The sequence below is a fragment of the Nonomuraea sp. NPDC049152 genome (assembly GCF_040648355.1).
GTDB lineage: Bacteria > Actinomycetota > Actinomycetes > Streptosporangiales > Streptosporangiaceae > Nonomuraea.
The window spans coordinates 1-201370 of sequence record NZ_JBEZDO010000020.1 but is presented as its reverse complement, the minus strand read 5'-3'; the positions used below and the strand labels follow the sequence as shown (position 1 = coordinate 201370).

Below are 201370 nucleotides of genomic sequence, written 5' to 3'. Positions count from 1 at the left end.
ACTAATGGCTGGTTCACGCTGCCCCCAGAACGAATCAACTGACAGGAAAACGTATCAGCGTGATGGTCGGGCTGTCTGCACTAGCGATCAAGAAAACACCTCAAGTGACGTGTGCCGGCGAGTGGGCCCAGGCGGTCATCTCGCTGTAGTGAATGCGTTGCTCGCAGAGCCCTGTCCACCCGATCCATCCGCGTTTCACCGCCCACTGTCTGTGACGGATCACGAAGCCTCAGCGGTCTGCCATGCTGCAAAACGCACTTTGTGACCGTTGGTGCCCCGAGCAGGGGCCCGCGTTGAGGAGTTTCCCCCATGGACCGCAGACGTTTCCTCACCCTGACCGGCGCCACCGCAGGCCTGCTCGCCGTGGATCTCCCCCGGTCGGCGCTGGCGGCGAGCTACCCGTTCGCCAACGGTGGCGTCCCCGACGAGCTGCATACCAAGATGGGAGAGTTGGCGCCTTATGGCATCACGTCTGTTGCCTTCACGCCGTCCAATGGTTGGGTAATCGTCACCCAGGACGGCCGCTACTTCGCCCGCGGCGTACCCGATGCGTGTTTCGCCGAGCTCGAAAAGATGGTCGAAGCCGGTGCGAAAATCCACTGCGTGGCCTTCCCTCCGGAGGGCGGCGACCGCTGGGTGATCACCAGTGACAAGGGGATGTCCGCGCGCGGCCTCCCCGAGGAGTGCCATCAGCGCATCAGCGACAGCTACGCCGCGGGCCAGCAGGTCGTGCACGTCGCGTTCCCGCCGGCCGGCGGGAACCGCTGGGTGGTGGCCGACACCAAAGTCTTCTCCGCGCGAGGCATTGACGACGAGTGCTACCAGATGATGCGCAACCTGACCCAAGGCGGACGCCGGGTGACCCGCGTCGCCTTCCCCAAGAGCGGCGGATGGGCGGTCGTCGCGCAGGACGAGCTGCACGTGCGCGGCATCGATGACGCCTGCTTCCAGAAGATGAACGACCTCGCGGCCGACGGCTGGCAGATCCACAACGTCGACTTCTCGCCGGTAGGCGGCTGGTCGCTGAGCACGCGCGGCAAGGTGCCGTCGCTGCCCGCCGACCGGGTGCGTCAGGTCGAGAACGCGGTGGGCGGCGCGGACATCTGGCAGCGGATGAGCGCGTGGAAGACCCCGGGGGTGGCCATCGCGGTGGTGGTCGGCAACAAGATCGCCTGGTCCACCGGGTACGGCTGGCTGGAGGCGGGCAGCGGCGCCGCAGCGCACCCGGAGACCGCCTTCCAGGCCGCCTCCATCAGTAAGGCCGTGGCCTCGGTCGGCGTGCTGCGCCTCATGCAGACGTTCAAGCAGCCCCTGACCAACGACATCCGCCCCTACCTCGGCTGGACCCTGCCGCGCCGCTCCTGCGTCTCCTCGACGCCGGTTCCGACCATCGACCGCGTGCTGACGCACCGGGCCGGCATCATCGGCCGCGGCTCAACTTCCCCGGCCGGCGCCTGCTCCGGCTTCGACTCCAGCGGAGGCGGCTTCGCCGGGTACGGCCCAGGCGCTACCGTGCCCTCGCTGCTCCAGGTCATGAACGGCCAGGGCGACTCCCCGAAGATCGAGCTCTCCACCAACCCGGGGGCCGAGTTCCACTACTCCGGCGCGGGGTTCGTGCTGCTGCAGCGGATGGTGGAACAGAAGAGCGGCCTGCCGCTGGCCCAGTACATGGACAAGGAGGTGTTCGCGCCGCTCGGCATGAAGAACAGCTCGTACACGCTGTCGCCCGGCTTCGAGCTGGCCGCCGGCCACACCAATACCGGCGCCGTGATCCCGGGCAAGCGCAACCGCTACCCGGAGTCGGCCGCCGCCGGCCTCTACACGAACGTCCTCGACCTGTGCCGCCTGGTTTCCTACCTCAACAAGGCGTGGACCGCCTCCGGCGACATCGCCGGACCGCTTACCAAGGCCTCCGTCCGCACGCTGCTCACCGCCGGCCCCCAGCCCACCATGGGGCGGGGCTTCTTCATCGCCGGCTCCGGGACGAAGAACTTCTCCTACAACCACGACGGCTCCAACTACGGCTTCAAGTCGGTGTTCCAGGGCTATCCGGAGCTCGGCGGCGGGTACGCGATCCTGGCCAACGGTAACAACATGAGCCTGGTCAACGAGATCGCCTCGGCCATCCGCTCGGTCTACGGCTGGGTGTCGCCGTAGGACTCCAGCAGGGTGGCCAGCGTGGCGGCCAGGTGCCGGCAGTCGTCGGGGCCGAGAGCCTGAAGCAGGCGGGTCTCGTTGGCGACGTGCAGGGGCAGGACGCGCTCGATGACCTCCAGACCGCGTTCGGTGAGGCGGATCTTGACCGAGCGGCGGTCGGCTTCGTCGCGGATCCGGGCGACCAGGCCCTTGTCCTGCATGCGGTCCACGCGCAGGGTGATCGCGCCGGTGGTGACCAGGGAGGTCTTGAGGAACGTGCCCGCGGTCAGCTCATACGGCGCGCCGGATCGCCGCAGGGTGGACAGCACGTCGAACTCGCCGGGCTCGAGGTCGTGCCCGGCGAGGAAGTCCTTGATCTCTTTGTCCCACATGCGGGAGATCCGCATGATCCGGCCGACGACGCCGATCGGCCAGTTGTCGATGTCGGGGCGTTCGCGGCTCCACTGTTCCAGTACCGCGGCCACTGCGTCGGCCATGGATCCTCCCACAATTTAGGCGAGCGCTCATTAAGTTGACACTCACACAAGTGCTGATTATCTTAGCGCTCATCTTATCGGAGATGACTCAATGAGTGGTGGTTCGCCATGCCTTTCACCTCAGTCCGCGACACCCGCGTCCACTACGAAGTCGACGGGCACGGGCCCGGCCTGGTGCTGGTCCATGGCACCGGCGGCGACGCCGAGAAGGTCTTCGGCAATGTCGTTGACCACTTCACCCAGACCCGGACGGTCGTGCGGCCCAACTTCAGCGGCAGCGGGCAGACCACCGACGACGGCGCGCAGCTGAGTGTCGACCTGATCGCCGCCCAGGTCAGCGCGGCCACCCGAGCAGCGGTGGACGGCCCGGTGGATCTGCTCGGCTTCTCGCTCGGCGCCGTCGCCGCGGCCGCGGTCGCCGCCACCCAGCCTGATCTGGTGCGCAGCCTCATCCTCGTCGGCGGCTGGGCGCATTCCACCGGTCCCCGTGACCGCTACTACTTCCAGACCTGGCGCAAGCTGCTCGAGACCGACCGCGAGCTGTTCAAACGCTTCTCCGCGCTGACCGGCTTCAGCGCCGCCGCCCTGGACCGCTTCGGCCACGACGGACTCGCCCACTCCCTGGCCGACGCGTGGCCGCCGCCCGGCATCGACCGGCAGATCGACCTCGGTCTGCGCGTGGACATCAGGCAGCTCCTACCGAAGATCACCGCTCCCACCCTGGTGATCGGATTCGCCGACGACAACATGATCCCCATCGAGGGCTCCCGGCAGCTGAGCGCCGCCATCCCCGGCAGCCGCCTGGTGGAGGCCGAGGACCAGGGCCACATGGACTGGTTCGCCGACCCCAGCGGGCTGGTCAAGCTGACCCGCGAATTCATCGACGCCGACCTCGCCCCGCGCGCGTAGACCTTCCCCTTCACGCAGAACCGAGGAATAGCCGTGTCCTACCCCGACCCCCGCTACGTCGGCGACACCGGAGAGATCAACGCGCTCTTCCGGCCCGCCACCACCGCTCCTGACTTCGTCTCCCAGCCCGTCACCTCCTCCGGCCCCAACGTGGGCCAGGGCACCGCCTACCACTACCTGTCCACCACGGCCTCCACCGGAGGAGAGTACGGCCTGTACCGCGTGGACATGGGTCCTGAATTCGGCGGCCCGAGCACCCACTTCCACAAGGCGATGTCGGAATCGTTCTTCATCCTGTCGGGCACCATGCGGCTGTTCGACGGGTGGCGCTGGGTCGACGCCACCGCCGGCGACTACCTGTACGTTCCCGTGGGAGGGCTGCACGCCTTCCGCAACGAGTCCGGCGAACCTGCCTCCATGCTCATGCTGTTCGCGCCCGGCGCCCCCCGCGAGGAGTACTTCGAGGGGATCACCCAGCTCGCCGGTCTCCGTGAGGAGGAGCGCGCGGAGTTCTTCCTGCGCCACGACAGCTTCTTCGTCTGACACCCGTGGACCCGGCGGTGCACGAAGCCCGCCCCTACGACGTCGCCCCCCTCCCCGGCGCCGGCCGCACCGAGGCCAGAAGCATGGCGGCCGGAACTCATCTATCGCACGACACATGCCCTGTGGATGTCGGCAGGGAGCGCCGGCTTGCCGTCCACCGGCGGCGTCGGGCCGTCGGGCTCCGGCTGGATCCCGCCGGCGGCGATCTCGTCCAGCGCGGCCAAGCCGGGGCCGTCCACCGTGCCGAAGATCGTGTAGTTGGGGCGCAGGCCCGAATCTCCGTAGACCAGGAAGAACTGGCTGCCGTTGGTGTCCGGCCCGGCGTTGGCCATGGCCAGCACCCCGCGCGCGTAGGTCTTGCGCTCGCCTGTCGGGTCGCCCGGCCACGGCGGCAGGTCGGTGGGGAGCTCGTCCTTGTAGCGGTACCCCGGCCCGCCCTCGCCGGTGAAGCTCGGGTCGCCGCACTGCAGCACCTTCAGCCGATCGTAGGCGGTCAGCCGGTGGCAGGACGTCCGGTCGTAGAACCCGTGCCGGATGAGGTGCACGAAGCTCTGTACGGTGCACGGCGCCTTCCCCGGGTCCAGCGTCAGCCCGATGTCGCCGTGGTTGGTCTTGAGCACCGCCGACACCGGGCGCGTCGGCGTCCTGCGCGGATCGGGCGGCAGCGGCACCTTCCGGACAGCCGGGTCGTCGGGCGTCTCGGTGTACCCGCACGGGCCGTGCGTCGTCCTGGGCGGCCGGCTGTTGCCGTCCGCGTACGCCGGCACCGTGGCGAGCGCGACGAGCGAACCGGCCGTGACCACGGACGCAGTGAGTCGTAAGAGGTTTCCGCTGGACATGACGCCCTCCCAGGGGGTGATCGACAGGCTTCCTGACATCTAGTCGATCAATCGGATACCGTCAAGAGCCAAGGCATCCGCTGGGGCGGCCGACCACTCGCTCACGCCAAGCCAGGAACTGGCGGACGGTGAGCTGACGGTCAGGCACCTCTGCCCCTTGCCCTGGTGTGGATCGATCTGCTGCCCCGCGAGCGGGGTGTGCTACCCGCCGGCCTGACCCTCAGTACACCTCGATCCTGTTGGCGTTGATGTCGTCCAGCAGGCGGATGCTCCTGCTGTACCGCTCGGCGGTGCCGGAGCCGACCGGCAGCTCGGCCGTGCCCTGGGCGTAGAGCACCGCGGCGCGCACGGTGCCGGGGCTGGAGCTGATCACCGTGTCGGCGTTGACGCGCCTGGTCGCCAGGTTGAAGTACGTGCCCAGGAGGTGCTCGGTGAGCACGCTCTTCGGCGAGTTGTCGCCTTTGAACGCCACCGTGATCTCGGCGGCGTTCAGGGCTCCGCTCCGGTCGGTGTCGTAGCGCTGGTCGGTGGCCTGGATACGGGCCAGGAACTCGGTCGTCCACTTGTCGGCGTGGTTCTTCCAGAAGCCCTTGGAGAGCGGGTCGCGGGTGGGCGGCACGACCGTGACCGTGGTGGTCGCCGAGTCGGTGACCGGGGCGAAGGTGCACCCGCCGCCGGCGTTCTTGTAGCTTACGGACACGTCGCTCGTATAGGTCGTGCCCGCCGGGGCCAGCAGCGTCGGTCGCGCGGTGAAGACGATCGCGTGGTCGCCGGACCTGGCCGGGACGGCGCCCACGTTCCAGACCAGGGTCCGAGTGCCGTCGTGGTTGAGCGTCACCGAGTCGGGTTTGGGGCCCGTGCCCAGGTCGAGCGCCTGGCTGTAGGAGACGCCGGAGGGGAGCGTGGCGGTGACGACGGTGCCGGACGCGCCGCCGCCGCCCGTGTTCGCGTAGGTGACGGTGTAGGTGACGGCCTCGCCGGCGTTGACCGTGGGGGTCGCGGTCTGTTTCACGGTCAGGACCGGGGCGCGGACCGTGGTGGTGGCGCGGTCGGTGTTGTCGTCGGTGTACGGGTCGGGGATGCCGTCGGTGTCCTTGCCGGTGACCGTGGCGGTGTTGGTGAGCACGGTGCCATCGGTCGTGGCGCAGGGGACCCGGTAGGTGAACGTGGGCGTGATGGTGTGGACGGCGCCGTTGGCCAAGTCGGGGAGCGAGCGGTGTTGCACGGTGCCGTCGGGCAGGGTGTCGGTCACCGAGACGGCGGTGGCGGTGCCGGGGCCGAGGTCGGTGACGGACACCGTGTAGGTCAGGGTGTCGCCGCCGACGGCCTCGGTCTGGTCGGCGGTCTTGGTGAGCTTGAGGTCGGCCTTCTGGGACCTGGCGCGGAGCATCTCCGCGGTCAGTTCCTGCGGCAGGTTGCGACGCGCGCCGTCGGCGAAGTATGTGGCGTTGAGGCGGGGGTTGTACTGGATGTTGGCCCAGTCGTCGAAGCCGTGCAGCTCTTCCAGGTCGTCATCGGGGCACTCGGGCAGGATGCGGGTGATGTTGGCGGGGGTTTCGCCCTGTCTTGTGCCGTTTCCGTTCCAGTCGATGAATCCGTTGGTGGCGGCAACCGTTCTGGGCTTGCCGCCGACGCCGTACACGACCTGACGATCGGGGCTCGCGTACACCCCGGAGTTCTCGTCGAGTTTGCTCTCCCGCAGGGACACGTTGAGAGCCGTGCCCCTGGCCGAGCTGCTGTAGTCCAGCGGCCGGATGAGGTCGTAGTCCTGGAACTGGTAGGAGTAGTTCATCACGCTGAGGTAGTTGGGTTTGCAGTTGACCGCCTCGTCGCCACCGTGACCCAGGCCCAGCGTGTGTCCCAGCTCGTGCATGAAGGTGGACTTCTCGGCGTTCGCCCTGCCGCCCAGTCGCCGCTGGAAGTCCTCGGAGGTGAACACGCCCATCGTGACGACGAAGTCGTTGCCGCCCCTGGGGCTGGTGGGTTCCCACTCGGCTATGCCCGACCCGTCGGTGTTCCGCTTCTCGTCCTCGACGCGGTCGCCGAAGATCATGTAGCGGTACACCATGCTCTTGGCCCTCAGGATGTTCGCGCAGTTCGGGCTGGAGCGGTCGGCGGCGGTGCCGAAGGCGCCCGCGCAGGTGCTGTTCCGTGCGCCGTTCTTGATGAAGCTGAAGTTGTCCGGTTGTCCGTCGTTGTCCGGGATGAAGCGGAGCACGGGCACGTGCGACAGTTCCTCGTCGATGTCCAGCATGTGGAGCCGGACGCCCAGGTATTTGCCACCTTGGTACGGATCGACCGGTGCGCGGTCGAACGCGTCGACGACGTCCAGGAGGCCCAGGTAGTCGGGCCGGAATCCCCTCATGTAGTCGACCTCGACGAACAGGTCCTTCCGGTACGGCAGGGCGTTGTACGGCGGGTCGCCCAGCGGCAGGTCCACCGTGCCGTCGGTGTTGACGTCGAGACCCACGCCGGGTATCTCCCAGGAGTTCTCGATGCCGTCGCCGTCGCTGTCGCCGCCCGCCTTCCTCGCCAGGTCGAGGCAGTGCGGGGTGGTGATGGTGAAGTAGCCGCGGGCCGAGTCGACGCCGCTGGCCTCGCTCTGTCCCGTCAGGGACAGGATGCCCGCCCCCTGCTGGGCGGTCAGGCCGCCGCCGGTGAAAATGCACGTGTTCAGGTCGAACTTGATGTCCAGGTCATCCCCGGGCGCGCCCCAGTCGATGGGGTCGTCAGGGGTCGCGTCGTCCTGGTCCCACAGTTCCAGGTGGATGTCGACGGGGTTGTGGGTGCTGTCGACCTTTTCGCTGTGGATCCAGTTGGTCCTGAAGTCGGACCCGTGGGCACAGCAGAAGTCGTCCTTGCCGTCGAAGTCCTTGCCGTCGATCCGGAACTGCGGGTAGTAGTCGTTCGGGCACGACTCGCCTACCCCGTCGCCGCACTCCACCTCGACCACCCGGTACAGGTGGACGGTGACCTCCACATCCTCGGCCTGCGCCGGAGTGGGCGCGAGATACGCCGGCACCATGGACAACGCGATCAGCAGTCGAGCCAACCATCTCATTTCGCGGTCCCCTCCGAACTATCCGGCTCCCGATGATCGCCCGGACGGATCCGTGTGGCATGAGTAGGCCCATACTCAATCCCCGAAGATCCCCGAAGCCTCAGAATCGGGTATGTGGACCTCCTCCGTAAGCGCGAGAAACCATCTCCGGGTCACTACGACGGGTTCATCTCCTACAGCCGGGCCGCCGACGGCCGCCTCGGCCCCGCCCTGCGCGACGCCCTCCACCAGTTCGCCCGCCCCTGGTACCGGCTGCGCGCCCTGCGCGTCTTCTGCGACGCCCGCAGTCTGTCCGCCTCGCCGGGCCTGTGGACGACGATCGATGCCGCGCTGGACGCGTCGCGCTGCTTCATCCTGCTGGCCTCGCCCGACTCGGCGCGCTCCGTCTGGGTCCGGCGGGAGGTCGAGCACTGGCGGTCGCTCGCGGCGGAACGGCCCATGCTCATCGTGGTCACCGACGGCGAGATCGTCTGGGAGCACGAGGCGGGGCAATTCGACGAGACCCTGACCACGGCCCTGCCCGAGTCGCTGCTCCGGGGCTTCACCGAGGTCCCGCTCTGGGTGGACCTGCGCTCGATCCGCACCCAGACCGACCTGTCCCTCGGCAACCCCGCCTTCCTCGACGCCATCGCGACGCTTGCCTCCGCCCTGCACCAGCGCCCCAAGGACGAGCTCGTCGGCGAGGACGTCCGCCAGCACCGGCGGGCCCGGCGGTTCCGGCGGTTCTCCTGGACGGGGCTGTCCCTCCTCACCGCGGCGGCGGTTGTCAGCGCGGTGGCCGCGGTCAACTCGGCCGGCGTCGCGCGGGCGCAGCGGGACAGGGCGGAGGCGCAACACAGGAGCGCCGTGTCCAGCCTGCTGGTCACGCGCGGGGACCAGGTCGGTGACGACGACCCGGTGGTGGCCGGGCTCCTGGCCGCCGCGGCCTCGCGTTTCGAGCAGACCCTCGAGGCTCGCCACGGTATGCTCGCCTCCCTGGCGACCCCCGCCCTGGGTGTCCTGAACGGCCTCGGCGGCATCAGAGCGCTCGGCCCGGACGGCAAGATCCTGGCCGGCGACGACCGGACCATGCGCCTGTGGGACCCGGTGATCCGCAGGTGGATCGGGAGCCCGTTCACCGCGGATTTCAGGTTGGCGAAGTTCAGCCAGGATGGCCGGACCCTGGTCACCCTCAGGGAAGACGGAACCATCCGGCTATGGGACACGGCGACCTGGCGGCCGATCGGGACCCCTTTCGCCGGCCCGGGCGACGTCGTCGCAACCTTGGAGCTGAGCCCGGATGGCGAGACCCTGGTCACCGTCGGGTTCGACGAGAAGATCCGGCGGTGGGACACGGCGACCTGGCGGCAGATCGGGGCTCCGCTCACCGGTCACACCGATAACGTCGAGTCCCTGTGGGTCAGCCCGGACGGTACGACCCTCGCCAGCGGGGGTCGTGACGGGGCCTGGCTGTGGAACCTCGCCACCGGGAAAGGGAAGCCGCTCAGCGGCCGCACCGGCACGATCCGGTCGGTCGCGTTCAACCCAGATGGCAAGATTCTGGCCACCGGAGGCGAGGACGGAGACGTCCGGCTGTGGGACTCCGCCACGGGAAACCCCGTCAAAGGCCCGCTCAGCGGTCATGACGGCCCCGTCAGCGCCATCGCGTTCAGCCCGGACGGCAAGACCCTGGCCACTGGGGGCTGGGACCACACCATCCGGCTGTGGGACCCGGCGACCGGTCGGCGGGTCGGGGACACGCTCGCCGGCCACAACACCATGGTCTCGGCGATGGCCTTCAGCCCGGACGGCAGGCTCCTGGTCACCAACAGCGACAGAACAGTCAGACTGTGGGATCCGGCGGCGCGGCGGCCGATCGGAGACCCGCTCAAGGGCCACACCGAGGAGGTCACGCCACTGCTGTTCAGCCCGGACGGCAAGACGCTGATCAGCAGCGGTCAAGAGGAGACCGTCCGGCTGTGGGATCCCGTGACCGGCCGGCACCTCGGCAAGCCGATCGGGACCCCGAACGCCTACGGCAACAACGCCTGGCCCATGGCGCTCAGCGCGGACGGCGAGACCTTGGTCATCGCCAATCCCGACGGAGAGGTCCAGCCGTGGGGGATGGCGGACAGGCAGCCGATGGGAGAGCCGATCAAGGTCGAGCACCGGGTCTATTCGGTGGCGTTCAGCCCGGCAGACGAGACCCTGGCCGTCGGCGGCGGCAAGGGGACCGTCTCCCTGTGGAATCCGGCCACCCGGCGACCGATCGGGGAGCCGCTCCAAGCCGGGACCGGCCCCGTTGAGGCGGTCGTCTACAGCCGGGACGGCAAGACCCTGGCCACCGCCTGCGACGGAACCATCCGGCTGTGGGACACGGCGACCCGGCGGCAGATCGGGAACCCCATGAAGGGCGACACCTCGATGGCGTTCAGCCCGGACGGAAAGCTCCTGGCCGCCCTCAGTGAGGACGGGACCACCCGCCTGTGGGACACCCTGACCCAGCGGACGTCGGGAGATCCGATCAAGGGCAGTGGCGCGGTGGCGTTGAGCCCCGACGGCCAGACCCTGGCCACCGAGGGCGAGGACAGGGGCGTCCAACTGTGGGACGTGTGGACCAGGAGGCCGATCGGTAACCCGCTCAAGGGCCACACCAAGGACGTCGTGGCGCTGGCGTTCAGCCCCGACGGCCAGACCCTGGCCAGCTCCGACTACGCCGGAACCATCCTGCTGTGGAAGCCGGGCATCCCATCGGACCCGAGCAAAACGGTCTGCGCGATGGCCGGCCGTTCCCTCACCAAGGAGGAGTGGACCCGCTACCTCCCACGCGGAGAGCCCTTCCAGAAGATCTGCTGAGTCCTCCTCCTGGTGTTCCTCTGGCCGCGCGGCACCGCCCAGCCCATCGTGTACGGCGAGGTGTCCGACTGCGACACCGCGAAGTGTCACGGATGGAACCTGCATCTCGCCTCCGGCGAGGTCTCCCTGCTTCCGTACGCCGCCGAGGAGCCCGAGATCGCGATCAGCGACGACGGGCACCGGGTGGTCTACCTGGACCTGGCCGATCGCCGGGTGGTGGCCCGCGACGGTCCTGTCGGCGTTGTCCCGCTTCCTACCGACGGTGCTGAGAGCTCATCGGCTTGTCACTCCGGGAACGCTGCTGGCCCGGCATCGCCGGTTGATCAAACGCGCGTGGACCGACCCTCACCGCTCTGGCCGTCCCGCAACGAGCACGGAAATCCGAATCCGACGTGGGGGTATCGGCGGGTGCACGGTGAGCTGGTTCGGCTCGGTATTCAGCTCAGCGAAGCGACCGTACGGCGGATTTGAATCGGTACAGGGGCGATGCCAAAGCACTACTAGTGCCTGTCCGGTGGATCATTTGTTGATCCAGAGGAGGGTGCTGATGCGATCCGTTCGCGCATCGCTGATGCACCCGCCCCGCGCGGCAGCCCCGCGTCAGCCGATCTGTTCGGCCAGGGCGACGATGATGCCCGCGGGGCCGCGGAGGTAGCAGAGCCGGAAGATGCTCTCGTACTGCGCCACCTCGCCGAGGAGTTCGGCGCCGTGGGCGCGCAGGCGGGCGACGGTGTCGTCGATGTCGTCGACGGCGAACATGACGCGATGCAGGCCCAGCGTGTTGGGCGGCGGGTTCTCCGGCTCGGCGCCGGACGCCGCGGGGGTCTGGTATTTGGTCAGCTCCAGCTTGCTGTGGCCGTCCGGGGTCCGCATCATCGCGATGTCGCTCCGGACGCCGTCGAGTCCGACGGTGCGGTCCGCCCAAGGGCCTTCGACCTGCCACTTTCCTTCCAATTCCATGCCGAGCTCGGTGAAGAACGCGACAGCCGCGTCCAGGTCGTCGACGACGATGGCGACGTTGTCCATCCGCTGAATGGTCATGTCTCAGAGCATAAAGAACGCGGCTCGTCGCTGGACGACGTCCTGCCTCGGCTCATCGGTCCAGTCAGTGAGGAGCAGCTCGCAACCGCCCTTACGGCGGCGTTCACGCTGCCGGTCACCCGCCTAGAGCAGATAGTCGATCAGCGATCCAGGTGGCTGAGCAACCATCCAGATTCTCAATGCCGGATCCCACCTATGGACGTACGATGGCCGAGGATCCTCACTGAGCCGTTCGTGTCGCAGTAGTGGAGCTGAGGCACGCCCGTCTGGAAATCACAGCAGCACATGGTCGATGGCAGGTGTTGATCCTCCGCTCCCACCCAGAGCGGGCAATGCACGAGGGCCACGAGTCAACGTGCGGTGGTCCACCTGGTCCCCGCATGCCAGCGAGCCCCACAGGGCGGAGCCGAGAGGAGTGCAACTCAGACGAACGGCTAGGCTCCAATGTCTGCAGAGGTACCTCGTGCTGTCTCCAGCGCGAAGCGTCCCGCGCGACGCCGCATCCCGAGAACGGGTCTGGCGAAGTGGGTCGCGATTCCGGTTTCTTCAGTATCTGTCGCCATCGGCATACAACAATGCGGCCTGCCGGTGGCCATAATCGTGGCAGCGAGTGTTCTCTTCTCGCTGCTTCTCTTGTTTTCGGTGGTCGTTGTTCCGGCTGTATGGTTTCGGGATTCAGATCGTCGAGATGATGCCCGCCGAGTCCTCAGACTCTTCCTTGCGCTCATTTCGGGGGGTCGAATCGAGCCAGATTGAGAACTAATCGAGATCTTGGTGCTCCGGCACCTCACGCTGCTCGTGCGCACGGCTGGCGGGTCCGCTCGAAGCGGCGTTGCAGCGCGCCGCCAAGTCCCGTGTGCGCCCTCGCCCGCTCGGTATGGTGCGGCGAGTCCTTGATGGCCTGCCGGAAGCAGGCGATGGCCTCGTCGAGGGCGTTGATGCCGCCGTCGGCGCGGAACCTCAGCATCAGCGCGTTGCCCAGCTCCGAGCGGTACATGCCGGCGCCTGGGCCACCGCCTGGCGGAATACCTCCGCCGCCTGGTCTGCCTGCTCCGGGCGGCCGGATGCGTCGGCCGTCAGGATGACGCCCAGCAGGAGCTGGATCTCGCGCTTGACCGGCTCCGACCCCCCGTATCGCGCGCGCACCTCCTCGACGGCCTCCTTCAGCTCAGACAGCACGGCGAGCAACGACTGGGTTGATCGGCTGGTAGCCCGGTGGCTGCTACCGTGCGTTGGCGTCATGTCGGTGCATCGGCTGATGGCGCACCTGATCCGCTGGCCGCCAAGCGGCTCGAGTCGCTCGGGGCAGGGCGAGGCGGGGTGAGATCGGCCTGCAGGCGGCGTATCTGGGCAAGATAGTCGTGCAGGCTGCGGTGTAGCTGTCGGCCGTGTTCAGCGACAGCGGCATTGATCTGGTCAATCTGATCTTCGATTGCCTGGCGAGTGGGCAGACGGGCATCGTCGAGCATGGCGCCATCCGCCTGGGCGGCGTCGCGCCGTACTGGCTCGGCCTGATCGTGTGCAGCTGCCAGGATCTCCTCGGATTGACGGCGGGCGGCCGCGACTATGCCCTCAGCGGCTCGGTGTGCGGCGGCCACTCTGGCGTCGCTCGGGCGGGGGGCGGGCTGGGTGGCCAACGCGGCGGCCAGTTGCTCACGAAGGTGCGCGTTGTCCCGCCACAGCAGGCCGAGTGTGGTTTGCACGCGGGACAGGAACTCATCCACCTCGGTCAGGTCATAGCCTTCGCGCAGCCGGACCGCGGTGAAGACCTGCTGCTGGACTTCGGCGGGGGTCAGCAGAGTCCAGTTGCCGGCTCCGGCAGCAGCGTGGCCTGGCGCTGCCTGGTGGGCCGTACCGACCCCGGCAGGATGAGCGTGCTCGGGGTCGTGCAACTCGGCGCCAAGACCGCCGCGCACGAGCACGTGGTCGAGGTGCACGATCTGCACCTGTGGGAGGTCACCTCTGGCTATCCCGCCCTCTCCGCGCATGTTCTTGTCACGCCCGGCGCCGACTGCCACACCGTGCGGCTGGCCATCGAGCGGATGTTCCACCAGGTGTACGGCATCCAGCACACCACCCTTCAAGTCGACCATGCCAAGCCGGAACTCGCCGACAGCGGTGCTGGTGCACGCCACTGCGCCGACGCGCACGGGCCGGTGCATCGGAATCCAGGTCCCTAGCACGTTGCCGTCGCCCGGACCTCCACACCAACCTGGCATGCCGTACGCGCCAGGCTCAGCGAGGCCGCCCGGCTGAGGCCGGTGTGCCTGCTTCGACGGGCGAATATGGCGTCAACTACCTCGCGCAGGCCATCGGTGCCACTTCCTCTCAGCATCCGGCGAAGCCGTGGAAGCTGTAACGTTCTACTGCCAGTAGAACGAGAGGGCGATGGGGAGGGCTCGCAGGTGCAGCTGGGCAATCTCGAGCGGGCGATCATGGAAGCCCTCTGGCGGAATCCCGACGGCATGTTCGCTCAGGACCTCGCGGCCGGTCTGCCGTCTCAACCGGCCATCACCACCGTGCTGACCGTCCTGGTACGACTCTCGCGCAAGGGCATGGTTTCCAGAGAAAGGGTCGGGCGCGCTCACCTGTACAAGGCCGCTGCGGAGAAGGACGCCGTCGTAGCCGAGACCATGCGAGCCGCGCTCGACGAGGCCGCCGACCTCGAGGCGGCCGTGCAGAGGTTCGTCGGTACGGTGAGCCCCGAGGTGGCCGCTGCCCTGCGCGAGGCGCTCGGTGCTCGAGACGGAACCTCCTCATGACGGCCTGGCTGGTCGCCGCCGGCGCCGCTCTGCTTCCTGTGGTTCTGGGAAGCCGCGTGGCCCGCCGGCTGGCCACCGCAGCTTGGACCCATCGGCATCCGCGCGCCGCCCTGGTGCTCTGGCAGGCAATCGGGCTGGCCGGAGGCTTGGGCGCCGTGGGCATCGGCCTCGTCGCGGCGGTCTGGCCCCTGGCGGCCGTCTTCCCGCACGGGATGCACACGCTGGCCCGCCAAATTGCCGGTGGGCATGGACTCGATGGGCTCGGACCAGCGCACATGGCCGCTCTGGCCTGGTCAGCCGGCCTATGCGTCTGGCTGCTGGCTCACACGATCCAGGTCACCGCGAAGACCGTACTTCACCAGCGACGCCAGCGACTCCTGGTCGACGTCGTCGCCGACCACTTGCCGGTACACAACGTGTACGTCCTGCCCAGCGCGCGGCGCGTGGCCTACTGCGTGCCGGGCAGGCATGGACGCGTCGTGCTCAGCCGGGGAACTCTGGATCTGCTGGGCTCTCAGGAACTGGACGCGGTTCTTGCGCACGAGCGTGCCCATGCCCGCGGCCGCCATAACCTGGTCCTGCTTCCCTTCGTCGCGCTGAGCCACGCCTTTCCCTGGCTTCCAGTGGTGGGGACGGCGAGGGAAGCCGTCGCTGTGCTGGTCGAGATGATCGCCGACGATCATGGGCGGCAGGTCCACGGGGAGTTGCCGCTCGCCCGCGCCCTGGTGCAGATGGCGACTCCGGTGGGCGGCCAAGGCGCTGGTGCGTTCGCTCTGGCCGACGCGGGGCTCACCGAACGGCTCGAACGCCTGCTCAACCGCGGGCCTGAGCGGTGCTGGGTACCGGCCGCGGCCTACTCGGCGGCCAGCCTGCTGCTGAGCGGGCCGCTTGCCGTACTCGTCGCTCCTCTCCTGTGTATCGCCGTCTGGAAGGTGTGACGCTCGGCCCCGGTCGCAGCGCGGTGGCGGCCGCACTGCTGGACATGGAGGGCATTGAGGCAGCACTCGCCACATGTGTGGAAGCTGGCCGCGAGCAGCGGAAGGGCGGCGAACTGTCGAGGAAACACATCGTCACCGCCACGGTCGTCGCGGTCGCCGTCGGTGCGATGCTGGTGGTCGCCCACTGGGTCGGGGAGGAGGCCGAACCCGCCGCCGCTCGCGTTGAGCATGTCGTGCCCACACCATCGTCCATCACCGGCATGCCGTTTCGCCCAGGGGCTGGGACCCTCCACCTCGGCCCCCTGCCTGCTGCCACAGGCTCGGCCGGCCGGTGCGCCAAGGCGCGAACCAGTAATCTCAAGCGTCCATGCCAGAACAGGGAAGCGCGACATCGAACCCCTCGGAGCGCCGCGCCGGCGAATCTTGACCACCTGCCCCGAATCCCGCATATGGTCCACTGTATGAAGAGCTCTTCAGTCAGCCATGTGACCGATATCGAAAGCTGCGCGACCAAGGTGGTCGACCCCGAACGGGTCGCGGCTGTGCGCTCCCGCATGCCGGCTGAGTCCGATCTCGGCGACACCGCCGACGTCTTCGGGCTGCTTTCCGACCCAGGGCGGCTGCGACTGCTGCTGGCGCTGCTCGAAGGGGAGCTCTGCGTATGCGACCTGGCCGTGGTCAGTGGGCTCAGCGAGTCTGCGGCATCGCACGCTCTGCGCCTACTGCGGGCACATCGGGTCGTCTCCGTACGGCGAGCCGGACGCATGGCCTTCTACCGGTTGGACGACGCGCACGTGCGCATGTTGCTGGATCTCGCTTTGGCGCACACGAAGCACACTGAGGCCATCCATCCGGAACGGTAGGCAGCGTAGACATCCGGCTTGCTCGTCACGGGGCGCGAGTCGTCCGCAGATAGCGGGTCACGATCATCACGATCTCCTCGGTCAGGTCGCGCTGGTCGAGCTGTGGACCCCGACCGACGAACCGGTGTACGAGTGAGTCGATCGTGACCACGACCCTGGCAGGCGATGCGCTGGGGCAGGCACGGCGCTCGGGTGGTGATGGCCACCGCCTTCTCATGGCAGTTCAGCGTCTGCGCGCGGCGATCGGTTTCCTGTTCCCGTGAGGCCACTTCGTCAGCGTTGAGGCCCGGCCCTCGGGAGCGGAGCCGGGCCTCCGGCTCGTTGGACTGAACCGGCCACTCCGGGCAGAGCGCAGACACTGCGTGAAGGTCGAGTCAGACTTCCTCCGAAGGTCGCGCGATTCGGAAGGGCTGCGGTTCTTGCGTCCGCGGGTTTGTCGGTAGGTGCATGCCGCTCTCGCTTCCTGCCGCGGGGCAGCTTCGCTGAGATCGCCGGTCATACGCATGGTGGTGCGATCGAGGCGGTGTCCGGTGATCCCGCTGGTGATCGACTTCTTCGCTCGCCTGCCCTGGGCGCACCTTTGCGAGGGTGGGGACGCGTTCGCACGCACCGTCGCCACTCGCCAAGCTATCGATGAATGTGGCTATCATCGCAGTATGGCGATTAATGAGGGTGGTCGGTGTGTGAGCGCCGACATCGCGGCGGGCCTGCCGCCCGCCGCAGCGCTGTTTCACTCCCTGGCCGATGAGACCCGGCTGCGCATCGTGGCCAGACTGGCCAGAGGCGAAGCGCGAGTCGTGGACCTGACCGGTGAGCTCGGGCTGGCCCAGTCCACCGTCTCCAAGCACCTGGCCTGCCTGCGCGACTGCGGGCTGGTCGACTACCGAGCCGAAGGCAGGCAGTCGTTCTACGCGCTGACCCGGCCAGAGCTGATGGACCTGCTGGCCTCAGCCGAGCAACTGCTGGCCGCCACCGGTCATTCGGTCGCCCTTCGCCCGATGCCTAGCCTGGCCGGGGACCTGGCAGAGCAGGCCAGGCTGTCATGACGTCGCTGGGCATGCCAGAGCTCGGGCCCACAGCCGATCGCCGCGCCGTCCTACGGCGCCGGATCCGGCTGCTGGTCGCCGCCACGATCACCTACAACGCGATCGAGGCCGCGGTCGCCATCACCGCCGGCACCATCGCCTCCTCCGCAGCGCTGATCGGCTTCGGCCTGGACTCGATCGTCGAGGTCGCCTCGGCGGCCGCGGTCGCCTGGCAGTTCTCCAGCGCCGACCACGAAAAGCGTGAGAAGACCGCGCTGCGGATCATCGCGATCTCGTTCTTCGCGCTGGCTGCCTACGTCACCTTCGACGCCGTGCGCGCGCTGCTCGGCGCGGGCGAAGCCGACCACTCGACCCCCGGCCTGGTCCTTGCCGCGCTCAGCCTGGTCATCATGCCGGTCCTGTCGGCCGCCCAGCGACGCGCCGGCCGCGAGCTCGGCTCCGCCTCGGCCGTGGCCGACTCCAAGCAGACGCTGCTGTGCACCTACTTGTCGGCGGTGCTGCTGGTCGGCCTGGCGCTCAACAGCCTGTTCGGCTGGTCGTGGGCCGACCCGATCGCCGCCCTCGTGATCGCCGCAGTGGCGGTCAAGGAGGGCCATGAGGCCTGGCAAGGGGACGTGTGCTGCGCCACCAACCCGCTCGCCGCCGGCATCCCCACCTCCACGCCTGCCTCTGGCACCGCCTCGGAGTCGGCTTCGGCCGGGTGCGCCGACGGCTGCTGCTCCAACGACCGAAGGGACGACTGATGATCGGCCGCCGGATGCCCGCCCACGTGCGGGCCGCCTACAACAGCGACATGAACGCCGCCCGCACCAGCGCCGACCCGGAGGCCCGATGGCGGCACCTGGAGCGGGCGCACATCATCTCCCAGCCCTGGCCCTGGCCGCACACCCGCAACCACATCGCCATGTTCGCCCTCGCCGTCGCCCAGCGCGACCGCCGCGAAGCCTTCGGCCAGGTGATACGGATCATCGTCGCCGGTCCGGGCTCGGCGCTCGGCCGCTACCCCGAAGGCAACACCGGCCGTGCCAGTGTGGGCCTGACCCAGCCCATGCCGATGCCCGCCGACCTGGCCGCCGTGCTGCACTCTGCTTAGTGGTCGGGCCGGTCGGCCATCCCACCGAAGATCAACCCCCGAAGGACTGCCGGAGCCATCAGCCTGCGGCAGGTGCGGCCGGCTCCAGGTGGCCCTCCCACTCGCACATGAGGGAGTCCACGATGTCCTCAGGAGCGTCGCCGTACGGTCCGGGGTCTGCACGTAAGCGGCGCTGGCCGGGGTCGTGTTCGCCGTCGGTGGCGACCCGGGTCCACAGCGGACCATGCCAGCCGCACTCGCAGACCGCTCGCCAGCCGACCGCGTCCCGGCCGTCCAGCAGGACCTGCCGGTTCGGCCTCCCCCTCCAGGCCCCAGCGCACCACCACGGTTCCGCCGTTCTCCGAGCCCACAGAGACCCGGCCGTCAGGGAACTCGGCGGCGGCCCATCCCTCGTGTGCCAGGTCGTCGGTCGCCCAGACCATGCCCCACCCTTCCGATCAGATGTCAGGGGTGCCTGACAGGGCCAGGCTCCATTCCGAGTGCACAATCATGCATGGCCACTGCATAGCCGGGGACCGACCAACCCGAATCGAGCAGTGCCAGAGGTCACCCATCACGCCGCGCAAGAGACGCCCCAGCTGGTGCTGCAGTACGAGGTGTCCTTTTGAATGGGCCGATGGCAGCGTAGAGAACTCCCATCCACCCAGCTCGGAGGGCACCTCACATTACTTTCCCGGCCTCGCCTTGAGATTCACGCCGTGGATTCAGGCTTAGCACCCAATCGATCGAGCACGCTGACAAGGTATTTTCACCCAAGAGGCCGCCGCCGTATCGCGTCCAATCGCCATCGCCGGGGTATCGAGTCCACTCTTCGTGAGTAAGCTTCAGACTGCCTGGAGTATCACAAGCGACATCAACGGGATCCTCCAGCATCTCCGGCAAGTCCCTCAGGTCCCACATCGTCACCGTCCTACCGCAACCGCACACCCCGACCCGGCGAACACCTGCTCAAACCGATCCGCCAGCTCGTCGAATCGGTCAACGACACTCTCAAAGGTCAACTCGACCTGGAGTTCCACGGCGGACGAACCCCGCTGGGCGTCGCTACCCGCATCGCCCAGCGCGTCCTGGCCCTGACCGCCGCGATCTGGCACAACCGCGCCACCGGCCAGCCCATCACCCGGTCGCTGATCGCCTACGATCACTGACCCACATAGGACTTACTCATCTCGGACCTGCGCGTATGGGACTTTCGGCCCTGACCTTCGGGTGAGCCGCATGATGTGCTGGAGCGGACACCGTTGGAGGTGATGGCCATGCACGCTGAGGCGATCCGCGCGGCTATCGAGGCCGCGACATGGGCACCATCCGTGCACAACAGTCAGCCCTGGACATTCGCCGTGTCCGGCGAGGAGATCAGCGTCCGTGCCGACCCCGACCGCAAGCTGCGCGTCGGTGACCCGGAAAGCAGGGAGACACTGATCGCTTGTGGCGCGGCCCTGTTCAACATCCGCACCGTGCTCCGTAGTAGGGGTCGGGCGCCCGTGACGCGGATCCTGCCCGACCCTGATAGGCCGAACCTCCTGGCGACCGTACAGCTCGGCGAAGTCATCACGCCGGACGAGTCCACCCGCCTCCTCTGCGGTGAGATCGAGCGCAGGCGGACGCATCGCGCCGGATTCACCAATCTGCCGGTGCCTGACCGGCTGATTGAGGCGCTGGTACGGCAGGCCGCGGCGGAGAACGTCAGGTTGACGCCCCTCAGTGACGAATCCTCGATTCGGGTGGTTGGCGCCGCCACGCAGGCAGCCCAGGCGGCGCGGCGGGAGGACCCCGAAGTTCGCCGGTGGGCGCGCCCGCCGGGCAGTCCACGCGAGGACGGGGTGCCTGCGGATGCCTACCCGAGCGAGCCTGCCGACACCGGCTTCCCGCAGCGTGAATACACCTGGGGGACCACAGCCGACCAGCGCATGGCCACGGCGACGGGCGTAGTGGCGCTTATGACGACACCCCGGGACTCGAAGGAGGAGTGGATCGCTACAGGGCAGGCGCTGCAGCGGGTCCTCTTGCACGCGTCGGCCTTCGGGGTGAGCGCCGCCTTCCATACGCAGGCGTTGGAGGTGCCGCTCCTGCGGGAGTTCCTGCGCGAAGAGGTGTGCGCGGGTGAGTACCCCCAGATGGTCATGCGCCTCGGCGTCACGTTCGACAAGACCCCCGGCGTCCGCCGTCCGCTGTCCGAAGTCTCCGAAGGCATCGGCTGACGGAATCGCATCCTCACGCCCTCATCAGCGCGGCGGCAGCAAGCATCATGGAGGAGGGGGTGCATGCCCGAGATGGGTGCTGAGCCATGGCTGCATCGCTGGGTGGGACGGTCGGCTCGCTGCCTGCTGGCGGCGGCAAGCCCCGAGTCATGATGAGGCCGAAAGTCACCCGGATTCGGGACCTCCGCCTCGTCCCATGAGATCGCGCGGTCGACAGGCTGTAGGCAGGAGGAGAGGAGGCCTGCCATGCCTGATCTGGGTCCGATCGTCGTCGGGGTAGATGGATCCCCGTCAGCGGCGAAGGCGGTTGAATGGGCCGCGGCCGACGCCGCGCGCAGGAAGCTCGCACTGCGCATCGTCCACGTGTGCGAGCGCTGGGGCATTCCGGAGGAGACGGAGTATTGCGAGGGGGCGCTGGCAGCGGCCGCCGACCGTGCTCGGCTCTCCGCCCCTGGTGTAGAGGTGACGGCGGAGTTGCTGCCTGGGCACGTCGTCGAGACGCTCCTCGGTGAGGCCGCGGGGGCGGAGTCCATCGTGCTGGGCAGCCGAGGGCTCGGCGGTTTCGGTGGCCTGCTGCTGGGCTCGGTCGGGCTGGGGGTCGCAGGGCACGCGGACGTGCCGGTCGTCATCCTGCGAGGGCCGGACAGGCCGCAGCACGGGGAGATCGCGGTGGGCTTCGACGGATCGGAGCACTCCGAGGCCGCCCTGAACTACGCGCTGGCGCAGGCTGTCGCGCGAGGCATTCGGCTGCACGTCGTCTACGCCTGGCAGATGCCGGTCACCGCGCCGTACGCCGCCGGCTATGACGAGGTCATGGCCCGCGTGGCCGCTGACGCGTCCGGAGCCGCGCGCGAGCAGGTGGCTCGCCGGCGCGACAAGCTCGGCGACATCGAGGTCAAGGAGTCCACCCTGTGCGAGCACCCGGTCGCCGCGCTGGTCGACACCTCCAAGACGGCCGACCTCCTCGTGGTCGGATCAAGGGGCATGGGCGGGTTCGCCTCCGCCGTGCTCGGTTCCGTCAGCCATGGCGTCCTGCATCACGCGCACTGCCCTGTCGCGGTGGTACGCCCGCGCAAGGAGGCGTAGGGCGCTGGATCCACTTCACCTTGCACGCTCGTTGCCTGCGAGCTGCGGGTTCGTCGTGGTCGCGCAAGGTCGGTCGGCCCGGGATGACTTGCACATGCACGGGCCGACCCTGACGACACCGGCTCAGGCCGGGGAGGGCAGATGGATCGAGGCGAGTTTGGCCGGGTCGACGACGATGTGGATGCCGGTGATCCGGCCTTCGGTGACTGTGAAGGCGATGACGGAGAGAGGGGTTCCGTCGGGGCGCCAGCACATGTGGCCGGGGATGCCGTTGACCAGCACGGGTCGTTGGCGGGCGACCTCGCCGGAGAACATGCGGGCGCCGGCGGCGACCTCGGTGGCGCCAAGGGTGACGACCATGCCGTCGGGGGTGTCGACGGTCAGCTTCACGTTCGGGTCGAGGACACGCAGGAGCGCTTCGAAGTCGCCGCTGAGCGCGGCGGCGCGGAATGCCTGGACGACCTCTTGGTGCTCGCGGCCGGGGCCCGCCGGCCGGTCCGTGGCTTGGACCTTGCGGCGGGCGCGGCTGGCGATCATCTTGGTGGCGTCGGCGGATTTGCCCAGGATCTGGCCGATTTCGTGGAACGGGACCGCGAACATGTCGTGCAGGACGAACGCCAGGCGCTCGCTCGGGGTGAGCGAGTCGAGCACGACGAGCAGGGCGAGGCCGACCGAATCGGCCAGCGCCACCTGCTCGTCCGGCGCGGGGTCGTCGGCGGGCGTCACCACGAGGTCCGCAAACTCGTGCCCGTAGGCGGTCTCGGGGTGGGCTTGACGGGATCTCAGGAGGTCCAGGCTGATTCGGCCGACCACGGTGGTCAGCCAACCCGCCAGGTTGCCGATGGTCGCCTCGTCCTGGCGGACGAGGCGCATCCAGGCTTCCTGGACCACGTCCTCGGCGTCGGCGTGCGAGCCCAGCACGCGGTACGCGAGGGCGCGCAGCCGATCGCGCTGGGCTTCGAACGCCTCGGTCACGAGGCCGGACGGGTGGGCGGTCACGGCTTTCGCTGCTGACGGAGCGAGACCCGGTTGCCGTCCGGGTCCACCGCCTCGATGCGGACCCCGAACGGATAGTCCACGGGCTCGGACTCTTCGAAGATGACGCCGCGCTGGCGCAAGATCTCGAAATCCTTTCGCAAATCGTCGGATTCGAGGATCAGCGGACCGGGCGCGGCATGCCGGCCCACGTCGCCCGGCTGTCCCTCGGCCGCCGCATGCGACCACAGGAGGATCTGCACCGGGCTATCGGGAACGCCGACGGTGAGGAACCGTCCGTCGGGCCCCGAGAAGTCGATCCGCTTTTCCAGGCCGAGCCCCTCGGCGTAGAACTCCAGCGCGCGGTCCTGATCGGTGACGTAGATCGTCACGTACATGATGTTGGTCAGCATCCTGTTCTCGATTCACTCGTTGGTGCGACGACCGTTCGTATTCGGTCGTCGCACCTATGACGAGTGCCGACGGGAGAAGGTAACAGGTCCGGTCCGCCGAGCGGTTACCGGGGCGCATGCCGGTGTGGCTCGGCAGCACGCGTTCGCCGCAGAGCGCTCGGGCGAGGTCGCGTTCGACGGCTTCATGATCCCCTTGGATCTGCGGTGCTCGTGGCACGGTGACGACTTCATCTGGTTCGCCATCGATGAGGCGATCTTCCGCTGACGGTAGAGCTCACCTCCGCTCCACGATCTCGATCACCTGGCGGGCGATCTCCCATTCCTCGTCGGTGGGCACGACCATGACGGCCACCTCGACCTGCGGCGGCGAGACGAAGGCCTCGCCGGCCTGGTTGCGCGAGGATCCGCCCGACATCCGGGACCTAAGCCCTGACCTGGCAGGACGTTCGACGCTGCCGTCCCGAGCCGTCGGAGAGCACGCTGAGAAGTGAACCCGAGGAGGTAGCAATGTCCATTCAAGTCAAGGACGTCATGGGTATGGTGGCCATCGCGGTGCTGGAGAACGCGTCGTTCTCCGACATCGTGACGGCGATGAAGCGTTACGCGGTGGGAGCGGTCACCGTCATCGACGCCGACCGCCGCCCGGTGGGCGTGATCTCGGAGGATGACCTGATCCTCAAGGAGATCGGCACGGTCCGACACCCGGTCACTGTCTTCGAGAGCGGCAGGACCCGAGCCGACCATAGGAAGGCCGCGGCGAGAACGGCCGCCGAACTGATGACCTCGCCCGCGATCACCGTCACCCCTGGCACGCTCGTCAAGGACGCCGCCAGGACGATGCATGACAGCCGGATCAAGCAGCTGCCCGTGATCGACCTGCTGAGCGGTCGCATGATCGGCACCCTGCACGAGGCGGACGTGCTGCGGGTCTTCACCCGCCCCGCCGAGGAACTCGAAGCCGACATCAGGCAGCTGGTCGGCGACGGCTTCTCGATCACCGTCGACAAGGGCGTCGTCACCATCGGCGGGCAGGTCGAGCGCGCATCGCAGGCCATCGCGCTCGTCAAGAGGATCAGTCAGTTGGAAGGCGTCGTGGACGTGGTCTCCGAACTGACCTACCCGAGGGACGACCTGTTCCTCGTCCCGCCGCTGATGTGAGGGGTACCACGTGAGCACCAGGAACGCCGCCGTCGCTGAGCCTGAAGCGAGAGTTCAGGGATCGCCGGACAAAACCGAGATGTGTGTGGTCCCCACCGACGCGGCGACCTGCGGGGAGTGCGTTCGCGAGCTGTTCAATCCCGCCGACCGGCGCTACCGGTACCCGTTCATCTCGTGCGCGAACTGCGGCCCGCGCGCGACGATCATAACCGAGGTACCGCACGATGCCAGCTTGCTGGTGGTGGGCCGTCCCCGGCACGGCCACCTCGGCCGCCTCGCCGACGCGCTGCTGCGAGAGGCCCGCTACCCCGTCGCCGTCGTTCCGCTGTCACGGGAGGTCACGCCATGAGCCGCAGATCCACGCTCAAGGACCGCGAATCGCTCCCGGGGACGTCCAGTCGCTCACTCGGCGAAGCGCCGGTCCAGCTCGGAGATCCGCAGAATGTGAGCGATCCGATCTGGAAGGTTGACCAGATGCGACCGGCCACCCAGGAGCCTGGCCTGATCGTCGGCGCGGATGGGCGCGGTGAGACCGCTGGCATCCATGGAGGTCACATCGGGCAGGTCGACGATGGCGTCGCGCCTTGACCGGCCGCTGAGCAGCAGCACACGAATCAGGCCGCGTTCGAGCCGGCCCCGGTGGCGACGTCGATCTCACCGCGTGCCGTGACCGTCGTTCGGTCGGTGCGACAGCTGGAACCGGTTGCCCTGCAGGGCTCGTCCCCATCTGATCCTCCAGGGACCTACGACACCGGCACCGACGAACCACGGCCACAGGGCAGTTCGCGTGGTACAGCACTCCGTGGCTGACCGATCCGAGTGTTGCAGTGGCGAGCCGGCCGCGTCCTCGGCTTCCGAGTCCAACGCCTCCGACAGGAAAGGTCTTGTGGCCCTGTCGTCTGCGCCACGGGGCTTGGAAGTCTTGTCGTGGAGAAGGAGGTGGGCAGGATGAGACTGACCTGGAAAGACGCCGTGGCCACGACGTTGGTGTGCGCGATCGTGGTGGTCTACGTCCTGTTCCTCGCCGGAGCCGACCTGCCTGTCATCCACCAGGTGGGCGGCACCACCAGCATGATCGTGCTGCTCGGGACGGTCGCGGGGTGCGAGATGAGCAGAGGAGATCTCTACACGAGGCCACGCTCGCCCGCCACGCTCCTCTACATCGTCCTGGCGAGCACGTTGGGAATCGCGGCTCTGCTGTCCAGCGTGATCGCACTCATCACGGCCAGCGAGAGCGCCCTGCTGGCGCTCTTCGCCGCCACGATCGCGCTGTGGCTGATCTCAACGGTGCGGCATGCGGTGACTCGTGTTCCTCCTGTTGATCGGCCCATCCGTCGATCGACCAGGTAGGTGGGTACTCAGTCGGCCTACCTAGGCGGAAACCCGACGCGTCACGACACCGTCGCTGCCGATCCTGTGCACCTGCTGAAGTTCCTGGCCGAGGTGGTGCCTGCGCTCGACCAGCTCCCATCTTCTCCCGGCTTCCTGTGGCGGGATGGCCGGCCAGGCTGGTCCGTCCTGGATCGCTGCCTGACTTGCCGGACTTCGGTGGTCACGGATGTGGGGGTCACCGCCTGCAGGAGGTTGGTGCCCGACGTGTGGGCCTACGCCGACCACCTGCGCGAAGCGTTGGACGAGCTCAAGATCGGTTAGGGCGGGGTACGACCGAAGGCGCCGCGCGCCGGGCCTCCGGAAGCCCATTCGCCATGGCCGGCGCTCCGACCGTTTCCGGACCAAGGACCTTCTGAGACGGGCCGTACGGCACTGCCGACATGACGGCGGAAAAGCTGTGATGGACGCATAGGACAAGGGAGGACACCATGGCCACGACACACACCAGGCCCGTCATGGACGCCGACCCCAGCAGGACCGTGACCCGCCCCCTCGACTACGTCTGGTCGATCGTGCGCATCTCCATCGGCTGGGTGTTCCTGTGGGCGTTCCTCGACAAGGCCTTCGGCTGGGGCTTCGCCACCCCTGCCGACCGCGCATGGATCAACGGCGGCAGCCCCACCACAGGCTTCCTCAAAGGGAGCAACTTCGCCGCTCTGGCCGGTCAGCCGTGGGTGGACTGGCTGTTCATGGCCGGGCTGCTCGGCGTCGGCCTCGCGCTCGTGCTCGGCATCGGGACCCGCCTCGCGGCCGCGGCCGGCGGACTGATGCTGGCGCTCATGTGGGCAGCGGGGCTGCCCCTGGCCAACAACCCGTTCATGGACGAGCACATCATCTACGCCATGGTGCTGATCGGCCTGGCCATGGCCGGTGCCGGCGACACCCTCGGTCTCGGGAAGCTGGTCCGCAACCCTTACCTCAAGTAGCCGGTGACAAGCGACGCCCACCCCGTCGGGGGTGGGCGTCGGCCGTCGTACCAGCGGTCCCTCACGGTACGACCGTGACTCCGTCGGTGGCTTCCGCGGTGATTCTGCGCCCTGAAAGCTGCGCGATCTGTACCACGATGTAGTGGTTTCTGTCTCCCGGTGCCCAGGGTTGCAGCGGCAACTCGGCCAGCCGCGCCCGCTCCACCTCATCCTGAACGGCCCGCGCCTGCCCCACTGCGGTGACCGACCAGCCGGTACGCGTGGCTGGGTCGAAGTCGTCGACCTCGAAGGCCACCACGGCGCGCCTGGTCGCCGCGGCGAGCTTCGACCCGACGTTCGTCCTGATCACGATGTGCCCGTCGGTGAGGCAGAAGTTGACCGGCTGGACCGCGGGCAGGGCGCGGTCGGTGAAGACGATCCGCCCGATCTCCGCCGACGACAGCAACTCGAGGCACTCCCTCCTGGAGAGCACCTGGAGACCGGAATCGTCCATGTGCATACCATCCAGCCTGACCGCCCCAACGGTGGCTGGTGTAGAGGCTAAGGTCCCGATATCCCCGTCATTCCCTGCTGCCTGTCCTCAACCGGGCGGCCATCGCCGCTGCCTGCGTGCGGCGCTGCATGTTGAGCTTGCCCAGCAGGTTGGAGACATAGTTCTTGACCGTCTTCTCCGCCAGATAATAGGAGGCCGATGGTGGCTCAGGTTCGGAGTCCGTGGATGCGACGGCCGGTGATCTGCGTGGGGGCGATACGGATGTAGAGTTCGCGCTCGCCTCCTGCCCACGGAGTCACGCTGACCTGCGGTATCTGGTCTGGGCTGATGTGGTGGGCGGCGCCCTGGATGAGTACGCTCCATCCCTCCCGCCTGGCCTCGTCGATCTGGTCGACTTCGAAGCCGATCTTGATCTCCACGCCTTCGAGTCCCGTGCGCAGGTCCTCGTCCATCGGCCCGCCGTACGCCGTCCTGAAGATCACGGAGCCGTCGACGAGCTGGTAGTTCACCGGCAGGATGGTCGGCCCTCGCAGCCCGCCGAAGGCGACGCGGCCGATGCCGCCGGGCGCGATGAGCCGTAGGCATTCTTCTTCGTCCAGGACCTCGAGCGTCGGGTGGGCCATGGCCGGGCCCCTTCCTGGCGGGCGGTCCGTGGCGCCGCCGAGCAGGTCGTCGAATGTGGTGTCGAGGGCTTCGGCCAGGCGGATGAGTGACTCTCTTGATGGCGTCCCGGTGGATTCCTCCAAGTAACGGATGTAGCCGGACGTTAGCTCCGTCCGTTCGGCGAGCTGTTCGTGGGTGAGTCCGAGACGCTCGCGGTGGTATGCGATGCGGCGTCCGAGGTCGCTTCCCGCGCTCATGTCCACTCCTTGTCGGCAGGTGAAGGTACGGCTTTCTCCACGGGATGCGCGTGGTCGTTGACCCGGTCCCCGTGTGGGCGGCGTCGATGAAGAAGCGTGTCCCGAGCATGTGCAGAGTGAGCGAGACGGTGCCGAGCTTCTCGGGCACGAGCGGGTTCGGCTGCAACCCGTTGGGGCCGGACCTCCAGGCCGAGGTAGCGGCCTGGCGGCAGGCCCAGGGCGCCGCGTGGATGCCTTCTGCAGTTGTGCCGTCTTGGACGCCCTTGATGTCGCTGACCAGGGGCGCGGCGAAGAACCGCCAGGAGCCCGCGCGGCTGGACCTGGCGAGCACCCGGGCGTGCACCACGGCGCTCAAGGTCGAGCCGTGGCGGGTCCGCTCCCTGTTGTAGTGGACGGTCCGCAGGATCGGTTCCGGCTTCACTTCATAGCCTAACTTGCTCAGGAGAAACAGCAGCTCAGGGGCATCGCACGCCCGCACGCAGTGCCACCTCGACACCGGCTTGGCGGTTCAACGTTCCGAACGCGCCTTGACGAGCAGAAGCTGCCTGAACGTCACCACCAGGTCCGCGATGTCCGTCCACAAACAGATCAGCCATCCGCTCGCATCCGACGCCGTCCACACGCAGGTGCGGATCACCAGCCCTGGTACGCGCATCATCGAGATCACGCAGAACCGCTGACGGGTCGAAGCGTGGTCGGCGACCCTGCGGATGAGAACCAAGTCGTTGGACCTGCTGCAAACGAGGCCATCGTGCTCAACTCCTTCATGGCTGTTCTGTAAGCCTCGTCCTCAGCCGTTTTCCTGCCCAGGACCACACGTCCCGGTCATTGCCGACGAACGGCCGGACAGGCAGCGGTCATCCGGCCCGGAACGGCAGGGTCCTTCGGCCCTGGTCGATGATCGAGCCGATGATGATGCTTCTCACCTCGGATTGCGCGCGGTGGCCGATCGGGTGATCCCGGCGGCCTGCTGCCCTGATTCCCGTCAGTTGGTCGGGGTGGCACTGGGACATTGGATATGGGTGGGCGCTCAGGAGGTGCGAGAGCTCCGCACGCTGAGGACGCGATGCATGAATCGCTCAGAGGTGTGCCGCACACGCCGCCACTTCCGTAGCGGCGTGCTCAACCCGAGAAGCTGCTGAAGCGCCACCCCCTCGCCACCCCATCGGCTGAGCTCATCTCGGCCTAGAACGTGGATGCGGAAGTCAGCGGCCACAGCCCGCGCGTCACGGGTGAACGAGCCGTTGGTGACGATCACGGCGATGTCCGCACCATGCGCGGGACCGGCGGTTCCGTTCACCTCGTAGACCACGCGCGAGCCCACCTTGCCGGCAACAGTGGTGTGCTTGCACTGGGCGACGATGACGTACCCACGGTCATCGCGGCCGATCACGTCGGCCGCCTTGTCGCCGCGCTGCCCGACGTGAGCGGCGATGATCCCGTCACGCAGCATCAGGTCACGTACGGCGTGCTCGAACTCCGTAGGAGACATGGCATCGATCTCATGCAGGCTTACGCGCAGATCCCGCAGTCGGGCCGCTCGACGGTGAGCCGCCGCGATTTTCCATCGCCAGACTGCCACTCCGATCAGGCTGGCGATAATCGCCAGCCCCATGCCGATATACCAGCGGCTCAGAATGAATTCTATGGCCGACCGTAATATCTGATAAGCAACGGAGAGCGTGGCCACGGCTACGAACGCGGCGGCGATCCACTCGGTCCCAGTTCGCGGTTTTCTGGGACGTACACGGTTTCGTAGCTGGTTTCTGAGCCATTTCATGGCGCCTCGGGCGGCTCGGGCGGGAGAGGGCTGACGGGCGGGGCCGGAGGCGTCTGGTCGGATACCGATGCTGGGTGTGGAGCGGGCGACTGCGGCTCATCGGGGCCTGAGATAAGAAACCAAGCGAGTCCGGCCGCGACGGCTAGAATAAGCCATCCTGATCCTTTGGATTTCGGTCTGCCCTTTCTTACCCAGTGCCCCCTGCGGTAGTACTTCCCCTCTGGCATGGCGACTCCTCGATGCTCGAACGGAAGGGGAGTGCGCGGCGAAAGGCCGTACCCGAGATGAGAACACGCGCGACCGACAGAAATGACATCAGTGACGCGGATCGCGATGAAGTATCGCTATGAGGAGATATTTTCCTTCCTTGGCATACTGGGCTTGTTGCCGGCGGTAGTGCGCTTGGTGTCTCTTGAAGCGGCCACGGCGATGTCACGCTTGTGTGCGGATGACCGCGAGCGGCCCTGGTGCGTGGTGCAGCAAGGCGTGGCTGACCGAGCCGAGCACCATCCCCGTCAGCTCCCCGCGTCCGCGCGATCCCACCACCAGCAGGTCGGCACCTCGCGCGGCATCCCTCAATACGTCGACAGGGTGGCCCCGGACGATCTCATCGACCACGTTGACGTCCGGGTAGCGTTCGCACCAGCCTGCCAACGTCTCCTTCAGCTGCCGGACCTCGTGCTTCTCGTCCTCGTCGAAGCCGCCGGGCACCGGCTGGATTCCGCCGCCCGTGTCGTACCTGCTCCACACATGGACGGCACGCAGGTCGGCCTGACGCAGCGCCGCCTCCGCGAAGGCGAACTCCAGGACGTGTGCCGCTCGTGCGGAGTTGTCGACGCCGACGACGATCTCTCCGCTGCTCACGGCAGGCGTCCCCCGCACCACGACGACATGGCACGGAGCATGTCCCGCCACGCCGTAAGCGACGGAGCCGACCAGCAGGCCGCGCACGGCGCTCAGCCCGTGATTGCCCACCACCAGCAGCTCGGCCTCCGTACCCTCGCCGATCAGCGCCTCTCGAGGGTCTCCCGGAAGGATCTTCGATTCCACGGTCAGCTTCGGCTGCTCCCGGAGGGCCCTGTCGACGCCGGCAGCCAGAACGGTTTCCGCGCCCTGACGCATCCACTTCGCGATATCGGAGTAGCGGCCCTGACCGGTCTCACACGCCCATCGATAGATGGCATGCACCACGCGTAGCGGCAGATCGCGCAACGCAGCCTCTCGCGCCGCCCAGCCGACCGCCTCAAGACCCGCACGCGAACCATCGACGCCTACCACGATCATGATGACTCCCTTCGAGTATCTCCATGAGATGACTGAGGGCCGCCGCGTGATAGTGCCAAAGGTCCTCAGGGACAGATCCTCAAGCCGTCAAAGTGCGAGCAACGCCGGTGCACGAGCTCGTCCGCGTCGAACGCGGCGAGCCGTTCCCGCGGCTGCACGACGCGACCCTCGACCGCCGCGTTGAGATCCTCGACGCCGTTTCAGCGGGGAGGGGGAGACGGTCAGGGCCGGCAGGAACGCCTTCGAGGCGGCGATGGGTGCCGTCCTGATCAGCATTCTCATGACGACCTACACGGGCGCCCACGCGGAACGGTTCATGTGACCCTGATGAAGGTGGGACCGTAGTCCTCGTCGTCCGGGCTCTCGAGCAGCGTGCGGACCTCATCGCCGTCGAAGTCGACGACCTCTACGCGGTCCCTGGTGGCGTTGTCGAACTCCCAGCAGTAGAGGTGGGTCTCGTCGTACCAGCCGAGGAGCTTGTCGCAGGAGGAGGACACCTTGCGCACCCGGTCGCCCGAGGCGCTGTCCCAGATGCACAGCTCGCCCGCGTTGCCGTCGGGGCAGCGGGTGGCGAACGTCCTGCCCGAGGGGGAGAAGAAATCCAGCGCGCCGTCGGGAACTTCGCCGATGTTGACGGCGTCGCGCACCTTGTTGCCCGAGGTGTCGAAGAAGCGCAGGTCAGAGCCGTAGAGGTTGACCACGCCGTTGTTCTGGCCATCCCACCTGAAAGAGTGGTTGTTCTCGCCCGCCACCATGACCACGCTCGCCTTCAGCGCCGCCACGTCGACGATGACAAAGCCGAGGTTGAGCGCGTTCTCGCCCTTCACCTGCTCGACGTTGAGCAGGATCTTCGCGCTGTCCTTCGACCAGGCGACGATGCTGCTTTCCAGCGGGGCCTTGACGGTTTTGACGGCGGTCTTCTGCCGGACGGTTCTCGTGTCGGTGATCTCGATGGAGTCGTAGTGGTCGGAGGTGTAGTCCTTGCCGCGGCGCGCGAGAAGGCGGCCGTCGGGGGAGAGCTTGGTCTCCGTGGCACCGTCGTAATGGCGGAACGGGCCCGTCAGCGTGTCCCTGGCGTAGTTCTCCCACGCATGGGTGCCCTTGGCCTTGAGGTCGTAGGACGTGAGCCTGATCGGATCGCCGGGGCGCTCGAAGAGGGTGGACCGTGTACCCGGCAGCTGCTTGGCGATGCCCTGTGTGGGTTCTTCCGAGCGGGATAGGGCGACGGCCACCACCACGAGGAGCAGTGCGGTGAGCGCCGCCGCGAATCCGACGACCAGCCTTTTCCTGCGTTTCCTGGGCAGCCTCGGATAGCTCACCCGGGGTTGGGCGGCGGTCGGCGCCCAACCCTGCCCACTCCCCTGTGACGGTTCGGCGGGGCCTCGGGGCCGAGGGACGACCGCCTCTGGGCTCTGGGGAGGCGGGGGACCGCGGCCGGGGAAAACACGGGTGGACACCTTGGAGGCGGTGGCCTCCCGCGGCATGCCGCCGTGGGCCACCGGGTGCCGGATCAGCCGCTTGATGACCTCCTCGGCGGTGGGCCGCTGGGCGGGGTCCTTGGACAGGCAGGCCTGCACCACCCCGGCCAGCGGCTCGTCGAGATCCGAGACGTCGGGTCTCCCGTTCAAAATCCTGTTGATGACCGCGGGCATCGTGTCGCTGCCGAACGGGGCCCTGCCAGAGGCGGCGTAGGCGATCGTGCTGGCCCAGGTGAACAGGTCGGCAGCGGGCCCCACCTGGTGGCCGAGCAACTGCTCGGGAGCCATGAACGACGGTGTCCCCACCGGCGAGGAGCTGATCGTGGAGGTGGCGTCGAGGGCCTTGGCGATGCCGAAGTCAATCACTCGGGGCCCGTCGGGGGCGATGATGACGTTGGCGGGCTTGAAGTCGCGGTGCACGATGCCCGCCTGGTGGATGGCGGCCAGCGCGGTGGCGGTGCCGATCGCGAGGCGGTACAGGGCCGGCCCGGTGCGCGGACCCTGCTCCTGGACGACGTCGTGCAGGGAAGGGCCCTCGATGTACTCGCTGACGATGTAGGGCCTGTCATGCTCGACACCCGTGGCGAGCACCTGTGCCGTGCAGAAGGGGGCGACCTGCTGGGCGACCCGGACCTCGCGCAGGAACCTCTCGGCGCTGACGGCATCGCCGAAACGCAGCCACTTGATCGCGACACGCGCACCCGTGCGGTCGGCGGCGAGGTAGACGACGCCCTGGCCACCGTCCCCGAGCCTGCCGACGACTGTGTAGTCACCGAGACTGGCCGGGTCCCCTGACCTGGGCGGATCGTAGGGTCGCATACCTGAAATTGTCTCGCGCTTCACAACGGTTGAGCCACCGAATGTTCTTCCAGGAACGCCGCAAGGCCTCAGTCGCGTGGTCTCCAGCGGAAGGCCGATCAACGTCCCGTTCATCGGCGAACCGCCGGCCGCGATGTGCCGTGTCTAACGCCACCGCCTGGCTTCCCTTCGGACAGTCTATCGACTATCGTCGATTGACGATGAATGTACATGCGAAGCCCCTCGATCGAGCTGAGGCCGAGGAGTACGCGAGCTGGTTCAAGGCGCTGGCCGACGCCACGCGCATCCAGATCGTGTCGCTGCTGGCCCGCCGCCGTGAGCCGATGACCGTGGGGGAGATCGTGACAGCCTCCGGAGTCGGCCAATCGACCGTGTCGCACCATCTGAAGATTTTGTCCGATGCCCGGTTCGTCCTGGTGGAGCGGCAGGGCACGTCCAACCTGTACTGGATCAACGAGGCCTGCGTGAGCTGCTTCCCCACCGCCGCCGACGTGGTGATGGGCAATCCCGTCCCGGCCTCTCCGGCTTGCGACTGAACAGGAGATCGCGATGGCATATGACGAGGTCGTCAAGCACTACTCGGGCCTGGCCCGTGCCGCCCTCACCGGCAAGGTCATCGTCGACTGCGAGGCCGACGAGTTCGATCAAGGCTGTTTCGGGACGGCCGGATACGACGACATCGAGGGCCTTCCGAAGGGAGCGCTACGGGCGAGCCTGGGATGCGGCGACCCGGTGGCCGTCGCCGAGTTGCGCGCCGGTGAGACCGTCCTCGACCTCGGCTCGGGCGGCGGCATCGATGTGCTGCTGTCGGCGCGTAGGGTCGGCCCTTACGGCAAGGCCTACGGCCTGGACGCCAGCCCCGACATGCTGGAACTCGCCCGCGCCAACGCCGCCAAGGCGGGCGCGACCAACGTGGAGTTCCTGCACGGCACGATCGAGGCCGTCCCGCTGCCCGATCACGCGGTGGACGCGGTCATCTCCAACTGCGTGATCAACCTGTCCGACGACAAGCCCGCCGTCCTGGCCGAGGCCTTCCGGGTGCTGCGGCCCGGCGGACGGTTCGGGGTGAGCGACATGGTCACCGACGGGCCCGTTGATCCGGTACGGCGGGCCGCCGCCGAGCAGCGACTGGGCTGCGTGGCCGGATCGCTGGCAGTCGAGGAGTACCGAGACCTGCTTCGCGAGGCAGGCTTCGTCGGCATCGCGATCCGCCTCACCGTCGACCACGGTGACGGGCTTCGCTCGGCCATCGTCCAGGCGCACAAGCCCGCGATCGGGCCTGGTCTGGAGATCAGGCCGATGCGTGAAGCCGACGCCGCCCAAGTGCTGTCGATCTACCAGGCCGGTCTCGATACCGGCCAGGCCAGCTTCGAGACCGTCGCGCCGAGTTGGGAGGGCTTCACCGCCGTCAGGCTGCCGCACCTGCGCTACATCGCCGTCGATACCGAGACGAACGAGGTGGTCGGCTGGGTGGCCGCCTCCCCGGTGTCCACGCGTCCGGTCTACGCGGGCGTCGTCGAGCACAGTGTCTACGTCCACCCCGGCTGCCAAGCCCACGGCATCGGCCGAGCCCTCCTCACGGCCTTCATCGCTGCCAGCGAGGACGCCGGGATCTGGACCATCCAGACCGGCATCTTCCCTGAGAACGCCGCCAGCCTGACCCTGCACCAGGCGCTGGGCTTCCGCTTCCTTGGCACCCGCGAGCGGGTCGGATGCCATCACGGAGTCTGGCGCGACGTGCTGTTCATGGAACGGCGCAGCACAATTGTCGGCATCTGACGCCATGGGGAACGAGCCCGACGCGGCGCCCCACTATGGCGGAGCGTCGCATGAGCTCACGCAGGCAGTAGCTCGCCGACGAGCTTTTCGATCCTGGTACGGATCTCGTCGCGGATCGGCCGGACGGCCTCGATGCCCTGCCCCCGCCATCCGGAGCTGGCGCTCCTGGTCGGCAACGGCACCCTGACGGCACAGCGCAACAGCGAGTGCCACATCCGCGTCCACGCCGGACTGGGCGTCCCAGCCGACTGGCACGTCGTCGCGGGCCTGGACCTCGCCGACACCCGGTCCGTAGATGTCCAGCCCCATGTGGCGGCGGGCCTCGGTCCACTCATCGGTCTGCATCCCGCCCAGCCCTCGAGCCACCAGGCCGCGCAGGAAGGCCAGCCAGCCGGCGCCGTCCTCGGCCGAGGTGACCTCCAGGCCCAGGATCTCCCGCTGGCCGTTGGCGTTGACCGTGGTGGCCACCAGCACCTGCACGTTGATGATCCGCCCGCCCTCTCGCACCTTCTGCGTCAGCGCGTCCAGCCAGACGAAGGCATACGGCCCGGCATCCAACGCCCTGCTGCGAAAGGCCCCGACCTGCGTGTCGAGCACCTTGGCCATTTCCGAGACCTGGCTAGCTCGACGGTGCCGGCGCGGGTGTCCCACTCGCGAGAGCGGCAGCCGTTGCGCCGGTTGGTGCGATCGTCGCTGTCGACAACCAGGCCGGCGGCGACAACCTGCTTTCTTCTTCTACGGGGCAATACGGATTGTTCACAAAGACGCCTTCTACGTTGAAGTTGTCCCTGGGCCGAGCGCTCCAGTCCAAGTCTCCTAGTCTCGAGACATGAGTGATTCCTCCGCCTCGACCAAGGCCAAGGTCCATGTCTCTCATCACTGGATAGTCATCGTTCCGGGCGATGGATTCGACACCGATCCTCCAGGCCATGTCCCGAACGGTCTGGTCGCCGCCCGGCGGGATGCTGTGGTGATCCTCACGGGTATCCACTCGGGAGTCGTCGAGGTGGAGGTCCGCCTGCGGCCTTTTCCCCCGAATGCCGCGGCCTCAGGGTGGGAGGAAGTCGAGGAGCTTGAGTTCGTCACCACCGCAGGAGACATGGAGCTGTGGGGCTTCATGGAAACCGAGCCCAATGGCTTGCCTGGTCTCACCCCTCAAGGCCCTGGACGTTATGGCCTGCGCGTGCACACCAGAGGCCGAGCCATCAACCCCACAGCAGTCCCTCGGATCCCATTCGAGCACTACCTCCTCGATATCTGGCCGATCGAGTTGGGCATCGACCTGGCTCCCTCCACGGAAGAAACGGGCGACCAATCTTCGTCCCCCGTGGACGCCATCCGAGCATGGGCACGTGCCAACCCGCCACAGACCGAAAGAGGTCGTCTGTCTGGGAGCAGGTGAGCGATAGGTCCACCCGTCGGCCCTCGGGCGGGACCGACCTGAGCCTGGTCCGCGCCGGCTGTCCATGATGCTGAAGGGCACCGCCGGCATCGCCGTCGCCGGGGAGGCGGCCGACGGCCAGGAGGGCATCACCGCCACCGACGCCCCGGCATCGTCCTCATGGACCTGCGGATGCCGGGAAGGGCATCACCGCCGGTGTGTGGTGCCGCTGAGGACTTGCTCACGGAGGATGTCCGCGTGGCCGCAGTGCTGGGCCAGCTCACGCAGCATGTGGAGGTAGACCCAACGCAGCGGCAACGGGCCCCGGCGGTTGCCCCGTACGAGGTCGTCCAACGTCAGCTCCGCCGCGGCCTGGCGGGACGCCGCGCAGGCCTGCTGGTAGGCCCACTGGACGGAGGCGATCGAGTCGCCGTCGTCGAGATCGAACGACTCGTCGGGCGAGTCGGGAATGCCGATCTCGGTGCGGGATCGGCACGTGATCGCCTCGTCGAACCAGACCTTCTCCACGAACGTGGCGTGCTTGACCAAGCCCAGCAGCGTGGTCTTGGACGTGACCAGCGACCGGCGCGCCTGCTCCTCGGTCAGCCCGGTCAAGCTGTCGTTCAGCGCGGATCGATGCTCATCGAGGAACGCCTCGAACTGTTCGCGGAGTGTCGCGTGGAAGACGGCGGGTTCCGTCGAGGGCAGGATGACCATGACCGCCACGATAGGCCGCTTGGGCCGTGTGCCGCGTAGATCCTTCGGAGCCAGGGCGGCACACCGAGCGGCGCAATCCGCCGGCGGATGTGACCGCCGGGCTTCCGGCTACGTGCCCTGCGAGGCCCGGCAGGGGCTGACTGACAGCGCGGTCCCGTCACACGTGCGCTTCTGCGGCTCGCGGTAACGTCGGAGGCGGGTTCCGAGCGGCGACGTCGCTTTCGGCCCCGGCGTGTCGTGCGCGAAATCGGAGGTGATCACGATGCACCCGGTCCCATGACGGCCCCATCCTGGGGCGTCACGGAGCCGAAAGGTGACCGTATGAGCAAGACCGACAAGACCCGGCCCTGGTGGGTGCGGATGGCAGACTCGCCGATGGTGACCTGCCTGCCCGTGCATGATCATCGGTTCGGGCCGTGCACGCTGCCGGACGAGATCACCGCCGAGAGCGCGTCCCTGGGCTACCGCAAGGGCGGCTGCCACTGGGGTGCCCCCACCTTCTACGTGTTCGGTTCCGGCACCAGGGGTGGGAGTCAGGAGTGGTACCACTTCCGACGGGAAGAGCGCCGACGCAGCCGTCACCAGGCGCGCCGCGAGCTGCGCGCCTACGACAGCGAAGAGTGAAAGAAGGCGGCGGGCCGGATATCGGCGGGCGCTGCCTCCTCCTCGTCCGTCCGATGTGGAACGTGGTCCCGGTGGTGCCTGGAGACAGGGCCATCACGCGCAGGCCGGTGCCGCGTGACTCCTCCACAGCGCCTCGGTGAGGCTGAGCACGAACGCCTCGGTGGCGCCGTAGAGCGCCATGCGCGGGTTGGGCTGGTAGGCGGCCATGCTGGCCGCGTTGACGAGCACTTCGCGCCCGGCCGTCCGCAACTGCTCGATGAAGACGCGACTGATGTCGGCCACCGCGGTCATGTCGACGGCGATCTCCTGGCGCACGGTCAGGCGCGGAGTCGCGGTGTCGTCGACCAGATCGAGCGTTCACATCCACCGAACATCTCAGTCGTCGTGGGCGATGAGCATGAGCTGCCGCCACAGCAGCACCACGAACACCGCGGAGCCAGCGAAGGCGAACCAGAAGGGCGCTGCGACACCGAGGCGGGTGGCCAGGACACCGCCGATCAACGAGCCGACCACCAGACCGGCGTAGACGCAGACGGCGTTGACGCTGCCCACTCGGCCCTGCAGTTCGCGCGGGACCGCGCGCTGGCGGACGGTGACCGAGGTCGTGCCCCAAATGAACGCGTGCGCGCCGAAGGCCAGGAAGATGGCCCCGGCGACCCACGGCGAATGGGTCAGGGCCAAGCCCAGGTGAGTGAACGTTTCGATGATGAGTCCGATCCGCATCAGGGCGCCGAGGCTCACCCTGCGGGTGATGGCCCCGTACAGGCCGGTGCCGATCAAGCCGCCGATCCCGCCGATGGTGGTCATCAGACCGAAGCCCAGGGCGCCGAGGCCGAGCTGCTCCTGGGTGTAGAGGACGAGAACCGACCAGGCCGCGCCGAATGTGAAGTTGAAGATCAGGATTGTGAGCGCCAGCGTGCGGACCGCCGCGTGCTGGATTGTCCAGCTGAACCCGGCGATCAGTTCCCGTACGGTGTTAGGCATGAGATCGTCGGCCTGTCGGCCGTGCGGCGGCAACGTGATCCGGGAGACCAGGACGATCCCCGCCACCACCAGGAGCAGCTGGCCCGCGAACGGCCAGGTCAAGCCCAGGCCGAACAGTGCCGCGCCGATCGGCGGCCCGGCGAGCTGATTGAGCGTGATGAACCCCGTGCCCAAGCGGGCGTTGGCGATGACGAGATCGTCCTTGCTGACCATCATGGGAGTCAGCGTGGCCGTCGCGTTGTCGGCGAACACCTCGGCGATGGATCGGAGCGTGAGCGCCACCAGCGCCGTCGCCACGGTCACGGTGCCGGTCACCATGAGCGCGACGAGCGCCGCCAGCACCACGGCCCGCACCACGTTCGCGACGAGCACGATCCTGCGCCGGTTGTACCGATCCGACAGCACGCCCGCGTACAGGCTGAACAGCAGCGGCGGCGCCCAGCCCACCAGGGCCGACAGCGAAATCATCAGCGGGTCGCGAGTCAACGTCGCGATCAGCAGCGGGCCCGCCGCGGCCGCGACCCCATCACCGAGATTTGTCAGCCAGCTGGAGGCCAGCAACCATCGGAATCCTGTCCCCAGCCGGGCAGGAAGGACTCGCTCCACCACTGTGATCACGAGCGCAAAACCATACGTTTCGAGAGCATCTACGGCAACGCGTTTTCGCGTCTGCGTGCCATGTGGTGAGGAGGGTCACGGCGACCGCGCTCACCGGCGACAACGTGAGCCGGCTCTTTGCCTCGGGAGCTTGAGCAGCAACCGAACGGCCAGTGGCGCTACCCCCGGAAAGACATCACCAGCGGCAACACTTACCCGGGCGAACCCCAGGGCTCCTTACTTGCCTTGCCTCTTGCGCGCACTGGTTGATCAGTTCGGCGAGGGCTTGCGGCCACCGCCCGCTCAGGCCGGTGGTACCGAGGCAGTGCACCTGACATGACTGACATGCCTGAAGACCCGTGAATACTGGTGAGGCGAGTACGCGCCAACCGTACTTGCCTGCCATGAATGACTACTTAGAGTCGCTCAAGCTCTACTGACCTGAGATGACGCGTGAGTGCTGTTCCCCTCTTCGGGGGGGCTACTCGAGCGCGGGGACCATGCTTGCAATATCCGAACTATCCATGATGCTGGCGATGAGATATGTATCGCGTGGTTCACCGTAGCGACGAGCTTCTTCCTCCGTAAGTTTACGGTGAACGACCAGGTATCCCTCCGAAGCAACGGTCGCATCCCAATCGTCTCTACCTGGAACGGGCACGCTGATGCTCTCCGGAGAGGTAACAGCTTCGCGGATCGCCTCGACAACGTTACGAATATCCTTCCCCTCCTCCAGTAGGCGCTGTTTTGCGGTACTGGACAACAAGATTCGGCTCATGCTGTGATATCCTCGATTACTGTGGTTTCCTGAGCCCTCAGTTCAATATCTGCACGCTCCGCTTCTGCTGAGATTTGATTGCTTCTAGCGAGCATCATACAAAACTGGTTTAGGCTTACCTTCTGTTCGCCTACCATCCTCGGTGCAAAGATGCAGACGCACAAGAGGAATGCGCCCACGAGAAGAAGACCGCCGGCAAGAAGCTGATTGCGGTCCAACAAGAAGCCGATAACGGCCGCCGCCATTAGGAGAGTTCCTACAACTCCCGCCCAGTGATGGGACTGGAATCGGGATTGTCTATGTTGGGTTCTGGCCATTGAAAAGCCCCCTGCCCGAGAGCGGCACTACTTGGGCAATAGATTCTTGCGACGCGCTCTGTGACGTTGTCGCAATCTTCGATGTGCCTCGTACCCACGTGATGGTGATTGCCATCCCGCCAATAGACAAAGAAAGCCTCCCGTCTCGGTTGAGACGGGAGGCTTTGCTGTCCGGCGGCCCATTCCATGAGCGTGACGAAGCTGGCGACAGCAGAAAATCGCATGTTGGACATGATGGCCAGAGCAGCATGGGACGGGATGAGCCCGCCTGCTGGTGGACCCTCCAAGGACTGCTGGCCTCGTCCACCTCGGAGCAGGGCATCACTTGGACTGGTTGCCATCCAGCAACGCGCAACCCCCACCGCCGACTCCCAAAGCCAAGGCGTGCGTCGGTTTCCCTTCTCTCTGAATGGGAAGCCCGCCGAGAAGGAAGCACGGATCAAGGTCGAGTGGCGGCTCTGGCTCGGTAGCGACCAGTTGCCGCGCAGGGCCGTGGGTCGGTACTCGCGAAGGAATACGGCTTCAGGGAGTAACCACAGCTCATATGGCGGGCGACCCTTTCAGTGATACACGCCGTTGATGGGGTGTTTGTTGTGGACCTGATTGCGGTTCGAACACCGCGCCGCAGGTCGAGGACCTGTGCCGGACGCTAGGTTCTCTGGCTCGCCCCCATCTCAAGGTCCATGGCGAGCTGATCATGGGACGATATGGCAGTGAGCGCATCCGAGCCAACGTCCGCTGCGCAGATCGCCAAGGTCCTCGATGACGAGGGACGACCCGTGGGGGCCGGTGTGCTCGTCGCCGCTGACCTCGTGTTGACGTGTGCGCATGTCCTCGGGCAGGAGCAGCCGGTCGAGGCGGTGACGGCGGAGTTCCCGTTTCTCGATACCGGGCCTGTGCGGGCGCAGGTTCACTTCTGGTCCGCACCCGGTGAGCCTCTGGGCAAGGGGGATCTCGCGGTTCTCCGGCTGGATGGGGCCGTCCTGCCTCCAGACATCCAGCCCCTTGGCTTCGCTTCCGACGCGCCAGTGGGCCTCCAGGTAATCACCTATGGATTCCCCCGCGGGTATGACGATGGACGTTGGACGTCGATGCGCACGGTGGGTGGTCTGCCGAACGGGCTCATGCAGTTGGAGGGCTCCGGACTTGATGCCGGATATTCGGGAGGGCCGGTCTTCGACACCGAAAGCGGAACTCTGCTCGGCATCGTTGTCGCAGCGGACAGGGAGCGCAGCCTCGGGTTCATGCGTCCCCTCGCCTCGCTGATGGAAACGTGGCCGCATCTTGGCACCGTAGTCATACGAGAGCCAATGACTCCACCCCAGAACACCCGCGGAGGCGCCGGAGCGCGGGAGCGTACGCAGTGGGTGAGCGATGCTCCAACTGACGACGACATGCTCAAGCGTGCTGCTCTGGCCAAGGTGCTCGCCACACACCTGCGCCAGGCCAGGGCCGACACCCCCGACTCGTCGTTCCTGGTGCATGTGGACGGATCGTGGGGAACGGGCAAAAGCACGTTGCTGAAGCTGCTCGCCAGGGAACTGTGGGATGACTCGCTCGTCGTGTTCTTCGACACGTGGCGGCATGTGCGGATCGAGCCGCCGTGGTGGGCGCTCCTGACCGCCGTCCGCAAGGCGGTCATCGCCGGCCGCCCGCGCTGGCGACGCCCCTGGTTCCGGGTCAGGGAGCTCTTCGCGCGCATCCACCGTGACGGCGCCGCGCAGGTGCTGTCGGGGCTGCTGCTGGTCGGGGCGGCGGTGCTCGCGGGCGTGTTGTTCAGCTCGGGAACCGTCACCACACATGGGCTCGAGCCCACGCTCAAGACCATCACTGCGGTGGTGGGAGCCGTGGGCGGGCTGTGGACGGCAGGAGTTGTGGTCAGCAGGTACGTGATGTGGGGATCGGCACGAAGAGCCCGTTCCTTCGAGGAGTCGCACACCGATCCCATGAACGAGGTCGCCGAGCACATCGCCTGGCTGGTACGGCATGCCGACCGGCCGATCGTCGTCTTGGTCGAGGACCTCGACCGCTGCAACGCCGGTTACGTGGTGAACTTCCTCGATTCCGTCCAGACGTTGCTGCGGGACGTTCCGGAGCGCTGGAGGCGGCCGGTGCATTGCGCGCCAAGCTTCGTGGTCGCCATGGACGGGGTCTGGCTGCGCTGCGCGTACGAGGACGCGTACGAGACGTTCAAGTCGGCCGTGGCGGAGCCGGGACGGCCGCTCGGGTATCTGTTCTTGGACAAGTTGTTCCAGCTCAGCGTGCCGATACCCAGACTTGGCACGGCCAGCCGCGACCTGTACTTCGGCAGGCTGCTCGGCACAAGCGTCGCACCGCCCTCGGCCGCCACCGCCCAGCAGGTGCGGGCCGAGCTCGCCCGCAGCAGCGACGAGACCGAGGTGCTGGAGACCCTCGCGCGAGCCGATCCTGAGGTGCGGCAGGCGGTGGCGTCGCAGGCGATCGAACGGATCCTCGACGCCGACGTCCAGGACATCTCACACCACGCCCTCGCGAAGTTCTCCAGGCTGCTGCACAGCAATCCACGCGCGATGAAGAGGTTCGTCAACACCTATACGGTCTCGCGTGCCGTGCGAGTACTGGAAGGCAGCGTGGTTCCGACCGACAGCCTCGCGCTGTGGACGCTGCTGCGCATCCGGTGGCCCGAGCTAGCCGATCACCTGGAATCGCGTCCAGAGACCATCGACCAGATCAAGGAAGGCGTCGAGGCCAGGGATCTTCCGGACACGCTGCGTGAGCTAGCCGCCTCGGCTGAGCTGCATGGCGTGCTACGGGCGGTGCCGGGGACGCAGCTCACCCCGGAGATGATCCGTGCGTGTTCCGGGGCGAGCGACGACATGACACCGCGCTAGCGCGTTACGGGCTGTATGACCGCTTCGGAGCCGACTCAGCCAACCGGGCGCCGCTTCCCTGCCCTCATGGTCGGCGATCGCGTCAAGAACCACCTCATGGGTCAGCTTGCCTGCGTTGACCGCCCCATGATCTTTCCGGTGGTCCGCACCCCCCGAAACCCTCATGCGGGAAAGCGAAAACGGCGGCACCCATGGGCTGATCGCGCGCTCCTGTCAGCGTTGGCCCGCTTCCTGACGACGATGCTGCGGGCTCATCGCCTGGTCACCCCGGGAACTTTGCTGGCCTGGCACCGCCGTCTGATCAAACGCTCCTGGATCTATCCGCCAACCCCACCGGCATCTGCTCATGGACCTCGGGGGAGAGGGCCGGCTCGTTCCACTTCCTCATTCGTGACCGGGACACCAAGTTCACCGCCGCCTTCGATGAGACCTTCACCAGCGAGGGCATCACGGTGGTGAAGACGCCGCCGCCGACGCCTCGAGCCAATCGCTACGCCGAACGCTGGGTGCGCACCGTACGAGCCGAATGTGCCGACCGCATGCTGATCTACGGACGAACGCACCCTTCGATCAGTCCTGGACGAGTACACCGAGGTTCGTGTGAACGCCGGCGGCATGACTTGTCGCCCGCAGGGTGACCACCGGCGTCGGCGTGGTTCCCAGGATTTCGGCCATGACGCGCTACCCGACTGGGTGGAGCGGCTCGTCCCGGTCCTGGACGGGGTCGGCTCCCTGGGCTCAACGGGCCGGGATGTGGGCTGGGCCCTGGCCCACATCCGTGACCAGGCCAGACTGGCGGACAGCCCGCTGCTGTCCTGCGCACGCACGGCGACAGTGAAGGACCTCCAGGAATGGCTGCGGGATGCCGTGCGCACCCTGGAGGACGGCGACTCACCGGAGGACGCCGAGGCGGGGTGGATCCTGCGGCACTACTACCTGGGGCGACCGCGGACGCACCAGCAACTCGCCCGACAGCTCCACATCAGCCGGGCCACCTATTTCCGCCGGCTCCACCACGGTCTGGACACGCTGGGCCGTCTGCTGTCCACCGAGAATTCGTGACTCACCGAAACGCAACCATGCGCTCATTCACGTGCCGGATCTTCCGGTTGTCCCTGCCTGAGAAGCCGAAAGTCCGGCGAAGGCCGCCACCGACGCGCCCGACATCCTGCCGACTTTGCCGAGCCGGCCGCCCCGCTATCCGGCCGCGAGTACGAGATCGTCGCTTCAGTCCTCAGTCGCTGCGGCTCCGGTCGAGGAGCATCTTCGGCGACACCGTCTCGTGTCAGCCGACCGCCAGATGCTCCTCGACGTCTGCGTGCACGACCAAGATGCGCGGCTCGCGGACCACCAACGCTCGATCGAAAGGTTTCGAGGTCGAAGGCGCGCGGCGAAGGCCACGCCCCGGTAGTCGCGTCGCTACCTGGGCGGTCCCTTGGGACGGGCCGAGGCCGCCGTCATGAGTCGAGGACAGCCAGGTCGAGCTCGTGGAGGCGCGCCGGGTCGGCGATCACTTCGTACTCGGCGATCTTCCCGTCCTTGAACGTGAGGGTGAGGGCGAGGACAAGTCGTCCATGCGGGGCCACGACGATTCCCAGGGCTCCGTTCACGAGCGCCAACTCTGCGAACTGGGCACGCTGCGCGAGGAGAAGCGTCTCCTCCACCACGGCTTCCACACCGCGGATCTCTGTCGGTACACCCGCTGGCAGCGCGGCGGCGTCGGCCCGGCGCACGACGCCCGGGTCGAGAACCGCGAGAAGCCCGTCGATGTCACGGCCGCGTGCGGCGGCGAGGAAGGCCTCGACGACCCGGCGGTGCCAGGCGAGATCGGCGCCGGTGACTGTGGCTGTGCCTTTCACCCGTTGGCGGGCGCGACTGGCGAGCTTCTTGGTCGTGACGGGTGACCGTCCCACGATGGGCGCGATCTCGTCAAAGGGTACGGCGAACATGTCGTGCAGCACGAAGGCGATCCGCTCTGCGGGCGGCAGCCTTTCCAGCACCACTAGCAGCGCGCGGCCGACCGAGTCGGCCAGTACCGCTTCGTGTTCCGGATCCGTCTGGCGACCGCTCGTGCTCGGTTCAGGAACATTCCACCCCACGGGCTCGTCGCGTCGTGCCTTGCGGGAGCGAAGCATGTCGAGGCAGACGCGCGCCACGACCGCCGTCAGCCATCCCGCCAGGTTCTCGACACCACTGACGTCGGAGCGGTTGAGCCGTAGCCAGGATTCCTGGACAGCGTCCTCGGCGTCGCTCAGTGAGCCGAGCATCCGGTAGGCAACAGCCCGCAAGTGGCCGCGATGGGCCTCGAATTGTTCCGCCAGAAAATCATGCTCGTCCATCGGTCACCTTTCCTCGTCGCGTTTCGTCATAGCCGATGGAGTGAGGTTGGGCTCGATGATCGAGCAGGTGGCCGCCTGCCGGCCGGGGCATGTGCCGTGCCTTTGACCTGCAGAGCCACGAGTGTAACCGGTCGAAGTCGCTCGCCGGGCCCTGGGTTCACCAGGCACCGGATGATGGGCGCGCCTTCGCAGTGGCGGACGCCGCACAGGCCTTCGGCCCCAGCAGAAGCGGGGCGAGAGGCACAGTAACCCAAGCCGACAGCTGAGCGTTCCCGGCTGCCTTGGTGCCGGCCGAACGACAGAGCCGTCGATGACGAAAAGGAGAAGATGTCAAGTGAGTCTGTTCGTGGTGCGTTCGCGAGTCAGGGAAGAGAGTGTGCCCGCGGTCGAGGCCGGCATCGACAAGATGATCTCGGCTATTACGCACGAGGCCCCGGAGGGCGTTCGGTACGCGTACTGCAAGCTTCCCGACGGTGTGACCTTCCTGGCGCTACTGGAGCTCGCGGAAGGGGCCGAAAACCCGCTGCCCGGTATCGCGGCATGTAGGGAATTCCAGGAGAACCTCAGGAACCACTGGATTGATCAGCCCCAAGCCCCGGCCCCCGAGCCACTCGAGGTCGTCGGATCGTACGGGCTGTTCAAGTAGACAAAGCCAGCAATGCGTAACTATCAGGAGGATGGCATGTTCGACAGGACCGATCACCTCAGGGGCGAGTCTGCTCAGGTGCGGATCGCGGTGGCCTTTCACAGCGCCTACGGGCACACCGCCCGTCAGGCCGAGGCCGTGGCCGACGGCGCCAGGCAGGTGGAAGGGACGACGGTGGAACTGCTGGCGGTCAACGAGCTCAACGACTCGCTGTGGTCGAGCCTTGACGCCGCTGACGCGATCGTGTTCGGCGCACCCACCTACATGGGCAGCCCGTCGGCGGGGTTCAAGATCTTCGCGGAAGGGACCAGCGCCGTCCTGAAGGACAACCTGCGCTGGAGGGACAAGGTCGCGGCGGGCTTCACCAACAGCAGCTGCATGAGCGGCGACAAGCTCAACACCCTGGTCGACCTGGCGATGCTCGCCGCCCAGCACGGCATGATCTGGGTCGGGCTCGCCCAGTCCGGTGGATGGTCGAGCACCACCGGTTCGGTGGAGGACCTCAACCGGCTGGGCAGCTGGCTGGGGGCGATGGCCCAGTCCGACAGCGACGTCGGCCCGGACATCGCGCCGCCTGCCACCGACCTGCGTACGGCGAGCGAACTCGGACGAAGGGTGGCCGTCGTCACCCGGGCGTACCGGCGCGGCGCCGATCTCGAGCAGTTCGCGGCTCTCCAGGCCGTCTCGGCCTCATCCGACCGTTCGGGAGCGCCGTCTCTGGCGTGACGGCCTCGCGTGCGACACGCAGCTCGGTGGCCACCCGATACCTGTCGAGGCCAGGGGCGTCACCGAGCTCTCGGAGACCGTCCACGGGAGTGGTGTACAGGTTCCTTAGCCAGTGAGCGTGGCGTTGTGAATGAGGCCATCGCTGAGCAGCAGGTCCTGCGCAGCCGCACCAGCCGGCCGGTGTGTTCCTCGCCGACCAACGCGCCCTCACCGCAGGACGCCGCACACCGGCCGCCACAGACGCCGACTCGGCCACCGGACGCGGCCGACGACTGCACGGCGCAGTCGGTTGATCGCTGCCAGGACCTGTGGCCGACTCGGCGGCATCCTCAAGGAGTACCATCATGCGGCTTGACCTGGCCGGATGATTAATCGGCACCCGCAGGCGCGGTGCCGCCGGACCGGCGGCGGGCAGCGGTTCAGCATGCGGTCCGGATCCCGGATCGCGCCGACGGGAGGGCGTCGGCCGCCTGACCGCCGGGCGTCGTTAGTCCGGCATCGGCGGGTGGAGCGGGCCGCCGGTCTTGCCGGCCTCGAAGGCATTCAGCATGGCGTAGCAGATCGCCACCCCGACCCCGACGGCCGCGAGGGCCGGCGTGGCAAGGGCAGGGCCGTGCACGGCGGCCACCCGACCCTCCGGGTCGTCGACCCCGATGTCGGTGAGGGCACCCGGTCGGTACAGGAAGGATGTGTCGCTCACGACGTTCTCCTCATGTTTCGAAGGTGATCCTGCATTCCCGCTCGGCGGCGGGTTCCCGCCTAATCCGGCTGTCTGGGGGAGTCGCCGACGAGGGCACCGGCCGCGTAGGCCAGCACGATTGCGGCGGGGCGGCGCCGACGATATACGGAGTGGCGGTGACCGGGGCCCTGCCGCCGAAGACGTGCCCCTCGTCACCCTCGTCGAGTGGGCCGACGGCGTCGGCCCACCACGGTTGTCTTAACTGCTGCATGTCTCTCCTCTGTCTGCGTGGCTGCTGCCGGAGGCGCTCGCCAGAAACATGCGGGAACGCACCGGACTGGGGCGTTCTGCCCTGCCCACAACGATGGCGTGGGCGACGGGCGATTTGAAGATCGACGGGCGGCACGATGCTGCGGAGACAGAGGCAGCAACGTGCAACGGAGGCGCTGGTATCCAGACCGTGCTCACCGGTATTCGGATGCCGCGGATGAACTCGATCATGGAGCGATGGGTGCAGTCGGGGGCGCAGCGGTATACGTCCTCCTCGATGCCGGTCAGGCCGAGTACGGACATGGTGTGGCCCTGCGTGCTGTTGCCGTCTGCGACGCCCCTGAGCCGATCTTCACAGGATCTCCACACAAGGCGGGCCGGCCCTGCACGCCGAGCTCCTACGGTGTGCCCGTGACGACTTCCCGGCAACGGTTCCCCACGACGATGCTCCTGACCGCCATGGGCTCTGTGACCGTCGCGATGTCGGCCGTGGGGCTGCACATCGGCCACCTGGTGACCGCGCTCTGGCTGCTGGCCCCGCTGGCCGAGGCGCTCGCCTACCTCGTGGCGCTCGCCGTCTACCTGCCCATGATGACGGTCCTGGTCCGGCGGCGCCGGATCGCTGCCTGCGCCACCGGCCTGGTGCTCACGATCGCCGGCCTCGCCGCGCCTGTCACCCTGCAGTTCGCCCCCGAACTGCGCGTCCCCCTCCGATTCCACCTGGAGCGCTTCGCCTTTACCCAGGTAGCGGACCTGGCCCACGAAGGGAAGCTACCCGCCCAGCAGATCCACAGCTACCTGGGCGCCGAACTGCCGGCGCACCTGTGCTTCGTCTCGGCCGACTGCCGCGTCTCCGCCCTCGGCACCAGCGGCGGCCAACCGGTCCTGTTCCTGCCCGATTGGCTCGGCATCCCCGACGACGCCGTCGGCTACGCGCATTTCACGGGCGAGGCCACCGGGAGCTTCAACGCCTATGGCATGCTCGTCTGCCCCACCACCCGCCTGAGCGGCGGCTGGTGGTGGATGGGTCCCTGCTGAGGATCTCTCTCGGACCAGCGGGACACGGCGTACACCTGGTCGGCGTCGCGTCCGGCGGCGTCCAGCGCGCGGCGGGCCAGCACGCACAGCGACGGCCCCATCTTGCCGCCCGCCGCCGGGCGCAGGGGGCGGGGGCGGGCATAGAGTCGGGGGCCGTGGAGGGGTTCGAGGCCCATCGTGGCCATCTGTGGGGTGTCGCGTACCGGATCCTCGGTACGACCGTCGACGCCGATGACGCCGTCCAGGAAACGTGGCTGCGATGGCGGCAGGTCGACGCGCGGGAGGTCGACGACGAGCGCGCCTACCTGACCATGGTGGTGAGCAGGATCTGCTACGACTCCCTGACCTCGGCCCGTTCCAGAAGGGAGACGTACGTCGGCGAATGGCTTCCCGAACCGGTGGTCAAGGAGCTCGGGCCGGACGAGCGGGTGGCCATGGACGATTCGGTCAGCCTGGCGCTCCTCGCGGTCATGGAACGGCTCACTCCCGCCGAACGCACCTCGCTCGTCCTCCACGACGTCTTCGCGCTGCCGTACGAGGAGATCTCACGCGTTCTCGGGCGGAGCGTCGATGCTGTCAGGCAGCTGGCGTCCCGGGCTCGCGGGCGGGTGCAGGACTACGCGCCGCGACGGACGTCCGACCGTTCGGCGCATCTGAAGGTGGTCGAGGCCTTCGCCGCGGCCGCCACCACCGGCGACCTGCCCGCCCTGGTGGCCGTCCTCGACCCCGATGTCGTCTGGCGGGCGGACGGCGGTGGCGTCGTCACCGTGGCGCTCGTGCCGGTCGTCGGCGCCATGAAGGTCGCCAGGCTGCTCCTGGGGGTGGTCGAGCGCTGGTACGTCGGCATGTCCGCCGAATTCCTCGAGGTCAACGGCGCTCCTGGCGTGGTGGTCCGCGGCGCTGACGGCGGGGTGGACAGCGTGCTGGCCTTCACCGTGGCCGACGGGCGCGTCACCGAGATCGACGTCGTCCGGAACCCGCACAAGCTCCGCCATCTGTGACGCGGATCACTCTCACATTTCGCCTCGCCACGTCGTCTCCCTTGCAGGCACCCATGAGGAGGCGGATATGGACATCGTGGTCATCGGAGCGGGATACGCGGGAACGACGGCGGCGCTGCGGCTGGACCGGAGCCATCGCGTCACCCTGATCAGCGCTGACGGGCACTTCAGCCAGCGCATCCGGCTGCACGAACTCGCCGCAGGCAGGCCGAGCATCACCGTGCCGCTGACGGAGCTGACGCGTGGGACCGGCATCGACACGGTCACCGCCACGGTGAGCGGCCTCGACCTGGAGGCGAAGCTCGTCCGCACGGCCGACGGGCGCGCGTTCGGCTACGACACGCTGGTCTACGCCCTCGGCAGCCGCACCGACGTGAGCCTCCCCGGCGTGGCCGAGCACGCCTTCACGCCCGAGAAGGCGGGCGAGCTACGAGCCCGCCTGCACGGCGGGAGCGGCGACCTGGCCGTCGTCGGCGGCGGGCTGACCGGCATCGAACTGGCCGCGGAACTGGCCGAGACCTACCCCTCGTGGCGGGTCGGCCTCGTGACCGGCACGGAGCCGGGGCCAGGACTCTCGGCCAAGGGCAGAGCCCACATCGCCAGAGCACTGACCGGGCTCGGCGTCACCACGCACCTCGACACCCGGGTCGCCGCCGTCGAACCGGGACGGCTGCTCACGAACCAGGGAGACATCCAGGCCGACGTCGTGGTCTGGGCAGGATCGTTCACCGTGCCGCCGCTGGCGGCCGAGTCCGGTCTGGCGGTCGACGAACACGGCCGAGCCGTCGTCGACGACACGCTGAGATCGGTGTCGCACCCCGACGTCTACGTGGTCGGCGACGCTGCGGCCGTCGAGATCCCGGGCGCGGGAGCCTCCCGCATGTCGTGCGCCGTCGGCATGCCGATCGCGGCCCATGCCGCCGACGTCATCAACGCCAGAGCCGCAGGCCGTACGCCCAGGGCGTTCCGGTTCAGGTACTTCATGCAGTGCATCAGCCTCGGCCGTCGCGACGGCGTGATCCAGACGGTCCGCCACGACGACTCTCCGCTCGGCCTGGTCCTCACCGGGCGGGTCGCCGCTTGGGTCAAGGAGCAGGTCTGCCGCTTCACCCTCGGCTCCCTCCGGCTGGAACGGCGCCGCCCCGGCATCTACCTGTGGCCGAGGGGCTCCGCTCGCCCGAGCGCGTCCCCGGTCCCGTCACGCGTCGGCCGATGACCTTCACCTTCGAACGCTCCTCGCCGGACGTCGCCAGGAGGTGCGCGAGTTCACCACGCTGACCGCCTCGCGGTACAACGACGAGTGGTGGCCGGAGAAGAACGGGAGTCGATCCGGCCTTCCATCGGCACCACCTGCTCATCTTGGCTTGGAGGCGTAGGAACTCCCGCCAGGAGATGCCGGTGGTTCGGCGCGGCTGAGCAGCGCGCGCAGGACGAGCCCCACCAGGAAGATCAACGACGACCACTGGTGGAGCTGCCGCACGAACAGTCCGCCGCGCACCTCGAAGCTGAGCCGCAGCGTCGAGGCGTAGGCCCCGCTCATCTCGATGCCCAGCAGCGGCCCGAAGGGGCCGTCGTAGACGACCCGGCCGCTCGGCGTGTAGAAGAAGGCGAGGAAGGAGCCAGTGAGCAGGATGACCATGAAGCAGTAGACGAGCATCTCGCCCACCGGCGTCTTCTGGAGTCTCATTCGCCCTTGTCCATCAAAGACCAGTGATGCGTGATCGAGGCCCACCTCGTCGAAGGGCTCGGGCACAAGTGGCCGGGCGGCTGCTCGTGCAGCAGGCTCGGCGACCCGCTCGGGCCTGACGCCACGGCCGGCTCGTGGGACTTCTTCATAGCCCACCCCATGCTGTAACCCACTATGGCGGTCCTGGTCGAGTGACCAGACCAGGGCCGCTCTGCCTGCCCGGGCGCGAGGACGCGATAGCCAGCGCCCACGAGAGCGCCGTCGCCGCCACCAGTCCCGCCAGGACCCACGGCATCACCGGCAGTTTTTGGGTGTGGTGGTAGTACTCCCAGCCGGTCATCACCGCGGAGGTGCGGCCCGCCGGGTCGTAGCGGACCTCCTTCGTCGTGCCGGGGGCGGTCAAGGTGGCGTCGCGGAGCTCGATCTCGCCCCCCGGGCAGGCCAGCTTGTAGTCGTAGGTCGTGGCACCTGTGGCGTCCGCTTCGTCCGTGATGGCCTTCGCGCTCACGACTGGGCAGACGGCGCTCGTGCCGTACCTGGTCAGGTCGCCGAAGGCGAGCTCGTCCCTGAGCATCCCGCAGTAGAGGAGCAACAGCGGCATGCCCAGCGCCAGCAGCGCGACCGCGGCCCGTGCCTTCCCCTCCCGGGTCGCCGCGTGCAGGACCGGGCCCGCGATCAGGAAGACGCCGCCGAGTGTGCACATGGTCACCCCGAGCCCCCACGTGCCGGTGTGGTGGCCGAGCCACACCCCTGCCGTGGGGAGCGCGAACCCCGCGAGGGTCAGCGTCGCGCCGCCCAGCACGCGGAGGGCCGGGTGCCCGCGCTCGTTCATGGACGTCCGCCTCCAAGATCCGGTAGTGGGGATAGCATCCTGCACCGGGATCGGCGGCTCGCGCGCGCCCCCGCGATCTCAGACGGACAGCCTGGACCTGGCCCGAGGCTCCTGGGGCGCACGCCGAGCGTGCGCCATGTTCGATAGGCGCCGCAGTGGCGTTCCTGAAGCGGGAAGAGCGTCCACCAGACATACCCGTGCCGCCGGATCGAGCACATGGAAGCGGCCCAGCTGATCGGGCGCCGCGATTGTGCACGACGGCCCATTCAGCGGGCACGGTCCCTCGCCAGGAAGACAGGCAGATCGTCTGTCGGGTCTGGCTCGACATTCGGGCCCAAATGGGGCCCCGGAGGCCCGGCAATGTGCCGAAACCGTGGCGAAGAGCAGCCAGCGAGCATCCACTCGCGTTTCTTGGCCTGTGGCGCGGCGGCAACAGCCATCCGACGCTGGACAGCCTGGTAAGCGCCTTCGTGGCGGAAGCCGACAACAGCCGCTGGCTCGAGTACGACCCCACGCGGGGCTGGCTGCCGAACATGCACCTCACCGGCTGATCGCTACGACGGGCCGACGACGTCCTCGCGCGACAGCTCCGACAGCATCTGTACGGCGCGCAGGAAGCCTTGACGATCGGCCGCGGGCAGGCGGGCGAGCAGGCGGTCCTCGTTGGCCTGGATGACGGCGCGTACCGATCTGCGGATCCTGCGACCCTCGTCGGTGATCGCGAGGATCCGCGCGCGACGGTCGCCCGGATCCGGCTCGCGGGAGATCAGCCCGGCGTGCTGGAGTTTGTCGAGTGTGCTGATGATGCGGGTTTTGTCGGCGCCGATCGCCTCCGCGAGGGCGGACTGGGTGCGGACCGATCTGTCATCCAGGGCGCCGAGTACGGCGTAGCCCCACATGGAGATCCCGTGCGCCGCGAGCACGGGCAGCTCTGCGGCGACGAGTGATTGCACCAGGGGGTGCAGTATCGCGGCAAGATCGCGGCGCTCTGTCACGCCTCCAAAGATACTAATTGACATATAATAGGCACATGTAGATTATATGTACATGCTTATAAATATGTCCGCGCGTGACTTCGTCGCCCTTGACGCGCAGGCAGTGCGCACCAGCATGGAACTGGCGGCTCGGGTGCGAACGGCGGACCTGTCCCGCCCGACGCCCTGCGTCGGATGGACCTTGTACGGCCTGCTCGCGCACATGGCCACACAGCATTACGGCTTCGCCGCGGCTTCCAGGGGCGAGGGCGATCTGGCCTGGTGGAAGCTTCGGTCCCTCGAAGACGACCCCGTCGGCACCTACCAAGCCTCGGCCGAGCAGGTCCTGGCGGCCTTCGCCGCAGACGGCGTCCTCGATCGCCAGTTCCCGCTGCCCGAGTTCGGCGGCGGGCACGCCTTCCCCGCGGAGCAGGCGATCAGTTTTCACTTCATCGACTACGTGGTCCATTCGTGGGACCTTGCCAAGACCTTGGGCGTCGAGGTCGAGTTCGAGCCGGAACTGCTGGAGGCCGCCCTCGACGTGGCGCAAGCCGTACCCAGTGGAAAGGCGCGGCTCGCGCCCGGAGCGGCCTTCGCGCCAGAGGTCGCGTGGACGGGTGGATCACGTCTGGATGAGATCGTCGCCATCCTGGGCCGCTCTCCGAGCTGGCAGAGTGAATTTCCGATAGAGGAGCAGGTCGTGAGCACAGCTGTAAGATTGATCCGCAACGACCGGCTTACGCCGAAGGTCGATTATGCCTACGCCGCGGTCGCCGACGCGCCAGTGCGCTCTGTCTGGGTGGCGGGCGCGTGCCCGCTCGATCTCAACGGCGAGACCGTCGCGGTCGGCGATTACGCGGGACAGACCCAGCAGGTGATGCGCAATCTCGTGACCGCGTTGGAGGGGGCTGGCGCGTCGTTGACCGACGTCACCAAAACGACGGTCTATGTGGCTTCGTCCCGGCAGGAGGACCTGGTGACGGCGTGGGAGGTCTACCGGGAGTACATGGGCGAGCATGACGTGCCCAGCACGCTGCTCGGAGTAGCGGTACTGGGCTACGACCACCAGCTGGTGGAGGTCGAAGCCACCGCCGTCATCGAAGTGCGTGACTGATGGAATTCCCACATTTCGAGCATGGCGCGATCTCCGCCATGCCTAACCGGATCCTGGCCCTGGCCGCCGCCCTCACGCTCACGGCGACCGGGTGCGGGATGCTGCCGATGAAGCAGGCCGCACCCCTGCCGTCCAAGCCCCCGCCCTCCTCCGGCGCCTCGGCCTCCACCGCACCCACCCCCGGTGACCCGGCCACCACGGCACCCACCCAGGACGCGCGCCCGGCCATGGCCGAAACCCGCAGCACCCAGAACGAGAACCTCAAGCTCGAGGTCGTCGGCCTCAACCGCGTCAAGGGCAAGCACCTGGTCGTCCAGATCCGCCTGTCCAACACCGGCACTGAGAAGAACCTGGCCTGGGCCGCCGACATGGGCGACCACACTCGCGAGCTCGGCAAGATGGATTGGGCCTCCGGCATCGGCGTCCTCGACGCGCAGGCCCGCACCTGGATTCTGCCGTACCAGCCCGCCGACTCCCCCTGCCTGTGCAGCGACCAGGACCGCGACGACCTCGACTTCTTCATCGAGCCCGGAAAGTCCATCACTGTTTACGCGGTCCTGCCCGCCCCTTCGGGAAACCCCGCCACCACCACGGTCGTCACCCCCGTGGGCCCGCCGATGCCGAACGTCCCCATCAGCGACGACCCGCCGACCGGCGACTTCCCCGACCCTGACGCCGAGCCCGTCACCCCGGTCACCCGCCGCGTCATCCTTCCTTCCGAATCCCTGGACAAGTCGGAGGAGACCGCGGACGACGGCAAGGACCTGCAGGTCAGCCTCTCCTCCGACGTGCTGTTCGCGGTGGACAAGGCAACCCTCACCCCCAGAGCCAGGTCGGTCCTGGCCCGTACGGCCAAGCTCATCGACGCCTCACCCGCCACCGGGGTGAAGGTCGAGGGCCACGCCGACTCCTCCGGCAACGACGCCATCAACGACCCACTGTCGCTGCGCCGCGCCCAGGCGGTGCAGCGCGCCTTGTCGGCGGTGCTCACCAGGGACGGGGTCCGCTTCCAGTCCAAGGGGTACGGCTCCCGCCGGCCGCTGTACGGCAACGACACCGACGAGGGCAAGCGCCGTAACCGCCGCGTCACGGTCACCTTCACCAAGCCCAAGCCCGCCGGACCCGCGGACCCCGCCACCGACGTCGTCCAGACTCTCGCTCCCGAGGACCTGAAGGTTACCGGCAAGGCCGAGGGCCAGCCGTTCTCTATGGAGATCACCGGTTTGCGGCGGCTGCCCGGGGGGCTGGGCCTGCTCACTTACAAGATCAGTAATGCGGGCTCGGCCGAGGCGTGGTTCCACGAGCTGGGATGGGGCCAGGACTGGCAGTCGTACAAGTACAAGGCCGCCAGCAACGTCCGCCTGACCGACGTCGCCGCCCGCCGCCGATACCTCCCCGGCCGCCTCCAGGTCCCCACGGACGACGGCGTGGACTCCTACTGCGCTTGCACCGAGGTCTCCGGCGTCCGGCTGGGCACCGAGAAGTTCGCGCCCGGCCAGACTCGCGAGTTCTGGGACCTGTTCGCCCTGCCGGACTCCGCAGCGACCCTGGAGGTCAAGATCGCCACTTTCCGCGACCTCCAGGTTCCCGTCCAGTAGTCCCCGTACCCTGTACCCCGTGGCAGCTCACGCCTGACGTATCGCGTAACCCGCATTGGCGTCGCCCGTTCTGCTGGCCCATCTGTCACAAGCGCCACTGGCAGGACGTGCGTGGCGCTGGCCTGAGGTTTCGTGTCGTGATCAGGAGGCTCAGCGTCTGCACGGGAGCCGACGGTAAGGCGCTGGTCAGTGCTCGCCGCGGGGGAGACGTGGAAGGGTGCCGGCTTCGTGTTCACCCGGTCCGATGGGGATCGGCTGCACCCGCAACATTGGAGAACGGCTTCGTCTCGCCGGAATCGCGGCGGGACGGGGCTGTTCATCTTGACGCTCGCCCGGTGGGCGCCGCCCTGGATGGCATGGCGGGTTGATTTCGATATCCCGATGTGACGTGCCCTGACGCAGCGTGCCGGGGCGGATGAGCACGGACCGAGCACGGTTTGCCCATGGGCGGAATCGCGGTAGCCGCCGACGCCTACAACTTGCCCGAGCGCGGCTACTACGTCCCGCCCACCGTCTTCACCCAGGTCTCCTCGGGTGCGCGTATCGCCCAGAAAGAGATCTTCGGACCGGTCTGATCGTGAAAAATGGCCCCATGACCTGTCTGATCGAAGCCCCCCATCCAGGCGACGCTGAAGCCGTGGGCCGGATGGTTCTGAGGGCATGGCTCCAGACGTATCCCAACGAAGAGGCGGGGATCGATGAGAATTGGATTCGCGAGCACCGTGGCTCCACTGCTACTGCGGAGGGTGTTGCCCAGTGGCGAGAGTTCATCGAGGAGGCGAAGCGGTGGCCGGATCTCTTGTTCTGTCGTGTCGTCCGCTCCGAGGCGGAGATCGTCGGTGTTCTCTGCGGTCGCCGGGATGAGATGGTCAGCCTCGGGCCGATGTATCTGCTGAACGAAGCTCAAGGCCAAGGCATCGGAGACGAGCTGATGAGCGAGTTCCTCGCGTGGGCGGGAGACGCACCGATACACCTCTGGGTGACCGAATACAACGAGCGGGCGATCCGTTTCTACCAACGCTACGGATTCAAGATCACGGGTGAGCGAGAGCTCTGGCGAGGCAAACTGCCGAACGTGCGCATGGCCCAGGTCTCCACGCTGAACGGCATGGCCAGCTGAGCCAGCTGTCCTGAGTAGACGTCCCAGCGAGAGACGCGGCCTCGACAACGTCTTTTGAGACTTCGCGGCCATTGACAATCCTGTTCGGCGCCCAGGATCGGCAGCGTGGTGCCTAGCCGGAAACACTGATTTGGCCGTCCTCGAGGTGGCCCATGATCCGGCGGTGAAAGGACGGGTCCTCGGCCACGGTCAGCTGTAGGTCGTACCAGCCTGACGTGGTGTCCCAGCAGAGGACTGTCCGCCCTCCGGGCGCCACCGCCGCGTTCTGCCGGCCGGCGCCGTACTCAAGCGCTTCGAGCGTGAACGACAACCGGGCAGGGCCCGGGTTGGCGATCGTCACCGTGAGCCGGTGTCCGTCACCGCGGGAGGACACCGCCACTTCGGCGGCCGCGCCCGCGTCCGACCCGGCGAACTCGCGCCGGAACCCGTTCGGGCCGGTGAGAACCAGCCGGTAGGCGCCGCTCTTGACGGGGACGGTGAGGGTCTGCGTGCCGAGCACGTCGTACTGGCGCGGGAATTCGAACTCCCCGGCGTATGGGTAGAGGGCGAAATGGCTGCCCCGCTCCCCGACGTCGGTCATGGTGACGATCAGCCCGTCTCCTGCCAGGACGGCGGACGCCTCCGGCCGGTACGGCAGCGGCCGGGCCGGCCGGGTGCCGGGCTCCTGTGTGGCGAGCCGCCCCACTGCGGGCGGCGTGGCAGGCCAGCGCACCCGGAACGGTGGCACGACTACCCCTGCACCGGCCTGCGGCACTTCCCCGACCGCGCCGGCGTTCGCCCCCGCGGTGGACGCGGGCGGGTTGAAGTCGAAGGCCGAGGTGAGGTCGCCGGCGACGCGGCGGCGCCACGGGGTGATGTTGGGCTCCGCGACGCCGAGCCAGCGTTCCACGAAACGGATCGTGGACGTGTGGTCGAACACCTCCGAGCAGACGTGCCCTCCGGCCGTCCACGGCGACACGATCGTCATCGGCACCCGGTAGCCGAGCCCGATCGGCAGCCCGTCGATGAACTCATCCTCGGTGCCCTCCGGCGGCAGCGGCGGCGGCACGTGGTCGTAGAAGCCGTCGTTCTCGTCGAAGGTGAGGAAGAGCGCGGTCCGCTCCCATACCGAGGGGTGTGAGGCGAGCGCGTCCAGGATGTCGTAGACGAGGTCGGCGCTGTGGGCCGGGCTGGAGGGGTCCGGATGCTCGGAGTACGCCTCCGGCGCGACGATGTAGGAGACCTGCGGAAGCCGTCCCTCGGCCACGTCCGCGCGGAACGACGCGACGAGCCGTCCCGGCTCGACCCTGGACAGCCCCCGCTCGTAGGCGTCGAGGTCGGCGGGGGACAGCTCCGCCACCCCCTTCCGCAACGCTGCGAGCATCTCCTGCCGCCCGGCCGCGGGGAGCCGGGCGAGCGAGGTGTAGAAGGAGTGCAGGTTTCGGTGGGGCGTGTGCGCCAGGGCCCTGCGCGCGACTTGTTTGAAGGAGACGAAGTAGTCCAGCGGATTGCACTGGTAGTTGTCCCACTCCTGGTAGACCCGCCAGGTACGGCCCGCCGCCGTCAGCCTCTCCGGATAGGACGTGTGGGTGTAGCCGGGGTGGGTGTCCTCCTCACAAGCGTCGTTGCCGGTGGTGCGCCGCCCCGACGGCTCGGTCCCCACGGTCCCGGACCAGTGGTAGAGCCGGTTGGGGTTCGTCGGCCCGAACATCGAGCAGTGGTAGGCGTCGCACAGGGTGAAGGCGTCGGCCAGCTCGAACTGGAATGGCAGGTCGCGCCGGTCGAAGTGGACCATCGCGCCGGGCCCCTTGCCCGCGATCCAGCCGTCGTGCCAGCCGCCGCCCCGGGTCCGCTGCCCCGTGTCCCACTCATGGTCGACGCCCTCGACATACTGGAGGTCGCCCTCGGTCAGGTTCCGGTCGCCGGCCCCCGCGCGCACCGGGTAGGGGAGCACTCCGGACTGGTCGAAAACCGTCCGGCCGTCCGGCAGCGTGATGGCGTTGCGGTCGCCGAACCCGCGCACTCCACGCAGTGTCCCGAAATAGTGGTCGAAGGAGCGGTTCTCCTGCATGAAGAACACGACGTGCTGGAGGGAGCCGAGCCCGCCGGGCGGTGCCGGCCGGGCCAGCACCGCCCGCAGGGAGGGGGGAAGAGCGGACAAGAGACTGCGGCCTTTCAGAGCTTTCGGCAGTACAGGGCGTCAGGCGTGCCATAGCGTCCGACACGGGAGGAGAACGCGATGCCGGCGGCGTACTCGTCGGACGCGCACTGCGCCTTGTGGTAGCCGGAAGCGTAGTCACCACCCTCACCAGAGGCGGGACGGCTGTCGCCCCGGTCGTCCCACAGCGTCCGTCCGGCCCCGGCGAGCGGGACCCGCCCGGGAGCGCAGAGGACCGCCGACACCCGGTCCCCCCGCAGACTGTAGCCGTTCATGAACTGGCCTGCGGGGCACTGGTACTTGGTGAACCCTGACGCCCAGTCAGTCGTGACGTTCTCGCTGGTCACCACGGTTGCCGGGCCGGAGGCCCACAGGTCCGCCGATCCGGCGTCGGTGCACAGGCCGCCCTGGCCCTTCTGGCTGATGCCGATCAGGCGCTGGTCGTCAGGGCAGGACAGTTTGTGCGCTCCGGAGTCCCAGTCTCCCTGGGCCCGCATGCGCGCGGACTGGTTCGCGTCGTCGTGGATGGCCTGCAGCATGGACCAGGTGCGGACAGGGCTGACCTGCCCGGTGTGCCCGGCCGCGGCCATAAGGCGACGCCAGTGCGGGTTCCGCCAGTCGTCGGTGTCGTGCACGCTGCGCAGCCCGCCGTTGGCGGCGTACCGGACGAGGCCCCAGGTGTTTCCTTGGTCGTTTTCCTGGAAGCCGACCATCGGCCAGTACGCGAATTCCACGTCGGTGTCGATGAGGAAGTCGACCATGTTGGCGAACCAGGCCTTGTCCTGGTCGGTGGCGGACTTGCCGACGCCGAACTCGCTGATCCACACAGGGGCGGTGAAATGCCGGTCCGGGGTGGTCGCCACGTAGGTGGCGGTGTCGCGCATGACCGCGAACAGGTTGGAGCGGCTCAGGTCGCGGTAGCGAGGGTCGTGTGTCTCGCCGAGGCCGTCGGCGCCGGTGTGCTGCGGGCCGGTGTAGCCGTAGAAGTGCGCGGCGTAGACCAGCTTGTGCGAGCGGACGAGGGTCTGCGAGAGGGTCCTGACCGGCTTGAGAATCGGTCTGTCGTGCCAGACTCCGTCGAGCGGAATGCCCATCCAGTTGATCCCCTCGATCATGATGAGGAGCTCCGGGTTGGCCTCGGTGAGGATGCGATCACCCGCCCGCTGGGCGGCGGCGGCCCAGTCGTGGTCGTCGCCCCAGCCCCAGTTGGGATTGTCCCAGGTATCCCGGCGCACCTCGTTGCGCAGGTCGGCGCCGACGACTCGGTTGTTGGCCCGGTACCGCCGGGCCATGAACACCCAGTCGTCCAGCCACTTCTGGGAGCTCTGGCTGCTGTTCCACCGTTCGTTGCCGTCGACGCCGCAGCACCAGCGGGTGGTGGTCGTGTGGTTGTTGAGGATGACGGCGAACCCGTCGGTGGTGAGTGCCTCGACGACCTTGTCGTAGACCTGGAGCGGGGTGAGGCCGCGCAGTTGCGGGTTGGCCGCCACGCCGGCGTCGGTGACGGGCCGCGCGTCGTTGATCATCTCGTTGGAGAACGGCAGCCGGATGCTGTTGACGCCGAGCGCGCGGAAGTCCGCGAGCAGCTTGCTCACCGGGACGCGGTCCAGGCCGAGCGGGACCCGGTGGGAGGTCTCCGACGCGTAGTTGTTGGCGGGGTCCTCGTCGTCGCCGCTGCCGGTCCAGGTGCCGCTGGCTCCGTGCCAGTTGCCGGACCGCAGCTTGAACCGGTTGCCGGTGGCGTCCACGATGTAGCGACCCCGGGTGCTGAGCGGTCCCTCCCAGGACACGGCGAGGGGGGTCGGCTCGGTGGCGGACGCGGGGTCGGGGACGAAGGCCAGGCCGCTGAGAGCGGTGGCGAATACGGCTAAGAGTGCTCTGATTCTCACGAGGGCACCTCGGATGGGGAAGTGACGCGCGAGGACCGCGACGTCGCGGGGGGTGGAGGGGGATCCGCTCGACCTCGGGGCGCCCGGGGCGAGCAGGTGGCGGTCAGGAGAGGTCTGGGTAGGTGTCGATCGCGGCCTGTGGCGGAAGTCGCGGGCGGACTTCTTGCAGACGTCATGTGCTCAGTCCTTCATGCCGGTGGCGGCGATGCCCTGGACGATGTGACGCTGAGCGACCAGGAAGACCGCGACCAGCGGGAGGATCGTGACGACGGCCCCGGCGAACAGCGCAGGAAGGTTGACCGTCTGTGAGGTGAGGAAGGTGGACAGCGCGATCTGGGCGGTCCACGACTCGGGATCCTGGCCGATGACGAGGGGCCAGAGGAAGGCGTTCCAGCTCTCCAGGAATGACAGCGCGCCCAGCGAGGCGAGCATGGCGCCCGAGTTGGGCAGTGCGACCCGCCAGTACACGCCAAGATGGCCCAGGCCGTCCAGCCTGCCCGCCTCCTCGATCTCCTGGGGGAACTTCAGGTAGAAGTTGCGAAACAGCAGTACCGAGAACGCGTTGAACAGGCCCGGTGCGATGACGCCCCACTGCGTGTCGACCCCGCCCATCGCGCTGACCAGCACGAAGGTCGGCACGAACGTGGCCGAGGTGGGGATCATCAGGGTGACGACGACGAAGGTCATGACCACGCCGCGGCCAGGGACGGGAATACGGGCCAGGGCGTAGCCGGCCATTGAGCCGAGCATGGTCGAGAGCGGCGCGGTGACGATCGCGATGAGGAAGGAGTTCCAGAGCGCGTGGCCCATCGGCACCGACGGGTCGTCGAACACGTCCTTGAAGCCCTGCAGGGTGAACGGAGCGGGCAGCCAGTGCCAGTCCAGGTCGGTGATCTGCCTGCCGGACATCAAGGCGGCACGCAGCATGAAGTAGAACGGCGCGAGGAACAGCGCGGCGGCGACGCCGATGGCCAGGTACGTCAAGGCCGTCCCGAGGATCTTGCGCATGTCAGTCCCTCCGGCCGAATCCGACGAGGCGGCCTTGCAGCAGGGTCACCAGGACGATCAGCAGGGTCAGCAGGAACGCGCCTGCCGAGCCCACGCCGTAGTTCTGGTCCTTGAGCGCGGAGTCGTACAGGAAGACCAGCGGAGGCCGCACCGGGGCGGCCGAGCTGCCGGCGGCGGTGCCGAAGACGTTGTAGAACTCGTCGAAGGCCTGGAACGCGGCGATGAGGATGAGCATGAGGATCGCCACCGAGGTGTTGCGCAGCATCGGCAGGGTGACGTGCCGGAACTGGCGCCACCGGGAGGCGCCGTCCAGCGCGGCCGCTTCGTACAGGTGGCCCGGGATGGCCTGGAGGCCCGCCAGGAAGAGGATCATGTAGAGCCCGACCTGGAGCCAGAGCCGCAGGGTGACGATCACGATCCAGTACAGGGGCGGGTCGGTGCTGGCGATCCAGGGCTGGACGTCCCAGCCGAAGAGCCCGCCGATGGTGTTGGCGACGCCGGACGGCAGGCCGTTGAACAGGCTCATCTTCCAGATCAGGGCGGCGACGACATAGGAGACGGCGGCAGGGAGGAGAAAGACGGTGCGGAAGAAGGCCCGGCCTCGTCGAAGCCCGTTCAGAAGGACGGCGAGCCCGAGCGAGATGCCGAAGGTCACCGGCACGATGAAGATCGTGAACAGCACGATCCCGGTCATCGAGGACCGGAACGCCTCGTCCTTCAGCAGGAACGCGTAGTTGTCCAGGCCGGCCCAAGAGCCCAGGTCGACGGTGCCGCGCGCATCGCTGAAGCTCAGGAGGAAGCTCCAGCCGATGGCGATGTACTTGAACAGGCCGAGGCCGACGAGCATGGGTGCGGTCAGCAGGGCGAACGCCCCGATGGTCGGCCAATCGGTCCGCCGCGCGCGGCGGACCGGCCGGGACTCGGCCGGGCGCGCGGCGCCGGCCGCCCGCCCGGTCGTGGCGGTGTCTGGCATGGTCAGGCCAGCTGCTTGTCGAGTTCGGCCTGGCACTTGGCGGCGGCCTCGTCGAGCAGCGCCTTGGCGTCGCCGCCGCTCTTGGCGATCTTGAGTACGGCTTGCGCGAACGCCGAGTCCATCGCGGTGTTCCACAGGTTCGGGTAGGCCTTGCTGGTGTTCGCCAGGATGTCGGCGGCGTCCTTGGCCGGGCCGGAGCCGAACTCGGTGGTCTGCGCGGCGACGCTCTTCCGCGCCGGGACGTGGAACCCGTAGCTGACGCACCAGTCCTTCTGCAGGTCGGCCTGCTTGATCCAGAGCCACTGGATGAACTTCTTGGCCTCTTCGACGTGCTTGCCCTTGGCGCCTGCGACCGCGAACCAGCCGCCCACGCGGGAGACGGGCTGGCCCGCGTCGCCGAACTTCGGCCAGGCGACGACGCCGAAATCGTCGCCGAGCGCCTTCTTGATGGCGGGCATGGCCCACAGGCCGCACCACTGCATGGCGGCGGCTCCCTGGATGAACGCGCCGGGGTCGTACCAGTCGGTGGTGAAGTCCTGCAGCAGCGACTTGTCGTCGTGCAGTTGCTTGAGACCGGAGATCGCGGCGATGCTTTCGGCCGAGTTGAAGACGACCTTCTTGCCTTCGGGGTCGAGCAGGTCGGCGCCGTTCGACCACAGCAGCAGGTAGGGGGCATTGCCGAGGCCGTCGGAGCCGATGAACAGTCCCTTGCGCTCGCGGCTGGTGAGCTTCTTGGCGGCGGCGGCGAGCTCGGCGAACGTGGCCGGCGGCGTGATTCCGGCCTGCTGCAGGACGCTCTTGCGGTAGTACAGGACCATCGCGTCGTCCATCATCTTCAGGCCGTAGAGCTTGCCGTCGGCTGAGGCGGAGTCCAGCGCCACCTTGGTGTACTGGCCCTCCTGGCCCTTGACGATGTCGTCGAGCGGCGCGAACAGGCCGTTCTTCACGTCGATGTACTGGAAGTCGCCGATCTCGAACAGGTCGGGCGCCTGCGGGGTGAGCAGCGTCGAGTGCAGCTTCGCCGAGTAGTCGCCGGCGATCCAGGTGACCTTGATGGCGACGTCCGGGTTGGCCTTGGTGTACTCCTTGGCGTACCGGATCGCGGCCTGCTGGGTGCCGGCCTCGCCGTAGGCGTGGTACCACTGCTCCAGCATGATCTTGGCTCCGGCCTTGGCTGCGTCGTCCTTGCCGCAGGCCGCCAGCGCCATGCCGCCGACGAAGAGGAGGGACCCGCCGAGGAAGGCGCGGCGGGAGGACATGGTGGTGCTCATCGAGGTGGGTCCTTTCTGCAGGGGCGGGGGGCGCCCTGTCGGCCCGCAGGACGGGCCTTCGTTCTGGGGGGAGGGCCGGCGCTAGCCGGCGGGGGTGACGAGGGATTGAACGGCGACGGCTGCCGCGCCGCGCGCCCACTCCTCGAACGGCAGCGGGCGGATGATCAGGCTGCACCGCCCAGCGCTGCCGTAGGCCTGGGCCGCGAACGCCTCGCGGATCGACTCCTCGAACAGGTCGTAGGCGTCGAGCCCTTCGCCGGAGACCACGAGACGTTCGGGGCCGAAAAGGTTCGCCACAATGGCCAGCCCGAGCCCGATGGCCTGGCCGACGGTGCCGAAGACCTTGCGGAGCACTTGGTCACCTGAGCGGGCCAGATCGACCGCCTGGCTGATCGTGAGGTCCTCGACGCCGGTGGCACGGCGAGCCTCGGTGATCAGGGCCTGGGTGGAGGCCAGCCCCTCCAAGCAGCCCATCGCGCCGCAGTGGCAGGGCGGCCCCTCGACGCCGATCGGCACGTGGCCGATCTCGCCGGACACGCCGAACGCGCCGGAGATGACACCGCCGTTGGCGACGAACGCGCTGCCGATGCCGGTGCCGATGGTGACCAGGGCGAAGGAGGACGCGCCGATGCCCTCGCCGAACCACTGCTCGGCGACCGCGAGGGCCTTGACATCGTTCTCCAGGGTCGTGGTGAGCCCGGTGGCCTCCTCGAGCAGCGCGGCGAGCGGGACGTCCCGCCAGCCGAGGAAGGGCGAGTAGCGGACGGTGCCGGTGGTGCGGTCGGCGTCGCCGGAGATGGCGACGCCGACTCGCCGCGCCCGCTGCCGGAAGTCGGGGTGCTGGTCCAGCAACTCCGTGATGAGCGCGGCGATGGCCGCGACGACGTCGGCGGGTTCCATGGGGGCAGCGGGGGCGTCGGTCCGCACGTCGAAGCCGGGTACGGCGTGGTGACGGGCGGCCACGATCCGAGCGCCGAGGTCGGTGACCACGCCGATGAGGTCATCACCGGTGATCTTGATGCCGACGACGTACTCGCGTTCCGGCACGATCGCCAGGGGGTTGGCGGGCCTGCCCGCGCCGGGTGCGGTCCGCTCGCCGGGCGGCAGTTCCTTCAGGTAGCCCGCCTCGATCAGGGGGCGGGCGACCTTGGTCACGGCAGCCGGCGACAGGCCGCTGAGCCGGGCCAGGTCCACCCTGCTCACCGGGCCACGGGTGAGGATCATGGTGAAGAGCGCGGCGGCGGTGGGGCCGGTGATGGGCGTCCTGGAGTCCTGGCGGCTCGGCATGCCGGTTACCGTAAGGTTAACTAATTAATATCGTCAAGAATTTAATTCCGAGCGCGCAGGCCCTACACTTCCGGACCGTCGCCGAATCCTCGAGGAGCGCCCCACTGTGATCGAGTTCGACCGCCGGGCCTGGCCGCTCGGCACCTCGGCGAGGACGATCGTTCTGACCTGTGCCGCTCGCAAACACTCGGGTCCGCTATGAGCCTGGGGATCGGTTGTGGCCGGCGGCGTGGTCGCGGTTGATCTCGCGTCGTCGCTGGGCGGAGGTCTTCTCGCCGGCCACGTTGCTGTCCCGGCATCGCGCCTTGGTTGCTCGCACATGGGACTACAGCGCGCGGCGACGACCAGGTCGATCGTCGACCAGCCAGCCGATCAGAGGATTGGTGCTGCGGTTGGCCGAGGAGAATCCGCGCTGGGGGCACCGCGGGATTCAGGGGGAGCTGTCTCGGCGACTGGGCTACTCGATCGCAGCGTCGACGGTGTGGGAGATCTCGGCCAAGGCCGGTGTCGATCCCACGCCGCGGCGTGCGGGTCCGCCCTGGCGGGAGTTCCTCGCCGCGCAGGCCGAGGGGATTGTCGCGGTTGACTTCCTGCGTCTCGACTGCGCGGTCACGCTCAAACGGCTCTGCGTTCTGCTCTTCATCGGGCACGGGACACATCGAGGAGTTCCCGGCGCAGTGTCCCGATGGCACGCTCGCAGATCGCATTGGCCTTCGATGCTCGAGGCGGGGTCACGATGACCTCGGTGTAACCATGGCGGGCGGCGCCGGCGCTCTGGGAGAGCGCGCCCAGCACGAACGGCCCTCTCGACAGGGACGTCATCGAGGACAGCCGGAACAAAATCCGAACGGCCTGTGGCGCCTGGCGGCCGCCGGCGAGAAGCCTCCGAGTTCTAGCTCATTGTCGGAATGCTGTTGTTCAGAGAGCCCCGGCACCGGCGTTCACGCGGGCGGCTCTAGCATTCGCCGCGCCACGTCACGCTCTGCACCCACGCGCCGCCACTCGGCACCTCACTATCGAGAGAGAAGTGCTCCTGGCTGCCGTTGTAGTAGTAGTGCAGACAGTCACTGTGCCGAACACTACCCGTGTACCACACCACCTGAATATGGTCCTGCCCGGGGTCGTAGTTACCGTTGTTGACCAGGTAGCGGAAACGCTGCGCTCCCGACCAGTTCCCCTCCGACTTGAGCGGGACGGAATAGTTGTCGTCATAGGCGCACCAGTACCCGGCCGGGCAGTTGTACACGTTGCCGCTCGCCGACGCAGGAGCCGCGGCGGAGAGGACGGCGGCGGCCGAAACGGCGGCCATGGCAGCAGAGGTGAGGAGGCGCATTCGAGATCCCTTCGAGGCGGAGAGTACAGGGGTTCGGCGGTCGGGCTCGTCAGCATTCGCCGCGCCAGGTCACCGATTTCAACCTGGCGATACCCGGCTCGAACTGCCATTCGCCGGGGCCAGGGTTGTAGTGCAGGCAGCGGCTGTGCCATGAACCGTTCTGCACGTAAACGACCTGAATGTGGTCCTGCCCGGGGTCGTAGTTACCGTTGTTGATGATTCCGGTGAACTCGACGTCGCCTCGCCAGTCGCCTTCACTCATGGGGCCGTAGCCGTACCCCCAGTTGTAGGCGCACCAGAAGCCGGACTTGCAATACGGCAGATCAGGGCCAGCCTGTGCGGGTGCTGGAGCGGAGACCGTCAGGGCGGCTGCGGAGACGGCTGCGGCAGCCAGAACGCTGCGAAGTTTCATGCATATCCTTTCCCGACCGATTTCGCATCGACCAGATTCGCGCCGGCCAGGGTTCAATGATCACCATTCTGAAGGTCGGTCGCGGCCGCCGTATTGAAGAAAAGGGACATACCTGCTTCCGGCACCCCGGCCGGGACATGACCCGCCCCGAACGCACCTTCATCCCTTGCCGCGAACGACGAGGCGAGACCGCCCACCTCTTGTCTGGAGACCGGAATTCGCGCGTTCCTCATGTGGCCACACACTGGCGAACGCCCCTTAGGGGGACATATTGTCGGGCTGTGACGCGAGCGGGGAACGTGATCCGCGATGCCGGGCTGTGCGTTGCTTCCGAGGACCAGCCTGAGCCAGAACGCTGGCATTTCCCAACAACTCTGGTGACGCTCATTTTCAACCGGGATGAGCGTGCGATCGCACTAGAGGGCCAGTCCACGCCGCAGGCGTGGGTCAGTGGGCCGCGTGAGCGCATGGTCCTGGCGACGGCCACCGGCTCCGGAGCGTCTATGGTCGCCGTCTCCGTGCCGCCGATGGTGGCCCGTCGCCTGTTCAGGGGAATCGGCATGCACGAGCTGACCGGTCAGCCCGTGTTCGAGATCAGGGACCTGCTCGGGCGCGGTACCAGCAAACTGACGGATGCCAGCCGTCGCGACGAGTGGCGGCAGGCGGTGCCCGAGGCGCTCGCCGGGCTGCTGGCCGTAAAACCCAGGCTCCACGGCGAAGCCACCGCCGAGCACGCATGGCGGACGCTGTGTGCCAGCGGTGGTCGCTTGCGCATCGAGGATCTGGCCCGCACCGTCGGATGGACACGTAGACACCTGGTCCGTCAGTTCACCGAACACATCGGAATGACGCCCAAACTGGCCGGCCGAATCCTCCGGATGAAGCAAGCCGTGGCCTTGCTGGATCGCGGCCGCCCGGGAAGCGTGGCGGCAGCGGAAGCCGGATACAGCGATCACGCACATTTCATCCGGGAGACGCGGGCGCTCACTGGCCGTACGCCGACGGCTTGGCTGGGGCAGATTCACTGCCCGCTCTACGGCTAGACGGTGCGGGTGCCGAATATTCATCCGTGCAAGTTAGCGGCATGGTGGACGATCCGGCCCTACGGATGTCAGCACGGAGTTGGTCGATGATCGATGGGCTACACCCGAGCTCCCGTGGGGCTTTCCTCATCGTCGGGCGCGGACTTGAGTCGGTGGATCTCAGCGGCGGTGCTGCGCTCGGCTGTTCTCATAAATCGGATGAGGGTGCTGAGCTCTTCGTCGCCGAAGGCGCCTAGGTCGTCCCGCGTACGTGCGATCAGTCCTGAGTAGGCGGCGGTGACCCGGTCGAGGCCTTCCTGGGTGGGCTCGATGAGCACTCGCCTGCGGTCGTCGGGGTCAGCCACCCGCCGGACGCAGCCCGCGGCGACGAGCCGGTCAATCATGCGTGAAGCCGATCCGGTAGTGAGATTCACGTGCTTGGCCAGAACGCTCGGTGTCGTTGGGCCGTGATGGCCCAGCACGTGCAGGCATTGCACATCGGTGTCGGTGACACCCAGCCGGTTAGCGACAACGTTGTTGAGCCGCACGACCAAGATCGCCCAGCCGGGTACCGCGTCTCCGATGATCTCGGCAAGCAGCGCTTCCCTGTCCGGGTTCAGCTTCGTCATCGTGACACCTACTCCATCCGTTATCGCTGCGTCGCGCAGTAATTCTGTAGTACATTCGCTGCGTGGCGCAGCTACTGTGTGGCGCAGCTACATTATCGCATTACCCCTGACCGAGGAGTACAGCGCAGTATGACCACATCCACCCACCCTCAACGCGGCGGCGCGACGCCTCCCACCCTCCTGTCCGGGCGCACGGCGTTCGTCGTTCTGGCCGTGATCCTCATCGCGGACTTCATGGAGCTCCTCGATGCCACGATCGTCAGCGTGGCGGCCCCGGCGATCGCCGAGGACCTGGGCGCCAGTGAGGCTGCACTGCAGTGGATGCTGGCCGGGTACACACTCTCCGCCGGAGCAGGCCTGATCACCGGTGGCCGCATCGGCGACCAGTTCGGACGCCGCCGCGTGTTCCACCTTGGACTGGCCGCGTTCATGCTGGCCTCGGCTGGTTGTGGGCTGGCGCCGAGCCCTGGTGTGCTGATCGGCACGCGGGTCGCGCAAGGCTTGGCCGCCGGACTGATGATCCCGCAGGTGTTCGGCATCATCCGCGCCTCGTTCGAGCCCGGCGCACGCGTGAAGGCTCTCGGCGCCTACGGTGCTGTGCTCGGCCTGGCCTCGGTGGCCGGACCGCTGCTCGGTGGAGTCCTGGTCGAAGCCGACCTCCTCGGTCTGGGCTGGCGGGCGATCTTCTGGGTGAACGTTCCGATCGCGATCATCGGGCTGATCGTGGGAGCCCGATTCTTGCCCGAGTCCCGCGTTCCGGGCAACGCCCGGCTGGACCTGCCGGGCGCGGTCCTCGCCGCCGCCGCCGCGGTGCTCCTGCTCCTGCCCCTCATGCAAGGACGCGACTGGGGCTGGCCCTGGTGGGGCTTCCTCATCCTGGCGCTCTCGATCCTGGCGGTGGCCCTGTTCCTCATCAGGGAACGGCGACTGGTCGCACGCGGCGGGCAGCCGATCCTCGATCCCGCCCTCCTTCGGGTGCGGGCCTTCGCCGGTGGCCTGTCCGTTTCCCTACTGTTCTTCGGAGCACTCGGTTCCTTCTTCCTCTTGCTGTCGCTCTACCTCCAGCTGGGCACCGGACGCACCGCGCTCGAAACCGGTCTCGTGATCCTGCCCTATGCCGTCGGCTCGATCATCACCTCCGGGATCGGTGTCCAGTTCGCCCACCGCGCCCTCCTTGTATCGGGCGCATTGATCCTGGCCGCGTCTCAAATCGTCCTGTTCCTCATCGTCGGTGGCGGCGCCGAACCCTCCTACTGGGCACTTGCCACGCCGCTGTTCATAGGAGGCCTGGGGCTGGGACTCACCGCCCCGTCCCTGATCAACGTCGTTCTCGCCGGCGTACCCGCCAAAGACGCCGGTGCCGCGGGCGGTGTCCTCACCACCGTCGGCCAAGTTGGCAACGCGCTCGGTGTCGCCGTCCTCGGGGTCGTGTTCTTCACCCGGTTGGAAAGCTCCTTCACCGATGGGGGCGCCAGCCTCATCGCCTACAGCGACGCCCTCACCACGATCCTGCCCTGGCAGGTCACCTGCTACATCGCCGCGGCCGCACTCATGTTCCTGCTGCCCAGACGCGCGAACACCTCTCACGAGTGACCGCGAGCACGCCGCAGGCCGTGACACAGCCTCTCGTACGTCCGTACACGTCGACGAGCGCGTCGAGAATTGGCCGAAGACCGACCTCGACCGCCGAGAAGTCGTCGCGGAGTGGGCTGAGCTCGTCCACCACGAACGCCGCATGCCTCACCCTCGCACCGTGGTGGTCCTCAGCTGCGGGTCGGCGGCGATCTCGGCCTGGGTGAAGCGCCCGGTCACCCACTGGCCGCGCGAGAACAGGACCGTCTGATCGGTGTGGTGGGGCGAGGCGGGGTTGGCGGAGAGAGAGTAGGTGAGGATGGTGCGGGTACGGGGGCCGTCGGGAGTGAGCTCGACGGCCATCATGAAGCTGGAGCCTGTGTCCACCTCCGGGTAGCGTCCGTCGGTGCCGAGCGGGCCGCGCATGCTCACCCTGTCGAAGCAGCCCTCCCCCTCGGTGCAGCCGGGAAGCGGGATCGAGGAGTAGCGCTGCGCCTGGCCCGGGGTGAGCGTCAGGGTGATGCGGTTGGCCTGGAAGAAGAGCACGGTATCGGCCAGGGCCTGCCGCACCGCCGGGTCGTCGTGTTTGAGCCCCCGAGGGGTGGTCAGCGGATGTGCGGGAGTGAACGGCACCCGCCAGGGGCTGAATTCGGGCTCTCCCGGCTTGGTGGGACGCGGCAGCCGGGTGAAGAACTCGCGCCACAGAATGGCCCCTTGGCTGTCCAGGGTGGCGCGCCCGTCCCAATTCCCCAGGGTCCTGCAGGCCTTGCGCACGTTCACGCGCTTTCCGTCGGACGCGGTCAGCTCGGGGTGGGTACGGCACAGCTTCAGCAGGTCCGAGCGCATGAGCTCGAAGCTGTAGTTGCGCTTGGCGTACGCGGTGGCCTGCAGTGATTCCAAGGTGAGGCCGCGCGCGCCGAGCCCGTCGGCCCCGGACAGCCGCTGGGCGATCATGTCCAGGCTGACCCGGGGGCGCGGCTCCAGCTCGGTGCGTGTCTCGCCCCACGCGCGCTGGTATCCGGTCAGCGGCGCCGACGGGTTCGTCATCCAGAAGGTGTTGTTGGAGTTGGCCACGTAGTCGGCGCGGGTCAGCTTCGGCTGGTTGCCGGGCCCGAAGATGCCGGGCACGGCGGCGTCGCGATCCTTGCCCCACAGGCACGCGGAGGTCGAGCCGTCCAGGACATACGCTTCCAGCCCGGGAATCGGCGAGGGCTTGCCGCAGCGTCGCGCTTTCGCGTCGGTGACGTGGGGGACGACCGATGCGTCGGCGAAGTAGGCGGTCCCGCCGGCGTCGGTGGCGAGCGTGTGGACGAACGGCATGCCCTGATGGGTGACCTGGGCTGCACGAAGCTGCGTGAGGTTCCTCGCCCTGGCCATCGCCAGCCACTCGTCGGCCGCGCGCAGGTTGGCGGCGTTGGCATCGGCCAGCGCGTAGGCGACTTTGTCGGTGCGCCCGGCAGCGAGCACCGGGCCGTAGCGCGAGGTGTAGAGCGTGTGGCTGGCGGTGGTGCCGTCCGGCAGGGTGACCTCCACCTCCTGACGGCCCAGCGGCTCTGCCTGACCGTCCACCATGTAGCTGGTACGGTCGCCCGCGAGCTGCAGTTGGTAGACGGTAAAGCGCTGGGCGTGGGAGACGGTGTGGGTCCAGGCCACGCTGGCGTTGTGGACGAGATGTGCCGTACAGGCTGCCGCCCGAGACGTCGAACACGCCGGGGATGGTGAGCTGCACCTGGTAGAAGCGGCGGATCCCGTTCCACGGGAAGTGCGGGTCGGCCAGCAGCATGCCGTGGCCGTCGCGCGTCGCCTCGCGGCCCAGCGCCCAGCCGTTGCTGCCCGCGGCCGGTCTCTTGACCGGGCCTTCGGCCCGCGGCTCGCCGATCCCGGTGACGGCCTCCTTGAGCTGGGAGCTTGCGACCATGCGGTTGAGGTCGAGCAGGTTGTTCCAGATGTCCGTGGCGGTGATGGGGCCCACCCAGGCCTTGCCTCGGCAGGTTGGATCGGGCAGGTTCGCCACGCCGGTGTCTGCCAGGTAGCGGTTGTATCCCGTGACGTAGCCGTCGACCATGCGACGGAGCTCGTCGCTCGGGCCCACCGGCGCCGGCCGGGCCAGCAGCCGCCGCACGACGCCCGAGTCCTCGACGCTCTTGTAGTAGACGTCGCTGGCGAAGTTGGCGACCGGGCGGACCGGGTCATCGGACCTCGCCTTCATGCCGAAGTGCCGGGATCGCTCGCCCCGCAGCGTCACCACCCACGAGGCCAGCACACACAGGTTGTCCTGCGCGAAGGCGTAGCCGTACCCGAATCCGAGTCCCCCGTAGTCCTTGGCGGAGATGTGCGGGATGCCGTACTCCGTGCGCCGGATCGTGGCGGAGTAGCGCCCGTCCTCGACCGTGGTCGGCTCTGCTACCACGGCGGAGACGAGCAGGACCAGCGCGATCAGCAGTTTCATGGGGCTCCTATTCGAAACGCGCGTCATCCGGCGCGGTCATGCGCCTGAGCAGCGGCACGCCCGTGAGAATCACCAGCAGGGAGGCGGCCAGCCCTCCGCCGACGGTCGCGAAGTAGACAGGCCCGGGCATCGCCAGAGAGGCGCCCTTCATCGCGAGCTGGTCGATGAGCGGCTCGGCCACGCCGAACCCGGCTCCGGCGGCCAGCACGGCGGCCAGGACAAGTGGAAGCGCGGACTCCAGCAGCACCACCCCGGCCAGGGTGCGGGTGGGGGTGCCGGCCAGCCGCAGCAGGGTGAACGGCTGCCTGCGCTCCACCAGCCCGCCGCCGACCGCCACCACGAGGCTGCAGCCGCCGACGATCAGGGTCAGCGCGACCATGGCCATCGCAATGTTCTCGACCTGGGTGTACAGGGCCGCTCTGACCTGGGCGACCTCGGCGAACGTCATCGGGGCGTAGGCGGTGTGCTCGGCCAGCAGCGTGCGGATCCGCTCCACCGCCGCCGGGTCGGCCGTGCTGATCAGGATCGACTCCAGGGCGAGGCCGGTGGCGGAGGCCTGCTGACTGTCGGGCCCCGCGAGCGGAAGGATCTTGTCGATGGTGAGCGGGTTGTCGGCGTTGACCACGCGGTAGAAGGCGCCCGCCACGGCCTGCGCGCCGATGGGGCACCGCCCGAGCACGGGGAAGCGGGCCAGGCTCTCGCATTCGACGACGGTCGTCGCGGGTGGTGGACCGTCGACAGGCACGCCGACGTCTGACGTGGCGTAGATCGGCAGCACGTCCACGCCCGGGTAACTGCGCAGGCGGCCAAGCAGATCCGCCTGCGTCGGCGCGGACAGTCCCTCGACGCCGGGCCTGGCGAACTGGGCGCGCAGCACGTGGTCCAGCTTGCCGCCGGCCACAGCCCGCTGGCCGGAGAGCACCGCGGGGACGAGGCCCGCGATCGCCGTACCGATGAACACCGCCAGCACGAGCCCGCTCACCGAGCGGAAGGCGGCCTTCGGGTCCGCGGCCATACGCTGTGCAGCGAGCAGCGTCGCCGCGCCCCCGGTCAGCCGGGCGGCCAAGCGCGCCGCCCGCATCGTCAGCCATGGCCCGGCCAGCACCAGCCCGGCCATGATCAGAGCCAGCCCCGCGCCGGCCAGCACGGCGTCGGGCTCCTTGCCGTTTTGGTACACCGGGCCCGAGAACAATCCAAGCCCGGCCAGTAGCGGGATCACGCGCCACGCCCGCGGCGCGGGTGGCGCGTTCTTCCTGACCGCGCCGAGCGGTGAGATCCGCAACCGGCGCAGAGACCACAGGGCGGCGCAGGCCGCCACGACCGGCACGCAGGCGAGCACGGCCGCGTACTGCCAGAGGTGCGGGGCGATCAGGTCGGGGAAGAAGCGGGAGCCGGTGATCCGGATTCCGGCCAGGGCCGGCCGTACCACCTGGAAGAGCGCGAGGCCGGCCAGCGCGCCGAGCAGCGCACCCAGCGCGGCGTCCACCGCGGCGAGCACGTCGACCTGCCGGGAGGTGGCGCCCACCAGCCGGATCGCCGCCAGGCGCATCTCGCGACGCGCGGCCGCCAGCCGGGTGGCGGTGCCCACGAGCACCAGCAGCGGGACGATGAGCCCGATGGCGGCGACGCCGAAACCGAACCGGTAGACGTCGGCGTTGTCGTCGACCGCGGGCTCGGTGGCGACCGTGTCGACCTGCCGGGCGCCGGGCATGGCAGCCACCTGCCGCGGCGTCCGCCCCACCACGATGGCCAGCTCGTCGGGCCCGGACAGCGCGGCCTGGCCGATCAACCCGGCGTGCGTGCCGGGGAAGCGGTCGGCGAGCTGCTCGCGCGGCGCAGAGTCCAGCAGCCTGGCCAGCGCGGGCGAGGCGAAGTACTGGCCCGGGTCCGGCATGCGGGACAGGCCGGGAATGACCGGCGCCCGGGTGCCGAGCGCGGCTGCGTCCAGCCTCTTGATCAGCCGACCCGCATGATAGTCCTCGTGGAGGTTCCATAACGCGCCGTCAACGGTGGCGTCCAATGCCCAGCCGCTGGGCGCCGTGCCGCGCGTGCACTCCCAGCAGGGGCGGTCGTTGGTGGCCTGGAAGGCGTTGAAGAACGACAGCGTGGCCAACAGCACCGCGACCCCGACCGCCACCCCGGCGATGATCAGCGTCAACCTGGTCGCCGCCTCCCTGCCGCTGCTCAGCGACAGGCGCAGGCCCAGCAGGATCATCGGAAGACCCCACTCGCGTACGGGTCGGTGACTCGCCCGTCGCGCACGACGACCTCCCGGTCGGCGCAGGCGGCCACCCGGGCGTCGTGGGTCACCACGATCACGGTGGCGCCCTCCTCGCGGGCCAGGCCCACCAGCAGCTCCATCACGTGCTCGCCGGTGAGCGAGTCGAGCGCGCCGGTCGGCTCGTCAGCGAAGATCACCCGCGGTCCGGTCACCAGCGCTCTGGCGATGGCCACCCGCTGCGCTTGCCCGCCTGACAGCTCGCTGGTGCGCCGGCCGCCCAGGTCGGCCAGCTCCAGCCGCTCCAGCCATGAGGTGGCCCGCTCGTAGGCATGCCTGCGCCTGGTACGGCCGAGCAGCAGCGGCAGCGCCACGTTGTCGGCCACGGTCAGCTCCGGCACGAGCTGGCCGAACTGGAAGACGAAGCCGAAGGCGCTCCGCCGCAGCTCGCTGCGGCGGCTGTCGTGCAGCGTGTCCAGCCGCCGTCCGTCGAACCACACCTCGCCGCTGTCCGGGGTGAAGATCCCGGCCAGGCAGTGCAGAAGCGTCGACTTGCCGGAACCGCTGGGTCCCATGACGGCCAGGACCTCGCCCGCGGTCACCGACAGGCTCGCCTCCCGCAGCGCGGGCGTGTTGCCGTAGGAGCGGCTGATCTCCTCGGCCCGCAGCAGGGCGTTGACGATCAACGGTCGCGCACCGCCTCGGCCAGCGCGCCCAGCCTGGCCTGGGTGACGTCGATCCACCGCAGGTCGGCCTCGAGGCGGAACAGGCCGTGATCGGCCAGGAGCGCGTCAACCAGGTTGCCGGTGCGCTTGATCTCGGTCAGCTCCCGCATGCGTCGTAGATGCGTCGCGCGCTGGGCATCGAGGTAACCCGCCGCGTCGCGCCCCAGCATCAGCGCCAGTACGGCCTTGGTGAACAGCACCGTCTGCAGGTACGGCTCGGGCGCGACCGGCTCGGCCAGCCACGCCTCGACCTCGTCCTTGCCCACGGGGGTGATGGCATAGCGCTTGCGGTCGGGCCCGTCGCCCGGTTCGCTCTGCCCGGCGGTGACCTTGCCGTCTCTGGCCAGCCGGCCGAGCGTGGAATAGACCTGGCCGAAGGGCAGGGGCTTGCCCCGGCCGAAGAAGGTGTCGTAGTCGCGTTTCAGGTCGTATCCGTGGCTCGGCTCCCGTTCCAGCAGGCCGAGCAGTGCGAGGGGGACGCTCATGGCAAGCGACTATACCCTGAGAGTATATACGCCGGAGATAAGGCAGCCACCTCCGCCTCAACGTCCAGGTCTCGGTACGGACGAGTCGGCCGCCTCGAGGGGTCGGGGTGAGGCAGACCGACCACGCGGCAGTGAGGCCTCCTGTGCTGCGTCCAGGCCGAAGGGGTCAGGGGGTTCGCTTCAGGAACGCGTCAGCGGAGCCCTCGCAGGTCTGGAATCTGGTTGCAGAGAGTGTCGACGGAGTTACCGTCACTGGACGGGGTTGCGCTCGATCGCGGGTCAGGCTGGTTGTCATCGGCTCAGCTCGGGCTCGGTGACGTGCGGAAAGCAGGGCTAGCGGTGTGCGGTCAGGGTGTAGGCGCCTCGAGTGCAGCCGGTGATGCGCCAGCCGCCCGGTGCCTGCCGGGCGGCGACGCCCGTGAGTCCGGTACTACCGACGACCGGCCGGACGCTGCCGGGGAACCAGACGTCGAGGCCGCACCCGTTGCCTTCACCCTGGGCCGTGAGGCTCGCCTGGTCCGACGTGAGGCTGGTCAGGCGGCCAGGGGCGGAGCGGGGGTAGGGGCGCGAGAGCTCGGCAATGTATTCGGGGGGCGGGGGCAGGTCCTTCCCGGTGACACAGTCCTCGATCATGAGGTTGCCGCCGGTCTTGGACTCGGCTCCGGCGTGGGCGTCGCCGCAGGACTGCTTCCAGACCCAGAACGCGCCGCCGATGCGGTGCCGATCCTCTTGGTCGGTGTATTTCGTGATCGGGGCCGAGGTGGGGTCGCCGAACCAACCCCACTCCCCGGACCAGAGCCCGGCGCCGTAGTACTCCGCCGCCCGGCTCGCCAGGTCGAAGCCGCGCTCGATGCTCGTGATCGTGAGGCCGGTGCCCTGGTCGATGGTGATCGACTCGTTGTAGAGGTGGGGGGCGAAGACGAGCAGCCGGTCGTCGGTGAAGTCGTTGGGCACCGAGACCTCGAAGCCGAGACCTGACCAGAGCACGGACGGCTCGAAGAAGACCAGGTGCGGGAAGCCGCGCTTCTCGCCCGCCCTGATGGCCTTGATCGCTCGGTCGTAGTAGCGGCCGAGCAGGACGCCGGAGGTGATCGGCGGGGCCTCGCCGAAGCCGGGCTCGTTCAGCAGGTCGTATCCGGCGACCATCGGCTCGTTCGCGAACCGCTCCGCCAGCATGCCCCAGGCGGCGACCAGGCGGGTCTGGATGCCGTCCCTGTCCTGGTAGAAGTTGGTGAAGGCGCGGGCGACGGCCGGAGAGATATCGCGTCCGGTGAACTCGCACTTGGGGGCGCCGTCGAAGCGGTCGGCCCAGGTGGGGGCGCCGTCCCAGCCGTGCATCGGTGAACCGTTCTCGCAGGTGGTGCTGGGGGCGGCATTGACGCCCTTGCCCCAGGCGTCCTGGTGCATGTCGATGACCGTGCGCAGGCCGTGCTTGGCCGCGGTCTCGACGGCCCAGGAGATCCTGGCGAGGTAGGCCGGGTCGTAGTGGCCGGGCTGGGGTTCCAGGGCTGACCAGGACACGGCGAGGCGGATGACGTTGAAGCCCATCTGCTCCATGCCGGCGAAGTCGGCTTCGGTGAGCGGTCGCGTCACCGCCTTGTCCGGAAATTTCTGGAAGTAGTCTTCGAGCTGGTTGACGTTCACGCCGCGCAGCAGCACCTCGTTGCCGTCGGCGTCGATGATCCTGCGGTCGGCTGCAAGCGTCAGGCCCTTGGTGCGTGGTGGCTGCGCGGTGGTGGTGCCGGGCTGCAGGAGCGGTACGGCGAGCGCCGCCGCGGCTACGACAGCCGCCATCCGTATCGGCGCAGAAAAGGCGACGCCCTTACGCGCCGGGAGAAGGGCGGTTCTTCGCGCCGGGAGGGTGGCGGGGAGGAGGGCGACGAGGGCTGCCGTTGCGAGGGCGAGGAGGGCGCCGAAGGAGAGCGCGGGGGCGAGGCGGAGCATGATCGCCGGCGCCCAGAACGTGTCGCCGCCCGCCAGGTCGCTGGGGAGCCCGATGGCCACCTCGACCAGGCCCAGCGTCGCGGCCGCTCCCAGCGCGGAGATCCCGGCCACGACGGCCCGCGACGAGGTGGTGGCACTGAGCCAGCGGTTCAGTGCCCAGGTCATCACGCCCAGCAGGGTGACGGCGGCGAGGCAGCCCAGCGGTCCCGCCTCGGGCGCGGGGGCCAGCGGGGAGTCGCCGATGGCGTAGCCGACGGGTGAGCCGCCCCACCACACCCCACCGACCGACGCACCCAAGACCACGGCCACCCCTGCCGCCACCCACCCCGGCCCCGAAGCCGGCGGGAAGAACGACCCCGAGGCCGCAGCGGGTCCAGCGCCCGGCCCTGGGGAGGGCGGGGCGGTCGAGCTCGAAGGGGATGGGGTGGGGCGGCGGCGTAGGAACTGGGTCAGCCAGGTGGCTGCCAGGACCGGCAGGCCGAAGACCGCCGCCTTGACGCCGGTGAAGCCGGTTGACCACGCCAGGTAGACCACATCACCGAAGGCCATCACCAGCGACATCATCAGCTTGGCCGCCATCGCCGACCACACCACCGCGCCCCACACCAGCAGTGCTGTACGCAGCGGGGCACGCCCGCGCGCGACCGCCCACGCCAGAACCCCAACCCCCACCAGCAGCAGCGGCACGTAGACGGCCAGCGCGGCCACCTGCCAGAGCCCGGCGACGGGTAGCAGGTCGGCGCCCGTCCACGTGTACGGCGCGGCCAGCCCCGACGGGTCGAACGCCGCCCCAAGCACGATGACGGCGGCCAGCACCACGACGGCGATCGGCGACAACCAGCGGTTCCTCATAGTGTCGGCGACCATACATGAGCATTGTTCACAAATGAAGGGCCGGATCCACAACAGTGCGGAAGGCCAGCCGAACCCGCTAGTGGCCCGCTTGGCCTGGCCGCGGTGAGCGGGTTCCAGTGCTCGTACAGGGAGGCTGGGACTCTACCCGCGGGCATTGGCGCCAAGCCGTGGCAGACGTATTAGCCGGGGGTGCGGCGACCGTGCGCCAGGACCTCGGTGACCTTGGCGATGGCTTCGGGGCCGGGTTTGACGTAGCGCATGGCGGTGAGGGGGTTCTGGTGGCGGGTCTTGCCCATGATGAGCTGCTGCGGTACTTCGGCCTTGCCGAGGTGGGTGGCGGCGCTGTGGCGCGGCTGATGGTGCCGCCCTTGGAACGGAAGCTCCGGTTCAGCTGTCGCCGGGGTCACTACCGCCACCGTTCGGTGCGTTCGTCCCAACGGGCGCCGGGAGGAGGGGTGTCGTCGCGGCGGGAAGAAGAGTGGTAGTCCCCGGCCACCTGCCAGAAGAGCCAGCCTGCCGCCACCGGCAGCCCGAGCAGGATGAGTGAGAACTTCCAGCCGCCGGGCACGAAGATCGCCACTGCCAGGGCGACGACGAACACCGCCGCAGCCGCCGCGAGGCCAAGAACGATCTTCTTCCAGAACGACATGGGGCCTCCTGAGATCGAGCCGGAACGAGGCAAAGTATCGCCGATCCGGTGATCTGGCGCACGTGGCGAGGCGGGTGCAGGACGACGTGGGTCCTTGCCCTCAACCAGGGCGCCTCTGTCGCGAATGCAAGGAATCCCGGGACGCTGTCCGTCCGGCCTGCACCGACGGTCTCGGCTACCTGGAACTCGGCCGCCGTGGTGCCGGGCTCGTCCGCGCGGCGCCCGTGAGCCGGGCCGCCAGCCGCACCAGCGGGCCGGTGCCGGTCCAGTGGGCGGGGTCGAGGTCGAGACCGGCGTAGCGGGGCGCGTTGTCACTGACGAGCTCGGCGAGCCGGGGTAACTCCAGGTCGACGGCGGCGAAGCGGTACAGCTCGGTCAGGCGGGGGAGGATGATCCCAAAGTCCAGCATGCGGGCCGACGTTCCTTCGGCGGCGAACATGTCTTCCGCGGTGAGTCCCGTCAGCGGGTAGTGCGGCGGGAAGGAATGGTGCAGGTCGAGGAAGAGCTTGACCGAGCCGCGGCGTGGGTCGCCCAGCAGCGGGCCGAGCCGGCGCAGGCGACCAAGGGCGAGCGCAGGCCTGGCCACCATGGCGTGCGCGAACAGGACGCGGATCAGCGCGACGTTGATCATCAGGCGTTCGGCGGGGAGCTCCTGCCGGGCGAGGGCTTCGTGCTCGAGGTATCCGGAGGCGATGCTGTGATTGTGCGCACGGTACCAGGTGGCCGGCGAGGACGTCTGCCGGAACTCCTGCCAGAAGGGGGTCATGTCGGCTTTGTCGCGTAGCAGCCGGTCGTTGACGGCCTGCCACCACGGGCTGGCGGTCATGACGCCGCGGGAGATCTCCCAGCGCAGGAAGCTCAGCTCCGCCCTGCCGTAGCGACGCAGGGTGCCCTGATAGAAAGAGGCGGCCTGCGCCAGCCTGAGTGCTGGGTTCATGGCCTCAATGATCCCCCAGCCGGGTGACGGGATGCCGGCGACGGTGACCGGACAGACCTGGTGGCCCGCTGTGCCTGGACGCCTCGCTCCGCTCGACTTCGATGAGCCCTCATGGCGTCACAGATGGTTGTACGTGGTGTCAACGATCTTGTTGGGGGTAGTGTTTCGGGATCATCGCCGCTGGTTGCGGAGGATGGCGGGCGAATCCGGTACGTACGAGCGCGAACCCCGCCGAGCGAGCTGCGCCCTGCGGCGTGTGGGTCATGAGAATTCGCCGGTAACTTCCTGATGTCGAGGGAACCTCTGGGCTGAAGGAGGGTGATCCTCCGGATCGCGCAGGGGCCTCGACCCCACCAATAACGCTTACAACCGACTGTACCGGAGTACAAAAATCAACAACTTATCTCGCCGAGGCGCGTACAACCGCCTCCGCTCTCCGCTCGTCCGTGCGTTCACCCGGAGTTGCGTCGCCGCCGTCGCCGCTCTCGCGTTCGTCACGTCCGCCCTGCCCGCGAGCGCCGTCGCGGCCAGCGAGCCGGCAAAGCCGGTTCCGGGCATCGACGCCCGGCCCAACGACGGTTCCGGATACTGGCCGGACTTCTCGAACACCGGTTATGCCAAGACGCCGGCCAATGCCGGAGGTCTGGGCCTGGGCAAGTACCCGGGCAAGCTCACCGACTACGCGCCGAAGATGAGCGACACCAAACCGCTGACGCTCCGATTCCCCGACAACAGCGTCATCTCCTTCAAGCGCTTCCGGGCATTGAAGGTCTATATCTACGGCGACAATCTCACGTTCGTCGGCTGCTTGTTCGAGGGCACCAGTCCCGATGACAATCTCGTCCAGATCTACTCGGACAAGAAGATCAAGTTCCTTTACTCGACGTTCAAGCCGAGTTCCTTCTCGCGGCCCCCGGGGAACGATGGCACCGTCTCGTCGGCTCATTCCAAGCCCGGTACGCCTTACAAGAAGTCCTGGCAGTACGTCACGACGATGAAGGAAGCCGTGGCCGTCATGGACCACAATGACATCTGGGGCAACGCGGGCATGCTCATGGTGACGGGTTTCCCGGGCCGCCCGTCGACGTGGACGAACAACTACATCCACGACATGGCCGACACGGCGCGTGACGTCTATCATCACGACGGCATAGGTCCGCAGAGCGAAGGCAACGGCGGTCCCATGACCGTCCACCACAACACCCTGGCCTCGTTGGGCAACACCAATGCCCTGGCCCTGCAGGGCGGCGGCGTGTACGAGAACATCAAGTTCACGAACAACTACGTCTCCGGCTGGGGCTATGCCGTCAGCATTGGCACCGTCAACAACGCCAAGAACATCACCGTCACCGACAACGTCTTCTCGGCGGAACTCGAGCAGTTGTACGGTTTCCTGTACGGCAACTTCTGGAGCGGGTCGGCCCGCGGCTCCACCTGGCGCCGCAATGTCATTCAAGCCCGTCCAGGAGATGACAACCGCGCCTATTCGGCCGCCGACCACGGCAAATATCTGTGGCCGACCGGCGCTGAGACCCACACCACCGACTACACGGGCTGAACCGATTAACAGGTGACGGCCGCCGCAGCACGCGCGCTGCTCTTCGTGAACCATGCCACGCGAAGAGCAGCAAGCCGCTTCGGTCCGGCGCCGTTAGGACGCCGGCCATCTCGGCACCGAGCGAGACTCGCCCCTCGTCCACCGCCACATCCTCGCGGCCCAGCGCTTGTCGAGCGTGATGACGTGTTGTTCGCTGACGTGCTCAGGGAGGCGCAGGTCGACACGGCTCTCCTGGGCGTCAGCCGCTCCACCTCAAGCCCGAGCACCATCCGGATCGCCTCGACCGGTTCATTGAGCATCCCGACCCCCTCGCGATCCGGAGTCAGCCGTTGCCGCAGTTCAGCATGACGAACGGGGCCGCTACGGTCGCCTGCGAAGTCATCGGGTCCGGCCCGGGCCCCTGTGCTGGAGGTAGCCGAACGCCTTCTGCTTCCTCAATTCCGTCTCATGCGAGGTACCCGAGGTTGAGCCGTACGGACCGGACCGGGTTAAAGGGCCGGTTCAAGTAGACATCGCTGAGCTGCCGGCCTGACCAGCCGCGAAGAATCGCCGCAGGTCAGGGACGGGTTGTTGGATTTTCGCGATTGCTACGGGACGGGGGCCCCAACTGTTAGGATACGACTGTATCCATACAAGGGGAGATGAGGTCACCATGCGCGCCCCCGACCGGCCGTCGGCCTTCACCAGCGACAATGCCCGCGACAAGTACCTCGCCGCCTATGACCGAGTTCTCGGCGAGCTGTGGCCAGTGCCGGTGGACACCATCGACGTCGGGACCCGCGCCGGCAGTGTGCGGATCCACCGGGCCGGGCCCGCCCAGGGGGATCCGGTGGTCCTCCTGGCCGGTGCTGGTGGGAACGCGCTGGCCTGGTACCGCTACATCGAGCCGCTGGCGCGGATGCGTCCGGTCTTTGCCGTCGACCCGCTCGGCGAGCCCGGCCGCTCGGTTCAGACGCAGCCGCTTGCGACCGGTGCCGAGGTCGGTGGCTGGCTCACCGACGTCTTGGCTGCGGTCGGCGCCGAGCGCGCACATGTGGTGGGTTCCTCTTACGGCGGCTGGACCGCGGTGGAACAGCAGCTTGGCGGGCGCGGCCGAGTCGCATCGCTGACGCTGGTGGATCCGGTCGGCTTCGCGCCGTTGACCGGGCGGTTCTACCGGTGGGTCATCGTCGGCGGTATGGCCGCCCTGCTTCCTCGTGCGCTACGACGCCGTGTCGCCGGCGCAGTGGGCAACGGCGCGCTGCGCGAGGATGTGCTGATGAAGCTGATGCTGGCCGGCCGGTCTTTCCGCCGGCGGCTGCCCATCCCGCCCGCCTACACCGACGAGCAGGTGCGTGAGCTGTCCGTGCCTGTACAGGTGCTGCTGGGCGCCCGCAGCGCGGTGCACGACGCGCAGGCCGTGGCCGCGCGGCTGGCCGAGATCGCGCCGTCGTGGCGGGTGGAGATCGTGCCCGACACCGGACACGCGCTGCCCGTCGAAGCTCCAGACCTGGTCACAGAGCGAATCCTCACCTTCCCTGGCCAAGGCCGATCCGAGATTGCACCCCCGGAGCACAGCACGGACCGCAGCTAGGAAACCGGCATGCCCCGACAGGTGGACCATGATGAGCGGCGACGCCAGTTGACCGAGGCGCTGCTGCGCATCGCCAGCACCCGCGGCTTGCAGGCGGTGTCCATGCGTGAGATCGCCGCCGAGGCCGGGGTCTCGCTGCGCGTCGTCCAGTACTACTTCACCGACAAGCAGGCCCTGCTCGACTCCGGCCTCGCCGAGCTGGCCGCCCGCCTGGACCGCCGAGTCAAGCAGCGGGCCGCCGCCGCCACGGGCGGGCTGTCCACGCGAAGTGTCTTCGAAGCCGTCCTCGGCGCGATCCTGCCCTCCGACGAACAGAGCCGACTGGACTCGCTGGCCTGGACCGCCTACTACACCGCCGCCCTCACCGACCCGGCGCTCGCCGCGGCCGCGCTCACCCGACCCGACGCGCTGGAAGACTTCCTCACCACCCGGCTCACCACCGCGCAGCAGGCCGGGGACCTCGCCTCCGATCGCGACCCGCGCACCGAGGTCGCCGCACTTCTGGCTCTCGCCAACGGTCTGACCGCCAGCGTCCTGGGCCGACAGCGCAGCCACGAGGCCGCCACCGCGATCATCGACTACCACCTCGACCGCCTCTTCGGACCGACGGCCACCCTACGGCCGCCCCCGGACTGAGCCGCACCGACCCAGGCTCCTCACCTGGGCTACACGATCGCGGCCCTACGGTGTGGGGGATCCTGCACGCGGCCGGTATCGATCCGGTACTCCGCTGGGCCGGGCCGAGCTGGCGGCAGTTCCTGACCGCTCAAGCCCACACGATCATCACGTGCGACTTCCTGGTGGTCGAGACGGTGCTGCTCAAGCGGCGGCTGACCCTTGAAGCCACGGCAGTGAGTTTCATCCAACCGCCGCCCGACAGGTTCGGCCTACCGTAGGGAAGGGGCGGCAGAGGTAGCGCCGGTCCCGTGCGTGTGACAAGGAGATCGTTGCGGAGCCGACGCATCACGTCGGCGGTCTGGGAAATCGAGGGGGTCGGGTGGTTGGGCTGGACCATGTCGACGCAGGTCTTGGTTGGGTCGATGGCCCGAGCGATTCGGAACGCGCGTAGGAGCACCCACATAGCGGCCGTACGCGGCCGCCTCGCGATCAGTCGGGAGGCTCACCCGCAGCGTCCCTCGGCAGGATCGAAATGAACCTCATTCCCGCACGTCCGAAGAATCATCCCCACCGCTGGACGACCTCAGACGGCGGCGCTGTACATGCCGGGCGATTTCGTTGATCGTGATCACTACGGCCACTAGGACGAGCGCGACGACCAGTCCCCGCGCCGGCGATTCCTGGAATGCGGTGCCGGCGAAGTAGCCCAGGCACGTACCCGAGATACCCCACATCAGTGCGCCGATCGCGTCGAAGAGCGCGAAGGCACGCCACGGGTAGGCGGTCACTCCGGCGGTCAGTGTGGTGATCGACCGTAGACCAGGAAGGAATCGGCCGATGATGACGATGACGCCACCGCGACGATCGAGGAGTTCGGACAGCCATCTGGCAACGGTGTGGCGTTTTGTGCCGGGCCGCAGGCGGCGTAGCGCAGGCGGCCCGAGGCGCCGCCCGATCAGATAGCAGATGTGATCGCCGACGAAGGCGCCGAAGGCTGCGACTAGGGCCACCAGCACAACGTTAGGACGGCCGGTGGCAGCGAACGCTCCAGACAGGAGCAGGATGCCCTCGCTGGGCAGGAGGGGCAAGAAGCCGTCCAGCATCGCGCACAGGAACAACACCAGGTAGAGCCAGGGTGAGCCCATCAGGCTGCCGGCCAGGTCGAGCACGACGTCAGTCAATTTCCCCCCCATAATGATACTAGTCTCAATTGAGACTAGTATCATTATGGGAACAGTGGGACACCAGACGAGCAGTTCGATCAGTCAGGAGCAGCACATGCCAGAGCAACTGTCACCATGGGACGGTCGCGTCACGCCGACGCCGTTCGAGGAGTACTCCAAGAAGTACGAGGAGTTCTTCGTGATGACTCGCCGGGACGGGATCATCGAGTTGCGGATGCACACCGACGGCGGGCCGTTCAGGCACAGCTGGGTCGGCCACAATGCCTGGCATCAGGCGTGGGCCGAGGTCGGCAACGACCCGGAGAACGAGGTCCTGATCATCACCGGGACCGGTGAACGGTGGCACACCGGCGATCCGGCCGAGCTGTGGCACACCCCATTCCCGCAGTGGAGCACCGACAGCCAGCTCAAGATGTACGGCGACATGGTCAAGCTGCTGGAGAACTTCGTGTCCGCCATAGACATCCCCACCATCGCCGCGGTCAACGGACCGGGCACGCACTGCGAGTTCGCCACGGCCTGCGACATCACCCTCTGCGCGGAGGACGCCGACTTCTTCGACCCGCATTTCCTGGGCGGTGGGGTGCCAGGAGACGGGATGGGGCTGACCCTGCAACACACGATCGGCACCAAACGCGCGTCGTACTACATGTACACCGGCGAACCGATCGACGGGCCAACCGCGCTCCGGCTCGGCCTGGTCAATGAGGTACTGCCACGCGAGCGCCTGCTGCCGAGGGCCTGGGAGATCGCTGAGATGATGATGGCGCGACCACGCGCCTCACGGCTGCTCACCCATGCGATCGCCAGCAGGCCGTGGAAGCGCGCGTTCGTCGACGACCTCGGTTTCCACACCGCCCACCAGCTATGGGGGATGGCCATCGGCGAGGCAGGGCAACTCGACAAGCTACGACAGATGACCGAACGGTTCCGCGGCCCGCAGGCGGGCGAATCCAGCCGGGAGTGAACGATGGCGAGACGACGGTCGGCCGACGACACCAGCCCGGTGTCGCTACGGGAACGCAAGAAGGCCAGGGCCCAGGCCTCGATCCAACGCGAAGCCATGCGCCTGTTCGCCGAGAACGGCTACGAGACCACCACGATCGACGAGATCGCCGAAGCCGCCGAAGTCTCACGGGCGACGTTCTTTCGCTACTTCCCCACCAAAGCCGACCTCGTCTTGCATGACATCGCCGACTTGATGGTGATCGACGCGCTCCCACAGCATCTCGAAGAAACGAGCCTCGTCGGTGCGTTGCGCAATGCCATCACCTCGCTCATCGACACCGCCACAGCTGAACAACACACGCTCAACCGGCAACGCGAAGAACTGCTGCGCAGCGTCCCCGACCTGCGTGCCCGAGTCCCCGGCCAGATCGCCGCCGCGCTGCCGCTGCTCACCGAAGCCCTCGCCCTGCGCCTCAACCGCTCCACCGACGACATCCATCTCCTCACCGTCTCAGGAGCTGCCATCGGAGTCGCCATCGCCGCCTGGAACGCCGCCGCGAACGACCTTTCCGAAGGTTTCACCCAACGCCACCGGCAACTCCTCGACGCTGCGCTGGCTCACCTCGAATCCGGCCTGTAAGTGGTCGCGTGCTGCCCGAGCTCCAACGTCGGCGCCGTCGCCGCCTACCAGTCGGCCGGCCTCGAGCAGTTGCCCGAGAGGCGGGACCTGTACCGCAACGCTTCCTGAGGCTTTCGGTGTGGGGTCCGAGGTGTGGCCACTGAAGGCACGGGCCATCTGGCCCGCTTCAGCGAGTGGGGCCCGCCGCACCCGCCTTGACGGGCGGGTGCGGCGGCCTTCTACGCGATGGGGCCGGTCGCGAACTGGGCGGCGGTGGAGTAGACCGCAGCCACCTCGCCGTCGAAGTACGGGGAGACGCCGGTGTCGTAGCGGTTATCGCCGTCGGTGTCGGAGACGCTGATCGTGATTCCGTTGAGGTAGCCGGCGCGGATGTCTCTGCTGTAGTTGTACAGCCAGGAGGCGCCGAGGGCGCCTTCACCGGTGAACCGGGAGTCGACGCCGATGAGCTGGTCGGCGGGGAGGTCGGAGAGCTTCATGGTGAATGTCGGCCCAGTGGACGATTCGAGGGTGTGGCCGGTATAGGGCCGGGTTCCGTCGGGGTTGGGGCCGGCCGGGTAGCCGAAGACGTCGACCGAGGGGGTCGTCGGCTGGTTGTAGGCGAAGCCCTGCCCGCCGACGTTGTCGACCAGCCTCCCGGTGTTGGTCGGCATGTCGGAAGAAGACGAGACGACGCCGTTGTACACGTTCACGAAGGCGAAGTCGCGGTTGTAGTCCGTGTACACGTCAAAGTCGTAATGGGCGACGGCCTGCTTTCCGACGTACAGGCCCCACGGGGTCGTGCCCTCGGAGTAGCCGGGAACGAAGACCCACTTGTCGAGCGTGGCGCCAGCGCGCTGGGTGTCGTACACGCAGTGACCGGCCGTGGCGACGAGGTTGCGGTAGTTCGACTGTATGGCGGTGCCCGTACACCAGTGCGGCTGACCGTCGGCGCCGACGAAGAACACCTTGCCCGAGGTCGTGGGCAGCTTCCCCTTCGGCGAGAGCGGGCCCTGCACCGGCCCGACGTAGCCGGGCTTCCCGTCCGGGACGACTGCGGTGGAAAGGCGTTCTCCATGGACCACGGTCTGCACGGCGTAGGGTGTGGCGTTCTTCAGATTGGCGGCCCCGTTGGCGAGCCAGAACGCCGCAACCTGCTGAGCCGTCGACACAGTGGAGGCCAGAGGGACCGTCACCGGGCTCGCGGCCTGAGCCGGCGCGGAGACGACAGTGGAGCCCAGCAGACCTAAGCCGATGCCTAACCCGATAAGTGCGCGCCTCATAATCGATCTTCCCGTCCAATCATAGGGCCGCCTGCACGGCCCCCGTCAGCATGGAAATCGGCCCGGCTGATCAACGCGCCCGACCAAAGGAAGATCATAACGCTGGCGGGATGTCCCTTGAAGAAACGATTGGCACTGTATGTCCGGCATGGGGGAGCCGACTGGGCCCACTGGCACGCGAACGGCGCCTCCAGGGGCTGAGGTAGGCACCGCAAGAGCGCTCGCGTAGATCGCCACCCCCGAGAGCTGCCCACTTCGGACATAGCTGAGCACGCTGCGGAAGTGCTCCTCGTACAGCGGGGGAGAAATACGCGTCGGCGAGCAGCCCGCATGCGAGATCACCGCCACCGCACCCCGATCCCACTGTTGATCTCCACCAACAAGGTGGTAGTCGCCGTGTACCGCAGTAGATTCCCCGACAGCGGCAGATCGAGCGTGGCCTGCGCGTACCGGACGGCATCGCCGACCGTCCGCAACCCAAGCCGTCCCGCCGTGAGCGACCGAAGCTCCGTCTCGGCACCGACCCGGCGGGTGGCCAGGTTGAGGCAGGCCGCCAGCAACTCTGCCCGGAGTGTACGCGGCTGAAGCAACGGCAGCCGGAAGGCGTCCGAAACGTCGGCCCGGGACAACGACCCGTCGGCGCCGGTGTCGAACCGGACGTCGGTGGCCTGGACGCGAGCCAGGTTCTCGGGTGTGTGAAGCGAGGTCCGCAGAGCCCAGAGCGTGACGATCATCGGATCGCGGGTAGGCGCGACAGCGGTGATCCCCGTGCTCGCAGTCGCGGCAGGTGCGGCGAAGTCGCAGCCGCCACTGCTGAAGCGCGCCGACACCGGCACCGTGAGGCCGGCACCATCGGTGTGCAGCAGGCTCGGGCGCGCGGTGAACGCGATCGTGCCGGGCGCGGAACCCGGAGCGATCCGCCCGGTTTCCCACCGCAGGGTGGTCGTCCCGTCGGGGTTACCGATGACGGCGGTGGGACGAGGGCCCGCGCCCTCGTCGAGGGAAGTGCTGTAATACACCCCAGCCGGGAGTGTGGCGGTGATCGTGGCCGAGGAGGCCGCTCCGGTGCCCGTGTTGCGGTATTCGAGTGCGTACGAGATCGGCTCGCCCGCGTTCACGGAGGGCGTGGCGGTCACCGTCAGACCGGGGACGGGTCGGCGGACCGTGGTGGAAGCCGCCGCGGTGTTGTCGCCGAGCGTGCCGTGCTCCGGGGACCCGTACTGGTTGGTGCCCGAGATCCGCACGTTGTTGGTGACAGTCGAGCCGTCCGCGGCCGTGCACGGGATCGTGTAGGTGAACGTCTCGGTGGCCGGCAGCGCGCTCAGGGAGCGGATGACGGTGGTTCCGTCCGGGAGGGTGTCGGCGAGGGAGACGTTCGTGGGCGTGCCCGCTCCTCGGCCGGTGGCCTGGACGGTGTAGGTGAGGGTGTCGCCGGCGTCCGCCTGCGGCTTGTCCACGGTCTTGGTGACGGCCAGGTCGATGGGCGAGTGCAGGCTCTGGGCGGCCTCGCCGGTGATCTCCTGCGCGCCGGCGCCGGTCACGCCCCGGTGGGCGCCCTCGGCGAACATGCGGCTCTCGCGAAAGTTGAACCGCAGGCGGCTCCAGTCCTCCCAGGCGGTGAGCGTCTGCTTGGGTGAGGCCGGGCAGGAGGTGGTGTCGTTGCCCAGCGCGATGTGATTGACGTCGGCCGTCGCGGCGGTCTCCACGATCTTGTTGCCGTTCCAGTCCAGCGGCTCGGTGGAGGAGGCGTCGCGCCGCACGCCGTCCACGCCGTAGACGATCGAGGTGTAGGCGTCGGGTACGGCGGGGCCCGTCTCGTCGAGGCCGGCGTCCTCCTTGAGCGTGCCATGCGCCCAGTTCTGGTAGTCGGGCTTCCAATCCACGTTGGAGCCGGGGAACTGGTAGAGGTAGTTCATCACGCTGGTGTAGTTCGGCTTGCAGTTGATCGGGTCGCTCCCTCCATGCTGAAGACCCAAGTTATGGCCGAGCTCGTGGATGAACGTGCCGGCCTCGACGTCCGCCAACCCGCCGTTGGCGGTGATCATGTCGTCGGTCCAGGCACCGAGCGTGATGAGGAAGTCGTTGCCGCCGGGGAGCGCCCGGCCGGTGCGTTGGGCGTCGGCGACCGTGGTGGCGGAGTCGTCACCGAGCTCGGCGAATCCCGACGTGGTGCCCCTGCCCGTGATGGCGTGGGCGGACAGCGCGTAGTGGAAGGCCAGCCGCTTGGCGCCCAGGACGTTCACGCAGTTACGGGAGGAGCGCTCGTTGGGGGCGCCGAACCGGCCGTCACACGGGCGATCGGTGAATCCGGACTTGATGTCGTCGAAGTCGTCCAGGCCGTCCGATCCCTTCACATCGAACAGCAGGCCCTCGACCTCCGTCACCGTGTCCTCGTCGCGGTCGACGTGGAGGGCGATCCCGTGCTCGGCGAACTCCCAGAACACCGCGAGCACCGCCTCGTCCGAGAGCCTGCGGGGACGGCTCCTGCAGTAGGCGGCCTGGCACGTCATGGCGTCTATCTCCACGAAGACGTCCTTGCGGTGCGGGTCGGCCCGCTCCTCCAGGTGGTAGTCGACGTCGCCGTCCCTGTCGTAGTCGATGCCCTTGGTCTCCCACTCGTCCGGCAGGCCGTCGCCGTCTGAATCCGGGAGCGCCAGCACCCGGATGGTAACCGTGCACGTGGCCAGGACGGTGCTGCCCGTCGCCGAGGATCTGATGTCCAGCACGATGTCGGCCGGGCCCAGGCCCAGGCCGTACGCCGGGCCTAGGTCGAGCTCGCCGCGGAAGGTCGCCGACCCGACGACGGCGCGCTCGTGGACGAGGTGCTCGCGGCCGTAGTGGAAGTTCTCCCGCATGGTGACGGTGAAGGTCACCAGGCTGTCCGTGCCGTTGGTGAGCGTGAGCTCGCTGGGTAACTTGTCCCCTTCCATGAGGAAAAGCCCGCCCGCGGGGAACTCGCACGCGGCCTGGACCGGATCGGCCGCGTGCCCGGGCAGCGGGATCAGGGCCGCGACGGCCATCAGGGCGAAAACCAGGATGGTACGGATCACTCCGCGATGCCGGCGGTGCATTCCAGGGCCTCCTCAGCGGGGATATGAGGAGATTGTTAGTGATCTACCCCTGGAGTTCATGAGTAGGGCCTACTCAGCTTGCGGTAGGGAGGCGTGGAGGCCGCCCGGAACGCCGGTGGGACGGGGGTGGTCGAAGGCGGCCTCGTCTGGCGGATCATCGGGTCGGTGTCGCGGCCGTCGGGTGAGCGGTAGCGCCGAGCACACGGACGCGGGATCTTGTAACCCGCGAGCCGCCCGCGGCAGTGCTCGGCCAGCTCCTCCAGCGTCACCTCACCTGCGACCACTGCTGTCACCCGCTGGCCGAACAGCGGATCGGGCGTACCGACCACCAGCGCGTCGTACACCTTCGGGTGGCTGCGCACGGCGATCTCCACCTCCTCGGGGAACACCTTCTCCCCACCGGTGTTGATCACCATCGAGCCCCGGCCGAGCATGAGCGCGGTGCCGTCCTCGTGCAGGATCGCGTGGTCGCCCTGCAGCGCCCAGCGGGTCCCGTCCGGCCCGGTGACGAAGGTGCTCGCCGACTTCACCGGATCCTTGTAATAGCAGACCGGGATGTTTCCTGATCTGGCCAGCATGCCCTGCTCGCCTGGCCGTACCGGCAGGTGATCGGGGCCGAGCACGGCGAAGCCGGGACCCAGCGCGAACCTGGGCCGTTCCTCCTCGGCGGCGGCCCCTACCGCGCCCGTCTCCGACCCGCCGTAGTTGTCGACGATCATCGCGTCGGGCAGCGCCGCGCGGATCCTCTCGCGCGTCGTCGCCGACAGCGGGGCCCCGCCCGACCCCACCGAGAAGACCTCCAGCTTGTACGGCCGGCGCCCCAGCTCGTCGGCGACCGGCCTGGCCATGCCGTCCCCCGCGAACGACAGCACCTGCGACCGCTCGCGCTCGGCCAGCTCCAGCACCGCGGACGGATCGAAGTGCCGCCCCGTCCACAGGATCACCGTGCCGCCCGCCGACAGGCAGATCCAGGTGCTCCACTGCCCGTTGCCGTGCATCAGCGGCGCGTGCACCTGGAAGCGCAGCCCCTCGGGCCCGAAGCACAGCTCCGAAACATCCTCGATGGGCCCCGAGTAGACGCTCATCGCCGAGAGGTAGATGTCCTCCGAACGCCACAACACGCCCTTGGGCAGCCCGGTCGTACCGCCGGTGTAGAGGATGTACGGGTCGTCCCCCGACCGCGGCCCGAAGTCCCTTCCGCCCGGCACGCCCGCCAGCGCCCGCTCGTACGGCTCGCCGAAGGCCAGCACGGGACCGTCGAAAGGCGCCCTGGCCAGCAGGTCGGCCTCGCCCAGCAGCGCCACGCAGTCGGCGTCGCCGAGCAGATCGGCCAGCTCCCGCTCGACGTAACGGTAGTTGACGTTGACCGGCGCCACCCTGGCCTTGAAGCAGCCGATCATGCTCTCCAGCCATTCCGCGCGGTTCCAGGACAGGATGCCCACGTGCTCGCCCGGCCGTACCCCTTGGACCTGGAGCCAGTGCGCCACCCGGTTGGCGCGCTCGTCCAGCTCGCGGTAGGTCAGCCGGACCCCGCCCGCGACCAGCGCGAGCCGGCCGGGCACTGCGTCCGCGGCGCGTTCGAAGACGTCCGCGAGGTTGATCACCGCGCCTCCAGGACGATCGGGAAGGACGTGATGCCGCGCACGAACGAGTTGCGCATCAGCCGCGGCCCCTCCGCGTCGGCCCATGCGGCCGAGTCGACCCTGGCCACCCACTCCTCGAAGAAGATCTTCAGCTCCAGCCGGGCCAGCGCCGCGCCGAGACAGAAGTGCGTGCCCAGGCCGAAGGCGATGTGGCCGCCCGGCTTCCTGGTCGCGTCGAACACGTCGGGGTCGGCGAAGACCGCCGGGTCGCGGTTGGCCGAGCCGTACATGAGCAGGACCTGCTGGCCCTTTCTGATGGTGTGATCGTGCAGCTCGGTGTCGCGGGTGGCGGCGCGGCACATGTTGAGGATCGGGGTGGTCCAGCGGATGAACTCCTCGACCGCGTTCTCCCAGCGACGGGTCCTCGCGTAGCAGCCGCCACTGGTCCGGGTGCCTGATCAGCGCGTCGATGGCGGTGGCGATCACCGTGCGAGTGGTCTCCGCGCCGCCGTCGAGCAGCAGCAGCGCCTCGTTGGCCAGGTGCTCGTCGTCGTAGTCGGGCCGTGCCGACCACAGCGACATGAGGTCGTCGTGCGGGCACTTGCGGCGCTCGGCGGCCAGGTCGAGCACGGCCAGGCCGAACTCCCCGGCGGCGACCGCGGCCTCGTGAGTGACGTAGCGCAGGCCGCCCCCTGCTGCGATCGTCGTCTCCGACCAGTGCTTGAGCTTGGGCCAATCGGAGTCTGGGAAGCCGAGCAGCCAGCCGATCATCCGGGCGGGCAGCGGCGCGGCCAGCGCGGGCACCGCGTCCACCGTGCCCTCCTCCAGCGCCTGGCCGATCTGCTCGACCACCACCGCCCTGATCCGCTCGGCGTAGCGTTCGTGCACGTAGCGCGGGGTGAAGCGGCGGTAGACGAGGCGGCGGCGCTCGGCGTGCTGCGGATCGTCCATGCCGATCATGGAGGGGTCGGACGGCAGCTGCGGGCGGTAGCCGCCGGTGCTGGTCCAGAGCTTGGGATCGCGCTCGATGGCGGAGATGTCGGCGTGGCGGGAGATGCCCCACAGGTCGTTCGCCTCGTCGTAGTGGACGGGGGAGTGCTCGCGCAGCCAGGCGTACAGCGACCAGGGATCGGCCGCGTACATGTCGCCGTCGAGCAGGTCGATGCCGGTCCGGTGGCCGGCCGTGGCCTTCCTGTCCGCGATCGCCGCTTCCGTCGTCCTGAACAGTTCGCTCATGCTCCGCCCCTGATCAGCCGGCCGGGCAGTGCCCCGGTGTGCTCGCCGTGAGAGAAGGTCTGGATGCCGCCGACGAAGGTGGTGACGTAGCCGTCGGCCCGCTGGATGAGCCTGCGTCCGCCCGCGGGCAGGTCGTGCACCATTCGCGGGCGGTGGTTGCCTACCCGCTCGAAGTCGATGAGGTTGAGGTCGGCCTTCATACCGAGGGAGATCGTGCCGCGGTCGTGCAGGCCGTACAGCCGGGCGGTGTCGCGCGACATCAGCTTGACGACGTGCTCCAGCGGCAGCCGTGGACCGCGCGAGCGGTCGCGCGCCCAGTGGGAGAGCATCGTGGTGGGCATGGAGGCGTCGCAGATGAAGCCGCAGTGCGCGCCGCCGTCGCCGAGCCCGAGTACGGCCTGCGGGTGCAGCAGCATCTCGCGCTGGGCGTCCAGGTCGCCGTTGGCGTAGTTGAGTATCGGCAGAAGGAAGATCGCCTGGCCGTCGTCCTCCAGCATGAGGTCGTACAGCAGCTCGAGCGGCTCTCGGCCCTGGTGCTCGGCTTGGGCCTTGACGGAGGTGCTGGGGTGCGGCTCGTAGTCCGGATTTTCTGGATTCAGCGGATAGAGGCGGTCGGTGAAACCGCGGCAGAGGGCCGCGAGCATGTCCTCCTCTTTCGGGACCTCGTGGAGGATGCGGTGCTTGACCTGGGGGTCGCGCATGCGGTGGACACGCTCGTGGCGCGGCAAGGTGCAAATGTCCTGATATGAGGGGTGATCGGCGAAGGCGTGCAGCGCCTCCAGGCCGATCAGCATCCCGAACGGCCGGCAGGCCACCTGCGGGTGCAGCCGCGCCACCTTGGCCGACTCGCTCAGCAGCTCACGCCACAGGTCGGGCACCGAGTCGATCTGCAGCAGCGCGAAGGTCACCGGCCGGTCGATAGCCTCGGCCAGCCTGCTCATCCAGGAAACCTCCTTCATCGGCGCGTTGACGTCCTCGCCCGCGGCTCCGGCCGGTGCGATCTCGTAGACGCCCCTGCCGAGCTCGCGCAGCGCCTCGCCGATGCCGAACAGCTCGTCCTCCGCCGCGAACGTGCCCGGCACCGGCTCGCCGTCGATCGCCTTGTGCGCCAGCGTCCTGCTCGTCGAGAACCCCAGCGCGCCGGCCTCGATCCCCTCCTTGACCAGCTGCTTCATCCTGGCGACATCGTCGGGGGAGGCGGGCTCGTTGCGCGCGCCGCGCTCGCCCATCACGTAAGCGCGCAGCGCGCCGTGCGGCACCTGAGTGCCGATGTCGAGGACGTGCGGGTGCCGCTCCAGCGCGTCGAGGAACTCGGGGAAGCTTTCCCACTCCCAGGCGATCCCCTCGGATAGGGCGGTGCCGGGAATGTCCTCGACGCCCTCCATGAGGCCGATCAGCCACTCGCGCCGGTCGGGCCTGGCGGGGGCGAAGCCGACACCGCAGTTGCCCATGACCACGGTGGTGACGCCGTGCCAGCACGAGGGACCGAGCAGCGGGTCCCAGGTGGCCTGGCCGTCATAGTGCGTGTGCAGGTCGACGAAGCCGGGCGTGAGCAGCAGCCCGTCCGCCTCGACGGTGCGCCGGGCGCGCCCCGGCCGGTCCGCGCCGTTCTGGCGGGCGACCTCGGTGACGCGGCCGTCCGTGACGGCGACGTCGGCGGTGTACGGCGGAGCGCCGGTGCCGTCGACGACGGTGGCGGCGCGAATGACAAGATCGTGCATGGTCAGCTCCGGTGGGAGAGTGTCACGGAGCCGCCGCATCGCTCGCGCCGACGATTTGGCGGTCATATCAGGATGGGGTCTGGGTAGGTGTCACCCCTCTCAGGCCGTCGCGGCCGTAGGCGGGTTCGAGCCAGGGAGAGAAGTCGGGGCCGCGGCGCAGTGAGTGGCCGCCGTCCACGTTGATGACCTGGCCGGTGATCCACGAGGCCTCGGGCGACAGGAGGAAGGCCGCCAGCGCGGCCACGTCCGCCACCTCGCCCACCCTGGGCAGCGGGGTGCAGGCCTGATAGTCGGCCAGGACCGGGTTCTCCGCATCGGTGATGATCGACACCATCTCGGTGCGGATCAGGCCGGGACGGATCGCGTTCACCCGGACGCCGCTGGGGCCGAGCTCGTCGGCGGCCAGCATGCACAGGTGGTCGATGCCCGCCTTGGCCACGCCGTACGGGCCGAACCAGCGGTGGGTGTTGGAGGCGGCGATCGAGGAGATCGCCACGAACGAGCCGCCGCCCGCCGCGGCCATCAGCGCGGCGGAGTGCTTGAGCGCCAGCATGGTGCCGGTCAGGTTCGACGCGATGACCTTCTGCCACTCCTCGATCGGCAGCCGGGTGATCGGGCCGAGCCAGCCGGAGCCGCCCGCCGAGGCGACCACCCCGTCCAGGCGGTCGCCCGCGTGCTCCCACGCCCGCCGTACGGCCGCCGCCATCTGCTCCTCGTCAGCCACGTCGGCCACCACGTAGCCGGCCTTGCCGATCTTCGCGCAGGCGGCGGCCAGCCGATCCTCGCTGCGGCCGCAGATTGTCACGGCGGCGCCCGAGGTGGCAAGGCGCTTGGCGACGCCCAGCCCGATGCCGCTGCCACCGCCGGTGACGAGCACTCCTTGGCCGCCGAGGTTCATGGCTGCTCCCTCCTCAACGGTTCGTCGACGGTGAAGCCGACCGGATCGCCCCACCGGTTTCGGCGCCGTGGTCGGCGAGCGTCATCCCGGCGAACGGGCCCAGGGCGAGCCCGGCCAGCTCCAGCACCCGCACCCGGCCAGAGGACCTTCAAGCATGGACATCTCCTCGACTCTAAGTCCGTACAGCTATCACAAGCAAGCGCTTGGTAAAATGGCTGTTTCTGCGGGTGTACTGCTCGAATATTGAGGTACGCCAATCCCCTTTTCACGGGAATGAATGTCACTTTCAGGCCATGTTGGCCTTGTGCTCCTACGACGTGAACGACCGCCTCACCTGATCGGGGCGGACGACGTACCGGCACCACATCCATGGGACCCCCGGGTTCCCCCGCACCACAAGACCCCCTATGCAAGCTCAGCGAGCTACGTTTTGCCCAACGGGGCGGCGGCTAAGACTCTGTGGAAGAGCCTTACGGGCGACTCCCGCTGCGATCCGCCATAAACGGACCTCTCTGCTGAATGGAATGATGTTGAACGGCCAACTTGGGCAGCGACCGGATCTGCGCAATGACGTGGACGAGGCCCTGGTCAGCGTCCTGAAGGTGATCAGCGCAGCCTCCCGTGATCTCGCCGTTCAGAACGCGATGAGCAGGGCTTATCAAGGTGACCTGCGCCAGCTCGCCGTCTGCCTGGAGGCGATGACATCCGGTCAGCTCGTTGAGGTGTCCGCCGCCGCGCAGTTGCTCAGCTCCGCGGCCGACCAGGCACTCGTCAGGAAGGGCTTGTGACCGGTTGTGACGGCCATCTGCCCATCGCGCAGCGACGGTACGGCCGCGTATGCGGGCTTGCTGGAGTCGGCCAGCGGGGTGATCCGACGTGACCGCCACGGCGGGCTGATCCACAAATACGCGCAGGTCGCAGAGGGTGGCTGAGTTCTTGGCACCCACAGGGACATCAACGGCGGCCAGAGCGGTCTTGGACGGTTGAGGCCGTGGCGGAAAGTGGTCGTGGGTCAGCGCGGCTGGTACGGCTGGCCCCGGTGTGGGCGGCGATGGCCGGCAGCTTCACCGGTTGCTCCTGCAGGGCTTCGGACAGCCGCCGGTCGACATCGACGGGCAGATAACGGGGCGGTCAGCGGGGGTATACCGGGGTTGAAGGGGCCGATTGGCGCCGGTGGGGGGCGACCGGCGCATAGGCACCGGGCGCAAGCGGCCAGGGCCGTGATGAGCGTGTCGGCCGCCACGGGTCGGCGTGGCGAGGGGGACGTCATGAAAGGGAATCCGGCCGGGTCGGAACACGAGTTCCTGACGGCACGGCGGTGTTGACGCCGATGGCGACCTACTCGTTCAGGTTGTACGTGGCAGGGCAGACACCGCGGTCGCTGGCCGCGGTGGCGAATCTGCGGGCCCTGTGTGACACCTACCTTCCCGGCTGCCATGAGATCGAGGTCATCGATGCCGCCGAACAACCGGATCTCGCGGAGGCGGAGCGGATTCTGGCCATCCCCATCGTGATCAGGACCAAGCCGCTCCCAAGTTTCCGGGTTATCGGAGATCTGTCCGATCAGGCTCGGGCTGCAGCTTTGCTCGGCCTTCCTGAGGTGGGCAGATCGTCCCCAGAAGGGCAGGCGCAATGACGGGCAGTGCCACGGTCGGGCGGACACCGACCGGTATCAGCGGCTTCGACGACATCGCCATCGGGGGGCTTCCTGCCGGCCGGTCCACGCTCGTGGCCGGCACGACCGGCACCGGGAAGACGCTGTTCTGCCTGGAGTTCCTCGCCCGGGGCATCACCGGGTTCGGCGACCCCGGCGTGTTCGTCGCCTTCGACGAGACACCCGAGAATCTCCGCCGCAACGTCGGCTCCCTGGGCTTCGACATCGCACGTTGGGAGGCCGAGGGAAAGTGGACGTTCGTCGACGCCTCGCCGGAGGCCGGTGAGCAGACGCCCACCGTGGGGACGTACGACCTGGGCGCGCTGATGGCCCGCGTCGATCGCGCCGTGCGTCAGATCGGCGCCAAACGGGTCTCCTTGGATTCGCTCGGCGCGGTCTTCATGCGTTTCGATGATCGGGAACTCGTTCGCCGCGAGTTGTATCGGCTCGCCAGGGTCTTGGAGTCGCTCGAGGTCACCTCGGTCCTGACCGCCGAACGCGACGCAGAATACAACCACATCACCCGGCAAGGCGTCGAGGAGTTCGTATTCGACAACGTCATGATCATGCGGAACGTCATGCGGAACGAAAGACGACACCGGACGATCGAGATCGTCAAGTTCCGCGGCACCACTCACCGCACCGGGGAGTGGTTGTTCACCATCGACCCGAAAGACGGGTTGGTCATCATCCCGGTCGCGTTCCTCGTGCCACGTGACCGAGCATCGCAGGAGCGGGTCTCCACCGGTAACAGTGAGCTGGACGCCATGGTGGGCGGCGGTGTCTTCCGGGACGCGGTCGTCCTGCTCATCGGGTCGTACGGCGGCGGAAAGACCCTGGCGGCTCTACAGTTCGCCGATGCCGCGTTCCGGGCGGGCGAACGCTGCCTTTTCCATGCCTTCGACGAGACTCGCGGGCAACTCGGCCGCAACGCCGCCGGCTGGGGTCTGGACTTGGACGTCATGGAGGCGTCGGGACTGCTCCGAGTAACTGCCACGTACCCCGAAGTGGCCTCAGTGGAGGATCATTTCCTGCGTATCACGAGAGACACTGCGGACTTTGCCCCCGCTCGGCTCATCATCGACGGTCTCTCCGCCCTTGAGCGGAGAGCGACGCCGCGGACACTGCTGGATTTCGTCATCGCACTGGGCGGGGTCGTGCGGCAGCACGAGATCACGACCCTGTTCACCTCCGCACCGACCGGCGGGGGAACGACGATGTTCACAGCGCCGATCATGGAGATCGCCGGCATCGCCGACGTGACGATCCTGCTGCCCTGCATCGAAGGGGCGGGTTTGGTCCGGCGTGCCATCGCCGTCCTGCAGACGCGCGGCTCGGCACATGACCACACCGTCCGCCAGGTCGCCATCGATGGCGCCGGTATGCACATCGGTGACCCCTATACCGAAGCCTTCCACATGCTCCCCGACGCCGTCGTACTGCCACGCCACCCGGAGTGGCCGACCGACCCGGACCGCGCAATGGCCGGGGACCAGGATGAGAGCTGATGGGTGAGCCCCGCGACAGCGCGGAGAGGCCGAACACCGAACCGATGCGGCCCTCCGATCCCGGGCGCGACGCCGGACACATGGTCATGGCGGCGCTGGCGGACGGGATCGTCGCGGTCGACGAGGACGGTGTGATTCGGATCTGCAACCCCGCCGCCGAGGAACTGCTCGGCCGGCCGTCGGACGAACTCATCGGCACCCCGTTCGGCTACCCGGTCGTCAACGGCGAATCGACCGAGATCGACCTGATGCTGCGCGGCGGCCAGACGCGAGTGGTCGAGATGCGCGCCACCACCGCGACGGTGGCAGGAGAACACCTGTACGTCGCCGCGCTACGCGACGTCACCCTCCGGCGCGAGGCCGAACAGCAGCTCGAAGCAGAACTCGAACGCCACAGCATGGTGATCGCCGTGGTCGCCCATGAAGTCCGCAACCCGCTGGCGGGGATCGGCCTGCTGGTGGACATGCTGCGTGAGCCCGGGGAGAGCTTTTCCGACGAGGAGCGTGCCGACGTCCTCGACCGCATCGCGGTTCGCACGGCGAATCTCCAGGCACTGGTCAAGAAGCTGCTCACCGTGGCGAAGATCGATGCGAACGCCGTGCGGGTGTCTGTGGAGCCGGTGCCGGTGCTGGAGGTGATCCTCGAACGGCTGGCCGAGTTCGCCGATCGGCCCAAGGACGTGTACGTATCGTGCGATCCCCAAGTCCGGGCTCTGGTGGATCGTACCGAGTTGTCAGAGATGTTGATCAACTATCTGGAGAACGCCTTCCGATACGGAGCCCCGCCGTTCGAGGTACGGGTGGCCGAGCAGCCCGACAGCGTGGAGATCCGGGTGTGCGACAACGGGCCCGGCGTGCCCGAAGCGTTCCGGCCGAGCCTGTTCGAGCGGTTCAGCCGTGAATCGAGCACCCGGCGGGAGACCAAGGGCTCAGGGCTGGGTCTGTGGATCGTCCAAAGCCTGGCCCGGGCCAATGGTGGCGACACTTACTTCGAACCGGGCGAACAAGGAGGCGCTTGCTTTTGCCTGCGTCTACCCCAGGCACCGCCGTTCTGAGCGTTCGCCTGTGGATGCCGAGAACTGTGTCACCTCCACTGAGCTGGGAAGGGTCCCTCAGACAGCATCGGTCGGCGAGGGCCACCCGGCATGCTTGATCTTTGTGGCCTTCCGTCTGCTCTATATGATCTTTGTGAAGGCTGTGTGGCCGGCTTGTTCTGCTCGGCAGGGGCGCTGAAGCCCAGGAGGCGGAGATCCTGGTGCTTCGTGAAGTTCACGACGATGTTCGATGCGATGTTCGCCTCGATCGGGGTAAAGGTCATCACGACGCCCGTGCGGGCGCCCAGGATGAACGCGATTGCCGAGCGGTGGATCGGTAGCGGACGCCGCGAATGCCTGGACCGGATGTTGATCACTGGCGAGCGGCATCTGCGACTGGCGGAATACGCCGATCACTACAACCATCATCGACCTCGCCGGACCCTGAGGCAGTCACCGCCGAACAGACGGCCGATCCGCCCTCGCCGACGGCTGATCCATGAGTACGCGCAGGTCGCTTAGGGTGACACCATTTCCGGCACCCATAGGCCCCCGCCCGTACATGTCCCAGCTGCCGCGCATCACGGGCCTGGACCGCAGCCTGCCGATGGTGGCCTGAGCGGATGTTGCCGTGCCGACCGGCGTCGCGGTGAACGCGGGCTCGCTGGACGCGAAAACGACCCCGGCGTGTTCGCGCCGGGGTCGTCCCTTCCAGGCCGTTGCACATGAGAGTGCACGTCCTGCATACAACACTACAGCCGACCGAACCCGATTCCTCGTCAATCGAGTTGCCAATTCCAGGACGGCCGCAAAAGTGCCAGGAGTGGTGTCAATCGCGGGGCCGGCTTCCCCGGCTACAGGTACTGCCCCGCCTCGGCGCTGTCTGTCTTCGACACCCGCACCAACACCACGTTGGCCAGGTTGATGACCACGCCGTTCGTCTCGGTCTCCCGGTCGTACCTGGCGCGGGTCAGAACCAGGCTGCGCTGCTCGTCAAGAGCGCGAGCGATCACCTCGAGCGCTCCCTGCTCTCCGTCGAAATCTTTACTGATCATGGAGATGTCTTCACCGTTCAGCGAGTGAAATCGAATGATCAGTACGCAGTTGTCAGGCACTGTCGGCCCCTTTCATCAGAGCCGGATTCAGGCAGCGGCTCAAGCCCGGGCTCTGTGCGGTCCCGCGGGCGATCTCCCCAAAGGGACAATGCCCGTCCACGGGGCCATCCTGGCCGCGCGCAGGTCCGAGGCTCAGCCGTACGGCGGGTGCTTCGGCCGGAGGTCTGGATGGAACGCGAGCAGCGGGTGAGGTGACTTGCCCTGTCGTCATGATCGACCGGCCGTCTCGGCCCGACTGGGGCCGCAGTGTGGAACGCCTCGGACGGCACCGACGTGATTGCCGGCGCGCTAAATATCTTTAGCGAGTCCATTGTACTCGCTTCGATGGAATTCGGTTCGATTAGTGCTATCCGGGGAGAATTTTTGGGCGTATATTGAAGATGTTGCTTTCGGTCTACGTAGCCGATGCAAGGCGCGGGGCGAGTCGGAAAGGCTTGGAGCTTCTTTCATGTACGGCCGGCGCGGGCAGTGAAAGGCGAACTGAAGGCGGTGAAATGCGGCGACTCTCCTGTCATGATCCGACACGAAACCGACCAGCACATTCATCGTCACTCAGGAGTCGGTCATGGGCATCATCGCCTGGATCATTCTCGGCCTCATCGTAGGATGCGTCGTCCAGCTCGTCGTGGGGGGAAGGGACGTACAAGGCATCGTCGTCACCTGCCTGCTCGGCGCCGCGGGTGCGCTGTTCGGCGGCGCCCTCACCGCTCTGTTCTTCGACCTCGGCGATACCGGCGAATTCTTCAACCTCCCCACGTGGGTCGCTGCGATCGCAGGATCGTGCGCCATCCTGATCGCCTACAACATGATCAACGTGCGCCGAAGCGTCCACCGGTGATTCACCGGCTACCCGTCCACCGGCCGGTGCACGGGTAGCCGGAGCACTGATCCGCCAGATTGCCTGGCTGCGTCGCTGAACCTTCGGGAATCATGCGGCGCAGCCGGTACCGGCGCGGGGTTGAGAACGAATCCGACACGATCGAGTTCCGTAGGCTGTGACGCGCGCCCATGCGGCCTGGCGCCGCAGGGTGGAAAAGGCTCAGTATTAATCCACACGTGATGGGGTTATTGAATGCGGATCTCCCTATTCGGTAAACCCTAGGGGAGCGCTTGTTTCCTAAAGATCTGCCGAGGAGCGTATAATAGGCTTAACCGAGGATATTTTGAACGCCGGCGGTCGTGCCGGCGCCGTCCGAGGCGTTGTACTACTTGCGGTCCCAGTCGGGCCGAGATGGCCGGTCGATCATGACGACAAGGCAAGCCACCTCACTCCAAACAATTCCCGCCGCTCGCGTCCCACCGAGACCTCCGGCCCTAGCATCCGCCGTACGGCTGACCCTCGCACCTGCGCGTGGCCACGTAGGGCCAGTGGACGGGACATGGTGGCCCCGCTCGACCGATGCGGCGGCCGAACTCCCGGCCCTCATCGCAGCCGTCGACCAGTGCCTCGGGGAGATGACCCTTCGAGTCGGGCTGCACGTGGACGCGTGGGACGACATCCCGCACCGGATCGCTGCTCCGGGCAGGGCGGTCAGGGTGGGATGGTTCCGATCCATGGACGGCCGGCTGGTCACCCTGAGCATCAGGGGAAAACAGGAAATCACGCTTCAGGTGATACCGCCACAGGCCACGGAAGCGGTGGCCGGGACGGCGTTCGCTGCGGCTATCGCGAGCATGAACGGCCCGAGCATGAACGGCGGGTCCTCCCCGGGTTTCATCGCCGACCCGAGCATCGAGCGGGACCTCTCTCCGACACTTCGACCTCGGGAAGAACGAGACGCGGGACAAGACGACTGGGAGAACGAAGGTGGGCAGTTCGCCCGCCAGGAGAATGTGAGAGTGCCGTGGGCGGCTGCCATCCGGTGACCTGTCAGGTTGCCGGCGTGATCACCGCGCATGATGGGCTCTTGTGACTTTGCCGGTTCTCCGGCGAGGGCTTCCGGTCTTGAGTGGGGAAACGGCGGCGACCTTTCTGAGGGGGGAATCGCCAGGGCGCTCCGGTCGGAGAGACGTGATCGTCAGCGTGTCACGCTGACCAGTTGCCTCCGCCGAGCGCCCTGGCCCGCACGCCCTGGCCCGCACGCCCTGGCCCGCACGCCCTGGCCCGCACGAGCCGATCGTGTTACCCACGCGACGAAGATCGGCCTTGCCGGCTGGAGATCAGGTGGCCTCGAGTGCCGGCTCGGGCTGCTCCGCGGCCGCGAGATCGAGGCTCACGGCTGCTGATGGCCGGACATCCCGCTGGCCATCAGCAGCCGGTCGATCGCCGGGGACGGGGCGAGTAGACCCGTGACCGGAGACATCCCCCAGCGCCGCGCACCACCGCGAGGGTCCGGCGGCTGAACAGGTCGTAGAAATCGCCCAGCACAGTGAGGCCTTGCCCGGCGGGCAGATAGCGAGCGCTGGTGTCCAGGCCGGGCGGGATGGCCAGCACCGGCGGCAGCAGACTGTCTTGCAGGGTGCGAGCCAGCGCGACGGAGGTCTGTGCGGAGGGGAGGCCTGCAGCTGACGCGTCGAGTCCTGCCGGAAGCCGGCCCGGCTGTCATGGCTGAGGGCGTGATGGTTCGAGCCGCTGGATGGAGGTAGAAGTGCGGCAGGCTGGCTCCGTTGAAGGGCATCCGCCCGGTGGACCCGCTCAGGGAGGGCTGCCCGGTGCGCATCTATCCGCACATGATCTTCGGCAACCAGGTGGTCGGCCGCGAGTACACCAGCTTGGGCGGTACCGACATCTCCCGCCTGTATGAGGGGGTCGAAGGAGAGAGCCCATGAACACCCTCGTCCTCACCGCGCTGGACCTGCCCGCGGCCAGCCCCGGCGGCAGCGTCGAACTGCTGTTTGACCTCTACGCCGGCATCCCCCCGCTGATCGACGCGCAGGTGTTCATGCTCACCCCCGCCACCCCGCGCACCGACGTCCCGGCCGGGGTGAATCTGCTGTCCGTGGGCGGCAAGTGCCTGGACGGGCCGCGGTTCTGGGCCTACGTCGAAAGACTCCGCTACGCCCTCGCCGCCCAGATCGACCCGCGCGACGTCGGCGTCGTCCACCTGCAACACCTGGCCTTCGGCGCCACCGCCGCCCTGATCCGGCTGCTGCCACGCCACCCGCATCTGGCTCTGGTCCACGGAACCGACCTGCTGCTCGCCGCCGCCCACCCCACCCAGCGCCGCGTCCTGCACCAGGCCACAAAAGCCGCTCGCGCCGTCGTCGTGCCCACTGCGGCCATGGCCGACGAACTTCACCGGCTGGCGCCCGACGCCCGCTGCGCCAGCCTCGTACACATCCCCTGGGGCATCCCCGACACGTTGCTGAACACCCCGCTCCACTTGAGGCCGCGGCGGCAGGGGTCGCTGCGGGTGCTGTATGCCGGCCGTCTGACTCCGGGAAAAGGCCTCGACGCCGTGGCCGGCACCCTCGCCGCCGGCGGCGGCCGTCACCTGAGCGTCGCCGCCCCGCCCGGCGAGTACGCCGCCATGGCGCCCCGCCTCGCGTGGGCCGGTTGCCACCCGGTCTATCTCGGTTGGCTGGCCCGCACCCACCTGTGGCAGGCCTTCACCGATCACGACGCGCTCATCGTGCCCTCCACCACCCAGGAAGCCTTCGGCCTGGTCGCCCTCGAAGCCCAAGCCTGCGGCCTGCCGGTGCTGTATCAGCCGGTACCCGGCCTGACCGAAGTCCTGGCCGACTCCGCGCTGAGCGTCGACCTGGCCGACCCCGCCGCCCTGGCCTCGATCCTCAGCCGTCTGCGGACCGACCCGGCCATCCTGGCCGACCTGCGCACCGCGGGCCTGCGCAACGCCGCCCGCTTCCCGATCAGCGCCACCGCCGCCGCACTGAACGCGCTCAGTAAGCAGATCATCTGACACACCCGCGCACCCCATCAAAGCGTTCGCCGACCCACCACACCGGCAACCTTCACCGCCAGGACCGTTTCTCGTAGCAAGGCCGTTGCCCGCGGCCGGCCATCTCCTTGGACAACCGCGATGAAGGTGTGGCGTGACTTGCTGTCCGACATGCAAGGCAGCCAGCAGCGGGTGATGGTTCACCTGCTCGGCGGCCAGTCGCTCAAGGGAGTTGTCGTCGAGTTCGACCGCGTTAACGAAGTCGTCGTCCTCGATGAGTACGCGCAGGGTTCAGCTGTGATGAGACACGAATCCCCCGTGCACACGATTGTGCTGTCGGCAGTTCAGGCCGTCACGGTCCACAAGCAGGAATCGGCGTAGGAACAGTTCCGGCGCGCCGAATCGGCCCTGTACCTGCCATAGGTCGTACGGGAACAGCCACCCCGGATGAACCCGGTCGCCTGGACCCCCTGTTGCGGGGCAGAAGGTGACCTGTGCGCATCGTAGCCAGAGGTCACAGCCGGAAACGTGTCGAGTCGGATCGGGAGCGTCTCTGGAGGCTTGTGCCGCCCACACTGGCGAAGATGGCGGCATGGAGCGCGTGTTTGATCCTCATCGGCATCGTGGCCGACTACGTGTTCGGTTTCGTGGCGATGATGCGCATCGTCGCCTTGCCGGTCGCGGTCGCGCTGCTGTTGACCGCGTTGCTGTTCCCGCTCACCAGGCGGCTGCGCGCGGTGGGGCTACGACCGATGTACGCCACGTGGATCACCATGCTGGTCGCGTTCGCGGTGCTGGGCGGGACGGGCTGGATCATCGGGGTAAGGGCCAACGCGGAGTTCCCCGGCCTGGTCAGACAGGTGCAGGAGACCGCCAAGACGGTGGAGGGCTGGCTCTACACCGGCCCGCTGAACCTGGAGCCGAACCAGATCAGCAGATGGGTCGACGACATCGCCACCATGGTCACCCAGCAACAGCAGCAGATCACTTCGACGGTGCTCGCCGGCACCGTCGTGGTGCTCGAGGTGCTGGCCTCGATCGTGCTCCTGCTCTTCGTGACGTTCTTCCTGCTCAAGGACGGCGACCGGATCTGGGCCTGGTTCCTCCAAGCATTCGGTACGGCCGCGCCACGGGTCGACCGTGCGGGCAGGACCGCCTGGGTCACGCTCTCCCACTACGTGCAGGGCACCGTGGCCGTGGCCGCGGTGCACGGAGTCGTCATCGGCATCGTGCTGGCGGTCATGGGCGTCCCGCTGTGGGCCGCGCTCGCCGTGCTGATCTTCCTGGCCAGCTTCATCCCGATCGTGGGCATCTTCTTCGCCGGAGCCGTGGCCACGCTGGTCACGCTCGGCGCGAAGGGCCCGATCTACGCGCTGATCTTCCTCGGTATCCTGCTCGTCGAGCAACAACTGGAGAACCACGTCCTGCAGCCGCTGATCGTCGGCCGCGTGCTTCACTTCCACCCGCTGGCGATCATCATCGTGCTCGCGGTCGGCGGCATCCTCGCCGGCATCGCGGGCGCGGTCGTGGCCGTGCCCATCACCGCGATCCTCTACCGAGCGATACCCGAGCTCTTCAGGGAGGAGACGCGCGGACACCCGCCTGGGCCTGGTCGGCAACCACGGACACCAGCGGTACCTGATCGGGACGGCCCCAAGCCGGCGCCTGAACAGGCGGGCAGCGAGTCGCCCACCTCCATGGACTGATCCCTGCCCCCGCCACTCGACGCCACCGCGACCGGTACTGGGGATGCCAGAGACTCGGCCGCCGGGTCGACCTGCGGTTCCGCTGGAAAAGGGCTGGAAGCGGCCAAGGTGACCGCTCGTGCATACGCCGGGTTGTCCAAGGCCACGAGGAACTTGCTCCGAAATCGAGGAGGGTCGCGCCTGCCGAGTCGAGCTGGACGTCGGGCCGGAAGCGCGGGCCGTGTCGTATGGCGCTGTCGGGCGCGAGTGATGCGTTGTCGGGCATATTTTGTGATCTTGTCCACGGTGTACGCCGTGACCCGGCGCCTGCTGTCGTTGCCCGGTCTGCTGTTACGGAGCGACGTCTCCAAGGAGGCGGAGCTGTTGGTGCTTCGGCATCAGAATGCGGTCCTTCGCCGTCTCGGACGGCCGTCTACGGCGACTGCGGTCAAGGCCTCATCCTGCGCATGGCCGCGGAGAATCCGAGTTGGGGCCACCGGCGCATTTACGGTGAACTTACCCCGCCTCGGTCATAAGATCTCGGCGTCACCGCTAACCCCACCGGCCCGTGGGCCCCACAGGATCTGGAGGATGCGGGCTGCCGAGCTGCGCTATCTGATCAGAGACCGCGCTGGGAAGTTCCCGGCCCTCATCGAGATCCTCGCCGACGCCGGTATCCAGATGGTACTCACCGGCGATCAAGTCGACCGGGCGTGGGCCGTACCGGATGCACGACCCACGCCCCGTAGCTTCCTCAGCTGAAGACCTGCACCTCTGCCAGCGAGAGGTAGTCGGTCCCGGCGAGCTGCACCCGCACGTGACGGCCGGTGACGCCGACCGGGACCGTCGTAGGCCGACCGGAAGTCGCGGTCTGGTGGAACGCGCGTACTCCGGGGGTGGCCAGCGCCTGGGCCAGCGAGGTGGGCAGCGGTGTTTCCGACACCAGCACGTAGTAGTCCGTGAGTCGATCGGCGCAGCAGTCGGTCCTGTTCCACACCGCGACCTCGCCGATTGGCTGGCTTGTCCCAAGGTCGACCTGCCACCAGGGCTGGGGCTCAAGGCCGGTGTGCGTGACCGAGCTCTTTCCCGGCGTCCGCGCCCTCGACGGTGCGAGCCTGCGGCTGGAATCCGATTCCGTGCACGCCCTGCTGGGCGAGAACGGCGCGGGCAAGTCGACCCCTATCAAGATCCTCACCGGAGTGCAGCGTCCCGACGAGGGCCGCCTGCTCATCGGCGGCGAGGCGGTGACGCTGAGGTCGCCGACCGAGGCGGCGCTGGCCGGAATCGGTGCAGTGCCGAAGCCGTGGCCGCCGCTCTCGCGGAACAAGACCCTGCCCGCCGACAGCGCTGACCAGCACAGCATCAACATCGGCCTCCGGGGAGGCCAGCTTGGCCAGCCTGCCCAGGTTGGCGTTGACCTCGGCGCGGTCCCACGGGCCCGGTCCCACCGGGTGGTGCAGGAGATGAACCGACTCACAGACGCACAGCTCGGGATGGGTCAGGGACTCCGCCGGCCGCACCGTCACGGGAGACGCGGAAGCCAAACGTGGGCTGGCATATCCCGCCACACGGCCTGACCTGATGCCGGTCAGGCCGCGGGCGAGCCCCGTCACGGGAGCGGGGTCAATTGTGTTCGGGGGGCAGCGGCGGCTCCGCGTCAGTCCAGCCCATCCGCTGGTAGGCGACGAAGCTGGTGGCCTTCGTGGTACGGCCGCCGGTGAGCTCGACGGTGGTCGTGGAAGACCTCGCGAGGGGCAGACCTGTCGAGGGATCGATGATTTGCACGACAGCGTAGGCTGCTCTGCCATGTCGCGGGTCGACCTGGTAGCCGATGGCCTCGCCCATGCGGCCCAGCGGATCCTTCATCTTGCCCAGCGACTTCATCTGGGGCATGTCGGCCAGGATGCGATAGGCGGAGGCCCGGACGGCGGGTGAGACGGGCAAACCGAAGACGATCGCCACGCAGGCCCCACTGAGGGCCGACTCCTGCGATTGCGGACCCTGACCGTGGTCGCCCTTGGCCTCGGCGGTGATACGCCGTTCGAGGTAGGCGCGGAGCTCGCGATCGCCGGACGGGATGTGGCCGATCTCCTCCCAACTGATGGGGTTCACAATTGCCCCGCCCGAGTCCTTCCACTTGCCGCGCAGCCGCGTAGCTTCCTTCTCTTCCGCGCCGGCTTGCACCACTTCTCCCGAGTTGACGCCGACGTATCCGGTCGTGTCCATCGGGAAGACCCACCGGGTCGGCGAGCCAGCCTTGCTCCAGGCGGCCTCGTCCTGGGGGGTGAGCGGCTTCGCACCGAGATACTGCTCGATCCACCAGCTCTGTCCCCCGGGACGGTGTGCCAGCCACTGATCCTTGGACCAGGTCCGCCTGATGACGTAGCCATGGTCAGGCGAGACCGCGTCCATACCGCTGATCGTGGTGGTGCGCCAGTACGAGCCCGACGCGGGGGCCTTGGCCGCCGCGGTCGCGGCGGTGAGCAGGATCTGGCGCGCCGACGCCTGTTCGCCGGGCGAGGTCGCTGTGGGCGAAGGGGTCGGCCCTTGCTCGTCTGGCACGGTCACCAGAGTGACCACCAGGGCCGTGGCCGCAGCCAGGGTCACCGCCGACGCCAGCCACGGCACCGGCCCGTGCCGCTTCTTGGCGCGGGACTTTTCATTCTGCCCTGGCGGTTCGGAGGTGATCGAGATGAGCAGCTCCTGGGCGGCCGCTCCGGACACCTGCCCGGCAGGCTCGCTCTCGAGTTCGTCGTCGTGCACCCTGGCGAGATCGTTCAGGTTCATTGCGTGGTCCTTTCGAGGAGCGGAAGGTCGATGTCCGCGTCGGCCAGGGCGCGCGCGAACCGCTTGCGTGCGCGATGCAGTCGGACCCGTACGGCGTTGCGGGTGATCCCGAGGGTGCGTGCCATCTGCTTGGTGTCGAGCTTCTCCCAGGCGACCAGCGAGAGCAGTTCCCTGTCATCGTCGGGCAGAGCCCTGAAGACATGGCCGAGCTGCGTGAACTCGGCCCGTGCAGGTCCGCTCAGGGTGGGGGAGGCGGTGATCTGTTCGCGCAGCGCGGCGGCGAGTTGCACGTGCCGCCGTTCGCCGCGGAGATGGTTGGCGAGGGTGTTACGGGCGACGCCGTACAGCCAGAGCCTGGCATCGTCCCCCGGGGGAATCTCATCGATCCTCCGCCACGCGGTCGCGAAGGTCTCCGCGACCACGTCCGCCGCGTCCTCAGGGGCCGCACACCGGCGCAGGACGTAGCCCAGGATTGGGCGATAGGCGTGTTCGTATATCTGCACGAACCGGCCATGGGAATCCAGTCCCATCCGGCCTCCTCACATGAATCAACGGTCGTCCATCCATGTCCGGCAAACCGGGAACATTACCGCTCGCGAAACACTCTTTCGTGGGGTGCCACCGGAATGCGGCGGGAACGAGCCGCGTTCACTGGAAACCTCAGGTCAGGCGGTGGGATCGGAAGTCAGGGTTTCGGTTGTGGACGGCCGTGCCAGACGTGGCCGGGTTGGCTCCCGCTGCGGCCCACCGGGGCCACGCCTGCATGGTCCACGTCATCGCCGCAGAGGCGTTGGCGTAGGCGAAGAGGACGGCGCGCTCCCCCCAGTCGCGACGAGCTTGCCGGACTGGCTGCCGCTGTGCACCTGCTCGGTGTTCTCCCAGTCCACGTCCGCGCCAACCGGGCTCCTACCACCGTCTCGGCCTACCTCAGGCAATCCTCGCCGAACTGTTCAAGGTCACCCTCATGGCCACCAACCGAGCCATCCGCCAGATCCGGCCGCTACTCGAGGCCGGCTACACCAGCACGCCCGCCCACAAACGCCTTTACTCCGCAGCAGACTTGACCGCCTACGCCATCAGCACCGGCGCGATCCCACACAAGATCAACTCGGCGAGTTAATCCTCTGTATTCCCTTAGGTAGGCAGATCGGATGTCTGCGCTGGCGCAACACTGAGGGTTTTCCGACCTGAAGTTGCAGGTCATGGGTTTGTCAGACCGTCCATCGCGGGGCGTACTCCAGGTGGATGTCCTGCCCGCCGCCTGGATCCAGGTTCGGCCAGTAGAACAGTCGGCAGACGTAGTTGCAGGCGCCCGAGATGTACAGCGAGGTCGCGGCAGTGGGCGGCCCTTCTTTCGCCACAGTGAAAACCGGCTGCCGAAACGCCGCAGTGCTGCCGGTCAGAAACAGCGTCTCGGCGTGCACGTGCTGGTGGAGTGTGTCCTTGTGCTCCTCGTAGTTCAGGGCTCGGTAGCTGAATGGCGATCTTCACCTGCACGACCATCGGCTCCTTTCATCCTCAGGCTGCCTGTGTGACGCGGTGGTTTTGAAGGACGGCGATGGCCTTGCACAGGTGGCCGGCCTTGGAAGGGCTGCAGCGTAGCTTGCGGAGGATCTTCCAGCTCTTCAGCTGGGCGTTGGCGCGTTCGCCGGGTCCGCGGAGCTTGGCGTGGGAGCGGTTGGCCTGCTTTTGAGACTCGGGCTTGTTCTTGCCCTTGTACAGGGTGACGAGCGGGCCCTCGGCACCTTGGTACGCCTTGTCCGCGAGGGTGATGATCCCAGCCTGATCCTGCGCGCGCAGGATTCCCCAGATGCGGGTGGCCGTCAGGTCATGGGCCTTTCCGGGCAGCGCTCCGGACGTCCACAAGATCGTCCCGTTCGGCGAGGCGATGACCTGGACGTTCATCCCGTGCACGCGGTGCTTGCCGGAGTAGTAGGGGCGGTCGGCCTTGATCCGATCGGTGCGGATGAGTGTGCCGTCCAGCACCAGGTAGTGCAGCCCATCCCGCTTGGCCTTCCGCAACGCCGCCGAGAGCTTGGGAGAACGCGCTGACAGCAGCGCCACCGACTCCTCCCCATACCGCCACGCGGTCGTGGTCGATACCCCGAACCCCGCGCCGAGCTGGTAAATGACTCACCTGTACGCGGGTGGACCAGGACGAGCAGGGCCTGCCGGCCGGGGTTCAGCCGCCGCCAGACCGACCTCATGGACTTACGGTGACCCCGGATCATCCCGGCGACATAGTTCAGGCTCTGATGCGACAAATCGACGGTGGCACGATAGAACAGCACCTGAAGCTCCTGGTGGGTTGTGGTGATCAACCCGTCTACCAGGAGCTTCTTTGCGTCACCAGCCGAATGCCAGCATCGCGATCATGATGTGATCAGGGCATGCGTCCAGGAGGTTGGAAAACGTTCACTCACGCCCGCCATCCCGATGTGCTGGCCGCCCAACGCTGCGAACGCGCCCGCGTCCGCAGCGAGAAAGGCATCCGCTGGGGCGGCCGACCACTCCAACCCGCAGCCTGACCCCTTCAACCTGGAGCGGATCTCGTTCGGTGAGACCGACGGAGAGAACTCCATGGAACTCGCGTTCCGGCACAACTGCTGGAAGCACCTACGTCAAGACCTCGACAACGGTGGGCACCACGGTTGACCCTGCCAATGTGGGCGCGAACTGGGGGTTCACGTTCTCAAGCGACGCCGGCGAAAAGTGCTCCCAGTACAACGGAGTGCCGATGTCGACGATGCGTCACAAAATTATTTTGCCGCAGGCCCTGATTGAGTCGGAGTGCCATGTAGGCTCAGAGGATAATTGCTGGATCGTCCGCTATAAGCACTATCTCCACACGCAATATTCGTTCGACTTCAAATATACCCATGACAATGGCATGGGGCATCCCTACGAGAGAAGGTACTCAACGACACCGGTTCAGCATGATCTCTGGTGCAAGGTCGAACGAAGCTATGGGAACACTTTCCCGGTTAACTGGAATAGTGTTCGCTACGACGGTGTGGGGTGCAGGGCCCGCTCCACGCTAGGCAAGAAGAGGCCGCTCTAGTAGCAGAAAAGCGGTCACTCACCCGCAAGCGGCAGGATCAAGATCCTTGGGGTGCTGGTCATCAGATGACCAGCACCCCAAGGACCCTTAGGAGGATGCGGTCGTGTCATCAGTCGGGCGTCTCCGAGGCCCGCTTCGTATTGCAATTTCCGTATCAATCGTGGGAGCGGTTATAGTCTCGGCTTTTGTCGCTTATCGGATCGTTTCTCCTTGGGCTAATATCACCACGGAGCGAGTGAGATTTGTATTAGCGAACGGCTTTGCAGCTTCTCATCCGGATTATCGAGTCCGGCTCGGGGAGGCATCCGAGGCGCATTTAAACCTCTGGGGTGGGAATATCCCCGTCACGCTGGATCCTCGACCCGCACATCCACTTATTCGCGGACCGGAGGCGATGCGACAAGAGAACATAGAACTCCTACCATCTGGAATCGTGGCGCAACCACACCTCAAGCCATGGAGAATCACTTCGGCAATTCGGGACTCCGCGTCGATCTCCCTGTCGCCCGATGATCAAGACTTACTCAACTTGCATGATCCCAAGCACCAGCTGCGCGCACTCGTAGTTGTCTGGCTTTCAGAGCCAACAACTGAAGAGACAGTGAACTTCTGGCTACCCAATGGCATCGATGTCGCTATTTTCACAGAGCAGAACCCCTCTCGGGTGCCAGTCTCCTGGGATGCATCCTTCTGTGGTGACAGGGATCTCCACTGTCCGGCGGATCAACTCATGTCCGCCTCGCAAGGCTTCAAATTGTGGGTGTCGTCCCTCCGAAACGATGACGAGACGTTACTTAACAAGATCGGGCTAGATTTGAGCGATCTTAGAAATCGCGCCAAAAGCGGAAAGATGTACGGATTTATTGCAACGGCAGAGCTGGAGGAAATTAGATCATTGTCAAGAAGGAGTCAGGTTGGATTAGTTCAAGTAATTTCTGTTGGTCTAGCGGATGCGCGCGATTAGGTGGGCATGGATGTCCTCTTGACAGCGCCCATCAACGTGTCGCAGGTCGCAGCCCGACCCCTCAGCAATACGAGCCACCATGGCCACGAATGCATGACCAGCGCGTCAAGCTGGCCAAGGATCCCGCGGAGGTCAGGCTGATAGTGCCCGTGGGAGCGTCGCGGTGAAGCGGCGGGGCGGTCCGCCGTGCCTGCTCGCCGCGTTGTTGAACGCGTGTAGTTCGGAGGTCGGTGGGCGGCTCCTTTGGCGGGCGAATCATTCCTGCGGATGGCGAAAGCTCGCATGCGGGTGGTCACGGGCGACACTGCGCCTGCCGATAATTACGTCCGCCCAGGTCATGACCAGGTGGGGCTTCGCGTGGTGTGCGCGAGCTTTGGCCGTCAGGAGAGGGAAAGCACGTGCGGCATGATGATCGGCCGTGCTTCTTCGCCTGGCCTACCTCGCCGTCACCAACGCATTCACCGCGCTGCGGTTGCTGCCCATGGGCGATCGGGACAAGGACGTTGAGATTCTCGCCCTGCGCCACCAGATCACTGTCCTTGAACGGCAGCTCGGTGCCGACACCCGGGTGAGATTCGCCGCCGAGGACCGGGCCTTTCTCGCCGCGCTCTTGACCTCGCTGCCGCGCGAGGCCCTGCACCGGCTGCGGCTTCTCATCCGGCCGGATACTGTTTTGCGCCGGCACCGCGATCTGATGAAACGGCGTCATGCCCGTACCTGCCGGCCAAATCGGCGTGGGCGCCCGCCCACGGTCCGCTCTATCCGTGTCCTCATCCTGCGCCTGGTTCGCGAGAATCCCTCGTGGAGATATCGGCGGGTGCACGGGGAGCTCGCCACGCTCGGCATCAAGGTCGCCGCGTCGACGGTCTGGGAGATCCTCAAACAGGAAGGTCTTGATCCGGCACCTGAGCGGGCGTCCACCACGTGGGCCGACTTCCTGCGCTCATCACCTGGGTTATCCAGGCGATCAAGAATCTCGTGACGGATCTGGAGGAGGTCGGCTGTCGGGCGCGATATCTGATCCGTGACCGGGATGGGAAGGTCCCGGCCCTTATGGAGGAGATCCTCGCCGACGCTGGTATCCACACGGTGCTCACCGGCGTCCGCATGCCACGCATGAACGCGGTCATGGAGCGGTGGGTGCAGGCGTGCCGCCGCGAGCTACTGGACCGCTGCCTGCTCTGGAACGAACGTCACCTACGGCATGCACTGCGCGAGCACGAACACCTCTACAACGAGCACCGAGCCCATCAAGCTCTCGCACAGGCGGCTCCACTCCGTGCCGTCCCGGATCCCCTCGCCGATCCAGCTGGATTGGCCAACCTTGACGTACGCCGGCGAGATCGGCTCGGCGGAGTCCTCCACGAAGACCGACATGCCGCTTGAACTGTATGGATGTAGTTTTCGGCAGGCGCAGTGCCGCCCACGTGATCCACGATTTCGCCGACGCGAGCGGGCCTTACGACATCGTGCTGGAGTCGCTCGGCGGCGAGTGGCTTACCTCGGCGCTCGCCCAGGCCGGACCGGGCGGACGGGTGCTCTGGTTCGGCCAGGCGAGCGAGCCGCCCGCCACGCTGAGCTTCTTCGACTACTTCACCGGGTACGAGTCGGTCGACCTGCGCCATTTCTCCGTCAACCACGGCGACGACTCCTGGGCCGACGATCTGGCCGCGCTTTCTGTCATGACCCACACAGGTCGACTTTGCCCCCAATTGGTACATTCGGTGCGTCTTTGCGGCGAAGGGGGGCGGATGAACGTCAGGTTCGCGGTTCTCGGGCCGGTGGCGGTCGTGGCCAGCGGCCGCGACCTGTCCGCGATCACGCCGCGCCATCGGTCCATACTCGCCTACCTGCTGCTGAACGCGGGGATCGTGCTCAGCATCGAACGGATCATCGACGCGGTGTGGGGCCAGACACCACCCGACACCGCACGCTCGCAGGTGCACGCGGCCATCACGGCGGTTCGGCGGATCCTGCGCGAGGCCGGCGCGGGGGAACTGCTGGTCACTCGCCCCGCGGGGTACGTCATTCTGCCCGGGCCGCGGCAACTGGACCTGGAGGAGTTCACGGAACAGGTGATCGCCGCCCAGCGCGAAGGTGAGGGAGAGGCTGCCGTACGGCGCCTGCGCGCGGCCCTGGACCTTTGGAGCGGCCAGCCGCTGGCGGACGTCAGCGCCGATTATGTGAGCGACGCGCGTGCACGGCTGGAGGATCGTCGCCTGGTCGCCATCGAGCGGCTGGCGGAGCTCGAACTCGCCCTCGGCCGCCACGACGACCTCATCGACGAGCTCCTGGTCCACGTCGCGGCCAACCCGCTGCGCGAGCGGCTTGCCTGCCATCTCATGCTCGCCCTGCACCGGGCGGGTCGCCAAGCCGACGCCCTCGCCGTTGCCCGGGCCTACCGGACCAGGCTGGCCGACGAGCAGGGGCTGGACCCAGGCAGGGCCCTCACCACGCTGGAACAGCAGATCCTGCGCGACGAACCTGCTATCGTCCGGACGAGGCGCCGCTTCCTGCCCTATGACGTACCGGACTTTGCTGGGCGAACGGATGAGCTGGAGTCGCTCACAGGAGATGGCGTCGTCACGATCGACGGCATGGCCGGGATCGGTAAGAGCGCGCTTGCGATCCATGCGGCGCACCGGTTCGCCGACCGCTACCCGGACGGCCAGCTCTTCGTGGACCTGCACGCCCACACCGCCGGTCAGTCCACGCTGGAGCCCGGCGCCGCGCTGGAAATCCTGTTGCGGCAGCTCGGCGTGCCCGTCGAAACCATCCCTGGCGCGCTTGCCGACCGCTCGGCGCTCTGGCGCGCCGAACTGGCGGAGCGGCGGGTACTGGTCATCCTGGACAACGCGGCGAGCGCCGAGCAGGTACGACCGCTGCTTCCCGGTGTTTCGGAAAACCTCATCCTGATCACCAGCCGGCGCCGTCTGACGGACCTGGACGGCGCCCGCTCGCTGTCCGTCGACGTGTTGCCCGAGGCCGACTCGGTGGAGCTGTTCACCCGCGTCGTCGGCGAGCGCGCGATCGCGGAACCCCTGGCGGTCATGGATGTCCTGCAGTCGTGCGGGTTCCTGCCGCTGGCGGTGCGCATCGCCGCCGCGCGGCTACATCACCGGCCGCAGTGGACGGTCGGTTACCTCGCCGGTCGGCTGTGGAGCCAACGGCGCAGGCTGGCGGAGCTGTCGACGTCCGAACGGGATGTCGCGGCCGTGTTCGCGCTGTCCTACCAGCAGCTCGGCCTGGCGCAGCAGCGCATGTTCAGGCTGCTCGGCCTGCACCCGGGAACCGACTTCGACAGGCACGCGGCGGCGGCACTGGCGGGCCTGCCCGTGGACGAGGCCGAGACCATCCTGGAGGAGCTGCTGGACTTCCATATCCTGCAGCAGCACCGACCGGGCAGGTACACCTTCCATGACCTGGTACGCGAGCACGCCCGAGCGCTGGCAGCCGGCGAGGAGCGGCACCAGCCCATCGTCCGGCTGCTGGATCACTACCTGTACCGGGCGAGCGCGGCAGTTGACGCCCTCTACCCGTGCGACACCACGCAGACCGTTTTCAGAGACAGGTCGTCGGCGCTTGCCTGGCTGAAGGCCGAGCACGCCAACCTGGTGTCCGCCGCCATCTACACGGCCGACTACGAGTGGCCCGTTCACTCCGGGCGACTGGCGATCACACTGCGTCCCTTCCTCGACGACGACGCGCAGTTGTCCGATCTTACGGTCACCTTGCGTGACCGGGCTCGGGAGGTCGGGCTGAGCCGTCCGGACAGATCAGGCGAGGCGCACGCGCTGCTCGATCTCAACTGGCTGAAATACCGGCAGGGCCAGCTCCAGCGGGTGACCGACGATTGCCGGACCGCTTTGCGGCTGTCCGAGGAAAGCGGCGACCGATATGGCATGGCCAGAGCGCACTACCTGCTGGGCCTGGTCGCGTGCCAGCACCACGACGACGAGAAAGCCGCAGAGCACTACCGATACGCGCTGGATCTGGTTGGCGGGCTCGACTACCGCAATCTCGAAGCGTCTCTCTGGTGCAGTATCAGCCGCCTCGACCTGCAGCGGCGGGACTACAGTCGAGCCGAGCAGCACTACCTCCACGCGCTGGCCCTGTGCCGGGAGGTCGGCTACCAGGGCGGGGAGCACAACGCCCTGTACAACCTGGGGGTGGTGTACCGGAAGATGGGGGAATTCGGCAGATCTCGTGACCACCATCTCCAGTTTCTCTCTGTGTCCCGAGAGCGCGGACACCGCTTCGACGAGGCCGAGGCGCTCAACGGGCTGGGCCTGCTGGATCTGTCCACGGCTGACTTCGCCGGCGCGGCCGGTCACTTCACCGCGGCCCTGGCCCTCTCCACCGAGCTGGCTCTTCGGGCGGAGATGGGCCTGGCACACGACGGTCTCGCGCGTGCGCACCGCGGCTTGGGGGATGATGACCTCGCCCGCGATCACGCCAAGCGGGCGGCGGACCTGCATGGCGATCTCGAGTCGCCCCTCTGCACGCTGAGACGCGCGTTCCTACTCGAGTAGCCGCCCGTTGGCCTCATGGTCGGGGGTCAGTTCGACCAGCCGCGCGAGCTCCGGCGCGAGCGTGGGCACCGCCCGTGCGCGCAGGCCGCGGTCCGAGGTGAACTCCAGGGTCACGGGCTCCGCGAGCGCGGGATAGTCACTCCTGTTGTGCGCGCCACGCGTCTCTCTGCGGGCGAGGGCGCCTCGTACGGTGGCGTCCGCGACGAGCAGCGACCCGCGCAGATCGAGTACGTGGGCCAGGTCGTCATACCCTTCTGCGGTGGGCGCCACATCGGCGTCCGCCACCCGGGCGATCAGCTCCTGGATCCCGGCCAGGGCGTTTTTCAGCCCATCCTCGTCCCGGACCACGCCGCAACGCTCCCACATGAGGTCACGCAGGTCGCGCTGCATCGGCCGGACGAACTCATTCCCGCTCCTGATCAGCGAGGCCACCTGCGCGTTGGCGGCGGCCACGACGTCGCGCGGACGGCTCGCGAGCACCGCGGCCCTGGCGTGAGCCGCGGCCGACTCCCCGGCGCGGCGCCCGAAGACGACGGTCTCGGCCAGCGAGTTGCCGCCGAGCCGGTTGGCTCCGTGCACCCCAGCGGTCACCTCACCCGCGGCGAACAGGCCCGCCACGCCGGTGTCCGTACTCGCTGGATCGACGACCACACCGCCCATGGAGTAGTGCGCCGTGGGCGCGACCTCCATCGGCGTCCTGGATATGTCGAGAAGCTGGTACTCCAGGAACTGCCGGTACATCCGCGGCAGCCGGTCCAGGATCACAGCCTTTTCCACATGTGAGATATCCAGGAACACCCCGCCGTTGGGCCCGCTGCGCCCCTCGGCGATCTCGGTGTAGCAGGCCAACGCCACTCGGTCCCGCGTGGACAGCTCCATGCGCTCGGCGTCGTAACGCTCCATGAAGCGCTCGCCGAGGCCGTTGAACAGCCGCCCGCCCTCGCCGCGCACCGCCTCGGTGACCAGGGTGCCCGCCGCCTCCTCCGGTGTCAGCATGCCGGTCGGATGGAACTGCACCAGTTCCAGGTCCGCCAGCGTGCAACCCGCGCGCAGCGCCAGGCTCATCCCGTCACCGGTGTTCTCATCGCGCCGGGATGAACTGCGCCGCCACAGCCGGGTATGCCCACCGGTGGCGAGCACGACCGCGTCAGCGTAGATCGCGGTGCGCTCACCGCTGTCCAGGTCGAAGCCGAAAGCGCCGAAGCACGCGCCGTCCGCCTCCAGCAAGCTGGTGACGTAGAAGCGCTCCCGCAGCGGTATGCCCTCGCTCTTGCTGGCGAGTGTCTTGAGCATGGCCCGCCCGGTCCAGTCGCCCGCGAAGCACGTACGACGGAAGGTGTGTGCCCCGAAATACCGCTGGTCCAGGCGGCCGTCGGGCAGCCGGACGAAGGGCGCGCCCCAATCGGCGAGTTCCTGCACGGCTCTCGGCGCCTCGCGCACCAGGATCTCGATCATCTCGGGGTTGCCCAGGCCGTATCCCTCCTTGTAGGTATCGGCGAAGTGCTGCTCCCAGGTGTCCTCCGGGTCCCGGGAGCCGAGCACGGCGTTGATGCCGCCGGCGGCGAGCACCGTGTGGGCGTCCAGCCGGGCTCGCTTGCCGACCACGAGCACCTCGCACCCTGCTTCAGCCGCGGCGACGGCCGCCCGTAGCCCGGCTCCGCCGGCCCCGATGACCAGGACGTTGACGGCATGGATCCGGAACTCAGACATTCTGGTACTCCTCGGTGTAACCGCCCTTGAGTGTGCGGCGGATGATCCCGGTCTCCAGCGGCTCGAGTTCCTGCCGCTGCAGTGCGAGGCAGAGGCGGCGGGTGACCTCGAAGGCCACGACCGGGCCCACGAAGACGGCGATCCGGAAGAAGCGGGTGACGGCAAAAAGGGACAGATCGAAGTGAAAGGCGAGCTGGTCGTTGGACGCGGCGACCCAAAGGATCACGTAGAAGGTCGCGCCCGCAGCTCCCAGCGCGGTGCGGCCCGCTGCCTCGCGGGGCCGGTCGAGCGTGGTCCTGCCCCCGCTGAGCCTGCGGTCCAGCAGCGGGTACGCCGCAAGCGCCATGAAGAAGGCACCGGGCACGACCAGGGCGGGGATGAGGACGGAAAGGCTGAGGGGATGGCCCCAGACGATCGGTTCCCAGGCCGGCATGATCCGGATGGCGCCGTCCAGGAAGCCCATGTACCAGGCGGGTACCGAGCCCGCGCTGATCTGGCCGGGCTGGTGAGGTCCGTACAGCCAGACCGGATTGACCTGCGCGGCAGTCGCCAGCAGCGTCAGCACGCCGCAGGTGGCGAAGAACAAGGCCAGCGATCTCAGCGAGTACCCGTGCCGCTTGGGCAACCTCTGCTGGAACACCAGCAGCCCGGCCATGATTGACGGAAGGAACAGGACGTGGATCCAGTAGAGCAGCGGGATCACGTGATCGCCGTACAGCGGCTGCGCCAGCCACGTACCCACGACGGGGATGGCCTGCGTGACGGCCCGTAGCAAGCTGACGCTGCCACCGGAAAGCATGTCGTCGGGCAGGATGCCGCCGGTGACGCCCGCGGCCATGCCCAGCGTGAACAGCCCGATCCAGATCAGCCAGTTCAGGCCGCGGGGCCGTCGGAACGCCCCGGTGAAGAACAACCGCAGCAGGTGCAGGCACACCGTGGCGGTGAACACCAGGGTGGCCCAGTGGTGGACCTGCCGGGCGAGCAGCCCGCCACGCACTTCGAAGCTGACCTCGAGCATGGAGGCGAACGCCTTGCTGACGGGGACGCCGCGCAGCAGGGTGTAGCTCCCGTCGTAGACGACCTGGGTCGCGTCGGGGTCGAAGAAGAACATGAGGAAGATCCCGGTGACCACGAGGACAGCCAGCGAGTAGATCGCGATTTCGCCCAGCAGGAAGGTCCAGGAGTCGGTGCGTGCTCGGCCCCTCACACGATCCGCCGGGAGATCTCGGGGTCGGCACTGTCCAAGGGCACCGCGTCCGCGCTGACCAGGCCGAGCTGCACCGTCTGACGCGGCAGCAGCGCGTCGAGCGCCCAGTCCACGGCGACCCTGACGCGATTTCCTGGCATGGAGTACAGGTGGTACCCCCGGGTGATCGCCTTCGCGATCACCCCGGACAGCGGGATCCCCAGCGGATCCGCCGCGGCTTTCCAACCGCCGAGGTCCACGAGAAAACCCAAGGGATGATGCTTGTACGCCCTGGCGGCCCGAAGGCCCAGTGAGGCGGCGACGTTCCGGCCGGCCGCGGCGCCCTGACGTTCAGCATGCTGACCGGTCATCGGGGTGATCTCGCCAGGGTTGACCAGATCGGGCACCGCTGCGACATCACCGGCTGCGTAAATCTCCGGGTGCCCGGTGACCGCCAGGTACTCGTCGGTCTGGATCCGGCCGCGTACCGCCGGCAGGCCGAACGATTCCACGACGGGGTCGGGGCGCACTCCGGTCGTCCAGACGACTGTGCGGGTGGCGACGTACTCGCCGTCCGTCAGCAGGACGCCATCGGCGTCCTCCCTGGCTACGGAGGTGTTCAGGCGCACCTCGACGCCTCGCTTTCCCAGGGTCCGCTCCGCAGTCTTCTGCAGGTAGGGCCGGAGCTCGGGAAGGAGGTGATCTGCGTACTGGACCAGGATCCACCTCGCCTCCAGGCCGGGGTACCTGCGCAGAAGGGACCGGGTGAACAACTGGCACACAGCGGCCGTCTCGGTGCCGGTGTAACCGGCTCCCACGACCACGAACGTTAGCCGGGCACGCCGTTCCTCATCACTTTCTGCTACGGCCGCCAGTTCCACTTGCCGGATGATGTGGTCACGCAGATACAAGGCTTCCGGGATGCCTTTCAGCCCGTGGCTGTGCACCGTGCTCCCCTCGATGGGCAGCACCCTGTTCACGGCCCCGACGGTGATGATCAGACGGTCGTAGCGGACCCGTCTCGGCCGGCCCTCCGTGTCCGCATAACGAACCACTCGATCCCCGGCGTCCACACCCGTCGCGATGCCGGGCAACAGGCGTACCTGGGGAAACGCCGCAGCAAGGGAAAGCGCGACGTGCCGTGGGTTGACGATCCCCGCCGCCACATCGGGCAGCAATGGTTGATAGAGCATGAAATCCGTGGGGTTCACGATGGTGACGTCGACCTGTCGCGCATGCTTGCGTGTGAGCACCCGCGCGGCGTTGTAGCCCGCGAACCCGGCGCCGATGATGACAACCTGCGGTGTCATGACTACCTCCCAACTGTGTTCGCTAGGTGTTTGCGATGAATGTCCGCTGGCGCGCAGGGGCCTGTCAGGCGATGTATCCCAGCACCAGGGCGGCGATCACCGGACCCATGTACAGGAGGGGAAAGACGACGGTCGAGTAAGAGCGCGCCCTGAGCACCGTGACGACGGCTACGGCGAAGTACAGCACCAGGGCGACTCCTGCCGCGATGCCGATGAGCGGCACGAACAAGCCGACCAGGAGGCCCACCGCCCCAGCGGCCTTGGCCGCGCCGAGCCACGGCCACAACTTGCGGGGAACCCCGTACTCCATCAGTGGCTTCACGACCCAGTCGGCGTGGCGTAGGAGGGAGAAGGCAGAGAAACCCACCCAGAGGGCGGCCAGAACGGTGACGATGGTGGCAATGGACATGGGGCACTCCTTAGCTGGTGCTTTCTGTGGCACCCATGCTGCGAGGCCCCGTTAATAGATCCGCGATGTGTTCACGATGAGCGACCGCTCGACCGGCCGCCTACCGCGATATACGAGACGCCCCCTCACCGCGAACGGGTGAGAGGGCGTGTCGTCTCAATGAGCGATCAACCGCAGGAGCTGAAGCCCGGCCGCCAGAACTTCCTCATCCGTGATCGGGACGCCAAGTTCACTGCAGTCTTTGATGAGGTGTTCGCCGCTGTGGGCATCACGGTGCTGAAGACTCCTCCACGGACACCGAGGGCCAATTGCCATGCCGAGCGCTGGATCCGTACGGTGCGAGCGGAGTGCACCGACCGCATGCTGATCTACGGCCAACGTCATCTGCGTTCGGCCCCGGACGAGTACATCGACCACTACAACGCGCATCGGCCGCATCAGGCTCGTGGGCAACGGCTACCCGATCAGGATGAGCATGTCGCAGTGTCGATGAAAGGCCGGATCGAACGCCAACCCGTTCGGGATTCGATCGTGGTCGTTGGGCGTCGGCGGGGTCTGCTCTGGGAGGCGGTCTACATGGGCGGACGCATCTCGTCGTGTCGGCCTGCGTCGACGCGTGCCGTGCTGTCGCGTGCACGCGAGCAACCAACGAACAACCATGCGTTCTTGACCATCGGCATTATGGGCTATTTGTCCCCTTTCTGGGCGCGGCTGCGTAGGTCAGGCTTTCGTGATGATGCTCGAGCATCGCGGGCAGAACGAACGCATATGAGCAACCGTCGAGCGGCCGACGGATTTCAGGTGGGCGGGGTCCAGGCCAGGAGGTCGTCCAGCGGACCGGTCAGGAGGCGCGGAGCAAATCGCCAGGTCATCGCCACGCCGAGATCGCGCAGCCGTACGGCCAGCGGGTTGCGCCACCGTACGACGCGGCAGATCGCGGCGGACTGGGCCACCACCTTGGCGGTGCGTGCCAACCGGGCGGCGGTGTAGGCGGCCAGGCCGTGCTCTTCGCCTGCGACATGGGCCAGCACGACGGCGTCCTCGATCGCCTGGCAGGCGCCCTGGCCCATGTTGGGCGTCATGGCGTGGGCCGCGTCGCCCAGCACCGCGATTCTGCCCCGGTGCATGGCGGGCAGCGGGGCGGGCAGGTAGTAGACATCGTTCCTGATGATGTTCGCTGGCGGAGTGGCGGCCATGAGGGTGGGGATAGGCGCGTGCCAGTCGCCGAACAGCCGTAGCAGTTCCGCCCGCTGGTCGCCCCCGCCACCGCCGGCAGGAACGGCGTTGGTGCCGTAGCAGTAGGCCAGCCCGTCGGCGAGCGCCATGTAGCCGAAGACCTTACCGTCGCCCCATGTCTCGAAGGTTTGGCCCGGCACGCCGTGACCGGGGACGAGCATTCGCCAGGCGGTGATGCCGGCATAGCGAGGTTCCGGGTGACTGGGGAACAGGGCTGCCCGGATGGGGGAGTGGATCCCGTCGGCGGCCACCACGAGATCGCCTGTCACCTCACCCGTCCCGCCCAGCCGTACGTCCTGTTCTTCCTGGCCGGTCCGGAAGGTCACGCGGCCGGTGTCGGGATCGGCGCCGGTCACCGTGGTGTTCAGCCGGATCGTGCCCGGCTTGAGGCGTGCCGCCAGCGCCTCCACCAGGTCGGCGCGGCGTAGGAGCACCACCGGGTCGCCGTGCCGGGCGGCGGCCTGCTCGTTCATGTGCACCAGCCAACGCCCACTGACGGCGCGCCGCACACCTCCGACACCGCGGATCGCCGACAGCGCCCGTACCTGATCGCCGACGCCGAGCACATTCAGTGCCTTGAGCGCGTTGGCGAAGACGGACAGTCCCGAGCCCACGGGTTCGATGGACGGCGCGCGCTCAAAGGACGTCACCTCCCATCCTCGCTGCTGGAGCGCCACCGCAGCCGCCAGCCCGCCGATCCCAGCCCCGATCACCACAGCGTGTCCCATGACATCTCCTTACTACGGACGTAGTTGGATTTACTATGATCGTAGTATCACAACGAAGGAGGCGCCATGAAATCGCAACGTGCCGAACTGGTCGCCGATACGGCCATCACCGTGCTGGCCGAGCGTGGCGTCCACGGCCTGACCCACCGCACGGTGGACGAGACGGCCGGACTCGCTCCAGGCTCGGCCTCCAACGTGGCCCGCACCCGACTGGCGTTGCTGGAACTGGTCTTGGAACGGCTCGCCGAACTCGACACGGTGGCGTTCGGGTTCGGCGCGGAGCCGATGGTGCCGGAGGGGATAGCCACGGCGGCGGTGCTCGACATATTCGCCGCGATGACCGCCAGGACGCTTCACGTCCGGCTCACGTCCGAGCGCCGCCAGAGCATCGCCCGCTATGAGCTGGCAATGGAGGCCACTCGGCACCCGGGCCTGCGCGAACTCTACGACGCGGTGGGCCGTCGGCTCCGCGATCCGGTGGTGGCGATGTTCACCGCGCTCGGCTCACCGGATCCGGCACGGCACGGCCAGCAGGCGGTGGCGTTCCTGGAAGGTGTGATGTTCGACGCCCTGGCCGGGGCTGGGCCCGAGCTGGCCGAGGAGGGCATCCGGCTGGGAGTTCGGGAACTGTTCAGGGGCATGCTGGGCCAGTAGCCCGCAGACGCGAGGGCCGGCGCCCGGATGCGGTCCGGGGTCCAGGTACGGCGCTCCTGCCGGCCAGTGCTGATCCCGCCACCAGGCACACGCCGAGCCCAGGGCGTCCAGGCGTTGTGGGTCGCGGCCGCCGCGCTGCCCCAGCGGGCGGTGAACCAGGCAGCGACCCGGTCGGCACCGGCCTCCCCGTCCAGCTCCGTCAGTGAGGCCTGCCGGCCGAGCTGGGCGGCCAGCGCGCTGCGTGATCGCCGGAGGGGCTGATCGATGAGCCGCATTCCTCACCGGTACGTCAGCCGGCGCAGAAGCACCTCGGCGGGTCCCCGGCTGCCGCGACGCTCCAGCAGGTAGGCCGCGATCACGGTGATCAGCCAGATCCCGATCGCGTACCCGGCCATGGCGGCGCTGTGCAGATGGACTCCAACGCCGAGGCCCCAGGCGGTCAGCACCGGGGCGCACAGCACCGACTGGGTGAGGTAGGCCGATAGCGATCGCTTGCCCACCGCGGCCACCGCGGTGGACACCGGCCCCGGCCTCCGCCGGCCGCCGAGCCGGTGCCCGATCAGGCCGAACACCGCCGCGTAGCCCAGGCCGGCGGGCAGGCCGGTGGCGATCTGGGACACCTCGAACACGAACATCGACTCGCCGGGAACCCGCAGCACACCCATGACCGCGGCCGCGTGCGGCAGGCCGCCCAGCCAGCCGATCGCGATGCCGATGACGGCGACGCGGCGCAGCAGCGGCAGATGCCTCTCCGGCCGCTCCAGGATCCGCTGCCGAGCCGCCCAGAAGCCGAGGACGATCGCGATCGGCAGAGCCAGCGCGAGCAGTCCCTGGCCGACGATGATCACCGGCCAGAAGACCAGGCGCGCCGAAGCCGCGGCGAGCAGATCGCTCTCCCCGCTGCTCGCCGCCCCGAAGGACAGGAGGCTGACCATCTCCGGAGGCGACTCGGCGGCAGCGGCGAGCCAGGCGGCCACGATGCCGAGCAGGGTCACCACCGCGAGGACGCCGGCGCCGATCGCGGCCCAGGTGAGCAGTGTGCGGTCGCTCCTGCGCAGGAACAACCCGGCGAAGAGGAGACCGGCCACGCCGTACGCGCCGAGAATGTCCCCCTGCCACAGCAGCGCCGCGTGCACGAACCCGAACAGCAGCAGCCACAGGCTGCGACGGCGCAGCAGTGCCAGAACGGCCGGTTCCGCGTGCCCGGCCGCCTGCTGGCGCAGCAAGAGCTGCACCATGCCGTAGCCGAACAGGAACGCGAACATCGGATAGATGCGGAAGTCCACTCCGACGATGGCGGCCACCTGGGTGATCCGGTCCAGAACCGAGCCTCCTGGCGGATGGATCGTGGTGGCCCGGAACTCCCGGCCCCAGAGGTACCAGGGGGTGTTCGCGACCGCGATGAGCAGCAGCATGAAGCCGCGGGCGAGGTCGGGCGCGAGCGCGCGCTCGCCGGCCTGGACCGGGCCGCGGATCGGGGCGTCAGCGGTCGCCATGGGGGAGCGAATCTCCTGTCACGGGTCGAGGGGGAACCGGATCGCCCGGTCTAGCAGAGATCTCATGGTTCGTCGTCTGGGCCGCGTAGTTCGCCGTACCGTCACCGCGCCGCCGTACCGTCGCCGCCCCGACGAGCACGGCGAGCGTCACGCACAGCGGTGAGTACAGCCGCCAGTTCCAGGTGGCGAACTCCTCCGTCGCTCCGGAGTTCAGCAGCTGCCCGCCCAGTCCGCGGGCGAGCAGCGCCGCGGCGAGACCCCAGGTGCCGAGCCGGTAGATCCAGGCAGGGCCGATCTCGGGCAGGACGCGGGCCGACGCGATGACCAGATAGGACGAGCCCGCCACCCCCGCCCCGAACACGAAGGTCAGCGGCGCGGGCGGCATATCCCCGCGCTCGCCGAGAAGGTACGTCGCCGCTTCGGTCATGGAATCGAAGGGCCACGGCGAGAAGGCCCAGATCATGTGCAGTACGCCGATGGCGGTCAACGCCGCGGCGGCCAGCCCGCCGGCTGCCTTGCGCCACATGGAATCCTCCCCGCGCTGGTCGTGTCACAAGGACGCTACGGAGCCGGCCGCCGGACGACGATCAGGCGGGCACCACACCTGGCTGCGGAAAAGCGCCCATGACCACTGGTGCGGGCACGAGATCCCACAGGTCATATCATTTCTGCCATGGCACTCAGGGTCGTCTTCGCCGACGACGACTACCTCGTGCGCGAAGGAGTCAGGGGCCTTCTCGACCGCGTGGACGGCCTCGAGGTGGTCGCCACCGCGGACGACCTTCCGGGGTTGCTCACGGCCGTGCGCGAGCACCGGCCCGACGTGGTCCTGACCGACATCCGCATGCCCCCTACGCACACGAACGAGGGCATCCAGGCGGCCAGGCTCATCCGGGCCGAGCACCCAGAGGTCGGAGTCGTCGTGCTGTCCCAGCACACCGAGGCCGACTACGCGTACGACCTGCTGGCCGACAGCGCGGAGGGCGTCGGCTACCTGCTCAAGGAGCGCGTGGCCCACGTGGGCGAGCTGACGCGCGCCCTCGAGGACGTCGCGCGTGGCGGCTCCGCCCTCGACCCGAAGGTCGTGGCCGCCCTGATAGCGGACAGGCGGCGGGCGGCCGACTCACCGCTGGGCCGGCTCTCGGAGCGGGAACGCGAGGTCCTCGCCCTCATGGCCGAGGGCAAGAACAACGCGCGCATCGCCACGGAGCTGACGGTGTCACTCCGAGCCGTGGAGAAGCACATCAACGCGATCCTGGCCAAGCTCGACATCGCCGGAGATCTCACCGTGCACCGGAGGGTCAAGGCGGTCCTGGCCTTCCTCAACGACGAGGGCCTGCTTGCCTCCGGCTGAGAGATCCTGGTCGTTCATGAGGATCACGGGCCGACTCGGTCAGGCTCTGTGGCTGAGCACGGTGACCCTCGCCGCGGCCAACGCCATGCTCGCCGTACTCAACCGGCCTGACGACGGGCCCGGGATGGGCTACGGTCTCGGCGCATCCCTCATGGCGGTCGCGTTCGCCGCCGTCGGAGCACTGGTGGCCGCCCGGTCGCCGCGCAACCCGATGGGCTGGCTGCTCAGCGGCATGGGCCTGGCGCTGGCGGCGACCAGCCTCTGCCAGGGCTACGCCGCCTATGCCCTCATCACCAGACCAGGCTCGCTGCCCGGCGGGGAGGTGGCCGGCTGGGCCGGGTCATGGCTGTGGGTTCTCGTCGTGGTTCCCGCGGGTACCTTCCTGCCGCTGCTGTTCCCCGACGGCCGGCCGCCGTCGGCCCGCTGGCATCCGGTGGCCTGGCTGGCGGCGGCCGATCTGGTCGCCGTCGGGGTCTGCGCCGCCGTCCTAGCCGCCGGCTTCGCGCCGCCGGCGTTCGAGCCGGTGCTCACCGGTCTCGCCGACTTCTTGCTGCTCGCCGTCCCGGCGGCGGCGTTCTGCGCCCTCACCCTGGCGTCGGCGGCGGCCAGCCTGGTGCGCTATCGCAGGGCCGGCGGTGAGGAGCGGCAGCAGCTCAAGTGGTTCGGGTTCAGCGTCACGGTCGCGGCGGCCGCCGTCGTGGTGCAGTTCGTCCCGCCGACGGGACGCCCCGACTGGCGCGCCAGTCTGCTGGTCCTCGCGGCCGGCATCCCGGTGGCGATAGGGATCGCCATCTTCAAGTATCGCCTCTACGACATCGACGCCGTCATCCACCGGACGTTCAGCTACACCGTGCTCGCCGGGTTCATCACGGCGGTCTACCTCGCCGTCGTCGTCGGAGTGGGCTCGGCCGTCGGCGCACGCACCGGCGGCGGGATGTTCCTTCCGCTCATCGCCACGGCCATCGCCGCACTGGGGTTCAGTGGGGTGCGGACCCGGGCACAACTACTGGCCGACCGCCTCGTCCACGGGGCCAGGGCCACGCCGTACGAGACTCTGTCACGCCTGTCCGAGCGCCTGGCCACGACCTCGTCCATCGAGGAGTTCCTGCCATCGCTCGCCAGGGCGCTCGCCGACGCCACCGGAGCGCTGCGGGCGGACGTCTGGGTGCGGGTCGGCGGACGGCTGGAGCCGGCCGCCTCGCATCCGCCGACCGCCGAGCCCGCCGCGCCGCTGGACCTCGTCGGAGACGCCCTTCCGCGGCTTCCCTCCGGGCACACGGTCGCCGAGGTCCGCACCCACGAAGCCCTCCTCGGGGCCATCGCGTTGACAAAACCGCCCGGCGAATCGCCGACCGCCACGGACGCCAAGCTCGTGGCCGACCTCGCGGCGCACGCCGCCATCGCCTTCCGCGACGTCGCGCGGGCCGCGGAGCTGCGCGAGTCACGCCGGCGCATTGTGACGGCCCAGGACGCCGAGCGCCGGCGCCTCGAACGTGACCTCCACGACGGCGCCCAGCAGAACCTGGTGGCTCTGGCCCTGAAGCTCCGGCTGGCCCGGCAACTGCTCGACACCGAGCCCGCGCACGTCGGCCCCCTGCTGGAACAGCTTGGCGCGGAGGCGGAGTCGGCCCTGGAGACCGTACGGGATCTGGCGCGCGGCGTCTTCCCGGCGATCCTCGCCGACAAGGGCCTGGCCCCGGCGCTGCGCGCGCACATCGCCAAGCTGCCCGCCGCGGCCGAGGCCGACCTGCCCCCCACTCTGGGACGCTTCGCACCCGAAATCGAGGCGGCGGTCTACTTCTGCTGCCTCGAAGCCCTGCAGAACGCGGCCAAGCACGCCGGCGGGAGCATCCCGCTGCTGCGGCTCGCCACCGGCGAAGGGTGGCTGGAGTTCTCCGTCCGCGACTCCGGCCCCGGCTTCGACCCGCGCTCTCCCGGTCAGGGCAGCGGCCTGCGAAACATGAAAGACCGACTCGAGGCCGTCGGCGGCGTTCTCACCGTCAGCTCCGCTCCCGGCAGGGGAGCGACCGTCCAAGGCCGGGTACGGCTCCTGCCGCGACGTCCCCTCTCGGGGGAGATGGACAGCTTTTGCGGTGAGCCGTCACCTGCGCCTCGTGCAGGGTAGTTCCTCATTTCGGCGGGACGAAAGGTTCTGCAAATCGTGGAAGACGACCACGGGATCGCCCAGCGCGGCGACCGCCTGCGCCGCGCGGACCCGCTGCTCCAGCCGCCGGTCTGGTCCGCACACTCGGCTCGCGGCCCGTCCGGCAGGTAGAGGTAAGCCGGCGGTGCCGATCTGCACCCGGGCGGCGAACGGGGCTGAGGCGACACCGGTGCGGAACTCCATGCTGTCCGGAGCAGGCGCGCTGGTCGGGAACCCGCCGCGCTCCAGGAAGAGCCGCGCGTCGTCGGGCCTCCAGGGCCTTGTTTCGTGCCGCATCGCCGCCTCCCAGGCCGCGGCCGAGAACGTGCGCCTGGCCAAGATCTACGCCGCCCCCGCCAAGGCCAAGGCAGCCGAGGCCAAGGTCAACGCCGCCATCGCCCGTAAGGAAGCCGACGCGGCTCATGTAGACGCGGTCCGCAAGTCCTGCGTCCCCCAGGTGGTACTCCAGGTCGATGTCGCAGCCGTCGGTTCCGACGCAGTCACTCTTCGGTTGATCTCGAACCAGGGCTCGTACGTCAGGCTGATCAGCCCGGGCAGACCTGTCGGGCCTGACTCCGAGGCTCGCTCGGCCTCCCGTTTCCTGTCCGCTTCCGCTTCGGCGCGCTCAGCGGCCTTCTGGGCCTCCTCCGCGAGGTCGCGCGCATGGGCCGCGGCCTTTTCCGCCTCGACGGCGTCCGCCTCGGCCTTGGCGGCGACGTCGCGAGCGGTGGCGGCGTCGTTCTCCGCCGCGGTGGCGGCGGCACGGGCAGAGGCGGCGTCCCGCTCTGCGGCCCTCCCCGGCCGAACTGAAGATCGCTAAGTACGGCTGGAGTACTAAGAGACAGGCAGACCAATCCGCCTGGAGCTATCACCCTGAGGTCGGCTGCCGGTACCGCTGCCGGACGGCCTGCGGGGCCAGGGCGAACAGCGCCGCAGAGACGACCACGCTGACCAGCGCGGTGCAGGCGATGAGAACCTCGCCCGCGGCGTAGCCCGGCAGCATCGACGGCACCACGTTGAGCATGGCGTGGAAGACGATCGCCGACAGCACGCTCCCGCCGGTTCCGTTGTAGAGCCAGACGATGATGAGCCGCGAGGCGACCGTGCCGAGGAACCACCAGGCGATCCAGGCCGGAGAGCGGCCGGCCTGGAGCAGCGGCACGATGTGCCAGGCTCCCCACGCTACGCCGAGGATCAGGCCCGCGCCGAGGGCACTCCACCTGTCCTGCAGCGGGTCGGCGGCGTATCCCATCCAGCCCGCCTCCTCGCCCGCGGCCGCTACGAAGAACACCGCGAACAGCAGTGGAGCGGCCAGCGGTGATGAGTGCTCCCCGCCGAGCGGACCTCCCAGCAGGGCCAGCGCATAGGCCGGCAGCTCGATGGCGGGCACCAGCAGGAAGGCGGCTATGAGCCAGGGCGTCCGGCGCATGCCCCTGACAGCGAAGGTCGTGCCCAGCAGGCGTCGAGTCGCGCCGGGCCCCTCTCGCCGCCGCAGGAGGATCGCCGCCGAAACGAGGGGGCACGGGAACATCAGGGCGCCCACCGGCAGGTTCATCGGGGTGCCTGGAAGGTTTCCCACGAACGCTCCGGCCACCCAGAACGGGATGGCGAGCGCGAAAACCAGGGCAAAGAACCGGGTCACGTCGTGCGTCCTCCAATGAGATGCGAAATACTATGTCTCAACCGGGAGGCCAGGAGCAGATCGAAAATCCGCGCGCCTACCCTGATGCCCATCGCGGTCAACCAGGCCCTGGCCCAGCAGAGCGCGCTGCGCCGCCGCCGCGAGGCCTATGTCGGGCCGTGGCCAGCCTGCGTCGCCGAAGCATGCTGATCACTCGTGCTCCTTCGCCTGGCCCATCTGGCCATCACGAACGCCTTTGCCGCCCTGCGGTTGCTGCCGCTGGGGGAAGAGGGACAAGGGTGCCAGATCACCGTTCTTGAACGACAGCTCGGCGCGGATGCCAAAGTGAAGTTCGCTGCCGAGCATCGCAGCTCTGTTACCGCGCGAGGTCTTGCGCCGGCTGCTGGAACAGCTGCATCGGCCAACCTCGATGTACGCCGACGAGACCGGCTCGGTGGAGTCCTCCACGATCACTCACATGCGTTCCCCGACGGCCTGCACCGCGAACAGCAGCGGAGCTGCCAGCGGTGATGAGTGCTCCCCGCCGAGCGGACCTCCCAGCAGGGCCAGCTGCTGGGCACGACCTTCGCTGTCAGGGGCAGGCGCCGGACGCCCTGGCTCATAGCCGCCTCGCGTGGACTCACTGTGAGTTCGGCCACCTCTTGTCTCCACCGCGTGGCAGCCCCATTTCGACTATCTGGAATGAATTACCTTCCTGGCTGGCGCTACGGCACCGCAGTTCCCACGCTCGACGTGGCCCGTGGTGAAGGGTGGACGCCAGCTTGGTGGCACAGCCCAGTGCGGTTGGCGCGCAAGCCTCGATCCGCCACAGCCCCAGGGCCGTGGCGATCACGGCCGGGCCGGCGACGACCAGCACGGAAGCGCCGGGCACGCACCCCTTTTAGCCCTGGCCCACTCTCGACAAGCCAGATCTAGCCGCAGTGACGAGAGCAACCGCTGGAGCTGGGAGACGCGGCGGCGGAGGTGCAGATGATGTCGCGGCGCGGGCGTCTCGATGCTGTACTCGAAAAAGGGCCATACGATCTGGTATGGTATGGTTCGGATATGGCAAGCAAGCGTGACTGGCTGAAAACCGGGCTCACCATCCTGCGTCAGGATGGTGCGCGAGCCCTGACAATTGAGCGGTTGTGCGCCGAGCTCGACCTGACCAAGGGCTCTTTCTATCACCACTTCAAGGGCATCGCGGGATACAAGACGGACCTGCTGGCGCACTTCGAAACCGAGCACACCACTCGCTTCATCGCCGGCACCGAGAGCGCTGGCACACCTGCTCAGAGCAGGCTTCGGCGCCTGCTCAACCTAGTCCTGGAGGACAAGAGCGGCAGCGAAGGCCTCGAGATCGCCATCCGCGCCTGGGCCCTGCAAGACCCCGAAGTCCTCGCCCTCCAGGAACGTGTGGACCGGTTGCGCATCGACTACCTGTGCAGCCTGCTGCGCGAGCTCGGCGGCCCGCGGGACGACGTCGAACCCATGGCCCGAATGCTCTACCTAATCCTCATCGGCGCCCAGCAGGTCGTCCCGCCCATCCCCGCGCCCGACCTGCGCGACATCTACGCCTTAGCCCTGCGCCTGGCCCCGAACGAGTGGGAGTACACCACATGAACGCATTGACCCGATGGGTCCCCCGCCTGATCATCGCGCTGGCGATTGTGCACTTCGGCTACGCCCTCGCCACTCCGAATTCCTGGTCCGCTATGGCCGGCGACGGCTTCTGGGCCTCCGCCGCGGACAGCGGCGCCTCCGACTACTTCAAGCGCGAATACACGCTCTACTTCTTCGCTGTCGGCATCTTGCTCCTGGCCCTGGGCACCTTGGCCCGGCGGTTGGCCCACACCACCGGACATCTCCCGGGCCAGATCGGCTGGTATCTGATCACCAGCGGTGCGCTGCTGTGCGTCATCGAGTTTCCGATCACCGGCGGCTGGCTGATGGTCGCCATCGGCGTACTCGGCCTCGTCGCCTCGCGCCGTACCCACAGGACGCGGACGGCGGACATCCAGCTAGTTCGGCCATGATCCCCACCCCGCTGGAAGCGGGTCTGGCCGAAGTCGCCCCCGCCGGGCTCAACGCCGCGCTCACCCTCGGACGAGCACGGCGCCGGGTGGTGCTGGCCGATGCCGGGCCGGGCAGCCACCGGTGACGCGGTGCACAACTTCCTGTCCCGGGACGGCATCACGCCCAGCGGGCTGCGGCAGATCGGGCTCGACCAGCTCAGCGCTTATCCCTCGGTATGCGTCATCCAAAGGCAGGCGGTGCAGGCCAAGGAGGAGCGCGACGATTTCACCATGACACTGGCCCGCCGGGGCCGCCACCCCGGCAGATGGCAGACGCCTACCTCGGCGCCCTCGAGGGCGTCACGATCCCGCTTGCCGGCCACGCGCCCTACGACGTCGAACTCACGGAGAGGCGGTGCGCGGCATTCTCGGCCTACCGCCCGCGCCCACCACCTTGGAGATCCACGAATGAAGCTGCCGAAGTCCGCGCACACCTCGCGCCCCTGGATGATCCACGAACTCACCACCGACTTCGAGGTCGAGGACGTGTGGGCGCTGCCGACGCCAGGCGGACCCGACGACCTCCCCCGACTGGTGTCGCAGGTCGTCACGGGCGACTTCCCGCAGGGCGCCCCGCTCGTCGTCCGCGTGCTCTGGGAAGCCCGGTGGAAGATCGGCGCGGTGCTCGGCTGGGACCGACCGAGCGCTGGCCTCGACTCCAGGGTGACCTCTCTCAAGGATCGGCTGCCAAGGGCTCTGCGTGACCAACCATCGGGCCCCGACACCAACGACTTCCCCTTCACGTCCCTGTACCTGCTCCAGGACGAATGGGCGGCAGAGATGGCCAACGGGACGGTGCACACGGTCATGCACATCGGCTGGGTCCCGGACGGATCCGGCGGCTACCACGGCCAGATGGCGGTCCTGGTGAAGCCGAACGGACTGTTCGGCGCCGCCTACATGGCCGCGATCAAGCCGTTCCGGTATGCGCTGGTGTACCCGGCGCTGATGCGGACGATCGAGAGCAAATGGCGAGCAGGCACGGCCGGCCCACCACCGCTGCACGCGTAGCAACCGCCCCCGACCCAGGCCGGGCCGCGAAGAATGAGAGCCGTGGCTAGGCGCCCGCCACCGCACGTTCTGCCGCCGTGATGGCGTTGCGGAACAGCATCGCGGCCGTGGTGGGCCCCACACCGCCCACGCGCGGCGTGATCGCGCCCGCCACGCTCTCGACCGACTCGTCCACATCCGGCAGCAGGCGGCGGCCCTCGTAGCGGACCCCGCCACCGACCACGACCGTGCCGGGCTTGACGTGCTTGGGCTGGATGATGCCCGGCACGCCCGCCGCGGCGGTGAGGATGTCGGCTCGCTGGGTGTAGCGCGCCCAGTCGGGCAGACCGGTGTGGACCACGGTGACGGCGGCGTTGGCCGTCGGACCAGGCGGCCATGCTCGCGAGCGCGCCGGCGAAGACGAGCGATGGTGGCGATCGCCATCGCCCGGCCCGTCCGCACAAGCCTTGGCTGGTCACGCATTGGTGATCTCTCATTCGTCCGGGAAGCCGTGGGCCGGCCCCGTCTTCATCTGCGTTTCAGTGCGGGAATGACGGCTGACATCGGCGGCGTAGGTCATCCATTCGCCGGAGGAGGCTTGCTGCCAGGCGAGGTCCTTACATCGCGTCTTCCAGCAACGGCGCGAGCTTCCTCTCACACGGTGCGTGCCCGATCTCCCTGCAGAGTCGCAAGGCCTGGTCGGCCTTGTGCGCCGCCGCCTTGCGGTCGCCACACCGCCGTTCCAGCCTGGCCAGCTCCGTCAGCGCGGCCAGCTCAGGCAGCAGGTACGTGTTCTCGGACGCCACGGCGTGTCCCCGAAGTGCGTGGCGGACGGCGCCCTCGTAGTCGCCCTGAGCGTCGAGCAGCCGGGCACGGGCGAGCAGCGCGTAGGCCAGATGCCAGCTCAGGCCGCCTGCGCTGATGAGGTCGTCGGCCAGGTTCAGGCTGTCCGCGGCCTCTGCCGTCAGGCCGAGGCCGATTCCTGCATCGGCCAGCGCGACCAGCGCCGCCGCCTCCACCAGCCGGTCACCCTGGCCGCGGCACACGTGGAGCGCACACAGCGCCTCGTCCCGCGACTGCGCCCACTGGCCGTTCTCCCAATGCAGCCGACTGATCCAGATCTGCGTCGTGGCCGCGCCGTGGCCGCCTATTGAAGTGATCAGGGCGACCGACTCCCGAAGGCAGGTCTCCGCTTCGCCGTACCGGCCCTGGTCGAGGAGCACGGCACCCAACTGCTGCAGATCGGCTCCCTCGGCGTAGGGCAGCTTGTGGCGCCGGCTCAAGGCGAGCGCCTGCCTGCAATATTCCTCGGCCAGGTCGAGCCGGCCCATGTGGTGGTACTGGTTGCCGAGCGCGTTGAGTGCCCGGATGTGGCCGGGCACCGAGCCGAGCTCGTCGAAGAGCTGCGCGGCCCGGACGTTGTCGGCCATCGCCTCGGCGAGGTCGCCCGTCCACGCACGCGCGAAGCTCAACCCCATCCTGGCCGCCGCCTCGCCCTCCCGCCCGCCGCTCTCGCGGGCGACGCGGACGGCCTGTTCCAGGTGCTCAACGGCCTCCTCACGGCGCCCGGTGCGAAAGAGGCCATCGCCCATGCCGGTGTGCAGCATGGCGGTTACGGCCGGCACATCATGGGCGGAGGCGGCCTTCAGCAGGGCCGGCGCGATCTCCATCCACTCACCGATGTGGCCGGTGCGGGCACAGATGGCGCGAACCATGTCGGCCAGGCGCCAGACCTCCGGGCCGGGATCGCGCTCGATCGCGCGCATCAGCGCGGCCATCAGATGGACGACGTCGGCCGCCTCGGGGGACAGCTGCTCAAGGGCGTCCGTGTGCGGCTGCGGGCCGGGGAGCAGGAACTCGCCTGGCGCGCACTGGGCGGCGATGGCGGCGCCCAGTTCCAGGTAGTGGCCGAACAGGCGGCGCCACGCCGGCTCACGCTCGGGGTCGCGCCCGGCTTCCGCCACGGCGTAGAGCCGGACCAGATCGTGGAAGCGGTACCGATCGGTGATGTGGTGTTCGAGCAGGTGGGTCGCGGCCAAGGCCTTGAGCGAGGCGCGCGCCGCGTCCTGGGGGAGGCCGGTGGCCGCCGCTGCGGCCGCCACGGTGACATCGGGGCCGGGCACGAGCCCGAGCAGGCGGAAGACCCGCTGCTCGATTGGGGCGAGCACGCGGTAGGAGGCGGAGAAGGCGATGGTGACGGTATTGTGCTCGGCACCGTCCACGATGAGTCCCGCCAGCGGGTTGCCGGCGGCCAGCTCCGCCGCGACCGCTGCGGTGCCGTCCTGGGGCCGGGCGGCGGCGTTGGCGGCGGCGATGCGCAGCGCGAGCGGCAACCCGCCACACGCACGCACCAGCTCGCCGCGCGCATCCGACTCGGCCGGGCCGTCCGCCGGCCCGAGCACGCCGTCCAGCAGTGCCCGACCGCCCTCGTCGGAGAGCGGGCCGAGCGAGTGCTGCCTGGCGCCCGCGTACGCCACCAGTTCGCCCAGCCGGTGCCTGCTGGTCACAAGCGCTACGCCAGTCGGGGGCAGGAGCTGCTCGATCTGGGCTGCTGAGCGAGCGTTGTCCAGGACCAGCAGGAACGAGTGCCCCGCCAGCAGCGAGCGGTAGAGGCCGAGCTGGGTCTCGAACCCGCCCGGTACGCGTTCAGGATCGACGCCGAGCGAGACCAGCAGCCGGGTCAGCACCGCTGTCGTGGTCAGCGGCTCGTGGTCCGGATCATAGCCGCGAAGGTCGATGTAGAGCTGGCCGTCGAGGAAGCGGTCCTTGGCCTGGTGCGCCCAGTGCAACGCGAGGGCCGTCTTGCCCATGCCGGCCGTGCCGCTGAGCACGCACACGCCGTCACCGCCGCCCAGGCACTCAGTCAGCCACGCCAGCTCCGCGTCGCGGGCGGCGAACCCGGGCACGGCCCTGGGCAGCTCGGCCGGCCGCGCGACGAAGGGTGCCAGCGGTCCTTGTTGCGGCGAAGGAGGCGTCGGCTGCGAGACAAGAGCCACCGCCTGCATGCCCGCCCCCGGGGAGTCGGGTTCGTCGTCCTGCAAGAGCCGCTGGTGCAACCGGCGCAGGGGGCGGCCGGGCTCGATGCCCAGTTCGCCGACCAGCCGCCGTCTCGCGTCTCGGTACACGGCCAGCGCTTCGGCGCGGCGCTCACACCGGTACAGGGCCAGCATGAGCTGCCCCAGGAGCCGCTCGCGCAGTGGGTGCTCGGCCACCGCCGTGTGAAGTTCGCCGACGATCTCGGCGTGCCGCCCAGACGCCAGCTCCGCGTCGTACAACTCTTCCAGGGCGCAGAGCCGCCTGTCCTCGAGGCCCGGGCGTTCCTGGTGGATCAGCTCGGCGCTGGTCCCCGCCAGCGCGGGCCCGCGCCACAGCTCTGCCACGGCGCGCAAGTACGCCACGGCGTCGGTGTGGCGCCCCTCCTCGGCGTCGGCGCGCGCGACGGTTCTGTACCGCTTGAACAGATGTAGGTCGAGCTCGTCCGCGTCGACGTGGATGCGGTAGCCGGCGCCGACACGGCTGATGCGCTCCTTGCCGACCAGAGCTCGCAGCTCGTGGACGTACACCTGCAAGCGCGCGACAGCCGTGCGCGGCGCCCGATCGCCCCAGACCAGGGCGATGAGCCGGTCGTCCGACACCGTGCGGTTCGCATTGAGCAGGAGGGCGGCCAGCACGGTCCGCTGCTTCGGTGAGCCCAGCGTGATCGGCCCGTCAGGCCCATCGACCGACACCGGCCCGAGAAGCGCGAACCGCGCTTCCGACTCCATGTGTCCCCTTCACGTCCCGGTTCTCCCGCTGTGATGCTACCGAGTAATGATCGTGCCGCTGAGCGGCCGGGAGAAGCCGGATAGAAGGCAGGCGGGAAGAGGAACGGAACAGCCCATACCTAGCGTGTCCTGCCATAGCAACCGCTAACAGGGGAAATGACTCATGGTGCCGGTCTCCGTCCGGCCCGGGGGAGTAGCCAAGGTCACAGTCGACGGGGCGTTCCGGCACTCGCGACGGACGGGTTCGTGCGGCCCTTCGGACGCGGGCGCATGACGGACCGACAGGTCGTCGTGGACCAGCGGAGGATCGCAGAGGCTCGGGACTGAGCCGGAAAGAAGTACTGCAGCCGCTGTGCCGGCGGTGTCCGCGCACCCTTCTGCTCGCCCAGCCGGTCGTTGACACGTCGACCGCCTCGTCTCCACCGCGCACGAGCTCATCGTCGAGGGCGAGTCCTACCGGCTTCGCCAGCAATCCGCACGTCAACGAGGACAACAGTCGACATCCGGCGTGTCCGTTGCCGAGATAAGGAGATCACCATGCTCGACACCACGACCAGGTGGTCCCTTGCTCGTGGCAACACGGCGGTCCCATCAAGCTGGCAAGCGACATCTTGTGGACCTTGAGGGAACTTGCTCGAACACCAACGCAAAGGTAGAAGCCCGCAAACGCCGTTCTGGCAGCCACCCGGCCCCGCTACAGCGGCACCACCGCCAACCCGAGCCTGGAAGCGGCTGGCGCCCAGATCCTGCGACGGGTCATGTCCAGCCTGAGCCGCCCGACGGGCGGCTCAGGCTGGACAGATCAATGGCTGCGCCGCGATCGTCTACGGCAGTCGTGGACGACGCGACCACCTGCAGGTACGTGCTGTCCGGTCGGTCACTTCAGGACCCAGAGCGCCCAGAACGGACTGTCCCATTGGCAGTCCCAGTATTCGGGGTCCCCGGAGTACTTGTAGCCCGCTGCCTCGCACTGCGCGAGGGTCTTGTGGATACTCTTGATGTGGGCGGCCTTGGACCTCACCACATCCGCGCTCGAGGACGCGCTGGTGCCGAGTGCTGCAGCTATCGCCAGGATGGTCGCTGGGACCACCACGCTCACGATCTTGTTTCGCATGGAGAACCTGCCTTCGCTCGATTACGCGACAAGAGTCGCAGGCAAGGCTTCCGTGACTCTTCTCCTTCGCTTCCGGCCGTATCCTCGCGCGCTCATCACCGCGCGAGGTGACCCACGCTCATGTCGTCGAGTCGCATCCGACGGTTGCACGGACCTAGATGTACTGACCATGGACGTTGGTGACGGCGGAACGAGATTGTCGACTCGCTCTCGCTGATCTTGAACTGGGTGAGGACCTCCTGGCGTGGTGCGGACGACCACCGTGATTGCCTTTGGGGGCTGCAGCGTCCAGCCCCTCCAGCCTCGCCTCGCGAATCGTTTCCCGCTCGGTCTCGGCCATGGCGGCGAAGAACGCGAACAGCATCCGGCCGGGCCCGGCCGGATCATAGATACCGGCGAGCATCCACCGAGCATCCACGGGGCGGATGGCATTCCTTGACCGGTCGATTTGGGGTCTATCTGCTAGTTCACTTTTGTAAGCCACATAGTGGTCGGCCGGTTGGAGCTCCTGACCCTGCGTGGTGTGACCGTGCGGGTCATGCTGGTCGGACGCGGATCGACAGGTTGTTGGCGGTGGTGTAGTACGGCCGGATGCGCAGTCCGTGCAGTTCCACGGCTGGATATACATCGATCGTGGAGCGGTTGACGATGTCGTCGAGGAGGCGGCCGACGCGGATGGGGTCACCCGTTGCCGGGTGTAGCCACAAGTCCCAGGTGTCCCCGCCGGCCGCGGTCAGGCGGGCGTGGTCGATGACGAGGCGGAACCGGTCGCCCCGCTGCGCCAGCCGTACTTCCACACTCTGTTGCCCTGCGCGAGATTCGGCGGCAGCGGTGCCGGTGAAGGCGGCGCCCAGGATGCGGCCGTCGACGATGGTGCAGGTCGTGTCGACCTCGATGTGGTCGACCTCGGCGTGGGTGGGACGTTGCCAGACGCGGATGGACAGGTTGCCCTTGTCGGTGGTGTAGGGGATCCGGACCGTGATGCCGCCTCGACCGGCGGTCAGGGCGCGGGTGTCGCAGAGTCCGGCGGCCAGGCGGGTGAGGGTGCCGTCGGGGCTTTCGAGGTAGAGGTCCCAGCGGCCGTCGGACAGTGCGTGCCGTCGGCGGCTGATCGCTGGTGAGGGGTATGGCAGGCGGAGCGTCTTGGTGGGGTCGGTGCGTAGCCTGCACACCACGGCGGTGGCGAGTGTGTTGGTGGGAGGGTGGATGTGGAGGTCGCCGTCGGCGTCCACCACGCAGTCGGCGGCCAAGCGTTGTGGGGGAGGTGTCGGGGTGACCGGCTTTCTGCGGAGGAATCGCCTTCTGGTCACACCACCGAGGTCGGCGAAGAGGCGCTCGTACCGGGCGGCGGTGTGCTGTGGTTCGAAGGTGCGGGCGGTGTGGACCGCGGCGTGGCCCATGGCCAGGCGTAGGGCGTCGTCGTTGATGAGGTGCAGTAGCGCGTCGGCGACAGCGTGGGCGTCGCCGTTGGGGACGAGGAGGCCGTCGCGGCCGTGGGTGATGATCTCGCGGGGGCCGTGCGGGCAGTCGGTGGACACGACGGGGATCCCGGCGCGCATGGCCTCGACGATGGTGAGGCCGAAGGATTCGACGCTGGAGGTGACGGCGGCGATGGCGCCCTTGGCCCATTCGGTCTCGATGGGGGAGACCGGGCCCATGAGGCGGACGTGCTCGTGCAGGCCGAGTTCGTCGATTTGGTCGTGCAACTCCTGGCGCCGCGGTCCTCGGCCGTATAGGCGCAGCCGCCAGTCCGGGCGTTCGGTGACGACCTTGGCGAAGGCGTCGACGAGCAGCTCGTAGTGCTTGACGGGAATGAGTCTGCCCGCGGCGACCACGAGTTTGGAGTGGCCGTCGGCAGGACTCAGCCGGGTGGGTGGCACGCCGTTCGGGATGGCCCGGATGCGGTCGGCGAGTGCGGGCAGGGCGGTGCGGTAGGTGGCGGCGTCGGCCTCGGAGACGGTGACGAAGGCGTCGAGCTGGGCGATGGCCTGGTTCTGGGCGGTGCGCAGGTCGGGGCTGTGCAGGTCGTGGGTGACGTGTTCCTGGCCGATGCGCAGGTAGCGGCGGCTGCCCAGGGCCGCCAGGCACACATTGAGTCCGGGGCGGGTGCCGATGACGACGTCGGCGGAGGTGGAGCGCAGGTACTTGGTGATGCGGTGGTCGGTGAGACGCGAGTACAGGTCGTAGCGCGCCTCGGCAGTCGGATAGATGCGCGAAGGTCCGGTGTTGTCCGGCTCGTGGCGAGTGTCGACGAGCGAGGTCATCTGAACCCGCGGGTCCACGCTGAGCGTCGGGGTGTCCGCGCTGCGGAAGACCGAGACGATCTCGACGTGGTGGCGTTCGGTGAGCGCCTGGCTCAGGTTCGTGACAGCGCGGATGGTGCCGCCGATGCCGAAGGCGTTGTGAAGAAGGAAGGCGATGTGCATGCGACTCTCGGTGTCGGGTGCGTGGGCAGGCGATCGGCCTGCCCACGCGTCGTGATGGTTAAGGCACCTGGCCGGGGCCGTCGACGATGCCGCTGGCCAGCACGGTGTCGGTCGACGTCCTGCCGTCCCGCTCGACGAGCATGCCGAGGTAGCGGTAGTCCGTCGGGTCGAGGACATAAGTGCCCTTGCCGGCCTGGCCCAGGTCGAGGACGACGCCGACGCCGGTACGGCCGGCACCGTCCTTGACGTTCTCCTGGACGGTGACGCCCGGGATCTTTGCCAGGGCCCGGTACATGGCGGCGGCCTTGTCCGCGGGCACCATGGGGCCGTACTTGAGGAACCAGCCGATGGCCCCGAAGGCGTTGACGTCCTTCTGGCTGTCGGCGGGGCAGTCGAACAGGCAGATCGACATCGGGAACAGCTCCTGGTCGCTGTCGCCGAAGTGCCGCAGCAGCTCCTCAGGGTCCGTGGGCAGGGCTTCGAGCATCCGCTGGGTCTTGGCCGGGTACATCGATCCCTTCTCGCCGTTGCCCTGGTTGAGCTTGCCGTTCTGGCGCACGGCTTCCTTGCGCCCGTCTCCCCGGATCCACACTTCGAAGGGCATCCCGGGACGGCCCTGCTGTTCCTTGCGGTAGGTCCACTGGTCGGGCCGCAGATCCTGGCGCTTGGCGGCGACCAGGGCCGCCCGCTCCAGCAGCAGGAGCGTGTCGGGCTTCTGGACGGTCACAGGCGGGGCCGGGTGGTCGCCGCCCAAGTTGACCACGGCCACCGCGGCGACCGCCGCCGCGCACGCCGCGGCCAGGGCCAGGCCGATGCGGTACCGGGGCACCCTGGGCGCCCGCCGTGCCCGCTGCGTGCGGATCGCGGTCAGCAGGCGCCGCTCCTCCGCGCGGACGTCGGGGTCGTTCGGGATCTCGGATCGCAGCTGGTTGAGCAGGTCGATGTCGTTCATCGGTGCGTCTCCTCGGTGATGGCGGTTGGGTCGACGTCCCCGAGCGCCTGGCGGAGCTTGCCGCGAGCCCGGTTCACCCGTGAGCGCACCGTGCCCACCGGCACGTCCAGAGCCTCGGCTGCCTGCTCGTAGGTCAGCTCCGCCCACGTGACCAGCAGCAGCGTGTCGCGGTGTGCACGGGGCAGCGCGGCGAGCGCGGCTGCTAGGCGGCGGTTGACCGCGGTCGCCGACACCCGCTGATCCACCTGGTCGGTGAACGGCTCGGTGACTGAATCCGCCCCCGTGCGGCTCAGTGCCCGGTACAGGGTGACCTCGCGGCGCCGGTACCGGCCGATGAGGTTGGTGGCGATGCCGTACAGCCAGGGCAGGGCATCGCCCCGCGCCGTGTCGTACGACTCGCGGCGCTCGAAGGCCGTGGTGAAGGTCTCGGCGACGATGTCCTCGGCGGGATCCTCGCCGAGCCTTCTGATGACGTACCGCTTGATCGCCGGCGCGTGGCGCGTGAACAGCACCGCGAACCGCTCCGGATCTTGCCGCGACCGCGCGATCACCATGGCGTCATCGGCCGTCCGGCTGTCGTTTCCCATCTAATGCCTCTCGGGTGCGTGCAGGTACGTTAGTTATTGCCGCGAGGGTGATCGGCGGTTCCCGACGAGGGCGAGGAGACGTGCCCTCTGCCCGGGACAGAGGTCGCGTTACGGCTCGGGGACGGCCGGCTCGTCGTCCATTCATCCGGCCTTGACGGTCATGCTCCGGCTCTTCAGAGAGAGCGGCTTGCCGGTCACCTCGGCCTGTACTGCTTCAAAAGCCGTCGCAGGCACTTGACCTCGGGATCGACTTGATGCGAGCGGCGCCCCGGCCGGTACGGCGAGTCGGCCCGCTTGCATCCAACCCCGCACGGATGATCCGCCTGGCCGCACCCCGCCAGCCGTACCCCGAGATGTGGACGAGCGCCGGGTCGCCGCATGGCAGCGCGGGACAAGGACGTCGAGATACTCGCCCTGCGCCATCAGATCACCGTGCTTGAACGGCAACCCGGCGCCGATGCCAGGGCGAGATTCGCGCCCGAGGACCGGGCTTTCCTGGCCGCGCTGCTGACCTCGCTGCCACGTGAGGTCCTGCGCCGGCTACGGCTGCTCGTCCGACCGGATACCGTCTTGCGCTGGCACCGCGATCTGATGAAACGGCGTCACGCCCGTACCTGCCGGCCGAACAGGCGAGGTCGCCCGCCCACGGTCCGCTCCATCCGTGTGAAGCGCTGGAGTCCCGGCAGCGCTCCCGGCCCCGCCGAGCGCTCCGTTACCCGCGCTCAGCGGTTCGAGTCGGCGTCATCTTCGCCGGCAGACGTCACCCGAGGTCGTCTGCTGGTCGCGAAGACCGCGACGAGACTGCCGGCGAACGCGATCCAGCAGATCACAAGGATCACGCCATGGATGCTCTTGGGGTCGCTCATCATGGGCCGCCCGGTGCCGGGGTCCGCCGGGAGGGGGCGTACCAGTCCGAGCGGATCCTCAAGAACGGTGATCGAATCTGACAGATTCCCGTCCTTGCGGACAGCCTCCCACCGAGCACTCGTGAACTCGCTGCCTATCATCGCGCCGCCTGCTACCGGGTCGCCGTCCGGCTGTACAAGATCCAGGAAGACCGTGCAGACATACGGGCCGGTGGCGGCGTCCTGGCCGGTGGGCTGGTTGCCGCACCGATCGGTCGTGTCCGCGACGGTGGCCTCGACCGGTCGGCCCAGCATGCTCAGGTACAAGGCGTGAAGGGGCTGCGCTCCGCCCGCGAAGGTGACGAAACCGAGGACCAACTGCATCACCGCCGCGGCGACGGTCCATCGGGTCAGGCGGCCCAGTGAGAGCAGCAGGAGCAGCGGTGCCGCCAGCAGGCTGACCATTCCGGCGAAAAGCGTCAGCAGGGGGAAGAAACCGCCGTCGTCTCTGACGAGAGTCAGTGGCGCCACCAGATCGCAAACGAGGCATGCCAGGAACGCCAGGAGCGGGATCAGATGTTTCGGCTCTGGCTTCCAACGCCTCACGCCGCCCTCCCGCGTCATTGTCGATCACATCGATGGTGCCATCGCCGGGCCATCGCGGATAGATCTCCGCCTGGCCCGGCGGGACGGGCGGCTGTCAGGTCACGGCCTGCTCGACGGGGCCGGTCAATCGTCGTCCGCGCGGCTGCCGGCGACGGCGCGACGCCAGTCTGCCGTGTTGAAGCGGGAGGGCCGCACCGGTGGGTCGGGCGGCGTGAGTGCGGCGACCAGTTCGTCCCCGGCGGGAGCTTCGATCTCCTCGTAACCTCCGGCGGGGAGCCGTACGATCACTCCGGTCTCGACGCCGGAGGTGAGAGTGCGCCGATCTCGTGCCTGCAACCCCAGAGCGATCCGATAGGCGATGACGTAGGCGAGGACGGGGCCGACGAGGACCGCGACCCGGAAGAACCGGGTGGTGGTGTCGAGCGAGATGTGGAAGGTGTGTGCGAGGACGTCGTTGCCGCCTGCCATCCACAGGATGCCGTAGAAGACGACCCCCGCCACGCCGATCCCCGTACGGATGGGTGCGTCTCTGGGGCGGTCCAGCAGATGGTGCACCCGATGGTCACCGGTGATCCAGCGCTCCACGAAGGGCCACAGCGCCAGGCCGGTGAACAGCGCTCCGGGCCCGATCAGAGCGGGGATCAGCACACTGAGGGACACCGTGAAGCCGAAGACGGTGATCTCCCAGGGCGGCATGATGCGCAGCGCGCCCTCCATGAACGCCATGTACCAGTCGGGTTGCGAGCCGGCGCCGACGACGCTGGGCCGGTAGGGGCCGTACAGCCAGATCGGGTTGATCTGGAAAAGCGTGGCCAGCAGTGCGATGACGGCGAAGACGAACAGGAAGAACGCGGTGGTTTTGGCGGCGAAGGCAGGGTAGAACGGCACGCCGCGGACCTGTGCGTTGCTGAGTCTTTTCGCCCGGAACTGGGTGTGGGTCTGCCGCCAGGTCAGCACGAGTGCGTGCAGCGGGAGGAGCGCCAGCAGCAGAGCCGGGATCAGCAGCGTGTGGATGCTGTAGAGACGGGCGATGATGTCCTCGCCCGGATATTCTCCGCCGAACAGGAACGATGCCAGGTAGGTGCCGACCAGCGGGACGGACAGGGTGATGGCGTGCAGGATGCGCAGGCCGGCCCCGGACAGCACGTCGTCGGGGAGTGAGTAGCCGAACAGGCCGTTGAACATGACCAGCGCGAAGAGCGCAACGCCGATGATCCAGTTGAGGTCGCGTGGTTTGCGGAAGGCGCCGGTGAAGAAGTTGCGCAGCAGATGGACGGTGATGGCGGCGAGGAACACCAGCGTGCCCCAGTGATGCAGTTGCCGGATCAGCAGTCCGCCGCGCACCTCGAAGCTGATCTCCAGGGTGGACGCGTATGCCTCGCTCATCCGCACTCCGCGCAGCGGCGCGTACGGCCCGGCGTAGACCACCTCGCTCATGCTGGGTTTGAAGAAGAAGGTCAGGAAGACCCCGGTGACGAGCACGACCACGAAGGCGTACAGGGCGATCTCGCCGAGCAGGAAGGTCCAGTGCTCGGGGAAGACCTTGCGCATGGCTTTGCGAACCCAGGCGCCGCCGCCTAGGCGCGCGTCGAACCAGGCGGCCACGCGATTCATGTGCTGCTCCTCATGAGGGGTTCAAGGGGATGGAAGAGCCCTGTGCCAGCCCGAGCTGCACGCTCTGCCGCGGTGACAAGGCGTTGACCAGCCAGGCCGCCGCGATGCGCCGCCGATTGGCCGGTACGGCGTATAGGTGGTAGGCAGCGGTGACTGCCTTGGCCGCGATGCCCGACAGCGGGATGCCGAGTGGGTTGGCCACGGCCTGCCAGCCGGCCATGTCCACGACGAATCCCAGGTCGTGGTGCCGGTACGGCTTGGCCACGCCCAGGCCGAGGCTGGCGGCGATGTTCAGCCCGGCGCGGGTGCCCTGCCGTTCGGCGTGCTGGCCGTTCATGGCGGTTACCCCGCCCGGTCGGGTCAGGTCGGGTGCGGCGGCGGCATCGCCACAGGCGTATATGTCTGGGTGGCCGGGCACGTTGAGGTACTCGTCGACCTTGATCCGCCCCTGCTGCGTGAGCTCCAGTCCGAGGCCGGCCACCAGTGGGTCGGGCCGGACGCCGACCGCCCAGACGATCGTCCGGGTCGGGACGAAGGTGTCGTCGGTCAGCCAAACGCCTTCGGCGCCCGCCCGCCGTACCGAGGTGCCGGTGCGGATCTCCACGCCGCGCCGGCTCAGGATGCGGGTGGCCGCGGCCGACATCCGATCGCCCATTCCCGGGAGCACCTGCGGTGCCGCGTCCAGCAAGAGCCAGCGCACCGGCGTGTCGCGTAACCGCCGGTGATCCCTGGCCAACTGGGTCGTCATCAGCTGTCCGGCGGCCGCGATCTCGGTCCCGGTGTAGCCGGCGCCGACCACGACGATGGTGCACCGTGCGCGGCGCTCTTGCGCGTCATCGTCCGCGGCGGCCAGTTCCAGCTGGCTCACCACGTGGTCACGCAGGTAGAGCGCCTCGGCCAGGCTGCGTACGCCGTGGCCGTGCTCGGCGATCCCCTCGATCGGCAGCGGCCGGTGTGTGCTGCCCACGGTGAGGAGGAGTCTGTCGTAGCCGATCTCCCATTCCCGGTCCTCGGGGTCGCGGTAGACCAGGGTGTGCGCGGCTGGGTTGATCCGCCGTGCGCTCCCCAGCGCCAGCTTGACGCCGGGCAGCTTGTCCGTCAGCGACACCGCGACGGTGCGCGGATCGAGGGTGCCCGCCGCCACTTCGGGAAGCAGCGGCAGGTAGAGCATGTAGTCGGTCGGATTCACCACGACGACCTCGGCGCTGTCCCGCATGCGGCGAGACAGCGCCTTGGCTGCCTGATACCCGGCGAACCCGGCCCCGACGATCACCACGCGGGGTGGGGCCATTGCTCAGCCAGCTACCGGGAAGTTGGCCCGGAAGACGTTGCCAGGGTCGCGGTCCTTCTTGACCTCCCGGAGTCTGACCAGGGTCTCGTGAGGGAAGGCCATCGTCGCGCTCTCGCCCGGTGCCAGGAAGGTGTACGGCTTGCGCCCGCTGACGTAGCCGTCCAGATCGGTGATGATCTGCGCCTGCCTGCTCTGCACCGCCTCGGCCAGGTTCGGCAGCCTCAACCCCAGCAGGTAGAGCATGTACGGCTCGGCGAGGGCGCCACCGGCGCCGCCGGAGGGGTTGGCCTCGGCCAGCGCCCCGCCGAGATGGCGTACCTGCAGGTTCACCAGAGGCGCCAGCGGCACGGTCTTGAGGATCTCGACGGCCAGGTCGTCGAGCCCGGTCAGCAGCTCTGTCCGGGCCAGCATCGGGCTGGGATCCACCGGCTCGGCCGCGATGCCGCCCAGGTCGGCGATTTCCATGATCGCGCGGTTGTCGGACAGGCTGCCGCCGATCTCGTCGAAGTCGGCCAGGAGACCGCGGGCCTCATCCTCGGCGCCGAGATAGGTGAGGTCCACCGTCACGATCGCCGGGGCGGGCGGTGGCGGCTGCATCCGGTTGATCCACACCGACAGCTCCCGGGGGGCGCACGCGCTGACCCTCCGGAACGCTTCGAACACCTCTGCCGTGCGTGTGGCCGGCCAGACGATCCGCCCGCCGTACAGGCTCGGAACCTCGAACAGCGTCAGCTCGACGGAGGTGACCACCGCGAAGTCCCCGCCGCCGCCGCGCAGGGCCCAGAACAGTTCGCCGTCGGAATCGGGGGTGACCCGCACCTGGTTGCCGTCGGCGTCGACGATCTCCAGGGAGCGGATGGAATCAGCGGCCCAGCCGTACTTGCGGCCGAACCATGACACCCCGCCGCCCAACGCGAAGCCGGGCACGCTCACCGCGGGAGAGCTGCCCGCCAGCCCGGTCAGGCGGTGCTTGCCCGTCTCGGTGAGCACCCGTCCCCACGGCACGCCCGCGCCCACGCGGGCGGTGCGTGAGCCTGCGTCGACCTCGATCCAGTCCAGGCGGCTGGTGCGCAGCAGGATCACCCCCTCGACATCGCCCGATGCGCCATGGCCCCAGGGCTGAGTCGTGACGGTTAGCCCGGCGGAACGTGCGTATCGCACAAGCGCCGCCACATCCGCCGAATCCTCCGCTTCGACGACGGCCGTGACCGGCTGTCGCACACCCACGGCCCAGGGGGCAGCGGCTTGATCGAAGCCTTCTTCACCGGGCAGGTGCACCGGGCCCCTAACGGAACGACGTAGCTCATTGATGCTCATGGAAATCCGTCTCCTCATGAGAGTTACCAGGGAAGGGGGCCTTCTTCTTGGACGAAGGTCGCGGTCGGGCCTCCGGGTTCGACCGCCGTGAGACGAACCGCGACCGCCGCCCCCTGCGCGGCCGTCCGGTATCCGGAACTACCGTTGATGTCGGTGGCGCACCAGCCGGGATCGATGCAGTTCACTTTGATCGCGGTGTCCCACAGCTCCTTGGCGTACGACACGGTGATCATGTTCACCGCCGCCTTGGAGGCGTTGTAGGGCATGTCGTTCAGCCCCCAGATCGGGCTGTCCTGGATCAGGGCGTTCGTCAACGAGCCCAGTTCGCTGGAGACGTTGACGATCCGGCCGGCCGGTGACTTCAGCAGCAACGGAAGCATCGCGTTGGTCACCGTGATCACGCCGAACACGTTCGTCTCGAAGACGAACCGGACGGCCTCCGGCGTGGACGCGCTGGGCAGCCCACCACCGGGCGTGATGACTCCGGCGTTGTTCACTAGGATGTCGAGCCCGCCGTGCTCCTGCCCGATCCACTCGGCGGCTGCGCGCACGCTCGTTTCATCGGTGACATCGAGTTGTACGAACCTCTGGCCGAGCTGTTCGGCGGCGGCCCGGCCCCGCGTTTCGTCGCGTGCGCCGATGACGGTGGTGACACCCTGTTCGGCCAACTGCCGGGCGATCTCGAAGCCGATGCCTTTGTTGGCGCCCGTGATGAGGGCGATCTTCGTCATGCGATCTCCTTGGACATGGCCGGGGCCCGGCATGAGAGGGGGAGGGGCCTCGTTTCGGCGACTGCGCGGTCGCCGCGGAGGCACGACCACCAGCATCACGGCGGAGCTCACGGAGGATCAACGACGAGATGCGGATCGAGCGATCAGACCCGCTGACCGATCACCGCACCTGATCGATCCGCGCAGCTCTGGCGATCGCCGCGAACGCCCGGATGCGCTCGGTCTCCGCCGCGCCCCGCCAGACCAGACCCCATTCCAGTGGCGTGCCGTCCTTGAAGGGCACATAGGTGACACCCGGCCGGGCGTAATAGTCGATGACTTGGGCGCCGACAGGGAAGATTCCCTTGCTTGCCGCGATGAGCGCCAGCGCCTCCTGGAAGGTCCAGATGCCCGGCCCGAGATCGATCCGTCTGCCGCTCGGCGTGAGCCGTGGCACCCGGTCGTCGGTCAGTGAGTCGGGCCACGCTGACATCATCGTCAGCACCGGCGCTTCGGCCAGATCTTCGTGCGTGACCCACTCCCGGCGGGCCAGCCGGTGCCCGGCGGGCACCGCCAGCATCCGTTGCTCGCGATACAGCAGCGGGCCCGTCACCAGATCGGGAGCATGGCAGGGCAGCGGGGCGCCCAGGACGTCCAGCTCGCCGGTGCGCAGTGGCCCCGGGCCTTCGCTGATCTGAATCTCCCGCAGGTGCACCACGCAGCCCGGGTAGCTCTGCCGGAACCGTTCGATCACTTTGGAGAGCGCAGCGCCCGTCGCCGCGCCCAAGAAGCCCACCCGCAGCGCCCCGGTCACGTCTCGCCCGGCCGCCGCCGCCCTTGCCATACCCTGCTGGATCAAGCGGTAGGCGGGTTCGATGTCCTCGCGCAGGCGTCGGCCGATGGCGGTGAGCGCGACATGGCGGCTGGTCCGCTCGAACAGCGGCGCGCCGATCTGCCGCTCGATCTTCTTGATGGTCTGGCTGACGTTGGCCTGTGACAGGTGCAACCGCTCCGCCGTACGACCGAAGTGAAGTTCTTCCGCGAGGGTGAGGAAGGTCTCGATTTCTCGCCCGTCCATCCGCTGGCTTCTCCCGATTGACTCCGTGCGTCGTTGCCGGAGCATCGCGGCGCAGATAACAGGCGGACGTCATCCTGGAGTGGGCTTTCCCGTACTCCAGAAGTTGTCGTGGTAGAGCCAGCACGAGGAATGCTTACCGCGGGCAGTAGTGGTAGCCGTATGCCGGAATCAGCACAGATTGGCTAAATATGTTCCGTCTGTAGAGCTTCGTGCGGTCGCACGACGTCATCGGGGGTCACGCTGTGTCTGAAGCCGGATTTTTGTCATCGCAGCGGGTCAGTCGGCGCCGGTTTCTCACTCTGGCTGCCCTGTCCGGCCTGGCCGCCGCGTGCGGCTCAGGCTCAACCTCGTCTCCCAAGGTCAATCCCGCCTTCGGCACTCCGCTCCGCGTGCCACCGCTGCTCCAACCCAAGCCGGACAAGGACGGTGTACGGCGCTTCGAGCTGACCATGCAAGCCGGGCAGACGCGGATTCTGCCCGGCAAGCAGACGCCGACCTGGGGCTTCAACGGAACGTTCCTGGGACCGACGCTCCGCGCGAAGCGAGGAGACCGGGTCCGGATGGCGGTCCGCAATCGGCTGCCCGAAACCAGCACGGTCCATTGGCACGGCATGCGCCTGCCCGCGATCATGGACGGTGGCCCGCATCAGCCCATCGAGCCCGGCGCGGTGTGGACGCCCCACTGGACCATCGACCAGCCCGCCACCACCTCCTGGTACCACCCGCACCCGCATGGCAGCACCGCCAAGCATGTCTACCGGGGACTGGCCGGGATGTTCCTCATCGACGACGACCACGACGTGGACCTGCCCTCGGACTACGGGGTCGACGACTTCCCCATCATCCTCCAGGACAAGCGGTTCGCCGCCGACGGCTCCTTAGATGGCGACCCGCTGAAGGGCACCTTCGGCATCCTCGGCGACCACATGCTGGTCAACGGCACATTCGGGCCGCGTCTGGAAGTCACCACCGAGCGCGTGCGCTTCCGGGTGCTGAACGGCTCCAACGCCCGCATGTACAACCTTGCCTTCGCCGACAAGCGCCGCTTCCACGTCATCGCCAACGACGGCGGCCTGCTGGGCGCTCCGGTGGAGGTCGAGGAGTTCTCGCTCACGCCCGGCGAGCGCGCGGAGATCGTCGTGTCCTTCGCTCCCGGCGAGCAGGCGCTTCTACAGACCGTCGACAACGGTGTCGACATCGGCGAGGGCGACTTCGATCTCCTGAGGATCGTGGCCGCCGCCCAGCTCAGGCCGGCACCCGCGGTGCCGGCCCGGCTGGCCTCCTTCGTCCCGATCACCGTCCCGCCGGGAGCCAAGGTGCGGCGTTTCCGGCTCACCGGCCACGACGCCATCAATGGCAAGCCCATGGACATGAAGCGCATCGACGAGGTCGTCCCCGCCGGTGCCGTGGAGATCTGGGAGGTCGAGAACAACGTCTACTCCCACAACTTCCACATTCACGAGGTGGCCTTCCAGGTGCTCGAGATGGACGGGTCGGCGCCGCCCGCCTACGCCACCGGCTACAAGGACACTGTCTACGTGCCCGGCAAGAGCGTCGTACGGCTCGCGGTCCAGTTCGGTCCTCATGTTGATCCGCGCACGCCGTACATGTACCACTGCCATCTCCTCCGCCACGAGGACTCCGGGATGATGGGTCAGTTCGTGATCGTCAAGCCGGGCACCGAGGAGCAGGTGTCCCGAGTCATCACCTCATCTCACTCGGGACACTGACTCTGCCGCCGCGGCGGCCATCGCCCGATACCCGGCGCCGTTCGGATGAAGGTGATCCCCGCTGTCGTAGGCGGGACGCATGCGTCCGGTGTCAGCGGGGTCGGCCAGGACTCGGTCGAAGTCCACGATCGCGTCGAACTCCCCGCCGGTCCTGATCCACTCGTTGATCTCCGAGCGCACCCGTTCGGCGCGCTCGGAGTAATAGTCGGCGCCCTTGAAGGGGGTCAGCGTTCCGGCGATGATCGTGACCCGGCTCGCCTGGGCCGACCGAATCAACTCCCGATAACCGGTGATCAGCTCCCGCGCGGTCACGACCGGCTGGGGCGTGGTACAGGGGGAGGAGGGCATGTCGCTCATCAGGATGTCGTTGACGCCCACCAGCACGATCACCGTCCCTCCGGCCGCCGGGCCAAGTGCGTCCCGTTGAAAGCGCGCCGTTGCCCTTTCACCGAGGCAGGCGGAGTCGTTGAGCAGCCGGTTACCCCCGATGCCCGCGTTCAGAACCGGCCGGTCTGGGCCGACCCTCGCCAGCCGCCTGGCGAGCTCGTCGGGATAGCGGTCGTCGCGGTCGAGGGTTGCGCCATACCCGTCGGTGATCGAGTCGCCGAAGGCCACGATCGGCCGCGACATGCCGGACACCTCCAGTCCGGTCAGGTAATACCAGGAGGTGCTGGTCTCACGGTAGGCACTCGCCCCCCGGTCGTGGAGATGATTGCCGTCGGCCCGGTACGAGGTGGTCAGGGCGAGGTTGTGGTAGGTGGCGGGGCCGGTGGCGCCGCTGAAGTAGAGGGTGACGGCCAAGCGCTCTCCAGCCTGCACGGGCAAGAGGAGCGGATCGCTGACCAGTTCTCCTCCCGCGGGCACACTCGCCCGGGCGGAGCCGCCGAATCGCAGCCCCCGCAGCGAGGCCGGGCGCACGGCGGCTCCCGCACCCGCTCGGCCCACCGACGCGCCGGTGAGCCGCAGCGGAGCCGTACCGTAACGGTTGGACAGCCGGATCCGCACGCGCGAGCCCCGCGCGCCGACCCTGATGACCTGACGGACCGACTGGTCCCGGAACCCCGGGTAGGCCCACGTGGGAACCCACTCATGGGGGGTGGGCTGGTGCACGGCGGTCGCCCATGCCACCGTCCATCGGTTGCTGCCCGCGTCAGCGGGATCGGCCAGGACGGCCAGCAGCATCGTCGCCACAAACAGTGTTCTGAACAGGGATGTCATCGTGAACTCTCTTCGTCTCGGTCAGCCCCACGCGCCGGCCACTTGCTTGGTGGCCGCGTTGAGGCGGTTCCAGAGGTTGACGGTGGCGATGGCGAGGATCAGCGCGCCGAGTTGCTGCTCGTCAAAATGGCAGGCGGCCTCACGCCAGACCTCGTCAGCCACGGCTTCCGCGCGGTCGCACAGCCGGGTGACAGCCTCGGCGAGGGCCAGCGCGGCCCGCTCCTCGCCGGTGAAGTAGGGCGCCTCGCGCCAGGCCGCCACGGTGAACAGGCGCTCGTCACTCTCGCCGGTCTTGCGCAGGGCCTTGGCGTGCATGTCCACGCAGACGCTGCACCCGTTGATCTGGCTGGCGCGCAGGTTCACCAGCTCGACCAGCTGCGGAGACAGGCCGGTCTCGCTTACACACCTGCCCAGTGCCAGCAGGCTCTTCATCGCGCTGGGAACGACCATCGCGGGATGTCCCATGCGTGCTTCCACGGTCTTACTCCTCAAGATGTGGGGAACGGAATCGCGAGCACCAGCTTTCGTGAGGCGGCACGCGGGAACAACGCCGGATATCGCCATGACTGATCAGGCGCGCTGATCGGTCCCCCGATGACGTCGGGCGATGGCCGCGAAGGCACGGATCCGGGCTGTCTCGTCGGCGGGGCGCCAGACCAGGCCCCATTCGAGCTCCGCGCCGTCGCTGAAGGGCACGTAGGTGACACCGGGCCGGGAGTAGTAAGCGATCACCTGGGCGCCGACCGGGTAGACGCCCTGGCCTGTGGCGATGAGGGCCAAGGCTTCCTGGAAGGTCCAGAACTCGGGGCCGCGTCGTACGGGTTCGTCGTCGGGGAGGAAGGGCGGGACCTGATCGGTGACCAACGAGTCCGGCCAGGTGGACATCATGGTCAGCACCGGCACGCTGGCCAGGTCCCGATGGGTCACCGAGCTGCGGCGGGCGAGCGGATGGGCGGACGGCACGGCCAGCATGCGCCGTTCGTGGTAGAGCAACGGCCCCATGACCAGGTCGGGCGCTTCACAGGGGAAGGGTGCGCCGAGGATGTCCAGCTCGCCGGTGCGCAACGGTGTGGGGCCCTCGGCGACCTGGATCTCCCGGAGTGATACGGCACAGCCGGGGTACTCGGCCCCGAATGCGTCGATGACTCTCGCCAGGGCGTCGCCTGTGGCCGCGCCCAGGAATCCCACCTTCAGCAGTCCCTCGATGCCCCGTCCTGCGGCGGTCGCTCTGGCGACGGCCTCCACGATCATGTCATGGGCCGGTGCGATGTCGTCGCGGAGCCGGCGGCCGATGGCGGTGATCGCCACCTGGCGGCTGGTCCGCTCGAACAGCGGGGCGCCGATCTGGCGTTCGAGCTTCTTGATGACCTGGCTGACGCTGGCCTGGGACAGGTGGAGGCGCTCCGCGGTACGCCCGAAGTGGAGCTCTTCCGCGAGAGTCAGGAACGTTTCGATGTCGCGCCGGTCCATCCCGACTCACCCCCGGCGATTGCTCGCGCTGATCGATCCATTTCACCTTCGGCGTTGATCCGGCCCCTATTGAACCGCCGTGGAGGCGCCGGCGCATGGGCGCTGGGGCGAGGATCGCGGGGTGGGGGAGGTGGAGCTGGCGCTACTTCGGGCCGACCCCCAGGTAGGTGAGTACGGCCAGCACGCGCCGATGGTCGTCCGGGCCGGGCGCGAGCTGAAGCTTGCTGAAGATGCTCGCGACGTGCTTGGCGACGGCGGCCTCCGTGATGTGGAGCGTGCGGGCGATCGCCCCGTTGGTGCGGCCTGTGGCCATCAGGGAGAGTACCTCGCACTCTCTGCGTGTCAGCCTGTCGAGCGGCCCGGGCGGCGGCTCGATCTCCCTGGCCCTGTGCCAGGTCTGTTGGAAGAGATCGGTCAGCGAGTCGACGATGCTGGTCTGCCGGATCATCAGCGCGCCCAGCGGAGGCTCGGCCGGATCGATCGCGATGAAGGCGATAGACCGGTCGAATATCACCAGCTCCCTGAGGGGTTCGTCGAGGACGCGGTGCAAGTCGCCGGCCGCGTTTAGTTCCATGATCCGAGCGACCTGGTCGGGCAGCTCCAGCACGCGGACACAAGTGATCGTCCGCATGCGCACGCCACGCTTGAGGGCGTCCAGGGTGAGGTCTTTGCCCCCCTTCGAGTCCCGTTGCCGCGCGTTGTCCGCACGAATGGCCAGGATCTCCCTGGCCGTCCTGGTGTACTCCCTGATCCAGTGCCAGACACGGGCGTTGTCGTCCAGCCGCTCCACCTCGGGCGAGGTGACAGGGATCGCCACCTTGGCTGCGGCGATCCTGCTCAGTTCCCGGGCCATCGCCTCCAATGTGGCGGCGCACGGTTCTGTCTCGGTCATCAAGCCCTCCCCTGCGGTCGGCGCGACCGTTGGCCCTGGTCAACATTCTATAGCGATCGCTAAAAATTTGTGGCGGCGGGACCTGACCGTGTTCGATCGTCCGCACTAATCGTTCCATACATGAAACGATATTGATCCTGGCAAGGAGTGGATGAAGGATCTTCGCCATGCCCATGCGAGAGGGCACCTCTCAGTCCACTCCACGAAAGCTGGAGGCAATGTTTCGTGCGCGTACGGCCGGCGGGGCTCTGCTCGTGTGCCTCCTCTCCGGGGTGACCCCTCAGCAGGCACTGGCCACCGCCGCTCCCGTGACGCTCGCTCCGGCGACGGGCGAGCGAGGACGGGCTCCGGGCGAGCGCACGATCATCAGCCGTGGGTGGGGAGACTATGTAGCCATCGCCTCCCCCGGATCGGGCATCATCTACGCCCTCGACAGCTCGGGTGACCTGCACTGGTTCCGCCACCTCTCGCCGACCGCCGGCAAACCGGCATGGGCTCGGGGCAGCGGCAAGGTCGCGCTTCCCCGGCGTGCCGTCCACATGGCCGCCGAGGACTCGCCCGGGGTAACGGTGATCGACGGCGGCGTCGCCAGACCCAGGTCCTTCGCGGCCCTGCAGGTGGGTGACCTGCTCTTCTGGGACGGCAGCGCGGATGACGGCCCCGCCATCGACCACGTCGGGATCTACCTGGGCATCGACTCCACCGGCAGGCACCGCTTCATTTCCAGCCGCAGGTCCGTCGACGGCCCCACGCTCGGTGACCAGGGCGGGCCCTCCACGCTCGACAGCGGAACGCTCTACGACAAGTCGTGGCGCAAGGCCAAGCGCATCTGAAGGAGAAACCTACGTGTCAAAGAGATCGCTTTGGGGTGCGGTCGTCGCCGTCTCGCTGGCGGCACTGCTCCCCGGCTCGCCGGCGGACGCCGCGAGCTGGGACGACTGCGCTCCCGACCGGTTCTGCCTGTATACCGGCGAAGGCGGGGAGGGGGCGGGAACGGCCTTCGCGCCGGAGAACCCGGCCCACAGCTACGTCGACGCGTGGGACGACACGGTCAGCTCGGTCTGGAACAACACCGAGCACTGGGCCTGCGTCTACCGCGACGCCTTCTACGGGGGCATGATCCAGGCCATCCGCCCCGGTTTCCGTGGCGACCTGACCGTTACCGACACCAAGCTGAACGATCAGATCAGCTCCCACAAGCTGGCCAAGTCCAAAGCGGGTTGCTGGACCGGATACGAACGTTGCCAGGAAGGCTATCTCTGCCTGTTCACCGAGGTGAGCGGCCGTGGCAAGATGACCGCGACCACCGTGGACCTCGCCAGATACAACGCCGACTGGAACGACAAGGCCGTCTCGGTCGCCAACCGCACCACCCGTCATGCGTGCTTCTACCACAGTCCCGACTACCTGGGAACGTGGGGCGGCTACCGGGCCTACGTGATCCTCCGCGCCGACAGCACGGTGGTGCCTCAGCCCTTCGCGCAAACGTTCAGCTCACACAAACTAGTCGCCGATACTCGCGACTGCCGACCCATGAAAGACCCCCTATGAACCTTCTCGTCACGGTCGCCCGCGCCACCGCCTCCGCATTCCTCGCCTTACCACTGACGTGCGGTGGCGTGGCCGTCCCTGCCTTCGCAGCCGAACCCGCCCTGACGTTGTCGAATCTGCGGGCCACCGCCGTCACCACGGTGACCACCGGCGTTGTCCACACCTCCTACAGGGCGGGCACTGGCGGTCCCTGGTTCGTCAACGTGCTGACCATCTCGCCAGACCTGGCAGCGCTGACCGTCGGCGGCACCATAGGCGCCGGCATGTCCACCTCCCAGACGACCACGTCGATGCTCCGAGGGGTTGCGGGGCGCCAGCCGTACGCGGGCATCAACGGGGGCTTCTTCGACAACGAGGTCGCCGGCGACATGGGCGGCATCTCTGTGCACAACGGACGCGTTCTCAGCGAGGCCAAGAAGGGTGGCACCGCGCTGGTGCTCCAGCACGGCCGGCCGTACATCACCGAGCTCGGCACCGTGCTGACCCTGCGTTCCGGCACGAACGCACGCGAGCTCGACGGCATCAACCGGACGCCCGGGCGCAGCGGCCATTGCGGCGGCGCCGGTCCGGGCGACACCTACCACCCGGGCGGCGCCTGCACGAACCCATCCGAGATCGTCTCCTTCACTCAGGAGTACGGCGGGCCGACCCCGAAGCCGGGCACTCTCACGAACACGACCACGGATGACGACCCAGGCGTCGAGGCCGTGCTCAACGCCGACGGCGTCGTCACCGCCCTCCACCAGGGGCGCGGCGGCCGCATCGTCCCTCCCGGCGGGCACATTCTGCAGGGCATCGGCGCAGGCGCCCAGTGGCTACGGGTGAACGCGCGGCCGAGCGGCCGCCTCGTCCTCGGTGAGAAGGTCATCGACCTGCGCTTCAAGGAGGACCTGCCTCTGGGGCCGTCCCTGTATGCCACTGCGGGCGGCGACCTCCTGGTGCGTGATGCCGCCGTGGTCTACGACGGAGCGATGAAGGAGAGCAACCCGCGCACGGCCATCGGCGCCGACGGCGCGGGACGGCTGCTGCTGGTCACCGTCGACGGCCGTGACCCGAAGCACAGCGTCGGCGCTACACGTCTGGAGATGGCCCAACTGATGAAGGACCTCGGCGCGGTGGACGCCGTCAACATGGACGGTGGCGGCTCGACCACCATGGTGGTGCGCGACCGGATCGTCAACCAACCATCGGATCCGGTGTCGACGGCCGTCCCGCATGGCCAGCAGCGCCCCGTCGCCGACGCGATCTTCGTCGCCCCTGGCGGTTATGGACTGCACAGTTAGTGACGTTCCATCTACGGTCATCGCGGCGCTCGCACTCGTCGGCCGAACGGTGGCGTTGGTGATGGTCCGGTCGGCGGGGCAGGATGAGCATCGGTTTGATCGTCGCTTACTACCTGCGCAGACGCGCTGAATGAGGTTTGTCATGTCCGCCGCCCTCGCCCTCACCGCGCATCCCTATCCCCTGATCAGGGGCGGTGGGCTGTTCCTCCTCTTCCTTGGGCTCGGTTTCCTGCTGAGCTGGTTGTTCCGAAAGAACTGGCTGCCCTTCGTCATCGGCGGGTTCGCCACGGGCCTCACGGCGAGCGGGCTGAGCGCGCTGCTGCCGTCGCTCGGGAGTCCCTCCTTCGCCCACATCGCGGGGCTCGCCGGCGCGATCGTCCTGGAGATGGGGCTGATCTACCTGGTGATCTCGCGCTACCGGGATGCGGGCGAGCGCACGCTGATCCTCGCCATCCTGGTCGTCGTGGGGCTGCACTTCCTGCCCATGGGGCTGGCCCACGGGCCGCTGATCTTCCTGCTGGGCATCGTGGCGACGATCAACGCCTTCATCGGGCTGAAGGTGGCTCGCGACGTGCCGATGCAGGTGTTCGGCGTCGTGGACGCGCTGCTGAAGATCGGGTTCGGCGCGGTGATGCTGTTTGTGTACCCGGCGCTGACCTTCACCTGATCACGTACGCCGGCGGTCGTACCGGAGCGGACGGCGATACCGCTCCGGTTGCGCGCCTGGGCGGCCCGGTGCCTCCGTGCGGCGGATGCGCGTGCACGCCGTCGCGGACGAGGCTTGGCGGCATGCGAGCACGAATGATCACCGCTGTGGCCCTGGCCCTCACCTTCACCTCCTTCACCACCGCGGCGCACGCCGACCCCTCGTCGACCGCGGCCACTGTCGACGTCGTCGTCGAGCCCACCGGGTTCACGGCGCCCGCCTCCGTGGCCGCCGGGCCCACCACCTTCAGGATCCAGTCGCCCGACCCTGAGGGCGCCTACCTGGGAGTGCTGCGGGTCAGGCCCGGCCTGACACTGCGCCGGGTCCTCGCCGACCTGGAACGCGCCTATGGCCACGCCGACCGCCAGGACGCGCTGGCCGCGGCCAGGAAGCTGGCCAGAGAGGCGGAGATGCACGGTGGCGCCGCCGTACTGCCGGGCACGCCGGTCTCCTACACTACGGAGCTGACCGCCGGCACCTACCACCTGATCGACTTCAAGGACGTGGGCAGGCCTGGATTGGCGGAAAAGGTCCGCACCCTGCGTGTGCGCCCGACCCCCTGGCGCCCCGCACACCCACCCGCCGCCGAGATCATCCAGTACCCGGCGCAGGACGGCACGAGCAGGTTCGCGGCGCCCGCCGTCATCAACTCGGGCCAACCGGTACGCGTGATCAACAGGTCGCGTCAGTTCAACGAGGCCATTCTCATGCCGGTACGGCCCGGCACCACGCGCGAGCAGGTGGGCGCCTTCTTCACGGAGATGAACGAGGGTGGGCAGGCGCCGTACCCCTTCACCGGCGGGCCCGTCGGCATGGTCCCCATGTCGCCAGGACGGTCGGCCGTTATGGCCGCCGACCTTGCACCCGGCACATACGCGCTGGTCACCTGGCTGCCCGACTACCGTACGGGGCGCGGTCACGCCGCACAGGGCATGCACGAGATCATCACCGTCGAGTGACTGGCCGCGGCCATGTTCGAGGCGCCTGTGGCGCGCCGATCTTGTGGTAGGACAACGGCGAACGCGCCGAGATTGGTGAGGGCATAGGCGGCCACGTAGAACAGAAGCGCTGGCGCGGCGAGTTCGCTCCGCCCCGCCACCGCGATCGGCACGAGCAGGTGCCCGGCCTGGCTGATGGTCGAGTACGCAAGGAGACGGCGCACGTTGTTTTGGTAGAACGCCGCCAGGTTGCCGAGCGTCATCGTGGCGGCGTCCGCACCGTGGCCGCACGGTTCTCAGGTTGCAGCCCCACCAGAATGACCATTGGCATTCGGGATTGGAGTGCGGGAGCGCTGAGCTGCTTATGGGAGTGCTGAGGGTAGCGGCAGCGTCGTGAGCAGGTTTGCCAGGGCGTCGACGGCCCATGCCTGCCAGCGCAGGTGGTCCCATCCTCGGTCGTTCACCAGCAGGTTGTAGGTTTCGGGGGACAGCAGCGCCAGAGCGATGTCGGCGGCGGCATCGACAGTGAGTCCGTCGCGCAGGGGTGTCTTGCCGGCCAGGGACTCGGCGAAGACGCGTTGGACGATCAGTCGCTGCTGGATGTTGGTAGCCCAGACCTCGGCCAGGTCGGGGTCGGTGGTGGCGGCGCTGCGGACGACGTCCAGGAGCGGCGCGGCGCGCAGGTAGATGTCTCCTGCGCCGGCGACCTGGCGACGTATCTGCCCGCGTGGATCCGGGTCGGCGATCGCGTCGCGCGCCCATGGTCGCTCCAGCGTGGCGATGGGCTCGTCATCCCCGGCGGCCGCCAGGTCGAGGGCAGCGGTGAGGATGGCCCGCTTGGTGCCGAAGGTGTAGTAGACGGTCTGCTCGCCCACTCCGGCCTTGGCGGCGATGGCGCTGATGCTCGTGGTGGTGTACCCGGCCGTGGTGAATAGGTCGCTGGCCGCGGCGGTGATACGGGCGCGGGTGGCTCGGGCTCGTGCGGTCCGCCCGTCCACGCTCCCGTGCGCCTTGCCTGCGCCCCGCCCGTTGCGCTGTGGAGTTTCGCTCACCAGTTGACTATAGCGGTACTACATAAACATTATTGTAGCGCTACTACTAAAACATGGGGCTGCGGAGGGCTCGTGGTGCGGCTGCCGCTGACCTCGGTCGAACTCGTGGCGTTGCTCGAGGTGACGATCGTCATCGTCGCGCTCCCCACGATGGGCGCACAACCACAAGGAGCAACTCGTCGATGAACACTGTCCTCATTCTGGGCGGATACGGGGCGGTCGGCCGCGAGGCGGCGACCGCGCTCACCGGCCACCCCGGCACGACGGTGATCGTTGCTGGACGCAACCCCGGCGATGCCCGGCCCATCCCGGCAACGAGGCCGATGCGGGTGGACGCCGCCGACCCCGCCGACCTGGCCCGCGCCTGCCTGGAGCGCGGCATCCACTACCTCGATGTATCGGCCTCCCACCACGTGCTCACCGGGATCCAGGAGCTCGACGGGCTGGCCAGGGAACGTGGCGCGACAGCCGTACTCAGTGTCGGTCTGGTCCCCGGCATCACCAACCTGCTGGCACGAGTCTGCGTCGAGCGCTCACCGACCTCAGACCTGCGCATCGGCGTGCTGCTCGGTTCCGGAGAACAGCACGGACCGGCGGCGCTTGCCTGGACTCTGGACGGACTGGGGCAGCTCGACGGTTCGTGGACGATGAGTTTTCCCGCGCCGTACGGCAGGCGCAGCGTCCACCGCTTCCCCTTCTCCGACCAGTACACCCTGCCGGGCACGCTCGGCGTGGCCACGGCCAGCACGGGACTATGCCTGGACTCCCGTCTCACCACCGGGCTGCTGGCAGCGGCTGGGCGACCCGCCATCGCCCGCCTGCTGCGGCGTTCCAAGGTTCGCGATCTGCTGCTCAGAACGCTGGAAAAGACCCATCTGGGCAGCGACGGATTCGCCGTGACCGCCCGCTCCGGCAGGGCCGAGGCAGCCTTCAGCGGACGGCTGCAGAGCCGCGCCACCGGGCGTACCGCCGCCCTGCTCATCCGCCACCTACCCACCCTGCCACCTGGAGTCGGGCACATCGAGCAGCTGGTGGACCCCTTCGCCTTCCTCACCGAACTCGCCGCCGACGGATTCGATCTCCATCTCGGCCGGCGGCTACCGGCGGCGCCATGCCCCCTCAGGACTATGCCACGGTGGCGGCACTCCCCACGGATGCCGATGCGCTGCTGGCCTGGATGTACGCCAACATGGGTGAACTGCACAATTCCGAGGAGGACAGGCACAACTCGGCCTACCGGCTGCTTGGCTGCTCATTGCTCGCCCAAAACCTGGTGCCCCCGGCGCAGGAGGCGGCCGTCTACCGGGCCATGGCCAAGATCCCGGGGGTGACGGTGAACCCGGACGCGGTCGACGTCGATGGGCGTCCGGCGGTGGCGGTGTCCCGTGTCGCAGATGGCTGGGTGAGCCATGAACTGCTGCTCGACCGCTCCACCTACACCTACCTGGGCGAGCGTGCGGTCGCCAGCGCCGACTACACGGCTCCAGAACCGGGCGTCCGCGTGGAAGAGGGCCGGAAGATCATCTATATGGGGCACTCCTACACGATCAAGAAGGGAACGATCATGACGCTCGCTGTCCGTCTGAACATCGGGGTCACCGATCGGCCTGGGGTAAGGCCCTGAGCGGTGGTCGCCAGCGCGGGTGGGCGTTGACCGCGGCGTCGCTGCTGCTGGCGCTCCCCTCGGCCGTCAACCTGGCCGGTGGGCTCGCCTGGATCTGGACGCCGTGGTCCCGTTGCCGCTGCTCGACCTGCTGGCGCGGACGGGACTGCTCGACGCGTGGCTGGTGGCGGATCTCCTCGCCGCCTCGGGCGCCCTGGGGGCGGCCGGGGTGGCAGCGCACGTCGCGCGGGAGCGGACCGCCAGCGCGCTGCTGCTTGCCGCGGTTTCGGCGATCAGCCTCGCCGTCGCCATGATCGGAGGCGGCGGGCTCCCAGCATGGTACGGGGTGGCATACGCCGCGGCGCTGATCCTGCTGCGAACCTTCCGGCGGCACGGCTCTGATCAAGTGTTAGACGACGTTTGATGTGACGACGATCTAGGGTTTGGCGTCACACCAGGCGGCTCCACCACGCGCCGTCCCGGATCCCATCACCGATCCAGCCGGATCGGCCGACCTCAGCCTGCGCCGACGAGACCGGCTTGGCGGAGTCCTCCACGAATACCGACATGCCGCTTGACCTTCATGGACGGAGTTTTCGGCAGGCGCAGGTCGACCTGCAGCCGGATGACCGTGCCTCGATGGTGGACGGGCTGGACGTTCAAGAACCGGCAATCCCCATGGCCAGACGGCGAGCGGGGGCGCACGGCTGACCCAGACGCTCGCAGTACTCCTCGAAACCTGGCGGCAGCCACTGACCCGACAGCAGCCGGGGATGGCGCTGAAAGAACCGCACGGCCGCCAACGCGAAGATCAATGAAGCCCAGGGAGTGTGGAACTCCACGACAATCCGGCTCCCGCCCGTACCGGTGTTCGTCTCGATCTCCACAACACCCTCGGCCACCAGGTCGATTCTGGTGATCTCCTCATAGCAGATCTGCTCACGGCGCTTGCCTGGCCGTTCGAAGGCGACGCGGGCCTCGGTGACGGTCAGCATGCCCTGGCCGAGGTCCCTGTCCTTCTTGGCGTAGTGTCTGCTCATCTCATCGGTCATGGCGAGGCCGAACTGGGCGTACTTGATGTCGTTCACACTGTCGATGCCGATGGCGTCACGGTAGGTGGCCCGCTCATACGGCGAGGGCGCCTTTGACTTCAGCCAGCGCATCCTGGCCGGTTCGACGGCGAGCAGATGCTCACCCTGCACCAGCGACAGCATGGAGGCCAGCTGAGGCAGGTCGACCGTGCCGGGATGCCTGAGGAAGCGCACGGCGATGATCTGACATGTCTGCCATAACCGCGCCTCAAAAGGGTTGAACACCCCCCAGTTCACCATGCGGATCATTGAAGCACAGGCAATGCCCCGCCGCGCGGTCCTGACTCGTAGAACTCCTGCCGAAACTGCGACAGCTGGCCGAGGTGGTGCTGTGCACCGAGGGGCCGATCAAGACGCTGGTCGATCTGGCGCTTGCGCCTGAGCATCGGCGCGGGCACGGAGCCCTCTACGACGGGCTGAACCACGGCCGGATCGAGATCGGGTGGCTGCGCCGGGCGCTGGCGACGTTATCGTTACCGCGGGCCGCCGACGGCCACATCCGGCCGGGCAGGCCCGCCGCGGCCTGGCACATGGCGGGACTTGGCCGGTGCGGGCGGGCTGCGATGGACACCAGCCGACCTGGTCGCCTTCGTCCGTGCCCACGCGGACGGCGGCGCCGGCGAGGTCGCCGAGGCGATCCGGCTCAGCCGCCAGACCGAGCACCGGATCAACCCCTTCTCCTGGGTGCATCTCGGCTGGATGGGGCAACGTCTGCACCCTCGGCAGGGCGGTCACTTTCAGATCTTGCACAACGGGATGACCGGCGGGTTCTCCTCGTTCGTGGGCTTCGACCCCGAGAAGGGCGTGGGTGCCGCCGTCCTCAGCAACACGCGACGCTCCGTGGACCGCCCCGCCTTCGACCTGCTCCGCGCCCTGCGGGACGGAGCACTCCTGAGCCATCATCCCGACCCGTCAGAAGGTGCACAACGCGGCAGGCCGGCGTCCGTCACCAGCGCAGCGTGGGGCTGAGGACCTCGCCGATGAAGCCCGGGCCGTCCTCGATCTTCCAGGAGCTCCTCGCGGCGTAGTCACGCCCCGAGAGGGTCCGGACGGCGAAGTACCCGCATGACTGCACCTGACCCGGCACGGTGATGTACATCTTGTGGCACTTGAGCTGCTGAGAGACCGGCAACTCGGTCATCGGGTCGTACAGCTGGACGGCCATGTCGGTCTTGATCCCGACGGGTCCCCGCAGCCGCGTCCGTACCATCAGGGTCTCGTCACTGACCTTGATGCAGGGCTGCAACTGCACACCCTGGCCGGCGTGCGTCCACGCGCCGCAGCGTTCGGTACCCTCGCCGGCGCGGTGGTCGGTCCCGCCGAAGACCGTGCCGCCGTAGAACGCCAGCCCCGCGAGTACGGCAGCGGCCAGCGCGGCGTGTGTCAGCGGCACCATCCGGCGGGCCCCGGTTTCGCCGCCGTGTCCGCGCTCGGGCTCGGCTGCGACGCCGGCTTCTCGCATGTCAACGGCTACGGCGTGCGCATCCCCAACGGCCGGCGGCGGCATCTCGGCAGTGCGGGCCGGTGCGGCAGAGGGGGATGCCGTCACGGACACCGCGGTGCCGTTCGGCGGCGCCGCAACGGATGGCGGCGCTGCGGAGGCCGTCCCCGGATCGGGCTGAGGCATGGGGGAGTCGACCGTTGAGCCCACCGTGGCTGTCGTCGTGGGCTCCGGCGAAGCAGGCAGCGGTGCGTCAGGGGATGCCGGTGCGGCCGCGAACGATGCGGTGGCAGCGCCGGCGGCCGATGGCGAGCCCCCTGATGCCTCGGGGAAATCGGATACAGCGGCACCGGACACCGGCGCGGCAGCCGAGGCTGGCGTTGGGGTCGAGCCGTCCGGCGCGACCACGGTCGATGTGGAGGATGCCGACTCCGGCTCAGGGGGCACCCTCGAAGGCGATTCCGCCGATGTCGGGGCCGGCGGAATCTCCGTCGAAGCGGTGGCGGCGATGCGACCGGCGGCGTTCTGGCGCCATCCGCGTCCGGTCTTCTCCAGGGTGCCGCGAAGTTCGTCGATCCGCCCGCCGATGGCCAGCAGGCGGTCGGCACGATCGCCAGACACACCCAGCGCGGTGGCGACATCGCGCATGTCCTCGACGCCCGGCAGCCTGGTGCCCTTGTTGAGCTGGCGGTGACCGGACAACCAGTTCGACACCATCGAGGGTGTGGTGTTCCTGACGTGGTTGACCAGGTACTTCTGCTGTTTCCCTGCGGATTCCAGCGCTTCGCGTAAGCCCGTGGCGGCCTCGTCCAGCGCGCGGCCGAGCGCGTCGGCGGTTTCATCTACGTTCATCCAGTTCCCCGTGTAACTGTTGCAGTCCGCTGAAACGGCAGCTCAGGGCGCTGTATCAGCGGTGAGAGAGTTCAACTCTCAAGATCCTTCCATCCCTGTCGGTTCGTGGCCAACCTGTCAGGCATGCCAACGAAACGAGGAGGGCTCATGCGTGCCGCGTTCATAGGTCTGCTCACCGCCGGACTGCTGGCCTCACCGGCGGCGGCCTCGGCGCAGTCGGCGCCGTTGCCAAGCTGCGATGGTGTGCGGATCCTGCACACGCCCGTGCGCATCCAGAGCGGGGACACCGCCGCCTACGTCCACGTCTTCTACGACTCGCGGACGGCCGTCGCCTGCGCGTACCTCGACTCCAGCAACCAGACGTGGGGCTACTCCAAGCACATGACCATCCAGCTCAAGCACTGTCAGCGGCCCAGCAGTACGCGCGGCGTGTGCAACGGTCAGTTGCAGTCGACGGCGGTCGGCGGGTGGAGCAGCGGGCGCAGCGACAAGGTCACTCTGCGGATCACGGACGGCTACATCATGGGCGTCGGCCGGATCTGGTGGAACGACAACTACGGGATCAACCAGTCCCGAGCGATCGCCAGGGTGAGCAGCGCCCGTGTCGCCCAGCGCGACGTCGAAGAGGCCACGAGGGAGGCCACCGAAGCCACCCGCTGACCCTCCCACCAATCTGTCCAAGACGACTCGACGCCGATCCGCCTGAACCAAGGATTCACGGGGGCGCAGTGGACGTCGCAGCCCGACCGTCCGTCATGAGGCCGCATGGCTCGACGGATCGTCCCTTGGCCTGACCGCGGCCGGCCTGCACGGGGAACGGCCCAGGGGACGCACGGCGCCCCCTCCTGGTGCGGGAGCGAGCCAGCCGGCCACCCCGAGCCCGCACGATCACTGCGTCCACAAGAGACGACGCGCACCCCCCACAAACCGGCGCGGGGCCAGAACGCGCGCAGCCCCCACAAACCCACGCGCGCAAGAACACGCGAACCCAACACACAACCCAGAAGCGGGGTAGACGCACCTGCCCCAACACCCCCGAAGAGGACCGACATGTACGAACCCGGCTGGCGCCAAGACCCTCAGGGCAAGACCCGGTGGAGCGAGAACGGTCGATGGGGAGACCAGGTACGCGACTCGTCCGGTGGCGTCTACCGCGACCACCACATCCCCAGCACCCCGCCGCAGATGTCCGCCCCCAGGCTGCCCAACGCCGCCTCGCCACCTGGCGGCGGGTCGAGCGTCATCGATGAGCTGGCGGAAAGGAACCGCCAGGTCTGGAGCGACAAGGGCGCCGGGGCGGTGCAGCAGGCGCTGGGCGGGATGGGGACGGGCGGGTTCGTCGCGATCCTGGCCGGACTGGCCGCCATGGTGTTCCTGTTCACCATCGGCAGCTTTGTCGGAGCGGTGGCTCTGCCGATCGTCGCGTTCGTTCTCTATCGGAAGGGAACGCTGCGCGGGGTCAAGCCGGCGGTCCTGGGAAGCGTCTGGTTCTTGTGCCTGGCCACGGCGCTGACCACAGTGGACCAGTTCTCTGGCAGCGGCCTGCCGAAGGAGGTCGAGCAGGCGCAGGCGTTTCTCGGGCTCATGGGCAGCGACTCCGTCTCGATGATCTGCGATGAGCCGTACATGACCGAGCAGGCCAAGTCCGCGATGGCGGCCAAGGAGCGGGCGTCCGATTGCGCCGAGGCCGTGGGCAAGATCAAGCAGCGGCTCGACGAGTCGGACTTCGAGGATCTGAGCCATCTGAACATGACGAAGACCGATCGCGGCACCTACCTGCTTGACGACAATCCGCTGGGCTGGCGGGAGATCACCATCAGCACCCAGGAGACCTACGGCATCCTCTTCCACGCGATCAGCTGACACCGGTGGATGCCGACAGGAAAGGCGGGCGGCCGGCCGGCTCCGGCTCAGACGCCAGGACAGCAGGCCGTGACCAGCGCCCGGACCTGTCGCCGACCCGACGATCGAGACGCACGCTGGGTCGGGGCAGTTGCCCTCATCGCGCTTTACCCGGATGATCTAGAGCCCCACCACCCACGGGAAAGTGATGATGCCGCAGGTTCAGCCATTACGCCCCGGCGATCCACCCGCTCTCGGCCCGTACCGCTTGGCCGGTTTCCTGGCCCGCGGCGGCCAGGGCACCGTCTACCTGGCGCACGGCCCCGACGGCCTGCCGGTGGCAATCAAGATGCCGAACGCCCAGGGGGGCGCGGACGCGGAGGAGATGCAGCTGTTCTTGAAGGAGGCCGAGATCGCCTCTCGCGTGGCGCAGTTCTGCACGGCCCGTGTCCTGGATGCCGGGCTCAGCGCGGAGTGCCTGCCGTACGTGGTGAACGAGTACATCGACGGCCCATCCCTTGCCCAGCAGGTGCAGGAGCGGGGCCCGTTGACCGTCGACGAGCTGACCCGCCTGGCCCTGACGACCGCGACCGGGCTTACCGCCGTGCATCAGGCCGGAATCGTGCATCGCGACCTCAAGCCATCCAACATCCTGATGGCAACCGACGGGCCCCGCATCATCGACTTCGGCATCGCCCGTGTCCTCGACACCACCTCCACCACCGCCAGCGGCGTCATTGGCACGCCCGCGTACATGGCGCCCGAGCAGTTCGAGGGCAAGCGCATCAGTTCAGCGACCGACATGTTCGGGTGGGCCGCCACCCTGGTGTTCGCCGCCACCGGGGCACCCCCGTTCGGTTCTGGCAGCCCCGTGGCCATCCTGAACCGGGTGCTGCATCATGCGCCTGACCTGAGCGGGGTCCCGGCCGCGCTGCGGCCGGCTCTAGCGGCGTGCCTGGCGAAGGATCCCGGCGCGCGGCCCTCCGCGCACGAGGCGTACACCTTGGTGCTCCGGCCGCAGCGAACGGCGGTTGCCGGCACCGCTGTCCCGCCGATTGCCGCCGGGCACATGAAGGCGGACCGCGCGGACGGCCACTTCCTCACGACCTCGCCACATCCGCAGGACACCACTGCCAAAAGATCACGCAGGACGGCCGTCCTTGTCGGCGCGGCGGCCCTGGGAGCCACCGTTGCGGCGGGGATCGTTCTCGCCCTCCCGCATCCTCCCCTGCCCGGGCCCTCCGGTGGTCCGCGGGCACAGACCCCGCCGACAACCGCGCAGGCAAAACCCGCAGCGGCCTGGGGCCGGAAGCTGGGCTCGTGGCAGGTGGCCGACACGACCGCCGCCCTCGCCGAGCCTGAGCGGCGCGACCAAGTGAACCGGCTTTTCAGCAAGGAGCAATTGCCCCGAGGGGACTACTCCGTGTCTGTGCAGGTGCAGATGGTGTACCTGTTCGCCGATGACGCCGACTGCCGGTACGGCCTGCTCATCGAGCAGGCCGTACCTCCCGGTGCCGGCGGCAAGTCCGGCTCGATGGCCGGTCTCATGCTGAACCCCTCCGAGGACGACGTCATCATCCAGGGCTCTCCCGACCCGTGGCTGGACAACGGTGACGGCATGGGCGAGGACCGCGGGCACCTGACCGAGGCGTGGGACTTCACCAAGATCCACCGTCTGGAGATCATCAAGCGGGGCGAACGGTTCGAGTACCGGCTGAACGGCGTGCGCATGGGCACGCGGACGCTCAAGCACGGGCGTACCCCCATGACGGTCAGCCTGTACGCCAAGGGTGGGAAGATCGGATTTACCAACTTCCGGGTCTCTTGACATCCGGGCCGGATAGGGCGTGTCGGCAGGGCTCGCTCATACCGGCGCCGCATCCGAGGAAACCGTCCCGCAGGATGGGCAAGACCTCTGCGCCAGTCCACGAAGCTCGACGCCTCTGGCGCGCGCTGCCCGGCAGCAGCACCTTGCCATCGCGGTCTACCAGCTCAAACTGCCGCTGAGGACAGGATGTCCGAAGCGCGTCTCCCCAGAGGTGCGCCAGGTCGTCCTGGCCGCGCTGCGCCGCTGCTGCGCGACGCCGACGGACAGGTGTCAACGGTCCGCGCCGCCTACGTCATCGGCGCCGACGGCGCAGGCAGCTTCGTACGGCGCGAGCTCGGCATTGCCATGTCAGGCGATGCCGCGCTCAGCCGCAACCTCAACATCCTGTTCGAAGCGGACCTGCGCCCGCACGTCGAAGACCGGCTCAGCCTGATCTACACCATTGCCAATCCCGCCCTGACCGGCACGTTCATGACGGTGGACAACCGGCGTCGATGGCTGTTCAACTTGGTGCACGACCCAGCGCGCCGCGCGGTCGACGGCCTGACCCTGGACGGGTGCGCCGGGCTGATCCGCGAGGCGGCTGCCGTGCCGGATCTCGACATCAACGTGATCGCGACCCAGGAGTGGACCGCCGCGGCGCTGCTGGCGGAGCGTTACCGGGTCGGTCGGGTGTTCCTGGCGGGGGACGCGGCGCATCCCATGACGCCCTATGGCGGATTCGGGATGAACTGCGGCATCCAGGATGCCGACAACCTCGCCTGGAAGCTCGCCGCCGTTCTGCAGGGGTGGGCGGAGCCCGAGCTGCTGGACTCCTACGAGGCCGAGCGGCGGCCGGTCGGCGGCGACAGCGTCGCCGAGAGCCGCCGCAGCCTGCTCGCGACGCTGGAGTCCACCGCCGTCATCCCGGGTGTGGACGGCCCGCGGCCTCGCTCACGCCCCAGTGACGGGCTCGTCCTCGGCTACGCCTACGACGGCCCGGGGGCGGCGGTGATCCCTGATGGCACGCCATCTCCCGACGTGCGGGATCCCGTCGCCGTCTACCGGCCGTCGGCACGCCCGGGGCATCGCGCTCCCCACCTGTGGACGCACCACGAGGGGCGCCTGATCTCCACGCTTGACCTGGTGGGCACCGGCTTCACCCTGCTCACTGGACCGGACGGCGGACTCTGGCGGGAGGCGGCGCCGCACGACGTGCCGTTGGTGGTGCACACGGGAGACGCCGACATCGCCGCCGCCTACGACATCGAGGCCGACGGCGCCGTCCTCGTCCGTCCCGACGACCACGTCGCCTGGCGGTGCCCGCGACTGCCGGAACATCCGGAGCGGGCCATAGCCGAGGCGCTGGCCGCGCTTCTCGGCACAAGGGAACGACCGCGCAGGGCCGCTCCCTCCCTCTGAACCGCCCGGCTGCTCGATGACCCCGACGAGCCGCAGGTCACCGCGGCGGCCCAAGCGTCCTCAGCCGGCCCTCACGTGGGAGATGCGCCGCCGCGCGGCCCGTCTCATCGCCAGCAACCGAATGCCCAGAAAGGCGAGGCAGACGACGGGAAGGGGTCGCGAACACCACCCCGCCCAGCCGTTGAGCGGCCAGGGCGTCGGTAGCCTGCGGCGGGGCCACGAGCGTGAACCACCACGATGCCGGCAGCGGCGCCGTCAGGAACACCGCACCGTGATGTGAGTGCGGTCGGCCGAGACCCGGACGCTCCCGGCCGACGTCTCATAACTCCATCCCGAGGACGGGGCAGCAGCAGCGGCCGTCCGGCTGACGATCCCGGGGAATCTGGAGGAGAGCCGCCAGCAGCTCATGGAGCTGGTCGTCTACGCGGGGAGCGCCTTAATGCTGGTCGCGGCACTGGCGCTGGCGGATGGTCGCAGCGAGGGCCCGTCCCGTCCGCTGGCGGGCGCGGCGGTCCCGGCTCTCCCGGATGAGGGCCGGCCGATCCCGTAGTCAACCCTCCTCCCTCCGCACCTGGTCCGGCCGCTTGTCCGGGCGCAGGCCGCGCCAGCTCGGATGCCGCAGGCGGCCGTCCGCCGTCCATTCCGTGTACTGCACTTCACCCACCAGGACGGGATCGACCCAGCGCGCGTCGCGCGCGTGCGGACGCGGCACCTCGTCTTCGAACGGGCTGTCCGGCCGCTCGTACGGTGCCAACCGGGCTGCGAGATCCCGCAGCGTCTCGTCCGTGAAACCGGTGCCGACGTGCCCCACGTAGACCAGCCGTCCTGCGTCGTCGTACACGCCGAGGAGCAGCGATCCGATCATGTCGGCGCGCCTGCCCTCTCCCGGCCTCCACCCGCCGATGATCACCTCCTGGGTGCGGAAGTTCTTCACCTTCACCCAGTCGCGGCTGCGCCGCCCCGGCTGGTACGCCGAGGCCAGCCGCTTGGCGACTACGCCTTCTAGGAGCCGTTCGCGGCTCCTCCGGAATGCCGTGGCCCCGTGGCCGACGCTGTGGGGCGGCACGCTCCATCTTTCTCCGGCCGCCACGGTCCTCGAGAGCAGGTCTCTGCGCTCCAAATACGGCAGGTCGATGGTGGAGGTGTCGTTCACGTGTAGGACATCGAAGATCAGGTAGGAGACCGGCGTTGAGCGCGCCAAGGCCGCTACCCTGTCCGGATCCCGCTGGTGTATGCGCGGTTGCAGCGCGGCGAAGCTCGGCCTGCCCTGTTCGTCGAACGCGACGATCTCTCCGTCGAGCACGGCGTTGCCTCGTATGGCGCCTGGGAGCCGTCCGAGCTCCGGGTAGGCGGCCGTGACGTCGAGGCCGTTGCGCGAGACCAGCCGGAGCGCGGCGCCGTCCACGTAGCCGAGCGCCCGTGCACCGTCCCACTTCATCTCGTAGCCGAACAGCCGGTCCTCGGCCGACGGCGGCAGCTGCCCGAGCCGCGCCAGCATCGGTGAGTACTCCGGAAGGTCCCCCATGAGGAGGTCGTACCCATGTGCGGAACGCGCTCTATGACATCGTGGTACAGATGAGGGCTCCCCGGGAGTGCCCCGGACGACGGTGCCCCGGACAACGGCTCCTCTCCTGGCGGCGGTTGTCGACCTCGGTCGTGTCGGTCGTGTCGGGGGCGTCGTGGTGGGCGTGGCCGTCGGGATCGCGGGTGCCGCCCAGTTGTCCGTACCGGTCTCTTGGATCGTCGCCCAGAGCGTCGTCTTGACCTGGGTGTGGCGCATCGGCTCGCGGCAGGATCACGAGGACACCAAGCGCATCGCTGAGGAGGAGGGCCGTACGCACTCCACGGACACGGGGGTCCTGATCCGCGAATCCTCGTGCATCGACTGTGGGAACGTTCGGCCCGCGTCCGCAAGCGGCTGCGCGGCATGGGCGTGCACTACCGCCACTGGAGCTACGCCGACCGGCCCGTCTGCGGCTGGGACAGCCTCACCGAGACCGAGCTCAACGTCTCGCTCCTGGTCGCCGACAGATGGTCCAACCGGAAGGTGGCGGAGCAGATGTTCATCAGCGCCCACACGGTCGCCTTCCACGCAAGCTGCAGATCAACTCCCGCGTCGAGCTGACCCGCCTCGTGGCGGTCCGGGAGCGCGACGAGCCCGGCGGCTGACGCGTGAGCGCCAGGACTACACGTATGAGGGATGTGAAGCGGCAGCTCCCGCGAAAGCCTCGAAATGGTGTGCATCACATCGAGGAGGTCACCATGGCGCTGTTGGGGCGCCGCAGGGGCGGTGACGTCTACCCCGCCCGCGAGTTCGAAGACGTACGACCGGCCGGGGTAGAGGAACGCGGCCCTGGGAGAGATGAGCGAGGACGGAGGCGCGAACGCCTGGGGTGTCCCCGACGGCTCGACCGTGACAGTGGACGTCGACCACGGCGAGCTGAGCGTCACCTTCACCGGACCGGGCAGCTGACATGACGTCCACCATCGCCTGCCCGAACTGCGGCAAACGGAACAGGGTGCCTGCCGCGGCCGACGGCGTCCCCCAGTGCGGGAGCTGCCATCAGCCGCTGCTGCCTTGGATCGCCGAGGCGGGCGACGATACGTTCGCCAAGGTCGCCGAGCGATCGGCGCTACCGGTCACCGTCGACTTCTGGGCGGACTGGTGCGGGCCGTGCCGGATGGTCACGCCCGCGCTCGAACAGGTCTCCCAGGACCTGGCCGGCCGCGTCAAACTAGTCGACGTGGACCGGTTGCCACGCCTGTCCGAGCGCTTCGCGATCAAGCACATCCCGACGCTCATGATGATGGTCCGCAGCGAGGTCGTCGCCCAGCGGGCGGGCGGCGCGCCCGCCCACGAGCTGCGCAGATGGGTCGAGGACGCGGTCAAGGCGCGCGCATGACGCCGGTACCCGAGACGCCGGACTTGTACGGCGCCTATCCCCGGCTGAGCGAGGCGCAGCTCGCCGAGCTCTCCCCCCGCGGCGAGCGCCGGGCCGTGTCGGGAGGCGACGTCCTGTTCCGTGAGGGGGAGCCCACCGCGGAGTTCATCGTCGTGCTGACCGGCAAGGTTGCCATGGTCGAGGGGCGCGGCCCGGACGAGCGGACGATCGCCGTCCACGGCCCGGGCCGGTTCCTCGGCGAGCTCAGCCTGCTCACCGGCCAGGCGGGATTCCTGACCGCCGTCGTCCAGGAGCCAGGCGAGGTGCTGGCCGTGCCGGCCGACGAGGTGCGCGCGCTGGTGGCGCGGGACCAGGCACTCGGCGACCTCATCCTGCGGGCCTACCTGGCCCGGCGGTCCCTACTGATCGGGTTGGGCACCGGCTTCCGCATCATCGGCTCCCGCTATTCGGCGGACTGCCGGCGGCTGCGCGAGTTCGCTGCCCGCAACAGGGTGCCGCACCGGTGGATCGACCTGGAGGAGGACGAGGAGGCGGACGCGCTGCTGCGCGAGCTGCGCATCCCGCCCGAGGACACCCCGGTCGTGATCTGGCGCGGCGACAAGGTCCTGCGCAACCCGACCGTCGCCCAGCTGGCGAAGGCGATCGGCCTGCCCGTCCCGGTGCCCGGCACCGGGGTCAGCGACCTGGTCGTCGTGGGCGCGGGCCCCGCGGGCCTGGCCGCCGCCGTGTACGGGGCCTCGGAAGGGCTGACGACCATCGTGCTCGACGCCGTGGCCGCGGGCGGCCAAGCCGGCACCTCCTCCCGCATCGAGAACTACCTCGGCTTCCCCTCCGGCATCTCGGGCGCCGAGCTGGCCGAGCGCGCCATCATCCAGGCGCGGAAGTTCGGCGCGGTGCTGACCGTCCCGGCCGAGGTGACCGGTCTGCAGCCGGACGACGGCTTCTACGGCGTCGTCGTCGAGGACGGCAACACCATCAAGGGCCACGCCGTGATCATCGCCACCGGCGCCCGCTACCGGCGGCTGGAGGTCCCCGAGCTGGAGAAGTACGAGGGATCGGGTGTCTACTACGCGGCCACCCCGTTCGAGCTGCGCATGTGCAGCCGCTCGCCGGTGGTCATCGTCGGCGGCGGCAACTCCGCCGGTCAGGCGGCCCTCTACCTGGCCAGGAACGCGTCGTCGGTGCGCATGATCGTACGCGGTGACGACGTGCGCGCCAGCATGTCCCGCTACCTCGCCGACGAGCTCGACCGCACGCCCGGCATCGAGATCATGCACGACACCGAGGTATGCGACCTCATCGGCGACGGCACGCTGAAAGGTGTCCGCGTCCGCAACAAGCGCACGGGGAAGTCCCTGGAGATCGCGACCAGGGCGATGTTCGTCTTCATCGGCGCAGACCCGCACACCAAGTGGCTGGAGGGCGCCGTGCCGCTCGACGACCGCGGCTTCATCGTCACGGGACAATCCACCACCTGGAATGCACTGCTTCCCCTGGAGACCGACCACCTGGGCGTCTTCGCCGCGGGCGACGTCCGCAGCGGATCGGTCAAGCGGGTCGCCTCCGCGGTGGGGGAGGGCGCCATGGCCGTGCGCCTGGTGCACGAGAGGTTCACCACCACAGGAAATCGACAGAGAAGACGGTGATCGACATGCCGGTGATGGCACACGCCAGGTTCGAGCGCTTCTTCCGCGCCGCCGCGGGACTCGACGTGGACAAGAACGACCTCAAGCGCTTCAACGACTTCGTCAACCAGAAGCTGTACGACATGCTCGTCGTCGCCGAGGCCGCGGCCAAGGAGAACAGGCGCGACATCATCCAGCCATGGGACCTGCCCATTACCAAGGGACTGCAGGAGAACATGCACGAGTTCCGCGACCTGGACGAGGAGCTGGAGCTATCGCCGATCCTGGAGCAGCTCACCGCGCTGCCGCCGCTCGACCTGTCGCTCAGCGTAGACGCCGAGGCCCGGCTGCCGGCCGTGGCCGGCGGGCTGTCCATGGTGCTCGCCCGCGCGCTCAAGATCGTCGAACCCGACCTCAAGAACCCCTCCAGCGAGCATTGGCAGCGCATGTCCCGGCTGTTGGGCCTGCTCCTGTGACCATGACGCGGAGCGGCGAGCGGCGGACACCCTCCGGAGGGGCGCGTGCTGTCGTGCCAGCTCGCCGGTGTCGCGGTCGCCGACGGCTGCCTCATCGGCCCGGCTTGGAGGCAACCCGCAGATCGACGGTGAAGACATCATCAAAGACGGGGTGACCGAGTTCGCGGCCGAATTCGTCCAGGACGCGGACATAGTCGAGCTCGCGAGCAAGAATTTCGTCCTCGGAAAGCAGGCCGTGGCGCTCAGCGAAGGAGTCGAGCACACTGAGCAGGTGTTCGCTGCGCTCCGGACGCTGCCCGCCGGGCACGCCGCCACCCACGCCGTAGAGTTGGCCAACTTGGTGCACTGGTCGAGGCCGCGCTGGTTTCGGCCGGTCGCCGAGCACCACCTCCCGAGAGCTGAGCTGAGTCAGACCTCGATTCTTCGCCAGGCACGGCGAAGGGCCTCTTTGTTTGAGGCTTGCTCCGGAAACCGGTCCCAACATCCTCAATCTGTGTAGTCATCTGGCGCGGAACGGCACCCATCGACGAGGTGCGCGGCCCGTCGAGGAGAAGCACCGCGCTCTTTCCCGAAGTCCGGCACGGGAAAGAGTCAGGTTCCTCGCCGAGGCCGCCGACACGGCCGCCGAGCTGGGGTTCTCCCTCGCGGTCGGGCACGCGGAGGAGCTGGGACAGCTTGTTCCGATGGCGCCGCTGTTCTCGGCGTTCAACGAATCGCCGATCACGCTGATCAGCCAGGCACCTACGGTCGATACGCGCATCATGCTGGTCGAGCGGCTCCGTGCCAGGGCCGAAGCACTCGCGTCCCGCAATCCGCTCGTCGTGGTCCTGGACGATCTGCAGTGGGCGGATCCAGTGACTTTGATGGCCTTGAGGATCCTGGAGTCACAGCTGTCGCCGCAGCCTCTCGTCTGGATGCTCGCGCGGAGCACCGACCGCCACGGCACAGAGGTGGAACGCCTGTTCACCGCTCTTGAGGCGGAGGGGGCGGTCCGGCTGGAGCTCGCCCCTCTTTCCCCCGACGCCGTGGCCGAGGTGATCGCCGACCTTCTGATCGCGCCGCCCGCCCACGAGCTGCTGGAGCCCGGCAGCGGGGGCGGGCGGCAACCCCATCCTCCTGGTCGAGCTTATGGCCGGGCTCCGCGAGGAGCAGGCGATCAGCGTCTCCGGCGGGCTGGCCCATCTGGCCTCCGAGCGACTTCCGCAACGACTCCAGGGCCTCGTGACGCGGCGTCTCGAACGGCTGAGCAGCCAAGCCCGCCAGCTGGTCGAGACCGCGGCGGTGCTGGGGCAGTCGTTCTCGCCCGAGGATGTGGCCGAGGCGCTCGGCAGGACGCCGGCCACCTTGCTCCCCGCCCTGGGCGAGGCCATGGACGCCCAAGTCCTGGTGGTCGGATCGGATTCTCTCCGGTTCCGGCATGACCTGGTCAGGAAGGCTGTCGTCGAGGGGCTGCCACCACCGGTGCGCCAGGCCCTGCACCACCAGATCGGCGGGCTCCTGCTGGAGCGGGGCGGGTCCGCCGTCGGGGCGGCCACCCATCTCCTGCTCGGCGGCCAGCACGGTGACACGCGCACGCTGGCAGGGCTCGACCAGGCGGTGAACGAACTCCTCGCCGATGCTCCCGGGACCGCCGCCGATATCGCGGTGCGGGCGATGGAGCTCACCGACGACGACTCTCCGCAACACTTCACACGCACGCTGACCGCCGCGCACGCCATGACCGAAGCGGGGCAGCTGACGGGAACCACCGACCTGATCACCAGGGCGCTGGCCCAGCCTCTCCCGCCACCGGCGGTGGCCCAGCTACGGTGCGCGCTCTCGGCCATCCTCCTTCTGGCCGGGCAGATGGCCGACGCGGTGATCGAGGCCGAGGCGCCCGGCTGAAGGCGGCCGAGCTGGGCCGCTCCCGGGGCGGGCTGACCCAGCAAAGGTGCACCTGTCCGCCGACCGGCGCTGCTGTCCGCTGTCGTTCCTGCTCACTCCCGGCCAGGCCGCCGACAGTCCCCGCTTCATCGCCGTCCTGGCCGGCATCAAGGTCCGCGGTCCCGTCGGCCGTCCCCGCACCCGCCCCGGCGCGGTCGCCGCCGACAAGGCCTACTCCTCCCGCGCCAACCGCGCCTACCTGCGCCGGCGCGGGGCATCAGGCCAGCCCGAACAGCTTCGAACGGTGTCGCTCAAACTCCTCAACCGCATCACCTGTCACGCCCACCACCCTCTCCCTCTCAGCCCGCCTTGCGAGCCCGGTCGCCTGGATGCCATGACCGGCGCCCTCGGCGTCAAGCCCGTGCGCGGCACGCCAAACTCAGCCGCGCCTACGTGGCCGCCCGGCACCTGAAGTCACAACCAGCCGTCCTCACGCACGCTCCCGATATTTGGTGAACTCAACCATTAATGATGGGGGGGGTATCCGCGGGCAACGGGCCGGTCTCGGGGTTGAAGAGCGTCTTGGACAGGCGCTCGACGCCGTAACAGACGGCGCCGACCGCCACGCACTCGTCGCCGAGCACCGAGGCCCGCAGCTCCGGAGTGCGCAGGCACATCGTCTCCAGTTCGTCCCTCAGCGGCTCCAGGAGCACGTCGGCCGACCGGGAGAAGCCCCCGCCGAGCACCACCAGGTCGGGATCGACGGTGAGGGCCATCGCGGAGGTGGCCAGCGCGAGCACCTTGACGTACCGCAGGACGGCGCCGCGCGCGCCGGCGTCGCCGCGCCTGGCGGCCTCGAACACCGCCCCCGCGACCGCGTCGGGCGGCGTGCCGGGTTCCACGGCGGGGACGGCCTGCAGCAGCTCGCCCACGTGACCCAGGTTGAACAGCGGGTGCACGCCGATCTCGCCCGCCGCGCCCCCACCGCCGCGCAGGGGGACTCCGTCGAGTACGACGGCGGCCCCGGCCCGCCGGCCGACGTGCAGGAAGATCAGGTTCCGGGTGTCGCGGGCGATGCCCCTGCGGCACTCGGCGAGCGCGGCGAGCCTGCTGTCGTTCTCCACGAGGACCGCGCAGCGGAGCCGTGCGCCGAGGTGATCGGCGAGCGGCACGCTCGACCAGTCCTGGATGGCCCGTGACAGGACGACGCGTCCTTGCAGGTCGACGTAGCCCGTGCTACCCGCCACCGCGATCCAGACGTCGGAGGCGGAGGTGCCGGAGCCGGTCAGGCAGGCGTCGACGGCCCTGTCGACGGCGGCCAGCCGCTCGGCGCGCGGCTGCTCGGGGGTGACCGGCTCGCGCGTGGTGTGCAGGACGTTGCCGTCGAGGTCGGCCACGACCGCGAGCACCTTGTGCGCTCCTATGTCGAGCCCCAGCACTCGGCCCACTTCTCCGCGGAACCGGTAGCGGCGCGCGGGCCTGCCCTTCTCGCCGCCGCTCGGGTCCAGCTGGGCCACCCAGCCCAGCTTCATCAGGTCACTGACCACCACCTTGATGGTGGCTCTGGCCAGGTCGGCGCGCTCGGCGAGCTTGGTCAGCGTCATCGGGCCGTCGGCGCGCAGGACGGCGAGCGCGGAGAGCGCGTTGAGCCGCCGGAGCCGCTGAAGGTCGCCGCCAGTCACGGAGTGCGTCACGGATAACCCTTCTTGACGAATCTTAATGGTGGACTTCATCATAAATCCTCATCGGGCGGTACTCCACCGCGACGCAAGCCCGCCCAGCCCGTACGGCGACACAATCGCCGAACCCCGACCTCCGACCCCTCAGGGACCTGACTTGCTGCTGCCACGACCCGTTCACCTCAACCGAGACGGCACGGAGCCCTTCACCCTCACCACGGCCACAGTGATCGCCGCACCCCCCGAGCTCGCGCGGGTGGAAGGCTGGCTGCGTGGCGTGCTGTTCCCCGTGACCGGCCTGCCGCTGCCGCCCGGAGAGGCGCGGCCCGGGGCGATCGAGTTCACCCTGGCGGCCGGGCTCGGCCATGAAGCGTACCGCCTGACCGTGCGCCCCGGCGGGGTACGCGTCGAAGCGGGGGACGCGGCGGGGGCGTTCTACGGCGCGCAGACCCTGCGCCAGCTGCTGCCGCCCGCGGCCTTCCGCAGCGGCGCGGTCGGCGAGCGGGACTGGCTCGTCGCCCCGGTTACCGTCGAGGACCGGCCGAGATTCCGGTGGCGCGGCTGCCTCATCGACGTGGCCAGGCACTTCCTGCCCAAGCCCGACCTGCTGCGGTACATCGACCTGCTGGCCGCGCACAAGCTCAACGTGCTGCACCTGCACCTGACCGACGATCAGGGCTGGCGGTTCGAGGTGAAGGGGTACCCGAAGCTGACCGAGGTCGGCGCCTGGCGGAGGGAGAGCCCGCTGGGGTCCCGCCGGCACGGCCTGTTCGACGGCCGCCCGCACGGCGGCTTCTACACCCAGGACGACCTGCGCGAGATCGTGTCGTACGCGGCGGACCGGTTCGTCACCGTGGTGCCCGAGATCGAGCTGCCCGGGCACTCCCAGGCCGCCATCGCCGCCTATCCGGAGCTGGGCAACCTCGACGACCCGCTGGAGGTCGCCACCCAGTGGGGCGTCTCCCCGAACGTGCTCAACGTCGAGGACGCCACGCTCGCCTTCTACCGGGACGTGCTCGACCAGGTCATGGAGATCTTCCCCGGCGAGTACGTCTGCGTGGGCGGCGACGAGTGCCCCAAGACGCAGTGGCGGGAGAGCCCGTCGGCCCGGCGGCGCATCCGCGAGCTCGGCCTGCGCGACGAGGACGAGCTGCAGAGCTGGTTCATCCGCCAGTTCTCCGACCATCTGACCGCGCGCGGGCGACGCCTGCTGGGCTGGGACGAGATCATCGAGGGCGGCCTGCCGTCGGGTGCGACCGTGGCGTCCTGGCGCGGCACGTACGGCGCGGTCGTGGCGGCCAGGGCCGGGCACGACGTGATCACGTGCCCGTTCACGCAGCTCTACCTCGACTTCCGGCAGTCGGACCGGCCCGACGAGCCGGTCCCGATCGGCAGCGTGATCTCGCTGCGCGACGTCCACGCCTTCGAACCGGTGCCGCCGGAGCTCACGGAGGCCGAGGCCGTCCGCGTGCTCGGCGCACAGGCGAACCTCTGGACCGAGCACATCGACTCGCCTCGCGCGCTCGACTACATGGCCTTCCCCCGCCTGTCGGCCTTCGCCGAGGTCGTGTGGAGCCCCGCGGGCGGCGACTTCGACGACTTCCGGGCGCGGCTGCACCACCACGAGCGCCGGCTCGCCGCGCTGGGCGTGGAGTACCGCAAGGAGACCGGCCCCGAGCCGTGGCAGACGCGGCCGGACGTCAAGGGCTGGCCGCGCGAGCGGGCGGAGACCGAGGCCGAGGTGGCGGCCTGGACCCGCGGCATCCGACGAAACCTCAGTGGAGAGAGGCACGTATGACCAGACGCCTGTCCGTCATCCTCATCGGCTTATCCTGCCTGCTCGGCGTGATCACCCCGGCCCGTGCGGCGACTCCCGAGCTGTCGGCGTACTTCAGCAGGCCGAGCGTCGACGGCACGCTCGACGGCTCCCTGCTGACGCGGTTGCTGGGCCTGATCGACCTGGCCGCGCCGGGTTCCACCCTGCGCGTGGCGACGTACGTGCTGGAGATCAGGACCGTCAAGGACGAGCTCGTGGCGGCGCACGATCGCGGCGTCGACGTACGGGTGGTGTCCGAGGGGTCCGGTCACGACCCGCTGCTCGACGAGCTGGCCGCCGCCGGAGTGCCGGTCACGCTCTGCACCATGGGCTGCAACGGCCCGGACACCGACATCAACCACCACAAGTTCTTCGTGTTCAGCCGCCTCACGGACGGCAGGACCGACGTGGTCGCGCAGAGCTCGCAGAACCTCAGCGCCGACAACGGCCTCCACCAGAACATGCTGATCAGCTCGGGTGACGCCGGCCTGGCCGAGGGCTACCGGCAGGTGTTCGACACGCTGGTCTCCCGGGTGCGGACGACGTGGCAGGCGCCCTTCACCTCCGCCAGTGGCAAGGTCACGGTCTGGATGGAGCCCCGCGACACCGTCTACGACCAGGCTACCTACGACAGCGCCGACCTGGTCGCGGCCATGATCAAGGACGTGGGCTGCCCCGGCACGATCCGCGTGGCGCAGGCGCAGTTCGCCACGGACAGGCCGCTCGTCATCGACGCGCTCAAGGCGAAGAAGCAGCAGGGGTGCGGCGTCCAGGTGCTCGTCGCCGAAGGCAACCAGACGGTCTCGACCGCCCAGGAGCTCGCCAAGGGCGGCATCGTGGTGCACACCTTCAGGCCCGGCGGCTGCCACTACCCGGCCGGGGACACCTGCGCGCCCGACAACCTCCACTCGAAGATCATCCTGGTGGACGGGCCGTCGGCGGCGGCGGGCGGCGCGACGCGGCGCTACGTCTACACCGGATCCCACAACCTCAACGCCGGCTCCCTGACCGCCTCGGACGACTCCTTCATCCGTATCGACGACGCGGGGATCTACGCGGCGTACGACGCGGACTTGGCCGCGATGCTGGACGAGATGATCAAGTTCGTCCCCTCCGCCTATCCGGACGCCGCGCTCCAGATGGCCGCCAATGGCCCCGACGACCAGCGGGCGCCGAGGGCGGCCGCCATGCGCGCCGGCTACACGGCCGTGGCCTGGGAGGACGACCGTGATCGTGCCTCGGTGGACGGCACCGAGGTCTACGCGCGCATCTACCACGACGGGCAGCCGGTGACCGGCCCCGTGAAGGTCTCGATGGGCGGGGCCGGGTGCGCGACCGGCTGGAACCACGTGCAGCCGTCGGCCGGCGTCGACGACACGGGCAACGCCTACGTCGCCTGGGCCGAGGACGGCGACTGCCGGGGGGAGCACAACATCGCGGTGCGCAGGCTCTCGCCGTCGGGCACGCTGAGCTCGACGATCTGGGCGAACGACCCGCAGTGGAGCGGCGACCAGACCCGGCCGAGGATCGCGGTCCGGGGCGACGGCGGGTTCACGGTGGTCTGGGAGGACGCGCCGACCAAGACCGTCCGCGCGGCCGGCTACGCCTCGCTGACCTCGCGTGCCTTCGCGCCGGTCCAGGTGGGCGCGGGGGACCGGCCGGACGTGGCCGTCGACGGCGCCGGCACCGCGACCGTGGTCTGGCAGCAGGCGCCTGACGTGTACGGCAAGCGCGTCTCGGCGACCGGCGCGACCGTCGCCGCCGCCACGAAGATCAGCACCAACGCGGCCACCGAGCACCTGGCCCCCGCGGTGGCGACGACGGCGGGCGGCGACAGCGTCGTCGCCTGGAGCGACAACGTGGCGGTCACCGGAGGCGACGTGAAGACCGTCTGGCGGGTGCGGACGCGGGGTCTGACGCCCTCCCTGGGATCGAGGTTCGCGGAGAACCCCGTCGCGTTCGGGAAGTACGCACCGAACACGGTCTCCGACGGCGGCAAGGAGTACCCGCCGCTGTGCGGGAGGGTGTCGTTGGTGGACAGGTGCGCGGTCCAGGGATCGCCGTCCGTCGCCGTCGACGACAGCGGACGGTTCGTCGTCGGCTGGACCGAGTCCGACATCTGGAACGCCGGCCGTTCCTTCGAGGTGTACGCCCGCGGCTTCAACGCCGACGGGACGACGGCCGGCCGGTTCCCCTGCGAGCGCATGAACCCGAACACGGCCGGCAGTCAGTCGGCCACCGCCGTCGCCGCCGACGCCACCGGCTTCCACCTCTTCTACGCCGAGGACTTCGACGTCAACGGATACAGCGATGTCGTGGCGCGGACCGGCTTCACCAACACCGAATTCTGAGCGGAGCGCCGCCCTCCGCGCCGATCCCTCGCGATCGAGACCCTGACCACCCACCCCCGACGCTTCCAGAGAAGGAACCCCCCGTGCGTCTGCGTATGGCATTGGTCGCCGCCCTGGCCGTGACCCTGGCCGGTTGTGGCTCCGGCACCGACACCACCACCAAGTCCGGAAAAATCACGATCAGCTACGCGATTTGGGAGAAGAACGACCAAGCCAGCACCCAGAAAATCATCGACGCCTTCCAGAAGCAGCACCCCGACGTCACGGTCAAGCTGGAGATCACCCCCTGGGACCAGTACTGGACCAAGCTCCAGACCGCCGCCACCGGCGGCGCGGCCCCCGACGTCTTCTGGATGAACAGCCTCAACGTCCGCCTGTACGCCAAGGGCGGCGTGCTCGCCCCCATCCAGAACGCCGACGTCAGCGCCTTCCCGCAGGCGATCGTGGACGGCTACCGCTACGACGGCAAGCTGTACGGCATGCCGCGCGACGTCGGCCTCCCCGTGCTCTGGTACGACAAGGAGCTCTTCGACAAGGCCGGCGTCAAGTACCCGACCGCCGACTGGACCTGGGACGACCTCAGGGCCGCCGCCAAGAAGCTGACCGACCCGGCCAAGAAGCAGTACGGCCTGCTGGCCCCCATGTGGGACCAGGGCGGCTTCTACCCCACGATGATCCAGGCCGGCGGCCACGTCGTCTCCGCCGACGGCAAGAAGTCGGGCTTCGACGAGCCCGGCTCCATCCAGGGCCTGGAGTTCTGGACCGACATGATCAACAAGGACAAGGTCGCCCCGCCCGCCCAGGCGACCACCGACACCGATCCCGTACAGCTGTTCATGACCGGCAAGTACGCCATGTACTACGGCGGCTCCTGGCTCGCCACCGCGTTCAAGGCCAACACCGAGCGCGGCGACAAGGTCGACGTGGCGCCCCTGCCCAAGGGGCCGGCGCAGGAGGCCGTCATCCTGCTCGGCCTGGCCAACGCCGTCTCGGCCAAGAGCGAGCACCCGGTCGAGAGCGCGCAGTTCGCCACGTTCCTCTCCTCCGAGGAGGCCGAGAAGATCCTCAGCGACACCGGCGGCGCCTCGGTCTCCTCGCGGGCGGGCACCCAGGACGGCTGGTTCAACGCCTTCCCGAACTACCACCTGAAGGAGGCGTTCGACGCCTCGATCCCGCACGGCGTGCCGTACCCCGTCTCCCTGAACACCGCCAAGTGGCAGGACGTGCAGAACAAGCTCCTCGCCGAGGCATGGGCGGGCAAGCGGCCGACCGCGGACGCCGCCAGGGAGATCGCCGCGCAGATGAACGAGATCCTGGCCAAGGAGTAGCGGATGCTGCTGACCGAGGAACGGGCCGCCGCCAAGGCGGCGGCCCGGCCGGGGCGGCGGCCGCGCTGCGACTGGCTCTGGGGCTACGGGCTGATCGCGCCCATGGCCCTCGGGCTGGCCGTGTTCTACCTGTGGCCGATCGTCCAGACGCTCTACCTGAGCTTCACCGAGTCCGGCGTGTTCGGCGGGCAGACGTGGGTGGGCGTCGACAACTTCGCCGCCCTCTTCGGCGACGAGGAGATGCTCGGCGCGCTGCGCAACACGCTGCTCTACTCCGTGCTCGTGCTCATCGGGGTGCCGCTGGCGATCGTGATCGCGGCGCTGCTCAACGTGCCGGGGCTGCGCGGGCTCGGCTTCTACCGCACGCTGTACTTCCTGCCCGTGGTCACCATGCCCGCGGCCGTCGGCCTGACCTGGCGCTACCTGTACAACGGCGACTTCGGCCTGATCAACTACCTGCTCGGCGAGATCGGGATCGACGGGCCCTACTGGGTCTCCGACCCCGAGTTCGCGATCTACGCCATCGCGGTGGTCGGGATCTGGAGCTCGCTCGGGTACAACGCCGTGCTGTTCCTGGCCGGGCTCCAGGGGATCCCGAAGCACTATTACGAGGCCGCCGCGATCGACGGCGCGGGCAGGATGCGGCAGTTCTTCCGCATCACGCTGCCGCTGCTCACGCCCACCACGTTCTTCGTCATGGTGATCACGCTGATCAACGCTCTGCAGGTGTTCGACCTGGTCTACCTCATGATCGACACCAAGAGCCCGGCGCTGGCGGGGAGCCGCACGATCGTCTACCTCTTCTACGAGCAGGGTTTCGTGCAGAACAGCCGCGGCTACGCAGCCGCGATCGCGGTCGTGCTGCTGGCCCTGATCCTCGCGCTGACCGCCCTCCAGTTCAGGCTGCAGAGGCGGTGGGTCCACTATGAGTAGGCGCTGGATCGTGCACGCGGTCCTGCTCGTCGGCGGGCTGATCATGATCACGCCGTTTGTCTGGCAACTCGTGGTCTCGCTGCAGACCGTCACCGAGTCGATGCGGGTGCCGCCCACGCCGGTCCCCTCCTGGCAGTGGCACAACTTCGCCGACGTGTTCAGGACCGTGCCGCTCGGGCGGCAGTTCCTCAACACCGTGATCGTCACGGCGGCGGTGACGGCCGGGCAGCTGCTGCTCTGCTCGCTCGCAGCCTTCGCCTTCGCGCGGCTGGAGTTCCCCGGGCGCGGGCCGATCTTCATGCTGTTCCTGGCCGTGCTGATGGTGCCGGGGGAGCTGTTCCTGCTGCCCCGGTACGAGATCATGCAGGGGCTCGGCTGGCTCAACACCCTCCAGGCGCTCATCGCCCCCGGGGTCTTCGGGGCCTTCGGCACGTTCCTGCTGCGGCAGTTCTTCAAGACGCTGCCCAGGGAACTGGACGAGGCGGCGCGCCTGGACGGCGCCAACCCGCTGCAGATCTACTGGTGGATCATGCTGCCGCTGGTGCGGCCCGGGCTGCTGGCGCTCGGGCTGCTGACCGTCATGTGGTCCTGGAGCAGCCTGCTCTGGCCGCTGGTGGTCAACACCGACCCGGAGATGATGACGCTCTCCGCCGGGCTGGCCTCGCTGCGCGGCCAGTACCTGACCGATTACCCGATCCTCTTCGCCGGGTCCGTCGTCGCCTCGCTGCCCGTGATCGTTCTTTTCGTGGTCATGCAGCGACAGCTGATCGCCGGGATCGCGTTCACCGGCTCGAAGGGCTGAACCACCAGTCTTTTCTCCCGTTGTATCCCTCTATCGAGGAGTATGTGTGCATTCCCGTCGCAAGTGGATCGTCGTCGCCTTAGGCGTCACTCTGGCCTCCTCCGCCTCACCGGCACTGGCCGACCCGAAGCCCGTGGACGTGCAACTGCTGTCCCTCACCGACTTCCACGGCTTCATCACCCCGCAGAACAACGCCACCGACGGGACGATCAAGGATCCGCAGGGGAACACCCTGGTGGTGGGCGGCGCGCCGTACGTGGCGACGCATCTGGACAAGCTCCGGCAAGGCCATGAGAACACGGTCACGTTCTCGGCCGGTGACAACTTCAGCGGCTGGCCGACCGAGGTGTCCTACCACGCCGACGAGCCCACGATCGAGTTCCTGAACAAGATCAAGGTGGAGTTCACCACGGTCGGGAACCACGAGCTGGACCGGTCCCTGGAGTTCCTGCGCGACCACATGGGCGAGGGCGAGTGCTTCGGAGAGATCGGGGTCGACAGCTGCTTCACCGACTCCGACGGGCGGCAGTTCCACGGCGCCGACTTCGCCATCTCGACGGCCAACATCTCGCGGAAGGGCGACACCCGTCCGGTGCTCCCGCCGTACGTGATCAAGCGCTTCCAGGGCATCCCCGTCGGGTTCATCAACCTGACCACGCCCACCACGGTGGACGGCTCCACCTCCTACCAGCCGTCACTGGACAACCTGCCGCTGGTGGAGACGGCCAACAAGTATGCCGCCATCCTCAAGCGGCGCGGCGTCAAGGCCATCGTCGCCAACGTGCACGAGGGCGGCAAGGCCGGAGACGACTACAACGGCTGCGCCGATCAGAAGAACGGGCCGATCTGGGACTTCGCCGCCAACGCCTCGCCCGACATCGACGTCATCGTCACGGGCCACTGGCACTGGTACTTCACCTGCTCGCTACCCGACCCGGCGGGTAATCCCCGCCCGGTCGTCGAGGCCGCCAACCACGGCCGCCTCATCAACGAGATCAACCTGAAGCTCGACCACCGTACCCGCGACGTCATCAGGTCCGAGACCACCGCGGTCAACCACCCAGTGACCCGCGACGTCACCCCCGACCCCGCCATGGTGAAGCTGGTCGACCACTGGAACGCCAAGCAGAAGGAGACCTACGCCAAGCCGTACGGGACCATCACCGGCGACCTCACCAGGACCGGCGACGCGACGGGGCAGAGCACGCTCGGCAACACCGTGGCCGACGTGGCCTACTTCGACTCGCAGCGGACCGAGGGCGGCAAGGCCGACCTGGCCATGGTGGCCGTCGCCCCGACCAAGGGCTCCAACTCCCTGCGCGGCGACCTGAGGTTCGCCAAGGGCGCCAACCCCGCCGACAGCGACGGTCAGGTGCTCATGGGCGAGTCGTGGGCGGCCTGGGGCTACGCCAACCCGGTGCTCACCGTCACCGTCAAGGGCTCGCAGATCGAGCAGGCCCTGGAGCAGCAGTGGCAGACGCAGGCCAACGGCACCGTGAAGTTCGCGCCGCTGGCCGTGTCCAAGAACGTCCGCTTCTCCTTCGACGCGACCAGGCCCGTCGGCGACAGGATCAACCCCGCCGACGTGATCGTGAACGGGCAGCCGCTCGACACCGGCAGGACCTACCGGCTCGCCGCGCTGGCCTACACGCTTCTCGGCGCCGACGGCTACACCGCCTTCGCCGGGTACACCGACGCCGTGCGCGGCAACCGCGACTACGAGGCCATGCGGGCCTACCTGCGGCAGGGGCCGGTGGCCCCGCCCGCCCTGGACCGGGCGGTGCCGCTGATATAGGACTCCGGCTGCGGGGGACCCGCGTCCCCCCACCCGCGCGGGCCGCCCGGACGGTCAGCGGGAGCCATTCGGTTGGCCTCGGGAGCGGGTGTGGGGCTCAAGAACTCGAGTACTTCAAGCGCAGAGCCCTTCGTCCGGTGGGAGGAAGGGCTCTGGGGCGCCGAATGGCTAGTCCGGGTCACCTGGGATCATGTTTCGTGATCTTGTCGATGGGCGTCACCGAAGTACGGCTCCTCGGCACCCAGAGCGGCGGCCGAGATGTCTGATTACGCCTTCGACCTCACGTGCGACGGGGTCGCGTCCTTCACCGCCACCAGCGAGCAGCAAGTTCGCGACATGCTCGCGACCGACCTCGACTGCGCCGAGATCGGCAAGGTCGGCCCGGCACGTCGTGATCACCCGAGGCCACCATGAACGAGGAACTCTTCCACCGGATAACGTGCCGGAGTCGCGCACCGGCCGGGCGGCCGGATCGCCTGCTCGGCACGCCGCCATGATCGCTCGCAGTTCATGCCGCTGCCCGTGGTCGAGGGGACCCTGGCCATCCTCGGCGAGCCCACCCCCGAGGAGCGGCGTGTCAGTCCGGACGTCGAGCGGATCCTGGGCCGCGCCCCCGCCCCTTCGGCGAGTGGGCCGCGCGCAACGCCGCCGCCTTCCGGTGAGCAAGACCCGGGCCACCGCCGGGATCAGCAACCCGGCGTCGGTCCGTTCGGCGGGCGGTCGACGCCACCGTGGGCGCACTGGCTGTGGGACTGGTCGCGACCTCCGTGCGGGAAGTCGTTGAACGCACCTAAACGATCGCGTCGCGATCGCACGTTGATCGCCTCAGCCGCGGGCTGGATCCTGGGAACACCTCACCTGCTCTCGGCAGAACCACGGTCCTGGAAGCACGAGTGCTCACCCGCCGATGGTGAGCAATCCGTAGTCTGCCCGATGACCTGGGCAGATTCGTCAACTCTCAAGAGGAAGACCAGCACAATGATCGAAATTGATGCCATTGACCACGTCGTCCTCCGCGTCATCGACGCCGAGGTGATGGAACGGTTCTACTGTGACGTTCTCGGCTGCTCCATCGAGCTCCGCCGGGACGACATCGGAATGCTCCAGCTCCGCGCCGGCGCCTCGCTGATCGACCTGGTACGGGTCGATGGCAAGCTCGGCCTGCCGGGCGGCGCGGCGCCGGGCACGGAAGGCCACAACATGGACCACCTGTGCCTGCGGGTCGCCAACTACGACGAGCCCGCGATCCTGGAGCACCTGGAGGCGCACAACGTCCGGGTCGGGCAGATGGGCACACGCCGGGGCGCTCAGGGTGTCGGCCCGTCGATCTACGTCTTCGACCCCCAGGGAAACACCGTCGAACTGAAGGGCCCGTCAGAGTAGAACGCGGTCAGGTCGGGCGCAGCCGACAAGCAGGCTCATGAAACGTGCCGGGAATCGGCCGGTGGTTTCAGGCCGGCGAACGCCGCGTCGAGCAGGGAGTCGACGAAGGCTGCGTCGTAGGGACCGGGGGCCACCAGTATCCGGTAGTACAGCGGCCCGTACAGCAGGGCGATGACCATGTCGGGATCGACGTCCGGGGAGAGCTGCCCCCGCTCCCTGGCCAGCAGCAGGCGGGCCCGGGTCCCGTCGGTCACCGGTTTGAGCCAGCGCTCGCGGAACGCCGCGGCGAGCGCCGCGTCATTCTGGATCTCGCCGATCAGCGCGGGGTAGAGCGCGGAGATGCCTGGCCGGGCAAGCAACTCCATGCCTGCCCGCATCTGTGCGCGAAGGTCGGCGACGATGTCTCCCGTGTCGGGATAACCCAGTTGCTGCTTGGAGGCGAGCAGCACGTCGAGAACGACGGCGCCTTTGGACGGCCAGCGCCGGTAGACGGTGTGCTTGCCCACCCCCGCGCGTGCGGCGATGCCCTCGATGCTGAGCTTCGCGTAGCCCACCTCCTGCGCGAGTTCGAGGGTGGCCCGCAGGACTGCCTCGGTGCGGTCGGGATCGCGGCGGGAGGAAACGGTGGCCATCCCCGAACCCTACAGCAAACGGCACGGCACGTGCCGTATTGACATGGTGCGCGCGGCACCTGCATGATCGTGGCAAGCGGCACGGCACGTGCCGTGCCGACTCACGAATGCGAGCCTTTCATGTCAATGCCAGACGTTGCCACGCGCCCACCCGAGACCGGGCCACGCCGCCGTCCCGGGCTGGTCCTGGCCTACCTTTGCCTGGCCGGGTTCATGGTCTTCCTCGATGTGTCGATCGTGAACATCGCGCTGCCGTCCATTGAGCGTGACCTCGGCATCTCCGAGAGCTCCCTGCAGTACATCGTTACCGCCTACGGAACGGTGCTCGGCGGGTTCCTGCTGCTCGGCGGGCGGCTCGCCGACACCCTCGGACGCCGCCGCATGCTGCAGATCGGCCTGATCGTGTTCGCCGGGGCGTCCCTGACCGCGGGCGTCGCCCAGGGGGCCGCGATGCTGATCATCGCCCGCGGCCTGCAGGGCCTTGGCTCGGCGTTCATCGCTCCGGCTGCCCTGAGCATCCTGACCGGCACCTTCGCCGAAGGGCCCGCGCGAACCAAGGCGCTCGGCGTCTGGGGTGCGATCAGCGGTGTCGCGTCGGTTGTCGGGGTCACCCTCGGCGGTCTGCTCACCGAGGGCCCCGGGTGGCGCTGGATCTTCTTCATCAATGTGCCGATCGGCGTGGTCGTGGCGGTGCTGGCCCCGCTCGTCATCCGGGAGAGCCGGGCCGAGGTACGGCGTCGCGCCTTCGACACGGCGGGCGCCGTCGTCCTCACCTCCGCCCTGATCCTGCTGATCTACACCCTGGGGGAGACTGCCGACGCGGGCTGGGCCTCGTTCAGGACCATCGGCGGCCTCGTCGCCGTGGCCGCACTGCTGCTGGCCTTCCTGCGCATCGAGCGGCGCGCCGAGTCGCCGCTGATCCCGCTGGACATCTTCCGGCTGCGCGTGCTGCGGCTGGCGAACATCGCCACCGTCCTCATGTTCGGCACCCTGGTGACGTTGTTCTTCTTCGCCAGCCTGTTCATGCAGCAGGTCCTGAACTACTCGCCGCTGCAGACCGGCCTGGCCTACGTCCCGCTCGCCGTCGTCGTGTCGGTGGGCGCGGGTCTGGCCTCGAACCTGGTCACGAAGGTGGCGGCCAAGCCGGTGCTGCTGGCCGGTCTAGTCCTCAGCGTCATCGGCCTGCTGCTGCTGTCCCGCCTGCCCGTCGACGCCGGGTACCTCACCGGCGTGCTGCCGGCGTTCCTCGTGGTGGGCCTGGGGCTGGGCATGTCCTTCGTGCCGCTGCAAGTGGCCGCGTTCAGCGGGGTCGGCAAGGCGGAGGCTGGGCTGGCCGCGGGGCTCATCAACACCAGCCAGGAGGCCGGCGGGGCGCTGGGCGTGGCCGTCGCCGCGACGATCGCCTTCAGCCGCGTCTCCGAGCTGACCGAGTGGGCCCACGGCGACCCCGTCCTCGTGCTGGAGGCCAGGGCTATGGTCTTCCATCAGGCGTTCTTCGTCGGGGCCTGCTTCGCTCTCGCCTCCCTGGCCGTGGCGCTGCTCCTGCCCCGGATGAAAGCCGTCGCGGAGTAGCCGAAGTAGCGGAGAGGGTGTTGATGGGCGGCTCCGGCCTCAACACCCTTCTCACCGCACCTGCGGGTTCAGGATCGCAAGACGCCCAGATCCCGGACGACCTGGGCGAAGGCTCGGATGATGTCGTTCTCCGCCTCGCCGCGCCAGACCAGGCCAAAGTTCACCTACTGGCAGGAAGTGCTCTCCCACATCAGCGTCGGCAAGGGCGTCTCGGTCGTCGCCGCCCGAGGGGCCCGCTACTACCCCAGGCCAGGGGTGACCTTCGTGCCCTTCAGCGACGCCCCGCCCATCGAGTACGGGCTGCTGTGGCGGGCGGGCGAGGACAACGCCCGCGTCCGCGCGTTCATCCAGATCATCCGCGAGATCCACCCGCCCGCGCGCCGGAGCGGACGAGGCTGAGCTGGTCTCCGGGCAACTACAACTCCATCGGGCCCAGGTCGCGGACGACGCGGGCGAGCAGAGGGACACCGGAGACGTCATGCCTACGGTCGCGGCCATGTCGGTCACGACCGTAGGCATGATCGGTCGAGCTATCTTCCGCCGGCTGCGCCGGTGACCAGCGGCAGTGAGATCGAGGTGCCGGTCAGGTCGACGGTGACCTCGCTCCCGGTGCCGGGTTCGACGTCGGGTGTGAAGGTGAGGTCGGCGTTGGTGCCGGTCAGAATCAGGCCCAGTCGATGTCCGGCCTTGAACTCGTAGTCCTGCGGCAGCATGTTCCAGGTGATCCGGTACGGCTTGCCCGGCGTCAGCGGCGTCTGGCGGCTCAGTGACCTGTGGTTCTGCGCGTCGATGATGCCCCGGGTGACCACGTGGAAGCCGGAGGTCACCGTGTTGTCGACGGCCTTGCGGTAGCAGCCGTCGTCATCGGCCGTGCTCTCGCCGATGCAGTCTTCGGCATCGAGGAACTTGAAGCCGTACGCGCGATGCGGATTCGCGCCGATCTCGTCGTAGTTAATGCGGGTGTCGGTGCCGTAGTCGACGAGCATGACGCCCAGGTTGGCGGTCGGCTTGTCCAGCTTGACCTTCAGGCTCACCGACGGCGTGCCGGACAGTCGCATCGCGGTCTCCAGCGGCGGGGTCAGGTAGGCCAGCCGGTTGGGGTTGACCGTGCCCGGGTTGTCGGCCATCGCGGCCTCGGTCTGCCTGGTGTCGAGGTAGCTGCCCGCTCCGGTCGAGGGCTTGCGGCCCAGCGAGCCGTCCTGCTGCGGGCGCAGGGTCACCGCCCGGGTTCGCGCCGGCCAGTCGGCCTGGGTGATCCAGCGGTCCGGGCCGAGCTGCACGTCGGCGCGCGGCCGGCGCATGATGTCGTTGGGCACGCCCATCAGCTCGTGGTCGAACCACTGGTGCAGGGTGTTGACCCACACCTGCCGGCGGGCCCAGAACGGGTCGAGGTGACCGTACTGGGTCACCCACACCTTGCGCTGCACGGTGCGGGGCAGGGCGGCCCACCACTCGGAGAACTGGTTGCCCATCACGTTGCGGTCCTGCATGCCGACCACAGGGAACACGCTGGCGCGCACGTTGCTCGCCTTCGAGATCGGCCCGTTGCGGTAGTCGAGCTCGCGCCAGTAGGCGTTGTAGTTGCCGGTGGCGTCGTCCGAGCCCTCGTTCATGCGCTGGTGCGCCGCGGCGCATTTCTCATCCGGATCCTGGTCGGCCTGCGTGGCCCACCATTCCTGCCCGCGCCTGATATCGGTGAGGGTGCCGTTCGCCCGCCACAGGTCATACCAGCTGCTGGGTCCGGCGAGCGGCACGATCGTCTCCAACCCCTGCACGCCGGTGCCGGCGACACCGATGGCGAGGGCTCCTTCGCCCGAGTGGCCGATCATCCCGGTGCGTCCGGTGGTCCAGGAGGCTTTGACCGGAGTGCCCTTGTCGTCGTAGGCGGTGGCCCGGCCGTTGAGCCAGTCGATGACCGCCTTGCCGCCCAGCACGTCGGAGGGACCGCCGGAGGTCGGGCAGCCGTCCGACAGCCTGGTGCCGATCATGTCGACGGACACGAACGCGTACCCGCGCGGCACGAAGTAGTTGTCGTAGAACAGCGGGAACTTCGTCAGGTTCCCGTCCGCGTCGTACTTCTTCTGTTCAATCTCGAAGCCGACCCCGGGAACGTCGTAGTAAGGGCTCTCGTGCATGATCACCGGAACCTTGAGCCCGGAGTTGCTCTCCTTTGGTCGGATGATGTCCACCCGGACCAGGTCCTTCTTGCCGTCGCCGTCGCTGTCGACCGGCGACTCCACCCGGACGTGCTCACGGATGGCGTCAGCGTAGGAGAAGACGGGCTGGGTGACCCCGCCGGAGACGTCAATCTTCGGCTCCGTCGTAGCGGACGCGGCGGAAGCGCCGGCGACCACGAGCGGGAGCGCGACTGCGGCCGCGAGGGCGACTGCGGCGAGGAACCCTCGTCGCTGTGAGTTAGACATGGTTATCCCTTGTAGATGGTGAAGTCATCGAAGTTGCATCCGCCCGGCACAGCGGAGCGGGTTTGGTCACAACCTCATGAAATGGCGCGGCCGGGCAGGTCAGGCGGCGTCGAGGGCTGCGGTGATCTTGCGGGTCATCTCGGCCAGGGCAGGGCTGGGCTCGCCCTTGTGGATCTGGGCGCCCGTTTCGATGGCGACGATGACGGTGCTGCGGAAGTTGTCGGCCTCGGCCGGATCCTGCTTGAGCAGGTCCATGGCCGCGGTCAGCATCGGCAGCACGGTGTCGGCCAGATCGGCGACGGACTTACCGTCCAGGGCGATGTCCCTGCTCTTCTCCGCGAGCACACGTCCGACCAGGCCGGTGGCGGAGTTCAGGGCGATGCTGCCGTCGGTGGCGATCCGGTGGGCCCCGGGATTGCCCGCGGCTCCGGCGGCGGCCATCAGTGAGACAGCGCCGTAAGCGGCGGTGCGCAGGGTGCTCTTGTCCTGGTCGGAAAGGGTGGTGGACATGATGATGTGCTCCTGGAGGTCTGGTTCCGCGGGTGTCAGTTGTCGATGGCCTGGTAGAGGGTGGTCCAGAAGTCGTGGATCAGCCGCGCCGGGTCCGGGACGGACAAGCCGACCTGGGTGAGCAGGACGCCGGTGAGCTGGTTGGCCGGGTCGGCATAGACGGTGGTGCCGGTTCCGCCGTCCCAGCCGAACTGGCCGATGGGGGCGTAGTCGCCGCGGTAGGTGCGCACCGCCATCCCGAAGCCCCAGCCGCCCTGCTGGCCCTGGCCGAAGGACACCTGGATGCTGTTCTTGGCCAGGTCGTTGCGGGCGGCTGCCTGCTCGGGGGTGAGCCGGTCGGTGGTCATCAACTCCACAGCGGCCCGTGACAAGATCCGCTCGCTGCCGTGCATGCCGCCGTTGAGCAGCATCTGGAAGTAGGCGTGGTAGTCATCGACGGTGGAGACCAGCCCACCGCCGCCGGAGGCGAAGGCCGGCGGCTGGCTGACGCGTCCCCCCACAGCCTCGTCCCAGACGACGAACTCGCCGCTCTGCGGGTCGGGGGCGTAGCTGGGCGGCAACCGGTCGATCTGGTCGGCCGGCACGTGGAAGGCGGTGTCCTTCATCCCCAGCGGATCCAAGACCCGCTCGCGCAGGAACGTCTCAAACGACTGACCGGCCACCCTGGCCACCAGCACGCCGAGCACGTCGTGGCTGATGTGGTACTGCCACTGCGCTCCGGGCTGGTGCATCAGCGGCAGCTCACCCAGGCGGCGCATCCACTCATCCGCCTCCGGCGTCTGCCCGTGGCCGGTGAGCTCCCGCTCGAAGACCGCGTTCATGATCGGCGTTCCCAGCGCCGTCAGATCCATGCCGAGCCCGAAGGTGGAGGTCAGCAGGTCCCGCACGGTGATCGGCCGCCGCGCCGGCACGGTGTCCTCCAGCGGGCCGTCCACCTGCCGCAGCACCTGCCGGTCGGCAAGCTCCGGCAGCCATGCCTGCACCGGGTCATCCAGCCGCAGTCGGCACTCATCCAGCAAAACCATCGCCGCCGCCATCGCCACCGGCTTGGAGGTGGAGGCCATCCGGAAGAGCGTGTCGCGGCGCATCGGCGCCCCGCCCTCATGCCGCATGGTCCCCAGCGCCTCGACGTGCGTCTGGCCGTCCCGGCTGACCAGGGCGACCAGGCCGGGGATCTTCCCCGACTCGACATACCCCGTCAGCACCCCGCGCAGCCTGCGCAGCCCCGCCTCGGAGAACCCGCTGTTGTTGTTTCCCATCATGAATCTCCTTGCCTCAGGTGTTTGATCTGTGTGAAACCCGCTCGAGCCTGACGCCCGCGGCGGTTCATGTCGTCCACTGTCGCCGACCGCTCTGATACCGGGTCGTCGCCGTCCTGATGCCGCAGCTGACACGACAGCGCATTAGACGTGATCACTGTCTGGCGTGACAGTCAGCGAGCGACTCCGGCTGGAGCCAACTGCTGAGCCGAGGACGCGGCGTGGGCACCGACCTTACGTCGGCGTAGAAGGAGCAGAGCCAGTACGGCGGCGCCGAGCACCCCGGCAGCGGCGCCCACGAACGCGGACGACATGGCCGCGCCGTACGCCTCGCGGGCGACAGCCGCCAGCGACGGGTCGGCCACGGCTGCGGCCACCGACCGCCGGGCCGCCTCTGGCGCGGTGGCCGGCATGGCCGAGGTGTAGCTGCTGGTGGCCAGGCTGCCCAGGATGGCCACGCCGAGGGCGGCGCCGGCCTGCTGGATGGTGCTGTTCAGCGCGGAGCCGACGCCTGCCTGCTCGACGGGGATGGCCCCCATCAGGGCGGCGATCGCGGACGGCATCGCCAGGCCGCCGCCCGCGCCCAGCACCACCTGGGCGATGACCAGGACCACGGCGCTGTCGGCCGAGGAGAGGGTGAGCAGGCCGAACCCGGCCGCCATCACGATCATGCCGAGCACCGCCGCGGCGCGGTTGCCGAGCTTGGTACCCAGCCCGGCGCCGACGCCGTTGAAGATCATGGAGGCGACGAACATCGGGATGAAGGCCATGCCGGCCTGCGTGGGCGTGTAGCCGAGGACGAACTGCATGTACTGGGTCAACACCAGCAGCAAGCCGCCGTTGCCGACCTGAACCAGGGTGAGCGACAGGCTGCCGCCCGCGAAGTCACGGTCGCGGAAGAGCTTGAGCGGCACCATCGGATGCTCGGTGCGCAGCTCCCAGACGACGAAGCCTGCCAGGGCGACGACGGCGATGACCAGCGGGATCCAGGCGACGCCGCGCACGAGCTCGTTGATCGTCCACACCAGGGCGGACATACCGACCACGGACAGGACGGCGCCGAGCGGGTCGGGCTTGGTTGCCGGGCCCTTGGACTCGGGCATGAGGGCCAGCGCGGCCACGACAGCCACGAGGGCGACCGGGACGTTGATCCAGAAGACCGCCTCCCAGCCGAGGGAGGTGACCAGGACGCCGCCGAGGACGGGGCCGCCGACCAGGCCGAGCATGGAGAAGGCCGCCCCGGCTGCCATCGCCTTGCGCCGTTCCACCGCGTCGGAGAAGACGGTGATCATGATGGACAGAGTGCTCGGCATGATCAGCGAGCCGCCGACGCCCATCGCCACGCGGGCCGCGATCAGCTGGCCAGAGTCGGCCGCCTGCGTCGCCACCAGGGAGGCAGCGCCGAACAGCACCAGGCCGACGACCATGACCTTCCGCCTGCCGTACCTGTCGGACAGGGATCCGGCGGTGAGCAGCAGGCCCGCGAAGACCAGCATGTATGACTGCAGGATCCACTGGATGTCCTGTGCGGTCGCGCCCAGATCGGCGGCCAGGGCCGGAACCGCGACGGTGAGCGCCATGTTGTCGATGATCAGGACCATCGTGCTCAGGCAGAGCACGATCAGGATCAGCCACCGGCGTGGATGTTGGTTCATGAAAGTTCCTGCGAATACCGTTCTCTAATGCGCACACCGTGCGCATTGGGGTTTGAATGTATGCAAATCTCGGTGCGATTCGCTGGGTCAGTCCCTGAAGGGTGGGATCCACTCCACAAGCTGGACCACGACGCCGTTGGGGTCGGTGAGCCGCAGCGCCCACTCGCCCCATGGCTCGTGGTGCAGTGGGACGGTGATGTTCGCACCCTCCCCGCGCAGCCGCTCATGCTCGGCGGCGATGTCGGTGACCGTGAACGACACGATCACATCCGCGAGCCGCGGGCTGGGCGGTTCCTCAAGCGAGCGCTGCTGCAACAAGATGTCGACCGCTCCGTCGTCGCGGCTCAGCGCCACGAGCTCCTCCTGGCTGAGCGCTTCGCGAAAGCCCAGGTGAGTGGTGAAGAACATGCTGGACGCGGCCACGTCGCCCACATTCAGTGCCACAGTCGTGGCGACGATGTTCATAGCGTTATCCCGTTCCTTTGGCGA

At 68.4% G+C, this 201370-nt stretch carries 191 protein-coding genes and 16 pseudogenes; 107 read left to right on the top strand and 100 right to left on the bottom strand.

The genetic code is table 11. The annotated features are described in order from the left end of the window. Positions 1-309: 309 nt before the first annotated feature. Positions 310-2157 (top strand): serine hydrolase domain-containing protein, encoded by a 1848-nt coding sequence (locus AB0B45_RS32230; RefSeq protein WP_358138268.1) that lies wholly within the window; start codon positions 310-312, stop codon positions 2155-2157. Here AB0B45_RS32230 and AB0B45_RS32225 read toward each other — a convergent pair. Then, positions 2136-2633 carry a MarR family transcriptional regulator gene (locus tag AB0B45_RS32225; protein WP_358138266.1) on the bottom strand — a complete coding sequence of 166 codons (498 nt, stop codon included), beginning with the start codon at positions 2631-2633 and terminating at the stop codon, positions 2136-2138. The two genes, AB0B45_RS32230 and AB0B45_RS32225, sit on opposite strands and share 22 nt — an antisense overlap. A 108-nt stretch (positions 2634-2741) precedes the next feature. Here AB0B45_RS32225 and AB0B45_RS32220 point away from each other — a divergent pair, with 108 nt between their 5' ends. Beyond that, entirely contained in the window at positions 2742-3542 is an 801-nt protein-coding gene (locus AB0B45_RS32220; RefSeq protein WP_358138264.1) for an alpha/beta hydrolase, read from the top strand. 33 nt (positions 3543-3575) lie between these two features. Beyond that, positions 3576-4085, top strand: a complete 510-nt coding sequence (locus AB0B45_RS32215; RefSeq protein WP_358138262.1) for a cupin domain-containing protein — start codon at positions 3576-3578, stop codon at positions 4083-4085. Positions 4086-4186: 101 nt separating this feature from the next. On the opposite strand, the gene AB0B45_RS32210 is transcribed toward AB0B45_RS32215, so the two are convergent. Continuing rightward, positions 4187-4924: a peptidylprolyl isomerase gene (locus AB0B45_RS32210; protein WP_358138260.1), complete on the bottom strand. Its 738-nt coding sequence runs from the start codon at positions 4922-4924 to the stop codon at positions 4187-4189. A gap of 220 nt (positions 4925-5144) precedes the next feature. Then, positions 5145-7985 carry a hypothetical protein gene (locus AB0B45_RS32205; protein WP_358138259.1) on the bottom strand — a complete coding sequence of 947 codons (2841 nt, stop codon included), beginning with the start codon at positions 7983-7985 and terminating at the stop codon, positions 5145-5147. A 114-nt stretch (positions 7986-8099) separates the two neighbouring features. Between AB0B45_RS32205 and AB0B45_RS32200 the strand changes: the two genes are divergently transcribed. Both AB0B45_RS32200 and AB0B45_RS32195 read left to right on the top strand, forming a co-directional pair. Then, positions 8100-10820: a TIR domain-containing protein gene (locus AB0B45_RS32200; RefSeq protein ID WP_358138257.1), complete on the top strand. Its 2721-nt coding sequence runs from the start codon at positions 8100-8102 to the stop codon at positions 10818-10820. A gap of 12 nt (positions 10821-10832) precedes the next feature. Further along, positions 10833-11291, top strand: a complete 459-nt coding sequence (locus AB0B45_RS32195; protein WP_358138256.1) for a hypothetical protein — start codon at positions 10833-10835, stop codon at positions 11289-11291. 129 nt (positions 11292-11420) lie between these two features. Here AB0B45_RS32195 and AB0B45_RS32190 read toward each other — a convergent pair whose 3' ends face one another. The 4 genes from AB0B45_RS32190 to AB0B45_RS32175 all read right to left on the bottom strand — a co-directional run bounded on the left by AB0B45_RS32190 (position 11421) and on the right by AB0B45_RS32175 (position 13849). Beyond that, positions 11421-11846: a VOC family protein gene (locus tag AB0B45_RS32190; protein WP_358138281.1), complete on the bottom strand. Its 426-nt coding sequence runs from the start codon at positions 11844-11846 to the stop codon at positions 11421-11423. An 802-nt stretch (positions 11847-12648) separates the two neighbouring features. Continuing rightward, positions 12649-12858, bottom strand: a complete 210-nt coding sequence (locus tag AB0B45_RS32185) for a hypothetical protein (RefSeq protein ID WP_358138254.1) — start codon at positions 12856-12858, stop codon at positions 12649-12651. Next, the gene (locus AB0B45_RS32180) at positions 12828-13049 is read right to left on the bottom strand and encodes a hypothetical protein (protein WP_358138252.1); all 222 of its coding nucleotides are present in this window, start codon (positions 13047-13049) and stop codon (positions 12828-12830) included. The genes AB0B45_RS32185 and AB0B45_RS32180 overlap by 31 nt, the downstream gene beginning before the upstream one ends. 50 nt (positions 13050-13099) lie before the next feature. Further along, positions 13100-13849, bottom strand: coding sequence for a DivIVA domain-containing protein (locus AB0B45_RS32175; protein ID WP_358138280.1), 750 nt, complete (start codon positions 13847-13849; stop codon positions 13100-13102). Between the two features lie 417 nt (positions 13850-14266). On the opposite strand from AB0B45_RS32175, the gene AB0B45_RS32170 reads away from it, so the two are divergent. The 9 genes and pseudogenes from AB0B45_RS32170 (at position 14267) to AB0B45_RS32130 (ending at position 21850) form a co-directional block, all read left to right on the top strand. Beyond that, positions 14267-14623, top strand: a complete 357-nt coding sequence (locus AB0B45_RS32170) for a BlaI/MecI/CopY family transcriptional regulator (RefSeq protein ID WP_358138251.1) — start codon at positions 14267-14269, stop codon at positions 14621-14623. Continuing rightward, the gene (locus AB0B45_RS32165; RefSeq protein ID WP_358138250.1) at positions 14620-15561 is read left to right on the top strand and encodes a M56 family metallopeptidase; all 942 of its coding nucleotides are present in this window, start codon (positions 14620-14622) and stop codon (positions 15559-15561) included. The genes AB0B45_RS32170 and AB0B45_RS32165 overlap by 4 nt, the downstream gene beginning before the upstream one ends. Continuing rightward, positions 15558-16424 carry a metalloregulator ArsR/SmtB family transcription factor gene (locus AB0B45_RS32160; RefSeq protein WP_358138249.1) on the top strand — a complete coding sequence of 289 codons (867 nt, stop codon included), beginning with the start codon at positions 15558-15560 and terminating at the stop codon, positions 16422-16424. The genes AB0B45_RS32165 and AB0B45_RS32160 overlap by 4 nt, the downstream gene beginning before the upstream one ends. Positions 16425-17080: 656 nt before the next feature. After that, a complete protein-coding gene (locus AB0B45_RS32155) occupies positions 17081-17470 on the top strand; it encodes a metalloregulator ArsR/SmtB family transcription factor (protein ID WP_358138247.1) in 390 nt (129 codons plus the stop codon). Beyond that, positions 17467-18213, top strand: a complete 747-nt coding sequence (locus AB0B45_RS32150) for a cation transporter (protein ID WP_358138245.1) — start codon at positions 17467-17469, stop codon at positions 18211-18213. Before AB0B45_RS32155 ends, AB0B45_RS32150 begins: the two co-directional genes overlap by 4 nt. Beyond that, positions 18213-18563 carry a DUF3703 domain-containing protein gene (locus AB0B45_RS32145; protein ID WP_358138243.1) on the top strand — a complete coding sequence of 117 codons (351 nt, stop codon included), beginning with the start codon at positions 18213-18215 and terminating at the stop codon, positions 18561-18563. Before AB0B45_RS32150 ends, AB0B45_RS32145 begins: the two co-directional genes overlap by 1 nt. A 956-nt stretch (positions 18564-19519) precedes the next feature. Then, a pseudogene (locus AB0B45_RS32140) lies at positions 19520-19711 on the top strand (IS982 family transposase); the annotation flags it as partial. Positions 19712-19813: 102 nt separating this feature from the next. After that, positions 19814-20764: a nitroreductase family protein gene (locus tag AB0B45_RS32135; protein ID WP_358138278.1), complete on the top strand. Its 951-nt coding sequence runs from the start codon at positions 19814-19816 to the stop codon at positions 20762-20764. 246 nt (positions 20765-21010) lie between these two features. Further along, complete coding sequence (locus tag AB0B45_RS32130; protein ID WP_358138242.1) at positions 21011-21850, top strand: universal stress protein; 840 nt, start codon at positions 21011-21013, stop codon at positions 21848-21850. Between the two features lie 123 nt (positions 21851-21973). On the opposite strand, the gene AB0B45_RS32125 is transcribed toward AB0B45_RS32130, so the two are convergent. Continuing rightward, entirely contained in the window at positions 21974-22849 is an 876-nt protein-coding gene (locus AB0B45_RS32125; RefSeq protein ID WP_358138240.1) for a sigma-70 family RNA polymerase sigma factor, read from the bottom strand. After that, on the bottom strand, positions 22846-23238 hold the full coding sequence (locus AB0B45_RS32120) for a VOC family protein (RefSeq protein ID WP_358138238.1): 393 nt from the start codon (positions 23236-23238) through the stop codon (positions 22846-22848). The genes AB0B45_RS32125 and AB0B45_RS32120 overlap by 4 nt, the downstream gene beginning before the upstream one ends. On the opposite strand from AB0B45_RS32120, the gene AB0B45_RS32115 reads away from it, so the two are divergent. Continuing rightward, entirely contained in the window at positions 23222-23503 is a 282-nt protein-coding gene (locus tag AB0B45_RS32115; protein ID WP_358138237.1) for a hypothetical protein, read from the top strand. The genes AB0B45_RS32120 and AB0B45_RS32115 overlap by 17 nt on opposite strands. Positions 23504-23512: 9 nt before the next feature. Here the strand turns inward: AB0B45_RS32115 and AB0B45_RS32110 are convergent, their stop codons facing one another. After that, positions 23513-23653: a hypothetical protein gene (locus AB0B45_RS32110; RefSeq protein WP_358138235.1), complete on the bottom strand. Its 141-nt coding sequence runs from the start codon at positions 23651-23653 to the stop codon at positions 23513-23515. A 92-nt stretch (positions 23654-23745) separates the two neighbouring features. Here AB0B45_RS32110 and AB0B45_RS32105 point away from each other — a divergent pair, with 92 nt between their 5' ends. Both AB0B45_RS32105 and AB0B45_RS32100 read left to right on the top strand, forming a co-directional pair. Continuing rightward, positions 23746-24396, top strand: coding sequence for a CBS domain-containing protein (locus tag AB0B45_RS32105; RefSeq protein ID WP_358138233.1), 651 nt, complete (start codon positions 23746-23748; stop codon positions 24394-24396). Between the two features lie 85 nt (positions 24397-24481). Continuing rightward, the gene (locus AB0B45_RS32100; RefSeq protein WP_358138231.1) at positions 24482-24745 is read left to right on the top strand and encodes a hypothetical protein; all 264 of its coding nucleotides are present in this window, start codon (positions 24482-24484) and stop codon (positions 24743-24745) included. A 53-nt stretch (positions 24746-24798) separates the two neighbouring features. On the opposite strand, the gene AB0B45_RS32095 is transcribed toward AB0B45_RS32100, so the two are convergent. Then, positions 24799-25005: an STAS domain-containing protein gene (locus tag AB0B45_RS32095; RefSeq protein ID WP_358138230.1), complete on the bottom strand. Its 207-nt coding sequence runs from the start codon at positions 25003-25005 to the stop codon at positions 24799-24801. 151 nt (positions 25006-25156) lie between these two features. After that, a pseudogene (locus AB0B45_RS32090) lies at positions 25157-25261 on the bottom strand (universal stress protein); the annotation flags it as partial. An 83-nt stretch (positions 25262-25344) separates the two neighbouring features. On the opposite strand from AB0B45_RS32090, the gene AB0B45_RS32085 reads away from it, so the two are divergent. The 3 genes from AB0B45_RS32085 (at position 25345) to AB0B45_RS32075 (ending at position 26714) form a co-directional block, all read left to right on the top strand. Continuing rightward, positions 25345-25746: a hypothetical protein gene (locus tag AB0B45_RS32085; protein WP_358138228.1), complete on the top strand. Its 402-nt coding sequence runs from the start codon at positions 25345-25347 to the stop codon at positions 25744-25746. After that, complete coding sequence (locus AB0B45_RS32080) at positions 25747-26049, top strand: hypothetical protein (protein WP_358138227.1); 303 nt, start codon at positions 25747-25749, stop codon at positions 26047-26049. A 167-nt stretch (positions 26050-26216) separates the two neighbouring features. Beyond that, positions 26217-26714, top strand: coding sequence for a DoxX family membrane protein (locus AB0B45_RS32075; RefSeq protein ID WP_358138226.1), 498 nt, complete (start codon positions 26217-26219; stop codon positions 26712-26714). A gap of 61 nt (positions 26715-26775) precedes the next feature. On the opposite strand, the gene AB0B45_RS32070 is transcribed toward AB0B45_RS32075, so the two are convergent. The 4 genes and pseudogenes from AB0B45_RS32070 to AB0B45_RS32055 all read right to left on the bottom strand — a co-directional run. Beyond that, positions 26776-27213, bottom strand: coding sequence for a pyridoxamine 5'-phosphate oxidase family protein (locus AB0B45_RS32070; RefSeq protein ID WP_358138225.1), 438 nt, complete (start codon positions 27211-27213; stop codon positions 26776-26778). Positions 27214-27274: 61 nt separating this feature from the next. Then, positions 27275-27394, bottom strand: a pseudogene (locus AB0B45_RS32065) (LuxR C-terminal-related transcriptional regulator); the annotation flags it as partial. Between the two features lie 19 nt (positions 27395-27413). Beyond that, positions 27414-28067, bottom strand: a complete 654-nt coding sequence (locus AB0B45_RS32060; RefSeq protein ID WP_358138223.1) for a pyridoxamine 5'-phosphate oxidase family protein — start codon at positions 28065-28067, stop codon at positions 27414-27416. A gap of 274 nt (positions 28068-28341) precedes the next feature. Next, a pseudogene (locus tag AB0B45_RS32055) lies at positions 28342-28488 on the bottom strand (hypothetical protein); the annotation flags it as partial. Positions 28489-28594: 106 nt separating this feature from the next. Between AB0B45_RS32055 and AB0B45_RS32050 the strand changes: the two are divergent. Continuing rightward, positions 28595-28747 (top strand): hypothetical protein, encoded by a 153-nt coding sequence (locus AB0B45_RS32050; protein ID WP_358138221.1) that lies wholly within the window; start codon positions 28595-28597, stop codon positions 28745-28747. A gap of 350 nt (positions 28748-29097) precedes the next feature. Here the strand turns inward: AB0B45_RS32050 and AB0B45_RS32045 are convergent, their stop codons facing one another. From AB0B45_RS32045 to AB0B45_RS32035, 3 genes are all read right to left on the bottom strand, one after another. Next, complete coding sequence (locus tag AB0B45_RS32045) at positions 29098-29757, bottom strand: restriction endonuclease (RefSeq protein WP_358138219.1); 660 nt, start codon at positions 29755-29757, stop codon at positions 29098-29100. 522 nt (positions 29758-30279) lie between these two features. Then, entirely contained in the window at positions 30280-31131 is an 852-nt protein-coding gene (locus AB0B45_RS32040) for a universal stress protein (protein ID WP_358138217.1), read from the bottom strand. A 314-nt stretch (positions 31132-31445) separates the two neighbouring features. Continuing rightward, positions 31446-33428, bottom strand: coding sequence for a serine/threonine-protein kinase (locus tag AB0B45_RS32035; RefSeq protein WP_358138216.1), 1983 nt, complete (start codon positions 33426-33428; stop codon positions 31446-31448). A 140-nt stretch (positions 33429-33568) separates the two neighbouring features. Here AB0B45_RS32035 and AB0B45_RS32030 point away from each other — a divergent pair, with 140 nt between their 5' ends. Both AB0B45_RS32030 and AB0B45_RS32025 read left to right on the top strand, forming a co-directional pair. Further along, positions 33569-33964, top strand: a complete 396-nt coding sequence (locus AB0B45_RS32030; RefSeq protein ID WP_358138214.1) for a metalloregulator ArsR/SmtB family transcription factor — start codon at positions 33569-33571, stop codon at positions 33962-33964. 13 nt (positions 33965-33977) lie between these two features. After that, positions 33978-35207, top strand: a complete 1230-nt coding sequence (locus AB0B45_RS32025) for a GNAT family N-acetyltransferase (protein ID WP_358138212.1) — start codon at positions 33978-33980, stop codon at positions 35205-35207. A gap of 56 nt (positions 35208-35263) precedes the next feature. On the opposite strand, the pseudogene AB0B45_RS32020 reads toward AB0B45_RS32025, so the two are convergent. Both AB0B45_RS32020 and AB0B45_RS32015 read right to left on the bottom strand, forming a co-directional pair. Further along, positions 35264-35350, bottom strand: a pseudogene (locus AB0B45_RS32020) (phosphotyrosine protein phosphatase); the annotation flags it as partial. Between the two features lie 199 nt (positions 35351-35549). Further along, positions 35550-35902 (bottom strand): annotated as a pseudogene (locus AB0B45_RS32015) (transposase); the annotation flags it as partial. A 134-nt stretch (positions 35903-36036) separates the two neighbouring features. On the opposite strand from AB0B45_RS32015, the gene AB0B45_RS32010 reads away from it, so the two are divergent. Further along, positions 36037-36609 (top strand): hypothetical protein, encoded by a 573-nt coding sequence (locus AB0B45_RS32010; protein WP_358138210.1) that lies wholly within the window; start codon positions 36037-36039, stop codon positions 36607-36609. 186 nt (positions 36610-36795) lie between these two features. Here the strand turns inward: AB0B45_RS32010 and AB0B45_RS32005 are convergent, their stop codons facing one another. Then, positions 36796-37305, bottom strand: a complete 510-nt coding sequence (locus AB0B45_RS32005) for a DinB family protein (RefSeq protein WP_358138208.1) — start codon at positions 37303-37305, stop codon at positions 36796-36798. A gap of 321 nt (positions 37306-37626) precedes the next feature. Here AB0B45_RS32005 and AB0B45_RS32000 point away from each other — a divergent pair, with 321 nt between their 5' ends. Then, on the top strand, positions 37627-37929 hold the full coding sequence (locus AB0B45_RS32000) for a hypothetical protein (RefSeq protein ID WP_358138207.1): 303 nt from the start codon (positions 37627-37629) through the stop codon (positions 37927-37929). A gap of 93 nt (positions 37930-38022) precedes the next feature. Here the strand turns inward: AB0B45_RS32000 and AB0B45_RS31995 are convergent, their stop codons facing one another. The 3 genes from AB0B45_RS31995 to AB0B45_RS31985 all read right to left on the bottom strand — a co-directional run bounded on the left by AB0B45_RS31995 (position 38023) and on the right by AB0B45_RS31985 (position 40288). Then, positions 38023-38244: an SDR family NAD(P)-dependent oxidoreductase gene (locus tag AB0B45_RS31995; RefSeq protein ID WP_358138205.1), complete on the bottom strand. Its 222-nt coding sequence runs from the start codon at positions 38242-38244 to the stop codon at positions 38023-38025. A gap of 60 nt (positions 38245-38304) precedes the next feature. Further along, positions 38305-39531, bottom strand: coding sequence for an MFS transporter (locus AB0B45_RS31990; RefSeq protein WP_358138204.1), 1227 nt, complete (start codon positions 39529-39531; stop codon positions 38305-38307). 460 nt (positions 39532-39991) lie between these two features. Further along, entirely contained in the window at positions 39992-40288 is a 297-nt protein-coding gene (locus tag AB0B45_RS31985) for a hypothetical protein (protein WP_358138202.1), read from the bottom strand. Between the two features lie 1030 nt (positions 40289-41318). On the opposite strand from AB0B45_RS31985, the gene AB0B45_RS31980 reads away from it, so the two are divergent. Further along, positions 41319-43475, top strand: a complete 2157-nt coding sequence (locus AB0B45_RS31980; protein ID WP_358138200.1) for a P-loop NTPase fold protein — start codon at positions 41319-41321, stop codon at positions 43473-43475. A 693-nt stretch (positions 43476-44168) separates the two neighbouring features. Beyond that, entirely contained in the window at positions 44169-44537 is a 369-nt protein-coding gene (locus tag AB0B45_RS31975) for a hypothetical protein (RefSeq protein WP_358138198.1), read from the top strand. A gap of 395 nt (positions 44538-44932) precedes the next feature. On the opposite strand, the gene AB0B45_RS31970 is transcribed toward AB0B45_RS31975, so the two are convergent. Next, complete coding sequence (locus AB0B45_RS31970) at positions 44933-45814, bottom strand: sigma-70 family RNA polymerase sigma factor (RefSeq protein WP_358138196.1); 882 nt, start codon at positions 45812-45814, stop codon at positions 44933-44935. Between the two features lie 334 nt (positions 45815-46148). Between AB0B45_RS31970 and AB0B45_RS31965 the strand changes: the two genes are divergently transcribed. Together AB0B45_RS31965 and AB0B45_RS31960 are read left to right on the top strand one after the other, a co-directional pair. Next, positions 46149-46460 carry a hypothetical protein gene (locus AB0B45_RS31965; RefSeq protein ID WP_358138195.1) on the top strand — a complete coding sequence of 104 codons (312 nt, stop codon included), beginning with the start codon at positions 46149-46151 and terminating at the stop codon, positions 46458-46460. A 36-nt stretch (positions 46461-46496) separates the two neighbouring features. Next, complete coding sequence (locus tag AB0B45_RS31960; RefSeq protein ID WP_358138193.1) at positions 46497-47186, top strand: flavodoxin family protein; 690 nt, start codon at positions 46497-46499, stop codon at positions 47184-47186. 487 nt (positions 47187-47673) lie between these two features. On the opposite strand, the gene AB0B45_RS31955 is transcribed toward AB0B45_RS31960, so the two are convergent. Continuing rightward, positions 47674-47886, bottom strand: a complete 213-nt coding sequence (locus AB0B45_RS31955) for a hypothetical protein (protein WP_358138192.1) — start codon at positions 47884-47886, stop codon at positions 47674-47676. A 660-nt stretch (positions 47887-48546) separates the two neighbouring features. On the opposite strand from AB0B45_RS31955, the gene AB0B45_RS31950 reads away from it, so the two are divergent. From AB0B45_RS31950 to AB0B45_RS31940, 3 genes are all read left to right on the top strand, one after another. After that, complete coding sequence (locus tag AB0B45_RS31950; protein ID WP_358138190.1) at positions 48547-49173, top strand: hypothetical protein; 627 nt, start codon at positions 48547-48549, stop codon at positions 49171-49173. A 155-nt stretch (positions 49174-49328) separates the two neighbouring features. Continuing rightward, positions 49329-50174 (top strand): RNA polymerase sigma factor SigJ, encoded by an 846-nt coding sequence (sigJ, locus tag AB0B45_RS31945; RefSeq protein WP_358138189.1) that lies wholly within the window; start codon positions 49329-49331, stop codon positions 50172-50174. Between the two features lie 67 nt (positions 50175-50241). Next, positions 50242-51390, top strand: coding sequence for an FAD-dependent oxidoreductase (locus AB0B45_RS31940; protein WP_358138188.1), 1149 nt, complete (start codon positions 50242-50244; stop codon positions 51388-51390). A gap of 138 nt (positions 51391-51528) precedes the next feature. On the opposite strand, the gene AB0B45_RS31935 is transcribed toward AB0B45_RS31940, so the two are convergent. Next, entirely contained in the window at positions 51529-51861 is a 333-nt protein-coding gene (locus tag AB0B45_RS31935; RefSeq protein ID WP_358138186.1) for a hypothetical protein, read from the bottom strand. 30 nt (positions 51862-51891) lie between these two features. Here AB0B45_RS31935 and AB0B45_RS31930 point away from each other — a divergent pair, with 30 nt between their 5' ends. Further along, the gene (locus tag AB0B45_RS31930; protein WP_358138184.1) at positions 51892-52029 is read left to right on the top strand and encodes a hypothetical protein; all 138 of its coding nucleotides are present in this window, start codon (positions 51892-51894) and stop codon (positions 52027-52029) included. A gap of 4 nt (positions 52030-52033) precedes the next feature. Here AB0B45_RS31930 and AB0B45_RS31925 read toward each other — a convergent pair whose 3' ends face one another. Further along, positions 52034-52693, bottom strand: coding sequence for a hypothetical protein (locus AB0B45_RS31925; RefSeq protein WP_358138182.1), 660 nt, complete (start codon positions 52691-52693; stop codon positions 52034-52036). A 362-nt stretch (positions 52694-53055) separates the two neighbouring features. On the opposite strand from AB0B45_RS31925, the gene AB0B45_RS31920 reads away from it, so the two are divergent. After that, entirely contained in the window at positions 53056-53244 is a 189-nt protein-coding gene (locus AB0B45_RS31920) for a hypothetical protein (protein ID WP_358138180.1), read from the top strand. Positions 53245-53247: 3 nt separating this feature from the next. Here the strand turns inward: AB0B45_RS31920 and AB0B45_RS31915 are convergent, their stop codons facing one another. Then, positions 53248-53688 (bottom strand): MarR family transcriptional regulator, encoded by a 441-nt coding sequence (locus tag AB0B45_RS31915; RefSeq protein WP_358138179.1) that lies wholly within the window; start codon positions 53686-53688, stop codon positions 53248-53250. A gap of 46 nt (positions 53689-53734) precedes the next feature. Between AB0B45_RS31915 and AB0B45_RS31910 the strand changes: the two are divergent. From AB0B45_RS31910 to AB0B45_RS31890, 5 genes and pseudogenes are all read left to right on the top strand, one after another. Beyond that, positions 53735-54313 (top strand): annotated as a pseudogene (locus tag AB0B45_RS31910) (TIGR03086 family metal-binding protein); the annotation flags it as partial. A gap of 54 nt (positions 54314-54367) precedes the next feature. Beyond that, on the top strand, positions 54368-54781 hold the full coding sequence (locus AB0B45_RS31905) for a RidA family protein (RefSeq protein WP_358138276.1): 414 nt from the start codon (positions 54368-54370) through the stop codon (positions 54779-54781). Positions 54782-54819: 38 nt separating this feature from the next. Next, entirely contained in the window at positions 54820-56379 is a 1560-nt protein-coding gene (locus tag AB0B45_RS31900; protein WP_358138177.1) for an OmpA family protein, read from the top strand. 479 nt (positions 56380-56858) lie between these two features. After that, positions 56859-56951: pseudogene (locus AB0B45_RS31895) on the top strand (aldehyde dehydrogenase family protein); the annotation flags it as partial. 20 nt (positions 56952-56971) lie between these two features. Beyond that, positions 56972-57499: a GNAT family N-acetyltransferase gene (locus AB0B45_RS31890; protein WP_358138175.1), complete on the top strand. Its 528-nt coding sequence runs from the start codon at positions 56972-56974 to the stop codon at positions 57497-57499. A gap of 112 nt (positions 57500-57611) precedes the next feature. Here AB0B45_RS31890 and AB0B45_RS31885 read toward each other — a convergent pair whose 3' ends face one another. From AB0B45_RS31885 to AB0B45_RS31850, 8 genes are all read right to left on the bottom strand, one after another. Continuing rightward, positions 57612-59639: a phosphocholine-specific phospholipase C gene (locus AB0B45_RS31885; protein WP_358138173.1), complete on the bottom strand. Its 2028-nt coding sequence runs from the start codon at positions 59637-59639 to the stop codon at positions 57612-57614. 14 nt (positions 59640-59653) lie between these two features. Beyond that, positions 59654-61525: a cellulase family glycosylhydrolase gene (locus tag AB0B45_RS31880; protein ID WP_358138171.1), complete on the bottom strand. Its 1872-nt coding sequence runs from the start codon at positions 61523-61525 to the stop codon at positions 59654-59656. A 180-nt stretch (positions 61526-61705) separates the two neighbouring features. Beyond that, on the bottom strand, positions 61706-62533 hold the full coding sequence (locus AB0B45_RS31875; RefSeq protein ID WP_358138169.1) for a carbohydrate ABC transporter permease: 828 nt from the start codon (positions 62531-62533) through the stop codon (positions 61706-61708). Position 62534: 1 nt separating this feature from the next. Next, complete coding sequence (locus tag AB0B45_RS31870; protein ID WP_358138167.1) at positions 62535-63506, bottom strand: sugar ABC transporter permease; 972 nt, start codon at positions 63504-63506, stop codon at positions 62535-62537. A 2-nt stretch (positions 63507-63508) separates the two neighbouring features. Beyond that, complete coding sequence (locus AB0B45_RS31865; RefSeq protein WP_358138166.1) at positions 63509-64777, bottom strand: extracellular solute-binding protein; 1269 nt, start codon at positions 64775-64777, stop codon at positions 63509-63511. Between the two features lie 81 nt (positions 64778-64858). Beyond that, complete coding sequence (locus AB0B45_RS31860) at positions 64859-66064, bottom strand: ROK family transcriptional regulator (RefSeq protein ID WP_358138164.1); 1206 nt, start codon at positions 66062-66064, stop codon at positions 64859-64861. Positions 66065-67019: 955 nt separating this feature from the next. After that, entirely contained in the window at positions 67020-67397 is a 378-nt protein-coding gene (locus AB0B45_RS31855) for a hypothetical protein (RefSeq protein WP_358138162.1), read from the bottom strand. A gap of 49 nt (positions 67398-67446) precedes the next feature. After that, entirely contained in the window at positions 67447-67809 is a 363-nt protein-coding gene (locus tag AB0B45_RS31850; protein WP_358138161.1) for a hypothetical protein, read from the bottom strand. 281 nt (positions 67810-68090) lie between these two features. Here AB0B45_RS31850 and AB0B45_RS31845 point away from each other — a divergent pair, with 281 nt between their 5' ends. Next, entirely contained in the window at positions 68091-68852 is a 762-nt protein-coding gene (locus AB0B45_RS31845; RefSeq protein ID WP_358138159.1) for an AraC family transcriptional regulator, read from the top strand. A gap of 98 nt (positions 68853-68950) precedes the next feature. Here AB0B45_RS31845 and AB0B45_RS31840 read toward each other — a convergent pair whose 3' ends face one another. After that, positions 68951-69460, bottom strand: coding sequence for a MarR family transcriptional regulator (locus tag AB0B45_RS31840; RefSeq protein WP_358138157.1), 510 nt, complete (start codon positions 69458-69460; stop codon positions 68951-68953). A 129-nt stretch (positions 69461-69589) separates the two neighbouring features. Here AB0B45_RS31840 and AB0B45_RS31835 point away from each other — a divergent pair, with 129 nt between their 5' ends. After that, a complete protein-coding gene (locus tag AB0B45_RS31835; RefSeq protein WP_358138154.1) occupies positions 69590-71053 on the top strand; it encodes an MFS transporter in 1464 nt (487 codons plus the stop codon). 147 nt (positions 71054-71200) lie between these two features. Here the strand turns inward: AB0B45_RS31835 and AB0B45_RS31830 are convergent. The 8 genes and pseudogenes from AB0B45_RS31830 to AB0B45_RS31795 all read right to left on the bottom strand — a co-directional run bounded on the left by AB0B45_RS31830 (position 71201) and on the right by AB0B45_RS31795 (position 81294). Further along, positions 71201-73481, bottom strand: a pseudogene (locus tag AB0B45_RS31830) (penicillin acylase family protein). A gap of 7 nt (positions 73482-73488) precedes the next feature. Continuing rightward, positions 73489-75696, bottom strand: a complete 2208-nt coding sequence (locus AB0B45_RS31825) for an FtsX-like permease family protein (protein WP_358138152.1) — start codon at positions 75694-75696, stop codon at positions 73489-73491. Beyond that, positions 75693-76385: an ABC transporter ATP-binding protein gene (locus AB0B45_RS31820; RefSeq protein WP_358138149.1), complete on the bottom strand. Its 693-nt coding sequence runs from the start codon at positions 76383-76385 to the stop codon at positions 75693-75695. The genes AB0B45_RS31825 and AB0B45_RS31820 overlap by 4 nt, the downstream gene beginning before the upstream one ends. Beyond that, positions 76382-76909 (bottom strand): PadR family transcriptional regulator, encoded by a 528-nt coding sequence (locus AB0B45_RS31815; protein WP_358138146.1) that lies wholly within the window; start codon positions 76907-76909, stop codon positions 76382-76384. Before AB0B45_RS31815 ends, AB0B45_RS31820 begins: the two co-directional genes overlap by 4 nt. A 333-nt stretch (positions 76910-77242) precedes the next feature. After that, positions 77243-79705 (bottom strand): cellulase family glycosylhydrolase, encoded by a 2463-nt coding sequence (locus AB0B45_RS31810; RefSeq protein WP_358138144.1) that lies wholly within the window; start codon positions 79703-79705, stop codon positions 77243-77245. Between the two features lie 182 nt (positions 79706-79887). Next, complete coding sequence (locus AB0B45_RS31805; RefSeq protein WP_358138141.1) at positions 79888-80115, bottom strand: hypothetical protein; 228 nt, start codon at positions 80113-80115, stop codon at positions 79888-79890. Further along, a complete protein-coding gene (locus tag AB0B45_RS31800) occupies positions 80115-80357 on the bottom strand; it encodes a hypothetical protein (RefSeq protein ID WP_358138139.1) in 243 nt (80 codons plus the stop codon). Before AB0B45_RS31800 ends, AB0B45_RS31805 begins: the two co-directional genes overlap by 1 nt. Positions 80358-80532: 175 nt before the next feature. After that, positions 80533-81294, bottom strand: a complete 762-nt coding sequence (locus AB0B45_RS31795; RefSeq protein ID WP_358138137.1) for a hypothetical protein — start codon at positions 81292-81294, stop codon at positions 80533-80535. 691 nt (positions 81295-81985) lie between these two features. Here AB0B45_RS31795 and AB0B45_RS31790 point away from each other — a divergent pair. The 4 genes from AB0B45_RS31790 (at position 81986) to AB0B45_RS31775 (ending at position 85321) form a co-directional block, all read left to right on the top strand. Then, positions 81986-82852: a hypothetical protein gene (locus AB0B45_RS31790; RefSeq protein WP_358138134.1), complete on the top strand. Its 867-nt coding sequence runs from the start codon at positions 81986-81988 to the stop codon at positions 82850-82852. Between the two features lie 652 nt (positions 82853-83504). Then, on the top strand, positions 83505-84425 hold the full coding sequence (locus AB0B45_RS31785; RefSeq protein ID WP_358138131.1) for an alpha/beta fold hydrolase: 921 nt from the start codon (positions 83505-83507) through the stop codon (positions 84423-84425). A 9-nt stretch (positions 84426-84434) separates the two neighbouring features. Beyond that, the gene (locus AB0B45_RS31780; protein WP_358138130.1) at positions 84435-85061 is read left to right on the top strand and encodes a TetR family transcriptional regulator C-terminal domain-containing protein; all 627 of its coding nucleotides are present in this window, start codon (positions 84435-84437) and stop codon (positions 85059-85061) included. A 50-nt stretch (positions 85062-85111) separates the two neighbouring features. Further along, positions 85112-85321, top strand: a complete 210-nt coding sequence (locus tag AB0B45_RS31775; RefSeq protein ID WP_358138127.1) for a hypothetical protein — start codon at positions 85112-85114, stop codon at positions 85319-85321. A gap of 261 nt (positions 85322-85582) precedes the next feature. Here AB0B45_RS31775 and AB0B45_RS31770 read toward each other — a convergent pair whose 3' ends face one another. Then, entirely contained in the window at positions 85583-86224 is a 642-nt protein-coding gene (locus AB0B45_RS31770) for a DedA family protein (protein WP_358138125.1), read from the bottom strand. Positions 86225-86321: 97 nt separating this feature from the next. On the opposite strand from AB0B45_RS31770, the gene AB0B45_RS31765 reads away from it, so the two are divergent. Both AB0B45_RS31765 and AB0B45_RS31760 read left to right on the top strand, forming a co-directional pair. After that, on the top strand, positions 86322-87194 hold the full coding sequence (locus AB0B45_RS31765) for an enoyl-CoA hydratase/isomerase family protein (RefSeq protein ID WP_346117409.1): 873 nt from the start codon (positions 86322-86324) through the stop codon (positions 87192-87194). Positions 87195-87197: 3 nt separating this feature from the next. Beyond that, positions 87198-87815 (top strand): TetR family transcriptional regulator, encoded by a 618-nt coding sequence (locus tag AB0B45_RS31760; protein WP_358138122.1) that lies wholly within the window; start codon positions 87198-87200, stop codon positions 87813-87815. Between the two features lie 218 nt (positions 87816-88033). On the opposite strand, the gene AB0B45_RS31755 is transcribed toward AB0B45_RS31760, so the two are convergent. The 4 genes from AB0B45_RS31755 to AB0B45_RS31740 form a co-directional block, all read right to left on the bottom strand. Beyond that, complete coding sequence (locus tag AB0B45_RS31755; protein ID WP_358138119.1) at positions 88034-89074, bottom strand: hypothetical protein; 1041 nt, start codon at positions 89072-89074, stop codon at positions 88034-88036. Between the two features lie 338 nt (positions 89075-89412). Continuing rightward, positions 89413-92124: a hypothetical protein gene (locus AB0B45_RS31750; RefSeq protein WP_358138116.1), complete on the bottom strand. Its 2712-nt coding sequence runs from the start codon at positions 92122-92124 to the stop codon at positions 89413-89415. A 77-nt stretch (positions 92125-92201) separates the two neighbouring features. Continuing rightward, complete coding sequence (locus AB0B45_RS31745) at positions 92202-93833, bottom strand: AMP-binding protein (RefSeq protein ID WP_358138113.1); 1632 nt, start codon at positions 93831-93833, stop codon at positions 92202-92204. Further along, the gene (locus AB0B45_RS31740) at positions 93746-94090 is read right to left on the bottom strand and encodes a cytochrome P450 (protein WP_358138111.1); all 345 of its coding nucleotides are present in this window, start codon (positions 94088-94090) and stop codon (positions 93746-93748) included. The genes AB0B45_RS31745 and AB0B45_RS31740 overlap by 88 nt, the downstream gene beginning before the upstream one ends. Positions 94091-94178: 88 nt before the next feature. On the opposite strand from AB0B45_RS31740, the gene AB0B45_RS31735 reads away from it, so the two are divergent. Then, a complete protein-coding gene (locus AB0B45_RS31735; protein WP_358138108.1) occupies positions 94179-95015 on the top strand; it encodes a hypothetical protein in 837 nt (278 codons plus the stop codon). On the opposite strand, the gene AB0B45_RS31730 is transcribed toward AB0B45_RS31735, so the two are convergent. The 3 genes from AB0B45_RS31730 to AB0B45_RS31720 form a co-directional block, all read right to left on the bottom strand. Further along, the gene (locus AB0B45_RS31730) at positions 94961-96685 is read right to left on the bottom strand and encodes an amidohydrolase family protein (protein ID WP_358138106.1); all 1725 of its coding nucleotides are present in this window, start codon (positions 96683-96685) and stop codon (positions 94961-94963) included. The genes AB0B45_RS31735 and AB0B45_RS31730 overlap by 55 nt on opposite strands. Positions 96686-96752: 67 nt before the next feature. Beyond that, positions 96753-97583, bottom strand: coding sequence for an SDR family oxidoreductase (locus AB0B45_RS31725; RefSeq protein WP_358138103.1), 831 nt, complete (start codon positions 97581-97583; stop codon positions 96753-96755). A gap of 13 nt (positions 97584-97596) precedes the next feature. Then, a complete protein-coding gene (locus AB0B45_RS31720; protein WP_358138101.1) occupies positions 97597-97716 on the bottom strand; it encodes a CoA transferase in 120 nt (39 codons plus the stop codon). A 391-nt stretch (positions 97717-98107) separates the two neighbouring features. Between AB0B45_RS31720 and AB0B45_RS31715 the strand changes: the two genes are divergently transcribed. From AB0B45_RS31715 to AB0B45_RS31695, 5 genes are all read left to right on the top strand, one after another. Continuing rightward, entirely contained in the window at positions 98108-98371 is a 264-nt protein-coding gene (locus tag AB0B45_RS31715; protein WP_358138098.1) for a hypothetical protein, read from the top strand. Positions 98372-98913: 542 nt separating this feature from the next. Then, positions 98914-99219: a circadian clock KaiB family protein gene (locus tag AB0B45_RS31710; RefSeq protein ID WP_358138096.1), complete on the top strand. Its 306-nt coding sequence runs from the start codon at positions 98914-98916 to the stop codon at positions 99217-99219. Then, complete coding sequence (kaiC, locus tag AB0B45_RS31705) at positions 99216-100745, top strand: circadian clock protein KaiC (protein ID WP_358138093.1); 1530 nt, start codon at positions 99216-99218, stop codon at positions 100743-100745. The genes AB0B45_RS31710 and kaiC overlap by 4 nt, the downstream gene beginning before the upstream one ends. Further along, on the top strand, positions 100745-101800 hold the full coding sequence (locus AB0B45_RS31700) for a PAS domain-containing sensor histidine kinase (RefSeq protein WP_358138090.1): 1056 nt from the start codon (positions 100745-100747) through the stop codon (positions 101798-101800). Before kaiC ends, AB0B45_RS31700 begins: the two co-directional genes overlap by 1 nt. A 207-nt stretch (positions 101801-102007) precedes the next feature. Continuing rightward, positions 102008-102301, top strand: coding sequence for an integrase core domain-containing protein (locus AB0B45_RS31695; RefSeq protein WP_358138087.1), 294 nt, complete (start codon positions 102008-102010; stop codon positions 102299-102301). 332 nt (positions 102302-102633) lie between these two features. Here AB0B45_RS31695 and AB0B45_RS31690 read toward each other — a convergent pair whose 3' ends face one another. Further along, positions 102634-102834 carry a hypothetical protein gene (locus AB0B45_RS31690; protein WP_358138084.1) on the bottom strand — a complete coding sequence of 67 codons (201 nt, stop codon included), beginning with the start codon at positions 102832-102834 and terminating at the stop codon, positions 102634-102636. Between the two features lie 625 nt (positions 102835-103459). Between AB0B45_RS31690 and AB0B45_RS31685 the strand changes: the two genes are divergently transcribed. The 7 genes from AB0B45_RS31685 (at position 103460) to AB0B45_RS31655 (ending at position 109180) form a co-directional block, all read left to right on the top strand. Further along, entirely contained in the window at positions 103460-103732 is a 273-nt protein-coding gene (locus AB0B45_RS31685) for a GlsB/YeaQ/YmgE family stress response membrane protein (protein ID WP_358138081.1), read from the top strand. Positions 103733-104139: 407 nt separating this feature from the next. Beyond that, positions 104140-104760: a DUF5994 family protein gene (locus tag AB0B45_RS31680; RefSeq protein WP_358138078.1), complete on the top strand. Its 621-nt coding sequence runs from the start codon at positions 104140-104142 to the stop codon at positions 104758-104760. A 741-nt stretch (positions 104761-105501) separates the two neighbouring features. Further along, on the top strand, positions 105502-105663 hold the full coding sequence (locus AB0B45_RS31675; RefSeq protein WP_358138076.1) for a hypothetical protein: 162 nt from the start codon (positions 105502-105504) through the stop codon (positions 105661-105663). Beyond that, positions 105660-106754, top strand: coding sequence for a glycosyltransferase family 4 protein (locus tag AB0B45_RS31670; protein WP_358138073.1), 1095 nt, complete (start codon positions 105660-105662; stop codon positions 106752-106754). Before AB0B45_RS31675 ends, AB0B45_RS31670 begins: the two co-directional genes overlap by 4 nt. 138 nt (positions 106755-106892) lie before the next feature. Further along, positions 106893-107114 (top strand): hypothetical protein, encoded by a 222-nt coding sequence (locus tag AB0B45_RS31665; protein ID WP_358138070.1) that lies wholly within the window; start codon positions 106893-106895, stop codon positions 107112-107114. Positions 107115-107317: 203 nt separating this feature from the next. Further along, positions 107318-108439, top strand: coding sequence for an AI-2E family transporter (locus AB0B45_RS31660; protein ID WP_358138067.1), 1122 nt, complete (start codon positions 107318-107320; stop codon positions 108437-108439). Positions 108440-109009: 570 nt separating this feature from the next. Next, complete coding sequence (locus tag AB0B45_RS31655; RefSeq protein ID WP_358138064.1) at positions 109010-109180, top strand: hypothetical protein; 171 nt, start codon at positions 109010-109012, stop codon at positions 109178-109180. Here AB0B45_RS31655 and AB0B45_RS31650 read toward each other — a convergent pair. Further along, on the bottom strand, positions 109173-109589 hold the full coding sequence (locus AB0B45_RS31650; RefSeq protein WP_358138062.1) for a discoidin domain-containing protein: 417 nt from the start codon (positions 109587-109589) through the stop codon (positions 109173-109175). The two genes, AB0B45_RS31655 and AB0B45_RS31650, sit on opposite strands and share 8 nt — an antisense overlap. On the opposite strand from AB0B45_RS31650, the gene AB0B45_RS31645 reads away from it, so the two are divergent. Next, on the top strand, positions 109489-109995 hold the full coding sequence (locus AB0B45_RS31645) for an ATP-binding cassette domain-containing protein (RefSeq protein ID WP_358138060.1): 507 nt from the start codon (positions 109489-109491) through the stop codon (positions 109993-109995). The two genes, AB0B45_RS31650 and AB0B45_RS31645, sit on opposite strands and share 101 nt — an antisense overlap. Positions 109996-110041: 46 nt before the next feature. Here the strand turns inward: AB0B45_RS31645 and AB0B45_RS31640 are convergent, their stop codons facing one another. Both AB0B45_RS31640 and AB0B45_RS31635 read right to left on the bottom strand, forming a co-directional pair. Next, on the bottom strand, positions 110042-111205 hold the full coding sequence (locus AB0B45_RS31640; RefSeq protein WP_358138057.1) for a CU044_5270 family protein: 1164 nt from the start codon (positions 111203-111205) through the stop codon (positions 110042-110044). Next, entirely contained in the window at positions 111202-111735 is a 534-nt protein-coding gene (locus tag AB0B45_RS31635) for a sigma-70 family RNA polymerase sigma factor (protein ID WP_358138055.1), read from the bottom strand. The genes AB0B45_RS31640 and AB0B45_RS31635 overlap by 4 nt, the downstream gene beginning before the upstream one ends. A 434-nt stretch (positions 111736-112169) precedes the next feature. On the opposite strand from AB0B45_RS31635, the gene AB0B45_RS31630 reads away from it, so the two are divergent. Then, a complete protein-coding gene (locus AB0B45_RS31630) occupies positions 112170-112325 on the top strand; it encodes a hypothetical protein (RefSeq protein WP_358138052.1) in 156 nt (51 codons plus the stop codon). Positions 112326-112416: 91 nt separating this feature from the next. Here AB0B45_RS31630 and AB0B45_RS31625 read toward each other — a convergent pair whose 3' ends face one another. Together AB0B45_RS31625 and AB0B45_RS31620 are read right to left on the bottom strand one after the other, a co-directional pair. Beyond that, on the bottom strand, positions 112417-112629 hold the full coding sequence (locus tag AB0B45_RS31625) for a hypothetical protein (protein WP_358138049.1): 213 nt from the start codon (positions 112627-112629) through the stop codon (positions 112417-112419). A 94-nt stretch (positions 112630-112723) separates the two neighbouring features. Then, positions 112724-113496: pseudogene (locus AB0B45_RS31620) on the bottom strand (transposase family protein). A gap of 1203 nt (positions 113497-114699) precedes the next feature. Here AB0B45_RS31620 and AB0B45_RS31615 point away from each other — a divergent pair. The 4 genes from AB0B45_RS31615 (at position 114700) to AB0B45_RS31600 (ending at position 119762) form a co-directional block, all read left to right on the top strand. Further along, complete coding sequence (locus AB0B45_RS31615; protein ID WP_358138047.1) at positions 114700-115230, top strand: hypothetical protein; 531 nt, start codon at positions 114700-114702, stop codon at positions 115228-115230. A 418-nt stretch (positions 115231-115648) separates the two neighbouring features. Next, positions 115649-116212 carry a hypothetical protein gene (locus AB0B45_RS31610; protein ID WP_358138044.1) on the top strand — a complete coding sequence of 188 codons (564 nt, stop codon included), beginning with the start codon at positions 115649-115651 and terminating at the stop codon, positions 116210-116212. 71 nt (positions 116213-116283) lie between these two features. Further along, on the top strand, positions 116284-116616 hold the full coding sequence (locus AB0B45_RS31605; protein WP_358138274.1) for an integrase core domain-containing protein: 333 nt from the start codon (positions 116284-116286) through the stop codon (positions 116614-116616). Positions 116617-116621: 5 nt separating this feature from the next. Beyond that, entirely contained in the window at positions 116622-119762 is a 3141-nt protein-coding gene (locus AB0B45_RS31600; protein ID WP_358138042.1) for a BTAD domain-containing putative transcriptional regulator, read from the top strand. Here the strand turns inward: AB0B45_RS31600 and AB0B45_RS31595 are convergent. From AB0B45_RS31595 to AB0B45_RS31580, 4 genes are all read right to left on the bottom strand, one after another. Then, positions 119751-121472, bottom strand: coding sequence for an FAD-dependent oxidoreductase (locus AB0B45_RS31595; protein WP_358138040.1), 1722 nt, complete (start codon positions 121470-121472; stop codon positions 119751-119753). The genes AB0B45_RS31600 and AB0B45_RS31595 overlap by 12 nt on opposite strands. Continuing rightward, complete coding sequence (locus tag AB0B45_RS31590) at positions 121465-122679, bottom strand: cytochrome b N-terminal domain-containing protein (RefSeq protein WP_358138037.1); 1215 nt, start codon at positions 122677-122679, stop codon at positions 121465-121467. Before AB0B45_RS31590 ends, AB0B45_RS31595 begins: the two co-directional genes overlap by 8 nt. After that, on the bottom strand, positions 122676-123968 hold the full coding sequence (locus AB0B45_RS31585; RefSeq protein WP_358138034.1) for an NAD(P)/FAD-dependent oxidoreductase: 1293 nt from the start codon (positions 123966-123968) through the stop codon (positions 122676-122678). Before AB0B45_RS31585 ends, AB0B45_RS31590 begins: the two co-directional genes overlap by 4 nt. Before the next feature lie 64 nt (positions 123969-124032). Then, positions 124033-124377 (bottom strand): DoxX family protein, encoded by a 345-nt coding sequence (locus AB0B45_RS31580; RefSeq protein WP_358138031.1) that lies wholly within the window; start codon positions 124375-124377, stop codon positions 124033-124035. A gap of 159 nt (positions 124378-124536) precedes the next feature. On the opposite strand from AB0B45_RS31580, the pseudogene AB0B45_RS31575 reads away from it, so the two are divergent. Beyond that, positions 124537-124827: pseudogene (locus AB0B45_RS31575) on the top strand (integrase core domain-containing protein); the annotation flags it as partial. Positions 124828-125174: 347 nt separating this feature from the next. On the opposite strand, the gene AB0B45_RS31570 reads toward AB0B45_RS31575, so the two are convergent. Beyond that, on the bottom strand, positions 125175-126341 hold the full coding sequence (locus AB0B45_RS31570; RefSeq protein WP_358138028.1) for an FAD-dependent monooxygenase: 1167 nt from the start codon (positions 126339-126341) through the stop codon (positions 125175-125177). A gap of 66 nt (positions 126342-126407) precedes the next feature. Between AB0B45_RS31570 and AB0B45_RS31565 the strand changes: the two genes are divergently transcribed. Continuing rightward, entirely contained in the window at positions 126408-126995 is a 588-nt protein-coding gene (locus tag AB0B45_RS31565) for a TetR/AcrR family transcriptional regulator (protein WP_358138025.1), read from the top strand. Between the two features lie 278 nt (positions 126996-127273). Here the strand turns inward: AB0B45_RS31565 and AB0B45_RS31560 are convergent, their stop codons facing one another. Together AB0B45_RS31560 and AB0B45_RS31555 are read right to left on the bottom strand one after the other, a co-directional pair. Further along, on the bottom strand, positions 127274-128491 hold the full coding sequence (locus AB0B45_RS31560) for a DUF418 domain-containing protein (protein ID WP_358138022.1): 1218 nt from the start codon (positions 128489-128491) through the stop codon (positions 127274-127276). Then, a complete protein-coding gene (locus tag AB0B45_RS31555; RefSeq protein ID WP_358138019.1) occupies positions 128478-129017 on the bottom strand; it encodes a DUF3995 domain-containing protein in 540 nt (179 codons plus the stop codon). Before AB0B45_RS31555 ends, AB0B45_RS31560 begins: the two co-directional genes overlap by 14 nt. A 147-nt stretch (positions 129018-129164) precedes the next feature. On the opposite strand from AB0B45_RS31555, the gene AB0B45_RS31550 reads away from it, so the two are divergent. The 3 genes from AB0B45_RS31550 (at position 129165) to AB0B45_RS31540 (ending at position 132808) form a co-directional block, all read left to right on the top strand. Continuing rightward, positions 129165-129845: a response regulator transcription factor gene (locus AB0B45_RS31550; RefSeq protein ID WP_358138016.1), complete on the top strand. Its 681-nt coding sequence runs from the start codon at positions 129165-129167 to the stop codon at positions 129843-129845. Between the two features lie 16 nt (positions 129846-129861). Beyond that, positions 129862-131970, top strand: coding sequence for a histidine kinase (locus tag AB0B45_RS31545; protein ID WP_358138014.1), 2109 nt, complete (start codon positions 129862-129864; stop codon positions 131968-131970). A gap of 208 nt (positions 131971-132178) precedes the next feature. Further along, positions 132179-132808 (top strand): hypothetical protein, encoded by a 630-nt coding sequence (locus AB0B45_RS31540; protein WP_358138011.1) that lies wholly within the window; start codon positions 132179-132181, stop codon positions 132806-132808. A 48-nt stretch (positions 132809-132856) separates the two neighbouring features. On the opposite strand, the gene AB0B45_RS31535 is transcribed toward AB0B45_RS31540, so the two are convergent. Together AB0B45_RS31535 and AB0B45_RS31530 are read right to left on the bottom strand one after the other, a co-directional pair. After that, positions 132857-133630: a CPBP family intramembrane glutamic endopeptidase gene (locus tag AB0B45_RS31535; RefSeq protein WP_358138008.1), complete on the bottom strand. Its 774-nt coding sequence runs from the start codon at positions 133628-133630 to the stop codon at positions 132857-132859. 189 nt (positions 133631-133819) lie between these two features. Continuing rightward, a complete protein-coding gene (locus AB0B45_RS31530) occupies positions 133820-134077 on the bottom strand; it encodes a hypothetical protein (RefSeq protein ID WP_358138005.1) in 258 nt (85 codons plus the stop codon). A gap of 597 nt (positions 134078-134674) precedes the next feature. Between AB0B45_RS31530 and AB0B45_RS31525 the strand changes: the two genes are divergently transcribed. From AB0B45_RS31525 to AB0B45_RS31510, 4 genes are all read left to right on the top strand, one after another. Further along, on the top strand, positions 134675-135232 hold the full coding sequence (locus AB0B45_RS31525; protein WP_358138002.1) for a TetR/AcrR family transcriptional regulator: 558 nt from the start codon (positions 134675-134677) through the stop codon (positions 135230-135232). Continuing rightward, on the top strand, positions 135229-135645 hold the full coding sequence (locus AB0B45_RS31520) for a DUF6463 family protein (protein ID WP_358138000.1): 417 nt from the start codon (positions 135229-135231) through the stop codon (positions 135643-135645). The genes AB0B45_RS31525 and AB0B45_RS31520 overlap by 4 nt, the downstream gene beginning before the upstream one ends. Beyond that, the gene (locus tag AB0B45_RS31515) at positions 135642-135770 is read left to right on the top strand and encodes a hypothetical protein (protein ID WP_358137997.1); all 129 of its coding nucleotides are present in this window, start codon (positions 135642-135644) and stop codon (positions 135768-135770) included. The genes AB0B45_RS31520 and AB0B45_RS31515 overlap by 4 nt, the downstream gene beginning before the upstream one ends. A 322-nt stretch (positions 135771-136092) precedes the next feature. Continuing rightward, the gene (locus tag AB0B45_RS31510) at positions 136093-136695 is read left to right on the top strand and encodes a DUF2867 domain-containing protein (protein WP_358137995.1); all 603 of its coding nucleotides are present in this window, start codon (positions 136093-136095) and stop codon (positions 136693-136695) included. Between the two features lie 46 nt (positions 136696-136741). Here the strand turns inward: AB0B45_RS31510 and AB0B45_RS31505 are convergent. From AB0B45_RS31505 to AB0B45_RS31445, 13 genes and pseudogenes are all read right to left on the bottom strand, one after another. Then, a pseudogene (locus AB0B45_RS31505) lies at positions 136742-137041 on the bottom strand (bifunctional 5,10-methylenetetrahydrofolate dehydrogenase/5,10-methenyltetrahydrofolate cyclohydrolase); the annotation flags it as partial. A 250-nt stretch (positions 137042-137291) separates the two neighbouring features. Further along, positions 137292-140438 carry a BTAD domain-containing putative transcriptional regulator gene (locus tag AB0B45_RS31500; RefSeq protein WP_358137992.1) on the bottom strand — a complete coding sequence of 1049 codons (3147 nt, stop codon included), beginning with the start codon at positions 140436-140438 and terminating at the stop codon, positions 137292-137294. 877 nt (positions 140439-141315) lie between these two features. Continuing rightward, on the bottom strand, positions 141316-141552 hold the full coding sequence (locus tag AB0B45_RS31495) for a hypothetical protein (RefSeq protein ID WP_358137989.1): 237 nt from the start codon (positions 141550-141552) through the stop codon (positions 141316-141318). A gap of 154 nt (positions 141553-141706) precedes the next feature. Then, positions 141707-141955 (bottom strand): recombinase family protein, encoded by a 249-nt coding sequence (locus AB0B45_RS31490; RefSeq protein WP_358137987.1) that lies wholly within the window; start codon positions 141953-141955, stop codon positions 141707-141709. A gap of 133 nt (positions 141956-142088) precedes the next feature. Then, the gene (locus AB0B45_RS31485) at positions 142089-143978 is read right to left on the bottom strand and encodes a glycosyltransferase family 4 protein (RefSeq protein ID WP_358137984.1); all 1890 of its coding nucleotides are present in this window, start codon (positions 143976-143978) and stop codon (positions 142089-142091) included. A 58-nt stretch (positions 143979-144036) separates the two neighbouring features. After that, on the bottom strand, positions 144037-144930 hold the full coding sequence (locus AB0B45_RS31480; RefSeq protein ID WP_358137981.1) for a CU044_5270 family protein: 894 nt from the start codon (positions 144928-144930) through the stop codon (positions 144037-144039). Further along, complete coding sequence (locus AB0B45_RS31475; protein WP_358137979.1) at positions 144927-145517, bottom strand: RNA polymerase sigma factor; 591 nt, start codon at positions 145515-145517, stop codon at positions 144927-144929. The genes AB0B45_RS31480 and AB0B45_RS31475 overlap by 4 nt, the downstream gene beginning before the upstream one ends. 722 nt (positions 145518-146239) lie before the next feature. Continuing rightward, entirely contained in the window at positions 146240-146968 is a 729-nt protein-coding gene (locus tag AB0B45_RS31470; RefSeq protein WP_358137978.1) for a hypothetical protein, read from the bottom strand. A 123-nt stretch (positions 146969-147091) separates the two neighbouring features. After that, positions 147092-148582 carry a cytochrome b N-terminal domain-containing protein gene (locus AB0B45_RS31465; RefSeq protein ID WP_358137975.1) on the bottom strand — a complete coding sequence of 497 codons (1491 nt, stop codon included), beginning with the start codon at positions 148580-148582 and terminating at the stop codon, positions 147092-147094. A gap of 10 nt (positions 148583-148592) precedes the next feature. Next, positions 148593-149873, bottom strand: a complete 1281-nt coding sequence (locus tag AB0B45_RS31460; protein ID WP_358137973.1) for an NAD(P)/FAD-dependent oxidoreductase — start codon at positions 149871-149873, stop codon at positions 148593-148595. A 3-nt stretch (positions 149874-149876) separates the two neighbouring features. Next, positions 149877-151190 carry an FAD-binding oxidoreductase gene (locus tag AB0B45_RS31455; protein WP_358137970.1) on the bottom strand — a complete coding sequence of 438 codons (1314 nt, stop codon included), beginning with the start codon at positions 151188-151190 and terminating at the stop codon, positions 149877-149879. A 23-nt stretch (positions 151191-151213) separates the two neighbouring features. After that, entirely contained in the window at positions 151214-151921 is a 708-nt protein-coding gene (locus AB0B45_RS31450) for an SDR family oxidoreductase (protein WP_358137967.1), read from the bottom strand. 160 nt (positions 151922-152081) lie between these two features. Beyond that, positions 152082-152978 carry a LysR substrate-binding domain-containing protein gene (locus AB0B45_RS31445; RefSeq protein ID WP_358137964.1) on the bottom strand — a complete coding sequence of 299 codons (897 nt, stop codon included), beginning with the start codon at positions 152976-152978 and terminating at the stop codon, positions 152082-152084. Between the two features lie 209 nt (positions 152979-153187). Here AB0B45_RS31445 and AB0B45_RS31440 point away from each other — a divergent pair. Next, positions 153188-153337, top strand: a pseudogene (locus AB0B45_RS31440) (twin-arginine translocation signal domain-containing protein); the annotation flags it as partial. A gap of 30 nt (positions 153338-153367) precedes the next feature. After that, positions 153368-154708, top strand: a complete 1341-nt coding sequence (locus AB0B45_RS31435; RefSeq protein ID WP_358138272.1) for a multicopper oxidase domain-containing protein — start codon at positions 153368-153370, stop codon at positions 154706-154708. Here AB0B45_RS31435 and AB0B45_RS31430 read toward each other — a convergent pair. From AB0B45_RS31430 to AB0B45_RS31415, 4 genes are all read right to left on the bottom strand, one after another. Then, complete coding sequence (locus AB0B45_RS31430; protein ID WP_358137962.1) at positions 154688-155926, bottom strand: SGNH/GDSL hydrolase family protein; 1239 nt, start codon at positions 155924-155926, stop codon at positions 154688-154690. The genes AB0B45_RS31435 and AB0B45_RS31430 overlap by 21 nt on opposite strands. A 21-nt stretch (positions 155927-155947) precedes the next feature. Continuing rightward, positions 155948-156403, bottom strand: coding sequence for a carboxymuconolactone decarboxylase family protein (locus tag AB0B45_RS31425; RefSeq protein ID WP_358137960.1), 456 nt, complete (start codon positions 156401-156403; stop codon positions 155948-155950). Between the two features lie 93 nt (positions 156404-156496). After that, a complete protein-coding gene (locus AB0B45_RS31420; RefSeq protein WP_358137957.1) occupies positions 156497-157396 on the bottom strand; it encodes a LysR substrate-binding domain-containing protein in 900 nt (299 codons plus the stop codon). A 142-nt stretch (positions 157397-157538) separates the two neighbouring features. Further along, entirely contained in the window at positions 157539-158288 is a 750-nt protein-coding gene (locus tag AB0B45_RS31415) for a LuxR C-terminal-related transcriptional regulator (protein ID WP_358137954.1), read from the bottom strand. A 272-nt stretch (positions 158289-158560) separates the two neighbouring features. Here AB0B45_RS31415 and AB0B45_RS31410 point away from each other — a divergent pair, with 272 nt between their 5' ends. The 5 genes from AB0B45_RS31410 to AB0B45_RS31390 all read left to right on the top strand — a co-directional run bounded on the left by AB0B45_RS31410 (position 158561) and on the right by AB0B45_RS31390 (position 162787). Then, positions 158561-159121, top strand: coding sequence for a tachylectin-related carbohydrate-binding protein (locus AB0B45_RS31410; RefSeq protein ID WP_358137952.1), 561 nt, complete (start codon positions 158561-158563; stop codon positions 159119-159121). A 13-nt stretch (positions 159122-159134) separates the two neighbouring features. After that, entirely contained in the window at positions 159135-159839 is a 705-nt protein-coding gene (locus AB0B45_RS31405; protein ID WP_358137950.1) for a peptidase inhibitor family I36 protein, read from the top strand. After that, positions 159836-161122 carry a phosphodiester glycosidase family protein gene (locus AB0B45_RS31400; protein WP_358137947.1) on the top strand — a complete coding sequence of 429 codons (1287 nt, stop codon included), beginning with the start codon at positions 159836-159838 and terminating at the stop codon, positions 161120-161122. The genes AB0B45_RS31405 and AB0B45_RS31400 overlap by 4 nt, the downstream gene beginning before the upstream one ends. Before the next feature lie 142 nt (positions 161123-161264). Continuing rightward, the gene (locus tag AB0B45_RS31395) at positions 161265-161789 is read left to right on the top strand and encodes a DUF6609 family protein (RefSeq protein ID WP_358137944.1); all 525 of its coding nucleotides are present in this window, start codon (positions 161265-161267) and stop codon (positions 161787-161789) included. Positions 161790-161911: 122 nt separating this feature from the next. After that, positions 161912-162787, top strand: coding sequence for a hypothetical protein (locus AB0B45_RS31390; RefSeq protein WP_358137941.1), 876 nt, complete (start codon positions 161912-161914; stop codon positions 162785-162787). On the opposite strand, the gene AB0B45_RS31385 is transcribed toward AB0B45_RS31390, so the two are convergent. Continuing rightward, positions 162745-163029, bottom strand: a complete 285-nt coding sequence (locus tag AB0B45_RS31385; RefSeq protein ID WP_358137938.1) for a proton-conducting transporter membrane subunit — start codon at positions 163027-163029, stop codon at positions 162745-162747. The two genes, AB0B45_RS31390 and AB0B45_RS31385, sit on opposite strands and share 43 nt — an antisense overlap. 99 nt (positions 163030-163128) lie before the next feature. Beyond that, positions 163129-163818 (bottom strand): helix-turn-helix domain-containing protein, encoded by a 690-nt coding sequence (locus tag AB0B45_RS31380; RefSeq protein ID WP_358137935.1) that lies wholly within the window; start codon positions 163816-163818, stop codon positions 163129-163131. A 182-nt stretch (positions 163819-164000) separates the two neighbouring features. Between AB0B45_RS31380 and AB0B45_RS31375 the strand changes: the two genes are divergently transcribed. The 3 genes from AB0B45_RS31375 (at position 164001) to AB0B45_RS31365 (ending at position 165845) form a co-directional block, all read left to right on the top strand. Next, the gene (locus AB0B45_RS31375) at positions 164001-165149 is read left to right on the top strand and encodes a saccharopine dehydrogenase (protein ID WP_358137932.1); all 1149 of its coding nucleotides are present in this window, start codon (positions 164001-164003) and stop codon (positions 165147-165149) included. Next, positions 165146-165442: a hypothetical protein gene (locus AB0B45_RS31370; protein ID WP_358137929.1), complete on the top strand. Its 297-nt coding sequence runs from the start codon at positions 165146-165148 to the stop codon at positions 165440-165442. The genes AB0B45_RS31375 and AB0B45_RS31370 overlap by 4 nt, the downstream gene beginning before the upstream one ends. Positions 165443-165545: 103 nt before the next feature. After that, on the top strand, positions 165546-165845 hold the full coding sequence (locus AB0B45_RS31365) for a hypothetical protein (protein ID WP_358137927.1): 300 nt from the start codon (positions 165546-165548) through the stop codon (positions 165843-165845). Positions 165846-166080: 235 nt separating this feature from the next. Here AB0B45_RS31365 and AB0B45_RS31360 read toward each other — a convergent pair whose 3' ends face one another. Continuing rightward, complete coding sequence (locus tag AB0B45_RS31360; protein WP_358137924.1) at positions 166081-166752, bottom strand: hypothetical protein; 672 nt, start codon at positions 166750-166752, stop codon at positions 166081-166083. 83 nt (positions 166753-166835) lie between these two features. Here AB0B45_RS31360 and AB0B45_RS31355 point away from each other — a divergent pair. Then, positions 166836-166997, top strand: a pseudogene (locus AB0B45_RS31355) (transposase); the annotation flags it as partial. Then, positions 166948-167481, top strand: a pseudogene (locus AB0B45_RS31350) (serine hydrolase); the annotation flags it as partial. The pseudogenes AB0B45_RS31355 and AB0B45_RS31350, both read left to right, overlap by 50 nt. Here the strand turns inward: AB0B45_RS31350 and AB0B45_RS31345 are convergent. Then, positions 167459-168805 (bottom strand): hypothetical protein, encoded by a 1347-nt coding sequence (locus tag AB0B45_RS31345; protein ID WP_358137922.1) that lies wholly within the window; start codon positions 168803-168805, stop codon positions 167459-167461. The pseudogene AB0B45_RS31350 and the gene AB0B45_RS31345 overlap by 23 nt on opposite strands. 147 nt (positions 168806-168952) lie before the next feature. Between AB0B45_RS31345 and AB0B45_RS31340 the strand changes: the two genes are divergently transcribed. The 4 genes from AB0B45_RS31340 to AB0B45_RS31325 all read left to right on the top strand — a co-directional run bounded on the left by AB0B45_RS31340 (position 168953) and on the right by AB0B45_RS31325 (position 173876). Continuing rightward, complete coding sequence (locus AB0B45_RS31340; RefSeq protein ID WP_358137920.1) at positions 168953-169465, top strand: hypothetical protein; 513 nt, start codon at positions 168953-168955, stop codon at positions 169463-169465. A gap of 390 nt (positions 169466-169855) precedes the next feature. Further along, the gene (locus tag AB0B45_RS31335; RefSeq protein WP_358137918.1) at positions 169856-170668 is read left to right on the top strand and encodes a hypothetical protein; all 813 of its coding nucleotides are present in this window, start codon (positions 169856-169858) and stop codon (positions 170666-170668) included. A gap of 187 nt (positions 170669-170855) precedes the next feature. Next, positions 170856-172475 (top strand): serine/threonine-protein kinase, encoded by a 1620-nt coding sequence (locus AB0B45_RS31330; protein ID WP_358138270.1) that lies wholly within the window; start codon positions 170856-170858, stop codon positions 172473-172475. A 186-nt stretch (positions 172476-172661) separates the two neighbouring features. Beyond that, positions 172662-173876, top strand: coding sequence for an FAD-dependent monooxygenase (locus AB0B45_RS31325; RefSeq protein ID WP_358137916.1), 1215 nt, complete (start codon positions 172662-172664; stop codon positions 173874-173876). A gap of 550 nt (positions 173877-174426) precedes the next feature. Here AB0B45_RS31325 and ligD read toward each other — a convergent pair. Continuing rightward, the gene (gene ligD / locus AB0B45_RS31320) at positions 174427-175401 is read right to left on the bottom strand and encodes a non-homologous end-joining DNA ligase (RefSeq protein ID WP_358137913.1); all 975 of its coding nucleotides are present in this window, start codon (positions 175399-175401) and stop codon (positions 174427-174429) included. A gap of 351 nt (positions 175402-175752) precedes the next feature. Here ligD and AB0B45_RS31315 point away from each other — a divergent pair, with 351 nt between their 5' ends. From AB0B45_RS31315 to AB0B45_RS31300, 4 genes are all read left to right on the top strand, one after another. Continuing rightward, positions 175753-176001 (top strand): LuxR C-terminal-related transcriptional regulator, encoded by a 249-nt coding sequence (locus AB0B45_RS31315; RefSeq protein ID WP_358137910.1) that lies wholly within the window; start codon positions 175753-175755, stop codon positions 175999-176001. A gap of 349 nt (positions 176002-176350) precedes the next feature. Beyond that, entirely contained in the window at positions 176351-176779 is a 429-nt protein-coding gene (locus AB0B45_RS31310; protein ID WP_358137908.1) for a thioredoxin domain-containing protein, read from the top strand. Continuing rightward, on the top strand, positions 176776-178425 hold the full coding sequence (locus AB0B45_RS31305; RefSeq protein WP_358137907.1) for an FAD-dependent oxidoreductase: 1650 nt from the start codon (positions 176776-176778) through the stop codon (positions 178423-178425). The genes AB0B45_RS31310 and AB0B45_RS31305 overlap by 4 nt, the downstream gene beginning before the upstream one ends. A gap of 5 nt (positions 178426-178430) precedes the next feature. Beyond that, complete coding sequence (locus tag AB0B45_RS31300; protein ID WP_358137904.1) at positions 178431-178880, top strand: DUF1931 family protein; 450 nt, start codon at positions 178431-178433, stop codon at positions 178878-178880. A gap of 91 nt (positions 178881-178971) precedes the next feature. Here AB0B45_RS31300 and AB0B45_RS31295 read toward each other — a convergent pair whose 3' ends face one another. After that, on the bottom strand, positions 178972-179199 hold the full coding sequence (locus AB0B45_RS31295; RefSeq protein ID WP_358137902.1) for a hypothetical protein: 228 nt from the start codon (positions 179197-179199) through the stop codon (positions 178972-178974). 809 nt (positions 179200-180008) lie between these two features. On the opposite strand from AB0B45_RS31295, the gene AB0B45_RS31290 reads away from it, so the two are divergent. Next, on the top strand, positions 180009-180764 hold the full coding sequence (locus AB0B45_RS31290; protein WP_358137900.1) for a hypothetical protein: 756 nt from the start codon (positions 180009-180011) through the stop codon (positions 180762-180764). After that, positions 180758-181017 (top strand): annotated as a pseudogene (locus AB0B45_RS31285) (transposase); the annotation flags it as partial. The gene AB0B45_RS31290 and the pseudogene AB0B45_RS31285, both read left to right, overlap by 7 nt. Before the next feature lie 244 nt (positions 181018-181261). Here AB0B45_RS31285 and AB0B45_RS31280 read toward each other — a convergent pair. Further along, the gene (locus AB0B45_RS31280; protein WP_358137898.1) at positions 181262-182437 is read right to left on the bottom strand and encodes an ROK family transcriptional regulator; all 1176 of its coding nucleotides are present in this window, start codon (positions 182435-182437) and stop codon (positions 181262-181264) included. A gap of 145 nt (positions 182438-182582) precedes the next feature. Between AB0B45_RS31280 and AB0B45_RS31275 the strand changes: the two genes are divergently transcribed. The 8 genes from AB0B45_RS31275 (at position 182583) to AB0B45_RS31240 (ending at position 192830) form a co-directional block, all read left to right on the top strand. Further along, a complete protein-coding gene (locus AB0B45_RS31275) occupies positions 182583-184220 on the top strand; it encodes a beta-N-acetylhexosaminidase (protein WP_358138269.1) in 1638 nt (545 codons plus the stop codon). Next, positions 184217-186589 (top strand): phospholipase D-like domain-containing protein, encoded by a 2373-nt coding sequence (locus AB0B45_RS31270; protein ID WP_358137896.1) that lies wholly within the window; start codon positions 184217-184219, stop codon positions 186587-186589. Before AB0B45_RS31275 ends, AB0B45_RS31270 begins: the two co-directional genes overlap by 4 nt. An 83-nt stretch (positions 186590-186672) precedes the next feature. Next, on the top strand, positions 186673-187917 hold the full coding sequence (locus AB0B45_RS31265) for a sugar ABC transporter substrate-binding protein (RefSeq protein WP_358137893.1): 1245 nt from the start codon (positions 186673-186675) through the stop codon (positions 187915-187917). 3 nt (positions 187918-187920) lie between these two features. Then, positions 187921-188850 (top strand): sugar ABC transporter permease, encoded by a 930-nt coding sequence (locus tag AB0B45_RS31260; protein ID WP_358137891.1) that lies wholly within the window; start codon positions 187921-187923, stop codon positions 188848-188850. After that, a complete protein-coding gene (locus AB0B45_RS31255) occupies positions 188843-189652 on the top strand; it encodes a carbohydrate ABC transporter permease (protein ID WP_358137889.1) in 810 nt (269 codons plus the stop codon). Before AB0B45_RS31260 ends, AB0B45_RS31255 begins: the two co-directional genes overlap by 8 nt. A 46-nt stretch (positions 189653-189698) precedes the next feature. Further along, entirely contained in the window at positions 189699-191447 is a 1749-nt protein-coding gene (locus AB0B45_RS31250) for a bifunctional metallophosphatase/5'-nucleotidase (RefSeq protein ID WP_358137886.1), read from the top strand. Between the two features lie 258 nt (positions 191448-191705). Then, entirely contained in the window at positions 191706-191861 is a 156-nt protein-coding gene (locus AB0B45_RS31245) for a hypothetical protein (RefSeq protein WP_358137883.1), read from the top strand. A 564-nt stretch (positions 191862-192425) separates the two neighbouring features. After that, entirely contained in the window at positions 192426-192830 is a 405-nt protein-coding gene (locus AB0B45_RS31240) for a VOC family protein (RefSeq protein ID WP_358137880.1), read from the top strand. A 35-nt stretch (positions 192831-192865) separates the two neighbouring features. Here AB0B45_RS31240 and AB0B45_RS31235 read toward each other — a convergent pair whose 3' ends face one another. Beyond that, positions 192866-193462: a TetR/AcrR family transcriptional regulator gene (locus AB0B45_RS31235; protein WP_358137877.1), complete on the bottom strand. Its 597-nt coding sequence runs from the start codon at positions 193460-193462 to the stop codon at positions 192866-192868. 126 nt (positions 193463-193588) lie between these two features. On the opposite strand from AB0B45_RS31235, the gene AB0B45_RS31230 reads away from it, so the two are divergent. Together AB0B45_RS31230 and AB0B45_RS31225 are read left to right on the top strand one after the other, a co-directional pair. Then, complete coding sequence (locus AB0B45_RS31230; protein ID WP_358137875.1) at positions 193589-195034, top strand: MFS transporter; 1446 nt, start codon at positions 193589-193591, stop codon at positions 195032-195034. A gap of 117 nt (positions 195035-195151) precedes the next feature. Then, on the top strand, positions 195152-195433 hold the full coding sequence (locus AB0B45_RS31225) for a LysR substrate-binding domain-containing protein (protein ID WP_358137872.1): 282 nt from the start codon (positions 195152-195154) through the stop codon (positions 195431-195433). Positions 195434-195564: 131 nt separating this feature from the next. Here AB0B45_RS31225 and AB0B45_RS31220 read toward each other — a convergent pair whose 3' ends face one another. The 5 genes from AB0B45_RS31220 to AB0B45_RS31200 form a co-directional block, all read right to left on the bottom strand. Continuing rightward, a complete protein-coding gene (locus AB0B45_RS31220; protein ID WP_358137870.1) occupies positions 195565-197457 on the bottom strand; it encodes a CocE/NonD family hydrolase in 1893 nt (630 codons plus the stop codon). Between the two features lie 99 nt (positions 197458-197556). Beyond that, complete coding sequence (locus AB0B45_RS31215; RefSeq protein ID WP_358137867.1) at positions 197557-197967, bottom strand: hypothetical protein; 411 nt, start codon at positions 197965-197967, stop codon at positions 197557-197559. Positions 197968-198002: 35 nt separating this feature from the next. After that, positions 198003-199229: a serine hydrolase domain-containing protein gene (locus AB0B45_RS31210; protein WP_358137865.1), complete on the bottom strand. Its 1227-nt coding sequence runs from the start codon at positions 199227-199229 to the stop codon at positions 198003-198005. A gap of 170 nt (positions 199230-199399) precedes the next feature. Then, positions 199400-200881, bottom strand: coding sequence for an MFS transporter (locus AB0B45_RS31205; protein ID WP_358137862.1), 1482 nt, complete (start codon positions 200879-200881; stop codon positions 199400-199402). 87 nt (positions 200882-200968) lie between these two features. Continuing rightward, positions 200969-201346 carry a VOC family protein gene (locus AB0B45_RS31200; protein WP_358137860.1) on the bottom strand — a complete coding sequence of 126 codons (378 nt, stop codon included), beginning with the start codon at positions 201344-201346 and terminating at the stop codon, positions 200969-200971. Positions 201347-201370: the final 24 nt, after the last annotated feature.

Coding starts and splice junctions, on each gene's coding strand:
- AB0B45_RS32230 (WP_358138268.1), top strand. CDS start 310: ATGGACCGCAGACGTTTCCTCACCCTGACCGGCGCCACCGCAGGCCTG.
- AB0B45_RS32225 (WP_358138266.1), bottom strand. CDS start 2,633: ATGGCCGACGCAGTGGCCGCGGTACTGGAACAGTGGAGCCGCGAACGC.
- AB0B45_RS32220 (WP_358138264.1), top strand. CDS start 2,742: ATGCCTTTCACCTCAGTCCGCGACACCCGCGTCCACTACGAAGTCGAC.
- AB0B45_RS32210 (WP_358138260.1), bottom strand. CDS start 4,924: ATGTCCAGCGGAAACCTCTTACGACTCACTGCGTCCGTGGTCACGGCC.
- AB0B45_RS32205 (WP_358138259.1), bottom strand. CDS start 7,985: ATGAGATGGTTGGCTCGACTGCTGATCGCGTTGTCCATGGTGCCGGCG.
- AB0B45_RS32190 (WP_358138281.1), bottom strand. CDS start 11,846: ATGGACAACGTCGCCATCGTCGTCGACGACCTGGACGCGGCTGTCGCG.
- AB0B45_RS32185 (WP_358138254.1), bottom strand. CDS start 12,858: ATGTACCGCTCGGAGCTGGGCAACGCGCTGATGCTGAGGTTCCGCGCC.
- AB0B45_RS32175 (WP_358138280.1), bottom strand. CDS start 13,849: ATGCGCGGAGAGGGCGGGATAGCCAGAGGTGACCTCCCACAGGTGCAG.
- AB0B45_RS32165 (WP_358138250.1), top strand. CDS start 14,620: ATGACGGCCTGGCTGGTCGCCGCCGGCGCCGCTCTGCTTCCTGTGGTT.
- AB0B45_RS32155 (WP_358138247.1), top strand. CDS start 17,081: ATGGCGATTAATGAGGGTGGTCGGTGTGTGAGCGCCGACATCGCGGCG.
- AB0B45_RS32150 (WP_358138245.1), top strand. CDS start 17,467: ATGACGTCGCTGGGCATGCCAGAGCTCGGGCCCACAGCCGATCGCCGC.
- AB0B45_RS32145 (WP_358138243.1), top strand. CDS start 18,213: ATGATCGGCCGCCGGATGCCCGCCCACGTGCGGGCCGCCTACAACAGC.
- AB0B45_RS32135 (WP_358138278.1), top strand. CDS start 19,814: ATGGCCATGCACGCTGAGGCGATCCGCGCGGCTATCGAGGCCGCGACA.
- AB0B45_RS32130 (WP_358138242.1), top strand. CDS start 21,011: ATGCCTGATCTGGGTCCGATCGTCGTCGGGGTAGATGGATCCCCGTCA.
- AB0B45_RS32115 (WP_358138237.1), top strand. CDS start 23,222: ATGATGTTGGTCAGCATCCTGTTCTCGATTCACTCGTTGGTGCGACGA.
- AB0B45_RS32120 (WP_358138238.1), bottom strand. CDS start 23,238: ATGCTGACCAACATCATGTACGTGACGATCTACGTCACCGATCAGGAC.
- AB0B45_RS32110 (WP_358138235.1), bottom strand. CDS start 23,653: ATGTCGGGCGGATCCTCGCGCAACCAGGCCGGCGAGGCCTTCGTCTCG.
- AB0B45_RS32105 (WP_358138233.1), top strand. CDS start 23,746: ATGTCCATTCAAGTCAAGGACGTCATGGGTATGGTGGCCATCGCGGTG.
- AB0B45_RS32085 (WP_358138228.1), top strand. CDS start 25,345: ATGAGACTGACCTGGAAAGACGCCGTGGCCACGACGTTGGTGTGCGCG.
- AB0B45_RS32075 (WP_358138226.1), top strand. CDS start 26,217: ATGGCCACGACACACACCAGGCCCGTCATGGACGCCGACCCCAGCAGG.
- AB0B45_RS32070 (WP_358138225.1), bottom strand. CDS start 27,213: ATGCACATGGACGATTCCGGTCTCCAGGTGCTCTCCAGGAGGGAGTGC.
- AB0B45_RS32060 (WP_358138223.1), bottom strand. CDS start 28,067: ATGAGCGCGGGAAGCGACCTCGGACGCCGCATCGCATACCACCGCGAG.
- AB0B45_RS32040 (WP_358138217.1), bottom strand. CDS start 31,131: ATGATCGTGGTAGGCGTCGATGGTTCGCGTGCGGGTCTTGAGGCGGTC.
- AB0B45_RS32035 (WP_358138216.1), bottom strand. CDS start 33,428: ATGCGACCCTACGATCCGCCCAGGTCAGGGGACCCGGCCAGTCTCGGT.
- AB0B45_RS32025 (WP_358138212.1), top strand. CDS start 33,978: ATGGCATATGACGAGGTCGTCAAGCACTACTCGGGCCTGGCCCGTGCC.
- AB0B45_RS32010 (WP_358138210.1), top strand. CDS start 36,037: ATGAGTGATTCCTCCGCCTCGACCAAGGCCAAGGTCCATGTCTCTCAT.
- AB0B45_RS32005 (WP_358138208.1), bottom strand. CDS start 37,305: ATGGTCATCCTGCCCTCGACGGAACCCGCCGTCTTCCACGCGACACTC.
- AB0B45_RS32000 (WP_358138207.1), top strand. CDS start 37,627: ATGAGCAAGACCGACAAGACCCGGCCCTGGTGGGTGCGGATGGCAGAC.
- AB0B45_RS31985 (WP_358138202.1), bottom strand. CDS start 40,288: ATGAGCCGAATCTTGTTGTCCAGTACCGCAAAACAGCGCCTACTGGAG.
- AB0B45_RS31970 (WP_358138196.1), bottom strand. CDS start 45,814: ATGGACGAGCATGATTTTCTGGCGGAACAATTCGAGGCCCATCGCGGC.
- AB0B45_RS31960 (WP_358138193.1), top strand. CDS start 46,497: ATGTTCGACAGGACCGATCACCTCAGGGGCGAGTCTGCTCAGGTGCGG.
- AB0B45_RS31940 (WP_358138188.1), top strand. CDS start 50,242: ATGGACATCGTGGTCATCGGAGCGGGATACGCGGGAACGACGGCGGCG.
- AB0B45_RS31935 (WP_358138186.1), bottom strand. CDS start 51,861: ATGAGACTCCAGAAGACGCCGGTGGGCGAGATGCTCGTCTACTGCTTC.
- AB0B45_RS31925 (WP_358138182.1), bottom strand. CDS start 52,693: ATGAACGAGCGCGGGCACCCGGCCCTCCGCGTGCTGGGCGGCGCGACG.
- AB0B45_RS31900 (WP_358138177.1), top strand. CDS start 54,820: ATGCCTAACCGGATCCTGGCCCTGGCCGCCGCCCTCACGCTCACGGCG.
- AB0B45_RS31890 (WP_358138175.1), top strand. CDS start 56,972: ATGACCTGTCTGATCGAAGCCCCCCATCCAGGCGACGCTGAAGCCGTG.
- AB0B45_RS31875 (WP_358138169.1), bottom strand. CDS start 62,533: ATGCGCAAGATCCTCGGGACGGCCTTGACGTACCTGGCCATCGGCGTC.
- AB0B45_RS31870 (WP_358138167.1), bottom strand. CDS start 63,506: ATGCCAGACACCGCCACGACCGGGCGGGCGGCCGGCGCCGCGCGCCCG.
- AB0B45_RS31865 (WP_358138166.1), bottom strand. CDS start 64,777: ATGAGCACCACCATGTCCTCCCGCCGCGCCTTCCTCGGCGGGTCCCTC.
- AB0B45_RS31860 (WP_358138164.1), bottom strand. CDS start 66,064: ATGCCGAGCCGCCAGGACTCCAGGACGCCCATCACCGGCCCCACCGCC.
- AB0B45_RS31855 (WP_358138162.1), bottom strand. CDS start 67,397: ATGCGCCTCCTCACCTCTGCTGCCATGGCCGCCGTTTCGGCCGCCGCC.
- AB0B45_RS31850 (WP_358138161.1), bottom strand. CDS start 67,809: ATGAAACTTCGCAGCGTTCTGGCTGCCGCAGCCGTCTCCGCAGCCGCC.
- AB0B45_RS31840 (WP_358138157.1), bottom strand. CDS start 69,460: ATGACGAAGCTGAACCCGGACAGGGAAGCGCTGCTTGCCGAGATCATC.
- AB0B45_RS31835 (WP_358138154.1), top strand. CDS start 69,590: ATGACCACATCCACCCACCCTCAACGCGGCGGCGCGACGCCTCCCACC.
- AB0B45_RS31825 (WP_358138152.1), bottom strand. CDS start 75,696: ATGATCCTGCTGGGCCTGCGCCTGTCGCTGAGCAGCGGCAGGGAGGCG.
- AB0B45_RS31815 (WP_358138146.1), bottom strand. CDS start 76,909: ATGAGCGTCCCCCTCGCACTGCTCGGCCTGCTGGAACGGGAGCCGAGC.
- AB0B45_RS31810 (WP_358138144.1), bottom strand. CDS start 79,705: ATGAGGAACCGCTGGTTGTCGCCGATCGCCGTCGTGGTGCTGGCCGCC.
- AB0B45_RS31800 (WP_358138139.1), bottom strand. CDS start 80,357: ATGTCGTTCTGGAAGAAGATCGTTCTTGGCCTCGCGGCGGCTGCGGCG.
- AB0B45_RS31795 (WP_358138137.1), bottom strand. CDS start 81,294: ATGAACCCAGCACTCAGGCTGGCGCAGGCCGCCTCTTTCTATCAGGGC.
- AB0B45_RS31790 (WP_358138134.1), top strand. CDS start 81,986: ATGAGCGACACCAAACCGCTGACGCTCCGATTCCCCGACAACAGCGTC.
- AB0B45_RS31785 (WP_358138131.1), top strand. CDS start 83,505: ATGCGCGCCCCCGACCGGCCGTCGGCCTTCACCAGCGACAATGCCCGC.
- AB0B45_RS31780 (WP_358138130.1), top strand. CDS start 84,435: ATGCCCCGACAGGTGGACCATGATGAGCGGCGACGCCAGTTGACCGAG.
- AB0B45_RS31765 (WP_346117409.1), top strand. CDS start 86,322: ATGCCAGAGCAACTGTCACCATGGGACGGTCGCGTCACGCCGACGCCG.
- AB0B45_RS31760 (WP_358138122.1), top strand. CDS start 87,198: ATGGCGAGACGACGGTCGGCCGACGACACCAGCCCGGTGTCGCTACGG.
- AB0B45_RS31755 (WP_358138119.1), bottom strand. CDS start 89,074: ATGAGGCGCGCACTTATCGGGTTAGGCATCGGCTTAGGTCTGCTGGGC.
- AB0B45_RS31745 (WP_358138113.1), bottom strand. CDS start 93,833: ATGGGCCGACGCGGAGGGGCCGCGGCTGATGCGCAACTCGTTCGTGCG.
- AB0B45_RS31740 (WP_358138111.1), bottom strand. CDS start 94,090: ATGTGCCGCGCCGCCACCCGCGACACCGAGCTGCACGATCACACCATC.
- AB0B45_RS31730 (WP_358138106.1), bottom strand. CDS start 96,685: ATGCACGATCTTGTCATTCGCGCCGCCACCGTCGTCGACGGCACCGGC.
- AB0B45_RS31725 (WP_358138103.1), bottom strand. CDS start 97,583: ATGAACCTCGGCGGCCAAGGAGTGCTCGTCACCGGCGGTGGCAGCGGC.
- AB0B45_RS31715 (WP_358138098.1), top strand. CDS start 98,108: ATGATGTTGAACGGCCAACTTGGGCAGCGACCGGATCTGCGCAATGAC.
- AB0B45_RS31710 (WP_358138096.1), top strand. CDS start 98,914: ATGGCGACCTACTCGTTCAGGTTGTACGTGGCAGGGCAGACACCGCGG.
- kaiC (WP_358138093.1), top strand. CDS start 99,216: ATGACGGGCAGTGCCACGGTCGGGCGGACACCGACCGGTATCAGCGGC.
- AB0B45_RS31700 (WP_358138090.1), top strand. CDS start 100,745: ATGGGTGAGCCCCGCGACAGCGCGGAGAGGCCGAACACCGAACCGATG.
- AB0B45_RS31690 (WP_358138084.1), bottom strand. CDS start 102,834: ATGATCAGTAAAGATTTCGACGGAGAGCAGGGAGCGCTCGAGGTGATC.
- AB0B45_RS31685 (WP_358138081.1), top strand. CDS start 103,460: ATGGGCATCATCGCCTGGATCATTCTCGGCCTCATCGTAGGATGCGTC.
- AB0B45_RS31680 (WP_358138078.1), top strand. CDS start 104,140: ATGACGACAAGGCAAGCCACCTCACTCCAAACAATTCCCGCCGCTCGC.
- AB0B45_RS31670 (WP_358138073.1), top strand. CDS start 105,660: ATGAACACCCTCGTCCTCACCGCGCTGGACCTGCCCGCGGCCAGCCCC.
- AB0B45_RS31660 (WP_358138067.1), top strand. CDS start 107,318: ATGGCGGCATGGAGCGCGTGTTTGATCCTCATCGGCATCGTGGCCGAC.
- AB0B45_RS31655 (WP_358138064.1), top strand. CDS start 109,010: ATGCGGGCTGCCGAGCTGCGCTATCTGATCAGAGACCGCGCTGGGAAG.
- AB0B45_RS31640 (WP_358138057.1), bottom strand. CDS start 111,205: ATGAACCTGAACGATCTCGCCAGGGTGCACGACGACGAACTCGAGAGC.
- AB0B45_RS31635 (WP_358138055.1), bottom strand. CDS start 111,735: ATGGGACTGGATTCCCATGGCCGGTTCGTGCAGATATACGAACACGCC.
- AB0B45_RS31630 (WP_358138052.1), top strand. CDS start 112,170: ATGGCCACCAACCGAGCCATCCGCCAGATCCGGCCGCTACTCGAGGCC.
- AB0B45_RS31605 (WP_358138274.1), top strand. CDS start 116,284: ATGGAGGAGATCCTCGCCGACGCTGGTATCCACACGGTGCTCACCGGC.
- AB0B45_RS31600 (WP_358138042.1), top strand. CDS start 116,622: ATGGATGTAGTTTTCGGCAGGCGCAGTGCCGCCCACGTGATCCACGAT.
- AB0B45_RS31595 (WP_358138040.1), bottom strand. CDS start 121,472: ATGTCTGAGTTCCGGATCCATGCCGTCAACGTCCTGGTCATCGGGGCC.
- AB0B45_RS31585 (WP_358138034.1), bottom strand. CDS start 123,968: ATGACACCGCAGGTTGTCATCATCGGCGCCGGGTTCGCGGGCTACAAC.
- AB0B45_RS31580 (WP_358138031.1), bottom strand. CDS start 124,377: ATGTCCATTGCCACCATCGTCACCGTTCTGGCCGCCCTCTGGGTGGGT.
- AB0B45_RS31570 (WP_358138028.1), bottom strand. CDS start 126,341: ATGGGACACGCTGTGGTGATCGGGGCTGGGATCGGCGGGCTGGCGGCT.
- AB0B45_RS31565 (WP_358138025.1), top strand. CDS start 126,408: ATGAAATCGCAACGTGCCGAACTGGTCGCCGATACGGCCATCACCGTG.
- AB0B45_RS31560 (WP_358138022.1), bottom strand. CDS start 128,491: ATGGCGACCGCTGACGCCCCGATCCGCGGCCCGGTCCAGGCCGGCGAG.
- AB0B45_RS31555 (WP_358138019.1), bottom strand. CDS start 129,017: ATGTGGCGCAAGGCAGCCGGCGGGCTGGCCGCCGCGGCGTTGACCGCC.
- AB0B45_RS31550 (WP_358138016.1), top strand. CDS start 129,165: ATGGCACTCAGGGTCGTCTTCGCCGACGACGACTACCTCGTGCGCGAA.
- AB0B45_RS31545 (WP_358138014.1), top strand. CDS start 129,862: ATGAGGATCACGGGCCGACTCGGTCAGGCTCTGTGGCTGAGCACGGTG.
- AB0B45_RS31525 (WP_358138002.1), top strand. CDS start 134,675: ATGGCAAGCAAGCGTGACTGGCTGAAAACCGGGCTCACCATCCTGCGT.
- AB0B45_RS31520 (WP_358138000.1), top strand. CDS start 135,229: ATGAACGCATTGACCCGATGGGTCCCCCGCCTGATCATCGCGCTGGCG.
- AB0B45_RS31515 (WP_358137997.1), top strand. CDS start 135,642: ATGATCCCCACCCCGCTGGAAGCGGGTCTGGCCGAAGTCGCCCCCGCC.
- AB0B45_RS31510 (WP_358137995.1), top strand. CDS start 136,093: ATGAAGCTGCCGAAGTCCGCGCACACCTCGCGCCCCTGGATGATCCAC.
- AB0B45_RS31500 (WP_358137992.1), bottom strand. CDS start 140,438: ATGGAGTCGGAAGCGCGGTTCGCGCTTCTCGGGCCGGTGTCGGTCGAT.
- AB0B45_RS31495 (WP_358137989.1), bottom strand. CDS start 141,552: ATGCGAAACAAGATCGTGAGCGTGGTGGTCCCAGCGACCATCCTGGCG.
- AB0B45_RS31490 (WP_358137987.1), bottom strand. CDS start 141,955: ATGCTCGCCGGTATCTATGATCCGGCCGGGCCCGGCCGGATGCTGTTC.
- AB0B45_RS31485 (WP_358137984.1), bottom strand. CDS start 143,978: ATGCACATCGCCTTCCTTCTTCACAACGCCTTCGGCATCGGCGGCACC.
- AB0B45_RS31480 (WP_358137981.1), bottom strand. CDS start 144,930: ATGAACGACATCGACCTGCTCAACCAGCTGCGATCCGAGATCCCGAAC.
- AB0B45_RS31475 (WP_358137979.1), bottom strand. CDS start 145,517: ATGGGAAACGACAGCCGGACGGCCGATGACGCCATGGTGATCGCGCGG.
- AB0B45_RS31465 (WP_358137975.1), bottom strand. CDS start 148,582: ATGAATCGCGTGGCCGCCTGGTTCGACGCGCGCCTAGGCGGCGGCGCC.
- AB0B45_RS31460 (WP_358137973.1), bottom strand. CDS start 149,873: ATGGCCCCACCCCGCGTGGTGATCGTCGGGGCCGGGTTCGCCGGGTAT.
- AB0B45_RS31455 (WP_358137970.1), bottom strand. CDS start 151,190: ATGAGCATCAATGAGCTACGTCGTTCCGTTAGGGGCCCGGTGCACCTG.
- AB0B45_RS31450 (WP_358137967.1), bottom strand. CDS start 151,921: ATGACGAAGATCGCCCTCATCACGGGCGCCAACAAAGGCATCGGCTTC.
- AB0B45_RS31445 (WP_358137964.1), bottom strand. CDS start 152,978: ATGGACGGGCGAGAAATCGAGACCTTCCTCACCCTCGCGGAAGAACTT.
- AB0B45_RS31430 (WP_358137962.1), bottom strand. CDS start 155,926: ATGACATCCCTGTTCAGAACACTGTTTGTGGCGACGATGCTGCTGGCC.
- AB0B45_RS31420 (WP_358137957.1), bottom strand. CDS start 157,396: ATGGACCGGCGCGACATCGAAACGTTCCTGACTCTCGCGGAAGAGCTC.
- AB0B45_RS31415 (WP_358137954.1), bottom strand. CDS start 158,288: ATGACCGAGACAGAACCGTGCGCCGCCACATTGGAGGCGATGGCCCGG.
- AB0B45_RS31400 (WP_358137947.1), top strand. CDS start 159,836: ATGAACCTTCTCGTCACGGTCGCCCGCGCCACCGCCTCCGCATTCCTC.
- AB0B45_RS31395 (WP_358137944.1), top strand. CDS start 161,265: ATGTCCGCCGCCCTCGCCCTCACCGCGCATCCCTATCCCCTGATCAGG.
- AB0B45_RS31390 (WP_358137941.1), top strand. CDS start 161,912: ATGCGAGCACGAATGATCACCGCTGTGGCCCTGGCCCTCACCTTCACC.
- AB0B45_RS31385 (WP_358137938.1), bottom strand. CDS start 163,029: ATGACGCTCGGCAACCTGGCGGCGTTCTACCAAAACAACGTGCGCCGT.
- AB0B45_RS31375 (WP_358137932.1), top strand. CDS start 164,001: ATGAACACTGTCCTCATTCTGGGCGGATACGGGGCGGTCGGCCGCGAG.
- AB0B45_RS31360 (WP_358137924.1), bottom strand. CDS start 166,752: ATGGTGAACTGGGGGGTGTTCAACCCTTTTGAGGCGCGGTTATGGCAG.
- AB0B45_RS31345 (WP_358137922.1), bottom strand. CDS start 168,805: ATGAACGTAGATGAAACCGCCGACGCGCTCGGCCGCGCGCTGGACGAG.
- AB0B45_RS31340 (WP_358137920.1), top strand. CDS start 168,953: ATGCGTGCCGCGTTCATAGGTCTGCTCACCGCCGGACTGCTGGCCTCA.
- AB0B45_RS31335 (WP_358137918.1), top strand. CDS start 169,856: ATGTACGAACCCGGCTGGCGCCAAGACCCTCAGGGCAAGACCCGGTGG.
- AB0B45_RS31330 (WP_358138270.1), top strand. CDS start 170,856: ATGATGCCGCAGGTTCAGCCATTACGCCCCGGCGATCCACCCGCTCTC.
- AB0B45_RS31325 (WP_358137916.1), top strand. CDS start 172,662: ATGTCCGAAGCGCGTCTCCCCAGAGGTGCGCCAGGTCGTCCTGGCCGC.
- ligD (WP_358137913.1), bottom strand. CDS start 175,401: ATGGGGGACCTTCCGGAGTACTCACCGATGCTGGCGCGGCTCGGGCAG.
- AB0B45_RS31310 (WP_358137908.1), top strand. CDS start 176,351: ATGACGTCCACCATCGCCTGCCCGAACTGCGGCAAACGGAACAGGGTG.
- AB0B45_RS31305 (WP_358137907.1), top strand. CDS start 176,776: ATGACGCCGGTACCCGAGACGCCGGACTTGTACGGCGCCTATCCCCGG.
- AB0B45_RS31300 (WP_358137904.1), top strand. CDS start 178,431: ATGCCGGTGATGGCACACGCCAGGTTCGAGCGCTTCTTCCGCGCCGCC.
- AB0B45_RS31290 (WP_358137900.1), top strand. CDS start 180,009: ATGGCCGGGCTCCGCGAGGAGCAGGCGATCAGCGTCTCCGGCGGGCTG.
- AB0B45_RS31270 (WP_358137896.1), top strand. CDS start 184,217: ATGACCAGACGCCTGTCCGTCATCCTCATCGGCTTATCCTGCCTGCTC.
- AB0B45_RS31260 (WP_358137891.1), top strand. CDS start 187,921: ATGCTGCTGACCGAGGAACGGGCCGCCGCCAAGGCGGCGGCCCGGCCG.
- AB0B45_RS31255 (WP_358137889.1), top strand. CDS start 188,843: ATGAGTAGGCGCTGGATCGTGCACGCGGTCCTGCTCGTCGGCGGGCTG.
- AB0B45_RS31245 (WP_358137883.1), top strand. CDS start 191,706: ATGTCTGATTACGCCTTCGACCTCACGTGCGACGGGGTCGCGTCCTTC.
- AB0B45_RS31240 (WP_358137880.1), top strand. CDS start 192,426: ATGATCGAAATTGATGCCATTGACCACGTCGTCCTCCGCGTCATCGAC.
- AB0B45_RS31235 (WP_358137877.1), bottom strand. CDS start 193,462: ATGGCCACCGTTTCCTCCCGCCGCGATCCCGACCGCACCGAGGCAGTC.
- AB0B45_RS31230 (WP_358137875.1), top strand. CDS start 193,589: ATGCCAGACGTTGCCACGCGCCCACCCGAGACCGGGCCACGCCGCCGT.
- AB0B45_RS31225 (WP_358137872.1), top strand. CDS start 195,152: ATGATGTCGTTCTCCGCCTCGCCGCGCCAGACCAGGCCAAAGTTCACC.
- AB0B45_RS31220 (WP_358137870.1), bottom strand. CDS start 197,457: ATGTCTAACTCACAGCGACGAGGGTTCCTCGCCGCAGTCGCCCTCGCG.
- AB0B45_RS31215 (WP_358137867.1), bottom strand. CDS start 197,967: ATGTCCACCACCCTTTCCGACCAGGACAAGAGCACCCTGCGCACCGCC.
- AB0B45_RS31210 (WP_358137865.1), bottom strand. CDS start 199,229: ATGATGGGAAACAACAACAGCGGGTTCTCCGAGGCGGGGCTGCGCAGG.
- AB0B45_RS31205 (WP_358137862.1), bottom strand. CDS start 200,881: ATGAACCAACATCCACGCCGGTGGCTGATCCTGATCGTGCTCTGCCTG.
- AB0B45_RS31200 (WP_358137860.1), bottom strand. CDS start 201,346: ATGAACATCGTCGCCACGACTGTGGCACTGAATGTGGGCGACGTGGCC.